This is a genomic window from Acuticoccus yangtzensis (assembly GCF_001927245.1).
Classification (GTDB): domain Bacteria; phylum Pseudomonadota; class Alphaproteobacteria; order Rhizobiales; family Amorphaceae; genus Acuticoccus; species Acuticoccus yangtzensis.
On the sequence record NZ_MJUX01000001.1, the window covers coordinates 1 to 230686 of the forward strand.

At 68.6% G+C, this 230686-nt stretch carries 193 protein-coding genes, 2 tRNA genes, 1 pseudogene and 1 riboswitch (1 of these 197 cut by a window edge); of the genes and pseudogenes, 98 read left to right on the plus strand and 98 right to left on the minus strand.

What is annotated here, in order from left to right; translation table 11 throughout:
* A pseudogene (locus BIX52_RS00005) lies at window positions 1-815 on the plus strand (IS630 family transposase); the annotation flags it as partial.
* A gap of 665 nt (window positions 816-1480) precedes the next feature.
* Here BIX52_RS00005 and BIX52_RS00015 read toward each other — a convergent pair.
* The 5 genes from BIX52_RS00015 to BIX52_RS00035 all read right to left on the minus strand — a co-directional run bounded on the left by BIX52_RS00015 (window position 1481) and on the right by BIX52_RS00035 (window position 8474).
* Entirely contained in the window at window positions 1481-3289 is a 1809-nt protein-coding gene (locus BIX52_RS00015; RefSeq protein ID WP_108676368.1) for a calcium-binding protein, read from the minus strand.
* Between the two features lie 318 nt (window positions 3290-3607).
* Window positions 3608-5047, minus strand: coding sequence for a xylulokinase (xylB, locus tag BIX52_RS00020; protein WP_075219012.1), 1440 nt, complete (start codon window positions 5045-5047; stop codon window positions 3608-3610).
* A 4-nt stretch (window positions 5048-5051) separates the two neighbouring features.
* On the minus strand, window positions 5052-5792 hold the full coding sequence (locus BIX52_RS00025) for a glycosyltransferase family 29 protein (RefSeq protein ID WP_075219013.1): 741 nt from the start codon (window positions 5790-5792) through the stop codon (window positions 5052-5054).
* Between the two features lie 3 nt (window positions 5793-5795).
* On the minus strand, window positions 5796-7088 hold the full coding sequence (gene pncB, locus BIX52_RS00030; protein WP_075219014.1) for a nicotinate phosphoribosyltransferase: 1293 nt from the start codon (window positions 7086-7088) through the stop codon (window positions 5796-5798).
* Between the two features lie 126 nt (window positions 7089-7214).
* Window positions 7215-8474 (minus strand): Zn-dependent hydrolase, encoded by a 1260-nt coding sequence (locus BIX52_RS00035; protein ID WP_075219015.1) that lies wholly within the window; start codon window positions 8472-8474, stop codon window positions 7215-7217.
* A 103-nt stretch (window positions 8475-8577) separates the two neighbouring features.
* On the opposite strand from BIX52_RS00035, the gene BIX52_RS23405 reads away from it, so the two are divergent.
* Complete coding sequence (locus tag BIX52_RS23405; RefSeq protein ID WP_083548037.1) at window positions 8578-8844, plus strand: DUF1127 domain-containing protein; 267 nt, start codon at window positions 8578-8580, stop codon at window positions 8842-8844.
* A 21-nt stretch (window positions 8845-8865) separates the two neighbouring features.
* On the opposite strand, the gene BIX52_RS00045 is transcribed toward BIX52_RS23405, so the two are convergent.
* On the minus strand, window positions 8866-9489 hold the full coding sequence (locus BIX52_RS00045) for a hypothetical protein (protein WP_245803072.1): 624 nt from the start codon (window positions 9487-9489) through the stop codon (window positions 8866-8868).
* A 168-nt stretch (window positions 9490-9657) separates the two neighbouring features.
* Here BIX52_RS00045 and trmFO point away from each other — a divergent pair, with 168 nt between their 5' ends.
* Window positions 9658-11043 (plus strand): methylenetetrahydrofolate--tRNA-(uracil(54)-C(5))-methyltransferase (FADH(2)-oxidizing) TrmFO, encoded by a 1386-nt coding sequence (gene trmFO, locus BIX52_RS00050; protein WP_075219017.1) that lies wholly within the window; start codon window positions 9658-9660, stop codon window positions 11041-11043.
* A gap of 191 nt (window positions 11044-11234) precedes the next feature.
* Window positions 11235-12383: a sensor histidine kinase gene (locus tag BIX52_RS00055; protein ID WP_170126378.1), complete on the plus strand. Its 1149-nt coding sequence runs from the start codon at window positions 11235-11237 to the stop codon at window positions 12381-12383.
* A 106-nt stretch (window positions 12384-12489) separates the two neighbouring features.
* On the opposite strand, the gene BIX52_RS00060 is transcribed toward BIX52_RS00055, so the two are convergent.
* Both BIX52_RS00060 and BIX52_RS00065 read right to left on the minus strand, forming a co-directional pair.
* Entirely contained in the window at window positions 12490-13419 is a 930-nt protein-coding gene (locus BIX52_RS00060) for an alpha/beta fold hydrolase (RefSeq protein ID WP_083659893.1), read from the minus strand.
* A 5-nt stretch (window positions 13420-13424) separates the two neighbouring features.
* Window positions 13425-15803, minus strand: a complete 2379-nt coding sequence (locus tag BIX52_RS00065; protein WP_075219019.1) for a lytic transglycosylase domain-containing protein — start codon at window positions 15801-15803, stop codon at window positions 13425-13427.
* 231 nt (window positions 15804-16034) lie between these two features.
* On the opposite strand from BIX52_RS00065, the gene dapA reads away from it, so the two are divergent.
* From dapA to BIX52_RS00085, 4 genes are all read left to right on the plus strand, one after another.
* On the plus strand, window positions 16035-16910 hold the full coding sequence (dapA, locus tag BIX52_RS00070; protein ID WP_075219020.1) for a 4-hydroxy-tetrahydrodipicolinate synthase: 876 nt from the start codon (window positions 16035-16037) through the stop codon (window positions 16908-16910).
* Between the two features lie 85 nt (window positions 16911-16995).
* On the plus strand, window positions 16996-17319 hold the full coding sequence (locus tag BIX52_RS00075) for a hypothetical protein (RefSeq protein ID WP_075219021.1): 324 nt from the start codon (window positions 16996-16998) through the stop codon (window positions 17317-17319).
* Between the two features lie 23 nt (window positions 17320-17342).
* Window positions 17343-17816, plus strand: coding sequence for an SsrA-binding protein SmpB (smpB, locus tag BIX52_RS00080; RefSeq protein WP_075219022.1), 474 nt, complete (start codon window positions 17343-17345; stop codon window positions 17814-17816).
* Window positions 17817-17823: 7 nt separating this feature from the next.
* Window positions 17824-18732 carry an SDR family NAD(P)-dependent oxidoreductase gene (locus tag BIX52_RS00085; protein ID WP_075219023.1) on the plus strand — a complete coding sequence of 303 codons (909 nt, stop codon included), beginning with the start codon at window positions 17824-17826 and terminating at the stop codon, window positions 18730-18732.
* Window positions 18733-19069: 337 nt separating this feature from the next.
* Here the strand turns inward: BIX52_RS00085 and BIX52_RS00090 are convergent, their stop codons facing one another.
* From BIX52_RS00090 to BIX52_RS00100, 3 genes are all read right to left on the minus strand, one after another.
* Entirely contained in the window at window positions 19070-20455 is a 1386-nt protein-coding gene (locus BIX52_RS00090) for an aminotransferase class I/II-fold pyridoxal phosphate-dependent enzyme (RefSeq protein ID WP_083659895.1), read from the minus strand.
* Window positions 20452-27756, minus strand: a complete 7305-nt coding sequence (locus BIX52_RS00095) for a type I polyketide synthase (protein ID WP_075219024.1) — start codon at window positions 27754-27756, stop codon at window positions 20452-20454. The genes BIX52_RS00090 and BIX52_RS00095 overlap by 4 nt, the downstream gene beginning before the upstream one ends.
* A gap of 150 nt (window positions 27757-27906) precedes the next feature.
* Window positions 27907-28821, minus strand: coding sequence for a PfkB family carbohydrate kinase (locus BIX52_RS00100; RefSeq protein ID WP_245803121.1), 915 nt, complete (start codon window positions 28819-28821; stop codon window positions 27907-27909).
* 355 nt (window positions 28822-29176) lie between these two features.
* Between BIX52_RS00100 and BIX52_RS00105 the strand changes: the two genes are divergently transcribed.
* From BIX52_RS00105 to BIX52_RS00200, 20 genes are all read left to right on the plus strand, one after another.
* A complete protein-coding gene (locus tag BIX52_RS00105) occupies window positions 29177-30088 on the plus strand; it encodes a Gfo/Idh/MocA family protein (protein WP_075219026.1) in 912 nt (303 codons plus the stop codon).
* Between the two features lie 10 nt (window positions 30089-30098).
* Window positions 30099-31265: a DegT/DnrJ/EryC1/StrS family aminotransferase gene (locus BIX52_RS00110; RefSeq protein ID WP_075219027.1), complete on the plus strand. Its 1167-nt coding sequence runs from the start codon at window positions 30099-30101 to the stop codon at window positions 31263-31265.
* A gap of 220 nt (window positions 31266-31485) precedes the next feature.
* The gene (locus BIX52_RS00115) at window positions 31486-32499 is read left to right on the plus strand and encodes a TRAP transporter substrate-binding protein (protein ID WP_075219028.1); all 1014 of its coding nucleotides are present in this window, start codon (window positions 31486-31488) and stop codon (window positions 32497-32499) included.
* Window positions 32496-33071, plus strand: a complete 576-nt coding sequence (locus BIX52_RS00120) for a TRAP transporter small permease (RefSeq protein WP_083659896.1) — start codon at window positions 32496-32498, stop codon at window positions 33069-33071. The genes BIX52_RS00115 and BIX52_RS00120 overlap by 4 nt, the downstream gene beginning before the upstream one ends.
* 61 nt (window positions 33072-33132) lie before the next feature.
* Window positions 33133-34416, plus strand: coding sequence for a TRAP transporter large permease (locus BIX52_RS00125; RefSeq protein ID WP_075219029.1), 1284 nt, complete (start codon window positions 33133-33135; stop codon window positions 34414-34416).
* A gap of 86 nt (window positions 34417-34502) precedes the next feature.
* The gene (locus BIX52_RS00130; RefSeq protein ID WP_075219030.1) at window positions 34503-36887 is read left to right on the plus strand and encodes an oxidoreductase; all 2385 of its coding nucleotides are present in this window, start codon (window positions 34503-34505) and stop codon (window positions 36885-36887) included.
* A 328-nt stretch (window positions 36888-37215) separates the two neighbouring features.
* Entirely contained in the window at window positions 37216-38388 is a 1173-nt protein-coding gene (locus tag BIX52_RS00135) for an ABC transporter substrate-binding protein (protein ID WP_075219031.1), read from the plus strand.
* An 86-nt stretch (window positions 38389-38474) separates the two neighbouring features.
* Window positions 38475-39398 (plus strand): branched-chain amino acid ABC transporter permease, encoded by a 924-nt coding sequence (locus tag BIX52_RS00140; RefSeq protein ID WP_075219032.1) that lies wholly within the window; start codon window positions 38475-38477, stop codon window positions 39396-39398.
* A complete protein-coding gene (locus tag BIX52_RS00145; protein WP_075219033.1) occupies window positions 39395-40399 on the plus strand; it encodes a branched-chain amino acid ABC transporter permease in 1005 nt (334 codons plus the stop codon). Before BIX52_RS00140 ends, BIX52_RS00145 begins: the two co-directional genes overlap by 4 nt.
* Window positions 40396-41142, plus strand: a complete 747-nt coding sequence (locus BIX52_RS00150) for an ABC transporter ATP-binding protein (RefSeq protein WP_075219034.1) — start codon at window positions 40396-40398, stop codon at window positions 41140-41142. Before BIX52_RS00145 ends, BIX52_RS00150 begins: the two co-directional genes overlap by 4 nt.
* Entirely contained in the window at window positions 41142-41837 is a 696-nt protein-coding gene (locus BIX52_RS00155) for an ABC transporter ATP-binding protein (protein WP_075219035.1), read from the plus strand. Before BIX52_RS00150 ends, BIX52_RS00155 begins: the two co-directional genes overlap by 1 nt.
* A 294-nt stretch (window positions 41838-42131) precedes the next feature.
* Window positions 42132-42587: a cupin domain-containing protein gene (locus BIX52_RS00160; RefSeq protein WP_075219036.1), complete on the plus strand. Its 456-nt coding sequence runs from the start codon at window positions 42132-42134 to the stop codon at window positions 42585-42587.
* Window positions 42588-42602: 15 nt separating this feature from the next.
* Window positions 42603-43880 (plus strand): flavin-dependent oxidoreductase, encoded by a 1278-nt coding sequence (locus tag BIX52_RS00165; protein WP_075219037.1) that lies wholly within the window; start codon window positions 42603-42605, stop codon window positions 43878-43880.
* A 129-nt stretch (window positions 43881-44009) separates the two neighbouring features.
* Complete coding sequence (locus BIX52_RS00170; RefSeq protein WP_245803073.1) at window positions 44010-44774, plus strand: SDR family NAD(P)-dependent oxidoreductase; 765 nt, start codon at window positions 44010-44012, stop codon at window positions 44772-44774.
* Entirely contained in the window at window positions 44771-45322 is a 552-nt protein-coding gene (locus BIX52_RS00175) for a MarR family winged helix-turn-helix transcriptional regulator (RefSeq protein WP_083659897.1), read from the plus strand. Before BIX52_RS00170 ends, BIX52_RS00175 begins: the two co-directional genes overlap by 4 nt.
* A complete protein-coding gene (locus BIX52_RS00180) occupies window positions 45322-46152 on the plus strand; it encodes an enoyl-CoA hydratase family protein (protein ID WP_075219038.1) in 831 nt (276 codons plus the stop codon). The genes BIX52_RS00175 and BIX52_RS00180 overlap by 1 nt, the downstream gene beginning before the upstream one ends.
* Window positions 46152-47339, plus strand: a complete 1188-nt coding sequence (locus BIX52_RS00185) for an acyl-CoA dehydrogenase family protein (protein WP_075219039.1) — start codon at window positions 46152-46154, stop codon at window positions 47337-47339. Before BIX52_RS00180 ends, BIX52_RS00185 begins: the two co-directional genes overlap by 1 nt.
* A 63-nt stretch (window positions 47340-47402) precedes the next feature.
* A complete protein-coding gene (locus BIX52_RS00190; protein WP_075219040.1) occupies window positions 47403-49064 on the plus strand; it encodes an AMP-binding protein in 1662 nt (553 codons plus the stop codon).
* Complete coding sequence (locus tag BIX52_RS00195; protein WP_245803074.1) at window positions 49061-49495, plus strand: RidA family protein; 435 nt, start codon at window positions 49061-49063, stop codon at window positions 49493-49495. The genes BIX52_RS00190 and BIX52_RS00195 overlap by 4 nt, the downstream gene beginning before the upstream one ends.
* Before the next feature lie 2 nt (window positions 49496-49497).
* On the plus strand, window positions 49498-50349 hold the full coding sequence (locus BIX52_RS00200) for an alpha/beta hydrolase (protein ID WP_245803075.1): 852 nt from the start codon (window positions 49498-49500) through the stop codon (window positions 50347-50349).
* A gap of 104 nt (window positions 50350-50453) precedes the next feature.
* Here BIX52_RS00200 and BIX52_RS23170 read toward each other — a convergent pair whose 3' ends face one another.
* The 5 genes from BIX52_RS23170 to nuoG all read right to left on the minus strand — a co-directional run bounded on the left by BIX52_RS23170 (window position 50454) and on the right by nuoG (window position 55148).
* Window positions 50454-50606: a hypothetical protein gene (locus tag BIX52_RS23170; protein WP_157956173.1), complete on the minus strand. Its 153-nt coding sequence runs from the start codon at window positions 50604-50606 to the stop codon at window positions 50454-50456.
* A 39-nt stretch (window positions 50607-50645) separates the two neighbouring features.
* Entirely contained in the window at window positions 50646-51137 is a 492-nt protein-coding gene (gene nuoI / locus BIX52_RS00205) for an NADH-quinone oxidoreductase subunit NuoI (protein WP_075220037.1), read from the minus strand.
* A 257-nt stretch (window positions 51138-51394) separates the two neighbouring features.
* Window positions 51395-51874, minus strand: a complete 480-nt coding sequence (locus tag BIX52_RS00210) for a GFA family protein (RefSeq protein WP_075219041.1) — start codon at window positions 51872-51874, stop codon at window positions 51395-51397.
* Window positions 51875-51878: 4 nt separating this feature from the next.
* A complete protein-coding gene (gene nuoH, locus BIX52_RS00215) occupies window positions 51879-52928 on the minus strand; it encodes an NADH-quinone oxidoreductase subunit NuoH (RefSeq protein WP_075220038.1) in 1050 nt (349 codons plus the stop codon).
* Window positions 52929-53054: 126 nt separating this feature from the next.
* Window positions 53055-55148: an NADH-quinone oxidoreductase subunit NuoG gene (nuoG, locus tag BIX52_RS00220; RefSeq protein ID WP_075219042.1), complete on the minus strand. Its 2094-nt coding sequence runs from the start codon at window positions 55146-55148 to the stop codon at window positions 53055-53057.
* A gap of 285 nt (window positions 55149-55433) precedes the next feature.
* Between nuoG and BIX52_RS00225 the strand changes: the two genes are divergently transcribed.
* Window positions 55434-55976 (plus strand): META domain-containing protein, encoded by a 543-nt coding sequence (locus tag BIX52_RS00225; RefSeq protein ID WP_075219043.1) that lies wholly within the window; start codon window positions 55434-55436, stop codon window positions 55974-55976.
* A 111-nt stretch (window positions 55977-56087) separates the two neighbouring features.
* On the opposite strand, the gene BIX52_RS00230 is transcribed toward BIX52_RS00225, so the two are convergent.
* Window positions 56088-56816 (minus strand): TerC family protein, encoded by a 729-nt coding sequence (locus BIX52_RS00230; RefSeq protein ID WP_075219044.1) that lies wholly within the window; start codon window positions 56814-56816, stop codon window positions 56088-56090.
* A gap of 158 nt (window positions 56817-56974) precedes the next feature.
* Window positions 56975-57574 carry an NAD(P)H:quinone oxidoreductase gene (gene wrbA, locus BIX52_RS00235; RefSeq protein WP_075219045.1) on the minus strand — a complete coding sequence of 200 codons (600 nt, stop codon included), beginning with the start codon at window positions 57572-57574 and terminating at the stop codon, window positions 56975-56977.
* A gap of 272 nt (window positions 57575-57846) precedes the next feature.
* Between wrbA and BIX52_RS00240 the strand changes: the two genes are divergently transcribed.
* The 12 genes from BIX52_RS00240 (at window position 57847) to BIX52_RS00300 (ending at window position 69586) form a co-directional block, all read left to right on the plus strand.
* Complete coding sequence (locus BIX52_RS00240; RefSeq protein WP_075219046.1) at window positions 57847-59262, plus strand: circularly permuted type 2 ATP-grasp protein; 1416 nt, start codon at window positions 57847-57849, stop codon at window positions 59260-59262.
* Entirely contained in the window at window positions 59259-59495 is a 237-nt protein-coding gene (locus BIX52_RS00245) for a hypothetical protein (protein WP_075219047.1), read from the plus strand. The genes BIX52_RS00240 and BIX52_RS00245 overlap by 4 nt, the downstream gene beginning before the upstream one ends.
* Window positions 59495-60439, plus strand: a complete 945-nt coding sequence (locus BIX52_RS00250; protein WP_075219048.1) for an alpha-E domain-containing protein — start codon at window positions 59495-59497, stop codon at window positions 60437-60439. The genes BIX52_RS00245 and BIX52_RS00250 overlap by 1 nt, the downstream gene beginning before the upstream one ends.
* A 6-nt stretch (window positions 60440-60445) precedes the next feature.
* Window positions 60446-61312: a transglutaminase family protein gene (locus BIX52_RS00255; protein WP_075219049.1), complete on the plus strand. Its 867-nt coding sequence runs from the start codon at window positions 60446-60448 to the stop codon at window positions 61310-61312.
* Between the two features lie 228 nt (window positions 61313-61540).
* Window positions 61541-62284, plus strand: a complete 744-nt coding sequence (locus BIX52_RS00260) for a proteasome-type protease (protein ID WP_075219050.1) — start codon at window positions 61541-61543, stop codon at window positions 62282-62284.
* Between the two features lie 189 nt (window positions 62285-62473).
* Window positions 62474-63661, plus strand: a complete 1188-nt coding sequence (locus BIX52_RS00270; protein ID WP_157956174.1) for a GGDEF domain-containing protein — start codon at window positions 62474-62476, stop codon at window positions 63659-63661.
* 187 nt (window positions 63662-63848) lie between these two features.
* Window positions 63849-65285, plus strand: coding sequence for a homospermidine synthase (locus BIX52_RS00275; RefSeq protein ID WP_075219053.1), 1437 nt, complete (start codon window positions 63849-63851; stop codon window positions 65283-65285).
* 456 nt (window positions 65286-65741) lie between these two features.
* On the plus strand, window positions 65742-67094 hold the full coding sequence (locus BIX52_RS00280; RefSeq protein WP_075219054.1) for an adenylate/guanylate cyclase domain-containing protein: 1353 nt from the start codon (window positions 65742-65744) through the stop codon (window positions 67092-67094).
* 50 nt (window positions 67095-67144) lie between these two features.
* Entirely contained in the window at window positions 67145-68098 is a 954-nt protein-coding gene (locus BIX52_RS00285) for a glutathione S-transferase family protein (RefSeq protein WP_075219055.1), read from the plus strand.
* A gap of 7 nt (window positions 68099-68105) precedes the next feature.
* On the plus strand, window positions 68106-68684 hold the full coding sequence (locus BIX52_RS00290; RefSeq protein ID WP_075219056.1) for a YqaA family protein: 579 nt from the start codon (window positions 68106-68108) through the stop codon (window positions 68682-68684).
* Window positions 68681-69190 (plus strand): disulfide bond formation protein B, encoded by a 510-nt coding sequence (locus BIX52_RS00295; protein ID WP_075219057.1) that lies wholly within the window; start codon window positions 68681-68683, stop codon window positions 69188-69190. The genes BIX52_RS00290 and BIX52_RS00295 overlap by 4 nt, the downstream gene beginning before the upstream one ends.
* 15 nt (window positions 69191-69205) lie before the next feature.
* On the plus strand, window positions 69206-69586 hold the full coding sequence (locus BIX52_RS00300; RefSeq protein ID WP_075219058.1) for a metallopeptidase family protein: 381 nt from the start codon (window positions 69206-69208) through the stop codon (window positions 69584-69586).
* Between the two features lie 44 nt (window positions 69587-69630).
* On the opposite strand, the gene BIX52_RS00305 is transcribed toward BIX52_RS00300, so the two are convergent.
* A complete protein-coding gene (locus BIX52_RS00305) occupies window positions 69631-69921 on the minus strand; it encodes a hypothetical protein (protein ID WP_075219059.1) in 291 nt (96 codons plus the stop codon).
* Between the two features lie 448 nt (window positions 69922-70369).
* On the opposite strand from BIX52_RS00305, the gene BIX52_RS00310 reads away from it, so the two are divergent.
* Complete coding sequence (locus tag BIX52_RS00310) at window positions 70370-70579, plus strand: cold-shock protein (protein ID WP_075220039.1); 210 nt, start codon at window positions 70370-70372, stop codon at window positions 70577-70579.
* Between the two features lie 234 nt (window positions 70580-70813).
* On the opposite strand, the gene BIX52_RS00315 is transcribed toward BIX52_RS00310, so the two are convergent.
* Together BIX52_RS00315 and BIX52_RS00320 are read right to left on the minus strand one after the other, a co-directional pair.
* Window positions 70814-71350 carry an inorganic diphosphatase gene (locus tag BIX52_RS00315; RefSeq protein ID WP_083659900.1) on the minus strand — a complete coding sequence of 179 codons (537 nt, stop codon included), beginning with the start codon at window positions 71348-71350 and terminating at the stop codon, window positions 70814-70816.
* A 1-nt stretch (window position 71351) separates the two neighbouring features.
* The gene (locus BIX52_RS00320) at window positions 71352-71888 is read right to left on the minus strand and encodes a GNAT family N-acetyltransferase (protein ID WP_075220041.1); all 537 of its coding nucleotides are present in this window, start codon (window positions 71886-71888) and stop codon (window positions 71352-71354) included.
* A 113-nt stretch (window positions 71889-72001) separates the two neighbouring features.
* Here BIX52_RS00320 and mtaB point away from each other — a divergent pair, with 113 nt between their 5' ends.
* From mtaB to BIX52_RS00340, 4 genes are all read left to right on the plus strand, one after another.
* Window positions 72002-73273: a tRNA (N(6)-L-threonylcarbamoyladenosine(37)-C(2))-methylthiotransferase MtaB gene (gene mtaB / locus BIX52_RS00325; RefSeq protein WP_171973568.1), complete on the plus strand. Its 1272-nt coding sequence runs from the start codon at window positions 72002-72004 to the stop codon at window positions 73271-73273.
* Window positions 73270-74412, plus strand: a complete 1143-nt coding sequence (ftsY, locus tag BIX52_RS00330; RefSeq protein ID WP_075219060.1) for a signal recognition particle-docking protein FtsY — start codon at window positions 73270-73272, stop codon at window positions 74410-74412. Before mtaB ends, ftsY begins: the two co-directional genes overlap by 4 nt.
* 117 nt (window positions 74413-74529) lie before the next feature.
* A tRNA-Lys gene (locus tag BIX52_RS00335) sits at window positions 74530-74605 on the plus strand.
* A 936-nt stretch (window positions 74606-75541) separates the two neighbouring features.
* Entirely contained in the window at window positions 75542-76879 is a 1338-nt protein-coding gene (locus tag BIX52_RS00340) for an amidase (RefSeq protein WP_075220043.1), read from the plus strand.
* Between the two features lie 170 nt (window positions 76880-77049).
* On the opposite strand, the gene BIX52_RS00345 is transcribed toward BIX52_RS00340, so the two are convergent.
* A complete protein-coding gene (locus tag BIX52_RS00345; RefSeq protein ID WP_075219061.1) occupies window positions 77050-78246 on the minus strand; it encodes a CaiB/BaiF CoA transferase family protein in 1197 nt (398 codons plus the stop codon).
* A gap of 276 nt (window positions 78247-78522) precedes the next feature.
* Here BIX52_RS00345 and BIX52_RS00350 point away from each other — a divergent pair, with 276 nt between their 5' ends.
* Complete coding sequence (locus tag BIX52_RS00350; protein ID WP_083660041.1) at window positions 78523-79338, plus strand: enoyl-CoA hydratase/isomerase family protein; 816 nt, start codon at window positions 78523-78525, stop codon at window positions 79336-79338.
* A gap of 84 nt (window positions 79339-79422) precedes the next feature.
* On the opposite strand, the gene BIX52_RS00355 is transcribed toward BIX52_RS00350, so the two are convergent.
* From BIX52_RS00355 to BIX52_RS00365, 4 genes are all read right to left on the minus strand, one after another.
* Window positions 79423-80304 carry an alpha/beta fold hydrolase gene (locus BIX52_RS00355; RefSeq protein WP_075219062.1) on the minus strand — a complete coding sequence of 294 codons (882 nt, stop codon included), beginning with the start codon at window positions 80302-80304 and terminating at the stop codon, window positions 79423-79425.
* Window positions 80305-80327: 23 nt separating this feature from the next.
* Window positions 80328-81104, minus strand: coding sequence for a short-chain dehydrogenase/reductase (locus BIX52_RS00360; RefSeq protein ID WP_075219063.1), 777 nt, complete (start codon window positions 81102-81104; stop codon window positions 80328-80330).
* A 187-nt stretch (window positions 81105-81291) separates the two neighbouring features.
* Window positions 81292-81567: a hypothetical protein gene (locus tag BIX52_RS22660; RefSeq protein ID WP_139312684.1), complete on the minus strand. Its 276-nt coding sequence runs from the start codon at window positions 81565-81567 to the stop codon at window positions 81292-81294.
* Between the two features lie 397 nt (window positions 81568-81964).
* Window positions 81965-82038: transfer RNA gene (locus BIX52_RS00365), tRNA-Gln, on the minus strand.
* Window positions 82039-82532: 494 nt separating this feature from the next.
* On the opposite strand from BIX52_RS00365, the gene BIX52_RS00370 reads away from it, so the two are divergent.
* Complete coding sequence (locus BIX52_RS00370; RefSeq protein WP_075219064.1) at window positions 82533-83531, plus strand: Gfo/Idh/MocA family protein; 999 nt, start codon at window positions 82533-82535, stop codon at window positions 83529-83531.
* Between the two features lie 60 nt (window positions 83532-83591).
* Here BIX52_RS00370 and BIX52_RS00375 read toward each other — a convergent pair whose 3' ends face one another.
* Window positions 83592-84371, minus strand: coding sequence for an SDR family oxidoreductase (locus BIX52_RS00375; protein WP_075219065.1), 780 nt, complete (start codon window positions 84369-84371; stop codon window positions 83592-83594).
* Window positions 84372-84492: 121 nt separating this feature from the next.
* Between BIX52_RS00375 and BIX52_RS00380 the strand changes: the two genes are divergently transcribed.
* Entirely contained in the window at window positions 84493-85209 is a 717-nt protein-coding gene (locus BIX52_RS00380) for an RraA family protein (RefSeq protein WP_075219066.1), read from the plus strand.
* A 110-nt stretch (window positions 85210-85319) separates the two neighbouring features.
* On the opposite strand, the gene BIX52_RS00385 is transcribed toward BIX52_RS00380, so the two are convergent.
* Together BIX52_RS00385 and BIX52_RS00390 are read right to left on the minus strand one after the other, a co-directional pair.
* Window positions 85320-85760 (minus strand): RrF2 family transcriptional regulator, encoded by a 441-nt coding sequence (locus BIX52_RS00385; RefSeq protein ID WP_075219067.1) that lies wholly within the window; start codon window positions 85758-85760, stop codon window positions 85320-85322.
* Between the two features lie 223 nt (window positions 85761-85983).
* Window positions 85984-86991, minus strand: a complete 1008-nt coding sequence (locus BIX52_RS00390; protein ID WP_075220045.1) for an aldo/keto reductase — start codon at window positions 86989-86991, stop codon at window positions 85984-85986.
* 204 nt (window positions 86992-87195) lie between these two features.
* On the opposite strand from BIX52_RS00390, the gene BIX52_RS23570 reads away from it, so the two are divergent.
* The gene (locus BIX52_RS23570; protein WP_245803076.1) at window positions 87196-89136 is read left to right on the plus strand and encodes a LysR substrate-binding domain-containing protein; all 1941 of its coding nucleotides are present in this window, start codon (window positions 87196-87198) and stop codon (window positions 89134-89136) included.
* A gap of 81 nt (window positions 89137-89217) precedes the next feature.
* On the opposite strand, the gene panC is transcribed toward BIX52_RS23570, so the two are convergent.
* Window positions 89218-90087, minus strand: a complete 870-nt coding sequence (gene panC, locus BIX52_RS00410; RefSeq protein WP_075219068.1) for a pantoate--beta-alanine ligase — start codon at window positions 90085-90087, stop codon at window positions 89218-89220.
* 332 nt (window positions 90088-90419) lie between these two features.
* Here panC and BIX52_RS00415 point away from each other — a divergent pair, with 332 nt between their 5' ends.
* A complete protein-coding gene (locus BIX52_RS00415; protein ID WP_075219069.1) occupies window positions 90420-91211 on the plus strand; it encodes an IclR family transcriptional regulator in 792 nt (263 codons plus the stop codon).
* 544 nt (window positions 91212-91755) lie between these two features.
* Here BIX52_RS00415 and BIX52_RS00420 read toward each other — a convergent pair.
* The 3 genes from BIX52_RS00420 to BIX52_RS00430 all read right to left on the minus strand — a co-directional run bounded on the left by BIX52_RS00420 (window position 91756) and on the right by BIX52_RS00430 (window position 95994).
* Complete coding sequence (locus tag BIX52_RS00420) at window positions 91756-93078, minus strand: aspartate aminotransferase family protein (RefSeq protein WP_108676370.1); 1323 nt, start codon at window positions 93076-93078, stop codon at window positions 91756-91758.
* Between the two features lie 43 nt (window positions 93079-93121).
* A complete protein-coding gene (locus BIX52_RS00425) occupies window positions 93122-94147 on the minus strand; it encodes a phosphotransferase (protein WP_075219070.1) in 1026 nt (341 codons plus the stop codon).
* 113 nt (window positions 94148-94260) lie between these two features.
* Entirely contained in the window at window positions 94261-95994 is a 1734-nt protein-coding gene (locus BIX52_RS00430; protein WP_205647661.1) for a sugar phosphorylase, read from the minus strand.
* Between the two features lie 346 nt (window positions 95995-96340).
* Here BIX52_RS00430 and BIX52_RS00435 point away from each other — a divergent pair, with 346 nt between their 5' ends.
* The 4 genes from BIX52_RS00435 to BIX52_RS00450 are packed head-to-tail and all read left to right on the plus strand — an operon-like array spanning window position 96341 to window position 101388.
* Complete coding sequence (locus BIX52_RS00435; RefSeq protein ID WP_075219072.1) at window positions 96341-97681, plus strand: ABC transporter substrate-binding protein; 1341 nt, start codon at window positions 96341-96343, stop codon at window positions 97679-97681.
* Window positions 97682-97741: 60 nt separating this feature from the next.
* Window positions 97742-99031, plus strand: a complete 1290-nt coding sequence (locus BIX52_RS00440; protein ID WP_075219073.1) for a carbohydrate ABC transporter permease — start codon at window positions 97742-97744, stop codon at window positions 99029-99031.
* 1 nt (window position 99032) lies between these two features.
* Complete coding sequence (locus tag BIX52_RS00445; RefSeq protein WP_083659903.1) at window positions 99033-100322, plus strand: carbohydrate ABC transporter permease; 1290 nt, start codon at window positions 99033-99035, stop codon at window positions 100320-100322.
* Window positions 100323-100332: 10 nt separating this feature from the next.
* Window positions 100333-101388, plus strand: coding sequence for an ABC transporter ATP-binding protein (locus BIX52_RS00450; protein WP_075219074.1), 1056 nt, complete (start codon window positions 100333-100335; stop codon window positions 101386-101388).
* Between the two features lie 269 nt (window positions 101389-101657).
* Here BIX52_RS00450 and BIX52_RS00455 read toward each other — a convergent pair whose 3' ends face one another.
* The 5 genes from BIX52_RS00455 to BIX52_RS00475 all read right to left on the minus strand — a co-directional run bounded on the left by BIX52_RS00455 (window position 101658) and on the right by BIX52_RS00475 (window position 107143).
* Complete coding sequence (locus tag BIX52_RS00455) at window positions 101658-102419, minus strand: amino acid ABC transporter ATP-binding protein (protein WP_075219075.1); 762 nt, start codon at window positions 102417-102419, stop codon at window positions 101658-101660.
* Entirely contained in the window at window positions 102412-103116 is a 705-nt protein-coding gene (locus BIX52_RS00460) for an amino acid ABC transporter permease (protein WP_171973569.1), read from the minus strand. The genes BIX52_RS00455 and BIX52_RS00460 overlap by 8 nt, the downstream gene beginning before the upstream one ends.
* 10 nt (window positions 103117-103126) lie before the next feature.
* Window positions 103127-103768, minus strand: coding sequence for an amino acid ABC transporter permease (locus BIX52_RS00465; protein ID WP_205647662.1), 642 nt, complete (start codon window positions 103766-103768; stop codon window positions 103127-103129).
* A 25-nt stretch (window positions 103769-103793) separates the two neighbouring features.
* Window positions 103794-104654, minus strand: a complete 861-nt coding sequence (locus tag BIX52_RS00470) for a transporter substrate-binding domain-containing protein (protein ID WP_075219077.1) — start codon at window positions 104652-104654, stop codon at window positions 103794-103796.
* Between the two features lie 131 nt (window positions 104655-104785).
* Window positions 104786-107143: a CHASE2 domain-containing protein gene (locus BIX52_RS00475; protein WP_083659904.1), complete on the minus strand. Its 2358-nt coding sequence runs from the start codon at window positions 107141-107143 to the stop codon at window positions 104786-104788.
* A 166-nt stretch (window positions 107144-107309) separates the two neighbouring features.
* Between BIX52_RS00475 and BIX52_RS00480 the strand changes: the two genes are divergently transcribed.
* The 3 genes from BIX52_RS00480 to BIX52_RS00490 all read left to right on the plus strand — a co-directional run bounded on the left by BIX52_RS00480 (window position 107310) and on the right by BIX52_RS00490 (window position 114472).
* A complete protein-coding gene (locus BIX52_RS00480; protein WP_139312685.1) occupies window positions 107310-108683 on the plus strand; it encodes a tetratricopeptide repeat protein in 1374 nt (457 codons plus the stop codon).
* 4 nt (window positions 108684-108687) lie between these two features.
* The gene (locus BIX52_RS22665) at window positions 108688-111900 is read left to right on the plus strand and encodes a FecR family protein (RefSeq protein ID WP_075219079.1); all 3213 of its coding nucleotides are present in this window, start codon (window positions 108688-108690) and stop codon (window positions 111898-111900) included.
* 223 nt (window positions 111901-112123) lie between these two features.
* On the plus strand, window positions 112124-114472 hold the full coding sequence (locus tag BIX52_RS00490; protein ID WP_075219080.1) for an acetate--CoA ligase family protein: 2349 nt from the start codon (window positions 112124-112126) through the stop codon (window positions 114470-114472).
* Between the two features lie 27 nt (window positions 114473-114499).
* On the opposite strand, the gene BIX52_RS00495 is transcribed toward BIX52_RS00490, so the two are convergent.
* Complete coding sequence (locus tag BIX52_RS00495) at window positions 114500-114964, minus strand: PaaI family thioesterase (protein WP_205647663.1); 465 nt, start codon at window positions 114962-114964, stop codon at window positions 114500-114502.
* Window positions 114965-115463: 499 nt separating this feature from the next.
* Here BIX52_RS00495 and BIX52_RS00505 point away from each other — a divergent pair, with 499 nt between their 5' ends.
* Window positions 115464-116381, plus strand: coding sequence for a DMT family transporter (locus BIX52_RS00505; protein ID WP_075219082.1), 918 nt, complete (start codon window positions 115464-115466; stop codon window positions 116379-116381).
* Window positions 116382-116418: 37 nt separating this feature from the next.
* Here BIX52_RS00505 and BIX52_RS00510 read toward each other — a convergent pair whose 3' ends face one another.
* Window positions 116419-116988 carry a hypothetical protein gene (locus tag BIX52_RS00510; RefSeq protein WP_075219083.1) on the minus strand — a complete coding sequence of 190 codons (570 nt, stop codon included), beginning with the start codon at window positions 116986-116988 and terminating at the stop codon, window positions 116419-116421.
* Window positions 116989-117068: 80 nt separating this feature from the next.
* Between BIX52_RS00510 and ispH the strand changes: the two genes are divergently transcribed.
* The 3 genes from ispH (at window position 117069) to rnhA (ending at window position 119636) form a co-directional block, all read left to right on the plus strand.
* Complete coding sequence (gene ispH, locus BIX52_RS00515) at window positions 117069-118103, plus strand: 4-hydroxy-3-methylbut-2-enyl diphosphate reductase (RefSeq protein WP_075219084.1); 1035 nt, start codon at window positions 117069-117071, stop codon at window positions 118101-118103.
* 6 nt (window positions 118104-118109) lie between these two features.
* Window positions 118110-119069 (plus strand): homoserine kinase, encoded by a 960-nt coding sequence (gene thrB, locus BIX52_RS00520; RefSeq protein WP_075219085.1) that lies wholly within the window; start codon window positions 118110-118112, stop codon window positions 119067-119069.
* A gap of 90 nt (window positions 119070-119159) precedes the next feature.
* Window positions 119160-119636 (plus strand): ribonuclease HI, encoded by a 477-nt coding sequence (rnhA, locus tag BIX52_RS00525; protein ID WP_075219086.1) that lies wholly within the window; start codon window positions 119160-119162, stop codon window positions 119634-119636.
* Between the two features lie 238 nt (window positions 119637-119874).
* Here the strand turns inward: rnhA and kdsA are convergent, their stop codons facing one another.
* Complete coding sequence (gene kdsA, locus BIX52_RS00530; protein ID WP_075219087.1) at window positions 119875-120744, minus strand: 3-deoxy-8-phosphooctulonate synthase; 870 nt, start codon at window positions 120742-120744, stop codon at window positions 119875-119877.
* A gap of 127 nt (window positions 120745-120871) precedes the next feature.
* Between kdsA and BIX52_RS00535 the strand changes: the two genes are divergently transcribed.
* The 3 genes from BIX52_RS00535 (at window position 120872) to BIX52_RS00545 (ending at window position 123484) form a co-directional block, all read left to right on the plus strand.
* A complete protein-coding gene (locus BIX52_RS00535) occupies window positions 120872-121654 on the plus strand; it encodes a 3-deoxy-manno-octulosonate cytidylyltransferase (RefSeq protein WP_075219088.1) in 783 nt (260 codons plus the stop codon).
* A 69-nt stretch (window positions 121655-121723) separates the two neighbouring features.
* Window positions 121724-122494 carry an EF-hand domain-containing protein gene (locus BIX52_RS00540; RefSeq protein WP_083659906.1) on the plus strand — a complete coding sequence of 257 codons (771 nt, stop codon included), beginning with the start codon at window positions 121724-121726 and terminating at the stop codon, window positions 122492-122494.
* 216 nt (window positions 122495-122710) lie between these two features.
* Window positions 122711-123484 carry an HpcH/HpaI aldolase family protein gene (locus BIX52_RS00545; protein WP_075219090.1) on the plus strand — a complete coding sequence of 258 codons (774 nt, stop codon included), beginning with the start codon at window positions 122711-122713 and terminating at the stop codon, window positions 123482-123484.
* Window positions 123485-123509: 25 nt separating this feature from the next.
* Here BIX52_RS00545 and BIX52_RS00550 read toward each other — a convergent pair whose 3' ends face one another.
* Both BIX52_RS00550 and BIX52_RS00555 read right to left on the minus strand, forming a co-directional pair.
* On the minus strand, window positions 123510-125462 hold the full coding sequence (locus BIX52_RS00550) for a chloride channel protein (RefSeq protein WP_205647664.1): 1953 nt from the start codon (window positions 125460-125462) through the stop codon (window positions 123510-123512).
* On the minus strand, window positions 125462-125965 hold the full coding sequence (locus tag BIX52_RS00555) for a thioesterase family protein (protein ID WP_075219091.1): 504 nt from the start codon (window positions 125963-125965) through the stop codon (window positions 125462-125464). The genes BIX52_RS00550 and BIX52_RS00555 overlap by 1 nt, the downstream gene beginning before the upstream one ends.
* Before the next feature lie 117 nt (window positions 125966-126082).
* Here BIX52_RS00555 and BIX52_RS00560 point away from each other — a divergent pair, with 117 nt between their 5' ends.
* Both BIX52_RS00560 and BIX52_RS00565 read left to right on the plus strand, forming a co-directional pair.
* Window positions 126083-127486 (plus strand): FAD-binding oxidoreductase, encoded by a 1404-nt coding sequence (locus tag BIX52_RS00560; protein WP_075219092.1) that lies wholly within the window; start codon window positions 126083-126085, stop codon window positions 127484-127486.
* Between the two features lie 108 nt (window positions 127487-127594).
* On the plus strand, window positions 127595-131791 hold the full coding sequence (locus tag BIX52_RS00565; protein WP_170126379.1) for an AsmA family protein: 4197 nt from the start codon (window positions 127595-127597) through the stop codon (window positions 131789-131791).
* A 390-nt stretch (window positions 131792-132181) separates the two neighbouring features.
* Here the strand turns inward: BIX52_RS00565 and BIX52_RS00570 are convergent, their stop codons facing one another.
* The 17 genes from BIX52_RS00570 to BIX52_RS00650 all read right to left on the minus strand — a co-directional run bounded on the left by BIX52_RS00570 (window position 132182) and on the right by BIX52_RS00650 (window position 149504).
* Window positions 132182-132490: a ribbon-helix-helix domain-containing protein gene (locus BIX52_RS00570; RefSeq protein WP_083659907.1), complete on the minus strand. Its 309-nt coding sequence runs from the start codon at window positions 132488-132490 to the stop codon at window positions 132182-132184.
* Window positions 132450-132635: a DUF4169 family protein gene (locus tag BIX52_RS00575; RefSeq protein ID WP_075219095.1), complete on the minus strand. Its 186-nt coding sequence runs from the start codon at window positions 132633-132635 to the stop codon at window positions 132450-132452. Before BIX52_RS00575 ends, BIX52_RS00570 begins: the two co-directional genes overlap by 41 nt.
* A gap of 52 nt (window positions 132636-132687) precedes the next feature.
* Window positions 132688-134076: a class II fumarate hydratase gene (gene fumC / locus BIX52_RS00580; protein ID WP_075219096.1), complete on the minus strand. Its 1389-nt coding sequence runs from the start codon at window positions 134074-134076 to the stop codon at window positions 132688-132690.
* Between the two features lie 92 nt (window positions 134077-134168).
* On the minus strand, window positions 134169-134636 hold the full coding sequence (locus BIX52_RS00585; protein ID WP_075219097.1) for a helix-turn-helix domain-containing protein: 468 nt from the start codon (window positions 134634-134636) through the stop codon (window positions 134169-134171).
* A gap of 1242 nt (window positions 134637-135878) precedes the next feature.
* Window positions 135879-136280, minus strand: coding sequence for a DUF423 domain-containing protein (locus BIX52_RS00590; RefSeq protein WP_139312686.1), 402 nt, complete (start codon window positions 136278-136280; stop codon window positions 135879-135881).
* A gap of 308 nt (window positions 136281-136588) precedes the next feature.
* Complete coding sequence (surE, locus tag BIX52_RS00595) at window positions 136589-137377, minus strand: 5'/3'-nucleotidase SurE (protein ID WP_075219099.1); 789 nt, start codon at window positions 137375-137377, stop codon at window positions 136589-136591.
* A gap of 59 nt (window positions 137378-137436) precedes the next feature.
* Window positions 137437-138762, minus strand: coding sequence for an OpgC family protein (locus BIX52_RS00600; protein ID WP_075219100.1), 1326 nt, complete (start codon window positions 138760-138762; stop codon window positions 137437-137439).
* Window positions 138763-138976: 214 nt separating this feature from the next.
* Entirely contained in the window at window positions 138977-140176 is a 1200-nt protein-coding gene (locus tag BIX52_RS00605; RefSeq protein WP_139312687.1) for a tetratricopeptide repeat protein, read from the minus strand.
* 248 nt (window positions 140177-140424) lie between these two features.
* Window positions 140425-140565 (minus strand): cbb3-type cytochrome oxidase assembly protein CcoS, encoded by a 141-nt coding sequence (gene ccoS, locus BIX52_RS00610; RefSeq protein WP_075219101.1) that lies wholly within the window; start codon window positions 140563-140565, stop codon window positions 140425-140427.
* The gene (locus tag BIX52_RS00615; protein ID WP_083659908.1) at window positions 140566-142764 is read right to left on the minus strand and encodes a heavy metal translocating P-type ATPase; all 2199 of its coding nucleotides are present in this window, start codon (window positions 142762-142764) and stop codon (window positions 140566-140568) included.
* Window positions 142761-143267: a FixH family protein gene (locus tag BIX52_RS00620; RefSeq protein WP_083659909.1), complete on the minus strand. Its 507-nt coding sequence runs from the start codon at window positions 143265-143267 to the stop codon at window positions 142761-142763. The genes BIX52_RS00615 and BIX52_RS00620 overlap by 4 nt, the downstream gene beginning before the upstream one ends.
* 4 nt (window positions 143268-143271) lie before the next feature.
* Entirely contained in the window at window positions 143272-144894 is a 1623-nt protein-coding gene (ccoG, locus tag BIX52_RS00625; protein ID WP_083659910.1) for a cytochrome c oxidase accessory protein CcoG, read from the minus strand.
* A gap of 235 nt (window positions 144895-145129) precedes the next feature.
* Window positions 145130-146014 carry a cytochrome-c oxidase, cbb3-type subunit III gene (gene ccoP, locus BIX52_RS00630; RefSeq protein ID WP_075219102.1) on the minus strand — a complete coding sequence of 295 codons (885 nt, stop codon included), beginning with the start codon at window positions 146012-146014 and terminating at the stop codon, window positions 145130-145132.
* Window positions 146011-146253, minus strand: coding sequence for a cbb3-type cytochrome c oxidase subunit 3 (locus BIX52_RS00635; protein ID WP_075219103.1), 243 nt, complete (start codon window positions 146251-146253; stop codon window positions 146011-146013). Before BIX52_RS00635 ends, ccoP begins: the two co-directional genes overlap by 4 nt.
* Complete coding sequence (gene ccoO, locus BIX52_RS00640; protein ID WP_083659911.1) at window positions 146250-147044, minus strand: cytochrome-c oxidase, cbb3-type subunit II; 795 nt, start codon at window positions 147042-147044, stop codon at window positions 146250-146252. The genes BIX52_RS00635 and ccoO overlap by 4 nt, the downstream gene beginning before the upstream one ends.
* A 6-nt stretch (window positions 147045-147050) precedes the next feature.
* Window positions 147051-148670, minus strand: coding sequence for a cytochrome-c oxidase, cbb3-type subunit I (ccoN, locus tag BIX52_RS00645; protein WP_075219104.1), 1620 nt, complete (start codon window positions 148668-148670; stop codon window positions 147051-147053).
* A 153-nt stretch (window positions 148671-148823) separates the two neighbouring features.
* On the minus strand, window positions 148824-149504 hold the full coding sequence (locus BIX52_RS00650) for a Crp/Fnr family transcriptional regulator (RefSeq protein ID WP_170126380.1): 681 nt from the start codon (window positions 149502-149504) through the stop codon (window positions 148824-148826).
* A gap of 287 nt (window positions 149505-149791) precedes the next feature.
* Here BIX52_RS00650 and BIX52_RS00655 point away from each other — a divergent pair, with 287 nt between their 5' ends.
* On the plus strand, window positions 149792-150940 hold the full coding sequence (locus BIX52_RS00655) for a fumarylacetoacetate hydrolase family protein (RefSeq protein ID WP_075219105.1): 1149 nt from the start codon (window positions 149792-149794) through the stop codon (window positions 150938-150940).
* A 45-nt stretch (window positions 150941-150985) separates the two neighbouring features.
* Here the strand turns inward: BIX52_RS00655 and aptA are convergent, their stop codons facing one another.
* The 5 genes from aptA to BIX52_RS00680 form a co-directional block, all read right to left on the minus strand.
* Window positions 150986-152308: an omega-aminotransferase AptA gene (aptA, locus tag BIX52_RS00660; protein WP_075219106.1), complete on the minus strand. Its 1323-nt coding sequence runs from the start codon at window positions 152306-152308 to the stop codon at window positions 150986-150988.
* Window positions 152309-152392: 84 nt separating this feature from the next.
* Entirely contained in the window at window positions 152393-153475 is a 1083-nt protein-coding gene (gene mtnA, locus BIX52_RS00665; RefSeq protein ID WP_075219107.1) for an S-methyl-5-thioribose-1-phosphate isomerase, read from the minus strand.
* Window positions 153472-153711, minus strand: coding sequence for a DUF2798 domain-containing protein (locus BIX52_RS00670; RefSeq protein WP_075219108.1), 240 nt, complete (start codon window positions 153709-153711; stop codon window positions 153472-153474). Before BIX52_RS00670 ends, mtnA begins: the two co-directional genes overlap by 4 nt.
* Window positions 153712-153854: 143 nt before the next feature.
* On the minus strand, window positions 153855-155705 hold the full coding sequence (gene typA, locus BIX52_RS00675; protein ID WP_075219109.1) for a translational GTPase TypA: 1851 nt from the start codon (window positions 155703-155705) through the stop codon (window positions 153855-153857).
* A gap of 225 nt (window positions 155706-155930) precedes the next feature.
* Window positions 155931-157133, minus strand: coding sequence for an alpha/beta hydrolase (locus BIX52_RS00680; protein ID WP_139312688.1), 1203 nt, complete (start codon window positions 157131-157133; stop codon window positions 155931-155933).
* A 345-nt stretch (window positions 157134-157478) separates the two neighbouring features.
* On the opposite strand from BIX52_RS00680, the gene BIX52_RS00685 reads away from it, so the two are divergent.
* From BIX52_RS00685 to BIX52_RS00705, 5 genes are all read left to right on the plus strand, one after another.
* On the plus strand, window positions 157479-159212 hold the full coding sequence (locus BIX52_RS00685; protein WP_083659912.1) for an alpha/beta hydrolase: 1734 nt from the start codon (window positions 157479-157481) through the stop codon (window positions 159210-159212).
* The gene (locus BIX52_RS00690; protein WP_083659913.1) at window positions 159205-160221 is read left to right on the plus strand and encodes a dienelactone hydrolase family protein; all 1017 of its coding nucleotides are present in this window, start codon (window positions 159205-159207) and stop codon (window positions 160219-160221) included. Before BIX52_RS00685 ends, BIX52_RS00690 begins: the two co-directional genes overlap by 8 nt.
* Entirely contained in the window at window positions 160218-161720 is a 1503-nt protein-coding gene (locus BIX52_RS00695; RefSeq protein WP_075219112.1) for an amidohydrolase family protein, read from the plus strand. Before BIX52_RS00690 ends, BIX52_RS00695 begins: the two co-directional genes overlap by 4 nt.
* Window positions 161721-161860: 140 nt before the next feature.
* Window positions 161861-163291, plus strand: a complete 1431-nt coding sequence (locus BIX52_RS00700) for a dihydroorotase (protein ID WP_075219113.1) — start codon at window positions 161861-161863, stop codon at window positions 163289-163291.
* A gap of 173 nt (window positions 163292-163464) precedes the next feature.
* Window positions 163465-165798 carry a xanthine dehydrogenase family protein molybdopterin-binding subunit gene (locus BIX52_RS00705; RefSeq protein WP_075219114.1) on the plus strand — a complete coding sequence of 778 codons (2334 nt, stop codon included), beginning with the start codon at window positions 163465-163467 and terminating at the stop codon, window positions 165796-165798.
* A gap of 64 nt (window positions 165799-165862) precedes the next feature.
* On the opposite strand, the gene BIX52_RS00710 is transcribed toward BIX52_RS00705, so the two are convergent.
* From BIX52_RS00710 to BIX52_RS00735, 6 genes are all read right to left on the minus strand, one after another.
* Window positions 165863-167482 carry an alanine/glycine:cation symporter family protein gene (locus BIX52_RS00710; protein ID WP_075219115.1) on the minus strand — a complete coding sequence of 540 codons (1620 nt, stop codon included), beginning with the start codon at window positions 167480-167482 and terminating at the stop codon, window positions 165863-165865.
* A 10-nt stretch (window positions 167483-167492) separates the two neighbouring features.
* Window positions 167493-167924, minus strand: a complete 432-nt coding sequence (locus BIX52_RS00715; RefSeq protein WP_075220060.1) for a universal stress protein — start codon at window positions 167922-167924, stop codon at window positions 167493-167495.
* Window positions 167925-168472: 548 nt separating this feature from the next.
* The gene (locus BIX52_RS00720; protein WP_075219116.1) at window positions 168473-168883 is read right to left on the minus strand and encodes a DUF4864 domain-containing protein; all 411 of its coding nucleotides are present in this window, start codon (window positions 168881-168883) and stop codon (window positions 168473-168475) included.
* A 104-nt stretch (window positions 168884-168987) separates the two neighbouring features.
* Window positions 168988-169854, minus strand: a complete 867-nt coding sequence (gene galU, locus BIX52_RS00725; protein WP_075219117.1) for a UTP--glucose-1-phosphate uridylyltransferase GalU — start codon at window positions 169852-169854, stop codon at window positions 168988-168990.
* A gap of 55 nt (window positions 169855-169909) precedes the next feature.
* Complete coding sequence (locus BIX52_RS00730; RefSeq protein WP_075219118.1) at window positions 169910-170701, minus strand: ABC transporter permease; 792 nt, start codon at window positions 170699-170701, stop codon at window positions 169910-169912.
* Between the two features lie 21 nt (window positions 170702-170722).
* Entirely contained in the window at window positions 170723-172411 is a 1689-nt protein-coding gene (locus BIX52_RS00735) for a glycosyltransferase (protein ID WP_075219119.1), read from the minus strand.
* A 717-nt stretch (window positions 172412-173128) separates the two neighbouring features.
* Here BIX52_RS00735 and BIX52_RS00740 point away from each other — a divergent pair.
* The 3 genes from BIX52_RS00740 (at window position 173129) to BIX52_RS00750 (ending at window position 176443) form a co-directional block, all read left to right on the plus strand.
* Window positions 173129-174556, plus strand: coding sequence for a glycosyltransferase family 4 protein (locus tag BIX52_RS00740; protein WP_075219120.1), 1428 nt, complete (start codon window positions 173129-173131; stop codon window positions 174554-174556).
* Between the two features lie 144 nt (window positions 174557-174700).
* On the plus strand, window positions 174701-175981 hold the full coding sequence (gene eno, locus BIX52_RS00745; RefSeq protein ID WP_075219121.1) for a phosphopyruvate hydratase: 1281 nt from the start codon (window positions 174701-174703) through the stop codon (window positions 175979-175981).
* The gene (locus tag BIX52_RS00750; protein WP_075219122.1) at window positions 175982-176443 is read left to right on the plus strand and encodes an OsmC family protein; all 462 of its coding nucleotides are present in this window, start codon (window positions 175982-175984) and stop codon (window positions 176441-176443) included.
* Between the two features lie 264 nt (window positions 176444-176707).
* Here the strand turns inward: BIX52_RS00750 and tgt are convergent, their stop codons facing one another.
* From tgt to coaD, 4 genes are all read right to left on the minus strand, one after another.
* Window positions 176708-177817: a tRNA guanosine(34) transglycosylase Tgt gene (tgt, locus tag BIX52_RS00755; RefSeq protein ID WP_075219123.1), complete on the minus strand. Its 1110-nt coding sequence runs from the start codon at window positions 177815-177817 to the stop codon at window positions 176708-176710.
* Window positions 177814-178875 carry a tRNA preQ1(34) S-adenosylmethionine ribosyltransferase-isomerase QueA gene (queA, locus tag BIX52_RS00760; RefSeq protein ID WP_245803079.1) on the minus strand — a complete coding sequence of 354 codons (1062 nt, stop codon included), beginning with the start codon at window positions 178873-178875 and terminating at the stop codon, window positions 177814-177816. Before queA ends, tgt begins: the two co-directional genes overlap by 4 nt.
* 16 nt (window positions 178876-178891) lie before the next feature.
* The gene (locus tag BIX52_RS00765) at window positions 178892-179431 is read right to left on the minus strand and encodes a peptidylprolyl isomerase (RefSeq protein ID WP_083547942.1); all 540 of its coding nucleotides are present in this window, start codon (window positions 179429-179431) and stop codon (window positions 178892-178894) included.
* 184 nt (window positions 179432-179615) lie between these two features.
* Entirely contained in the window at window positions 179616-180110 is a 495-nt protein-coding gene (coaD, locus tag BIX52_RS00770; RefSeq protein ID WP_075219124.1) for a pantetheine-phosphate adenylyltransferase, read from the minus strand.
* 332 nt (window positions 180111-180442) lie between these two features.
* Between coaD and BIX52_RS00775 the strand changes: the two genes are divergently transcribed.
* Both BIX52_RS00775 and BIX52_RS00780 read left to right on the plus strand, forming a co-directional pair.
* Window positions 180443-180754, plus strand: coding sequence for a hypothetical protein (locus tag BIX52_RS00775; protein WP_075219125.1), 312 nt, complete (start codon window positions 180443-180445; stop codon window positions 180752-180754).
* A gap of 112 nt (window positions 180755-180866) precedes the next feature.
* Window positions 180867-181136 (plus strand): hypothetical protein, encoded by a 270-nt coding sequence (locus BIX52_RS00780; protein ID WP_075219126.1) that lies wholly within the window; start codon window positions 180867-180869, stop codon window positions 181134-181136.
* A gap of 188 nt (window positions 181137-181324) precedes the next feature.
* Here the strand turns inward: BIX52_RS00780 and gyrA are convergent, their stop codons facing one another.
* Complete coding sequence (gene gyrA / locus BIX52_RS00785) at window positions 181325-184096, minus strand: DNA gyrase subunit A (RefSeq protein WP_075219127.1); 2772 nt, start codon at window positions 184094-184096, stop codon at window positions 181325-181327.
* Window positions 184097-184375: 279 nt separating this feature from the next.
* Window positions 184376-185365, minus strand: a complete 990-nt coding sequence (locus BIX52_RS00790; RefSeq protein ID WP_075219128.1) for a ferritin-like domain-containing protein — start codon at window positions 185363-185365, stop codon at window positions 184376-184378.
* Window positions 185366-185593: 228 nt separating this feature from the next.
* Window positions 185594-185696: riboswitch (guanidine-I (ykkC/yxkD leader) on the plus strand.
* A gap of 163 nt (window positions 185697-185859) precedes the next feature.
* On the opposite strand from BIX52_RS00790, the gene BIX52_RS00795 reads away from it, so the two are divergent.
* The 8 genes from BIX52_RS00795 to BIX52_RS00830 all read left to right on the plus strand — a co-directional run bounded on the left by BIX52_RS00795 (window position 185860) and on the right by BIX52_RS00830 (window position 194055).
* Window positions 185860-186918: a putative urea ABC transporter substrate-binding protein gene (locus BIX52_RS00795; protein WP_075219129.1), complete on the plus strand. Its 1059-nt coding sequence runs from the start codon at window positions 185860-185862 to the stop codon at window positions 186916-186918.
* A 21-nt stretch (window positions 186919-186939) separates the two neighbouring features.
* On the plus strand, window positions 186940-187761 hold the full coding sequence (locus BIX52_RS00800) for an ABC transporter permease (protein WP_075219130.1): 822 nt from the start codon (window positions 186940-186942) through the stop codon (window positions 187759-187761).
* On the plus strand, window positions 187758-188564 hold the full coding sequence (locus tag BIX52_RS00805) for an ATP-binding cassette domain-containing protein (protein WP_075219131.1): 807 nt from the start codon (window positions 187758-187760) through the stop codon (window positions 188562-188564). The genes BIX52_RS00800 and BIX52_RS00805 overlap by 4 nt, the downstream gene beginning before the upstream one ends.
* Window positions 188565-188632: 68 nt before the next feature.
* Entirely contained in the window at window positions 188633-189847 is a 1215-nt protein-coding gene (locus BIX52_RS00810; protein WP_075220063.1) for an agmatinase family protein, read from the plus strand.
* Between the two features lie 14 nt (window positions 189848-189861).
* A complete protein-coding gene (locus BIX52_RS00815) occupies window positions 189862-190362 on the plus strand; it encodes a hypothetical protein (protein WP_075219132.1) in 501 nt (166 codons plus the stop codon).
* Window positions 190363-190510: 148 nt separating this feature from the next.
* Window positions 190511-191848: a calcium-binding protein gene (locus BIX52_RS00820; RefSeq protein ID WP_075219133.1), complete on the plus strand. Its 1338-nt coding sequence runs from the start codon at window positions 190511-190513 to the stop codon at window positions 191846-191848.
* 239 nt (window positions 191849-192087) lie between these two features.
* The gene (locus tag BIX52_RS00825; protein WP_075219134.1) at window positions 192088-193248 is read left to right on the plus strand and encodes a winged helix-turn-helix domain-containing protein; all 1161 of its coding nucleotides are present in this window, start codon (window positions 192088-192090) and stop codon (window positions 193246-193248) included.
* Between the two features lie 114 nt (window positions 193249-193362).
* Window positions 193363-194055: a glutathione S-transferase N-terminal domain-containing protein gene (locus BIX52_RS00830; RefSeq protein ID WP_075219135.1), complete on the plus strand. Its 693-nt coding sequence runs from the start codon at window positions 193363-193365 to the stop codon at window positions 194053-194055.
* Between the two features lie 46 nt (window positions 194056-194101).
* On the opposite strand, the gene BIX52_RS00835 is transcribed toward BIX52_RS00830, so the two are convergent.
* From BIX52_RS00835 to BIX52_RS00890, 12 genes are all read right to left on the minus strand, one after another.
* Window positions 194102-194560, minus strand: coding sequence for a MaoC family dehydratase (locus BIX52_RS00835; protein ID WP_075219136.1), 459 nt, complete (start codon window positions 194558-194560; stop codon window positions 194102-194104).
* A gap of 62 nt (window positions 194561-194622) precedes the next feature.
* Window positions 194623-196617 carry a D-apionate lactonase family protein gene (locus BIX52_RS00840; protein ID WP_075219137.1) on the minus strand — a complete coding sequence of 665 codons (1995 nt, stop codon included), beginning with the start codon at window positions 196615-196617 and terminating at the stop codon, window positions 194623-194625.
* Window positions 196617-197693 (minus strand): ABC transporter ATP-binding protein, encoded by a 1077-nt coding sequence (locus BIX52_RS00845; RefSeq protein ID WP_075219138.1) that lies wholly within the window; start codon window positions 197691-197693, stop codon window positions 196617-196619. The genes BIX52_RS00840 and BIX52_RS00845 overlap by 1 nt, the downstream gene beginning before the upstream one ends.
* Window positions 197694-197696: 3 nt before the next feature.
* The gene (locus BIX52_RS00850; protein ID WP_075219139.1) at window positions 197697-198527 is read right to left on the minus strand and encodes a carbohydrate ABC transporter permease; all 831 of its coding nucleotides are present in this window, start codon (window positions 198525-198527) and stop codon (window positions 197697-197699) included.
* Window positions 198524-199450: a carbohydrate ABC transporter permease gene (locus BIX52_RS00855; RefSeq protein ID WP_075219140.1), complete on the minus strand. Its 927-nt coding sequence runs from the start codon at window positions 199448-199450 to the stop codon at window positions 198524-198526. The genes BIX52_RS00850 and BIX52_RS00855 overlap by 4 nt, the downstream gene beginning before the upstream one ends.
* 76 nt (window positions 199451-199526) lie before the next feature.
* On the minus strand, window positions 199527-200972 hold the full coding sequence (locus BIX52_RS00860; RefSeq protein WP_075219141.1) for an ABC transporter substrate-binding protein: 1446 nt from the start codon (window positions 200970-200972) through the stop codon (window positions 199527-199529).
* 86 nt (window positions 200973-201058) lie between these two features.
* Window positions 201059-202093 (minus strand): NAD(P)-dependent oxidoreductase, encoded by a 1035-nt coding sequence (locus BIX52_RS00865; protein ID WP_075219142.1) that lies wholly within the window; start codon window positions 202091-202093, stop codon window positions 201059-201061.
* Window positions 202093-202884: an HpcH/HpaI aldolase family protein gene (locus BIX52_RS00870; RefSeq protein WP_083659914.1), complete on the minus strand. Its 792-nt coding sequence runs from the start codon at window positions 202882-202884 to the stop codon at window positions 202093-202095. The genes BIX52_RS00865 and BIX52_RS00870 overlap by 1 nt, the downstream gene beginning before the upstream one ends.
* Window positions 202885-203009: 125 nt before the next feature.
* Entirely contained in the window at window positions 203010-203738 is a 729-nt protein-coding gene (nanR, locus tag BIX52_RS00875) for a transcriptional regulator NanR (RefSeq protein ID WP_075219144.1), read from the minus strand.
* A gap of 45 nt (window positions 203739-203783) precedes the next feature.
* Entirely contained in the window at window positions 203784-205175 is a 1392-nt protein-coding gene (locus tag BIX52_RS00880) for a four-carbon acid sugar kinase family protein (protein WP_075219145.1), read from the minus strand.
* Window positions 205176-205178: 3 nt separating this feature from the next.
* Window positions 205179-206438, minus strand: a complete 1260-nt coding sequence (locus BIX52_RS00885; RefSeq protein WP_075219146.1) for a ribulose-bisphosphate carboxylase large subunit family protein — start codon at window positions 206436-206438, stop codon at window positions 205179-205181.
* Between the two features lie 146 nt (window positions 206439-206584).
* Window positions 206585-207409, minus strand: a complete 825-nt coding sequence (locus tag BIX52_RS00890) for a phosphogluconate dehydrogenase C-terminal domain-containing protein (protein ID WP_075219147.1) — start codon at window positions 207407-207409, stop codon at window positions 206585-206587.
* Between the two features lie 276 nt (window positions 207410-207685).
* Here BIX52_RS00890 and BIX52_RS00895 point away from each other — a divergent pair, with 276 nt between their 5' ends.
* Window positions 207686-210148, plus strand: coding sequence for a cellulase family glycosylhydrolase (locus BIX52_RS00895; protein WP_075219148.1), 2463 nt, complete (start codon window positions 207686-207688; stop codon window positions 210146-210148).
* 74 nt (window positions 210149-210222) lie between these two features.
* On the opposite strand, the gene BIX52_RS00900 is transcribed toward BIX52_RS00895, so the two are convergent.
* Window positions 210223-211428 carry a zinc-binding dehydrogenase gene (locus BIX52_RS00900; protein ID WP_211098147.1) on the minus strand — a complete coding sequence of 402 codons (1206 nt, stop codon included), beginning with the start codon at window positions 211426-211428 and terminating at the stop codon, window positions 210223-210225.
* A gap of 320 nt (window positions 211429-211748) precedes the next feature.
* On the opposite strand from BIX52_RS00900, the gene BIX52_RS00905 reads away from it, so the two are divergent.
* The 6 genes from BIX52_RS00905 to BIX52_RS00930 all read left to right on the plus strand — a co-directional run bounded on the left by BIX52_RS00905 (window position 211749) and on the right by BIX52_RS00930 (window position 216468).
* Complete coding sequence (locus BIX52_RS00905) at window positions 211749-212597, plus strand: transporter substrate-binding domain-containing protein (protein WP_075219150.1); 849 nt, start codon at window positions 211749-211751, stop codon at window positions 212595-212597.
* Between the two features lie 68 nt (window positions 212598-212665).
* Complete coding sequence (locus tag BIX52_RS00910; RefSeq protein ID WP_281249168.1) at window positions 212666-213409, plus strand: amino acid ABC transporter ATP-binding protein; 744 nt, start codon at window positions 212666-212668, stop codon at window positions 213407-213409.
* Between the two features lie 3 nt (window positions 213410-213412).
* Window positions 213413-214114: an amino acid ABC transporter permease gene (locus tag BIX52_RS00915; RefSeq protein WP_075219151.1), complete on the plus strand. Its 702-nt coding sequence runs from the start codon at window positions 213413-213415 to the stop codon at window positions 214112-214114.
* Window positions 214115-214211: 97 nt separating this feature from the next.
* The gene (locus tag BIX52_RS00920; protein ID WP_075219152.1) at window positions 214212-214877 is read left to right on the plus strand and encodes an amino acid ABC transporter permease; all 666 of its coding nucleotides are present in this window, start codon (window positions 214212-214214) and stop codon (window positions 214875-214877) included.
* A 17-nt stretch (window positions 214878-214894) separates the two neighbouring features.
* Entirely contained in the window at window positions 214895-215824 is a 930-nt protein-coding gene (locus BIX52_RS00925) for an N-carbamoyl-D-amino-acid hydrolase (RefSeq protein WP_075219153.1), read from the plus strand.
* Window positions 215821-216468 carry a flavin reductase family protein gene (locus BIX52_RS00930; protein ID WP_075219154.1) on the plus strand — a complete coding sequence of 216 codons (648 nt, stop codon included), beginning with the start codon at window positions 215821-215823 and terminating at the stop codon, window positions 216466-216468. The genes BIX52_RS00925 and BIX52_RS00930 overlap by 4 nt, the downstream gene beginning before the upstream one ends.
* Before the next feature lie 271 nt (window positions 216469-216739).
* On the opposite strand, the gene hydA is transcribed toward BIX52_RS00930, so the two are convergent.
* Window positions 216740-218203: a dihydropyrimidinase gene (gene hydA / locus BIX52_RS00935; RefSeq protein ID WP_075219155.1), complete on the minus strand. Its 1464-nt coding sequence runs from the start codon at window positions 218201-218203 to the stop codon at window positions 216740-216742.
* 134 nt (window positions 218204-218337) lie between these two features.
* On the opposite strand from hydA, the gene BIX52_RS00940 reads away from it, so the two are divergent.
* A complete protein-coding gene (locus tag BIX52_RS00940; RefSeq protein ID WP_075220065.1) occupies window positions 218338-218991 on the plus strand; it encodes an aspartate/glutamate racemase family protein in 654 nt (217 codons plus the stop codon).
* A gap of 558 nt (window positions 218992-219549) precedes the next feature.
* Here BIX52_RS00940 and BIX52_RS00945 read toward each other — a convergent pair.
* Window positions 219550-220065: a hypothetical protein gene (locus BIX52_RS00945; RefSeq protein WP_075219156.1), complete on the minus strand. Its 516-nt coding sequence runs from the start codon at window positions 220063-220065 to the stop codon at window positions 219550-219552.
* 351 nt (window positions 220066-220416) lie between these two features.
* On the opposite strand from BIX52_RS00945, the gene BIX52_RS00950 reads away from it, so the two are divergent.
* On the plus strand, window positions 220417-221703 hold the full coding sequence (locus BIX52_RS00950; protein WP_083660046.1) for a deoxyribodipyrimidine photo-lyase: 1287 nt from the start codon (window positions 220417-220419) through the stop codon (window positions 221701-221703).
* Between the two features lie 82 nt (window positions 221704-221785).
* Here the strand turns inward: BIX52_RS00950 and BIX52_RS00955 are convergent, their stop codons facing one another.
* Window positions 221786-222589, minus strand: coding sequence for a response regulator (locus BIX52_RS00955; RefSeq protein WP_075219158.1), 804 nt, complete (start codon window positions 222587-222589; stop codon window positions 221786-221788).
* A gap of 273 nt (window positions 222590-222862) precedes the next feature.
* Between BIX52_RS00955 and BIX52_RS00960 the strand changes: the two genes are divergently transcribed.
* The gene (locus BIX52_RS00960; RefSeq protein ID WP_075219159.1) at window positions 222863-223081 is read left to right on the plus strand and encodes a NepR family anti-sigma factor; all 219 of its coding nucleotides are present in this window, start codon (window positions 222863-222865) and stop codon (window positions 223079-223081) included.
* On the plus strand, window positions 223078-223614 hold the full coding sequence (locus tag BIX52_RS00965; protein ID WP_075219160.1) for a sigma-70 family RNA polymerase sigma factor: 537 nt from the start codon (window positions 223078-223080) through the stop codon (window positions 223612-223614). The genes BIX52_RS00960 and BIX52_RS00965 overlap by 4 nt, the downstream gene beginning before the upstream one ends.
* Window positions 223615-223689: 75 nt before the next feature.
* On the opposite strand, the gene BIX52_RS00970 is transcribed toward BIX52_RS00965, so the two are convergent.
* The 3 genes from BIX52_RS00970 to BIX52_RS00980 all read right to left on the minus strand — a co-directional run bounded on the left by BIX52_RS00970 (window position 223690) and on the right by BIX52_RS00980 (window position 227578).
* A complete protein-coding gene (locus tag BIX52_RS00970; RefSeq protein ID WP_075219161.1) occupies window positions 223690-224175 on the minus strand; it encodes a pyridoxamine 5'-phosphate oxidase family protein in 486 nt (161 codons plus the stop codon).
* A gap of 168 nt (window positions 224176-224343) precedes the next feature.
* Window positions 224344-226143 (minus strand): sensor histidine kinase, encoded by a 1800-nt coding sequence (locus tag BIX52_RS00975; RefSeq protein WP_170126381.1) that lies wholly within the window; start codon window positions 226141-226143, stop codon window positions 224344-224346.
* A gap of 409 nt (window positions 226144-226552) precedes the next feature.
* Window positions 226553-227578 carry a YihY/virulence factor BrkB family protein gene (locus BIX52_RS00980; RefSeq protein ID WP_157956175.1) on the minus strand — a complete coding sequence of 342 codons (1026 nt, stop codon included), beginning with the start codon at window positions 227576-227578 and terminating at the stop codon, window positions 226553-226555.
* A gap of 143 nt (window positions 227579-227721) precedes the next feature.
* On the opposite strand from BIX52_RS00980, the gene BIX52_RS00985 reads away from it, so the two are divergent.
* The gene (locus BIX52_RS00985; RefSeq protein WP_157956176.1) at window positions 227722-228879 is read left to right on the plus strand and encodes an AI-2E family transporter; all 1158 of its coding nucleotides are present in this window, start codon (window positions 227722-227724) and stop codon (window positions 228877-228879) included.
* A gap of 151 nt (window positions 228880-229030) precedes the next feature.
* Here the strand turns inward: BIX52_RS00985 and BIX52_RS00990 are convergent, their stop codons facing one another.
* A complete protein-coding gene (locus BIX52_RS00990; RefSeq protein ID WP_075219163.1) occupies window positions 229031-229309 on the minus strand; it encodes an HU family DNA-binding protein in 279 nt (92 codons plus the stop codon).
* Window positions 229310-229790: 481 nt separating this feature from the next.
* Window positions 229791-230686: the end of an endopeptidase La gene (gene lon, locus BIX52_RS00995; protein WP_075219164.1), read on the minus strand. 1549 nt of this gene lie beyond the right edge of the window; only the last 896 of its 2445 coding nucleotides appear in the window; its start codon lies beyond the right edge, outside the window; the stop codon is at window positions 229791-229793.

Genomic DNA, 230686 nt, shown 5'->3' on the forward strand with positions numbered 1-230686 from the left:
ACAAGAACCGGGTCATGCCGCGCCAAGCGTCAGGGCGGCGATCGCTGGTCCCATGTGACCGAAGCGCACCGGGATCGCATCCTCGCCCTCTTGGACGAGGCGGGCGACATCACGCTGACCGAGCTCAGGGACAGGCTCGGCGAGACCGGAGACACCGTGTCGATTTCATCCGTCTCGCGCTTCTTCAGGCGACACGGGATCACGCTCAAAAAAAGACCGGCCATGCGGCCGAGCAGAGCCGCGCCGACATCCTCGCCCGTCGCCGCGCCTGGTTCGACGGCCAGGACGACCTCGAGCCCGCGCGGCTGATTTTCATCGACGAGACCTGGGCGAGCACCAAGATGGCGCGTTCGCACGGTCGTTGTCGGCGCGGCGAGCGGCTGCGCATGCCGCTGCCCTTCGGTCATTGGAAGACCACCACGCTCGTGGCCGGCCTCTCCTTGTCCGGCATCGTCGCGCCCATGGTTCTGGATCGTGCGATCAACCGGACCTGGTTCGAGGCCTATGTGGAACAGATCCTCGTCCCTTGCCTGACCCCAGGCAATGTCGTGGTGATGGACAATCTGGGCAGCCACAAAGGGCCACGCGTTCGCCAGTTGATCGAACGCGCCGGGGCGACGCTCCTGTTCCTCCCGCCCTACAGCCCCGACTTCAATCCCATCGAGATGGCCTTCGCCAAGATCAAGGCTCTGTTGAAGAAGGCCGCCGAGCGAACTGTCACCGCCCTTTGGGATCGCGTCGGCGACGTCCTCCACCTCGTCACCCCCGACGAGGCCCGCGCCTATTTCAGAGCCGCCGGGTATGACCCGGATTGAGCGCGAAGTGCTCTAGCGTCGCCGGTCCTTTTTTGTGCGTGATCTGGTAGGGTCGGAAATAGCGCCACAGCGCCGCCAGCGAGACGTCAGTGCCTCGGCTGGCCAATTCCGCCTTCAGTTTGCGCAGGGTGATATCGGCCTCACCATCGAGGATGGCCTGATCTCCGCCGCATGCCGTTCGGTCTTGTGGGACAGCCGGTCACCGCCGCTTCGCCTTGGTGCGCATGGCCCACGCGTGCGCCACGCATGGTGCCAGCGGATGGCGCTCGAGGCGCTGACATTGAAGCGCTCCCCGCCTGCCGACACGACAGACCATCGCCGATGGCCTGAACAACTCGGGTGCGAAGATCCAGCGACAAGGCTTTTGACATCAAGGCTGGCCTCCCTCGTCCAGCCCCTATCGTGAAGCAGATCTCAGTCGATTCGGGGATCCCTCCACGACTCCGCCTGCGGGAAACACGTTCTAATACAACAGGCCGCAAACCAATCTAGGTGCCCTGGGTCAAACGAGTTTGCAATCCGGGCAAGGCAACATCGCATCGCTCACGCAGCTCTGATAGGAGGAGGATACTCCTTCAGCGGCAGCGTCCGCGTATTAGTTTCCCATAAAGAATCAGATCGCAGCTGAGCCGGGCCCGACCGGCTCGCGCTGCAGGACGAACGCGCTAAAACAAGCCCTGATCGATCGTTTCGGTTTCGACCGAGACTTCACTCTCCAGGCCGGATACCTCGAGCACGCTCATCTTGTTCAATTGCTGGATGATCGGACCTTCTGGTTGCGATTCCTGTGTCACGAAAGGCAGGTCGGCGTCGATCCTGATCTCTCTGACGCCCGATTCCAGGATTGCACCGAGGGGTGCGGCAAGGTTCGTCTGGTCGAGTGCGTCAAGGGCGGCTTCCAACGTGAGGAGCTTGTCCCGTGCACTCGATAGGTCGTCCTTCGCGGTGCTCAAGAGCGAGACTTTCGCTGCCAACTCCGACCCGCTGACCGCAAGCGCGGCCGCAGCATTGAGTTTCCCCAATGCTTGGGCGACCAAAGGTAAAAACGATGAGGGATCCTTCAGCACCTCACCGACGACCAGTGACACAGCATCGAACGACGCGCTCAGGGCGCTTTCATTCGCGTTTTGCGAAGACGCGGTGGCGAGATTGATCACAAGAGACGCAACGCCGGCGGTCGTGACGGTTGCGGCCACAGCAGGAGAAAGAGTTAAAAATGAGGCTGCCAAAGCGCCCGTTGCCCCCGCCACCGATAGCGCCTGAACAACGGTGTCGATATTGATCGTCTCGAGATTTCCTTCGAGTGCGGCTATCGTATCCAAGATCGATGCCTTGGCCTCTTGGAGGCGCAAGACATCGGCCGAAGATTGACCGACCGCGTTCAGGAAGCCGGCATTGTCCTCGTTGGTAATCACAGCCGCGGCGAGATCGGCAAAGGACAAGGTCGTATCGACGAACTGAAATTTTTCGATCGATTGGAGCGTATTGACGCTGACACCTTGCACGCTCGCGGTGACACTGACGGCGCCGGACTGCCGATTAATGGAGACGTTCACGGCATCGAGGTTGGACGTATAAACGTCGTTGAAGACCGCCGTATCGCTTCCGGGCCCACCCACCAGAACGTCGTCGTTGAAGGCATCGGCGTGGAAGACGTCCGCCCCCGCTCGCCCGAAGAGCGTATCATTGAGGTCAGCGCCCTTCGCCAGTGTGCCGTCGCCGCCATAGAGGGTATCGCGGCCGTTTCCACCGTAAAGTGTGTCGGACCCGCCATCTCCATAGATGAGATCCGCTCCTTCGCCGCCTTTCAGCCTGTCGCCGCCGGCACTTTTAGAATTGGCATTGATGCGGCCCTCGCCCCGGATGACGTCATTTCTCCTGCCGCCCAAGATTTCGTCACGACTGTCTCCCCCAAACAACGTATCCGCGCCAAATCCTCCTGTAATCTCGTCCTGCCCAGGCCCACCTTTGATGCGGTCCGCTTTCCACAAACCCTCAATCGTATCGTTGCCACCGGACCCGTCAAAGAATCGACTTGAATCCCAACGTAGAAAGGGACTCGCGTTCGCTGATGGCAAGGTCACATCGTCATCACCGCTGAGGGCGTTGCTGACGTTTGGGCGCCCACGAATAATTGAGTTTAGATCATCCTGAGAGATCTTATTGAAATCGACAACATCATCACCTGACGTAAAGAAGACGACAGGTTCCTCCTCCTCCACCACAGGGGGAGGGACAGCAATCGGCTTCGCATTGAGGCTCGAGGCTCCACTCCCACCACCGAGGTAAGCCTGCGCCTCGTTTTCCAGGCCGGGGGGCACGTAGATGATCGGCCCCGGGAGCACGCCGACTTGAACGCCGTTTAAATTGTAGATCGGCTGTGAGGGATCGAACTTAAAGCCAAGCTTGAGAAGCCGTTCCTGTTCACGCACGAGGGCTTCCGCCTCGCGCAAAAGTTCTTGAAACGTCGCCATGTGAGAATCCTTGCCCGTCGAAAAAAATATTGCCCAGTAACCCCATCGTGCCCAAACGACGACCAAGCGCTCAACGCCTAAAATAATTGGCGCTTAGCATATAAAATCAAAACGTAATCTGATTGCGCCGTCAAGACTGTACGAGATTAGGCTTAATGCGCGGGCGCGGGCCCGAGCCGCGACCGTCGAGGTGTGAACGCTACGAGAAGGGCCCCCGGTGATCGACCTCGACTACGTGGAGGGCTCCTCCCCTACGCCCGCTCGTCGGCCGTGCCGTCCTAACCCCGTCCTCGGCGGCAGCGCCCTCGAGGCGGCCGGTCAGCGGGCGTTGCGGATGGCGAGGTAGAGGGCGTCATAACGCGCGTGGGCATCGGCGAAGGCGCCCGCCAACGTCGGGTCCGGCTCGATCGTCTCGGCGATCACCGGAGGGGTCGCGAGCTCCGCGCCGCCGCCGGTCGCCGCCATCTGGCCCAGACGCGCCGCACCGAAGGCCGCGCCGTAGTCGCCCGCCCCCGGCACGTCGACCGGGATGCCGAGAACGGTCGCCATGATCTCCAGCCACGCGCGCGAGCGGCTGCCACCGCCGACCGCGATCACCCGCTCCACCTCGGTGCCCGCCGCCGACAGCGCATCGCGGCAGTCGGCGACCGCGAAGGCGACGCCCTCCATCACCGCGCGCGTTCCGGCCACGCGGTCCGCCTCGTGCCCCAGCCCGACGAAGGCGCCGCGGATCTTCGCGTCGTTGTGCGGGGTCCGCTCACCGCCGAGATAAGGCAGGAACACCGTGCCGGACGGCGCCCTCAGCGGCCCCGCCTCGGCAGTCAGCGCCGCGGGCTCCGCCCCCACCAGCCGCGCGTACCAGGCGAGCGCGTCGCTGGCGGCGAGGATCACGCCCATCTGGTGCCACAGCCCCGGAAGGGCGTGGCAGAAGGTGTGGACCGACGTCTCGGGCGCGGCGGCATAGGCCGGCGACGGCGCGAAGAGAACGCCGGACGTGCCGAGCGACAGGAAGGCCCCGCCCGGCGCGACGACCCCCATTCCCACCGCGGCGGCCGCGTTGTCGCCGGCGCCCCCCGCCACCACCACGCCCTTGGAGAAGCCGAAGCGCGCCGCGATCGCCTCGCGCAGCGTGCCCGACACCGCCGAGCCTTCGACGAGGCGCGGCATCTGCGACTCGGTCATGTCGCACGCGCCCAGCAGCGCCGAGGACCAGGTGCGCGCGCCGGTGTCGAGCCAGGCGGTGCCGGCAGCGTCCGACGGCTCGGAGACCGCCTCGCCGGTCAGCCACAGGCGCAGCATGTCCTTGGGCAGCAGCACCAGCGCCGTCTTGGCGAAGACCTCCGGCTCGTGCGTCTTCACCCACGGCAGCTTCGGCGCGGTGAAGCCGGGAAAGACGATGTTGCCGGAGATCGCGCGGAACATCGGCAGCGCGTCCAGCGCCGCGGCCTCTGCGCTGGCGCGGGTGTCGTTCCACAAAATAGCGGGCCGCAGCGGGGCATGGGAGGCGTCCAGAAGCGTTGCCCCATGCATCTGCCCGGAGAGGCCGATCCCGGTGACGGCGGCGAGATCGGTGGCGGCACCGAGCGCGGTGAGGACGGCTTCGGCGGCGGCGATCCAGTCCGCCGGGTCCTGCTCGGACCAGCCGGGGTGCGGGCGCGCCACCTGAAGCGGCGCCGTCGCCTCGGCGACGACGCGCTGCGCCTCGTCGATGACGATGCCCTTGAGGCCGGATGTGCCGAGGTCGAGGCCCAGATACATGACGTCAGTGTCCTTGCAGTGGCGGGCGGGCCGGACCCGCAGGATGGCCGAAGATGTGCGCCGCACCGACCCGCGCCAGCGCAAAGTCGCGCTCGGCGTTCGGCGCGTGGGGGCCGACCTTGGTGCGCTGGTTGTAGCTCGTCGGCGAGCCCCAGAAGTCGAACCCGTAGAGGGTCAGCGAACCGCCCTCGCCGATCAGCCGCGTCAGAAGGTCGATGCCCATGGCGCCGGTGGAGGGGCTCGCCCCCAGCGTCTCGGCCAGCGCGGCGTACCAGGGCGCCGGGTAGAAGGAGAGCCGCCGCACCAGCCATTCGGGCAGACGCGGCCGGTCCGACACGCCCATGAAGAACATCTCCCCCGGCGGCCGGGCGAGACGCTGATTGTCGACCGCGAGGCCGATCGCCATGCGCCGCCCGGCCACCAGGAGGATGTCGGTCCGCTGCCCGATCGTACCCGCCACCTCGGCAAGCGCGGCGCCGCGGTTGATGCGCACCACGACGTCGTGATCGTCGATCGGCGGAGGCGGACCGGAGAGCAGGCTGGCCGCGTTGCCGACGAGGGCGACGCTGCGCCCGCGCACCAGAGGCGCCGCCACGGCGGCCGCGTCCGCCGCATCCGGCCGCAGCGCGGGCGGCGTCTCCCCTGCGCGTCGCCAGGCCCGCTCGCGGCGGGGCTGCCGCCACTCCTCCGCTGCCAGCATCAGCTTGGCGCGGAAGGAGGGATCGACGCGAAACCGCGGCGACATCGCTCAGACCGTGACGGGGACGGGCGTCTGCACCCCAACGCCGAAGACGCGCTTGTAGCGGGCGATCTCGTCCTCGGGTCCGGTCGCCTTCTCCGGATTGTCTGACAGTTTGACCGTGGGCCGCCCGTCCGCCGACACCGCCTTGCACACGAGGCTGAACGGCTTCAGCGCGTCGCCGGGGACGAGACCGCGGAAATCGTTGGTCAGCAGCGTGCCCCAACCGAACGATACGCGGGTCTGTCCGGCGAAGCGGGCCTGCAGCGCCAGCATCGTTTCGACGTCCAGCCCGTCCGAGAAGATGATGCGTTTCTCGGCCGGGTCCTCGCCGCGCTGGCGCCACCAGGCGATCGCGGTCTCGGCGGCCTTGGCGGGGTCGCCGGAATCGACGCGCACGCCGGTCCACCCGGCCAGCCAGTCGGGCGCATGCTCCAAGAATCCCTCGGTGCCGAAGGTGTCGGGAAGGATGATGCGAAGGTTGCCGACATGCTCCTCGTGCCAGTCGGCCAGCACTTGATAGGGGGCGTTGGCCAGCTCCTCGTCGCTATTGGCGAGGGCGGCATAGACCATCGGCAATTCGTGCGCGTTGGTCCCGATCGCCTCGATATCGCGCCGCTGGGCGATCAGGCAGTTCGAGGTGCCGGTGAAGGAGTCGCCGAGGCCCTCCATCATCGCCTGCACGCACCAGTCCTGCCACAGGAAGGAGTGGCGGCGCCGGGTTCCGAAATCGGCGATCTGGATCTCCGGCACGGTGCGCAGCCGCTCCACCTTCTCCCACAGCTTGGTCATGGCGCGCGCGTAGAGCACCTCGATCTCGAACCGACCCATCTGGTTGAGCACCGCGCGCGAGCGAAGCTCCATGAGGACGGAGAGCGCGGGGATCTCCCACAGCATCACCTCCGGCCAGGCGCCCTCGAAGGTGAGGCGATATTGGCCGTCGTGCTTCTCCAGCGTGTAGGGCGGCAGGCGCAGGTCCTCGAACCAGGCCATGAATTCGGGCGAGAACATCTGCCGTTTGCCGTAGAAGGTGTTGCCGCGCAGCCAGGTGGATTCGCCGCGCGACAGGGACAGCGAGCGGATGTGGTCGAGCTGTTCGCGCAGCTCCCCCTCGTCGATCAGCTCGGCAAGGCGGATGTCGCGGCTGCGGTTGATGAGCTGAAAGACGACGCGCGTGTCCGGCTTGTTGCGGTGGACCGACTGGCACATGAGCAGCTTGTAGAAGTCGGTGTCGATGAGAGAGCGGACGATCGGGTCGATCTTCCACTTATGGTTCCACACGCGGGTCGCGATATCGACCAAGGCGTCCTCCGGGCGAATAGAGCTGCTTGCGGCTTACGCAAATCATGCACGCCCTGCATAGCAGATGGCCCGGAAATTTGTCGCCCCCGCACGCCGAACGTTGCGCGGCTGGGCCTGCCGGGCGGTTCACGCCGTCGCGAGACCCGCCACCGTGGCGAGGAAGACCGCCGCGCCGCGCTCGATCGCCGGCCACGGCGTGAACTCGTCCGGCGCATGGCTGATGCCGCCGCGGCTCGGCACGAAGAGGAGCGCCGAGGGGCAGAGGGCGGCCATCGTCTGCGCGTCGTGGCCGGCGCCGGACGGCATCGTGCGCGCCGACGTACCGGGGAGCGCGGCGGCGGAGCGGGCGAAGGCCGCTTGAAGCGCCGGGTCCAGCGCCACCGGCTCCAGCCGGCTGCGCACGGTCACGGTGGCGGCCAGCCGCTCCGCCTCCGCCGCCTCCTCGACGAGGGCGAGAACCGCAGCGGTGAGCGCGTCCATCGCCTCCCCGCTCATGTCGCGCAGGATGATGGTGCAGTCCGCCCGGCCGGGGATGGTGTGCGCCGCGTTCGGCGACAGCGCGGCGGCGCCGATGGTGAGGCGCGCATCGCCGGTGCCGTGGTCCCGCGCGACGGCGGGCAGCGCGGCGCCGATGCGCGACAGGCCGACGAAGGCGTCACGGCGCATGTCCATCGGCGTGGTGCCGGAATGGTTCGCCGCGCCCTCCAGTACGACATCGAGCACCGCGCAGCCGCTGACCGCCGTGGCGATGCCGATGTCGATTCCCTCCACCTCCAGCACCGGCCCCTGCTCGATGTGGAGTTCCAGGAAGGCGCGCACGCTGCCGGGCGCCAACGCGGCGTCGGCGAGGCGTGAGGCGTCCAGCCCCGCGGCGCGCATGGCGTCGGCGAGCCGCACCCCGGCGCTGTCCGTGGCGCGCTCGGCCCAACCGTCCGGCAGCACGCCCGCGAGCGCCTGACTGCCCAGCATGCCGCCGAAGCGCCCCTCCTCGTCGGCCGTGGCGACCACGGCGATGGGAGATGTGAGGCGCACCCCGGCATCACGGATGGCGCGGACGCATTCCAGCGCCACGGCGCAGCCGAGCGCCCCGTCCAGCGGACCGCCCGAGGCCACCGTGTCGAGATGCGAGCCGATGAGGATCGCCGGACCGGGCGGCCCGATGCGGCCGATGACGTTGCCCGCGGCGTCCATGTGGGCGACCAGCCCGTCCGCTTCCATGGCGGCGAGGAAGGCGCGGCGTGCGGCCATGTCGGCGGGGCTGAAGGCGGGCCTGTCGTAGCCGCCGGTGGCCGGGTTCGCGCCGTGGCTGTTGATCTCGGCCAGCAGCGCCGCGAGGCGGGCGCCGTCGATGGCCGGTCGTGCTGCGGTCGTCTGGCGGGGCGGCATGCGGCCTCCTCGGCGTCGTCGGTGCCGCGAAGTCTAGGGGCGGGCGGCGCCGCTTGGCGAGAGGGGTCGGCGGCCGGGCGCCCTTCCCCCGGCACAGGCGGCCATGGACCCGAACGCGAGACAGGGCAGCCATGTGCCCGTGGGCGGTCAACTCGCCGCGCCCGTCCCTTACGTTCGGGCCATCCGTAATGCGTTCAACGAAAGACCTGTCGGCATGATGTTCCGTATTCGCCGCGCCATGAATGGATGGCTCGAGTATCGCCGCACCATTCACCAGTTATCCCGCCTGCCGGATCGCCAATTGAGCGACATCGGCGTGTTCCGAAACGATATCAAATCTCTCGCACGGCAGCGCCGCGCGCAGATCTGACCCCGGGCGGCCGCCGGTGCGTCAGGTGGCCGGAGATTTGGCGAACCAGGCGTCGAGCCGCAGAATGTCCGGCTCGGCGCCGTTGGGAGAGGGCCAGGAATCGACCGCCCAAGGCTCGTCGGAGCCGATCAGAACCGCCGTCGCGTGGGGATAGCGCCCGTCGAGGAAATAGCCGCGGGCGACGGGGCTTCCCACCGTGTGGTGCTTCAAGAGGCCCGCCTTCTGCGCCACCATCATGTAGCTCGTGGTGTTGGTGGCCTCATCGATGCAGTCCATCTGCCCGGCGACGCGCGCGTTCTTCAGGTCGAGCCCGCCCACGTCGTCCTGCGAGCCCACGGTGGCCGCGACCCGCGTTTCCGCCCAGGCGATCATCCGCGCCACACCGGCCCGCTCCTCGGCCGCCGAGCCGGACCCGATGAGCGCGGCCATCTGACGAAGATCCGCATCGCCGAAGGTGAAGGTGGTCTTGTAGTAGCAGCCGAAGCCGTGACAGACGACGACGCGGCCGATATCGCGCGGGGCCACGCCCCCGTGCGCGGCGTACCAGGTGGACGGCTTGGCCGCGTGAAGGTCCGAACAGGCGGCCACCAGCGGCAGCACGAGGGCCGCGAGGGCGAGGCGAATCCAAGGCGCAATCGGCGTCATGCCGGACCTTTAGCGGCACCGGCCGTCCTCTGTCTTGCCGAACCGCGGCCGCGCGGGCGCCATCCACACACAGGTGCGTGAGACCTCAGCCGGTCCGAGGTGCCGTCAGAGGCGCAAAACCGGCAGCCCACTCTTGCGGCGGGCTGGCGCGATCTCCATCATGGGGCCATGGCAGACATTGACGTGATTGGCGGCGGACTCGCCGGGTCGGAAGCAGCGTGGCAACTCGCCGAAGCGGGCGTGAAGGTGCGCCTGTTCGAGATGCGCCCCGTGCGCACCACGGCGGCCCACAAGACCGGGTCGCTGGCCGAGCTCGTCTGCTCCAACTCCTTCCGGTCGGACGATGCGGCCTCCAACGCCGTCGGCCTCCTCCATGCCGAACTGCGCGACATGGGGTCGATCATCCTGCGCTCGGCCGACGCCAATCAGGTTCCGGCCGGCGGCGCGCTGGCGGTCGACCGTGAAGGGTTCTCCGCCGCCGTCGCCGCGGCGATCGAAGGCCACCCCAACATCACCATCGTGCGCGAGGAGATCACGGCGCTCCCCACGGGTCCCGCCATCGTCGCCACAGGCCCGTTGACGTCCGACGCGCTGGCCGAGGCGATCACCGCCGCCACCGGCGCCGACGCGCTCGCCTTCTTCGACGCGATCGCCCCCATCGTCTACCGCGAGACGGTGAACATGGACGTGGCCTGGTTCCAGTCGCGCTACGACAAGCCCGGCCCCGGCGGCACCGGCAAGGACTACCTCAACTGCCCGATGGACCGGGACCAGTACGAGACCTTCATCGACGCGCTGCTCGAGGCCGACCGGGTCGACTTCCACGAGTTCGAAGGCACGCCCTATTTCGACGGGTGCCTGCCGATCGAGGTGATGGCCGAGCGCGGGCGCGAAACGCTGCGCCATGGGCCGATGAAGCCGATCGGCCTCACCAACCCGCACAACCCGACCGTGAAGGCGCACGCCATCGTCCAGCTTCGCCAGGACAATGCGCTCGGCACACTCTACAACATGGTCGGCTTCCAGACGAAGCTGCGCTACGGCGCTCAGGCGGAGATCTTCCGCCTCATTCCGGGGCTGGAAAAGGCCGAATTTGCCCGCCTCGGCGGACTTCACCGCAACACCTATATCGATTCGCCCCGCCTGCTCGACCAGACGCTGCGGCTGAAGTCCTCGCCCAACCTGCGCTTTGCGGGCCAGGTGTCGGGCTGCGAGGGCTATGTGGAAGCCTCCGCCACCGGGCTGATGGCCGGCCGCTTCGCCGCCGCCGAACTGACCGGCGGCCACCTCGCCCCTCCCCCGCAGACGACGGCGATGGGCGCTCTTCTGGCCCACATCACCGGTGGTCATTTGTCGCATGAAACGTCCGGGCCGCGCTCCTACCAGCCGATGAACGTGAACTTCGGCCTGTTCCCGCCGGTGGAGCCCGTCGCCACGGGCAAGAAAGGGCGCGGACAGAAAAAGGCCGGCCGCAAAGCCGCCTACACGGAGCGCGCCCGGCTGGACTTCTCCACATGGCGCACCGGCGCCCCGGCGAGCGAAGCGGCGGAGTAGCCGCGCATTTTATCGTCCTGTTAAGGTGTTATGCTTTCACTGCGGCTCAGAAGTGTCACTAACGATCGGTTGACGCCTTCGCAGCGATTGCAAGACGCTGTATAAGTACGCATTGATCCTCACAGTTGGGGATCGATCCTCCAGTCGAGGCCAGCGATCCGCGACGGCCGATAACGGAATAGAGTATGCGCATGGCCGTGACGGACCCGTCTGTACACTACCGTGACATCGTGAACTCGCTCACCGCGGCGGTTCTCGTTCTCGATTCCAAGCTCACGGTGCAGTTCGCCAATCTGTCCTTCTACCAGCTCTTCGGCGGCACGGAGGCCGAGACGCTCGGCTACTCCATCTTCGACATCAACGAAGCCGTCTGGTGCGAGCCGCAGCTCCGCTCGCTGCTCGAATCCGTCGTGCCTCACGATGTCGACGTCCGCGGCTACAAGCTGGAGCAGACTTTCCCGGTCATCGGTGCGCGGGTTCTCAACATCTCCGCCCGCCGCGTGTCGCGCGAAGGCGCCGTCACCGAGCAGGTGCTGGTGAAGATGGAGGACGTCACCAACGCCGTCCTCGCCAGCCGTGCCGCGGCCGAAAGCGTCGAGAAGACCCATGCGATGATGACCGAGGTCCATCACCGCGTGAAAAACAACATCGCCTCGATCCTCTCCATGCTGCGCATCGAGGGCCGGCAGCTCGAAGACGATGCGGGCAAGGAAGTGCTGCAGCGCATCGCGCTACGCGTGGAGTCGATGGGCTCCCTCTACGAACTCCTCGCCATCAACGACAACACCGGCATCGTTCGCCTCCGCCCCTATTTCGAGCGCGTCTGCCACGCCATCGAACACATGGCGAGCGCGGAGAACATGGGCTGGTCCATCGAGGTTCGCGGCGACGATCTCCCCGTCTCGATCGACGATGCGATCGCCCTCGGCGCCGTCGTCAACGAGCTGGTGGCGAACGCCGCCAAATATGCCTTCAACGGGCGGCAGGATATCGGCTCGATCCGCGTCCACATGCTGGACCGCGGCGACGAGATCCACATCACCGTCACCGACAACGGCATCGGCTTCGACAAGGACCAGGTGGACCCGAAGTCGACCGGCCTCGGCATGCGGCTGGTGGACATGTATCTCGGCGCGCTGGAAGGTGAGATCGAGCGCGAGAGCGGGCCGATGGGCACCTCCTGCTTCATCCGCGTGCCGAACCGCACGCGCAGCACCGAGTTCGCGTCGAGCGGCACCATCACGGCCCCGCGCGCCTCGCGCCGCACCGCCGTCGTCGCCCCGGACCGGCGGATGAACGGCCGGGCCGATCACCGCGCCGGCGCCACCGCCGCCGAATAAGGCACCGCGCCCCCCGCCCGGCTGACGGCTCCGCACGGCGGTCGCGACATCACGAGGCATGCCATGTGCGGCGTGCCTCGTCTCACGTCGTGGCTAACGACATCTCTCAGCTCAGGAAGTCGCGGATCGCCTCGATGCTGAAGCGGTCCCACAAGAGCGGCGCGTGCCCCTCATCCGGGATGACGAGCGCCGTCAGGTCGCGGTGGCGGCGGCGCATCGCCTCCACCGTGGCGGCGGACAAAAGATCCGAATGGGCACCGCGCACGATCATCACCGGCTTGTCCGCCAGCGCCTCGAAACCCGGCCAGAAGTCCGGCGCGGGCTGGTCGGCCGTATAGCCGCGCACCGTCCCGGCCAACGCGGGATCGAAACTCAGCGTCACCCCTCCCGCGTCATTCTCGGCCGCGAGCTGGTGCGCCGCACGCAGCCACTTCTCATGCGTCAGATGCGGGAATTGCGGGCCCCAAGCCTCGGTCAGGTAGTCGGCGAGGGCCTCGAATGAGGCGTGATCCATCACCGCACCGATGCCGCCGGCGATCCGTGCCAGACCGCGCCGCTCGATGATCGGCCCAATGTCGTTCAGAACCGCGCGCTCGATCCGCTCAGGCGCGGCCATCGCCATCAACATCGTGATGAGGCCGCCGCGCGATGTGCCGACGAGCTGCGCCCGTTCGATGCCCCAGGCGTCGAGGCAGGCGACGACGTCTTCCAGCTCCTGCAGCACGTTGTAGGTGGAAGGGTCCGCCCAGCCCGATGCGCCGCGGCCGCGCAGGTCCAGCGCATAGACCCGGCGCGGCCGACCGCCTCGCGCCGAGGACAGCGCTTCGGCCAGACAGCCGAAGTCGCGGCAGTTGCGGCTGAGGCCCGGCAGGCAGACCACCGGCACAGGATCGCCCTTCGGACCATAGACCCGCGCGCTCAGCGTGGTGCCGTCCCGCGCCGTCACGGTGGTGGTGGTCACACTGGTCGTGGTGACGGTGCGTTTGGCGGCGGAGGTGGGCGCGGGCGCGGTGGTAAGACGTACAGCCGCAGTCATGACGGTCAGCTCGGCCTCCCTCGCGTCAGATCCGTCTTGATGGCGAGCCGCCCGGTCCCGAGGGCCTCGCGATAGACCTGAACATTTTCCAACACGCGCTGCACATAATTGCGCGTCTCCGGATAGGGAATATCCTCAACCCAGGTGACCGCGTCGACCCCCGGATCGCGCGGATCCCCGAAACGTTCGATCCATTCGCGCACACGTCCGGCACCGGCATTATAGGCGGCGAAGGTGAGGATATAGGACCCGTCGAAGTTGCCGAGGCGCTTGGCGAGGTAGGCCGCGCCCAAGGTGGCGTTGTAGCCGGGATCGCTCGTCAACTTGGTGGGGGAATGGCCGAGCCCCAGTTCGCGCGCCAGGGACGAGGCGGTGTTGGGCATCACCTGCATCAGGCCGCGCGCACCCACCGGGCTGACGGCGCCCGGATTGAACTCCGATTCCTGTCGCGCGATGGCGTAGACCACGGCGCGGTCGAGGCCGTTCGGGATCGTCGCATTGCGCGGAATGGCCGAGGTGGGATAGGCGAGCTGGCCGACGTCGAGACCGCGCCGTTGCGCCTCCTTGGCGACGCGCAAGGCCAGATGCGGATAGCCCGCCTCCTCCGCGAGCTCGGCCGTCATCACCGCCTGCCCCGCGGTCGGCACGGTCTCGGCCAGGTGGTCGAGCAGCGTTGCGATGCGGTGGCGGTGACCCGCCTTGATGAGCCGGCGCACCGCCTCGGCCACCTCGTTACGCCCGAAGGCCGCCCGGTCGGACGGACCCGGTGACGGCGCCCGGCCGACGCCGGTGCCCGATGTGCCGAGCTCGGCCCGCGCAAGCTGTCCATAATAGGTGAAGCCGAAGCGGGCGGCCTCGTTATAGGCGGTGCGCGCCTCGCCGGTGCGGCCGGCCATCGCCGCCGCGCGGCCGCGCCAATAGGCGGCGCGCGACAGGGACAGCGGCGTGGTCGCAACGCGCTCCAGCTCGGCGAAGTGTCGCTCGGCGCGCGCCCCGTCGTTCAGGTAGCGCATGGCGAACCAGCCGGCGTGATAGGCCTGATCCGCCTTCTCCACATTGCCTTCCGCGAAGCCGATGGAGACGAGCTTGTAGGCCCGCCGCCCGTCGCCCTTCTCGGCCAGCATGCGCGCCACGATGCGCGTCTCCACCCACCAGGCGTCGCGGTCGACGATGTCGCCGGTGGAGGCGCTCTCGATCAGGCGCGCGGCGGCTTCGAGGTCGTCCGCCCGCCGCTCATGCTCGATCTGGGCGAGGCGGTAGCCGGGGCGGCGGCGCAGGTCCGCCGGCACCGCGGCAAGGCGCCGCCCGGCGTCGCCGGAATTGGTGGCGACGGCGACGCGCGCATCGAGGTAGGCGCGCGGACCGTCGCCGAGGCGCCCGCGCAGCGCCCGCGCCTCGTCGAAGCGGTTGTTGGCCACCAGCTTGTCGACGCGTTCCAGATGATCGTCGATGGTGAGGCGCGCGGCGAAATCGTCCACATAGGCCGCCTGCAGCCCGGTGCCGAGGCTTTGGGAATGCCAGATCGAGCGCACCAGCTTCATCGCCCCGCCGGTGTCGCCCTTGGCCATCATCGCCTTGGCGAGAAGGCGCGCCCCCACGTTGGACGTCGCCTGCCCGCCCATCACGCGGATGACGGTGTCGGCGTCCGGGTTCTCGCGCGACAGGGCGGCCTCGGCCATGGTGCGCACCATGCGCGGCTCCGGCCACGCCGCGGCGCGCGCGCCATAGTCGGCTATCATCGCGGAGGTGAGTTCGGTGGTGCCGGAGCGGACCAGGAAATAGTCGACGATCATCTGGTCCAGAGGGTCGGACAGGCCGTTGCGGCGGCGGATCGCCTCCTCGTAACGGTCGGCCTTCAAGGCATCGAGGGCGCCCTGCAGGTTGCTGGACTGGCGCCCCTCGGCGAGGAAGGGCGAAGGCCCGCCGCGCGGGTTCGTATGACCGGCGAGAAGGGGTGACGCGGCCGCGGGTGCGGGCCTCGCCGCCGCCGTCACCGCCGGGGCGACGGGGTGGGCGCGGGCGGCGGCCGCGGCGATGGAGGCGACAGGCGGGGCGATCTCCCCTCCGGTGGCGGCCTGCTCGGCAGCGGCGAAGAGAGATTTCAGGGGACCGGCATCGGCGCGGGCGGCAAAAGCATTTGCCGAGAGCGGCACGGCGCGGCCATTCTCGACACGGCCGATGATCTTCACGTCAGGCACCGCTCCGCCGCCGCGCCGGGGATGGTGATCGGGGACGGGCACGCGGTCGGCGACCGTCGTCAAGCCGTCGGGCCCGGCGGAGATCGCGTGGGCGAGCGTGCCGAGCGGGGTCGCCAGAGGGGCCGCGGCGGCGCCGGAGGCACCCACGACCGACACCACCGCGCCGGAAACGACGGCGCAGGACAAGACGGCGCTTGAAATCATCGCGCCCGAGAAAAAAGCCGGGCCGCCCAAGGCACGTGCCGAAAGCGTGACCCAATTCACAACGCCAACCCGCATTGCGTCCCCCAATACGCCGGTACAACAAACATCCGGTATCGCATCTGGCTTACCTTTTCGGTAACGGATAGCCCCAAGCAACGGGCGGTCCTGGCGCCAGCCACGCCGGAACCGTTACCCAACAAGAAAGGCCCGGCCATGTTCAAGGGATCAATTCCCGCACTCGTCACACCGTTTCGTGACGGAGCGGTCGATGAGAAAGCGTTCATCGACCATGTGGAGTGGCAAATTGCCGAAGGATCTCATGGCCTTGTGCCGGTGGGCACCACAGGCGAGTCGCCCACTCTGACCCATGACGAGCACCGCCAGGTCGTGGAGATGTGCGTCGAGGTCGCGGCGGGCCGTGTTCCGGTGATCGCCGGTGCCGGGTCCAACTCCACGCGCGAGGCGATCTCGCTGGTGGAGCATGCAGAGAGCGTCGGCGCGACGGCGGTCCTAGTGGTCACCCCCTACTACAACAAGCCGAATCAGGCGGGGCTGAAGGCGCACTATGCGGCGATCGCATCGTCGACCAGCCTGCCCATCATCATCTACAACATCCCCGGCCGCTCGGTGATCGACATGAGCGTCGAGACGATGGCGGAGCTTGCGGCCGAGCACGTCAACATCGTCGGCGTGAAGGATGCGACGGCGAACCTGTTGCGCCCGTCGCGCCAGCGGGCGGCGTGCGGCGAGGCCTTCATCCAGCTCTCCGGCGAGGACGGGACGGCGCTCGGCTTCAACGCGCAAGGCGGCGTCGGCTGCATCTCGGTGACGGCGAACGTCGCGCCGAAGCTGTGCGCCGCGTTCCAGAACGCCTGTCTCGCCGGCGACTATGCCACGGCGCTGAGCTATCAGGACAAGCTGATGCCGCTGCATGACGCGCTCTTCCTCGAGCCGTCGCCGGGGGGCACCAAATATGCGCTGGCGAAGCTGGGGCGGATGTCGGCGGAGATGCGGTTGCCGCTGGTGCCGGTGAGCGGCAAGACAGAGGCCGCGGTGGACAAGGCGCTCAGCCACGCCGGGCTCATTTAACCTCGCCTTCTCTGGTCGCGGGGCGGCGGATCCTCTAGCATCGAGGCGGATCTGATCGGCGGCGGATGGGGCGATGTGGCGACGAATGATGCTGGCCCTCCTTTTCGCGGGGGCCTTTGCACCCCATGTGCTCATCGGCACCGCCGAAGCCCGCCCCGCCACCTGCTTTAACGACGATGAGGGCCGCTACCGCTGCGATTTCCGTCAATTCGGCGGGGACGGCAGCTTCGTCGTGACCGCCGAGGGCCGGCCGGCCTACACCGTCTCCCTGTTCGAGCGCGGTGCGGCGGACGGCTTTGCCGACTATGGCAACGGCAACATCGCGTTGCCGGGGCCGTTCTATCGGTCCGATCAGGACCGGGCCTGTTGGGTGTCAGACGCCACAGGTTTTTCCATCTGTGTCTATTAGAGGCCCGCTGTTCGAGACGACCTATGGCGAAGAACCCCCACCCCGCCAACCGCGCCGTGGCCGAGAACCGCAAGGCCCGCTTCAACTACGAGATCCTGGAGGATGTCGAAGCCGGTATCGTCTTGGCTGGAACCGAGGTGAAGTCGCTGCGGGAAGGCCGCACGAACATCGCCGATTCCTACGCGGGTGAGACGGGCGGAGAGCTGTGGCTCTACAACGCCTACATCCCCGAATACCAGCAGGCGAACCGCTTCAACCATGAAACGAAGCGCCCTCGCAAACTTCTGCTGCACCGGCGCGAGATGAACAAGCTCATCGGCGCCGTGTCCCAGGACGGGCTGACGATCGTTCCGCTGAAGATGTACTTCAACGGGCGCGGCGTCGCGAAGGTGCAGCTCGGCCTTGCCAGGGGCAAGAAGACGCACGACAAGCGCGAGGCCTCCAAGCAGCGCGATTGGCAACGCGACAAGGCGCGCCTCCTGCGCGATCGCGGGTAGCGGCGCGGTGGGCGGCCGCCCCTCCTCCTCCGCGCCGGCGCCGCGTTCGCCCGGCGACACGCCGCCGCCCCTCGTCATCGTCACCGGTGCGTCGGGCGGGATCGGCCAGGCCCTGGCGGAACGGCTGGCGCGGCCGGGCCTCACGCTCGCCTTGATCGGCCGCAATCCGGAGGGCCTGCAACGCGCGCTGGAGGGTGTGGAACGGCGCGGCGGACGGGCGATCACCAGCCGGATCGACATCACCACCAGCGCCTTCCAGCACTGGGCCGACGACATCGCCGAGCGCTACGTCCTGAAGGGCCTCTACGCCAATGCGGGCCTCTCCGCCGGCCCGCCCCACAGCCGCGCGCTGGAAAGCGCCGAGGATACCGAACGGCTGGTGCGCACCAACCTCCTCGGCAACATCGCCTGCGTGCGGGTGGTGGTGGAGCGGATGCGCCGCCAGGCGATCACCGCGCGGATGAACCGGCACATCGCCCTCGTCGCCTCCGTGGCGGGGCTGATGCCGACGCCGGACCTTGCGGTCTACTCCGCCACCAAGGCCGGGCTCATCGCCTATGGCCACGCGCTGCGGCCGCGCCTGAAGGCGGACGGCATCTCGCTCACGGTGGTCTGCCCCGGCTTCGTCACCAGTCCCATGTCCGAGCGCCACAAAGGGTCCAAGCCGTTCGAGATCACGGCGGAGAAGGCGGCGCGCAAGATCGTCGCGGCGACGGAGGCCGGCCGCCGCACCACGGTGTTTCCGCTGCCTTTCAGGCTTCTGTCGATCAGCGAATCGCTGGCGCCAGGCGGGCTGATCGACCGCATCGTCCCCGCCTTCCGGGCCGAGATCGTGCCCGACCCGCGTGTCGAACCCGCATTCAAGTCCCGCCGCCTCGACCGCTCGCTGGCCGACGGCGCCCCGGAAGACGCCTGAACCGAAGGCTGCAGCCGCACCGCTTTGCGAGTCCAGCGAGGCGCTCACAAGGTTCGGGTCCCCTCAGCCTGATCGTCGGAGCCTGCCGTCACGCAAATTCTGGGGCCGGGCCGTGGTGCGCCGTCAAGGAGCCGAAGGCCGGCTTTAGCCGCTTGTCCTTGACGGTGTGCCGCGGCTCGGCCACGGGATGCAGCGTGATGGCAGGCTCCGGCGATCAGGCGGTCCCTGATCGCCAGAACTGCGCTGTTGCGCAGTTCTGTTCTTGCGAGGCCAAAGTCCGCAACAGCGGACTTTGGTGAGCCCGGAGCCCGCCGGAGGCTACAGCGCCTCGCCGACCTCAGCGCAGACTGGCGGCGAGCTGCGTCAGGCCCGCCCCGTCCTTGCGGGTGCGTTCCAGCACCTCGGCGGTGAGGCGCACGGCGGTGTCGATATCGTCTTCGGAATGGGTGGAGTTGATGAAGAAACGCAGCCGGGCCGCCTGCTCGGGTACGGCGGGGAAGATGATCGGCTGAACGTTCACCCCCTCCTCGGCCAGCCGGTGCGCCACCAGCGCGGAGACGATGGAATCGCCGATGATGACGGGCAGAACCGCCAGCCCCTCGGCGGTCCCGGTATCGAGCCCGGCCGCCTTCGCCGCCTTCAGGAAGTGCTGCGAATTGTGGACCAGCCGCGCGACGCGATCGGGCTCGGCCTCCAGCGTCGCCAGTGCGGCGTTGGCGGCGGCGGCGACGGAGGGCGGCATGCCGACGGAGAACACGAACCCCGGCGCGGTCGCCTTCAGATATTCCACAAGGGCGGCGGACCCGGCGATGAACCCGCCGCACGAGGCGAGCGTCTTCGAGAGCGTCCCCATCCAGATCTCGACCGCGTTGGGGTCGATCCCCTCGCGCTCGGCAAGGCCGCGCCCGGTGGCGCCGACCACGCCCAGCGCATGCGCCTCGTCCACCAGCAACCACGCATCGTGCCGCGTCTTCAGCCGCACGAGGCGGTCCAGCGGCGGCGTGTCCCCGTCCATCGAGTACAGCCCCTCGACGGCGATGAGGACACGGTTGAACTGGTGCCGCTTGGCGGACAGCAGCTCGGCCAGGTGGTCCATGTCATTGTGACGGAAGGTCAGCCGCGTCGCGCCCGCCAGCCGCACCCCTTCCACGATGGAATTGTGGATGAAGGCGTCGGCCAATACGAGGTCCTTCGGCCCCAGAAGGTGGCCGATGGTGGTGACGTTGGTGGCGTGGCCTGACACCATCGCGACCGCATCTTCGACGCCGAGGAAGCGGGCGATATTCTGCTCCAGCTCGCGATGGAAAGGCCGCTCGCCCGACACCACGCGCGAGGCGGACACGGAGGTGCCGAAGCGCGTCATCGCCTCCCCCGCGGCGGCGAGAATGCGCGGGTCCCCGTTGAGGCCGCAATAATCGTAGGAGGAGAAGTTGATGTACTCGCGGTTGCCGATGCGCGTGTGGTTGGACGCGCGGACATCGTGGGGCCGGAAGAAGGGCACCTCGATGTTCAGCATCTCCGCCGCGGCGCGCTGGATCTTGAGCTGCCGGGCGCTCTCCAGGGACGCGAAGTCGAACGACTTCGCCCCGGCGCGCCCGTCGCCGCTGTCCGGAACGAGGCGTTCCAGTTTGCGCTCCAGCCCCGCGGCGCGCGAGGCCCGCGCGGCGGCGAGGAGCTGATCCTTCGCCGAGGACTTCAGGCCGCCCAAACCACGCTTCTTCATGACAGGATCGTCCTCACCCCGGCGGTCTTCTCGCGAACCGCGGCCTCGATGTCCTCACGCCGCGGGTCCGCGGACCCGATGTGGCGGGCGATCAGCGCGTCCTGATCCTCGTCGCTCGCTTCCTCGCCGGTGGTGCGGTGGACCACCTTCTTGGCGATGTCGGAGAGCGTCGCCCCCGCCGTCAGCGACATCAGCGGGATGTCGACGCCGAGCTTCTGCTCCGCGCTCATCCTCAGCTCAACGCCCATCAGCGAGTCCATGCCGAGCGTGGTCAGCGGCTTGTGCGGGTCCACCTCGGAGGCCGGCATCTTCAGGATGCGGCTGATCTCGACCGCCAGGAGGCGCGTGACCTCGGCGACCGCCTCGAAGGGCGACAGGCCCTTGATGCGCTCGGCGAGGTCGATGTCGCCGCCCTCGTCGCCGTCGGCCGCGGAGGTGTCGGCGAGATCCTCGAAGGCGGGGCTCCTCGCGATCACCAGCTCCTTGCGCGCGGTCGCCCAGTCGACGAGGCCGATGAGGCGCACGGCGGGACCGGTCGTCATCGCCCCTTCGGCCAGGAACCGCTTGAGGACGGCGAGGCCGTCACCTGCGGTGATCGCATGGCGGCCCAGCTTGCGTTTCAAGAGGTCGGACGTTTGCAGCGAGCGGGCGAAGACACCGGCGTCGGCGATCGCGCCCCAGGCGATGGCGAGGCCCGGCCGGCCCTGCGCGCGGCGGCGGCGGGCGATGGCCTCCAGGTAGCAGTTGGCGGCCACGTAGTTCGCCTGGCCCGGATTGCCGATCTGCACCGTGATCGACGAGTAGAGCACGAACATGTCGTGCGGAACGTCAAGGGTGGCGGCCTCCAGCGCGTCGGCACCGGCGATCTTGGGATGCATCGCCGTGGCGAAGCGGTCCGCGTCCAGCGAGGCGATGAGCGCATCGTCCAGCACCATCGCCATGTGGAAGACACCGCCCAGCGGACGGCGCGCCGTGATGTCGGTGACGAGCGCCTTCATGGCGGCCGCGTCGGTGACGTCGGCGTGGCGCACGTCGATCGCGACGCCGTCCTTGCGGTAGGCGTCGATGGCGGCGGCCACCTCCTCGTCCTTCACGCCGGAGCGGGAGACGAGGACGAGATCGCGCGCGCCTTCCGCAATCAGCCACTCCGCGGTGCGGAAGCCGAAGCCGGAGACGCCGCCGACCAACAGATAGGCCTTGTCCGCCGACACGGTGGCGGGCACTGCGGCGGGCGCTTCGGCCGGCTGCGGCGGGGTGACGACGATCTTGCCGATGTGCCCGGCCGCCTGCATCAGCCGGTAGGCGTCCTTCACGCCCCCCGCGTCGAAGGGGCGGAAGGGCAGCGGGGTCAGGTCGCCGGAATCCATCATCTCGACGATCTGCGTCAGGACACGCCGGGCGACCTTGGGCCGGTGCTTCATCAGCTGGTCGGCGTCGATGCCGAAGTAGCTGAGGTTCTGGCGGAACGGGCGCAGGCCGAGCTTGGTGTCGGCGTAGAAGTCGCGTTTGCCGAGCTCGCAGAAGCGGCCGAACGGCTTCAGCGTGTCCAGCGAGCGCTCCATCGCCTCGCCGGCGAGGGAGTTGAGGACGACGTCGACACCCGCGCCGCCGGTGGCCGCGACGGCCTCCTCGGCGAAGGTGAGCGAGCGCGAATCGAACACGGCGTCGGCGCCGAGCTGGCGCAGCAGGGCCCGCTTCTCCGGCGTGCCTGCGGTGACGAAGACGCGCGCCCCCCGCCACTTGGCGATCTGCATCGCCGCGAGGCCGACGCCGCCCGCACCGCCGTGGATGAGAACGGTCTCGTCCTCTTCCAGACGCGCCAGCTCGATCAGCGCGTAGAAGGCGGTGAGGAAGGCGACGGGCATGGTCGCGGCAGCCTCGGGGGCGAGGCCCTCGGGACGCGGGATCACCGAATCGGCGGTCACCGTCACGTGGCTGGCGAAGGACTGCGGCGCGAAGGCGAGCACCTGATCGCCCGGCGCGACACCGGTCACCGCATCGCCCACGGCCTCGACCACGCCGGCGCATTCCATGCCCAGCGTCGGACCGGCGAAACCGTCCTCCAGCGCCTCGTGCGGCAGGAGGCCCAGCGTCCACATCACGTCACGGAAGTTGAGGCCCGAGGCGTCGACGCGGATGCGCACGTCGCCGGGGCCGAGCGCCGAATGGGCGGTCGGCGCCCACACGAGGTTGTCGATGGAGCCGCGGCGCGGGATCGCGAGCGTCAGCGCCTCGCCCGCGGCTTCGGCCTTCAGCGGCACGTAGCGCATGACGGAGCGGTGATCGCTGGACAGCACGATCTCGCGTTCACCGTTGGGCTCGGCGAGCTCGGCCATCAGCCGGACCGCCGCCTCGCTGGCGTCGAAGGACGCGGCGATGTCGACTAGGCGGATGTCGAGATGCGGGAACTCGTTCATCGCGACACGGCCGAAGGCGGCGACGGCGGCGGCGGCGGGACGCACCTCCGTGCGGCCCTCCACATGGGCGCCGAATGTCACGAAGGTGACCGCGCGCGCGTCGGGGTCGAGCGCCACGAGATAGGCGCCGAGGTCGGCAAGACGCGCGGCCAGCGACGCCGATTCGGGAACGTCCACGGCGACGACGACCGGACCGTCCGGCACGGTGTCGAGGCCGGTCAGCTCCGGCGCATCGTCGAGGATGGCGCGCAGAGCCTCCAGCGTGCGGCCCGCGGCGGGGCCGACGGCGACGAGCGCGGGCGCCGTTTCCAGGCGCGGCGCGGCGCCGGTCGCGGGACGGGCCGCGGTGAAGAGCACCGCGTCCGTCTCGCCGGATGGCAGGGTGCGCACGTCCACGCTCTTAAGGCCGGCGTCGGTAAGCGCAGCCGTCCAGTCCGCCGGGGCGTTGAGCGCGCCGACGGGGCTTTCAGCATCCAGCGAGGCGTTCCACCAGGACGCGGTGAGGCCGCCGATGACGTCCGCGAACAGGCTGCCGGACAGCGCGCCGCCGAGAATCCGCCCGCCCGGTCGCAGCGTCGCCGTCCACGGGGCGACGTCCACCGGGCCGAACTGGGGCGCCACGACGACGAGGTCGTAACGGTGCTCACGCGCCGCCTCGAAGGGTTCGAGCTGCACCGCCTCGCGCCGATCCCAGACGAGCGCGGTGCGCTCGATCTCGGTGTCGTCCGCGTCGGTGATGGTGAGGCGCACGCGGGACGGGTCGACCGCCCCCGCGACGCGCCGCAGGAAGGCCGTGTTGCCGGCCCCGACCACACAGACGGTGAGCGCCGCGGTGGTGCCGCCGATTGCCGCCTCCGCCGCCTCGCCCAGCGCGTCGTAGAGCGGGGCCACGAAGGGCGCGCTCATCAGAAGCTGGTCGAGGATGGCGTCGGAGGCGGGATGCTCGGCCGGCATGCCGGTGCGGAAGATCGACGCCAGCCACTCGGGAAGCGCCGCCAGAAGGGTCGCTTCGGCGAGCCTGTCCGGGTGCTCCTCGATGAGGATGGTGACGATCTCGGCGATGTCCACCGGCTCGCCGGTGAGCGCGAAAGCGCCGTCCGTCTCCTCGGCGATGCCCGCCGCGACGAGCGCCGGGAGAACGCGCGCCGCCAGCGGCACCGCATTGCCGGCGAGGCGCCCCTCGGTGACGGCGGCGTGGAGCGTGGTCGGCGGGGTCAGCACCGGGCGCAGCGCCTCGGCGGCGGCGGCGAGAACGCCCGCCTCGACGAAGAGCGCGGTTTCGGACGGCTCGCTCTCGGCGCCGGTCGCCTCGGTCAATACGGAAAGGTCGGCGGCGGCGGCCCCGGCTCTGGCGACACGGCGCAGGCTGGGCGCCGCCACGACGGGATCACCCGCATGATGGGCCAGCGGCACGGCCTGGAAGCGCACCTGATCGGCGCTCGCCACCACCGCGCCGGCCGCGTCGAACAGCACGAAGTCGGCTTCGACGATGCCTTCGGTCGGACGGCGCACGGTGATCGCGGCCTCGACCGGCGTCGCCGCGGCGTCAGCCAGCGTCAGCCGGCCGAGACGGATCGGCAGCACCGCCACGTTCGCCGCCGCGCCATGGTCGGCGAGGAAGGCGAAGAGGCCGTGGAAGCAGGCGTCGAACATCGTCGGGTCGAGCGCCAGCTTCAGCCTCTGCGTGGCAGGGTCCGGCGGGCTGAGACGCACGTGGATGTGCGTATCGTCCACCAGCGTCACCAGATTGGCACGGCGGAAGACCGGCCCGTAAGGCAGGCCGAATTGCGACGTGATCTCGTAGAGCCGCGCGGCTGGCACGGTCGGTGCACCGTCAGGCAGCGCGATCCGCTCGCCGTGCGGCGCGGCGGGGGCCTTCGCCACGGTCGCCTTCACGTGCATCGACCACGGATCGTCCGAATCGCGCACGCGGCTGCAGATGGTGAAGACGCCAGGCGACACCTCGCGCGTGCGCACCGAGCGGTCGACGTCGGCGTCCAGCACCAGCGGCGACAGGATGTCGAGCCCGCGCACCTCGACCGGCTGGCCGGGATAGCGGATGCGGCCGACCGCCAGCAGCATCTCGGTAAAGCCCGCCGCCGGGAAGACGACGGACGTTTCCACCGTGTGATCGGCGAGGAAAGGCAGCACCACCGGGTCGAGGCTGATGCGCCACTCGTGGACGTCCTCGCGCACCCGGTCGCCCAGAAGCGCATGATCGCGCCGCTTCATCAGCCACACGATGTCGGGCGATTCGGCCTTCTTGAAGCGCTGGTGCTGCCAGGGATAGGTCGGCAGCACGTCCGGCATCGCCCGGCGCTCGCCGAACAGGGCCGCATCGTCGATCGCGGTGCCGTGGGCGATCAGCGCGCGCAGCACCTCGGCCACCGGCTCGGCCGGCCCCTCCGCCTGGCGGAAGGACGGGAGCACCGTGGCGCGGATCTCGGCCGTGCGGGTGGCGTCGCTGAGGTAGCCCGTCAGCACAGGGCGCGGGCCGATCTCCACGAACAGGCGGTGCCCTGCGCCGAGCGCGGCCATCGCCCCCTTCTGGAAGTCGACCGGCTGGCGCACGTTCTCCCACCAGTAGTCGGCACCCAGCGCACTGCCGTCCACCGGCGCGCCGGTCACGGTGGAGATCATCGGGATCGTCGTCGCCCGCGGCGCGATGCCGGCGAGCGACTGCAGCAGCGGCCCGCGGATCGGCTCCACCAGGGCGCAGTGGAACGGATAGTCGAGGTCGAGACGCTTCATCGCCCAGCGCTTCTTGCGGGCGTCCTTGCCGAAGATGGCGAGCTGCTCGGCCGGGCCGGAAATCGTCACGGAGCGGCTGGAATTGATCGCCGCCAGCTCCAGCCCCTGATAGGGCGCGATGGCCTCGGCGGCCTCCTCCGGCGGCAGCAGCAGCGCCGCCATGCCGCCCAGATGCCGCGTCACCTCCTGGTGCGTGGACCGGGCGTGGATCACCTTCACGGCGTCGTTGAGGGTGAGCGCGCCGGAGGCCCAGGCGGCGGCCACCTCGCCCACCGAATGGCCCATCACCGCGGCCGGGGTGATGCCGCGGCGTTCCAGCGCGTCGGTCAGCGCCACTTGGATGGCGAACAGCAGCGGCTGGGCGATCTCGGTCCGCTCGATCTCGGTTTCGAGGTCGCCGGAGAACAGCATCGTCACCAGCGACCAACCGGCGACGGACATGAAGATGCGGTCCGTTCGGTCGAAGGAGAGGCGGAAATCGGTCTCGCCCTGGTAGGCGGCGCGGCCCATCCCGGCCCACTGCGAACCGTTGCCCGAGTAAGCGAAGACCGGCTTTTCGGAAACGCTCGCCGCCTCGCCGACGGCGGCCAGCGGATGGTCGTCCCCCTTGGCGATGGCGCCGAGTGCCTCGACCATCGCCGTCGCGTCGCCGGTCGCCACGACGGCGCGGTGGGCGAGGCGCTGGCGGCGGTGGGCCGCGGCGTTGACGTGCGCGGCGACCGCCTGCGGCCCCGCTCCGGTCAGCGCGGCGGCGGTGCGGGCGGCAAGCTCGCCCAGCGCGGCGCGGGTGGCGGCGGTCACCACCAGCGGCGCGTCGGTGCGCTGCGCGGCGGCGGGGGCGGCCTTCTCGCCGTCGGCCATCACAACGTGCGCATTGGCGCCGCCGAAGCCGAACGAGTTGATGCCGGCCAGACGCAGCGTCTCGGACGGCGCCAGGCGGGTCGCCTCGTGCGCCACGGAAAGGTTCAGCCCGGCAAAATCGATGTCGGGGTTCGGCGTCTCGAAATGGAGCGAGGCGGGAAGCAGGTCGTTGGCGAGCGCCAGTTGCGACTTGAGCACGCCGACGAGACCGGACGCCGGCTCCAGATGGCCGAAATTGGTCTTCGACGAGCCGATCAAGAGCGGATCGCCGTGGCGCTGGCCGAGCACGGTGCCGATGGCGTTGGTCTCGATCGGATCGCCGACGCGCGTGCCCGTTCCGTGCGCCTCCACGAAGGCGAGCGCGGCGGGGTCGATCGCCCCGCCCTCATAGACCTCGCGCAACAGGTCCGCCTGCGCGGTGGGCGACGGCAGCGACAGGCCCGCCGTGCGCCCGTCCGCGTTGATGCCGGAGCCGATGAAGCGGGCGCGGATCGGGTCCTTGTCGCGCTTAGCCGCCGCTTCGGACCGCAGCACCATCGCGATCGCGCCCTCGGAGCGGACATAACCGTCTGCCCCCGCGTCGAACGCCCGGCAGAGGCCGTTCTCCGACAGCATCGAGGCGCGCGAGAAGCCGATGAAGGGAATGTGATTGAGAAGCAGCGACACGCCGCCGACGATCGCCGTCTCGATCTTTCCGGCGCGGATGTCCTCGATCGCATGGTGCAGCGCGATCAGCGAGGACGAGCAGGCGGTGTCCACCGTGTAGCTCGGCCCCTTGAGGTCGAACACGTAGGAGATGCGGTTGGCGACGATGGAGAGCGTGTTGCCGGTCATCGACTGCGGCTCGATCGACATCGGGTCGAGCTGCGCTTCGTTGGAATAATCCAACGACGACGCGCCGACATAGACGCCCACCTTTTCGCCCGCCAGCTTGTCCGCCGGGATGCCCGCATTCTCCAGCGCCTCCACGGCGACTTCGAGGAGAACGCGCTGCTGCGGATCCATCGTCGCCGCCTCCCGCGGGGAGATGCCGAAGAAGCCGGGGTCGAAGTGGTAGGGCCGCGCGATCTGGCCGGCGGCGAAGGTGACCGAGCGGCCCGGCCGCGAACGGTCCGGATGGAGATAAGGCGCCGTGCCGAATCGCTCCTCGTCGAGCGAGGTGATCACGCACCGCCCGCCCACGAGAACGTCCCAGAATGCCTCCAAGCCGTCGGCTTGCGGGAGGCGGCAGGCGGACCCGACTAGAGCAACACGCGAGTCCGTAACCGTCATACTGGCGATCCTTCAGTCCAACCGGCGAACCGGCACAAGCCTACCGAACTTGCCGGGATATCAACCGGCGCCGACGCAACAATACCTGGCAGGGCAGGCCGACAAAAACGCATAGGCGATCGACGATTTCCAAGCAACAAAGGTGCGATCTCAGGCGGGCGCGAAGTGTGATCCACCGATTTCGGTCCGCAGCGGCATCACCGCCCCCCGTTTGCCGCACGCCGCCGCCGCCGCGGCCTGCGCCGCATCAACGACCGCGCCGAGCGGCGCCCCGCGAAGCTCCGCCAGCGCCGCCGCCGACAACAGCCCGCGATTCTGAAGCGCAGTTAATAAACCTGCCATGAATGCATCCCCCGCCCCGACCGCGTCGACAAGTGCCACAGGATGGGCCTCGACCTCGACCTCGCCCGCCCGCGTGAACGCGGTCACACCGTCCGCGCCGCGCGTCAGGACGGCCAGTGCCGCGCCCTCCTCCAATCTACGGTGCAAAAATGCCACCGGATCGTCCACCCCGATCATGCGCAGATCAGCATCACTCGCCTTCACGATTCCGGCGCGGGCGGACATCCGCTCCAATCGCGCCCTGTAGCGGGCGCGGTCGGTGATGGAGGGTTCGCGCACATTATAATCCATCGCCACCAGAGGCGCGGCCGCGGCGAGTTGCTCCAGCGTGTCCGCCACCGGCTCCTGGGCCAGCACCGCGGAGCCGACGACGACGATCTCGGCCCCCTCCGGCAGTCCGGGAAGCGGCGTGTCGTGCATCACCCGGCCCGGATCGGCGATGTTGTAGCGCGGCTCCGGCCCCGACAGGTCCACGATGCACACAGGCGTCGGCCGCCCGTCCCGCCGCACGGCGCTGAGGTCCACCTTCTCCCCGGCGAGCGATTGGGCGTAGGCGCACCCGAGCTCGTCCGTCGACAGCTCCCAGAGATAGGCCGCCCGCCCGCCGAGCCGCGCCACGCCGATCGCCACATTATAAGCCGACCCGCCGAGCACGGGGCGGTAGATCCGCCCGCCGTCCAGCCAGTCGGGCATCAGGTCGACCAGGGCCTCGCCGCACGACACGATCAAACCGCCGTCTCCTTCTCCTCACCCGGCTCACGCGGCGCCCGCGCCTCCGGCTGGGGACGGACATAGAGAGGTCTTGCGCCGACAAGGCAAGTATATGATTCGATCTTGCTTGATCGCCCTCGCCCCGCCGGGCCTGCTCAAGAGTGCTGCAAAGGCTTCGGCGAGATGACGAATCGATCAAGCCCCACGCCTCATGCATAGCCGGCCCGCCTCAACTGCAAGGCAACGCCGCTCCACCGTGGCAAACATGCCGATCGGTAACATGGTGCAACACCATTTGAGTGCGCGGGGCGGCTTTCGGGCGTTCTGGTAACTCGAAAGTATCGAAGCGCATGCTACTTCACGCGGCATGCAAGAGTTTCACGTAGCCTCCATCGGCGCCGGATCCTTCGGGCGACATCACGCCAGGCACCTCAGCCAGCACCCCCTGGTCACGACCGTCACCGTCGTGGACAGCGATGCGGCACGGGCCGAGGCGCTCGCCGAGGCGAACGGAACCCGCTGGACCACCGACATCGCGTCGATCACGCCCGACGCGGCGGTGATCGCGGTGCCGACCGAGTATCACCGCGCCATCGCCGAGCCGCTGATCGCCCGCGGCGTCTCCGTCTTCATCGAAAAGCCCATCGCCGGGACCGATGCGGACGCCGCCGCCCTCGTCGCCGCCGCCGAACGCGCCGGCGTGGTTCTGCAGGTCGGCCATATCGAGCGGTTCAGCACCGCCTTCGCGGCCCTCGCGGCGGCCACCCGCGGCGTCACGCACATCGCCGCGCGCCGCCACAACCCGCCGCGCCCCGTCCCCCCGGTGGCCGACGTCGTGCTGGACCTCATGATCCACGACATCGACCTCGCTCTGACCCTCGCCGGCGCCATGCCGACGACCGTCACCGCCTTCGCACCCGATGGCGGCAGCGAATCGGCCGTCGCCCGCCTCACCTTCGCGAACGGCGTCACCGCGGACCTCTCCGCCAGCCGCCTCTCGCCGGTGGTGGAACGCGTCCTCACCGTCCACGACCGTGACGGTGTGTGGCGCGCGGACCTCGCCGCCGGGCGCCTCGCCCGCACCAAGGACGGCACCATCGCGCAGGACGCCGAAATCGCCCCGCGCGACAACCTCTTCACCGAGCTCGACGAGTTCGTTCGAGCCGTCAAAGGCGGCCCCCAGCCCACCGTCACAGGCCGTGACGGACAGGCCGCCCTCGCCGTCGCGGAACGCATCCGTTCCGCGATCGCCTCCACGTCGTTCCAGTTGTCTGCCTGAAAGGTCGAACATGACTGCCATTCTCGCGCGGGACCCGATCGTCGAAACGTCCCCGATCCCGCTGTTCGACCTCAAGCGCCAGCAGGCCCGCCTGCGTTATGACATCGACCGCCGCATCGCCAAGGCGCTCGACCACGGCCAATATATCCTCGGCCCCGAAGTCACCGAGCTCGAGCAGGACCTCGCCGCCTTCTCCGGCGTGAAGCACTGCATCGCCGTGTCCTCAGGCCGCGACGCGCTGATCATGGCGCTGATGGCCATGGGCATCGGCCGCGGCGACGCGGTTCTGGTCCCCGCCTTCACCTTCTCGGCCACCGCCGCGGTGGTGATCGCCGTCAACGCGACCCCCATCTTCGTCGACGTCGACGAGGCGACCTACAACATGGACGCCTCCAAGATCGACGCCGCCGTCGCCTCCGCGAAGGCCCGCGGCCTGGCCCCGAAGGCCGTCATGCCGGTGGACCTCTTCGGCCGCCCGGCCGACTATCCGGCGCTGAAGGCCGCCGCCGACGCGCACGGCCTGCCGCTGATCGCCGACGCCGCGCAGTCCTTCGGCGGCGCGCTGGACGGCGCCCGCGTCGGTGCGCTGGCGCCGATCTCCTGCGTCTCCTTCTACCCCACCAAGCCGCTCGGCGCCTTCGGTGACGGCGGCGCGGTGCTGACGGACGACGACGAACTCGCCTCCGCCGTGCGCCAGATCCGCACCCACGGCCGCCAGGGCGACGGTGACGAGGCGATGCGCATCGGCATGACCGGCCGGCTCGACACCATTCAGGCGGCGATCCTCCTGTCCAAGCTCTCCGTCTTCAAGGCCGAGCTGAACCGCCGCGCCGAACTCGCCGCGCTCTATTCGGAGCTGCTGGACGGTGTCGTCACGCTGCCGGAAGCCGATACCGAGACCGTGCGCTCGGCCTGGGCGCTCTACACCGTGCGCGTCCAGTACCGCGACGCGGTGCGCCAGGCGCTGACCGACCGCCAAATCGGCACCGGCCTCTTCTACCGTGTGCCGCTGCACCGCCACCCCGCCTTCGGCGAGATGCTGACCGGCGAGGAGAAGCTGCCCGTGTCCGAGACGCTGGCGAACGAGGTCCTCAGCCTTCCCATGGGGCCGGACCTGACCGACGACGAGGCCCGCCGCGTCGCCGAGGCCGTGTCCGAGGCCATCGCCTCCCTCTGAGGCGCCCCCTGCCTCCGCGACGATCCGAAAGCCGGCCTCAGGGCCGGCTTTTTGGTTGGTGGTGGGCGTCATTCTCCATCCGGCCTGCGCGCCGGGGCGCGGTGCCGCACCGCTTGGCAAGGCTCGGCCAAGCGTGCAATCTCGCTGCATCGCTCGGAGGATAGGGCGCGCTCCCGCCCCTTTCCCGCGCCGAGCTTGCCCCGATGATGGAGACCGGATCATGCGATCCCTCGCGCTCGCCCTCCCCCTCGCCCTCTGCCTGATCGCCGGGCCCGCCACCGCGCAGACGGTCCTGCGCATGGCCAACTGGCTGCCCCCCAGCCACCCGTTGATGAAGGACGTGATGGTGCCCTACGCGGCCGCCATCGCCGAGGCGACGGAAGGGCGCGTCACCGTCCAGATCCTCGACGCGCCGCTGGGTCCGCCGCCCGCCCACTACGACTTCGCCGTCAACGGCATCGCCGACATCACCTACGGCGTGCACGGCTACAATCCCGGCCGCTTCAAGACCGTCTCCATCGCCGAAATGCCGTTCCTGGGCGACAGCGCGGAGACCCTCTCCGTCGCCTACTGGCGCGTTTACGAGGACATGCTGGCCGGCGCCGGCGAATCGGACGACGTGAAGGTCCTCGCCGTCTTCACCCACGGCCCCGGCGAGATCTTCACCGAAGGCGTGGACCTTTCCGCCGGCATGCCGCTGGAGGGCACCAAGATTCGCGTCGGCGGCGGCATCGCGGGTGACGTGGCGGCGGCGCTCGGCGCGGCGCCCATGCTCGCCCCCTCGTCGAAGACCTACGAGCTTTTGTCGGGCGGCGTCGCGGACGGGATCCTCTTCCCGTTCGAATCGGTCACCTTCTTCAAGCTCGATTCGCTGCTCGACCGCGGCTTGACCGTGCCCGGCGGGCTCTACAACACCTCCTTCTTCGTGGTGATGAACAAGGCCCGCTGGGAGAGCCTCTCGGCCGAGGATCAGGCCGCCATCGACACGGTGTCCGGCGAGGCGCTCGCCCGCATGGCCGGCCAGGCCTGGGACAAGGCCGACGCCGCGGGCCGCGCCGCCATGGAGGGCAAGATCACCCTCACCGAGGCGACGCCCGAGCAGATCGACGCCTTCACCGCCGCGCTCCAGCCGGTCATCGACGCCAAGCTCGCCGAGGCGGACGAAGCCGGGATCAACGCCCGCGCCGCCCTCGCCGCCTTGAAGGCCGAGATCGAGACCGTCACCGCCGAATGACCGGCCCCGACCGCGCCGCCGCTCCCTACACCGCGGACGACTCCGCCGCGACAGACCCTGCCGCGACAGACCCCGCCGCGCCGCTGGTCCTCGGCCCGGTGCGGCTCGCACTCGCGGTGCTTGCGGCGGTGCTCCTCCTCGGCCTCATGGGGATCACCGTGGCGGACGTGGCGGGACGCTACCTCTTCAACGCCCCCATCTTCGGCGCGGCCGAGATCACCGAGCTGTTACTCGCCGCCGTCATCTTCTGCGGCCTCCCCGCCGTCTGCCTCGACGATGGCCACGTCACCGTGCGGCTCCTGACCGACAAGCTCGGCCCCCGCGCCCGCGCGGTCGAGCTTGGCGCGGCGCGGCTCTTCACGGCTGCCGCCCTCGGCCTCGTCGCGTGGCGGCTCGCGGTGCAGGGCCAGCGGCTCGGCTCCTATGGCGAGGTCACCACCTACCTCGCCCTTCCGGTCGCGCCGATCGCCTACACGGCGGCGGCGCTGTCGGGCCTCGCCGCCTGCCTCACACTCGCCCTCGTCGTCACCGGAGCGGGGCACGGCGGCACCAGGCGCGGCAGCCCCGCCTGACCCGCATTTGACCTTTCCCGCCGGGCCATGGCGGCCCGGCCCGACCGGAGCGTTACCGCCCATGGACTGGCCCTACGGCATGGCGATCCTCGTCGCCCTCATGATGATGGGCGTCCCCATCGCCTTCGCCATGATGACGGTCGGTGTCGGCGGCGTCGCCTCGATCATCGGCATCGGACCGGCCCTCTCCCTGCTCGGCCAGACCTATTTCGACAACGCCCGCAACTACTCCCTCTCCGTGCTGCCCCTCTTCCTCATGATGGGCAACTTCGTCATGCAGTCGGGCATCGCCGGCGACCTCTACACCGCCGCCCACGCCTGGCTGAGGCACCGGCGCGGCGGCCTCGCCATGGCCACCATCGTCGCCTGCGGCGGCTTCTCCTCGGTGTGCGGATCCTCCCTCGCCACCGCCGCCACCATGTCCAAGATCGCGCTCCCGTCCATGCGCCGCTTCGGCTACCCGGACAGCCTCTCCACCGCCTCCATCGCCGCCGGCGGAACGCTCGGCATCCTCATCCCGCCGTCCGTCATCCTCATCTTCTACGGCATCATGACGAGCCAGGACATCGGCGCCCTCTTCCTCGCCGGGGTCGTTCCGGGCCTCGTCGGCGTCGTCCTCTACGTGGCCGCCGTGCGCATCGCCATCGCCGCCGGGGGGATCGAGCTGCCGCGCGAGGAGGCGCTGCCGCTCGGCCAACGCATCCGCGCCCTCAAGGGCGTCTCCGGCGCGCTTCTCCTCTTCGCCTTCGTCATGGGCGGCATCTATTTCGGCGTCTTCACCGTCACCGAGGCGGCGGGCTGCGGCGCCGCCGGGGCGCTCGTCCTCACCATCGCCCGCGGCCGCCTCGCCCCGCGCGAAACCTTCGCCACCCTGTTCGAGACCGCCAAGATGACGGCGATGATGTTCTTCATCCTGTTCGGCGCCCTCACCTTCGCCAACTACGTCACCCTCTCCGGCATGACGACGGATCTGCGCGAAGCCCTCGGCCTCCTCTCCTCGCCGCTCGCCATCATCGTGACCATGTTTGCCATTTACATCGTCCTCGGCTGCGTCCTGGAGAGCTTGTCGATGATCGTCCTCACGGTGCCGATCTTCTACCCCGTCGCCCAGGCGGCCGGGTTCGATCTCGTCTGGTTCGGCATCTTCGTCGTCGTCGCCACCGAGATCAGCTACATCACGCCCCCCGTCGGCATGAACGCCTTCGTGCTCACGTCGGTGAACAAGGGGCTGAAGCTCGGCACCGTGTTCCGCGGCCTCGTCCCGTTCGTGGCGATGGACATGGTGCGCGTCGCCCTCCTCATCGCCGTTCCGGGGCTGGCCCTCTTCCTTCCCGGAACAATGTGAGCGCCCCGCCCGCTGCCCCCTGGACCGCAACCATTTTAGGCTTAAACTAACACCGCGAACGAGACGGCACAGCGCGGGAGGACCCGATGAAGATCACGGTGATCGGCGGCGGACCGGGTGGGCTCTATTTCGCGCTTCTGACCAAGAAGCGCCGGCCCGACTGGCAGATCGAGATCTACGAGCAGAACCGAGCCGACGACACCTTCGGCTTCGGCGTCGTCTTCTCCGACGAGACGCTGGGCGAGTTCCTGTCGCGCGACCGCCGCTCCTTCCAGCACATCCGCGCCGAGATGGAGTATTGGGACGACGTCGCCATCCACAAGGACGGCGCCACCATGCGCTGCGGCGGCAACGGATTCGCGGGGATGAGCCGCAAGCTGCTCCTGTCCATCCTGCAGCACCGCTGCCGCCAGGAGGGCGTTGCGCTCCACTTCGCCGAAGCCATCCCCGCCGACGAGATCGCCACCCGCTTCGCCTCGTCCGACATCATCGTCGCCGCCGACGGCATCAACTCGAAGATCCGCGACTACTACGCCGACGCCTTCCAGCCCCAGGTCGAACTGAAGGCCAACCGCTTCTGCTGGATGGGCTCGTCCCGGCCGATGGGCGAGTTCAACTACTTCTTCAAACAGACCGACCACGGCATCATCTGCGCCCACACCTACCAGTACGAGGCGGACCTCTCGACCTGGATCTTCGAGATGGACGATGCCTGCTGGCGCGGCCACGGCTTCGACCAGATGGACGAAAAGGCCTCGGCGGACGCCCTCGCCGCGCTCTATGCGGACGAACTCGACGGTCACCCGCTGCTGCTGAACCGCTCCAACTGGCGCCAGTTCCCGCGCATCCAGTGCCGCAACTGGACCCACCGCAACATCGTCCTCCTCGGCGATGCGAAGGCGTCGGCCCACTACTCCATCGGCTCGGGCACCAAGCTCGCCATGGAGTGCGCAATCGCCCTGTCCGATGCGGTGGTGGAGCACGGCGAGGCGGACGTTTCCGCCGCCTTCCGCGCCTACGAGGAGGCGCGCCGCGCCCCGTGCGACATCATCCAGCACAATGCCGACGTGTCGCTCGCCTGGTTCGAGCACATGAACCGCTCCTGGGACATGAGCCTGGAGCAGTTCGCCATGGTCGTGATGTGCCGGGCCAAGTCGGTGACCTACGACAACCTCCTCGTGCGCGATCCGGCCTTCGTCGACGCCGTCGACACCGCCTTCTACGAGGAGCACTTCCGCAGGACCGGCTACGACTACCGCAAGTCTCGCCCGACGCCGATGTTCACCAAGATCCGCCTGCGCGAGATGGAGGTGGAAAACCGCGTCGTGATGAGCCCGATGGCGCAGTACAGCGCGGACGAGGACGGCAACCTCACCGACTGGCACTTCGTCCACTATACCAGCCACGCCCTCGGCGGCCCCGGCATCGTCTTTTGCGAGATGACGTGCCCGTCGCCCGACGCGCGCATCACGCTCGGCTGTCCGGGCCTCTGGAGCGACGCGCAGGAGGCCGCGTGGGCGCGGATCGTCGATTTCATCCACACCCACACGCGCACGAAGATCGCGATGCAGCTCGGCCACGCCGGGCGCAAAGGGTCGACGCAGCTCGGCTGGGAGACGATGGACTATCCGATCGCCGACGCCGCGAAGAACTGGCCGCTCCTGTCGGCCTCGGCGCTCCCCTACCACTCCGGCATCAGCCAGACCCCGAAGGCGATGGACCGGGGCGACATGGAACGCGTCACCGCCGATTTCGTCCAGGCGGCGGAACGTGCCGCCCGCGCGGGCTTCGACATGCTTGAGCTGCACGCCGCCCACGGCTACCTCATCGCCTCCTTCCTCTCCCCCCTCACCAACCACCGCACCGACGACTACGGCGGCAGCATCCAAAACCGCCTGCGCTTCCCGCTCGAGGTGTTCTCGGCGATGCGCGCGGTGTGGCCCGCCGAGCGGCCGATGTCGGTGCGCATCTCGGCCAGCGACTGGATGGAGGGCGGCATATCCGAGGAGGACACATTCGCCGTCGCCGAGGCCTTCGCGGCGGCGGGGTGCGATCTCGTCGACGTGTCGGCGGGGCAGACGGTGGCCGAGCAGGCGCCGGTCTATGGCCGCATGTTCCAGGTGAAGTTCGCCGAGGCGATCCGCAACGTGCCGAAGATGGCGACGATGGCCGTCGGCGCGATCACCGAGGCGGCGCAGGTGAACACGATCATCCACACCCGCCGCGCCGACCTCGTGGCGCTGGGGCGGCCGCACATGTGGTCGCCCTATCTGACGCGCGAGGCCGCCGCCTGGTACGATGCGCGCAACCAGCACTGGCCAGCGCAATATTTCGCCGGACGCGACCAGGCGCAGCGCGAGATGAAGAAGCGCCGCGAGCAGGAGATGGAGCTGCGCCGCAAGGCCCGGCCGCGCCCTTATACCGCGCCCGCCGATACGCCCGCCCCGCCGCCGCGCCGCGCCGCCGAATAGGCCGCGTTGCCCCCGCGCGACCGCGGGACCGCGCCGCCCGGCGCGCCCCGGTTCCGCGACCGCCACCCCCGTCCGCCCTCGTCCGCCCCCTGTCCGCCCTCGTCCGCTCCATGGCTGGGCAGGTCCCGCCCGTTCGCTCAGCACAACGCCGGTTGTCTCATCAATTGTGGCGAGACATTCTCCGATGCGACGAAAGCAGTTGCCGCCCAATATTTTATGCGTAAAGTATTTGGAAGCGGGCGCAGCGGCTGGGTGCGCAAGGATTGGCGGGATATTTCTCGCCAAGCCAGCGCGCTGTGCAAAAGAACACTCGCGTGGAGAGACGTGGATGAGGACTATTCTGAAAGTCGGCGCCGCCCTGTTGGCGACGACCATCGTCGCCGGCCCGGCCATGGCCCAGGACGGCGTCAAGATCGGCATCATGTTGACGCTGTCGGGCCCGCCCGCCGTCCTCGGTGAGCAGGCCAAGAACGGCTTCGAACTCGCGGTCGAGAAGATGGGCGGCCAGCTCGGCGGCATCCCGACCGAGATCATCGTCGTCGACGACGAGCTGAAGCCGGACATCGCCGCCACCAAGGCGCGCGAGCTGGTCGAGCGGGACGGCGCCGACTTCGTTGTCGGGCCGATCTTCTCCAACATCATGCAGGCGATCGCCAAACCCGTGACCGACGCGGGCGCCTTCCTCATCAGCCCCAACGCCGGCACCTCCACCTTCGCCGGGGCCGAGTGCAACCCGAACCTCTTCGTCGCCTCCTACCAGAACGATCAGGTTCACGAAGTCCTCGGCAAGTATGCGCAGGACACCGGCTACAGCCGCGTCTTCCTGATGGCGCCGAATTACCAGGCCGGCAAGGACGCGCTGGCCGGCTTCCGCCACTCCTACGAAGGCGAAGTCGTCGGCGAAGTGTTCGTGCCGCTCGGCCAGCTCGACTTCTCGGCCGAACTGGCGCAGATCGCCGCCTACCAGCCGGACGCCATCTACACCTTCATGCCGGGCGGCATGGGCGTGAACCTCGTCAAGCAGTACCGCCAGGCGGGGCTCGACACGATCCCCTTCCTCTCAGCCTTCACCGTCGACGAGACGACGCTTCCCGCCCAGCAGGACGCGGCGGTCGGCTTCTTCGGCGGCGCCAACTGGGCGCCCGACCTCGACAACGAGGCCTCGAAGGAATTCGTTGCCGCCTACGAAGAAAAGTACGGCGCGGTGCCCGGCACCTACGCGATGCAGGCCTACGACGCGGCCCAGCTCATCGACAGCGCGATCAAGGCCGCCGGGGGCGACGTGTCGGACTCCGACGCGATCCGCGCGGGCCTGCGCGCGGCGGACATCACCTCGCTGCGCGGTGACTTCAAGTTCGGACCCAACAACTACCCGATCCAGGACTTCTACCTGGTGAAGGTCGCCAAGCGCGACGACGGCAAGTTCGAGACGCAGATCGCCGAAAAGATCTTCGACGACTACGCCGACAACTACGCCTCCCAGTGCCAGATGGCGAAATAACACCGACGACCGGCGCCCCTCCGGGGGTGCCGGCCCGCGCGTGTGCCCCGCGCGGCGCACCCCGACACACCGGCAACACGGGGACCATGACGAACCTCCTCCTGCTCCAGGCGCTGAACGGCCTACAGTTCGGCATCCTCCTGTTCCTCGTCGCGGCGGGCCTGACGCTGATCTTCGGCATCATGGACCTCATCAACCTCGCCCACGGCGTGCTCTACATGGTGGGTGCCTATCTGACGGCGACCTTCACCTCGCTGACGGGCGACTTCTTCATCGGCCTTGCCCTGGCGCTCCCCGCGGCGCTCCTCTTCGGCATCGTCCTCGAACGGCTGATCTTCAGCCAGCTCTACGACCGCGACCACCTGGAGCAGGTGCTCGCCACCTTCGGCCTCATCCTCATCCTCAACGAGGGGGTGAAGATGATCTGGGGTGCGGCGCCGCTGTCCGTGCCGATCCCCGACATCCTGTCCGGCTCCGTGCCGCTCATCGGGCCGATGCGCTTTCCGGTCTTCCGCATCGTCATCATCGCCGCCGGACTAGTGACCGCGCTCGGCCTGTGGTTCCTCGTGGCGCGTACCCGCATCGGCATGCTGCTGCGCGCCGGGGCCACCAATGCGCCGATGGTCTCGGCCCTCGGCGTCGACGTGAAGCGGCTCTTCATGCTCGTCTTCGGTCTCGGGGCGATGCTGGCCGGGTTCGCGGGGGCGATGGTGGCGCCGATCCTTTCCGTCGAGCCGGGGATGGGCAACAACATCCTCATCCTCACCTTCGTCGTCATCGTCATCGGCGGGGTGGGGTCGATCCGCGGGGCCTTCGTGGCCGCCATCCTCGTCGGCGTGGTCGACACGGTGGGGCGCACCTTCGGCCCCATCATCCTCAGAAGCCTGATGGACCCCTCCGCCGCCTCGCAGACCGGCCGCACTTTGGCGCCGATGCTGATCTATATCCTGATGGCGGCGGTCCTCTTCGCGCGTCCCTCGGGCCTCTTCCCCAAGGCGGGCGCATCGTGAGCGAGACCACCCTCACCAGCGCCGCCGACGCCGCTTCCCCCGCCCGCCCGCGCCTCGCCGGCCGTGGCGCGCTCATCGGCGGCATCGTCCTCCTCGCCCTCTTCGCGGTGCTGCCTCCCGCGGCGACGGCGATGGGCGACCCCTTCCTCGTCGTCACCGCCACGCGCATCGTCATCTTCGCCATCGCCGCCTTGTCGCTGGACCTCGTCCTCGGCTACGGCGCCATGGTCTCGTTCGGCCACGCCGCCTTCCTCGGCTTCGGCGCCTATGCGGTGGTCATCCTCGCGGCCGCGGGCATCGACGACCTCCTCCTCCAGTCGCTCGCCGCCATCGCCGGCTCGGCCCTCTTCGCCCTCGTCACCGGCGCGATCTCACTGCGCACCAAGGGCGTCTACTTCATCATGATCACGCTGGCCTTCGGGCAGATGGCGTACTTCTTCTTCGTCTCGCTGTCGGCGTTCGGCGGTGACGACGGACGCACCCTGCAACACCGCTCGACCCTCTTCGGCGCACCTCTGATCGAAAACGACGTCACCTTCTACTACATCGCCCTCGCCGTCCTCGCGGCGGCCTTCGTCCTGCTGCGCACCGTGGTCGCCTCGCGCTTCGGCCGGGTGCTGCGGGGGACGCGCGACAACCGTGTCCGCATGCAGGCGATCGGCTTCGCGCCGTTCGGCTACCAGCTCACGGCCTACGTCATCGCCGGTGCGCTGTGCGGCCTCGCCGGCGTCCTCCTGGCGAACCAGACCGAATTCGTGTCGCCCGCCTTCATGACCTGGCAGCGCTCGGGCGAACTCATCGTCATGGTGGTGCTGGGCGGCATGGGCACGCTGACCGGGGCGATCGCCGGTGCGGTCGGCTTCCTCGTCCTCGAAGAGGTGCTGTCCGGGCTGACCGAGCACTGGCACATCGTCTTCGGCGCCATCATCGTCCTTCTGGTGCTCTATACACGCGGCGGCATCGCGGGCCTGTTCTCCCGCCTCTTCGGGGGCCGCGCATGAGCGCCCTCCTCTCCATCCGCGACTTGCGCAAGTCCTACGGCGCGCTGAAGGTGACCGACGGCATCTCGCTCGACGTTCCCGCGGGCGAGCTGCACGCCATCATCGGCCCCAACGGCGCGGGCAAGACGACGTTCATCCACCAGCTCTCGGGCAGCCTCAAAAGCGATTCCGGCGCGGTCCACTTCGACGGCGCCGACATCACGCGTCTCTCCATGGTGGCCCGCGTCAAGCGCGGCCTCGCCCGCTCGTTCCAGATCACCTCGATCCTCGACGGCTTCTCGGTGCTGGAGAACGTGGCGACCGCGGTGCAGGCCCGGTCCGGCTCGTCCTTCCGCTTCCTCACCCCGGCTGCGTCCGAGACCGCGCTCAACGCCGAGGCGATGGAGGCGCTCGCCCGCGTCAACCTCGCCGACCGCGCCCACCGCCAGGCGGGCACGCTCTCGCACGGCGAGAAGCGGCAGCTCGAAATCGCCATCGCCCTCGCCACGGGCGCCAAGATGCTCCTCCTCGACGAACCTCTCGCCGGAACGGGCCACGAGGAAGGCGCCATCCTCATCGACCTGATGCGTCAGCTCAAATCCACCCACACCATCATGCTGATCGAACACGACATGGAGGCGGTGTTCGCGCTCGCGGACCGTGTCAGCGTCCTCGTCTACGGCAAGCTGATCGCGACGGGGGACCCGGCGGCGGTGCGCGCCGACCCCGCGGTGCGCGCCGCCTATCTGGGGGAGGACGCCTGATGCTGAAGGTGGAAGGGCTCGAAGCCGCCTACGGCCAATCGCGCATCCTGTTCGGCATCGACCTCGCCGTGAACAAGGGCGAGGTGGTCACGCTGCTCGGCCGCAACGGCATGGGCAAGACGACGACGGTGAAGTCCATCTTCGGCCTTCTGAAGCCGAAGGGCGGGCGCATCACCATCGACGGGGACGACGTGACGGGGAAGGCGCCGCACATCATCGCGCGGCACGGTCTCGGCCTGGTGCCGGAGGGGCGGCAGATCTTCCCGACGCTGTCGGTGGAGGAGAACCTCATCGCGACGCACCGCAACGAGGGAACGAGCCGCTGGACGCTCGCCAGCGTCTACGACCTCTTTCCGCGCCTTCGGGAGCGTCGCCGCAACATGGGCAACCAGCTTTCGGGCGGCGAGCAGCAGATGCTGGCGATCGGCCGCGCGCTGATGACCAATCCGCGCCTGGTGGTGCTGGACGAGGCGACCGAAGGCCTCGCCCCGCTGATCCGCGAGGAGATCTGGTCGTGCCTCAAGGCGATCAAGGCGGCGGGCGAGGCGATCCTGGTGATCGACAAAAACGTCGACGCGCTCGCCACCTTCGCCGACCGCCACGTGGTGATCGAGAAAGGCCGCATCGCGTGGACCGGCTCGACGGCCGACCTCAAGGCCACGCCCGACATCAAGGACAGGTTCCTGCATGTCTGAGGCGCTGTCATCCGAGGTTCGGGGCGGGGTCAAGTGCCCGCCCGGACCCACGCACAGTGCCCTCTCCAAAGAGAGGGCGCGAGCATGGGGAGGACGGGCACTTGACGCCGTTCCGAACCTCAACAGCCTTGCACCAGGTGTTCAGAGGGAGAGTGCTCTTCGCACTCTCACACTGAACGCCTGCCCGCTGGCGAAGCGGGGGAGCGCGAGGGGGAACACCCTCGCTGCAGCCTCGCCGCCGACACAGCGCTTCAAATTCAAGCCCCCACAGTCCCGCAACGAGGAGCCCCACCGATGACCATGACCGCCGGCGTGACCAAGCATGGCGAAGGGATGGACGGGATCGTCTGGAACATTCTGGGCCAGACCTACGTCCCCAAGCAGCACAGCGAATCCTGCCTGTCGTGGCATGCGACCTTCCCGCCGGGGACGTTCGTTCCGCCGCACATCCACCCGACGCAGGACGAGTTCATCTACATGCTGGAGGGCCGGCTCACCACGGTGCTGGAGGGCACCGAGGGCATCGCCGAGCCGGGCGACCTCATCCGCCTGCCGCGGGGCAAGCCGCACGGCCTCTTCAACAAGTCGGACGCCGCGGTCAAATGCGTCTTCTGGGTGACCCCGGCGGCGCGGCTGTACGATCTCTTCTGGGCGCTGCACAATCTCGGCCCCGAGGCTGATCCGGCCGAGGTGGTCGCGCTTTCGGCCAAGCACGAGGTCGACTTCCTGCCGCCGCCGGACGACGCCTGATCGAGGGAGGGGTCCATGAACGTCATCATCGCAGGCGCCGGTGTCGGCGGCCTCACCACGGCGCTGATGCTGCACCGCCGCGGCATCAGGGCGACGATCTACGAGCAGTCGCCGGCGGTGCGCGAGGTGGGGGTCGGCATCAACACCCTGCCCCACGCCATCAAGGAGCTGGCTGATCTCGGCCTCCTCGCGGCGCTCGACGTGGTGGCCCCGCGCACCCGCGAGCTCTTCTACTACAACCGTTACGGCCAGGAGGTCTGGTCAGAGCCCCGCGGGATCGACGCCGGGCACGACGTTCCGCAATTCTCCATCCACCGCGGCCGGCTGCAGAAGGTGCTCTACGACGCGGTGATCCAGCGCCTCGGCCCCGGCGCGGTGAAGACGGGGCTCAGCCTCGCCGGTTTCATTGAGAACGAGGGCGGGATCACCGCCCACTTTCTCGATTCGGCGGCGGGCGGTCCGGGGCTGACGGCGCGCGGGGACATCCTCATCTGCGCCGACGGCATCCACTCGGCCGGCCGGCGCAGGTTCTACCCGAACGAAGGGCCGCCGAAATGGAACGGCGTCCTCATGTGGCGCGGGGCGACGGAATTCACGCCCTGGCGCGACGGCCGGTCGATGGCGATCGGCGGCGGTATGGGCGCCAAGTTCGTGCTCTACCCGATCGCCCACGAGGCGGGCGGCAAGCAGCTCATGAACTGGGTCGTCAACATCAAGATGGCGGACGGGGAGACCTCGCCGCCGCCGAAGGAAAGCTGGTCGCGCCCGGCGCAGCGCAGCCTGGTGCTCCCCTATGCGCGGCGCTTCAAGATCCCGGACTACGACGTGAACGCGCTCGTCGCCGCGACCGAACAGGCGTTCGAGTACCCGATGTGCGACCGCGACCCGCTGCCCCGGTGGACGCACGGGCGCGTGACGCTGCTCGGCGACGCGGCGCATCCGATGTACCCCGTCGGCTCCAACGGCGCCTCCCAGGCGATCCTGGACGCGCGGTGTCTGGCGGACGCGCTGCAGCGGGCCGAGCATCCCCACCAGGCGCTTCACGCCTACGAGGCGGAGCGGCTGCCGAAAACCGCGGAGGTCGTCGCGCTCAACCGCAAAGGCGGGCCGGAACGGGTGATCGACGAGGCGGAGAAGCGCGCCCCCGGCGGGTTCGACGCGATCGACAAGGTGATGAGCCGGGCCGAACGCGCGGCGATCGTCGGCGGCTATGCCGGCACGGCGGGGTTTGCCAGCGGCGAGCAGCGGCGCGGCACGCCCCACCTCCTCTCGGCCCCGGTCGCCGCCCAATAAGGCGCACCGGGCGCACCGAGCGCACCGGGCGACCGGCCCTCACCCGCGACGGCGGCGCGCCGCCGCGTTCTGCTTGCGGAGCCGCGACAATATAGTTTAGGCTTCAAACATCAGCCGCCCGAAACATACGTGAGCGCGCCACTGACCCACCCCCGCCATATCCTCGTCACCGGCGCCACACGCGGTATCGGCCGGGCCATCGCCGCGGCCTTCGTCGCGGACGGGGCCCGCGTCACCGTGCTCGGCCGCACGCCGGACAGCGCCGCCGCAGCCGCCACCACGCTCGGCGCCGCCGCCAGCGTCGCCGCCGACGTGACGGACGCTGCGGCGCTCACCGCCGCCATCCACACCGCCGCCGACGCCGCCCCGATCGACGTTCTCGTCAACAACGCAGGCGGCGCCGGCACCGCCCCCCTCTCCCGCATCACCGTCGACGCGCTGCGGGCCATGATGGCACTCAACGTCGAACCTGTGCTGACCGCGGCCCAGGCCGTCGTCCCCGCCATGAAGGCGTGCGGCTCCGGCCGGATCATCACCATCGCCTCCACCGCGGGGTTGAAGGGCTACCCTTACGTGGCGGCCTATACGGCGGCCAAGCACGCCGCCGTCGGCCTCACCCGCGCGCTCGCCGCCGAACTCGCCACCACGGGCATCACCGTCAACGCCGTCTGCCCCGGCTTCACCGACACCGACCTCGTCGCCGGATCCATCGCCGCGCTGACCGAAAAGACAGGGCGCGACCCGGCCGACCTCCTCGCCGAATTCACCAAGGTGAACCCCATGGGCCGCCTCATCGCGCCGGACGAGGTGGCCGCGGCGGTCCTGTGGCTCGCCAGCCCCGCAGCCGCCAGCGTCACCGGCCAAACCATCGCCGTCGACGGAGGCGAGACATGAGCACCCAAAGCCCCGACCAGCCCCAGGCCGCTGCCCTCGCCGACGACGTGACCGCCATCGTCGAAGCGCACCCGGACCATTCGGACGAGCTGCGCCTGTGGCTGCGGCTCCTCGCCGTCTCCAACCTCATCGAGGCGGAAATCCGCCGCCGCCTGCGCGAGCGTTTCGCCACAACGCTGCCCCGCTTCGACCTGATGGCCCAGCTCGAACGCGCGCCGGACGGCATCCTGCTCGGCGAACTCTCGCGCCGCATGATGGTCTCCAACGGCAACGTCACCGGCCTCGTCGAACGGCTCGCCCTCGAAGGCCACATCGTGCGCGAAACGCCGGAGACGGACCGCAGAGCCACCCGCGTGCGCCTCACCGCGGAAGGCCGCTCCGCCTTCGCCGCCATGGCGGAGGAACACTCCGGCTGGGTGGCCGAACTCCTCGCAGGCCTCGGCGAAAGCGACGTCGCCGACCTCTACCGCCGCCTCGGCGACCTCAAGGCCTCGGTCACGTCCGCCACCGCAGCGCCGCCCCCCCAGAAGCCGACCGGAGACGCCTGATGCACCAGAACCCGATCGCCGCGCCGCTGGCGGGCTTCACCCCCGGCCACTTCGGATGGAGCGTCGCCGGCCCCGTCGCCACCGTCACCCTCCACCGGCCCGAGCGCAAAAACCCGCTCACCTTCGACAGCTACGCCGAACTGCGCGACACCTTCCGGGCGCTGCGTCACGACACGGACATCAAGGCCGTCATCGTCACCGGGGCGGGCGGCAACTTCTCCTCCGGCGGCGACGTGTTCGAGATCATCGAGCCGCTCACCAAGATGACCCCGTCCGATCTCCACCGCTTCACCACCATGACGGGCGATCTCGTCAAAGAAATGCGCGCCTGCCCGCAGCCGGTCATCGCCGCCGTCGAGGGCGTGTGCGCCGGCGCGGGGGCCATTATCGCCATGGCGTCGGACCTGCGGGTTGCGGGCGCGGGCGCCAAGGTCGCCTTCCTCTTCAACAAGGTGGGCCTCGCGGGGTGCGACATGGGGGCGTGCGCGATGCTGCCGCGCATCATCGGCCAGGGCCGCGCCTCGGACCTTCTCTACACCGGCCGCTTCATGCCCGCCGAGGAGGGCGAGCGCTGGGGCTTCTTCAACCGCCTCACCGGCACCGGCGAGGCGCTGACCGCGGCCGAGGAGCTCGCCGCCGCCATCACCGCCGGGCCGACCTTCGCCAACGGCATCACCAAGAAGATGCTGCACATGGAATGGGCCATGGGCGTCGACGAGGCGATCGACGCAGAGGCGTTGGCTCAAGCGTTCTGCATGACCACGGGTGACTTCACCCGCGCCTTCAACGCCTTTGCTGCGAAGCAGAAGCCGGTGTTCGAGGGCAACTGATGGCCGACCGCACCTTCCTCGACTGGCCCTTCTTCGAGCCGCACCACCGCGAGCTTGCCGCCCGCGCCGACGCATGGGCCGCCGCCACCGTCCCCGGCCTCGTCGACCATCACGACGCCGACGCCTCCTGCCGCCGCCTCGTCGCAGCGCTGGGCGAGGCGGGTTTTCTCGCCTACGCCGTACCCGAAGACGGCGTGTTCGACGTGCGGGCGCTGTGCCTCCTGCGCGAGACCTTCGCCCGGCACGACGCGCTGGCCGACTTCGCCTTCGCCATGCAGGGCCTCGGCACCGGCGCCGTCACCCTCTTCGGCGGCGACGAGGTGAAGGCCGCGCTGCTCCCCGCCGCCCGCGCCGGTACCGCGATCACCGCCTTCGCCCTCACCGAGCCGGACGCGGGGTCCGACGTCGCCGCCCTCGCCCTCGCCGCCACGCCAAATGGTGCCACGCCGGACGGCGACAGCGTGCGGCTCACCGGCGAAAAAACCTGGATCTCCAACGGCGGCATCGCCGACTCCTACGTGGTCTTCGCCCGTTCCGGCGAGGCGCCCGGCGCCCGCGGCCTCTCGGCCTACTGGGTGCCCGCCGACACGCCTGGCCTCACCGTGGCGGAGCGGCTGGAGACGATCTCCCCCCATCCCCTCGCGCGCCTGTCGTTCGACGGCGTCACCGTCCCCGCCTCCCACCGCGTCGGCGCCGCCGGGGCGGGCTTCAAGGTGGCGATGGCGACGCTCGACGTCTTCCGCACCACCGTCGGCGCGGCGGCGTTGGGGTTCGCCCGCCGCGCGCTGGACGCCGCGCTCACCCGCGCCCGCACCCGCGCCATGTTCGGCGGCACCCTGTCGGACCTGCCGCTGGCCCAGGCGACGCTGGCCGACATGGCGACCGCCATCGACGAGGCCGCCCTCCTCGTCTACCGCGCCGCCTGGACACGGGACGACATCGTGCGCAAAGGGGGCGCCCCGCGCATCACCCGCGAGGCGGCCATGGCCAAGATGGTCGCCACCGAGAACGCCCAAAAGGTCATCGACCACGCCGTGCAGCTCCACGGCGGCGAGGGCGTGCGCTCCGGCGGCGTCGTCGAAACGCTCTACCGCGATATCCGCGCCCTCCGCATCTACGAGGGCGCGACCGAAGTGCAAAAGCTCATCATCGCCCGCCAGCTCCTCGCCGAGCCCGCGCGCTCTTGAAACGTCAGCGCATCTTGTCCGCGCTCTGAAAAGCGCGGGATGCCCTAGCCGATTGGAGGCGTCATGCCGTCGTCCTGTCACGTCGACACCTTCGTTCTCGACAATCTGCCGCCCACGCACCAGCAGCCGGACTTCATCAACCTCGACCGGCTCGGCTATCCCGAGATGCTGAACGCCACGGTGGAGCTGGTGGACCGGCACGTGGCCGAAGGGCGCGGCGACCGCATGGCGCTGAAGGCCCCCGGCGGCATCGCGTGGACCTACGCCGACCTCTCCGCCATGATCGACCGCATGGCCCGCGTGCTGACCGAAAAGCTCGGCATGGTGCCCGGCAACCGCGTGCTGCTGCGATCGGCCAACAACCCCACCAAGGTCGCCCTCTACATGGCGATCATCAAGGCGGGCGGCATCGTCGTCGCCACCATGCCGCTGCTGCGCGCGGGCGAGATCGTCAAGGCGCTCGACAAGGCGGAGATCGGCCTCGCCTTCTGCGACGCCAAGCTGATCACCGAGATGCAACGCGCCGCCGACATGGCGCAAAAGCCCTGCCGCATCGTGACATGGGAGGGGACGGTGGGAGACGGGAGCGGCGGCGAACTCGGCGCCATGCTCCACGGTGTCACCGGGCCGTTCCAGGCCGCGCCCACCCGCGCCGACGACCCGTGCCTGCTCGGCTTCACCTCCGGCACGACGGGGATGCCCAAGGCCACCATCCACTATCAGCGCGACCTCCTCGTCATCTGCGACGGCTACGCCAAGGAGATCCTGCGCGCCGAGCCGTCGGACGTCTTCATCGGCTCACCTCCGCTCGCCTTCACCTTCGGCCTCGGCGGGCTGGTGCTCTTTCCCTTCCGCGTCGGTGCCTCGGCGGTGCTGCTCGAAAAGGCTGGCCCGCCGGACCTTGCCGCCGCGATCCCCGAATACGGCGCCACCATCACCTTCACCGCGCCGACCGCCTACCGGGCGATGATCCCGCTCGCCGCCACCCACGATTTCTCCTCCCTGCGCAAATGCGTGTCCGCAGGGGAAACCTGCCCGCGCCCCACCTTCGACGCGTGGAAGGCCGCGACGGGCCTCCCCCTGATGGACGGCATCGGCGCGACGGAGATGCTCCACATCTTCATCGCCGCGCGCGAGGAGGACATCCGCCCCGGCGCCACCGGCAAGCCCGTCCCCGGCTACGAGGCGATGGTGCTGGACGCGGACGGCAACCCCGCCCCCACCGGCACACCCGGCCGCCTCGCCGTGAAGGGCCCCATCGGCTGCCGCTACCTCGCCGACGAGAGGCAGGCCAAATACGTCGAGAACGGCTGGAACATCACCGGCGACACCTACATCCAGGACGCCGACGGCTACTTCTGGTTCCAGGCCCGCAACGACGACATGATCGTCTCCTCCGGCTACAACATCGCCGGGCCCGAGGTGGAAGCCGCGCTCCTCGCCCACCCCGCCGTGGCCGAGACCGGCGTCGTCGGCGCGCCGGACGCCGAGCGCGGCATGATCGTCAAAGCCTACGTGGTGCTGCGGGACGGCTTCACCGCCGCCGACGCGGCCATGGTCAAAACCCTGCAGGACCACGTGAAGGCGGAGCTGGCGCCCTACAAATATCCGCGCGCCGTCGCCTTCGTGGACGCGTTGCCCAAGACCGAATCCGGCAAATTGCAGAGGTTCGCCCTGCGCCAGCGCGCTGCGGCCGAACCCGCCACCGAGGGAGAATTGTCGTGAGCGAGCCCAGCCCCAAACCCGGCACGCTGACCGTGCTGCAACCGCCGGGCTGGAAGAAGCCGAAGGGCTACTCCAACGGCATGGCCGGGCGCGGCACACTGGTCTTCACCGGCGGCCTCATCGGCTGGGACGCGGACGAGACGTTCGCCGATGGCTTCGTCCCCCAGGTCCGCCAGGCACTGCAGAACGTCCTCGCCGTACTGGCGGAGGCGGGCGGCGAGGCGCAGCACATCGCCCGCCTCACCTGGTACGTGCGCTCGGTCGACGGTTACCGCGCCTCGCTCGCCGATCTCGGCGCGGTTTACCGGGAGGTGATTGGCCGCCACTATCCTGCGATGGCGCTGGTGGAGGTCTCGAATCTCGTCGAACCCCAGGCGCTGGTGGAGATCGAGGCGACGGCCATCGTGCCGGACCGCCCGCAAGGAGCCTGAACGTGACCGAAGACTGGATCTGGACCGGCGGTGACCCCGTCACCGACATCGACGCCGCATGGGACAACGGCGCCGTCATCATCGACGCCGGATCCTACACGCCGCGCTGGGCGGGCGAGGCGGAAGCCTTTCGCGAGACGCTGGGCGCGGCCGGCCGCACGCGACTCGCCGTCCCCTACGGCCCCGCCCCGCGCCAGCACTACGACCTGTTCCTCCCCGAAGGAACGCCGAAAGGCCTCTCCGTCTTCGTCCACGGCGGCTACTGGAAGGCGCAGGCGATCGGCAACTGGTCGCACTTTGCCGCCGGCGCCCTGTCGCGCGGCTTCGCGGTGGCGATGCCCGAATATACCCTCTGCCCCGAGGTGAAGATCCCCGACATCACCCGCCAGATCGGCGCCTTCCTCGACCACATCGCTGGTGAGATCCAAGGGCCGATCAACCTCTCCGGCCACTCCGCGGGCGGGCATCTCGTCACGCGCATGCTGTGCGAAGGCGCGCCGCTGCGGGCGGAGACGATGGCGCGCATCGGCGCCGCCGTGTCGATCAGCGGCGTGCATGACCTGCGCTGCCTCATTCCGGGGTCGATGAACGAGATCCTCGGCCTCGACCTTGCGACCGCCCGCGCCGAGAGCCCTTGCCTGCTGGAGCCGCGTTCGGGGATCGACCTCACCTGCATCGTCGGCGGTGCGGAGCTGACCGAGTTCCGTCGCCAGAACGCGCTGCTCGCCAATGTGTGGCACGGCTTGGGGGCGATCACGCGGGCGATAGAGCTTCCCGGCCGCCACCACTTCGACGTGGTCGATTCGCTGCTCGATCCCTCCAGCACGATGGTCGAGACGCTGACGCGCGAATAGGCGCCTCCGCCCCGCACCGGCACCCGGACCCCTGGGGCGCCCGCATCGCGCGGCGCCCCTCAACGCCGCGGCCGAGCGCGATGGGTGGCGCCTAGCGGCGTGGATCAGCCGAAGATGTAGGACAGGACCGTCAGCACCACGACCACGGCGACGCCGAGGCCGCCGAGGGTGATCGCCATGCCGGTCCCCATCGCCTCCAGCTTGCCGCGCGGGTCAGCCGTGGGCGTCTTCTTCGCGGCGGGGATCTTCTTGCTCATGAGCGCGGACCGGCGGGCGGGCGAACGAACGGACGCGGCTTAGCGGTAAGGCGCGTCGGCGGCGATGTTGGCCGCAATCTCACGCTCCCAACGGTCACCATTCGCCAGCAGCTTCTCCTTGTTGTAGAGCAGCTCCTCGCGCGTCTCGGTCGAAAACTCGAAGTTGGGGCCTTCGACGATGGCGTCCACCGGGCACGCCTCCTGGCACAGCCCGCAATAGATGCACTTCACCATGTCGATGTCGTACCGCGTGGTGCGGCGGGTGCCGTCGTTACGGCGCGGACCGGCCTCGATGGTGATGGCCTGGGCCGGGCACACCGCCTCGCACAGCTTGCAGGCAATGCAGCGCTCCTCGCCGTTCGGGTAGCGGCGTAGCGCGTGCTCGCCCCGGAAACGCGGGGAAATGGGGTTCTTCTCGAACGGGTAATTCACCGTCGACTTCGGCTTGAAGAAGTACCGCATTCCCAGGAAGAAGGCGGAGACGAACTCCGTCAGGAAGATGGACTTCGCGGTGCCCTGAAGCGTGGCCATGATCAACTCGATCCGTTCGGACGTAGACGTGTTCTAATTGGCGCGAATGGGCCGCGGCTGCAACGCCGAATAGACCCGAAGGGGCTCGCCGCCGCCGGAAAGCCCAATTTTTTCCGGCGTCGACGCCAGCCTTGATGCAGTTTGCCGCGCCCCCATGCCCGCTGTCGCCACCCCCTGCGACGCGGCCGCGGGCGCACCCGGCCGACGCGTCGTCCCACGCGGCCCCATCGCGTGTCGACGGCCCTCCCGCTGCCGCCTCAATGGAGCGGCCCGCGCGGTCGTTTGACGATCTCGGCGCGCGCGCCGCCGGCAATGTCCGCCGGGTCCGTGCGAGGCAGGCGCAGCCGCGAATAGGTGTCGAACGTCGGAAGGCGGTCGTCGACCCCCACGCCGGTCACGCGCTCGCTCCAGAACGCATGCGCCTCAGCCACCACCCTATCCGGCTCGCTCACGAACGCGCCGTTGATGTAGAGCTCCTCACGCACCATCGACCTGTCACGGTAGAGGACGTGCGCCCCGCACACGGCGCAGAAGCCGCGCGTCACCCAGAGCGATCGGCCCGGCCGCCATGAGACGACGCCGGACACGGCAACCGCCGCCACCGGAAAGCCGGCCCACAAGGTGACCGGAGCGCCACTCGCGTCGCGGCACTCCCCGCAGTGACAATAGACCGTCCACGCGGCGGCACCGTCGATGGAAAACGAGAGCGCTCCGCAAGGGCACGCTCCCGTGATCACCGGATCAGCCGCGCCAGCCGGTCAGCTTGAGGACCACGGCGACGACCACGACCGAGGCCAGCGACAGCGGCAGGAACACCTTCCAACCGAGGCGCATGAGCTGATCGTAGCGGTAGCGCGGGACGATCGCCTTCACCATCGCGAACATGAAGAAGACCGCGAAGGATTTGAGCAGGAACCAGATGATGCCCGGCACCCAGGTGAACGGCGCGAAGCCGAACGGGGGCAGCCAACCGCCGAGGAAGAGGATCGCCGTCATCGAGCACATCAGCGCGATGGAGACGTATTCGCCCAGCATGAACATCATGTACGGGGTCGACCCGTATTCGACCATGAAGCCGGCAACGAGTTCCGATTCGGCTTCCGGCAGGTCGAAGGGCGGCCGGTTCGTCTCCGCCAGCGCGGAGATGAAGAAGACCACGAACATCGGGAACAGCGGCAGCCAGTACCAGTTGAGGAAGGTCAGCCACGGGACGCCCAGCATCGTCGCGAGGCCGGTTTCCTGCGCATAGACGACCTGGCTCAGATTCAGCGAGCCGACGCACAACAGGACGGTGATGATGACGAGGCCGATGGAGACTTCGTAGGAAATCATCTGCGCCGAGGAGCGGAGCGCGCCGAGGAACGGGTACTTCGAGTTCGACGCCCAGCCGCCCATGATGACGCCGTAGACGCCGAGCGAGGAAATCGCCAGCACGAAGAGGACGCCGAGATTGATGTCGGCGATCACCCAGCCGTCGGCCACCGGCATCACCGCCCACGAGGTCAGCGCCAAGGCGGTGGTGACCAGCGGGGCGAGGAGGAAGACGATCCGGTCCGCCCCGGCGGGAATGACCGGCTCCTTCAGCGCGAACTTCGTCAGGTCGGCGAAGGACTGGAACAGGCCGAAGGCGCCCACCACGTTGGGTCCGCGCCGCATCTGCACCGCCGCCCAGATCTTGCGGTCGGCGAGCAGGATGTAGGCGATGATCACGAGCAGGACCACCATCAGCAAGACGCTTTGGAGCGCGATGATGAGGGGGGTCAGGATGTAGGTGCTCCAAAAGTCAGGCATCATCGGTCCCTAGTCGTCCGCGGCACATCTGGTCCTGAACCTTTAGCGGCGGTTTCGCAAGATTGATCGGCATGTGCCGGCGGGAAGGCCGCCGCCCGGCCCCCGTCGGGCGGCGCGGCGGCATCCTTATTCCGCCGCCTCGGCCACGGCGATGTGCTGGTCGTGCCAGAGCTTGGCACACTCGGCCATCACCTTCGACGCGCGGGCGATCGGGTTCGTCAGGTGGAACTCGCGGATCGGGTTGATGAAGGGCCCGTCACCGATCGTCCCGGCCCCGTCCTTCAGCGCGGCGACGCCGGAGGGGTCGGCCGCGGTCACCCGGTCGGTGGCGCCGAGGTGCGGAGCGCCGTCCACCATCGCCCGGTGCAGCGCGGCGAAGCTGTCATAGGGAAGCTGCGCGCCGAGCTGCGCCGACAGGGCGCGCAGGATGGCCCAATCCTCGCGCGCGTCGCCCGGCGCGAAGGCCGCGCGGGTCAGCCGCTGCGGCCGGCCTTCCATGTTGACATAGGTGCCCGACTTCTCGGTATAGGCCGCGCCCGGAAGGATCACGTCCGCCACATGGGCGCCGCGGTCGCCGTGGGTGCCGATATAGACCACGAAGGGCGCTTCCAGCTGGCGCTCGTCCATCTCGTCCACGCCGAGGAGGAAGAGAACGTCGAGGTCGAAGGTGCGGCCCGCGGTGAGGATCTCCTTGCCGGACTTGCCGCCCGGCGCCGGAACGCAGCCGACGTCGAGCCCGCCGACGCGCGAGGCCGCCGTGTGCAGGATGCCGAAGCCGTTCCACCCGTCCTTCACCGCGCCGACATCCTCGGCGAGTTGGGCGGCGGCGGCCAGAACCGCGGCGCCGTCCTCACGGGTCAGCGCGGCCTGGCCGACGATGATCACCGGACGCTCGGCCGCGGCCAGAACGTCGCGGAACTCGCCCAGATCGTTCAGCGAGGCGCCGCCCGCACCGAGATAGCGGTAGGGGTAGGTGAGGTCCACGTTCTCGCCGATCAGGCCGATGGTGGCGCGGTTGCGCAGCCAAGCCTGGCGCAGCTTCACGTTCAGCACCGGCGCGTCCCAGCGCGGATTGGCGCCGACGATCAGCACAGCATCCGCCTCGGACAGGGCGGCGATGGTGGGGTTGAACAGATAAGAGGCGCGGCCCTTGGCGGGGTCCAGCGGCACACCGTCCGTGCGGCAGTCCACCGATGCGACACCGAGGCGGTTCATCAGGTCCTTCAGCGCGAACAACTCTTCGGCCGTCGCCATGTCACCGCCGAGCGCGGCGATGCGCTCCTTCGGCGCCCCCTTCACCTTGGCGGCGATGGCGGCGAAGGCCTCGCCCCAGGTCGCGGCGCGCAGACGGCCGTTCTCCTTCACGTAAGGACGGTCGAGGCGCTGGCTCTTCAGCCCGTCCCAGATGAAGCGCGACTTATCGGAGATCCACTCCTCGTTCACCGCGTCGTTCATCCGCGGCAGGATGCGCATCACCTCACGCCCGCGCACGTCGACCCGGATGTTGGTGCCGACAGCGTCCATCGCGTCGATGGTCTCGGTCTTCGTCAGCTCCCAGGGGCGGGCCTGGAAGGCGTAGGGCTTGGAGGTCAGCGCGCCGACCGGGCACAGGTCGATCACGTTGCCCTGCAGCTCGGAACGCATCGCGCTTTCGAGGTAGGTGGTGATCTCCATGTCCTCGCCGCGGCCGATGGCGCCGAGGTCCGGAACACCGGCCACCTCGGTCACGAAGCGCACGCAGCGGGTGCACTGGATGCACCGGTTCATGATCGTCTTGACCAGCGGGCCGATGTACTTGTCTTCCACCGCGCGCTTGTTTTCCGCAAAGCGCGAGCCGGAGACGCCGTAGGCCATCGCCTGGTCCTGCAGGTCGCACTCGCCGCCCTGGTCGCAGATCGGGCAGTCCAGCGGGTGGTTGATGAGGAGGAACTCCATCACCCCCTCGCGCGCCTTCTTCACGAACTCGGTCTTGGTGTTGATCGTCGGCGGGGTGCCGTCGCGGCCGGGGCGCAGATCCTTCACGCCCATGGCGCAGGACGCCACCGGCTTGGGCGGTCCGCCGACCACCTGGACGAGACACATGCGGCAGTTGCCCGCGATCGACAGACGGTCGTGATAGCAGAAACGGGGGATCTCGGCGCCGGCCGCCTCGCACGCCTGGAGCAGCGTGTAGTGATCGGGCACCTCGATCTCTTCGCCGTCGATGATCAGATTGGCCATAGGTCCTCACACCACAAGGTCGCGCCGGTACGCGGTTCGCGCAGGTCCGCACAACGGGATCGGTCCCGACGCGCGTAGCACGTCATCACCCAAATTGCGCGCCACGGCAACGCCTTCCACATTGAACTAAGGCCAAACTGGCAGCGACGCACGCCCGCAGGCGCCTTTTTTCACGTCCCATTCATGGCTTCCGGCCCATGAGAAGGGCAAACACGTGGCGCCGCCATCACGGCCCCGGCGCCGGTGCGGCAGCGGTCCCCGCCCGCACACAGGGAGACACGAGCCATGACCCTTCGGCCCCTCACATGGTGCGCCATCCTGGCCGCCGCGGCCATCGCCGCAGCGCCTGTCCTCGGAGCACCTGCCCTCACGGCGCCCGCCCTCACGGCGCAGCCCGCCGCGACCGCCACGCTTCAGTTGGCGCAGTGGCACGGCGGCCCGCCTCCCGGCCACGCCGGGCCGACGCCCGGACGTCCCGCACCCGGCCGCCCGCCCATCGTCGTCGACGGGTCGTGGCGCCTCGTCGCGGTGGACCGCGAGGTGGCGCCCGCCGCCGTGCGCGACCGCGTCCGCATCGACTTCGCGCCCGACGGCCAGATCGTCGGCCAAGGCGTCTGCAATTCCTTCAACGGGCGCTACGCCAAGCGCGGCGACGACATCATCATCGAACGCATCGTCTCGACGCGGATGTTCTGCGGCCACGACCAGGCGTGGGAGGATGCGCTGATGCGCGCCCTTTCCGAGGTCGACCAGGTGCAGACCGGCGAGAACCAGGCGCTCGTCCTTTCGAGCCGCGGCCGCGCCCGCATCCGCCTGCGCCGCTTCTGACGACGCAAACGAGGCCGGACGCGTCCTGCGCCCGGCCTCATCTTCAAAGGCCGCGCATGCGTGGCCTTTGCTCCAACGGTCCGCCGCCTGCCGCCGCGGACAGGCCCGCTCTCAGGCCGGCAGACGCGGCTTCTTCCGCCGCTGCCCGCGCACCAGATTGAGAAGCTCTACGAAGCCGCCGAACACCATCGCCGCATAGATGAAGCCGCGCTCGACGTGGAAGTGGAACCCGTCCGCCACCAGCGCCATGCCGATCATCACCAGGAAGGCGAGCGCCAGCATCTTGGTGGACGGATGGCGCGACACGAACTCGGCGATCGGCCCCGCGGCCAGCATCATCACCGCCACGGCCAACACCACGGCGGCAATCATCACCTCCAGATGATCCGCCACGCCGACCGCCGTGATCACCGAGTCGATCGAGAAGACGAGGTCGAGCAGCATGATCTGGCCGATCACCGAGGCCATGCCGGCAGCGACCGCGCCACCCGATTCGTGATGCTCCTCGCCCTCGACCTCGGCGTGGATCTCCGTCGCGGCCTTATAGATCAGGAACAGACCGCCGGCGATCAGGATGATGTCGCGCCAGGAGAGGCCGAACCCGGCGATCTCGACGATCGGCTGGGACAGCGACACGATCCACGCGATCGACGCAAGGAGCACGATGCGCAGGCCGAGCGCGCCCAGGAGGCCGATCCGCCGCGCCTTCGCACGCTCCGCCTCCGGCAACCGGTTCGAGACGATGGAAATGAAGATGACATTGTCGACGCCGAGAACGACCTCGAGGACGACAAGGGTGGCAAAACTCGCCCAGACGGCGGGATCGGTCAGAAGGTCCATAAGCTCCACATCAGCGCACGGTCAATGAACGCGCGACTGTGGCACGGGATCCGCCGCGTCTCGACAAAATGTCGCGGCGCCCTGCCGCGAGGCGCGGGCAGCACCCGCCTGCCGCGAGGGGCCGGCGGCGCCGGTCAGCGCCGCCTCGCCCTTTAGCCTCAGGCCGCAACCTTCGCCGCGAGCTTGGCCACGTGCGCCCCCTGGAAACGCGCCGCGCCGAGTTCGTTCTCGGACGGCATGCGCGAGCCGTCGCCCCGCGTCAGCGTCGTCGCGCCGTAGGGCGTGCCGCCGGTCACCTCGTCCATCTCACTCAGCCCGGCATAGGAATAGGGCAGTCCGGCGATCACCAGGCCGTGGTGCATCAGCGTGGTGATGGTCGAGAGCAAGTTCATCTCGTTGCCGCCGTGCTGCGTCGCGGTCGATCCGAAGGCGGCGCCCACCTTGCCGATCAGCGCACCCTTTGCCCACAGCCCGCCGGTCTTGTCCCAGAACGCGGCCATCTGCGAGGGCATGCGCCCATAACGCGTGCCGGTGCCGACCATGATCGCATCATAGTCCGCCAGCTCCTCCACCTCGGCGATCGGCGCCGCCTGGTCGAGCTTGTAGCCGGACGATTTTGCCAATTCGTCGGGCACCGTCTCCGGCACCCGCTTCACGACGACGTCTGCACCCGCCTCGCGGACCCCCTCGGCCGCGGCATAGGCCATGCTTTCCACATGCCCGTAGGTCGAGTGATAGAGAATGAGAACTTTTGCCATGCGTCAAAACCCAAGTCGTTTGCGGGCGTTACACGAACGCCCTCACCCGACCACCTAGATCGCATCGGCAGCGACGACGACTGCTCTCCCGTCGCATCAGACCTGCACCGGCTTGGCGCGGGGCGTCTGATCGGACACACTCGCCCTCCCGCAACCGGAACACGAACGGGATGGATTTCGAGGCCCCCTGCACAATAATCAACCTCGCCCTACACTTGATTTAATAAACGGGCGCGGCCAACGTTCAAATCCATCCCTGACGCGAAAGACTTATGGCTGAATTCTTCGACGAGATGAACGGAACCGGCGAGACCACCCGTCCCGCCTACGAAATCATCAAGTCGTGGCTCGATGGGGTCACGCCGGAGCAGCTGAAGGCCCGGTCGCGGGAAGCAGAAATGCTGTTCCGCCGAATCGGCATTACCTTCGCCGTGTACGGCCAGAAAGACGCCGAAGAGCGACTGATCCCGTTCGATCTCGTCCCCCGTGTCCTCACGTCCGGCGAGTGGTCGGCCATGTCCCGCGGCCTGGAACAGCGCGTCAAAGCGCTCAACCTCTTCCTCGCCGACATCTACGGGGCGGGCGAAATCATCAAGGCCGGGGTGATCCCCCAGGAACTCGTCTACCAGAACACCTACTACCGGCCCGAAATGGTCGGCGTGAAGGTGCCGCATGACATCTATACCCCCGTGTGCGGCATCGACATCGTGCGGGTGGACGCCGACACCTTCTACGTTCTGGAAGACAACCTGCGCACCCCGTCCGGCGTCTCCTACATGCTGGAGAACCGGGAGGTGACGATGCGCATCTTCCCGGACCTTTTCTCCGAACACGTCATCCAGCCCGTCGACCAGTACCCGAACGAGCTTCTCGAGACGCTGCAGTCCATCGCCCCGCGCACCGCCCCGTCCGAGCCGACGGTGGTGATCCTGACGCCCGGCCAGTTCAATTCCGCCTTCTACGAACACACCTTCCTCGCCGACCGGCTCGGCGTCGAACTCGTCGAAGGGCGGGACCTCTTCGTGCGCGACGATGTCGTCTACATGCGCACCACCGAAGGGCCGCAGCGCGTCGACGTCATCTACCGCCGGCTCGACGACGACTTCCTCGACCCCCTCGCCTTCCGGCCCGATTCGGTGCTCGGCGTTCCCGGCCTCCTGTCGGCCTTCCGCGCCGGCAACGTCACCGTCGCCAACGCCATGGGCACCGGCGTCGCCGACGACAAGGCCGTCTACACCTACATTCCCGAGATCATTAAGTTCTATCTCGGCGAAGATCCGATCCTGAACAACGTCCCCACCTACCGCTGCCGCGAACCCGACGCTTTGAAGCTCGTGCTCGACAAGCTGCCCGAACTCGTCGTCAAGACCGTGTCCGGCTCCGGTGGCTACGGCATGCTCGTCGGCCCCGCCGCCACGAAGGACCAGATCGAGGAATTCCGCGCCAAGCTGAAGGCGGACCCGGACGAGTTCATCGCCCAGCCGACCCTCGCCCTCTCCACCTGCCCCACCTTCGTCGAGACCGGCATCGCACCGCGCCACGTCGACCTGCGCCCCTTCGTCCTCTACGGCTCCAAGGGCATCAAGACCGTCGCCGGCGGCCTCACCCGCGTGGCGCTGAAGGAAGGCTCGCTGGTCGTCAACTCCTCCCAGGGCGGCGGCACCAAGGACACATGGGTGCTGGCATGACCGGCACGCCGCTCATTGATGGTGCTGGCATGACCGGCACCCCGCTCATTGATGATGCTGGCATGACCGGCACGCCGCTCATGCGTGGTGCCGGCATGACCCTCACCCCGCTCATTTCGACCGCGGCGCGCATCGCCGCCTCAATTGACCGGGCGCGCGACCGCGCGGCGGCGGCGGCCCCGAAGGCCCCCGCACGCCCCTTGCAGCGCCACCACTTTGCGGAGCTCGTCTGATGCTACTCTCGCGCGTCGCCAACGACGTCTATTGGCTCGCCCGCTACGCCGAACGCGCCGAGAACACGGCCCGCATCCTCGACGTCGCGTCCCGCCTCTCCGCGCTCCCCTCCACCTATGGCGGCACCACCAACGAGTGGGAATCGGCCATGATCGCGACCGGCGGCGAATACCTCTTCCGCGAACGCTACGAAGAAGCGAACCGGCGCAATGTCATCCAGTTCATGGCGTTCGACCCGGACAACCCGTCCTCCATCTACTCCTGCCTCGCCACCGCCCGCCGCTCCGCCCGCGCCGTACGCACCGCCATCACGCGCGAAATGTGGGAGGCGATCAACGACGCCTGGCTCGACCTTCGGCGCTACAACAATGAAAGCCTGTCACCGCGCCAGCTCTCCGAATTCCTGGAGGGCGTGAAGGCCGCCTGCCTCAAGTTCGACGGCTCCGCCTTCCGCACCATGCTGCGCACCGACGCCCACGCCTTCTTCCGCCTCGGCACCTATATCGAGCGCGGCGACGCCACCGCCCGCATCCTCGACGTGAAATATCACGTCCTCCTGCCGCATACCGACCCCGTCGGCGGCGGCCTCGACTACTTCCAATGGTCGTCCATCCTGCGCGGGGCCTCCGCGCTCGGCGCCTACCAGTGGGTGTTCCGCGATTCCTTGCGCCCCTGGCGCGTCGCCGAGCTTCTGACCCTGCGCAAGGAGCTGCCGCGCTCCATCCTCAACTGCGCCAAGTTCACGCTCGACTTCCTCGACGACCTCGCCAACGACTACGGCCGCCAGGGCCCGGCCCAGCGCGCCGCCAGAGCCTACCACGCCCGCCTCGTCAATTCGTCGGTTGACGCCATCTTCCGCGACGGATTGCATGAGTTCCTGCAGGCGGCCATCAGCGAGAACAACCGGCTGTCCGCCACCATCGAATCCCAGTACCTGCGTTAGGGGCCTATGCGACTCTCGATCACACACGAGACCGAATACCGCTACGAGCAGGCGCCGAACTCGGTCATCGAACTCCTGCGGCTGACACCCGCATCCACCGCCACCCAAACGGTCCGCTCCTGGCGGATCGACGTCACCGGCGACGCCGTCCTGAAGCGGTCGGAGGACGCGTTCGGCAACGTCGTGCACACCTTCTCGGTGCTGTCGCCGGGCGACGAGCTCACCATCACCGCCATGGGTACGGTCGACACGGAGCCCAACAACGGCATCATCGCCGGAACGCCGGAGCGGCTGCCGGTCGGGGTCTACCTGCGCCATACGCCGCTGACCGAGCCGGACGAGGCGATCCGCGACCTCGCCGCGGCCGCGCTCGCCAAGTCCGGCCCCTCGCCGCTCGACAAGGCGCACGTCCTCAACACCATGGTCTTCGAATCGATGACCTATGAGACCGGCCGCACCCACGCCGCCACCACCGCCGCCGCCGCGCTCGAAGCCGGACACGGCGTGTGCCAGGACCTCACCCACATCTTCGTCGCCGCAGCGCGCGTCGCCGGCCTGCCCGCCCGCTACATCTCCGGCTACCAGTACGTCGAAGGCCGCCCGCGCGAGAGCCACGAGAGCCACGCCTGGGCCGAAGTCCACATCGCCGATTATGGCTGGGTGTCGTTCGACCCCACCGTCGGCCTCTCCGCGTCCGACCACTATGTCCGCGTCGCCGTCGGCCTCGACACGATGAGCGCCTCACCGTTGCGCGGCGCCATCTATGGCGGCCTCGGCGAGGTTCTGGACGTCACCGTCACCATCGATTGCTCGGCCGGTCCCGGCGGCCGCATGCGCCAAACCCAAGGCCGCCAAACCCAGTCCATGGGCTGACCGCCACGGGGCGGCGTCCGGTCCCCCCCGGACCGGCCCGGCCCCACCGGCCGCCACGAGAGGCGCCCCACGAAAGGCGCCACCCCCGTCGCAAAGGTGCGTCAGCGGCAAGCCCCGGCGCGGCCTCGCCCCACCCTGATCGCACTGCGGGCTATGGATCCGTGCGGAAGTGCGGTAGAGGAGCGCGCCCCGGCTCCCGCCGCCGCAAACCCCGACGGAACCCCAGCGATGACCTACTGTGTCGGCCTCCTTCTGCGCAAAGGCCTCGTGATGGTCGGCGACACCCGCACCAATGCGGGCGTCGACAACATCGCCACCTTCCGCAAGCTGCAAATCTTCGAAGTACCGGGCGAGCGCGTCATCGCGCTGGCGACCGCCGGCAACCTCGCCGTCACCCAGGCGGTGGTGAACCACATGCTGGAGGGCCTCCCCGGTCCGGACGGCGACGTGCAGACGCTCTACACCGTCACCTCCATGTTCGAGATGGCCCAGTTCGCCGGCCGCGCCGTGCGCACCGTGCGCGAGCGTGATGCGGAGGCCCTCGCCCAGGACGGCAGCGGCTTCGACTGCGCGATGCTGGTCGGGGGGCAGATCGGCGAGCGGCGCCTGCGCCTCTTCATGGTCTACCGCGCCGGCAACTTCCTGGAATCGACGGAGGACACGCCCTTCCTCCAGATCGGCGAGCACAAATACGGCAAGCCCATCATCGACCGCTCGGTGACCTTCGACACCCCGCTCGACGAAGCGCTGAAGATCGCCCTCATCTCGATGGACTCCACCATCCGCTCGAACCTTGCCGTCGGCATGCCCCTCGACGCGATGATCCTGCCGCGCGACGGCCTCGCCTGCTCGGTCAACGTGCGCATCACCGACGGCGACCCCTATTTCGGCCACGTGCGCGATTCGTGGTCGAACGCCTTGCGAGAGGCGCATCTGTCGATCCCTAACCCGCCCTACAGCCACAACCGCTGAGGGCACCGCCTGCGCCTGCCGTCTGACGCCTGCGCCAGCGCCTCCCGTTTGGCGCCTGCCGCCGGCGCAGGCCTCGGCCTCTCGGCCAGCCGCACCACCCCGCGCGCCTGCCCCGCGAAGTCAGCCAGGGACCAGACCGTCAGGCCATGATCCGCGTCATCTGTTAGCGAGATCATGCGAGGGGTGTCGATGATCGGCGCGTTCCAGCAACTGATGCTGTCGGCCAGCATCTACATCATCTGCGCGTTCGTCCTCGGGTTCGTCTACGAGCGGATCGGGACGAGCGGTTGGCGCCAGGTCGGTTTCGGCGCCGTCATGGGCGCTGCGATCATGGGCCTCGAGCTCACGCCGCTCGAATTCTCCACCTTCGTCGTCGACATCGACACGCCGCTTCTGTTGATCTCGACCCTTTATGGCGGGCCGATCGCGGCGGCGCTGGTGCTGCCGGGCCCCGTCCTCATCACCATCTTCGCCGAGCATCCGGACCTCGTCTACGAGCTGACCATGGCGGTCGCGCCGGTGCTTATCGGCCTCACCGTTCTCGCCACCTGGGTGGCGTGCGGCTGGGAGGTCGACCGGCGGGCCGTTCTCGTCTGCGCGCTCCTGTCGCCGCTCACGCTCTTGCCGAGCGCGCTGCCGATCGAGGACAGCGACGTCGACGCGCTCAGCGTGCTCGCGGTGTGGACGGCGGCCGGAACGCTCATCTTCGGCCTGATGCTCGCCCATGAGCTGAAGCGCGCCCGCTTCTCCCGCGCCCGGCGCAAGCAGCGCCTCTTCGATGCGCTCACCGGCACCATCCCGGCCGAGGTCTTCCAACAGCAGCTCGAGCACCAGTGGCGCCTGCACGAGCGCTACGGCCATCAATATTCCTACCTCATGATCTCGATCGACGACGCCGCCGCGACGCGCGAAGATCTCGGCATGAAGGAGTGGGAGCGCATGCGCGCCCTGGTGGCGACGTCGATCCTTCACGCCACCCGCGATTCGGACGTGTGCACCGCCATCGAATACGACCGCTTCGGGCTGCTGCTGCCGCACGCCAGCCTTCCCTACGCGCTGCCCGTCGCGCAGCGGGTGAAGGAGGCGGTGGACGGCGCGACGCTGGTCGCCAAACCAGCGGCCCCTGTGACCGTGTCCATCGGCTGCGCCGATGTCGAAGGCACCCAGTCGCCGGGCGACGTGCGCGCTGCGGCGGAGGGCCAGCTCTTCCTCGCCACGGCCAAGGGCAAGCGCGGCGTCATCTCGCCGGACCCCGAAAGCTTTTCCGACGGCATCGTGCGGTCCTTTCCGGGCAACAGCGGCCGCCGCAGCGACGAGTTGACCGCGGCCCCGCAGACGGAGTCCCAACTCCTCACCCGCAACAACCATGTGGCGTGAGCGGGGCGAGGTCGCCTGAGCCGGGCCGCGTGAGCGGGGCGAGGTCGCCTGAGCCGGGCCGCGTGAGCGGGGCGAACCCGCGCCCGCCCCCGGCGAACCTCTCCTATGCGCATTCCCCGTCCGGGGGGCCGTGGCATGATCGGCCGAGATGGCTTAAACGGCGCCCAACTCAACGCGGGAGACAGGCATGAGCGACTGGCCGATCCACGGCACCATCTCCGGCCCGATCGTGATGATCGGGTTCGGGTCCATCGGGCGAGGCACGCTGCCGCTCATCGAACGGCACTTCAACTACGACAAGAACCGGATGGTCGTCATCGACCCGTCCGACGCCGACAAGGCCCTCCTCGACGAGCGCGGCATCACCTTCATGCAGCTCGCCATCACCAAGGACAATTATCGCGACGTCCTCACCCCGCTCCTCACCGAAGGCGAGGGCCAGGGCTTCTGCGTCAACCTCTCCGTCGACACCTCCTCGCTCGACATCATGAAGCTCACCCGCGAGCTCGGCGTCCTCTACATCGACACCGTCGTCGAGCCGTGGCCGGGCTTCTACTTCGACCCCGCCGCCAAGCCGGAAACGCGCACCAACTACCACCTGCGCGAGACGGTGCGGTCGGAGAAGGCGGCCAATCCCGGTGGCACCACGGCGGTTTCCTGCTGCGGCGCCAATCCCGGCATGGTCTCCTGGTTCGTCAAGCAGGCCCTCCTCGACATCGCCAAGGACCTCGGCCAGGACGCCGCCGCCCCCGCCGACCGCGAAGGCTGGGCCAAGCTGATGCAGTCGCTCGGCGTCAAGGGCGTCCACATCGCCGAGCGCGACACCCAGCGCACCAAGCACCCCAAGCCGATGGACGTGTTCTGGAACACCTGGTCCGTCGAAGGCTTCATCTCCGAGGGCCTGCAGCCGGCCGAGCTCGGCTGGGGCACGCACGAGAAGTGGATGCCGGACAACATGTGCGTCCAGCCCGAGGGCTCCGGCTGCCGCTCGGCCCGCTTCCTTCTGCAGCCCGGCGCCAACACGCGCGTTCGCACCTGGTGCCCCACCCCTGGCGCCCAGTACGGCTTCCTGGTGACGCACAATGAAAGCGTCTCCATCGCCGACTACTACACCGTCGGCGAGGGCCTCGACCCCGAGTATCGCCCGACCTGCCACTACGCCTACCACCCGGCCAACGACGCCGTGCTGTCGCTGCACGAGATGTTCGGCCAGAACGGCAAGCCGCAGTCCAAATTCCACGTTCTCGACGAGGACGAGATCGAGGACGGCATCGACGAGCTCGGCGTCCTCGTCTACGGCCACGCCAAGAACGCCTACTGGTACGGCTCGCAGCTCTCCGTGGAGGAGACGCGCCGCATCGCCCCCTACCAGAACGCGACCGGCCTGCAGGTGACCTCGGCCGTCCTCGCCGGCATGGTGTGGGCGCTGGAAAACCCCACCGCCGGCATCGTCGAGGCGGACGAGATGGACCACGCCCGCTGCCTCGAGGTCCAGCTTCCCTATCTCGGCCCCGTGAAGGGCTATTATACGGACTGGACCCCGCTGGAAGGCCGCCCCGGCCTCTTCCCCGAGGACCTCGACACCGCCGACCCCTGGCAGTTCCGCAACGTCCTGGTGCGCTAAACCGGTGCGCTGAGCCTGCGCCTTCACCCGGCGCGCTCCCAAAGCGCGCCGGCCCCGCGCCCACTCGTGCGCACCAACGCCGGGCCACCTCACCGCGGCCCGCCTCCGATCACGGCCACCACCCCCGACGGTGCGGCACCGCCCGACACAGCGGCGGCGCACTCGGCTCCGCGTCGCGCCACCTTGCTCCGCGTCGCGCCACCTTGCTCCGCGTCGTGCCACCCGGCTGCGCGTCACGCCGCCCGGCTCCACGTCACGCCGCCTTGCACGGCGGTCGTCCCACGCCGTGCCTCGCAGCCCCCGTGCACCACACGCCCCGGCGCCGGCACCACAGGCCGCCACCACACAACCGCCGGCCACACAGCCGCCGGCCACACAAAAGCGTGCATGGACCGTGACACGCGGCGCTGTTCAAAAACCCATGCGATAAGCGACGTTCACCGGAGCCCGCCCGCCATGGTCCCGCTGCCCCGCAGCCTGTTCACCCATCTCGGCCTGCGCCCGCAGGAGATGGACCGCCTGCCGCCACGCATCGCCGGCATGATGGCGCTCGAAGAAGCGCGGTCGGAGCGGGTGATCTCCTGGGTGCAGATCGGCCTGACCCTCACCTTCGCCGCCCTCTACAGCCTCGCCCCGCGCCCGGTCGACGCGGCCATGCTGGACCAGCCGGTGCCCTGGGCGCTCGGCACCTACTTCGTCTTCACCCTCGTGCGCCTCGCCCTCTCCTATCGCGGCACGCTGCCCGGATGGTTCCTCATCCTCTCCATGCTGGCCGACGTCCTGCTGCTCTACACCCTCATCTGGGAGTTCCACCGCAGCTACGGTCAGCCGCCGTCCTTCTCCCTGCGCGTTCCCACCTTCGCCCACATCTTCATCTTCATCGCCGTGCGCGCGCTGCGGTTCGATCCGCGCTTCGTCATCACCCAGGGCCTCTTCGCCTTCCTCGGCTGGGTCGTCCTCGTCTCCCTCGCCGTCTGGGAGATGGGGCCGGCCGCCGTCACCCGCTCCTTCGTCGCCTACATGAGCGGCGCCGGCATCCTCATCGGCGCGGAGGCGGACAAGCTGATCTCCATCGTCGTCGTCACCGCCGTTCTCGCCGCCACCCTCTACCGCGCCCGCGCCACCCTCTTGACCGCCGTGCGCGAGGGCGCCGCCTCGCGCGACCTGAGGCGCTATTTCGGCACCGGCGTCGCCGCCGCCATCACCGACCGCGCGACCGCCGCAACCGCCGGTGACGCCGAAGCGCGCGACGCCGCCGTCCTCATGCTGGACCTGCGCGGCTTCACCCCCTTCGCCGCCACCAGGGCCCCGGCCGAGACGGTCGCCACCCTCACCCGCTTCCACGGCCTCACCATCCCCATCATCGAAAGCCACGGCGGCGTGGTGGACAAATTCATGGGCGACGGCGTCATGGCCACCTTCGGCGCCGTCCGCCCCTCGCCGACCGCCGCCGCCGATGCCCTCTCCGCCCTCTGCGCCGTGATGGACGCCGCGCCCGAATGGGACCGCATCCTCGCCGCCTCGAGCCGCCCGACGCTCCCCATCAACGGCGCCGCCGCCTCCGGCCCCGTCGTCGCCGCCACCGTGGGAACCGATCACCGCCTGGAATTCACCGTCATCGGCAGCGCGGTAAACCTCGCGGCAAAGCTGGAAAAGCATAACAAGGAGGCCGGAACGCGCGCCCTCACCGACAAGGCCACTTATGACCGCGCCTGCGCCCAAGGATTTTGCCTCCCCGATGCGCCACCAAGCCGCCTGCACCGGGTGACGGGCCTCGACAACCCGCTCCTCCTGATCACACTTAAATAGTCTCGACGGCCCTCCCCCAACCGGGCCGTCCCGAACCTGAGTGAGGATCAATGGGTTACCTGCTTCACGGAGTCTGGCATACCGGCGCCCCCACCCTTGCGGGCGACGACGGTGCCTACCACCGCCACGAATCCTCCTTCCGGAACTGGATCACCACCGACGGCAGCCCCGGCCCCTCCGGCGACGGCGGCTTCAAGGCCGAGGCCGGGCGCTACCACCTCTACGTCTCCCTCGCCTGCCCCTGGGCCCACCGCGCCCTCATCATGCGCCGCCTGAAACGCCTCGAAGACGTCATCAGCCTGTCCGTCGTTCACTGGCACATGGGCGAGAACGGGTGGACCTTCGAGCGCGGCCCCGGCGTCATCGCCGACTTCCTCAATCACGCCCGCTATCTGCGCGAGGTCTATCTCGCCGCGGACCCCGATTTCACCGGGCGCGTCACCGTGCCGGTCCTGTGGGACCGCGAGCGTGAGACGATCGTCAACAACGAGTCCGCCGAGGTGATCCGCATCCTCAACAGCGCGTTCGACGCGGCCGGGGCCGAACCGGGCGATTATTACCCTGAGCCGCTGCGGGAGGAGATCGACGCGGTCAACGCGCGCATCTACGACACAGTGAACAACGGGGTCTATAAGGCCGGTTTCGCCACCCGTCAGAGCGCCTACGAAGACGCCTTCTCCGCCCTCTTCGATTCGCTGGACTGGCTGGAGACGCGCCTTGCGGACACGGCCTATCTCGTCGGCGGAACGCTCACCGAGGCCGACATCCGCCTCTTCACCACCCTCGTGCGGTTCGATCCCGTCTATCACGGGCATTTCAAATGCAACCTGCGGCGGATTGCCGATTATCCCAATCTGTCCGCCTATTTGAAGCGGCTCTATGGCAAGGATGGGTTCGGTGGAACGACGGACCTCTTCCACATCAAGAACCACTATTATACGAGCCACACGATGCTGAACCCGTCGGGCATCGTCCCTCTGGGACCGGAACTCGACTACACCTGAGGCCACCTTGCTCCAGAAGCTCTACGACCGGACGATGGCGCTGGCCGCCAGCCGCCGGGCCGTCCCGACGCTCGCGGGCGTCTCCTTCGCGGAAAGCTCCTTCTTTCCCATCCCGCCCGACCTCCTCCTCATTCCGATGGTGCTGTCGGCGCGGGCGCGGTGGATCCTCTATGCGGCCGTCTGCACCGTCGCATCCGTGCTCGGCGGGCTCGCGGGATACGCCATCGGCGCCTTCCTGTTCGACAGCGTGGCCCAGCCGATCCTCGCCTTCTACGGCTATGCCGACAAGTTCGCGAGCTTCACAGAGCGGTTCAACCAATACGGCGCGTGGATCGTCTTCCTCGCGGGGGTGACGCCCTTCCCCTACAAGGTCATCACCATCGCGTCCGGCGCAACGGGGCTGCCGCTGCCGGTCTTCATGGCGGCCAGCGTGCTCGCCCGCGGCCTGCGCTTCTTCCTCGTCGCCGGGCTTCTCTACCTCTTCGGCCCGCCGATCCGCCGCTTCATCGAGGAGCGCCTCGCCATGCTCCTCGCCCTCGTCGGCGCCGGTATCGTCATCGGCCTCATCGCGGTAAGGTTCCTATGAGACCCGTCACCCTGCCCGCTCTCACCTTCGGCGCCCTGGTCCTGATGCTGGGGGCGATCGCCGCCGTTTGGGCGTTCCAGTTCGCAGGCTACATGCCGTGCCCGCTCTGCCTTCAGCAGCGCATCGGCTACTATGTGGCCATCCCGCTGGCACTCGCCGCGCTCCTGACGGCCAAGCGCGCACCGGCTCTGGCGCGCCTTCTCGCCCTCGCCGCCGCCGTCGCCGTCGCCTGGAGCGCGGGCCTCGGCGTCTATCACGCCGGCGCCGAATGGGGGTTCTGGCCCGGTCCCAGCACATGCGCAGGCGGCGGGGACGAGATCTTCAACAATCCGGGCGGCCTCCTCGGCGCGCTCGACCAGGAGGTGATCGTGAGCTGCACCGAGGTGCAGGGCCGCTTCCTCGGCCTCAGCTTCGCCGGGTGGAACGTCCTGTCCGCGGGTACATCGGCGCTTCTCCTGGCCCTTGCCGCGCTGCTGGACGGGCGCACCGCCCGCGCCCCGCGCTGACCGCGCCCGGCCGCCATGGACGCCGACACCTTCGCCCGCCTCGCCCGCGCCGAATATGACGCGCTGCCGGACGATGTGCGCGCCCTCACCGCCGATGTGGAACTGCGCATCGCCGACACCGCGCCGGACGATGTGCTGGACGAGATGGACATCGAGGACCCGATGGATCTCCTCGGCCTCTTCGTCGGCATCGGCCTCGCCGAAGGGGGCGGCGCCGCCCACACCGGTGAGGCGCCCAACCGCGTCTGGCTCTACCGCCTCCCCATCCTCGCCTTCCAGGCCGGTGGCGAGGATACGCTGCAAGCCGTCATCCGCCACGTCCTCGTCCACGAGCTCGGCCACCACTTCGGCCTGTCCGACGACGACATGTACGCCATCGACGACGAGCCGGACTGACCTGGTCCTTCACCCGCATTTCGCCGCGTGCGCGGCGCGCCGCGTCAGGCCGGCTCGCCGTCCCTGGCCTTCTCGTGCTCGGGCGAGCCGTAGAACAGTTTGACCGAGGCCAGATTGAAGCGCTTGTTGTCGATGGCCATGACCAGATCGTCGGGACGCAGGCTCTTATATTCCTCCGCCGCGAAGCTGATCGCCTCCGTCGCGGTCGCGAAGCGGTGATAGTGCAGCCCGCCCCGCTTCGATCCCGCCTTGCGCGTGACGAAGAGTTCCGCCGGGAGGCTGTAATCGGCCGCTTCCATCTGTTCGGGCGGATTGTTGGCGCGGGACGTGTTCATCGCGGTTCTCCTGCGGCGGCATGGCCAGCCTGTACGGATCTCTATCTGATCGAAGCCCGGATGGTCGGAGTCGCGTTGCCCGCAAATCGGCGCGCCGCGACGGACCTTCCCGGTTGCAGCACGGCCGGCTGATCGAGGCATTCCATCGCCCCGTGGCACGGAGGCATGACGCGGCATATCAGGACGTCGCCTAGAGGATATAAGCGCTGCTGTCGGCGGGACAATCCCTGCTGCAGATTGGAAAAAGTAGATCTTCTGCTTTGCCCTGGAGACCGCTGAATATTTCTGCGAGGTAACTTGTATCCCGCGCGACAAACGTGCATATGGGACCCGCTTAGTTACCCATCGTCCGACACTGTTTCCTCCAGGCTACAGTCCACGATTTTGCTCTGACTGCAGCCACACTGCCGCATATTGCGGGCAGGCGGAAACATCAATGGAGATCACGATGGCCAATGGCACCGTGAAATGGTTCAACGCAACGAAGGGCTTCGGCTTCATCCAGCCGGAAAGCGGCTCGCGCGACATCTTCCTGCACATCTCGGCGGTTGAGCGTGCCGGCCTGAGCACCGTCGACGAGGGCCAAAAGGTCTCGTTCGAGGTCGAGCGCGGGCGTGACGGGCGCGAGTCCGCATCCAACCTTCAGCTCATCGACTGAGGTTGACCGGTAGCCGAGGCCGCCGCCCGTTTAGCGGCGCCTGGTCTTGGCTTGCCAGAACGTGAAAAGGGAGCCTCGCGCTCCCTTTTTTGTTGACCGCCGTGCGAACCGGACAGCGCTGTCGACCGCGTGGAGACGAGGCACCGGCCACGCCGCGCGCACGCCAGCGTCCGGTGACAGCCCCACCTCGCCGCAGGCAGCGGAGGAGCGATGGAAGCACACTGCTCCCGCCGCTCAGCGCGCGCGCTCGGCCTGGCGCGCCGCCGCCTCGCTCACCACACGGTGCGCCTCCGATACGTCGCCCCACCCCGCCGTGCGCGGACGCGCCGCCTCCTCCACGTCGCGGTAGTGAAGGACGAAGTTGGCGATCGTCCGCAGTTCGCCCTGCGGCAGGTCCTTGTAGTTCACCACGCTGTCATAACGCGCGGTGAGGCGCGCCGCCGGGACGCACAGGACGACCATCTCCTCCCCGTCCGCCCCGCTGACGTAGAGGACGCCGATGGGCCGCGCCCCCACCACAAGCCCCGGCGCCAGCGCGTGCTCGCCCGCCACCAGCGCCGTCAGCGGTCGCCCGTCCTCACCCACCGTACGCGGGATCAGGCCGAGATTGCCCGGACACCGCATCGCCGTATGATAGAGCCGGTCGACCGCGAGGTGACCCGCCGCGTCCAGTGAGACGCCGAGCGGAAGCGCCCCAGTAGAGGCCGTCACCAGGACGTTGATGTCCCCCGGCGGGTCGACGGCGAAGGGCAGGTCGCCGAACGGGCGCACCTCAGAAGGGATCGTCGGAATCGGGAAGCTCCCGGTCGAACCCGTAGGCGACCTTCGCCACCTTCACGTCACGGAACATCTCGTCCGCCCCCGCCACAGCGCGGCCGCCCAGCGCTTCGTAGAAGCGGCAAGCCGGGTCGTTGTCCGCCAGGCACCAGACCACCAGTGCCTCGTGCCCGCGCCGGACGAGACGCTGCTGCACCGTGCGGAACAGGCGCCGGCCGAAACCGAGGCCGGAATATTCGGGCTGAATATAAAGCTCGTAAACTTCGGCCTTATAGGGCAGTGTGCGCACGCGATTGCCACCATAGGTGACATAGCCGCGAATCTTGCCGCCATTCTCGAGCACCACGATGGGAACGCGGCGCGTGATCGCCTTGTGCCACCAGGTCGGACCGCGCCGGGCGATCATCCGCTCCAGCTCGGCACCCGGCAGAATGCCGCGATAAGCAAAGCGCCACGCCGCGTCATGCACGTCCGCAAGGCCATGCGCGTCGGTCGGTTTCGCGGTTCGGATCGCAATTGCAGCCGTGCTCATCATGCGATGGTGTCGGCACAATCGACGAGGTGCAAGCGATTTCGTACGCTTGGCCCCACTCCCTTCGGTCACATCCGGTTGCAACAATCAACCAGCCAGCGCATATCACCCCCGTGAAAAAGTCACCCGCCCCCATCGACGTCGTCACCTTCGGCTGCCGCCTCAACGCGCTGGAGAGCGAGAACGTGCGCGCCCTCGCCAGCGCCGCCGGGCACGACGATATCGTCATCGTCAACACCTGCGCCGTCACCGCCGAAGCCGTCCGCCAAGCGCGGCAGACCATCCGCCGCATCCGCCGCGAACGGCCGGATGCCACCATCGTCGCCACCGGCTGCGCCGCACAGACCGAGCCCGAAACCTTCACCGCCATGGCCGAGGTCGACCACATCGCCGGCCAGAGCGAGAAGATCTCCCCCGCCTTCTGGCACGGTCTCGCCAAGGACGAGCGCGTCGTCGTCAGCGACGTGATGCAGCTCACCGAGACCGCCGAGCACATGGTGGACGCCTTCGCCTCCCGCACCCGCGCCTTCGTCGAGGTGCAGAACGGCTGCGACCATCGCTGCACGTTCTGCATCATCCCCTACGGCCGCGGCCCGTCGCGCTCGGTCCCCATGGGACGCGTCGTCGACCAGGTGAAGCGCCTCGTCGCCGCCGGCCACGCCGAGGTCGTCCTCACCGGCGTCGACCTGACGAGCTACGGCCCCGACCTTCCCGGCAATCCCAGCCTCGGCGACCTCGTCGGGCGCATCCTCACCCTCGTGCCGGACCTTGCGCGCCTGCGCCTGTCGTCGATCGATTCCATCGAGGCCGACCCCGCCCTTCTCGACGTGTTCGCCTCTGAGCCGCGCCTGATGCCGCATCTGCACCTGTCGCTGCAGGCCGGGGACGACATGATTCTGAAGCGCATGAAGCGCCGGCATCTGCGCCACGATGCGGTGCGCTTCTGCGCCGACGTGCGCGCCCGCCGGCCGGGCACCACCTTCGGCGCCGACATCATCGCCGGCTTCCCCACCGAGACCGAGGCGATGTTCGAGAACACCCTCGCCATCATCGCCGATTGCGGGCTGTCCCACATCCACGTCTTCCCCTTCTCGCCGCGCGCCGGCACCCCGGCGGCCCGCATGCCGCAGCTTCCGCGCCCCGTGGTGAAGGAGCGCGCCGCCCGGCTGCGCGAAGCCGCCGACGCCGCCATGGCCACGACCCTGTCCGCCGCAGTCGGCACCACGGCCGAGGTGCTGGTGGAGGAGGACGGGCGCGGCCGCACCGAAACCTACCTGCCCGCGTCGACCAGCGCCGCGGCGGCCCCCGGCAGCTTCGTCACCGGCCGCGTGACCGGCATCGCAGGCAGCGTCCTGACGATCGAGAGCATGGCAGAGGCCGCATGAGCGAGCGCCGATCCTTCTGGGGCTTCGGCCGCAAGAAATCCGCCGACCCGGCCCCCGCGCCGGACGTTGCTCCCGAGGCCGCGCCGCAGGACGAGGCCGCCCCCGCAGCCGCGCCCGAAGCACACGCCGCCCCCGAAGAACAGGCCGCACCGGTAGAGGCCCCTGCGCCCCCGCCGCCCGCGGTCACCACACCCGCGCCGACCGCGCCCGCGCCGACCGCACCCGCCGCCGCCAAAGACGGCTGGTTCACCCGGCTGCGCAAAGGTCTCGGCCGCTCGTCCAACCGCCTCGGCGATCAGGTCTCCAGCCTCTTCACCAAGAAGAAGCTCGACGCCTCGTCCCTCCAGGACCTCGAGGACATCCTCATCGAGGCCGACCTCGGCGTCGACACCGCGATGGCCATCACCGACCGCCTGTCCGAAGGCCGCTACGCCCGCGGCATCGAGGCGGACGAGCTGCAGGAGGTCCTCGCCGACGAGGTGGAGAAGGTGCTCGCCCCCCTCGCCCGCCCGCTCGACCTCACCGGGCCGCGCCCTTACGTGGTCCTCGTCGTCGGCGTGAACGGGACCGGCAAGACCACCACCATCGGCAAGATCGCCGCCCAGGAGGCCGCCGCGGGCAAGAAGGTCGTCCTCGCGGCGGGCGACACCTTCCGCGCCGCCGCCGTCGAGCAGCTCAAGATCTGGGGCCAGCGCTCCGGCTGCACCGTCGTCGCCGGCGCCCCCAAGGCCGACGCCGCCGGCCTCGTCTACGAAGCCCTCGACGCCGCCAAGGACGCCGACGTCCTCCTCATCGACACCGCCGGCCGCCTGCAGAACCGCGCCGAGCTGATGGCGGAGCTGGAAAAGATCGTCCGCGTCATCAAGCGCCGCAATCCGGACGCCCCCCACGCCGTCCTCCTCACGCTGGACGCCACCACCGGCCAGAACGCCCTCAATCAGGTCGAGATCTTCGGCAAGACCGTGGGCGTCACCGGCCTGGTGATGACGAAACTCGACGGCACGGCGCGCGGCGGCATCCTCGTCGCCATCGGCGCCAAGCACAAATTGCCGATCCACTTCATCGGCGTCGGCGAGGGGATCGACGATCTCGCCCCCTTCCGCGCCGAAGATTTCGCCCGCGCCATCGCCGGGCTCTGACGCCGCCCGGCCCACGAGGGGGGCCGCATGGCAGATATCCTTTCACCGGGGCCGATTTCTCCACAGCGCCCCGGTTGACCTTACCGGTGAACCGGCTTATCAGACGGCCATCGGTTGGGGCGCATAGCTCAGTTGGTAGAGCAGCTGACTCTTAATCAGCGGGTCCACGGTTCGAGTCCGTGTGCGCCTACCAATCTTCTCACACCATCGCCAGAAGATTGAACCCAACCGCCGCAGCGTCTCGGCACCGTTCTGCTGCGTGATACCCCTCCACCGCATCGGATACCCTCCGCCGCCTCCATTCGGCCGGCCGATTGCATCGCCGCCGCGTCCATCATGACGGCAGCGCGTGGCCGATCCTGCCACCGTCCCCCGCCGAACTCGCCGCGAGGACGCCCGCCGGGTGGCGTCACGCAACGCTCCGACCCGGTCGCAGACCACCCTCCCAACGCGCCTCAGGTCAGCACCCACACCCACACCGCCGCCTTCGCCCGGGCTGGGGTGATGCAGACGCACCGGCCTCCCTTCGCCGCCTCCGCTCGGCCGACCCATCGCAGCGCCGTCACGTTCTTCGTAACGGCCGCGCGTGGCCGATCCTGCCGCCGTCCCTCGCCAAAGTCGCCGCGAGGACCAAGACGCCACCGCAGCACCGTTCCGGCCAGCATCGACCGCCGCGCGTCGCAGGCAACCGGGGGTCTGCGCACCTCCTTTGGTCGGCGCTGCCGACGGCGTCTTCGGCGTTGCCCGGTTGATGCCGCGCATCCTCTTCGGCAGGGGGCGGGAGATCGACATGTCGCACAACCCCAGCGCGAAATGGCGCGCCGGTTGCGCAAGACGATCCTGCCGCGGAACCTCTTCGCCCCTCTTGCCTCTTGCCTCCCGCCGCCGCTGCCTCGCCCGCCTCGCAAACCGGCCCGAGCCGCCCCCCACACCGCACCCCCGGCCCGTCCCGCCGCGAGGCGCCGTCGCCCGCGACGCTGCGGCAACGCCGAACTTTGCGTCGTCCCGCACGCCGAGCGTTGACATCGCCTCGTCCACGCCCTTCGCTCATCTCCCCGCCCCGCGCGGCAGCCCGTGGCGCCCCACCACGGCCGCCCCGCCACGTCTCCTGAGCCAAGTGTCCGCCGCCATGACCACCATCGCTCGCCTCTCCACCCGTCTCGCCAGCGGGGCGGCAACACCGCACCTCCTGGCCGAGGAGGCGCTCGCCGCCATCACCGACGGGGCAGCGCTCGGCGCATTCATCACCGTCACCGCGGAGGAAGCACGGCGGGCAGCGGGCGAGGCCGCCTTGCGCTGGCGAAGCGGCACCATGCGCGGGCCCCTGGACGGCATCCCCGTCACCATCAAGGACAATCTCGACCTCGCCGGCACCCGCACCACGTCGGGCCATGCGGACGGCCCTGTGGCCGCAGCCGACGCCGCCGCCGTCGCGCGGCTGAAGGCGGCGGGCGCGATCATCGTCGGCAAGACCAACATGGACGAAGGCGCGCTGGGGGCCGTGTGCGACAATCCCCATCACGGCCGCACCACCAACCCGCTCTCCGAGGGGCACACCCCCGGCGGATCCAGCGGCGGCGCGGCGGTCTCGGTCGCAGCCGGCATGGTGCCGCTGGCGGTCGGCAGCGACACGCTGGGCTCGGTGCGCATCCCCGCCGCCTATTGCGGCCTCTACGCGCTCAAGCCCACCGCCGGGGCGATCGCCCGCACAGGTCTTGCCCCCCTCGCCGAAAGCCTCGACACGATCGGCCTCATCGCCGCCAGCGCCGTGGACCTTTCCACCGGACTGAGCATCCTCGCCTCGTTCGACCCCGCCGACCCCGCCGGCGTCCCGTTTGCCGAGCGTCGGGGCCTCGCCGGCCCCCGCGGCCCGCGCCTCGAGGTCGGCCTCTCCACCCTGCCGGGGACGGCGCTGGACGATGCGGTCGCCGATTCGCTCGGCCGCGCGGCCCTCGCCCTCGCGTCCATGGGGGCCGACATGGTGCCGATCACCGTGCCCGGCTGGGACCCCGCCCGCACGCGCAAGGACGCCCTCCTGGTGATCGAGGCGGAGGCGGCGATGACGCACGGCGGGGCGATCGCCGCCGACCCCGCCCGATACGGCGACACCTTCACGGCGATGGTGGCCTACGGGGCCGAAGTCGCGGCCCCCCGCCTCGCCGCAGCCTACGCCACATTGCGCCGCGCGGCCGCCGGGGCGCGTCACGCTCTGCGCGAGGTCGACCTCATCCTGATGCCGACGACCCCGCAGCTCAGCTTTCCCCATGCGGCCCGCGCCCCGGCGAGCCAGGGCGAATTGACCGCACTCGCCAACGCCGCGGGACTACCCGCGGTGCAGATCCCCGTGCCGCACCGGGGCGGGCTCCCGGCCGGTGTCCAACTGATCGGCCCGGCCTGGAGCGAGGGCTGGCTCATCCCCCTCGCAGGCCGCCTCGGCGACGCTCTGGCCGTCGGCGGCGCAACGTGACGTCACCCGCGGTGTGCCGATGGCCGCAACACGGCGCTGGCCGCCGACCGGGCGGAGATCGCCTCGGCCCGAACCTCAACCTGAGGTAACCCGCGGGTTACTTTTTCCTTAACGCGCTGAAGCCGGACGGAGCGCCCCCGCCCCGTCCGCGCCCGGCGCCGCGCGTTCGCTCAAATCGCCTTGGCCGCCTTCAGCGCGGCGATGTCGTCCGCCGAATAGCCGAGTTCACCGAGGATCGCGTCATTGTGCTCGCCCGCATCCGGCGCGGCGCAGGAGATACGCGCCGGGGTGCGGGTCAGGTGCACCGGTGTGGCCACCAGGCGGATGTCGCCCATGCGCGGATGGCGCACCGGCTCGGCCATCCCCGTATGCTTCACCTGCGGGTCGGCGAACACCTTGTCCATCTCGTAGATCGGTCCGGCGGGCACGCTGCAAGCCTCCAGACGATCGAGCCAGGATTCGGTGGTGTCCTCCATGAAGAGCGGCTCCAGCATGGCGCGCACCTGCGGCCGGTTCGCCGTGCGGGCGCCGACGGTGGCGAAACGCTCGTCCGTCCCCCAGTCGGGCTGGCCGAGCTCCGCGCACAAGGCGCGCCACTGTCCGTCGCCCGCCACGCCGAGATTGAGGTGGCCGTTCTTGGTGGCGAAGACGCCGGTCGGGGTCGTCACCGGGTGGTCGTTGCCGGCCTGGGGCGGCACCTGACCGTCGACGAGATAGCGCGCGGCCTGGAAGTCCATCATGGCGATCTGCGCCTCCAGCAGCGAGGTGTGCAGCCATTGGCCCTTGCCGGAGCGTTCGCGCTCCAGGAGAGCGGTGAGGACCCCGGTGGCGGCGAAGATCCCCGCCGAGAGGTCGGCGACGGCGGTTCCGGCGCGCATCGGCCCCTGGCCCGGCGTTCCGGTGACGGCCATGAGCCCGCCGAGGCCCTGGGCGATCTGATCGAAGCCGGGCCGCTTGGCATAGGGCCCGTCCTGGCCGAAGCCGGAGATCGACGCCAGGATGATGCGCGGGTTGATCGCCGCCAGGGTCTCGTAGTCGACACCGAGGCGGAATTTCACGTCGGGCCGGAAATTCTCCACGACGACGTCGGCGGTGGCGACCAGCTTCTTCAGGACCGTCTGGCCCTCGGGCGTCTTCATGTTCAGCGTGATGGACCGCTTGGAGCGGTGCAGGTTCTGCATGTCGGGGCTGTCGCGCGAGCCGTTGATCCCGGCGTTGGGGTCGACGCCCTCCGGCGCGTCCACCTTGATGACGTCGGCGCCGTGGTCGGCGAGGATGCGGCAGCAGGTCGGCCCCGCCCGCACGCGCGTCAGGTCGATGACGCGGATGTGGGAGAGAGCTCCCGTGGTGTTGGGTTGGTCACGCATGGAACGGCTTTCGGTTCGGCAGGATGGCGGGAAGCCAGGAGGGACGGTCGGGCACCGCGTCACACGGCTCCACGGCACACGGATCGCACGGGTCCACGTGACGCGGATCCACGTGACGCAGGCCCACATGGCGCGGGTCCAAGTCGCGCGGATCCACAAGAGTGGCGGAGAATGGCGGTGTGCATGGTTCGGCGGGGTCCGCTTCGTCTATGATCGCATGAACAATGCGGTCAATGAAGCGGACGGTCTATGGTGCCCGAGGGTGATGAGCTGACGATGGACGACGAAGTGGCGGCATTGCCCGCTCTGGCCGCCAGGCACATCAAGGTGGAGCGGCCGAGCGCGGGATGCGCGGTGGTGACGCTGAACCGTCCGGCGCAGAAGAACGCGATGACGCTCGCCATGTGGCAGGGCCTCGCCTTGACCTTCGAGGCGCTGGGGCGCGAGGCGGCGTTGCGCACGGTCATCCTGACCGGGGCGGGCGGCTCATTTTGCGCAGGCGCCGACATCAAGGAGTTCGCCACGGTCCGCGCGAGCGCGCAGGACATCGAGACCTATGCCCATTGGGTCGACCGCTGCACGCTGGCGATCGTCGATTGCCCCAAGGCGACCTTCGCGGCGGTGTCGGGTTACGCCTATGGGGGCGGCTGCGGGCTGGCGGTGTCGTGTGATTTCCGGATCGCCGACAGGACGGCCAAGTTCGCCATCCCGGCGGCCAAGCTCAGCATCGTCTACGGCATCGAGGAAACGCGGGCGCTGTACCAGGCGGTGGGGCTGACGGCGGCCAAGGAGATGCTGTTCTCCGCAGCGCCCCATGATGCCGAGGCGGCGCGCGCCATCGGCCTCGTCAGCGAGGTGACCGAGGGCGACGTGATGGCTGCTGCGCACCGCCGGGCGGACGCGCTGGCGGCCTCGGCGCCGCTCACCATCGCCGGGGCCAAGCTGGTGCTGGAGGCGTTGACGAAGGGCGAGACGGCGGAGCGGGTCGAGCGCGCCGAGGCGGCGGCGCGGCATGCCGGTGCCAGCGCCGACTATGCCGAGGGGCGCACCGCCTTCGTGGAAAAGCGTGCTGCCCACTTCACCGGCCGCTGAGGCGTCGCTCGGCCTGCCCTCCCTGGCTGGGGAGGCACCCCCGATCGGGGGCGCCGCCTGGTCCGGGGGCGGCGCCGGAGAGGATCACTTGGTGCCGACGATCCCGTCCACCATCGTGCGCGGGTCGCGCGGTTTCCAGGCGCCGACGTCGACCTGGTGCAGGAAGTTCTGCAGCGCGGCGTTGAAGGCGGCGGAGACCTCGATATTGATCGTATGGCCGGCGTTCGGCAGCACCACCAGGGCCGACGTGGTGATGACGCGCTTCATCATGATCGACGGCTCCAGGCACGGCCAGTCCTCGTCGCCGGTGATGATGAGTGCGGGCGCGGTGATCGACGCCATCTTGTCGGTGAGGTCGTAGAGCGAGGGGCGCCTCGCCTGGCAGCCGCGCATGGTGTTGGCCGATCCGAGCGCGGAATGCTGAACGAGCTGGTCGCGGAATTCCTGCCAGCCGCGCGGATCGTTGTTCTGGAACTGCACGCGGGTGGGGCCGAGGGCGTAGGAGCCGCCCGCCTCCTCCATCGGCAGCGTCAGGAAGCGCTCCACGTTCACCTCGATCTCGCGGGCGAACTGCTCGCGCTTGTCCGGCTCGGCACCGTATCCGCAGCCGCCGATGGTCAGCGAGAGGGCGCGGTCCGGATAGGTGAAGCCGAAGTGGACCGTCGCGAAGCCGCCCATGGAGAGGCCGACGATGTGGGCCTTGTCGATGCCGAGACCGTCGAGGATGGCGAGGATGTCGTCGCGGGCGCGGTCCTGCGAATAGGCTTCGGGGTCGGCCGGAACATCGGACGGCAGGAAGCCGCGCGCCGAATAGGTGATGCAGCGATAATAGCGTGAGAAGTGCCGCATCTGCGGCTCCCAGGACCGCCAGTCGCCGGCGAACTCGTGGACGAAGACGATGGGGATGCCGCTGCCGGCCTCCTCATAATAGAGTTTGACGCCGTCGTTGGTGGTGACGAAGGGCATGGAGGGTCGGCGCTCCGGAAGGGCTAGAAGCTGCGGGATTGGCTGGCGATACCGCCGTCGATGGTGACGACGGTGCCGGAGGTGTAGGCGCTGCGGTCCGAGGCGAGCATCGCGGCCATGGCGCCGATCTCCTCCGGGCTGGCGGCGCGGGCGAAGGGGAGCGGCGCTTTGAGCTGCTCCCAATTGTCGGCGGAGCCGGTGCGGTCGGCCGCCTTCTTGCGCATCAGCGTTTCGAGCCGCCCGGTCTCCACCGGCCCCGGATTGATGGCGACGACGCGGATGCCGTCGCGGAAGGACTGGCTGCCGAGGGTGCGGGTGAAGGCGCACAGTCCCGCGTTGGCGGTGGAGCCCATGATGTACTCGAAATCGAGCGCTTCGGCGGCCGCACCGATGATGTTGACGATGACGCCGTGCCCGGCCTCTTTCATCATCGCGTAATATTGGCGGCAGAGCGAGATGTAGCCGAAGAGCTTCAGCTCCCAGACGTCCTTGAGGCGGGCATCGTCGAATTCGAGGAGATTGCCGCCGGGGATGGCGCCGGCATTGTTGATGAGGATGTCGACCGGGCCGACGCTCTGGGCGAGGCGCAGCCGTTCGGCCTCGCGCGACAGGTCGGCCGGGAACGGTGTGGCTGTGCCGGGGCCTTCGACCGACGCGGCGGCGTCGACGAGTTCGGATTCGGTGCGGGCGACCAGGGTGACGTTCACCCCTTCGGCGGCGAGAATGCGGGCAGTGGCGAGTCCGATGCCCTTGGACGCGCCGGTCACCAGGGCGGTGCGGCCGTTCAGTCCGAGGTCCATGCTGATGATCCTTGATGGTGCGCTGAGCGTGCGGTCCGGACCGCAGCCGATTTATTTGGCATGCAATGACCGGTCCAGCCAAGCGGGGCCGGATGGCTCCGGTGGGCGCCGCGGCGGGGGTGGAGGATGATGGTTCGACATGGGCCAGCCCAAAAGAGACCCGATGAACATGCCTCTGAGCACAATTCTATATGAAAGCTCGCATCAGTTGACCGCGTTCGCTGTGCCCTGTGCGCATGCTGTAGTATTGGGCGAATTGATAATTGATCGCCTCGGATTTATGGTTGATGTGGTCTTCCCGCCCAAAGACGTCGGGAAGGATTGATGGCAACAGTGCGAGCACTCGGCATCGCGCTACCGTCAGTTCCGTGATGTAAAGAGCAGAAGAAGCAGGCGGCGCTAAATGGTTGGCCATCGGCGTCCGTGCGTCCACCAGTTCCGCGCATTGCGGCATGTCCAGCACGGACGCGCCGGCATCCGGTCCGACGTTTTCGATTGCGGGGCATAGGGAGCGTCGAATTGTCCGGAGCTCAAAACACCATAGCCCCACAGTCAGCGCGGCATTCCAATCAGAAGAGCGCGTGTGGCTGGAGGCTCCGCCCTGAGCCATTGCCGATTCGCAACCATGGGGGCCGCAGGAGCCCAGTTGGCTCCGCGCAAGTTGCTGACGAAAGTGCTAGAGCGAGTTGCTAAAGAAGCGCAGTGGCTGCTTGGGCCAAGCCATCTATAAAGAAGGTTAAATAGAAAGTAGCTGGGGCGGCTGAATCCGAAGTAGCGTGGTTAGCGTCGCTACACGACCTGCTACATTTCCCGAGAATAGAAACCAGCTAAGTAACTGGCATCAACAGACGCATTGGAGTTGGCTGGGGGACGTGGATTCGAACCACGACTAACGGAGTCAGAGTCCGCTGTTCTACCGTTAAACTATCCCCCAATGAAGCAGCCGCGAGGGGTGCTTCCGGGAGCGGTATCGTGCGGAGCGGGTGCGCTCCGCGACGTGTCGCCCTGTGCCGCTCCCTCTAAAGGCTGTCGGCGGACCCGTCAAGGGCTTCTCCGGCAAGGCGCGGTCTGTGGACAAACGGCCCACACGGGCGCATCGGCCGGCGCCGCCACCGGGTTCGGTCCCGGCTATGGTGCAGCGCCGCCTCGAACCGGCCGCCGATGGGGCGCCTGAGGCTGTAGCTGCGAACCGGCCGCCGATGGGGCGCCCGCGGCTGTAGCTGCCGGCACATGCGGCGCGGATCGCGCGCTGGGGCACATGAAGGGCTGCATGTCGACGGGCCTGCGGCGTGCAGACGTGTGGTGGGCGGGTGGTCGAAGGTGGCGGTTCGCAGAGACAGGGCGCGGGAAGTTGTCTAACAATACAACAACGCCTTTCGGGTCGGGTCACTCGGCCCAAGGCCTTTCACGATGACCGGAGCCACCGCCATGACCGCCCCCACTCAGCTTGCAATCGTCGGACTCGGGCGCTGGGGCAAGGTGCTGGTGGACGCGGTGCAGACCACGAGCCCCACGGTGCGCTTCGTGACCGCCGTCAGCCGCGACCCGGCGCACATCGACGGCGACGCGAAGGCGCGCGGCCTCACCGCGGTCGCCACGCTCGCCGAGGCGCTGGCCGATCCGGCGGTGGAGGGCGTGGTGCTCGCCTCGCCCCACTCGGCGCACGCGGGACAGATCGCCCAGTGCATCGCCGCCGGTCGCCCGGTGCTGGTGGAAAAGCCGTTCACGTTGACGAAGGCGGACGCGGAGGCGGCGCTGGCGGCGGCGGATGAGGCGGGCGTCCTCGTCACCGCGGCGCACAACCGGCGCTTCCTCGCGCCGATGGTGACGCTGAAGGAGATGATCGAGGCCGGCGCGCTGGGCACGCTCCTCCACATCGAGACCAATTTTTCGTCGGACATGACGGGGCGCTATCAGGCCGGACACTGGCGGATCGCGCCGGGGGAGAGCCCGGCGGGCGGCCTGGCGGGGTCCGGCATCCACCACATCGACGGGATCATTTACCTCGCAGGGCCGATCGCGGAGGTGTTCGCGGTGTCGTGCCGCAGGGTGCATGACGTTCCGCTCGACGACACCACGGTGGTGACGATGCGGCTGGCGTCCGGCGCGACGGCCTCGCTGTTGATGATGACGGCGACGGCGCCGACCTACCGGATCGTCGCCTACGGCACCAAGGGCAAGGCCGAGATCAACGGCGATGCGGCGCGGCGCGGCAGCGAGACGATGGTGGTGACGCTGACCGACGGGAGCGAGACGCGCCGCGCGTTCGAGCCGTTCGACATCGAGCGCGCCGAGGTCGAGGCGTTCGCGGCCTCGATCCGCGGCGAGGCGCCGGCGCAGGTGACGCCGGCGGACATCGTCAACGGCATCGCCGCGTTCGAGGCGGTGCCGGCGTCGGCGGAGGCGGGCCGCCCCATCGCGGTGTGACGCGGCGGCCCCGTGGGGCCGGGCCGCGAGGGTCCGGCCGCCGTCGATGCGGATCGGGGGTCAGACCGAGAGGATCTGGCCGCCGTCGACGCGGATCACGGACCCGGTGATGTAGGCGCCGCCCTCGCTGGCGAGGAAGACGGCGGCGGCGCCGAACTCTTCGGGCTTGCCGAGGCGGCCCGCGGGGATCGACGCCTTCGACGCCTCGTGCACCTCTTCGGGCGTGCGGCCGGTGCGCTTGGCGTTGGCGGCGTCCAGCTCGGCGATCCGATCGGTGGCGATGCGGCCCGGCGCGATGGCGTTGACGGTGACGCCGTGCTTGGCGACCTCGGCCGACAACGTCTTACCCCAGCCGATGAGCGCCGGACGGATGGCGTTGGAGATGGCGAGATTCGAGATCGGCTGCACAACGCCGGACGACACCACGGTCATGATGCGCCCGAACCCGCTTTCGATCATGCCCGGAAGCGCCAGATCGGCGAGGCGCACGAGGTTGACGAACATGCTTTCGAAGGACGCGCGCCACTGGTCGGAGGCGACACCTTGGGCAGCGCCCGGGGGCGGACCGCCGGAGTTGAGGACGAGGATCTCCACCGGGCCACCGAGAGCGTCCACCGCGGCGGCGTGGAGGGCATCGACGTCGGCGGATTTGGCGGTGTCGCAGGCGAAGGAGACGGCGCCGTTGCCGATCGTCCCGGCGGCTTCGGCGGCACGCTCGGCGGAGCGGCTGGCGAGCGCGACCTTGGCGCCCTCGGCGGCGAGGCCTGCGGCGATGGCGTAGCCGAGGCCGCGGCTGGCGCCCAGAACGAGGGCGCGCTTGCCGGTCAGTTTGGTATCCATGTCGGTCCTTCTGGTTTTGGGGGCTTTCTATACACCGCGATGACGTGCAATGCGCGGCGGACGCAATTGCCCCGTTTGGCTAATTGTCTAACATACTGCCGAAGACACACGAGAGGCTGAGATGAGCGCACTCACCGAAGACGTCCGGCAGAAGCTGATGGGAGTGTCCGTTCCGGCGGTCGTCGCCCTGCTCTGGTACAACGGCTACAAGACGACGATGCTGTTCGGGCCGCGCCCTGTGAACCCGGCGACGAACCGCTTCGTCGGCACCGCCTTCACGGTGCGGACGGTGCCGGTGCGCGAGGACTTCGTGGAGGCGCAGACGAAGGGCGAGCGGGCGAACCTTCAGGCGCAGGCGGTGGCAGACATCGGAGCCGGCGAGGTGCTGGTGGTCGACATGGGGGGCGAGACGCGCACCGCCTTCATGGGCGACATCATGACGACGCATCTGTCGGTGAAGGGCGTCGCGGCAGTGGTGACGGACGGTTCGGTGTCGGACGCGGCGACGATCTCGACCATTGCGATGCCGGTGTGGGCGTGCGGCAACGCGGCGACCACCTATTTGTCGCACCGTTTCGTGACGGACCTCAACGTGCCGATCGGGTTGTCGGGGGTCGCGGTGTGTCCGGGTGACGTTCTGATGGGCGATTCCAACGGCGTTGTGGTGATCCCGGCGCACATGGCGGCGAGGATCGCGGATCTGGCGGTGGAGCGGGAGCTGTTGGAGGAGTTCGTTCTGGCGCGGGTGAAGGAGGGTGCGCCGCTGGTCGGCACCTATCCGCCGAACGAGGCGACGAAGGCCGCGTTCGAGGCGTGGCGCAAGGAGGCCGGCAGGTAACTCCCGGTGCACTGCGCACTGTGCGCGGCTGCAGGACGGGCGGGACGCCGAAGTCCGGGTGGCGCGGCGGCCTGAAGCACGGCATCGCCCTCCCCGGCGAGGGCGTGCAGCTAGACCGCGGCAGGGGCGTGAAGCGGTAGACCGTCGAACAGGCGGCGGGCGCCGTCCCTGTTCAGGACATCGTCCAGACTGTGACGATCGAGGACGGCGAAGAAGGCGGCGACAGCCTCGTCGAGCGGGGACGTCAGACGGCAGACGCGGCGCGCGACACAGGTGCTGCAGCCGACGAGGTCGATGCATCCTTCGGTGTGGCGGATGAGGCGGCCCATGTTGATCTCGGCCGTCGGGCGGGCGAGGCTCAATCCGCCGCCGCGCCCGCGCACGTTCGTGACATATCCCTCCCGCTCCAATTCCACGGCCACCTTGGCGATGCGGCTGCGCGGGATCGCGTAGGTGTCGGCGATCTCGGCGAGGGTCGACGGCCGGGCGGGATGGGCGGCGAGGTAGAGCAGGATCTTCACGGCGTAGTCGGTGAAGGTCGTCAACCGCATGGCAAGGCTCCGCGATGGCGCCCGCTGTGCGGGGCAATGGCCGTCGGGTGCGGTGCCCCCTGCCCGCCCGCCCTCGGCCTGTGGACGAGGAAGGCGGGCCGGAACGGCCGCGATCCCGGCCCCATCGTCTCGCGGTCGGCGAGCGGCCGCCTTGAGCCACGTCATGGTGCGCGCCGCGCAGATGCGTCGTGCGCGCTGCCGGGCGGACGGCGAAGATCGTCGATCAGGTCGCGGCGGGACGGCCCTCGACAGGATATTGCGGGTCGACGAAGTGGCGCACCGCGGTGGAGCCTTTGGGGACCACGGCGTCGAAGGCGGCTTCGTCCTCCGGCGTCCATTGGAAGGCGAGCACCTTCAGATAATCCTCGAGCTGGGCGAGCGTGCGGGGGCCGACGATCGCGCCGGTCACCATCGGATTGGCCATGACGAAGCCGAGCGCCATCGTGGCGAGGTCCACACCGCGCGCCGCCGCGTGTTCGGCGAGGCGGGCGGCGGCGGCCAACGTCTCGGGATGGAACTCGGTTTCCATGATGCGCTTGTCGCGCGCACCGGCGCGGCTGCCCGCGGGCGCCTCGGCACCGGGCTGATATTTGCCCGTCAGCACGCCGCGCGCGATGGGGCTGTAGGGGTAGACGCCGATCCCCATGTCCGCACAGGCCGGCAGAAGCTCCACCTCGATCGTCCGGTTGAGGGCGTGATAGAGGGGCTGACAGACTACGGGACGGCCGATCCCCGCCTCCTCGCAATAGCGGGTCAGCTTCGCGACGCGCCACGCCTTGTGGTTCGACACGCCGATGTGCAGCACCTTGCCCTGACGCACCAGGATCTCGAGCGCCCTCACCGTCTCCTCCAGCGGGGTGAGCGGGTCCTCCTTGTGGAGGTAGAGGACGTCCAGCCGATCGGTGTCGAGCCGCTTCAGGATGCGCGGCACCTCACGCAGGATCCAGCCCGGCGAGAGGCCGCGGTGGTTGGGGTCGTCCCCCATCGGATTGGCGAGCTTGCTGGCGATCACCACCTTGTCGCGCCGCGCCTTGAGGAGGCGGCCGAGGATCTCCTCGGAGCGCCCGCCATTATAGGCGTCGGCGGTGTCGAAGAAGTTGATGCCGGCGTCGATGGCGCGGTCTGTGATCGCGGCCGACTCGGCCTCGTCGGCGCGGCCGCCGAACATCATGGTGCCGAGGCACAGGCGCGAGACGGTCAAGCCGCTGCGGCCGAGGGTGGCCATGGGCATCGGGGAAGTCGAGGTGGCGGGCATCGGCGTGTCCTTTCGGTTTCTTGGGGGCCGCGACCGAGAGCTGCCGGCGCCCGCTGCCACGCTACTGCGGCGCGCGGGAGCCGCGCAACGCACGAAAGTCTCGGATGGTCGCTACGGCATTGATGCGGCAACGGAAGAAGCGGTACGCTTCAGCGGCGCACCATGGCCGGATGGGAACGAATGGACAGGCTGACCGCCGATCGCATGTTCATCGCCGTGATGGACGAGGGGAGCTTCAGCGCCGCAGCGCAGAAGCGTGGGACGAGCTCGGGCCAGGCCTCGAAGCTCGTTTCACGGCTGGAGGCGGAGCTCGGGGTGCGCCTCTTGAACCGCACGACGCGGGCCGTTGCGCCGACGGAGGCGGGACGGGCCTACTACGCGCGCCTGCGCCCGATCATGGACGCGCTGGACGAGCTCGACCTTGAAATCCGCGACACCGTGGGCCGGCCGGCGGGGCGGCTGAGGCTCACCGCCCCGCTGACGTTCGGGGCGCGGGAACTGACGCCGGCGTTGAACGCCTTCGCCGCGCTCTTCCCGGCGATCGCGCTCGACGTCGCCTTCACCGACCGCGTGGTCAACATCGTCGACGAGGGGTTCGACTTGGCGGTTCGCATCGGGCGTCCGGCCGACTCCAGCCTCATCGCACGCAAATTGTGCGACATGCGGATCGTCGTCGTGGGGTCGCCCGCCTACCTTGCCGCGCGCGGCACACCGGCGGACCTCGGCGCCCTCAGCCGGCATGATGCGGTGGTGGACACCAACATGCGCGACGGCAGGCGCTGGCCGTTCCGCCACCCCGTGCGCGGCGAGACGAGCGTGGCGGTGGAGGGACGCATCCGTTACGCCAATGCGGAGGCGTGCTTGGCGGCGGCGGAGGCCGGGCTGGGGCTCACGTGCGTTCCCTGGTTCGTGGCGTGTGATGCGGTGGCGGCGGGCCGCGTGGTGCGCGTCCTCGCGGACTATGAGACGGCGGCCTACGGGGTCTACGCGCTCTACCCGCACACCCGGCACCTCGCCGCCAAGGTGCGCACGCTCGTCGACGATTTGGCGGTTTATTTCCGGGACCGGTGGCCAGATTCGAGCGTCCCGTCCACTCCGACCACGACCGAAAATAGCGACAAGTTGATCCGGTTACCGGCGATTGCATCCATAATGGATGAAATTATCTGCCGAACGGTGGTGTCTACAACCGCTCGACCTTACCCCATGTCGGACAGCGCGGCCCATGACGGCGCCGGATCAGACGCGCAATCAAAGGGGCAATCGATGGGCCAAAACTTCGACATGAACGCAGCGCCGCTGCGGATCGGCTCTGTCTGCCTCAAGGTTCGCGATCTCAACATGGTGGCGGACTATTACCGAACCGTGCTCGGACTGCGGACGCTGGAGAGCGGCGCAACGCGGGTGACGCTCGGCACCCGGACGACGCCGCTGCTGCACCTGGAGGCCGACCCGCAGGCCGCCCCCCTCGACCGGCGCCAGGCGGGACTTTTCCACACGGCCTTCCTGATGCCGGTGCGCGCCGATCTCGGCCGCTGGTTCGCCCGCGCGCTGGCACAGAAGCTGGAGTTTCAGGGCGCGTCCGACCACATCGTCAGCGAGGCGATCTATCTGTCCGATCCGGAGGGTAACGGCATCGAGGTCTATGCGGACCGGCCGGCGTCGGAGTGGCAGACGGCGAGCGGGTCTGTGACCATGGCGACCGAGCCGCTGCTGGCGGAAAACCTGCTGCGGTCAGGCGGCGGGGAACCTTATGACGGCTTTCCCGACGGCGGCTTGATCGGCCACGTGCACCTTCAGGTGGGCGACACCGCGGTGGCGGACGGCTTCTACCGCGACGTCTTGGGCTTCACCATCTCGTCCCACTATCCGGGCGCCAGCTTCTACGGCAGCGGCGGCTACCATCATCAGCTTGCCGGGAACGTGTGGAACAGCCGGGGCGCCGGGGCGCGGCCGCAGCCGATGACGGGCCTTGCCGAACTGAACCTGGTGGCGCGTGAGGGCGCCACCATGGAGGCGATCGCCGCGCGGGCCGAGGCGAAGGGCCTCGCGTCGACGGCGAACGGCACCGCGCTCGGCCTCACCGATCCGTGGGGGACGCCGATCAGTCTGACCCGTTGAGCGTGCGGCGCGCGGGCTGCGGTTCGGCCGATCCGGTGGCGGGCGCCGCCGGCGGTTCCGGGGCGCGTGTCCGCCCGCGGCTCAGGCGGCGGCGACCCACTCGGCCGGCTCGCCGAGCTCCATGTTGTCGATCAGGCGGGTGCTGCCGATCTTCGCGGCGATCAACACGACGGCGGGGCCCTCGACGGACCTCTCGAACCGCGTCGCGAGGTCGGGCGAGCGGATTTCGAGATAATCGAGGCTGATGGCGGGGTCGTTCGTCACCGGGGCGGCGGCCAGCATGAGCTGGGACACGTCGCGCTCGCCGGCGTCGAAGCGGCTGCGCATCGCCATCAGCGCGGCGGAGAGCTTGACGGCGCGGGCGCGGTCGTCGGCGCTGAGATAGGCGTTGCGGCTGGAGCGGGCGAGGCCGGTCTCCTCGCGCACCGTTTCGCAGCCGATGATTTCGGCCGGAACGTCGAGATCGAGCGCCATGCGGCGGATGAGGGTGAGCTGCTGGTAGTCCTTCTTGCCGAAGAAGGCGCGGTCACAGCGGGACATGTTGAGGAGTTTGAGGACGACCGTCAGCACCCCGTCGAAGTGGCCGGGGCGGTGGGCGCCGCACAGGACGCGGCTCGTCGCGCTGTTGGTGAGGCTCGTCTCGAACCCGTCGGGATAGATGTCGGCGACGGCGGGGACGAAGGCGACGTCGGCCCCTGCGCGCTCCAATTTGGCGAGGTCGCTCTCCAGCGTGCGGGGGTAGACGCCGAAGTCTTCGTTCTCGCCGAACTGGAGCGGGTTGACGAAGATGGTGGCGGCCGTGAGGTCGCACGAGGCGCGGGACTGGCGCACGAGGCTGATGTGTCCGTCGTGCAGGGCGCCCATGGTGGGGACGAGGCCGATGCTGCGGCGCTGGGCTTTCTCAGCGCCCATGGCGGCTTTGAAGTCGTCTTTGGTGGTGATGACCTGCACGATGTTTCCCTCCCCCGATGGCCGCGGGGCCGGTCCCGGAGGGTCGGCATGGCATGAATAGGTGTTGCATCTCAAGCCCGCCGCCGGGTGCCGCCGGCCGCTCTGGCCTGGCCGAGCATGCTTTATATTTCCATATTCGCGATCTTTTCCACCGGCCCGGAAGAACAGTCCGGTGAAGCATGACCCCACTCGCCCATATTACCGCAGTTTATTGATCGACATGATTTAAAGTTGCTTTGCGTGATATTGCATGGCATATTTTGAACATGACGATCGATGGTCGCGGTTGCGGCGATGCCGTGTGGCGGATCAAATAGAATTTGGTTGAGCCGATGAAGCAAGCTGCCAAAATTTTAGATCTACTTGAACTTTATGCACGGCATTGCGAGCCGATCAGCGCCGCCGACATTTCGGACAGGTTCGACTGGCCGCGGTCCACCACCTTTGGCCTTCTGGCGGTGCTGACCGACCGTGGCTTCCTCTACGAGGCCGAGGCGAGGGGGCGGTTCTATCCGACCCGGCGCTGGCTGCTGCTGGCGCAGGAGTTCAGCCCGGCCGAGCCGCTTCCGCCCGCCCTCGTCGACCTCGCGGACGAGATCGCCGACCATGGGGGCGAAGACACCTGCATCGCCGCGCAGTCCGGGCTTCATGCCGTGGTGCTGCACATGAGGCAGAGCGTGGGGCGCACCGGTCTCGATGCGGCACCCGGCTCCTGTGTCCCCGTTCATGCCACAGCGGCCGGGCAGGCGCTTCTCAGCCAGGTGAATCCGGTTCACCGGGCCGCCCTGCTGCGCAAGATCGCGTTCGAGCGGTATGCACCGCGCACGCCGATGACGCCGGCCAAGGTCGAAGAGGCCATCGCCATGGGTCTGCAGCGCGGCTGGTTCGCCGCCCGGTCGACATGGATGCCGGACATGTGCGACGTCGCCATCCCCCTGACGATGGACGGAAGCACCTATGCGGTGGTGACGGGCGGCCCCACCGTGCGCACGGCCGACCGGCTGGACGAGCTCGGCCGGGTGATCCGCGATTGCGTCGCGCGCATGAGGGGCGCGTCCCTCCACAGGACCGAGGCCCCGGCCGCCGCCCCCGCCCCCGTAATGGCGCCGAGCGGAGCCGCCTGAAACCGCGCCTGACGTGATGCGGCTCTGGGCGGACCCGCTTGCGAGGCCCTCTCGCACGGTCGGATCGACTGATGGACCAGGGCCAGACAGCGCCGTGCACCAGGGCGACCCGGCAAGTGTGGCGTTCCCCTGGTGGGGCGGTGGTCACCCAAGGGCGCTATGAGCACGCATGCCGGGCGTTGTTGCGCGGCGCGAACGTGCCGCCGGTGGGACCGTCGCAGCGTGCCTCGCCGGCGAGCGTGTGGGCTGCGTCGGTCGAGGCGCCCCCCAGCGAGACGGGGTTTAGAGCCGCTTTCGCACGGTTTGGACCAACTGATGCAGCTGGGCACTTCCGTGGCGAGAAAGATCGTGCAGCCGGTAGCGCGGGCACCGGCGGGCGGCGTGACGCTGCCCACGGTGTGGCGCTGGTCGCCGAAGGGCACCATCAGCGCGCATGCCGGGCGTTGTTGCGCGGCGCGAACGTGCCGCCGGTGGGACCGTCGCAGCGTGCTTCGCCGGCGAACGTGTGGGCGTCGGCGGTCGAGGCGACCCCCCGCGAGACGCCTTAGACGGAAGACGGGGCTGCTGTTTCGCTGAGCGTGTCGTCCAGGACGGTGAGGAGATGATCGGCCTCGCGCGGGCCGAAGACCAGAGGGGGGCGGATCTTCAGAACGTTGGCCCCCGCCCCTGTGGCGCTGATGAGGATCCGCCGTTCGCGCAGGCGGTTGACGATCCGCGCCGCCCCGGCCGCATCGGGCCCCGCCTCGCCGACGATGTCGACACCGATGAAGAGGCCCGCCCCCCGCACGGCGCCGATGGCCGGATAGTCCGCGGCAAGCTCGCGCAGACCGTCCAGCACGCGGGCGCCGGTCTCGCGCGCGTTGTCCATCAGGCCCTCTTCGTCGATCACGTCGAGAACGGCGAGGCCCACGGCGCAGGAGACCGCGTTGCCTCCGAAGGTGTTGAAGTATCGCGCCCGGCGGCCGAAGCCGTCGACGAGGTCGGCGCGGCCGAAGAGGGCGGCGACGGGGTGGCCGTTGCCCATCGGTTTGCCGGCGGTGACGAGGTCGGGCACCAGATCGTGGCGCATGAAGCCCCACATGGCGGCGCCCGTGCGGCCGAGGCCGGGCTGCACCTCGTCGGCGACGAAGAGCGCGCCGGCCGCGCGGGCCGCCTCCACCGCGGCGCCGAGGAAGCCGGGCGGATCGGCGCACACCCCGTCCGACGAGAAGATGGTGTCGCAGATGAAGGCGGCGGGGCGGATGCCGTGGCGCGCAAGGTCCGCGAAGGCGGCGGCGACGCGGCGGGCGAAGGCGGCGCCGTCACCGTCCAGCGGCGGGGCCACGGTGCGCACGTGGGCGCCGAGCGGCACGCCAGGTCCGAGCGACGGGGAGAAGGCGGCCACTTCGGCGGTGACGCCGTGGTAGGCCGTGTCGGTGACGACGATGCCGGTGCCGCCGGTGGCCTGGCGGGCGATGCGCAGGGCGAGGTCGTTGGCCTCGCTGCCGGTGCAGGTGAACATCGCGCGGTCGATGGGGCCGGGGAAGGTGGCGAGCAGGCGCTCGGCAAAGGCGACGACGGGGCTGCCGAGATAGCGGGTGTGGGTGTTGAGCGTGGCGGCCTGGCGGGTCAGCGCCTCCACCACGCGCGGGTGGCAATGGCCGACCGACGCGACGTTGTTGTAGGCGTCGAGGTAGGGGTTCCCGTCCGCGTCGTAGAGCAGGCAGCCTTCGCCGCGTACGAGGTGGACGGGGCGCTGATAGAAGAGGCGGTAGGCCGCGCCCAGCACGCGCTCGCGCCGGGCGAGAAGGGCGGCGTCCTCCGGGTCCAGCATCACATCATCGGACGCGACGTAGGCGTTGGCCATGCCGGCGGGGGTGGAGGTCATCGCAGTCTCTTCGGGGTTGGTGCGGGCCGGGGCGGCCGGAGGGTCAGCCGTTCGGCCACAGGAGCGCCGCGGCCTCGTCGGGCGTGACGAGCGAAAGGCGCTCCAACGCGGCGACGGCAACGGGGACGTTGCGCAGAATATAACGCCTGTTCTGAGGGTGGAGCTTCGCGCGCCAGGCGGATATGCCGAGCGTCAGCACGTTGCGCGCGCCCATCAGCGGGGCAAGCAGCGCCCGCTCGCGCGCGGTGGGCGCCATGTGACGCGCCCACGCCCCGGCGAGTTGCGGTGCGAGGCCGAGCGGCCCCTCCCCCATCCCCACGACGTAGCTCGCCGCGGTGGCGACGTCGTTGATGCGCGGCGCGCGCAGGATGTCGCCGAAGTCGATCAGCCCGCTGATCGCCCCGTCCGGTCCGGTCAGCACGTTGTGGGGGTTCATGTCGTTGTGGATGACCTGGCGCGGCAGGCGGGTGAGATCGTCCATCACCGCCTCGGCCCGGTCCAGCGCGGCGTGCGCCGCGCGGCGGTGGTGCGGATCGTCGATCTCGTCCAGGTGATCGCGCACCTCGGCGGCGCGGCAGATGTCCCACAGAAGGGCGCGGTCCTGGGCGGGGTGGATGTAGCCTTCGAGCGCACGGTCGATCCGCCCGAGGATGTCGCCGCATGCCGCCGCCTGGGCCGGCGTCAACGCGCGTGAGCCGACCGGCTCGCCCTCCAGATAGGTGAGCACGCAGACATGATGGCTGCGCCCTTCCAGCGACACCTGCGCCACCAGTGCGCCGGTGCAGTCGGCAACGACGCGCGGCACCGGGAGCGCCGGATCCTCTTCTTCGATGCGGGCGAGGGCGCCGAGCTGAAAGTCGATCGCCCCGCGGGACTCGTCCCCGTTGGCGATCTTCATGACGAAGCTGCCGTGAGAGCCGGCGGCCTTGAGGAGGAAGTTGCGGTCGCGCTCGCCGGTCAGCGGGCGGGCGGTGACCTCGATGCCGTAGAGATCACCGGCGATCGCGACCGCATCCGCCGCCGTCAGCGCGGGCGGCGCGGTCGTCAGTACGTTGAGAGTGTCCAGCATGGGCCGACCGGGCGTTGGGAAAGCACAGCACCTTCAAAGGCCGATATTAACGCCTGCGTTCAGCGCCTTAAGTCAACTCCCCTCGCCGCGGCGATGGCCGGCGAGCGCGCCTCTCATGCGACGGCGATCCACGCCGCCTCGTAGGGGCCGAGCACCATCTCGGTGACGGTTTCGCCGATCATCGGCCCCTCACCGCCGAGGAGGTTGGTGGTGGCCCCCGGCGTGAAGCCGAGCTGGGCGGTGGAGACGCGCAGCGTGACGGGCGTGTCGCTGACGTTGACGCTCACCCAGACGCGGTCGGTCTCGCTCTCGCGCACGAGGGAGAAGACGCGGTGGTCGAGCGGGAGGACACGCTGGGCCGCGTTGGGTGCGAACGCCGCGCGGGTGGCGCGCACCGACAGGCGATCGCGGAAGGCGGCGAGGATGCGCGCGCGCAGGCTGCCCGGATCGTTCAGCGCCTGCTCGAGGGCGCGCAGCGACAGCTTCTCGCGGTTGATGGACCGCGAGCGGCCGGTCTTCGCCATCCCGGCGGTGTCGTTACGCGAGCCGAGCAGCGAGTGGATGTAGATGCCGGGAATGCCGACCAGCGAGAGCAGGATCATCTGCGCCGCCATGAACTTGGCGATCACCACGTCGTCGCTGTCACCGGGCGAGGACACGGCGTCGAGATAGGTGATGTTGAGTTCGTACGGAGCCTCGCGGCCGCCGGGCAGCGCGCGCATGGAGACCTTGCCGCCACGGGTGACCACCGCGGCCGCCATTTCCAGCACCTCCTGCTGGCTGAGAATCCCCTCCGCGGGACGCACGCCGATCCCGTCGTGGGAGGCGAGGAAGTTGAAGAAGGTCGTGGTCGGCGTGGTCTCGTCCAGCGACATGGCCCAGCTCGTCAGGCGCGAGGCGTCGCCTGTGAGAAAGGCGTGGAGGGTCAGCGGCGGCAGAGGAAACTGGTAGACGAGGTGGGCCTCGTCGCTGCCGTCGCCGAAGTAGCTGATGTTGTCGGCATGCGGCACGTTGGTTTCGGTGACGAACATCGTGCCGGGGGCGGCGGCGTCCATCACGGTGCGCAGGGCCTTGATGATGGCGTGGGTCTGCGGCAGGTGCATGCAGGTGGTGCCGACCTCCTTCCACATGAAGCCGATCGCATCGAGTCGGATGAATCGTGCGCCTTTGCGCGCGTAGAAGATCAACAGATCGACGATCTCCAAGAACACCTCGGGATTGGCGTAGTTGAGGTCGATCTGGTCGGCGCTGAAGGTGGTCCAGACGTGCTTCATCCCGTCCGAGGTGCCGAAGGGCGTGAGGACCGGGGTGGCCCGCGGGCGGGTGACGGACGACAGGTCCGTCTGCGGGTTCATGACTGTGAAATAGTCCGCATAGGTCGGGTCGCCGGCCTTGAATGCTTTGAACCAATCACTCTCTGCGGAGATGTGGTTGATGACGCCGTCGAACATCAGGCCGACATCTTCGGCCAGCGCCTCGACATCGGACCAGCGGCCGAGTTCGGGGTCGATGGCGCGGTAGTCCTTGACCGAGAACCCGTCGTCGGACGTCCACGGATAGAACGGCAGAACGTGGACGTTGGTGATGAAGTCGCTGGTATGGGCCTTCAGAAAGCGGCGCAGGGTTGCGAGGGGAACTTCTCCGGTCGTGCGAATCGAGTCGCCATAGGTGATGAGCATGACGTCGCGCTGGTCGAGCCAATTTGCACCCCGTGCACCAATCTCCGCGCGTGCAGATGCAACCAAACGCGCGATGCGCTTGAGGAGCATTGCAACTGTCTCGGAGTCATATGCAACGCTGAGTTGGCGCTCCAGCGTAGACTTGTAGTTGTCGCCTTGAACTGTCACGCGAGTCTCCATGGTCGTTGCGAGGCCAATCTAGCGACCGTTCGACATTTGTAAAAGATTGTTTGCCGAGATGTGTCTTTCGCCCTACCCTTATGGAAATGAAGAGAAGAGTGGGACGCCTGAATGTTTCGGGCCTGAACCTCGCTGACGGACGTCCCCCACGGGAGGAAAGATGCGTTCGCCGCAGAGGCGGTCGCATGTCTGGCCCCGACCCGGACACGCGCCGCGCTATCTCATTCGCCGCTTACGCGAAAAATTTACGACCACTCGCCCCGCACGACGCGTGGCCGTTGTCCTGCGTCCGCGATTGGGCCGCCGGCAACGCTCTCGAACATGGAGATCCTACGTGAACGCTTTTGCGAAGATCGCCGCATTTGCGGTGCCTTTGTCGCTGGCTGTCACGGCTGCCGACGCGCAGTCGCTCAGCTTCTGGACCATGGAGGAGCAGCCCGAGCGCCTGGCACGGCAGGAAGCCATGGCCGAAGCCTTCACGGAAAAGACCGGCATCGCAGTCGAAATCATCCCCGTCAGCGAAAGTGATCTCGGCACCCGCGCCACGGCGGCCTTCGCGGCGGACGATCTGCCAGACGTGATCTATTTCTCGCTCCAGTATATGCAGCCCTGGGCCGAAGCCGGCATCCTCGACATCGACGCCAATACCGAGGCGGTGGAGGATCTCGGCGAGGACACCTTCGCGCCGGGCGCGCTCGAGATGGCCGACATCGACGGTGACTATGCCGCCGTGCCGCTCGACGGGTGGACGCAGATGCTGATCTACCGCAAGGACCTGTTCGAGGAGGCCGGGCTCGAGCCGCCGACCACCTATGCCGCCATCACCGCCGCGGCCGAGGCGCTGAACAACCCGCCGGACATGTACGGCTTCGTCGCCGCGACGAAGATCGACGAAGACTTCATGTCCCAGGTGCTGGAGCATGTGCTCCTGGCCAACGGCGCGACGCCGCTGACCGAGGACGGCATCGGCTTCGACCCGGCGGCGTTGAAGGAGAGCCTGGAATTCTACAAGTCCATCGCCGACACTTCGCCGGACGGTGAACTCTACTGGGCCCAGTCGCGCGAACTCTACTTCGCCGGCCGCGCGGCGATGATCATCTGGTCGCCCTTCATCCTCGACGAGCTGGCGGGCCTGCGTGACAGCGCGCCGCCGACGATCAACGACGACCCGACCTCCACCGAGCTCGCCCAGAAGTCGGGCATCGTCACCACCCTCTCCGGCCCGTCCAATCCTGACGGCGCGTCGTACGCCAGCATCAACTATCTCGGCGTGACGACCTCGGCCGACGACGCGGATGCGGCGATCGACTTCATCAAGTTCTCGCTCGGCGAAGGCTATGGCGAGACCTTGGCGATCGCGCCCGAAGGCAAATTCCCGGTGCGCCGCGGCACGGAGGACGAGCCGGAGAAGTTCACCGACCTGTGGGCGACGCTTCCGGTTGGCGTCGACCGTCAGGCGCCGCTGTCGGACCTTTATCCGGCGGACGTGGTGGAGACCATCGTCACCGGCCTCGACACGGCGCAGCGCTGGGGCGTCGAGGAAGGCCGCCTCGCGGAAGCCTCGCGCATCGTGACGAGCCAGGTGATCAACCAGATCGTGCGCCGCTATATCGACGATGAAATCTCCGTCGACCAGGCGGTCGAGGAGATCAACGCGCAGATTTCCAACCTCTGACGCCAGCCGACGTGCGGGGCCCGCTCCCCGCACCTTTTTCTTTTGCGGAGACCGCTCACCATGACCGACGCCACGCAAGGACCGCCGAGGGGTGCGGGTGCTCTCGAAAAGCGCGAGGCGCGTCTGGCCTTCATCCTGCTGGCGCCGACCTTCGCCATCGTGGCGCTGGTGGTGGCGCTGCCGCTGATCATGAACTTCTGGATCAGCGTGAAGCCGGTGATGCTGGCGGACCTTCGTCCGGCCGAAGCGACCATCAACGAACGGGTGCGGGCGGACGACACGGTGGCGCCGGGGGAGACGTTCGAGATCGTCTATACGCTGCGCAACACGTCGCCCAACCTGCCGGTGGGGCGCGCGGGGTTCACCGACGCCATTCCCGCCGGCGTGACGCTGGATCTGACGGACGACCGCTGCGCGCTGGCGGACGGAACATTGACCTGCGCGGTGGGACGATTGGAGCCACGGGCGCGCGAGCGGTTCGAGATCGTGGCGACGGCGACCGAAGCGATCGACGATCCCGAGGAGCGCTACGAGGCGACGGAGCCGGCGGCGCAGGGGCGCGGCCAGAACGCGCTGCTGACGTTCAACTTCTCGCTCGAAAACTTCACCCGCGTGGTCAACTCGCCCGAGTTCTGGAGCGTGTTGTGGACGTCGATCGTCTACGCGATCTTCGGCACGGGGGGTGCGCTACTGCTCGGCCTGTTCGCGGCGCTGCTGCTCAACAACGCCTTCAAGGGTCGGGCTTTCCTGCGCGGGCTGTTCCTCTTTCCCTACGTCGCCCCGGTGATCGCGGTGGCCTACACGTGGATCACGCTGCTGGACCCCAATTCGGGCACGCTCAACGCGATCCTGATGCAGATGGGTGCGGTGAGCGAGCCGGTGAACTTCCTCGGCCAGCGCACCGCCTTCACCTTCTCCGTGTTCGGCTTCTCGATCGACTTTCCGATGGCGCTGACGACGGTGATCGTGTTCGAGGCGTGGCGTTATTTCCCGCTCTCGTTCCTGTTCATCCTGGCGCGCATGCAGTCGATCAACACCGACATGTATGAGGCGGCGGAGATCGACGGGGCGACGCCCTTCCAGCAGTTCTGGTACTTGTCGCTGCCGCAGCTCGCCGCGATTTTGGCGATCCTGTTCCTGCTGCGCTACATCTGGACCTTCAACAAATTCGACGACATCTTCCTTCTCACCGGCGGGGCGGCGGGGACGCGCACGCTGACGGTGGACGTGTACGAGCAGGCGATCGGCCTCGGCAATATCGGCGCGGGTGCGGCGGTTGCGGTGGTCGTCTTCGTGGCGTTGCTGCTGTTCTCGCTGGTCTTCTTCCGCTTCACCCCGAAGGAGGGCTGAGATGAGCACCCTTGCCTCCTCCCCCTCCTCGGGTCCCGGATCGGCCGTGAAGCAGCGCCCGGCTCCGGGCGGCTTCGGCCTCGCGTCCGGCACCACGGCGGCGCTGATCGCCGGGCCTGTGTTCGGCGCGCTCTTCATGATCGTCTTCGGCGTGACCTTGGCGCTGTTCTCGGGCGAGCCGGCGCGGCCTCAAGTGGGCGCGTCGGCGCTGGCGGGGCTCGCCGCGGCGCTGGTGCTCGTCTTCACCGGGGCGATGAGCGCGCCGCTGCGCCGTGCCGTCGTAGCGGGCGCCTTCTTCGCGGTGCTGATGGTCCTGTCGCTGGGCGCGCCGTTCGGGCTGGCGCTGACCGCCTCGCCGCTGTGGCAGCTCGCCGGGCTGGCAGTACTCGTCGGCCTGACGATGCAGACGTTGTGGCTGTGCCTCGCCGACACGCCCGCGGGTCGCTTGCGCCGCTACGACTTCGAGGTCGCGCTGATCCGCATCCTGAAGGGGGTGGGCTACATCGTCTTCACGGTGTTCGTGGTGTTGCCGTTCTACGTGATGGTGATGACGAGCTTCAAAAGTCAGGCGTCGCTGCTGGCGAACCCGCTCGACTTCTCCATCGACCTGAACAGCGATCTCGTCAGCAGCTACACGACTCTGTTCACAGAGTTCAACTTCGGCACCTACATCCTCAACTCGGCGATCGTGTCGGTGGGGACGGTGTTTCTGACGTTGTTCTTCGCCGTGCCTGGGGCCTACACCATCGCGCGGCTGAGGTTTCGCGGACGCGATGCCTTCGCCAATTCGGTGCTCCTCATCTACATGGTGCCGGCGATCGTCTTGGTGTTGCCGCTCTATGCGGTGTTTTCGCAGCTCGGCCTGCGCAATTCCATTGTGGGGCTTCTGATCGTCTATCCGGCGACGACGATCCCGGTGGCGCTCTACATGCTGCAGGGCTACTTCCGCGGCCTCCCTGCCGAGATGGAGGAGGCCGGGCTGATGGACGGCCTTTCCCGGCTGGGGGTCATCGCCAAGATCACGCTGCCTCTGTCGCTTCCGGCGCTCGCGTCGGTGTCGCTCTACGTCTTCATGATCGCGTGGAACGAGTTCCTGTTCGCGTTCATGTTTTTGGACGATCCGTCCATCTTCACCCTGCCGCGCGGGGTGGCGTCGTTGAATTCGTCGGAATTGCCGCGTGAGTTGATGATGGCGGGCGCCGTCATCGCCACCGTTCCGATCATGGTGATCTTCCTTTGGCTCGAGCGCTTCATGGTTCGCGGCCTCGCGGCTGGCGCCGTCAAAGGATAAGGAGACTGAAATGGGCGCGATCACGCTCCAGGGCGTCGAAAAGTGGTTCGGGTCGGTGCAGGTCATCAAGGGTGTGGACCTTGAGATCGGCGACGGGGAGTTCGTGATCTTCGTCGGCCCGTCCGGCTGCGGCAAGTCCACCTTGCTGCGGCTGATTTCGGGGCTGGAGGACATCTCCCGCGGGAGCCTTTTGATCGACGGCAAGGACGTGACCGCCGAGCCGCCGTCCGGGCGCGGCCTTGCGATGGTGTTCCAGTCCTACGCGCTGTACCCGCACATGACGGTGCGCGAGAACATGGGGTTCGGCCTGAAGACGGCGGGTGCGCCGAAGAAGGAGATCAAGGCGAAGGTTGACGAGGCGGCGCGGGTCCTGAAGCTGGAGCCGCTTCTGGACAGGCGCCCGAAGGACCTTTCCGGCGGGCAGCGTCAGCGCGTCGCCATCGGCCGGTCCATCGTGCGCGAGCCGACGGCGTTCCTGTTCGACGAGCCGCTGTCCAACCTCGACGCGGCGCTGAGGGTGGAGATGCGCTTCGAGATCGCCAAGCTGCACCAGAACCTGGGCGCGACGATGATCTATGTGACGCACGACCAGGTGGAGGCGATGACCCTGGCGGACAAGATCGTCGTGCTTCAGGCGGGCGTGATCGAGCAGGTGGGAAGCCCGCGCGAGCTCTACGAGAAGCCGGACAATCTGTTCGTCGCACAATTCATCGGCAGTCCGAAGATGAACGTGATGCCGTGCCGGGTGGCGGACGGACGGATCGTGCTGGAGGGTCACGCGGGCGCTGCGGCGGAGGGTGCGCCTCCCGCCGCCACGCAGCTCGGCGTCAGGCCGGAGCATGTGGCGCTCGTGGCGCCGGAGGGTGCGGAGGTGACGGGCACGGTGGAGGTATCGGAATATCTCGGCGCCGATGTGATGCTCTTCGTCGACTGCGGCGCGCTCGGCGTTCTGAACGTGCGCCATGTGGGCGACATCCGCGTGAAGCCGGGCGAGACGGTGGGCCTCAGTTTCCCGGCCGCGCACCGCTACTTCTTCGACGCGGACGGCAAGGCCATCCGGACCTAACGGCACCTGGGCTCGAGGGCTGCGGCGGGGTCAAGGTTCCGCCCGGACCCGCGCGCAGGCCGCCCTCCAAAGGGCGGGCGAGCACGGGGAGGACGGGGCCTTGACGCCGTCGCGGCACTCGACAGGCTTGCATCAGGTGGTCAGTCTCGGGCTTCTTAAGCCCGAACTGAACGCCTGCCGGGTGGCGAACCGGGGGAGCGCGAGGGGGAACACCCTCGCGGGGCGGTCCCGCTCGCGAAAGCGCCGGGGATTCGCCGGGCCGTGCCGCCTCAGGCGTAACGGGAGAGGAACCGCTGCGCCCGTTCGGTCTTGGGGTTGCCGAAGAACTCGGCGGGGGGCGCGTGCTCGACGACGACGCCGCGGTCCATGAACACGACCTCGTCGCACACGTCGCGGGCAAAGCCCATTTCGTGGGTGACGACGACCATGGTCATGCCTTCCTTGGCGAGGTCACGCATGACGGCGAGGACCTCGCCCACCAGCTCGGGGTCCAGGGCGGAGGTGGGCTCGTCGAACAGCAGCACGTCGGGCTTCATGCAGAGGGCGCGGGCGATGGCGACGCGCTGCTTCTGCCCGCCGGAGAGGGCGAAGGGGTAGACGTCGCGCTTGTCGGCGAGGCCGACCTTGGCGAGCAGCCCCTCGGCGCGGGCGACGGCCTCGTCCTTTGAGAGGCCGAGGACCTTGGTCGGCGCCTCGATGACGTTCTGCAGCACGGTGAAGTGGGGCCACAGGTTGAAGCTCTGAAACACCATGCCCATGCGGGCGCGGCTTTTGGCAAGCTCCTTGTCGGACACGAGCCGCCCGTCCGCCCGGCGGCCGACGGGCTCGCCTGCCAGGAGAACCTGGCCCCTGTCGGGCGTCTCCAGGAAATTGAGGCAGCGCAGCATGGTGGACTTGCCGGAGCCGGAGGGGCCGAGCACGGAGATGGTGTCGCCGGGGTTCACCACCAGGGAGATGTCGCGCAGGACCTCCAGCTCGCCGAAGGTCTTCGATATGTGACGCGCCTCCAGCGCGGGAACGGCATCAGGCACGGCCGAGACCTCTCTTTCTGGCGAAGCGTCCGACGAGGAAGACCAGCCCTTCGATCGCCAAGGTGGAGATCCAGTAGAGGCCGATGGCGACGATGAAGGGCTGCAGCGGCACGAAGTACATCGACTGCACGGAGTTGGCCGCGTAGGTGAGATCCTGCACGGTGATGATCATGAGGAAGGCCGTGTCCTTCAGCATGTAGATGAGCTGATTGCCGAGGATGGGGGCCGACCCCAGGACGAGCTGCGGCAGGACGATGCGCAGGAAGAGTTGGGGGCCGTGGAAGCCCATGGCGCGGGCGGCCTCGGTCTGGCCCGCCGGAAGCTGAGACCAGGCTCCGCGCAGGATCTCGGCCACATAGGCGGCGTGGTAGAGGATGAGGCCGAGGAGCCCCGCCGTCCACGCCGACATGCGGATGCCGAGCGACGGCAGGCCATAGTAGAGCAGATAGGCGAAGATGAGGAAGGGCAGCATCCGCATGCCGTCCACATAGACACGCCCCGCCGCGCGCACGGACGGATTGCGCGAGGCCATGAGGTTGACGATGACGGCGCCCAGCAGGAAGGCGCCGACCACCGACACGGCGAACAGGGTGAGCGTGTTGGAGAAGCCGCGCATGAAGCGGGGCCACTCGTTCAGCACAATCTCCCATTCGGCCGGGTTAAAGAGGATGCTGTTGGTGATCAGGTCCCAATCCATCGCCGCCCCCTCATGCCGACCATTTGGCGGCGCGTTTTTCGAGCACGCGCTGCAGGCGGACCATGCCGGCGATGATGATCATGTAGATGATCCCGGCGGCGATGATGGGCGGCAAAGGCTCGTAGGTGCGGGCCGAGATGCGGTCCGTCACGCGGGTGAGGTCGACGATGCCGATGACAGCGATGGCCGGGCTCGCCTTCACCAGAAGGGTGGCCTCGTTCATCAGCCCCGGCAGCGCGGCGACGGACATTTGCGGCAGCATGATGCGCCGGAAGATCGCGCCCTTCTGCATCCCCACCGCCTGCGCCGCTTCGATCTGGCCGCGCGGGAAGCTCTGGTAGACGGAGCGCCAGATCTCGGCGTTGAAGGTGGCGGTGTTGAGGAGGAGCGTGAGGACGCCCGCCGTGACGGCATCGATATTGATGCCGACGACGGGCAGGCCCACGAAGAGGAGCAGCACCAGGGTCACCAGCGGCGTCGCCCGGCCAATGGAGATGTAGAGCGCCAGGAGCTGCGACAGGACGGGGATCCCGGCCACGCGGCCGAGACCGAGGACGAGGCCGAGGGGCACGCCGCCGACAATCGCGATCGCGGAGATCCACACGGTGGTCCACGCGCCCGAGAGGAGCATTTGAAGTTCGGTGCCGGTCACCCGTCCCGCCTCCGGTCCGGGGCTCTTATTCGGCCGCCGTCAGCTCTTCGTATTTCTCAACCGACGTGATCGGCTCGGACGGCAGATCCGGGAAGGCCTGGCCGAACCATTTTTCCTGCAGCTCGGCGAGCTTGCCGCTCTCCTTCATCTCCAGGATGAAGCCGTTGATGAACTCCAGCAGCTCCTCGTTGCCCTTCGGCACGGGGTAGGCGTGGAAACCGGGGCCGGAGACGGGCTCGCCCATGGCGAACTCGTCGCCGCGCTCGGCGATCAGGCTTTTGGCGGAGATGATGGAGTTGACGGTGTAGTCGAGGCGGCCGTTCTTCAGGTCCTCGTAGATTTCGGGATAGGACGTGTACTCGACGACGCGGCCCATGGAGCCGCCGGTCTCCTCCAGCATGGCTTCGAGCTCTGGCAGGCGGGAGAGGAGCACCGAGCCGGCCTGCACGCCAACGGTGAGGCCGTCGAGATCGGCGATTCCGTTGATGCGGTCATCGTCGGCGCGCTTGATGTAGTAGTGCTGGGCGGACGCGGTCGGAACGGCGAAATCGAACACGCGCAGGCGCTCGGTGGAGATGATGGAGCCGGTGATGGCGGCGTCGTATTTGCCGGCGCGCACGGCGGCGAGGAGGCCGGACCAGGGGAGGATGTCCTGGCGAATCTCGAAGTCGGCATATTCTTTCAGCGCCGCGACCATGTCGTGGGTGAAGCCGGTCGGGGTGTCGCCCTCCATGATCTCGAAGGGGGCGTAGTTGTCTTCGGTGGCGATCGCCATGTAGCCGCGCTCTTTGATCTCGCTGAGATCGGCGGCGCCGGCGGCGGCGGGCGCCAGGGCAAGGCTTGCGGCGACGGCCGCGCTCAGAAGGGCTTTGTTGAAATCGAACATCGGGTTGCTCCACCGGTGAGGCGCAGCGATCGGCGTGGCGGGTGGGACCACGGCCCGTGCGGCGCATGGGGAGCCGACGTGCAACTGCGATGCCAGGGGCGCGGGCCGAGGGTCGCAATCGGGGGACGCGGTCAGTCGGTGCCTGTCGCTTCGCCGTCCGCACCATCGGCGCGGACCAGGCGCTGGTGGCGGCGGCGGTACATTTCCACCACCGTGCCGAGGGGCGGCGGAACAGGCTCTGCCATGGCGGCGAGGGCAGCGCCCATTCCCGCGGCGTCGCCCGCCCGGTCGGCCTCGGCGAGGCGGTCGACCGCCCTTCCCGCCGCCTGAAGCGCCGGTGACGGCGGATGGTTCGGCCCGCCGATGAGGCCGTAGACGTCGATCGCCTCGGTCTTGCCCTTCACGCGCACGCTGTCGACGAGGGCGAAGACGTAGCCGGCCGGGCGCGCCTGCTCGGCGGTGCGCGGGCCGACGAGGATCGGCATGCCGTAGCTCTTCGTCTGACTCTCCAGGCGGGAGGCGACGTTCACGTCGTCGCCGATCACCGAATAGTCGAACCGCTGGTTGGCGCCGAGATTGCCGACGCAGCAGATGCCGGTGTTGAGGCCGATGCCGATCGCGACCTCGGGGAAGATGCCCTTCGAGACGAGGTTGAAGCGCTCGAGCGCCGTCATCATGGACAGCGCGGCTTCGCAGGCGTGGGCGGCGTGGGCGAAGTCGTTCAAAGGCGCGTTCCAGAAGGCCATGATGGCGTCGCCCATGTATTTGTCGATGGTGCCGCGGTGCTCCAGGATCACCCCGGTCATCTCCGACAGGAAGGCGTTGAGGAAAGCGGTCAACTCCTCGGCGTCCATCGTCTCGCCGATGGTGGTGAAGCCTCTGATGTCGGTGAAGAGGATGGTCATGGGCCGCATCTCGCCGCCGAGGCGCAGGCGGGCGGGATCGTCGGCGAGGTTCTCCACCACGTCGGACGACACGTAGCGCGAGAAGGCGTGGCGGACCCACCGCCGGTCAGCGCGCTCACGCATCGCCACCCAGGCGGTGGTGGCAAACAGGGTGACGCCGCTCGCCAGCGAGGCGAAGGACGGGTCGAGGAAGAGCCCGGCACGGGTGAAGGCGAGGTAGCTCGCCGCGAAGACGAGGGCGATGGTGGTGCAGCCGACGATCACCGCCGTCTGCGGCGAGAACAGGCCCGCGGCGACGGCAAAGAGCACGGCGAGGACGACGAAGACCATCATTTCCAGGCCGTCGGCCCAGTCCGGCCGTTTCAGCCACACCCCGGCGACGATCTGCTCGATCACCTGGGCGTTGATCTCGATACCGGGGATGGCGACGTCGAGCGGGGTGGCCTGGAGGTCGAAGAGGCCGGTGGCGGTGGCGCCGACGAGGATGATGCGCCCGGCCACCTCCTGCGGGTCCACGAGCCCTTCCAGCACCCACCAGGCGGGGATGTTCCGCTCGGCCCGCTGCGGGGTGTAGTGCATCAGAAGGCTGCCGTCGGCGGTGGTGGGCACGTCGAAGGCGCCGATGCGGATGGCGTTGACCCCGGTCGCGGCACCGAAGGCGGTCTGCCCGCTGGCGTTAGACGAGCGGATGACGAAGCTCTGGGCGTTTTGGGCGACGCGCAGCGCTTCGGCGGCGAGGCTCGGCACGTAGACGCCGTCGCCGGCGTGGAAGATCAGGGGCACGGCGCGCACCACCTGGTCGGTTCCCGGCATCCAGTTGAGCGCGCCGAGGCCGAGGGCGGCCTGGGCGAGCTGCGGCAACGGGCCGGACACCTTGCCGAAATTGGGCACGAAACGGTCCGGCAGGTCACCGGCGAAGGCGAAGCCGGCCTTGGGGTCGGAGAAGCCGCGGTCGGCGGCGGGCGCGTCCATCCCCGGCCCCGCCCCGGCTTCCAGCAGCACGCCGACGATGGACGGCGCGTTCTGCAGGGCGACGGCGAGCTGGTCGTCGCCGCGGGGAACGCCCTGGAGCGCGGCGGCGACGCGCTCGCGCTCCGGCCCCTCGGGCATCAGCCGGGCGATGTTTTCCGGCGACATGCGGTCCGGCTCGGAGAAGATGATGTCGAGCGCGATGGCGGCGGCGCCCATCTCGGTGAGCGCGGCGACCATCTCGGCGACGCGGGCGCGGGGCCATGGCCATTGGCCGACGCGGGCGAGCGACTCCTCGTCGATGGCGACGATGCGCACCGGGGCGCCGCGGTCGAAGGTGCGCGGGGCGAGGTGCTGGTACTCGTCATAGACGATCGTACGTAAACGCTGCAGGGCTGAATAGTCTTCGCCGCGCACGACGAGGCCGGCCGCGACGAGGGCGAGCGTGATGAGGGTGAGCGGCGCGACGCGGCGCACGAGGCGGCGCCAGCGGCTGGGCCGTGGCCCCGCTCCGCCCGGCGGCTTGACCGGAGCCGGACGCGCCTGCGGCGGCGGGGCCGGCGCAGCGGGCCGTTCGGGCGAATGCGGCCCCGTGGGCTCGGCGATCCGGTCCATCGGTGTTTGACCTCGTCGTCTCGCCGGAAATGTTGCCCAGACGCGACACACACGCGCCGAACGTCGAATCACGGCGCGTTGACGCGTGCGCTCCCCTCCGCAGCATGTCAAGTTTCGGTATAGCTCTTTACAAGATTATATTTGTCGCAAGTCGCGAGGGTTCTCCATGGGGGTTGAGTGGGTTGCTTGCCGCGCCACATTTCGCGCGGGTTGGCTCGCCCTTATCCTTGCGGCATCGCTGATCACGTGCGGCGTTGCGGTGGCGCAGGAGGCGGCGCCGACCCCGCTGGAGCAGCGGCGCGACCAGCTCTTCATGGCGACGCTGAACGACCCCGACAATCTCGACGTCGCGTTCCAATATGCCCTCGTCTCCGCGCAGCTCGGCGACTTCGAGGGGGCGATCGCCACGTTGGAGCGGATGCTCGTCTTCGCGCCCAACCTGCCGCGGGTGCAGTTGGAGCTCGGCGTTCTCTACTACCGCATCGGCGCGCGGGAGATGGCGCGCAGCTATCTGGAGGCGGTGGCCAACCAGCCCAATCTGCCGCCGGCGGTGCGCGAGCGGGTGAACACCTTCCTCGCCCAGCTCGACCGGCAGGACCGGCGCCTTCTCGTCACCGGCCAGGTGGTGGGCGGCTTGCAGGTGCAGACCAACGCCAACTCCGCGCCGGGCGACGACGTGGTGGTGCTGAACGGCATCCCGGTGACCCTGAACCAGGACGGGCGGGCGAAGGGGGACTGGAACGTCTTCTCGATCGCGCGGGCGCATTTCTCGTATGATCTGCGCAATCAGGGCGATCTGATCGAAGCCGACATCACCAACTATAACAGCGTCTTCGGCGATCTGACGCAGCTCGACCTCAACATCATCGAGGCGCAGGTCGGGCCGACATTCGGGCTCGGCCGCGTCGGTCTCGACCAGGCGCGGGTGGGCGTTTACGGCATCCTCGGCGCCAATGCGCTGGGCCATTCCATCTACTCGACCACCTATGGTGCGGGGGCGCGGCTGCAGGCCTCGCTCGCCGAGACGCTGCTTTATGACGGGCGGGCCGAGGTGCGCGTCCTCAACTACGACAACTCCACCTATTATCCCACCGTGCGGCTGCAGACCGGCGAGGAATATCGCGCCGTGGGCCAGCTCACCAAGCTGTGGTCGCCGCGGTGGATCACCTCCGTCTCGGCCGGGTCGCGGGTGGTCGACGCGCGGACGGACTTCAAGAGCTATGCCGAGGTGACGGGGTCGGCCAACGCCACCTACCGCTTCATGGGCCCGTCCTACGGCCCGCTGGCGGAGGGGGTGCCGTGGGCGCTCTCGCTGACGGGCGGGCTCCTCTACCGCGACTATTGGGGCGCGGACCCGTTGGTGAACGCGGACGAGACGGAGGAGGACTTCGCGCTGTGGGCCGAGGCCGGCATCTCGGTGCCGATGGAGCAGAACATCGCCGTCTTCCTGACCGGGCAGATCCGCCATCAGGCATCGAACTACGACACCCGTGAGTACACCAATGCGATCTTCACGCTTGGTGTGTCCAAGAGGTTCTGACCCCATGGCCACGATGACGAAACCGCGCCTCGCCCTTCTGGCCGCCACCGCGATCGGCACGGTGATGGGGGCCGGGCCATGGGGCGCAGCGCCCGCCGCCGCACAGTCGCGCATCGGCGTGACGACGGCGGTGAACCAGAGCACCGACGTGGAGCGCCGCGCCGCGCGGAAGACGGTGGTGATCGGCGACAACATCCTGTTCCAGGACCGGGTGATCACGTCGAGCGACGGCCTGGCGCAGATCATGTTCGTGGACGGGTCGGCCTTCACCATCGCCGCCAACTCGCGGGTGGTGATCGATGAGTTCGTCTACAACCCGTCGTCCGGGGCGGGGTCGCTGGCGGCGGAGGTGACGCAAGGGGCACTGCGCTTCGTCGGCGGGCGGCTGTCGAAGAACGGCGGCCAGGTGCGGTTCGGCACGCCGGTGGGAACGCTGGGCGTGCGCGGCGGCATCCTGAACCTCGACCTCAACCCGCCGTGCCTGCCGGACGGACGGTGCCCCTCGGCCACCGCGTCCCTGGTGTTCGGCGACGATCTGATCCTGAACCCCGGCACGCCGGGCCAGCGGCGCATCTACGACACGGGCTATTCGTTCGTCTTCTTCGGTACCGGGGCGGGGGCGCAGGTGGAGACGCTGCCGACCTCGCGGCTGGACCAGTCCGTGTTGCAGCAGCGGTTGTCGGGCACGCCGGGCAAGAGCGGCGGCGCGGCGGTGGTACCGACCGACGCCAACGTGGTGGCGAGCACGATCCCGGTGATCAACTCGGACCTGTCGCCGGTGACGGTGCTGCCCCGGCCGCGTCCGCAGATCGTGCGCTCGGCCTATGCGCCGGAGGATGGCGAGGTCGGCATCGGCACCGTCACCAACGAGATCCAGGTGGCGATCACCGACGAGGCGACGGCGGACGCCGGGGTCCCGCGCGAACGGCCTGACCCTGGTCCGGGCCCCGATCCCGGCCCCGATCCGGGTCCTGGGCCGGACCCCGGTCCCGAGCCGGAACCCGAACCCGAGCCGGAGCCGGAACCCGAGCCTGAACCCGAGCCGGAGCCTGAACCCGAACCGGAGCCCGAGCCGCAACCGGAGCGGTTGACGCTGCGTTTCGCACGCACGCCTGGCTTCCACCCCTATACGCCCGCCCCGCCGGAGGACGAGAACGTCGACTACGGCGCGCTGACGCTGTTCGCCGACTACCCGATCCGCGAATCCTTCCGATACGTGCGCAACGACGTGGGCGAGATCGTGCGCATCCGCACCTCCGGCGGCACGGTGCTGCCTTACACCGAGGCCGAGGGGCAGACGCGCTTCCGTCTTGAAACCAACAGCTTCGGCTTCAACGAGACGGGTGAGGACGCGGACGGCGACGGGACGATCGACACCGCCCCGGTCAACGGCGTGATGATCCGCGGTGCGGACGACTTCGTGCTCTACTACATGCAGCCGGACGGCCCGCGCGGCGCGTTCCAGCAGGTGTTGTTCACCGGCTATGGCGGCGTCGCCACCCCGGCGGAGGTGTTCTTCCCCGAGCGGGGCACGCGCGAAGGCGTGGTGCGCACCTATCAGGTGGGCGACAATCCGCAGTGGGTGCGTCAAGGGCTGAACACGGAGCTTCCCTTCCTCAACCCGCTTGTCGCGCGCGAGTTCGGCCGTGCCCTGCTGTCGGCGTCCACCACGGACCTGCTGATGGTCGATTCCGACAACTTCGTCGACGAACCGGCGACGTTGCAGGCCGGCCTCGTGCTGCGCGGCGAAGGGGCGCTGCAGCGCTCGGCCATCTCGGTCGGCGTCGGCTTCGTCGAGGAGTCCTACGGCAGCGACGAGCCCGGCGCCAACGTCGTCGGCAGCCGCCGCGGCACCTACCGGGCGCAGTCCAACTACGGCGCCGCGGCGATGACCGGCTCCCTCTCCAGCGCCGACTTCCTGATCGACGGTGAGAAGAAGACGGTCTACGGCCGCAACGGTCAGACCTTCGCCATCGTGCCGGCCGGCATCTCCGCCACGGACGGCTATAACGACGACACCGCCAATTCACCGCGCGAGACGAAGGTCGGCTTCGTCGACGTTCAGCCGGAAAGCGGCGGGATCTTGAACCCCGATACGGAGCTGACGAGCGGCACCGGCGTCCTTGCCACCCTGCAGCGCGAAACCCCGGTGACCGCGTTCGACCGCGTCGTCGGGCAGTTCGAGGGATTTGCGGCGGGCATGCTGGAGTCGGACGGCGGCGGCAGTCCGATCGTGATGCGCTCGACCCGCACCGGCCATTTCGCCATGCAGACCCTGGTCCAGCACTCCGGCGTCGGCGGTGTGGCGATCCTCACCGACGTGGAGAATTCCGGCGACATCACGCTGCTGCAGGCGGCCTTCGGCGTCGGCACGCGCGATCTGACCGAGGATCCTTCGGTCACCGGCCAGACCGAGGCGGCGATCGAAATCGTCACAGGTTCGGCCGGAACCGGCACCTATGTCGATCACGACACTTACGCTGCGATCGAGGCGGGCTATGCGGATCGCCCCGGCAGCCCCGACACCAAGCTCGTCGGCACCACCGGTGGGGTGATGCAGCAGGTCGAGGGGGTGAACCCGGCGACCTACGTTGTGCCGTCCACCTTGGTGCCGAACAGCGAGATCTTCGAGAACGCTGGCGTGACGGAGTGCGAGTGCGCCTTCCTGGAATGGGGCTGGTGGGGCACGCAGACCGAGGTGCGAACGGCCGACGGCGGAACGCGGCGCGATTTCGTCCACCTCGGCACCTGGGCCGCGGGCGACGTGACGCGCCAGGTGGACATGCCGACGAGCGGGTCGGCGACCTATAACGGTCATGCGGTCGGCAGTGTGTCCAACACCAACGCGCTCGGCACCACGCAATATGTGGCCGCGGGCGAGATGGAGATGAACTTCGACTTCGGCGAGCGCACCGGCCGGCTGGACATCCGCAACTTCGACGGCCGTGACTTCGGCGGAACCATCTATTCCGACGACGCGCCGGACGCGCTGAACCAGTTCAGCGGCTATGTGACGGGCGGCGAGCTGATCGGCGGGGAGATCCCCTCCATCAGCGGCGCGGCGACGGGGGCCTTCGTCGACGGTCCGCAGATGCGGGCACAGGGCGTGATCGGCTCGTTCAACGCGGCCGAGGCGAACTGGCGGGCGACCGGCACCTTCGTCGGCGAGCGCGACCTCGGCGATATCGGCGTGAATCTGAAGGCGGGGCGGCGCTAGGGGCGATCGTGTCTCGCTCTCGGTTCGGCGCACGCAGGGTGCGGCGGACCGAGAGACGCCTTTTGCGAGGCGTGAACGTCGTGGCGGCGCGATGCCGCCCCCGACGCGGAGCGCGGCCGGATGCGGCGGCAGGGGGATGGCGGGACCGCATGGCAAAACGCGGTTCCGAAATCCGGCAAAGCGGCTAAAGTGTCTGCAAAAATGCCGAGGACACGCCACGCCCATGCCCATCGACCCTTTCGGCGCAGAGCCCCGCGCGGCGGCTCGCGCGCCCTATGACGGCGCGTCGCTGCAACGCCTGTTCAATCCGCGGAGCATCGCCATCGTCGGCGTGTCGTCGCGCGAGACGTCGTTCGGGGCGCGGTTTGCCGCCAACCTCCATGCCTTCACGGGCGACCTCTTCCTCATCAACCCGAAGCGCGACACGCTCTATGGGCGGCGCTGCTACCCCTCGCTCGGCGCGCTGCCGGTGGCACCGGACTGCGTGATCATCGCCACCGACCTGTCCACGGTGGAGCCGATCTTCGAGGAGTGCGTGGCGGCGGGCGCGGGCGGCGCGGTGGTGATCGCGTCGGGCTTCGCGGAAACCGGCGACGCTGCGGCGGCGGCGATCCAGTCGCGCCTCGCCGCGCGGGCGGCGGAGACGGGTGTGCGGCTCAACGGCCCCAACACGATCGGCTTCGTGCATTACGAGACGCGATGCGCGGCGACCTTCCTCTCCGACCTCGCGTTCGAGCGGTGCTGGGACCAGCCGCGGGAGGCCCGGCGGATCGGTTTCATCAGCCAGTCCGGCGCGCTCGGCTTCTCGCACAGCCAGGCGGCGCAGCGGGGCATCTATTTCAGCGCCATCCTCACCTGCGGCAACGCGGCTGACGTGAACGTTGCGGACTGCATCGCCTATCTGACGGCGGACCCCGACACGGCGGTGATCGGGTGCCTGCTGGAGGGGATGGCCGAGCCGCGTCAGCTCGAGGCGGCGATCGCGGGGGCCGCGGCGGCGGGCAAGCCGGTGATCCTCTACAAGATGGCCAAGGGGCGCGAAGGGGCGCGGGCGGCCGCCTCCCACACCGGCAATCTCGCCGGGCCGGACGATGCCTACCGCTCCATGGTAGAGCGCGCGGGCGGGGTCTTCGTGGACGCCTATGAGGATCTCCTCGAGGTGACCGCCTTCTTCGCCAAGGCGGGTACGCCGCGGGTGACGGGCGGCATGCCCGCCGGTGCAGGAGCGCGCGGAGAGGCGGCGCCGGGCGCAGGGGTGGCGGCGACGGAGCCGACCGGTGCGGGGCCGGCGGGCACGGGGCCGGCCGGTGCGGGGCCGGCGGGCACGGGGCCGGCCGGTGCGGGGCCGGCGGGCACGGTGGTGATCGCGACATCGGGCGGCGCGGCGATCATGGCGGCGGACGCTGCGGAGGCGGCGGGCGTTCCCCTCCCCCAGCCGAACGCGGCGGTGGCGGCGACGCTGGCCGAGCGCATCCCCGCCTTCGGTTCGGCGCGCAATCCGTGCGACGTGACCGCCCAGGTGATCAACGACATGGAGAGCCTGGAGGTGTGCATCCGGGCCGTGCTGTCGCAGCCGGACTATCATTCCGTGATCGTGCCGCACGTTCTGGCCTACGAGGCGAGCCTGCCGCGTATCCGGCTGATGGACGCGCTGGCCGCGGACGCCGGCAAGCCGATCATCGTGCCGTGGCTGACGGCATGGCGGGAGGGGCCGGGGGCGCTTCAGGTGGAGGAGGCGCGGCATCTGCCCTTCTTCAGCTCGATGAACCTCGCCTTCCGTGCGTTGCGTCTTTGGACCGACTGGCACGCCCGGCGCGCGATGCCGCGCGGCGCGGCACGGCTGAGCGATCCGGCGGCGGCGCAGACCGCGGCACGGCTGATGACGCCGGGCGCCACGTTGACGGAGAAGACCGCGAAGGAGGTGCTGGCGGCTTACGGCGTGCCGGTGGTGGCCGAGGAGGCGGCGGCGACGGCGGCAGAGGCGGCGGCCATCGCGGCGCGGCTGGGGCGGCCGCTCGCCATCAAGATCGATTCGCCGGACATTCCCCACAAGACCGAGGTGGGCGGCATCGCCCTCGACGTCGCGCCCGGCGATGTGGCGGCGCAGGTTCAGGCGATGCTGGCGCGGGTGGCCGCCGCCGCGCCGGGTGCGCGGATCGACGGTGTGCTTCTTCAGCCGATGGTGCCGAAGGGAGTCGAGATCGTCGTCGGCGCCACGGTGGACCCCGCCTTCGGGCCGCTGGTGGTGGTCGGCCTCGGCGGGGTGCTGGTGGAGCTGCTGCGCGACAGCGTGGCCGCGCCGGCGCCCGTTTCGGCGGTTGAGGCCGAGATGATGCTGCGCCGCCTGCGCGGGGCGGCGATCTTCGCCGGGGTGCGGGATCTTCCGGCGGTGGACGTGGCGGCGCTGGCGCAGGTGGTGGCGCGCGTGTCGGAATGTGCCGCCGATCATGCGGGGCGGATCGCCGAGCTCGACGTCAACCCGCTGATCTGCCGCGGCGGCGAGATCGTTGCGGTGGATGCGCTGATCGTCACGCGGGGCGCGGTCCCCGCGGCGGCCGAGGCGCTGGCCTGAGCGCCCTCCCGGGCGGCCGCCGCCACGTCAGCCGGGCAGCTTCCAGGTGGCGGTGGCGTGGGCGCAGAGCTTGGCCGAGGCGTCGGTGAGGCGGCTTTCCATGAACGCCATGGTGCGGCCGCGGCGGAGGAATCGGCCCTCGGCCACCGCGACGCCAGGACCGACCGGCCGCATATATTGCGTCTTCATCTCGATGGTGGCGGTGCCCGAAAGGCCGGTCGCCTTGTTCAGGAGATGGCCCATCGAAATATCCATCACCGTGGCGATGATGCCGCCATGCAGCGTCCCTTGCGGGTTGCCGAGAAACGGTGCCACGGGGAAGGAGACGCGGCAGGCCTCCACGTCCGCGCCCGCCGCTCCTTCCGGCAGATAGACGAACGAGAGGTCGAGAAGCCGGGCGAGGAAGAAGGTTTCGAAGCCTGGCGCGGCCGTCGCCAGCGCCGTGTCCAGGCGCGCACGCACCGCATCCGCGTCGATCGTCGATTCGCTCACCCGGCGCGCCTTTCCGCTCAGTTCATCCCGCCGAGTGTGGGACACAGCCGCGGCCCGCCGCAAGCCGGCCTGCCGGACCACCCACAATCCGCCCCACACCTGAACCGACGTCTCCGGCCGAACCGCGCCCTTCGCCGCCCCCGGCGCCACGCCGTCGGTGGGTTTCCCGCGCCAAGTCCCGTGCGGCCTTATCCGCCGCGCTTAATCGGCCCGGTCTGATCTGCGCGGGATGATCCCGCCCGGCCTGATCTGCTCGACCTGATCCCGCCCGGCCTGCGCTCTCGCGGCCCCCATCGCGACGCACCAAAGTCCCGGCCCCCGGAGAAAAGTGCCGGTTTGGCGCAGCCGGCCGCCGGTGTGCACAAGCGGGCGGCAGGCGCATAACGCATAGCCGGTGCTCGGCGCGATGATTTGGCGCATGCGAGGATCTGTGTCATGACACCTAAGGCGCGGTCCTGCCGGATGGCCGACCAGCGCGCCAAGGTCAGGAGTGCCCCACATGTCCGTCATCGCCGAACGCCGGGGCCTGAGCGAGACTCAGGTGGGGATCATGCTCGGCCTCGTCACGGTCGCGATCTGGGGCGCCTACCTCGCCATGAACCGTTTCGGCACCGCATCCGGGCTGACGATGGCGGACCTCGCCCTCGTGCGCTACGGCATCGGCACGCTGGTGCTGCTGCCCTGGCTCATCACCCACAGCCCCGCCACCCTCGGCGGCCTCGGCTGGCGCCACGGCATCATCATGACGATGATCCTCGGCCCGTCCTTCATGTATTTGGCCGTCGGCGGCTATTATTTCGCGCCGCTGGCCCACGGGGCGGTGTTCCAGCCGTCCGGCCTCATCGTCTCCGGCCTGGTCCTCGGCGCCTTCGTGCTGGGGGAAACCATCCGCGCCGCGCATCTCGTCGGCATCGTCATCATCCTCGCCGGGCTCTCACTGGTGGCGGGCCCGGCGCTGTTCCAGGGCGGCAACCACGCCTTCCTCGGCGACATCCTGTTCTTCATCGCCGGCAGCTCGTGGGGCCTCTTCACCGTGCTCGCCAAGCGCTGGCGCAGCGATCCGATCGCGGCCACGGCGGCGGTCTCCATCTTGTCCGGCGTCGTCTTCGTGCCGCTCTTCATCGCGACAGACACGTTCGAGCGCCTCGCCGCGCTGCCTTGGCCGAGCCTCGTCGCGCAGGTGGTGGTGCAGGGCGTCCTCGCCGCCGTGGTGGCGACGATCACCTTCACCAAAGCGGCCCAGCTCATCGGCGCGAGCCGGGTGTCCGTCTTCCCGGCCCTCGTTCCTGGGATCGCCATCTTGATCGGCGCACCGGTGACGGGCGAGTGGCCCAGCCTGACGCAGGCGTCCGGCATCGCCGTCGTCGTCGTCGGCCTGTTGACGGCGATCGGCACCTTTCAGCGCCGCCGCCGGTGAGGTTCTACCGCGCCGCAGGCTCTGCCGCGCCGCAAGTTCAGTTCTGGTCGAATCCGACGAAGATCTGCGCGGTGCTGGGGGCTTGGATCACCACCGCCTCGTCCACATAGGCCCAGTCCTGCGAGCTCTGGTCCAGTGTGACCCGCACGCTGTGGAGCTTGCTGTAGCTCGTCGCATTGCCCTCGCGCACGGCGACGCGCAGCGGCAGGGTCAACGCACCGCTTCCCCCCTTGGGTCCGCGGATGAGCCGCCCGGCGACGCCGACGCGCACGGTCACGCCCGTGGCAGCGGGTGCGCATTCGCGTGCCGTCTTGGTGATCGAGGCCTGCCACATCAGATTGTCGTTGCCGCCGCCGGACGCCTCGCGCCGCAGGACCTCGGTCTCCGGCAGAACGTAGAGGCGGGGGCAGGCGCGGTCCGCCACCGGCTCGGCGGGGGCGGGTTCGGGCGCGGAGGGTCCGGCGCCCATATTCAACATCGAGGTCACCGCGCCGGTGGTGTCGCTGAAGCTGGTGCCGCCGCAGGAGGCGAGGCCGAGGGCCGCCCCCAGCACCAGACCGACGCGCAAACGCCGGGTGGGAACATTCAGAATGGCACGTTTCATCATGCTCGAACTGTTCGACGAATGACGCCGCTCCCCGACCAACACACAAGGCGCTCCTTGACTCCGTCGCGCTTGGTTCCTCTATGACGTTGGTGATCGTCAATCAAATTCGGAGTGACGCCGTGGGATCCGAGCGTGCTGAACTCAACGTCCTGCTCTGCGCCCCCCGCGGCTTCTGCGCCGGGGTCGACCGCGCGATTCAGATCGTCGAGCTCGCCCTCGAGAAATATGGCGCGCCGGTCTATGTCCGGCACGAGATCGTGCACAACCGTTTCGTCGTCTCCTCGCTGGAAGACAAAGGCGCCGTCTTCGTCGAAGAGCTGGACGAAATCGAGGAGGACGACCGTCCGGTCATCTTCTCGGCCCATGGTGTGCCGAAGGATGTCAAAGCGGACGCCGCCTCGCGCAACTTCTTCTTTCTCGACGCGACTTGCCCCTTGGTGTCCAAGGTCCACAAGGAAGCCGAGATCCACTTCAAGCGCGGACGCGAGATCATTCTGATCGGCCACCGCGGCCACCCGGAGGTCGTCGGCACCATGGGCCAATTGCCCGAAGGCGCCGTCACCCTGGTGGAGACCGTGCGCGACGTCGCCCACCTCACCCCGCGCGATTCCTCGCAGCTCGCGTGGATCAGCCAGACCACCCTCTCTGTGGACGACACGCGCGAAATCGTCGCGGCGCTCGGCGCGCGATTCCCCGCCATCGTCGGCCCTCACAAGGACGATATCTGCTACGCGACGACGAATCGGCAGGATTCGGTGAAGTCGGTCGCCCCGCAGTGCGACGCGATGATCATCGTCGGCGCGCCCAATTCGTCCAACTCGCAGCGCCTGCGCGAGACGGCGATCCGCGCCGGCTGCCGCAACACCCGGCTGATCCAGCGCGCCGCGGAGATCGACCTCGCCAGCCTGGAGGGTGCGCGCACCGTCGGCATCTCCGCCGGAGCCTCTGCGCCCGAACGCCTGGTCGAAGAGGTGCTGGAACGCCTGTCCGAGACCTTCCGGCTCAACGTCAGCACCGCCCGCACCGCCGACGAGGACATCGAATTCACCCTCCCCCGCGCCCTGCGCGACAGCCGTCCGGTGGAGCCCTCGCTCACCGAGACCATATCGGGCTGAACCACCATGGCGGTTTATACCGCCGTCGACGACGAAGCGTTGACGGCGTTTCTGGCGGACTACGACGTCGGCGAGCTTCTGTCCGCGAAGGGCATCGCCGAAGGTGTCGAGAACACCAACTACGTGCTGATGACGACGGGCGGCACCTTCATCCTCACCCTCTACGAGCAGAGGGTGGAGGCGGCGGATCTGCCCTTCTTCCTCAACCTGATGAACCACTGCGCCGATAAGGGCATCGCCGCGCCGCAGCCGGTGCCCCGCCGCGATGGTGCGCTTCTGGGCGAACTGTGCGGCCGCCACGCCGCCATGGTGACCTACCTCGACGGGATGGCGACCAAGCGTCCCAAGCCGCTGCACTGTGCCGAGCTGGGGCGCGGCCTCGCCGCCTTCCACACCGCCACCGCCGACTTCGGCATGCGGCGCGAGAATGCGCTCGGCGTCGCGTCATGGGGTCCGCTCTTCGCCCAGTCGCGCGAGGCGGCCGACGGCGTGGTCCCCGGCCTCGCCGCGCTGGTCGACGACGAACTGGCCGCGCTGGACACGCTATGGCCGCGCGACCTGCCCGCCGGGGTGATCCACGCCGACCTCTTCCCCGACAACGTCTTCTTCATCGGCGATGCGCTGTCCGGGCTGATCGACTTCTATTTCGCCTGCAATGATACGCTGGCCTACGACCTCGCCATCTGCATCAACGCCTGGTGCTTCGAGGATGATCTCGCCTTCAACGTCACCAAGGCACGGTCGATGATCCTGGGATATGACGCGGTGCGCCCGTTGTCGGAGGCCGAGAAGGACGCGCTGCCGCTGTTCTGCCGCGGTGCCGCACTGCGCTTCTGCCTCACCCGCCTGCACGACTGGCTGCGTGTGCCCGAAGGCGCCCTCGTGACCCCGAAGGACCCGCGCCCCTACTACGAGCGGCTGCGCTTCCACCGCTCCGTCGCGGGCCCCGTCGAATACGGCATCTGACCTCCGGCGGGGGACAACGCCTCTGCGCCGTTGCATCGGCGCCGGCGGATGTGGTCCCACGAGCGCGTTGCGATCAGCCATGAGGGAACGATGAGCGCCGACGACAGCACCGGGAACGGCGAGAGCGCCTCCAAGGGGGTGGTCATCTACACGGACGGTGCCTGTAGCGGCAATCCGGGCCCCGGCGGCTGGGGCGTCGTCATGACCTACGGCGCGCACGAGAAGGAGCTTTATGGCGGGGTGCCGCACACCACCAACAACCGCATGGAGCTGACCGCCGCGATCAAGGCGCTGGAGGCGCTGAAGCGGCCGACCCCGGTGGAGATCGTCACCGACTCCCAGTACGTGCGCCAAGGGATCACTCAATGGCTGCACGGCTGGAAGAAGAACGGCTGGAAGACCGCGTCCAAGCAGCCGGTGAAGAACGATGATCTGTGGAAGGAGCTGAGCAACCTGACCCAGATCCACAAGGTGAAGTGGAGCTGGGTGAAGGGCCACGCCGGCCATCCCGAGAACGAACGCGCCGACGCCCTGGCCCGGCAGGGTATCAAGGATCTGAAGGCGTAGGCGAGACTGCGGCAGGTTTCGCCGGGTGGGACCGCCGATGCGAGGGGAGTTCCCCCCTCGCGCTCCCTCCGTCTCGCCGACGGGCAAGCCTTCAATCCGGAAGAAGATTGAAGGCTGCATCGAGGCTGAGAAGGAGGGCGGCGGGGTCAAGACCACCGTCCTCCCCGTGCTCGCCCGCTGAAGAAGCGGCCTGCGCGCGGGTCCGGGCGGGATCTTGACCCCGCCGCCCTCCTTCAGGTCAAAGCCGGCGCTTCACCACCTCGTCGAGCTGCAGCAGCGTTTCGAGGAACGCCGGCATGTCGGCGAGCGGAAGCATGTTCGGACCGTCCGACGGGGCGTTGTCCGGGTCCTGGTGGCTCTCCACGAAGAGGCCCGCGATGCCGACCGCGATCGCCGCCCGCGCCAGCGTGGGGACGAAGCGCCGCTCACCGCCCGACGAACCGCCCTGCCCGCCCGGCTGCTGCACCGAATGCGTCGCGTCGAAGATCACCGGCGCACCCGTCCCGGCCATGATCGGCAGCGAACGCATGTCCGACACCAGCGTGTTGTAGCCGAAGGAGGCGCCGCGCTCGGTCAGGAGGACGTTGGGGTTGCCGCTCTCCGTCAGCTTGGCGACCACGTTCTTCATGTCCCACGGGGCGAGGAACTGGCCCTTCTTCACGTTGACCACGCGGCCGGTGGCGGCGGCGCCGATGAGAAGGTCCGTCTGGCGGCACAGGAAGGCCGGGATCTGCAGGATGTCGCACACCTCGCCCACCACGGCGCATTGTGCCTCGGTGTGGACGTCGGTCAGAACGGGCACGCCGAATTCGGCCTTCAGGTCAGCGAACACCGGCAGCGCCGCATCGAGGCCCATTCCGCGCTTGCCCTTCAGCGAGGTGCGGTTGGCCTTGTCGAAGCTCGACTTGTAGACGAAGCCGATCTCCAGCTCGTCGGCGATCTCCTTCAGCGCGCCGCACATGTCGAAGGCGTGGGCGCGGCTCTCCATCTGGCACGGCCCGGCGATGAGGGCGAACGGTGCGTCGTTGGCGAAGGTCACCCCGCCGACCTCCACACGGCCGAGGGGCCGCGCGCCATCCTGCGCCTTGCTCGTCGTCGGCTGGTCCATCTCGTCTCGTCCTGTCCGTTGATGGCCTCTCAATGGACCTCAGCGCGCGCCGCTTCAAGTCGCCCGCTGTTGCCGCCGTTTCAGCGAAACGCTATGGCCGAGCCTCCCCCCAGGAGGAGAAGCGACTTTGGGCACCGTCATCATCATCCCCGCCAGGTTTCCGTCGCAGCGGTTTCCCGGCAAGCCGCTTCGGCCGCTGAAGGGGGCCTCCGGCGTTGCCCGCACGCTGCTCCAGCGCACCCACGATGTGGCACTGAAGGTGCCGGGGATCGACGCCGTCTATGTCGCGACCGACGACGAGCGGATCGCCAGCCACGCGCAGGAGTTCGGCGCGAAGGTGCTGATGACCTCCGACCAGTGCCGCAACGGCACCGAGCGGTGCGAGGACGCGCTGGACAAGCTGCCCGCCGAGCCGGACCTCGTCGTGAACCTGCAGGGCGATGCGCCGCTGACCCCGGCCCATTTCGTCACCGACCTCATCGAAGGGATCGGCGACGCCGCCGTCGCCACCCCCGCCCTCCTGTGCGACGAGGAGACGCTGGCCCGCTTCAAGCAGGACCGTGCGGCCGGGCGCGTCGGCGGGACGACGGTGGTGATGACCGCGGCCGGGCGCGGGCTCTACTTCTCCAAGGAGGTGATCCCCTACGTGCCCGAGGGGAAGACCGGCGTGCCCGTCTACCACCACGTCGGCCTCTACGCCTACCGGCCGGCGGCGCTGCGCCACTATGTCAGCTTCGCGCCGGGCCCGTTGGAGGTCAACGAAGGGCTCGAGCAGCTCCGCTTCCTGGAGAACGGCATCGACGTGCAGTGCGTCACCGTCGAGGCCCGCCAGTCGATGTTCTGGGAAGTGAACAACCCGGAGGATGTTCCCCGGGTGGAGGCCGCGCTGGCACGGCTCGGGATCGACTGATCCCAAACCATCCGGCCGGCCCTGCGTTGAGACTGTGACGGCGACAGTTCGCCAGGAAAGGTCAATCGCATGATACGCGCCACATTGCCGATGCTTCTCATCGGCCTGTCCCTGCCCCAGGCAGAGGCCCTGCCGCTCGGGACCGCACCGGCCGCAACCGACCCCGCCACCCGGCTGGTTCAGCACCGCCACGGCGGCGGCTCGCACCAGGCGGGCCGCGCCGCGCCGATGATGGAGCTGTTCCGCCAGGCCGACGCCGACGGCGACGGCGCGGTGACGCAGGAGGAGGTGGACGCCTTCATCTCCTCCACCCTCCAGAACGGTGACGCGAACGGCAACGGGACCGTGTCGCTGGACGAGTTCAAGGCCATCTGGGTGGTCCTGATGGAGCGGATGATCGTCGACCGCTTCCAGTCCATGGACGAGGACGGCGACGGCGAGATCAGCCGCGCGGAAGTGGACGAGAAGTTCGGCGCGATCGTCGAGCGGATGGACCGCGACGGCGACGGCAGGCTGACCCGCACCGACCGCCGCCACGAGATGCGCCGTGGCGAGGACGGCCGGCGCGGCGAAAGACGCGCCGCCCGCGGTGAGGACCGCCGAGGACCGCAGGCCCGGCGGCCCGAGCCGCCCAGCTTCAGCGACATCGCCCCCGAAGAGCGCCGCGCTCTGATGGACGAGCACCGCGCCCGCCAGGCCGAGCGCCGCGCCGAGCGGGATGAATACCGCGCGCGGATGCAAGAGCGCCGCGCCCGCCGCGAAGAGCGACGCGCCCATGAAGAGGCCGCCGAGGCCGCTGCGGATCAGGGCGGCGCACAGGCCCCCGCGACCGCGAACTAACGATCCGAGAAGAGCTTTTGGCCGAGGTGCTGGTGTCGCCTTACGGGAGGAGAGCCGGCCCGCGGCCTGCGGTCTGATCCGGGCGGGGTTCTTGGCCTTCGGCTGTCGCCGGGCGGGTCGACCATCGTCTCGCCTTATGGGGCTGTGGAGCGGCGTCGACAGGCGCCGTTCCATCTGCGACCTTCGGGGTAATGAAGGCGGACCCCAAAGGGACCCATGACCAATAAACTGAAGACACTCTGGGCGGACGGCCGAGGCACGATCAACGGCTGGTGCTCGATCGGCAACAGCGTGGCGGCCGAAGTGATGGCCGCCCAGGGCTATGACAGCGTCACCATCGACATACAGCACGGCGCGCTCGACTATTCGGCCGCGCTGCCCATGCTCCAGGCCCTGAAGGGCTACGACGTGACGCCGATGGTGCGCGTCCCCTGGAACGAGCCCGGCATCATCATGAAAGCGCTCGACGCGGGCGCCTACGGCATCATCTGCCCCATGGTGAACAGCCGCGCCGAGGCCGAGGCGCTGGTGTCGGCGGTGCGCTATCCGCCGCACGGCACGCGCTCCTTCGGCCCCACCCGCGTCTCCATCGGCGCCGGCCCCGGCTATTATGCCAGCGCCAACGAGGACATCCTCGCCTTCGCGATGATCGAGACCGCCGAGGCGGTTGAGAATGTCGAGGCGATCGCCGCGACGCCGGGGCTGGACGGGCTCTATATCGGCCCCGCCGACCTCACCTTAGGGGTCACCAAAGGCCGCCTCGCCCCCGGTTTCGACCGGCAGGAGGAGGAGATGATCGCGGTGATCAAGCGCATCCTGGCCGCGGCCAAGGCGGAGGGCAAACGCGCCGCGCTCCATTGCGGCACGGCGAGCTATGCCGCCAAGGGCATCGGCTGGGGCTTCGACATGACGACCGTGTCGGGCGATATCCGCCTGCTCGCCGCCAGCGCCAACGCCAGCGTCACGGAGTGGCGCAGCCTCGTCGGCTGACCGGATCCGCGCAGGGAGCACCGCCTCAGCGGTGTTCCTCCACGCTGGTCTCAACCAGGCGGCGGTTATAGGCACGCAGAGCCTGCACATGGGTCACCGTGCCCACCACGCGGTCGGCATCGCGGCTGCTGACCACCGCGAGCGCGTCGGCGCCGGTCTCGTTGAAGACGCGCAGCACCGTCTCCAGCGTGTCGAACTCGCGCACCGAGCGCGGGTCGCCGCGATCGGTCAGGCTCGCCGGCTCCTCCAGGGCGGTCATGAAGGTGGTCACCGTCACCGTCTTGAGGAAGAAGCGGTGCGGCCCGTCCGACAGCACCACGCCGCGCGTTTCGAGCTGGTGCAGGAAGAAGGACCGGCCGTGGATGGCAAGGTGCAGCCCCGTCGCGATCGACACCGCCAGCAGGAGCGCGATGGAGAGCGCGTAGCCGCCTGTAAGCTCGAAGACGATGACGGTGGTGGAGATCGGCGCGCCGAGGAGCGCCGCCGCCACTGCGCCCATGCCCAGAATGGCGTAGAGGCCGTGGTCCGACGCGAGGTCCGGGAACTGCGAGGCGGCGATCATGCCGAACGATCCCCCCACCATCGCGCCGAGATAGAGGGAGGGTGAGAAGATGCCGCCGCCGAACCGGCAGGCGAGCACCAGCGACGTGGCGAAGATCTTCACCACCGTGAGGAGGATCATCGTCTGCAGCGCGAAGCCGCCGTGGAGGGCGATGTCCGTCGCCTCGTAGCCGACGCCGATCACCTCGGGCAGCCACAGGCCGAGCAGCCCCATGGCGAGGCCGCCGATCACCGGCCGCGTCCACGCCGGCATGATGATGGCGCGGGCGGTCTGATCGAACATCACCAGGGCGAACTGGAAGGTGATCGCGACCACCGCCGCCGTGAGGCCGAGAAGGGCGAAGGCGGGCATCTCCCAATAGGAGCCGATCGCATAGGCGGGAATCTCGAACGCCGCCACGTCGCCGATGACGAGGCGGCTGGCGAGCGTTCCGGCGACCGAGGCGATGACGATGGGCACGAACGCCGACACCGCATAGTGGCGCAGGATCACCTCGTGGGCGAAGAGCACCCCGGCGATGGGCGCGTTGAAGGACGCGGAGATGGCGCTCGCCACACCGCAGGCGAGGATGATGCGCGCCGCCGGGGCCGGATAGGAGAAGGCGCGCGTCATCGCCGTGGCGAGGGTGGCGCCGAGGTGGATCACCGGTCCCTCGCGCCCGGCGCTGGCCCCCGCCCCCAGCGAGATGACGGTGGAGATCGAGGACCACAGCCCGTTCCACAGACCGAGGCCGCGCCCGCCCTGGGCCGAAGCCTCGATGACGTCGGACACTGCCCCGGCCCGGCGGCCGGACAGCACGAACTGGTTGAGGAGGCCGACCACGAAGCCGCCTGTGACGGGCGCCAGCACCACCAGCCACCAGGGTGCGGCGCGCACGTTGTCGATGATATATTCGCCGGCCTCGCCCAGCCACAGCCACTGCACCCAGCCGATGCCGAGGCGGAAGACCACCGCCGCCGCGCCGATCGCAAGGCCGATCGCGAGGGCAATGAGCCAGAGGCCCGGCTGGCGGGTGGCGAGGAAGGCCTTGAAATTCTCGATCGAGCGCAGCCGCTGCGCCTCGGACCAGGCGCGTCCTTCCGCGAACTTGCGGGCGAGCCGTCCGGCCCACTCGCGCGTGTCGCGCCCGGCTTGCGCCTCCCCTTTGGCTTCCGCTGGCGCGTCGGCCGGGCTGGCCTCGTCGCCCTCCCCCTTGCCCGCGCCTGCGCCGGCCGCCGTGCCTGCGGCTCCCGTCTCGGCCTCGCCTTTGGTGGCGACGAGCCCGGCCAGCTCCTCGCGCTGAGCGTCGGCGCTGTCCTTGGCGTCGTCGGCGGCCATCTGCCGCGCGGCCTTGCGCTTGGCCTTGGCCTCTTGCGCGGCCGCAGTGTTCGCCCGCTTCTGCCCGGCCGCCTCCGGCCCGTCACCCGCCTGTGCCATCAGCCGAGCGGGGCGATGCGGCGCCCGGCCATGTCGGGCATGCCCACCTCCGCCTGGCGGGCGATCAGCCCATCCGCGGCCGCGGCCCCCGCCGCCGGAAGCGGCGACACCTGGCGCGAGTCCATGTCGACGTGGACGAACAGCGATTCGGAGGTCGCCGCCAACTGGTCGTCCTCCATCCGCACCATGGTCTGGAAGGCGTGCAGGCGCTTGGCATCCCGCCCGACGAGGTGGAACGAGACGCGCACCTTGTCGTGCGCTGCGACCTCGCGGCGGTAGACCACATGAGTCTCGACGTTGAAGATCGAGGCATGATGCTGCGCGCGGTAGTCCCGGCCGAGGCCCATGAGGTCGAAGGCGATGTCGACGGTGCGATCGAACATCACATGATAGTAGGCCATGTTGAGGTGGCCGTTATAGTCGACCCACCCGAGCTCGATATCGTAGGGCTCGGACCAGATGAGCCCATCCGGCCCGAAAGGCGGCCTGTTCGGCTCAGACATGACACGCAATTTCAAACATGACGCTCGGCTTCAGACATGACGCGCGGCTTAGGCTCCCTTGTGGTGGGTCGGGCTTTTGCTACTGTGCCGGAAAAACCACAACAACGGGACCCTCCCATGGCCGTGGCCTTTACACGCCTGGCGCGCAACGACTCCGGAATCGAGCTTGCCGTCTCTGTCCTTAAACAACGTTTCGGTGATCGCTGCGAGACCGGCCGTGCCATGCGCGAGCAGCACGGACACACCACCACCTGGCTGACCAACGAGCCGCCCGATGCCGTCGTCTTCGCCACGAGCACCGAGGACGTGTCCGCGGTGGTGGAGGTGTGCCGCACCCACAAGGTGCCGGTGATCCCGTTCGGCGTCGGCACATCGCTGGAGGGCCATGTGAATGCGCCCAGCGGCGGCATCTGCATCGATTTCAGCCGCATGGACCGCGTTCTCGAGGTGCGCGAGGAAGACCTCACCTGCACCATCGAGCCCGGCATCACCAGAAAGCGCCTCAACGAGGAGCTGCGTGACCGCGGCCTCTTCTTCCCCATCGACCCCGGCGCCAACGCGACGCTCGGCGGCATGTGCGCCACGCGCGCCTCCGGCACCAACGCCGTGCGCTATGGGACGATGCGCGACAACGTGATCAGCCTGGAAGCGGTGATGCCTGACGGCTCGGTCATCACCACGGCGAGCCGCGCGAAGAAGTCGTCGGCCGGCTACGACATCACCCGCCTCCTCATCGGCTCGGAGGGAACGCTCGGCATCATCACCAAGATCACGCTGAAGCTCGCCGGCATTCCGGAGGCGATCTCGGCCGCGGTCTGCCCCTTCCCCTCGGTCGATGCGGCGTGCCAGGCGACGATCGCGACGATCCAGTCCGGCGTTCCGGTGGCGCGCATCGAACTGCTCGACGCGATGCAGATGAAGGCGGTGAACGCCTATTCCGGCCTGACGCTCGCCGAGACGCCGACGCTGTTCCTGGAATTCCACGGTTCGGAGGCGAGCGTGGCGGCCGATTCGGAGATGGTGGCGGGGATCGCGGAGGATTTGGGCGGCGGTCCCTTCTCCTTCTCCACCCGCGCCGAGGAGCGCACCAAGCTGTGGCAGGCGCGGCACGACGCCTATTTCGCCGCGCTCGGCCTGCGCCCCGGATGCATCGTCTTCTCGACCGACGTGTGCGTGCCCATCTCGCGCCTCGCCGAATGCGTCGCCGAAACGCGGGCCGATCTGGAGAGCCTCGACCTCATCGGCCCCATGGTCGGCCACGTGGGGGACGGCAACTTCCACGTCCTCATTTTGATGGACCCCGAGGACATGGACGAGCGCGGGCGGGCGGCCACCTTCCTGTCGCGCCTTTCCGAGCGGGCGATTGCGATGGAAGGCACGTGCACCGGCGAGCACGGTATCGGCCAGGGAAAGATGCCCTATCTGCGCAAGGAGGTCGGCGGAACCGTGGACGTGATGCGTGCCATCAAGACCGCCATCGACCCGGACAACCTGTTCAATCCGGGCAAGATCTTCGCCTGAGGCGCCGCATCGCCGCGGCCCCCCCCAGTCGGCGGCGGGCCCGGCTGATGCTAGACTACGGGTCCGGCCCCGCCGCGGGCCGCGCCCTTCTGCGATGAGGTGAACTGCGTGAATTGGTTCATTATCAGCATCGGCGTCGCCATCGTCCTGGCGCTCGCCACCGCGACCGTGGGTCCCCATTTCGTCGACTGGGCGGCCTACCGCGTGGCGATCGAGCGCAATGCCGAGCGCGCGATCGGGACCGACGTCGCCTTCACCGGCGATGCCGACCTCGTCCTGTTGCCGCGACCGCGGCTGCGGGTGGAGAACGTCACCGTCGGCCCGGCCGAGCGACCGTTGATGGTCGCCGCCGCGGTCGAGATGAGGATGGAGCTGACCCCCCTTCTGAAGCGCGAGATCCGCGTGAAGGAGCTGACGGTGGAGGCACCGACCCTTTACGCCCGCATCACCCCGCAGGGGCGGATGGAGCTGCCGGACCTCACCGCGCGGCGCATGATCGCGAGCTATGTCGACACGGCGAACGTCGCGATCGACACCGTGACCCTGTCCGATGCCACGCTGGTGGTGGCGGACGAGCGAACCGGCGTCGAGCGCCGCCTGGAGCACATTTCGCTGAACGGCAGCGCGCGCTCGCTGCGCGGCCCGTTCACCGTGGCGGGCGAGATCGTGTCGGCCGGACGCAACGTCGCCTTCACACTGGGTACCGGCGCGCTGGCGGACGGAACGTTGCCCCTGTCGGCCCGGCTGATGCCGGAGGGACTGCCGGTGTCGTTCGCCTTCGACGGTGCTTTGTCGCCGCAGCCCGCCGCGCCCGGCCTTGCCGGCCGGTTCGAAATTTCCAGCGAGACCGCGACACCCTGGTCCATCAACGGTGACATGGCGCTCGACACGGAGGCGCTGCGCCTCGGCCGCGCCACGCTGACCTACGGCGCGGGCGAGACACCGCTGCAGTTGACCGGCCGCGCCATCTACGCGCTGACCCGGTCCGACCCGCTGGCGCTTACGTTCGAGGCACGGCAGATCGACCTCGACCGCGTCGCCCGCGCGCTGCGCCCCGGCCCGGACGGCAACGCGGCGGGGAGCAATGCGCCTCTCGGCGACGCGGCCAGTGGCGGGGGCAGTGTCTCGTCCGGCGATGCGGCAGGCGGAACGCCCGCGGTCGCCGCCGCGTCTGTCGGCGTTCCGTCCGAAATGCTGCCGCGCCTCGCCGCCCGCATCGCCCCCGCCCTCGGCGGGCTGGGCGGGTTGCCCCTGCCGGACGTGCCGATCACCGCCGACATCGACATCGGCACGCTGATCGCCGGGGGCGCGGTGTCGCGGGATGTGTCCGTTCGCCTGTCCACCGGCGCGACGGGGCTGATGCTGGACCGCGCCGAAGCCTTGCTGCCGGGCGACACCAGCGTGGAGACCAGCGGACGGTTCACCGGCGCGGGTTATGCCGGATCGCTGAAGATATCGGCCTCGCAGCCGTCCATCTTCGCCCACTGGTGGTCGGGCGAGGCGTTCGCGGGCGCCGTGGTGGACCCGGTCCTGATGGAAGCCGACATCGATATCGGCCGCGAGGGGTTCGACGCGCGGCGGCTGTCACTGCGGATCGGTGACAGCCGGGCCACGGGGCGTTGGCAAAGCGGCATGCGGGATGGGCGGCGCGAGGTTGCGATATCGCTCGGCGCCCCGCTGGTGGACGTGGACGACGTGATCGATGCCGCCGCCATCCTGCCGCGCGGGCTTCTGCCGTCGGACGGAACGGATGTCACGCTCGATCTCAGCATCGACCGCATCCTTGTCGGCAATGTCGAGGGGGCGAGCCTCAACGTCGATGCCAGCTACGCGGACGGAACGTTGAACATCGACGCGATCCAGGCCGAAAAGCTCGGCGGGGTGTCGCTATTCGCGGTCGGCCAGCTCGGCGATCTTGCGGGCGAGCCGGTCGGCTCCATCAACGGCACGCTGAAGGTGCTGGACGGTGATGCGCTGGCCGCCAGCGTGCGACAGCTCCTACCGCTGAGCGCGTCGGCGCGCCGCTTCGCGTCCCTCGCCCCGGCGCTGTCGCCGGGGGACTTCACCTTTCGCATCGTCGGCGACACGGCGCCGGATGCGGCGGATCTCACGGTCGCCCTGAACGGCAGCGCCAACGGCACGGCCGTTGCGCTGACGGCGGCGGGAACGCCGTCGCATGGCGCGTGGGCGGCCGAGCCCTTGTCCATCGCGGTGGAGCTCACCAACGCGGACGGGGCGATCCTGGCGCGCCAATTCGGTCTCGGCGCTCCCCCGACCGACGAGCCCGGGCGCCTCTCCCTCACCGCAAGCGGCACCTTGAACGAGGGCGCATCCGCCGCCCTCACCGCCTCCGGTTTCGGCAGCACGGTGCGTTACGAGGGGACGGTCCGCCACGATGGCGCATTCGGGCTCACCGGGCGGCTGAGTGCGGACGCGCGCTCACTTTCGGCGTGGGAGACGCTGCTCGGCGTGCGTCTTCCCGTGGTGGCCGGGCTTTCGCTCGTGGCCGACATCGCCAGCGCCGAGGCGGGCGGACTGTCCGTGTCCGGCCTCGACGGGATCGTCGACGGGGTTCCGGTGTCCGGCTCGCTGCAGGTGGGTGCGGACGGTGCGGCCGGCGACCTCAAGGTGACTTCGGCCAATCTCGAGGATCTGGCCGCGCTCGTCCTCGGCCCCGAAGCCTTCACCCCCGCGCCGAGCGGCGAGGCTTGGCCGAGCACGACGTTCGCGCGGGTGGACGGCTCGCCCGTCCCCCTCAGCCTGGAGGTGCGCGCGGGGACGTTGATGGCGGGCGACCGGCGGCTCGAAGACGCGCGCTTCAGCCTCGACCTCGGACCCGGCCGGCTGGCGCTGAGCGGCCTTTCGGCGCGTTATGCCGGCGGCAGGCTGGAGGGCGGGCTCGACATCACCCGCGACGGCGCCGCTGCTGCGCTGGACGGAGAGATCGCGCTCGACGGCGCGCGGCTTGCCCCGCTGGTGTGGCGCGCGGACGGGGCGCCCGTCGCGTCCGGCACCCTGTCCTTCGGCGCGCGCGTGTCCAGCGAAGGCTATACCGTGGCCGATCTCGTCACCGGCCTCTCCGGCGCGGGGAGTCTGACACTGACGGACGGCCGCCTCGCCGCCTTCAACACAGCGCCTTTCGACTGGGACGACGCCTCGGGCGATGCGCCGGACGATGCGGCGGTGCGCGCCGATTTCCTCGCCCATCTGACGGGCGAGGCGACGCGGTTCGACCGTCTCGCCGGCGATGTCACGATCGAAAACGGGGCGCTGCGGCTGTCCCGCGTCACCACGGAGCCGGCGCTGGATTGGACGGTGGAGGATGTGCGCGCGGATCTCGGCGCGTGGCGGCTGCGCGCCGGGTTGTCGCTGCGCACCGTGGTGTCGGGTCAGCCCGCGGTGCCGATCGGCGTGTCGTTCGATGGCGCGATCTCGGCGCCTGAGCGGTCTGTGGACGTCTCGCGGCTGACGTCGTGGGCGGCGCTGCGCAGCATCGAGCGGCAGGTGGAGGCGGTGGAGAGCGACAACGAGGCGCTGGCGCGGGAGGCGGATGCGGCGGGCGCGCCGACGTCGGACGCCTTGGGCCGGTTGGGTCTGGGTGCGGACGGCGCCGCGGCCCCTGGCTCCGGCGAAACACCCGCGGACCGGGGAAGCCCCCCGGCGGACCCGCCCGCCGAAGGCGCCACATCACCCGGCGCCGGCAGGGAGACGCGCTCCGACCGCAGCGAGGCGCCAACGGGCCGCCTCCCCCGTCGCGATGCCGCCGACGACCACGCCGCCCTCACGCCCCACCCCGCGGCGGCGGGGATGACGGCATCCGGCGCGGCAAAGCCGGACGTCTCAGTGTCCGCCACCGCCACCGCCGGGGCCGGGGTGGAGCCTGGACCCGAGAGGGCCGCGCCGATCCCGGCAATCTACAGCGAGCTGCTGCCGCCGTCGTCCGCTGCCGCGCGGGAAGGGACGCGCCCTGCTCCATCGCGCTTACCGAACGCGGCGAGCGCGGACCGTCCGGATGCGCTGGGCGATTATCTTCGCCAGATGAAGCGGCTGGACAACGACTTGACCGACTACGAGTCGCGCAGGGCCGCCCGCCAGCCGATCGCCGACGCGCTTCAGGAGACGTTGCGCGTCCACATCCGCACGCGGTCCGCATCCGCCGGCTCGCCCGGCGCCGCGGCTGCCGCGGGTGACCACGACGGCACGGGTGCCGCGATCGGCGCGGACAACGCCGATCTACCCGGCGACGCCACCTACGAGGGGCGGACCGGTCATTTCCGCATGGAAGGGAACGCCGCCGCTCGTTAAGCGTGGCTTCCACGGGCGAATTTCCGCGACACCGCACTCAGCGCGGGGCCGCCGCGCACCCCTTGTCCGCCCCCGTGCCCGGGCCGCTGCGCTACGTCGCCATCACATGCGGTCTCCGAATCACTGCGAAAGGCTGGGCCACGGCGGTCGGTTGGGGCGCTGTGACAGGCTCGGCCAGCGTGTTCCGCCAGGCCAGACGGGCCGAATTTTCTCTTATTGAGCCTCATTGGCGGCCCGCCCTTGAGGCCCGGCCATCAATCGCGCTTCCGGGAACGACGCGAAGGACCAGGAATGTGATCATTGGAGGTGCGGCGCGAGCGACGCCCGAGGCGAATCCGCGGATGCGGCCCGGTGACGCAAAAGCGGCGGCGCCGGTGCGGCGGGGACGCCTCAACGCGGGCGGGTGCTGCGGGGAGGCGAGGCGCCGCCCTCCCCCGTCTCATCCAGGCCGGGAGCGTCAGGGTCTCGCGAAAAGGCGTAGGCCAGCACGGCGAGGCGCAGCGCGGAGGCGAGCGAACCCTCCTCGCGGCCGCGGTCGATCGAGGCGATCAGCGCCGCGAGGGACCGGCCCTCGTCATGCGCCCACAGCTGCAGGGCGTCCCAGAAAGCCGGTTCCAGGGCGACGCTGGTGGCATGGCCGTGCAGCGTCACCGAGCGCTTATGAAGTCCGGTCGCGCTTGTGCGCTTCGTGCCGGGCATCGTCGCGGTCCTTCGCCTTCTGGGTTTCGTCGCGCTCGCTTCGGGTGCGGCCGAACTGCACCCGGTTCTCGGCGGCGGCGGTCTTCGCGGCGTCGCGCTGACGCCGCTTGCGTTCCCGCCGCAGGTTGACGACGTCGTCGCTCATGCCGCCGGGCCCGAAGCCGGAGCGGCTGCGCTGAAGCTCGCCGTCCGCCGTCTCACTTCGGCCCGATCATCAGCTCGGGACGGACCACCTTGTCGAAGGTCTCCTCGGTGACGTAGCCGCCGCCAACCGCCTCCTCGCGCAAGGTGGTGCCCTTCTTGTGGGCGGTCTTGGCGATGGTGGTGGCGTTGTCGTAGCCGATCTCGGGCGCCAGCGCGGTGACCAGCATCAGCGAACGCTCCATCAGCGCCTTGATCTGGTCTTCGTTGGCCTTGATGCCGACGACGCAGTTGTCGGTGAAGGAGATCGCCCCGTCGGCGAGCAGGCGGACCGACTGCAGGAAGGCGTCGGCCATGACGGGCTTGTAGACGTTGAGCTCGAAGTGGCCCTGGCTGCCGGCGACAGTCACCGTGGTCTGGTTGCCGAAGACGCGGCAGGCCAGCATCGTGACGGCCTCGCACTGGGTCGGGTTGACCTTGCCGGGCATGATCGACGAGCCGGGCTCGTTCTCCGGCAGCGACAGCTCGCCGAGGCCGGAGCGCGGGCCGGAGCCGAGGAAGCGGATGTCGTTGGCGATCTTGAACATCGCCGTGGCGACGGTGTTCAGCGCGCCGTGGGCGTGGACATAGGCGTCGTTGCCGGCGAGCGCGGCGAACTTGTTCGGCGCCGTGACGAAGGGCATGCCGGTGATCTTGGCGATCTCCTCGGCCACCTTCTCGGCAAATCCCGGCTTGGCGTTGAGCCCGGTGCCGACGGCCGTGCCGCCCTGGGCGAGCTCCAGAAGGCCCGGAAGCGCCTCCTTCACCTTCGCCATCGCGAAGTCGAGCTGGGCGACGTAGCCGGAGAATTCCTGCTCGAGGGTGAGCGGGGTGGCGTCCTGGGTGTGGGTGCGGCCGATCTTGATGATGCCGGCGAAGGACTTGCCCTTGGCGTCCAGCGCATCGCGAAGGTGATTCAGCGCGGGCAGCAGCGTCTTCTCGATCTCTTCGGCGGCGGCGATGTGCATCGCGGTCGGGAAGGTGTCGTTGGACGACTGGGAGCGGTTCACATGGTCGTTGGGGTGGACCGGGTCCTTGGAGCCGACGACACCGCCCAGACGCTCGATCGCGAGGTTGGAGATGACTTCGTTGGCGTTCATGTTGGACTGGGTGCCGGAGCCGGTCTGGTAGACGACGAGGGGGAAGTCCTCGCCCCTCTTGCCGTCGATCACCTCGTCGGCGGCGGCGGCGATCGCGTCGGCGATCTTGGGATCGAGGTTGCCGAGCTCCTTGTTGGCGAGCGCGGCGGCCTTCTTGATGACGCCGAGGGCGCGGACCATCGGGGCCGGCATCTTCTGCTCGCCGATCTTGAAGTTGATCAGGCTGCGGGCGGTCTGGGCGCCATAATAGCGCTCGCTCGGGACTTCGAGCGGACCAAACGAATCCGTTTCAGTGCGGGTGGTCATCGGCGGGCCTCTTCACGTGCCCGCGTCAGTTAGCAACTTTTCGCGGGGCGTCCAACGGCCTCTTTGTAAGGCCGTGTCGGCGCCTTGCGATGTCAGCCGTCGGAGCCGGTCTTGAGCGCGGGAGTTTCGGCGATCGCTTCGATGATGCCGACGGCCTTTTGCTTCAGCTGCGGATCGGAGATGGTGGCGAAGGCGCGGACCAGGCGGACGGTCGCGGGATCGCTGAGGGCCTGGCTGAGCGGGGTCGCATCGTTCACGCGGGCGATCGATGCGTCGGTGGCGCCTTCGAAGAAGTAGGTGATCGGGGCCTGGAGGACGATGGCGATCTGGTGCAGCCGGGATGCGCCGATGCGGTTGGTGCCGCGCTCGTACTTCTGGACCTGCTGGAAGGTGATGCCGAGCTGTTCGGCGAGCTTTTCCTGGCTGAGGCCGAGTTCGAGGCGCCGGAGGCGGACGCGCGAGCCGACGTGACCGTCAACCGAGTTGGCCGAGCGCTGGTTGGGTACCGTCTCTGGTCGCGCCTCGCTCACTTGACCAGACTCGCTGACTGCTGCTGACATTTCCACGTCCTTCTCGACCGATCTAAACTCCGCCCCGCCATTCTGCGTTGAATCAGAGTGCGCCATTGTGCAGGCGGGGGGGTCATCTGTTGCGGGTGTCGGACTCCAAAGGCAACATCCACAACAAGTTAGCTGATGTGCAACTACCGGATACGTGTGCGCAGGACAACCCAAGAATGATTAGTCTGTACACAAAGACACTGGATATCCTGTTTATAAACAAGGTTTCTGATCAAAGGATATGCAGCTGACCTTCTGTGGCGATAAGTTCCTCTTTTGGAACGTCTCTAGAGAGGGCCGGGGCACTCGAAAGTGGCAGCCCTTCACCATATTTTGGATCCGAAATACATCGAAACCTGTCAGACAGGTGACGAAGCCCGACGCGTGCATTCCATTCCTGGGATGGCATTCATATCCTCGGAAACAATTCCGTGCAATCGCAGGTTTGCCTTTTAGAGCATTTGGGGACAGTTCATCGCATATCGATTGCGGGGTAGACGGCGCCGGAATGAGGTGCTAGATCCCACCGCGTTGCCGCAGTAGCTCAGTGGTAGAGCGCACCCTTGGTAACGACATTGCCTCTCCCGCGGGAAACCGCGGGATGAAAACCGCTCAAATTCGGGGAAAGCTGAAATGCCGATCCCGAGCCAAGTCCGAAAGCCCCAAGGGTCTGACGGAACGGTGTAGAGACTAGACGGGCGGCACCCTCCTCCCCAAGGGAAAGGGTGAAGGGATAGTCCAGACCACAAACGCACCACACGGTGCGGCGGCGAAAGCCGAAGTGGTAAGAAGGGTGAGGTCGGGAGTTCAATCCTCCCCTGCGGCACCAGTGATCTCCCAATCTCCTCTTCACAGACACGCCCGACGGACGCTTCGCGCTGTCCGCAATTTCGCATCTGTGCAATTTAACGTTCAACCTCAGGGCGCTTGGACGAGCGGCGCGCTAGAACCTCACGCGATATGGTCCCACAGGCGGCGCGCACTCTGCGCCACCGCGGTCGCTGCGCGTGTCCGGCGCGATCGCGCGCATGGGGACGGCGAAGTCGCCCCCTCACCCGCTGCGAGCCGGCCAGCCCGGACACCAGGCGCGGCCGGTCCGGACACCAGACGCCGCCGGCCCGCTGCGAAACGCACCCGCGACGCGGGGGATACGCCTCGAAGCGGCGGAGGCGGCGGACATGCCCCGCCGCGCCGTCGCGCCGGCCCCCGCCGCACCGGCGCCGCGCCAAAGCCGGCCGGAGATCAGATCCGGCGCGCCGCAGCCACCGCCGTGATCAACCAGCCGAGCAGCAGGAGAATACCGCCCACCGGCGTCACATAAGCGGCTTCGGCCGGTCCGCCGAGCACCATCGTGAACAGCGAGCCCGAGAACAGGAGCACGCCGAGGCCGAACGCCCAGGAGGCGGCCCCCAACAGCGCCGGGATCACATGACCCTTCAGCCCGCCGATGGCCACCATCGCCACCGCATGGAGGATCAAATAAAACACCGCGGTGTCGAACGTTTCTTTGTTCTGCGGCACGAAATTGGCGTCGAGAGCGTGTGCCCCGATCGCACCCAGACCCACACCCAAAGCGCCGTAAAGCGCGCCAACAACAACAACCCGCATCAGTTTCCTCTTGTCTCTCAGTTCAGCCGATCTCAATCCCGCTGATGAGCCGGACCGCCTGTCCCCGCGTAGCAAGAACCGTGCATGGTGTCCGATTTTTTTGTCTGAACGCCAGCGCCAACTGCGCGAAGACTGCGGATTTGTGGGCCGATCGCGTTCGTCGCGGGCGCCAGCCGGAACGGCCGCGGCGTGGCGCAGGTGGGGCGCAGGCGGGGCGAATCACCTCACGGGCGAATCGGCGCCGCGCAACGGTGCGCATCGGGGATCCGCCGAGGGAGCGCCGCGCCGGCTGAAGAGTGGTGCGCGCGACTGCCCGCGAAGGAGGCAGGCGCGCGCATCGCAGGTCAGGAGAGATCGGGCAGAGGCGCGACGTTGAGAAGCTCGCCGAAGTCGGCGCGCATCGCGGCCCAATCCCACTCGGTGCGACGGTCCGGGCGCAGTGGCGTCACGGTGATGTAGCCGTCCCGCAGAAGGCTGATGTCGCAATCGGGGTCGACGACCTCCTCCGCCGAGCGGCGGAACTGCAGCCAGTGGTAGGACAGGCCTCGCACGTCGACCCGCTCGACCACGTTCACCCCCTCGATGAAGCCGTGGCCCGGATGGCACAGCTTCACGCCCTCGATCGTTCCGGGATCGCGGTGCGGGAAGTTGACGTTCGGCACCACCTTGGACGGCCACGAGATGTTCAGGAGCTGCTCGATCATCGGCTTGGCGTAGGCCCGCGCGCAGTCCCACTTCACCTCGACACCCTGGAAATACTGGCTGAGCGCGATCGCCGGGACGCCCAAGGTGAGCGCCGTCATCGCCGCCCCGACGGTGCCCGAATAGGCGATCGAATCGGCCATGTTGCCGCCGCGATTGACGCCGGAGAGGACGAGATCGGGCCTGGAGTCCATCAGGTGCTCGACGCCGAGGATGACGCAGTCGGCCGGGGTGCCCCGCACGAAGTAGCGCTTCTCGCCCTCGTGGTGGACGCGCAGCGGCTCGTGCAGGCTGATCGCGTGGCTGACGCCCGACTGGTCGAACTCGGGCGCCACCACCCACACGTCGTCGGTAAAGGAGCGCGCGATCTCCTCCAGAAGCTTGATCCCCGGTGCGCGCGCACCATCGTCGTTGGTAATCAGGATTCGCATCGCCGTCCTCGCTCTTGCGAAGGCGCCCTAACCCGTTGGGACGGGCCGGGCAAGCGCGCTCAGACCGGCTCGCGCGCCGCACCTCCCGCGATCGGCCCCCCCGCGCCAGGCGCGCCCGGCGCCGTGGGCGCGGCCGCCTTCCCCGCCCGCGCCTCGCCACCGCGCGGAACGGCAACGCGCATGTCTGCGCGCAGTTCGGCCGGCGCCGCGGCCTTGGCGCCCTTCGCCTGCGAGGGATGAGGCACCGGCTCGCGCCGCCACGGCTCGGACTTGAACCAGCCGACGATGTAGGCGATCGCGATGAGGATCACGATGCCCGACAGGTTGGCCGCCGCCAGCGCCGCAGGTCCGCGCTCGGCCGAATGGTCCAGCGCCCAGCCCATGATCTGCGACAGCACCATCCCCGAGACGAACACCGCCAGCGACTGCTGCCCGACCTTGCGGATGACGCCGATCACGCGCCCGGCCACACCGTCCAGCGACAGGCGCCGCCCGCCCTCACCGGCCAGCATCCACGCCACATAGGCGAAGGCGAGGAAGTGGACGACGCGGAAGATGCCGAGGTCTGTCTTCCAGAACAGCCACGGCACCGCCTCGCGGAAGGGGGCGACCCAGGCGAAATTGTCCCAGCCATAGCGCGAGGAGGTCACCACCCCGAGCGCCAGGACGAGGAGCGCCACGACCGTCAGCCCGTAGCTGCGCGGCGGCGGCTTCAACCAGCCCATGACGAAGCTGAAGCCGATGAAGAAGATGAGCTGCCAGCCGAACGGGTTGAAATACCATTCGCGGTCGACGCCCTCGCGGATCTCCGCGCTGAAGGCCAACAGGCCGAACTGCGCCGCCAGCCACACCGCGCCGACGGCGGCGAACACCGCCCCGCGCCCGAGCCGCGACAGCGCCATCACCCCCGGCATCATCACCAGGATCACCATGTACATCGGCAGGATGTCGAAGTAATTCGGAACGTAGCGCAGTGTCATGAACGCCAAGAGATGCGCGCCCGTGTCGTCGAAGAAGGGCCGTGTGTAGAGGCGTTCGGAGTAGAAGATGCCGCCGTTCCATTGGTCGAAGACGGCGATGACCGAGACGGTGACGATGAACAGCGCCACGTGCGCCCAATAGACTTGCCACACCCGGTAGGCCGTGCGCGCGGTGCCGAGCAGGAAGGAGCGGTCGCGGAACAGCGACCCGAAGGCCAGCGCCGAGGCCATGCCGGAGCAGAAGACGAACAGTTCCGTCGCATCCGAGGGACCGAATGCGGCCGGGATCCAGAGATTCCACGGATTGTGCGGCGTGTGGGCAATGAAGATGATGAACATTGCTAGGCCGCGAAACACGTCGAGCCTCAGGTCGCGCGGGCGACGCGCCCGCTTCTCCGTGCTCACGATCCCCGACCGGGCGGGCGAACCCTGTTCATGGCAGCGCTCCAGTTTTTTCGACGCACGAAGAGAAGCGCCGGGCGAAGGCCGTTCGCACGGACCCACTCGTTCGTGGTTGGCTTGCATAGATCGGGCTGACCGCCGGCCGGCGCGCCCGACCCTCCCTTAGCATCCAAACCTGAACGTCAGACCATATGACGGCGGCGACAAGACAGATTCGTCAGGCTGTGACACCGGAACACTTGGCGAGGCGGGTGATGGCGAAACTGTCCATCCCGCGCGTCGTCCCCCGCTCGCGGATCAGCCGCCGCGCCAGGCGCATGTGGCCCGCCTTCATCGCGGCGTCGATCGTGATGCGAACGAAGACGTCGCGCTGGGCGTGGCTGCCGCCGATCGTCGAAAGGCCGGCCTGCGCCATGGTGAGCGCCTCCACCGCGGCACCGAAGCGGCCGCGGCGGAAGGCGGCCAGTCCAGCCGCCGCGGGGCTGCCGACCTGGTGGGCAACGTCGCCCGTCTCCGTGCCGTCGCTCTTGGCCGCGAGCCGGTCCACCATCGCATCGGCCGCCGCGTCGCGCCCTGCCGCGAGAAGCGCCATCAGGTAGTGAAGGTCGGCGAAGGTGAGGCAGGCGTCGGCCGCGCGCTTTTCGGACAGGTCCGCCAGCTCCTCCCAGCGGCCCCCCACGTCGACGCCCTCCCCCTCGAGCCGCGCCAGCAGTGACACCGCGTTGGCGATGTCGCGATAATCGTCCGTCGGCTCGGCGCGCACGGCGGTGTCGTAGAGGGCGAGCGCGGCGTCGAGGTCGCCGAGCTCCATCTCGAACAGCGCGGCGTGCCAGTCCACGTGATGGCGGAAGGTGCTGCACCCGGCATAGGCGCCGGGGTGTGCGGCGATCAGCGCGCGCCCCTCGTGCGGCGTGCCGGTCATCTCGTGAACGTGCGCCAGCGCGTGCAGCCCCCACGCATCGTCGGCGGCGAGCCGGAGGGCGGATTGGCCGGCCGTCACCGCCTCGTCGAAATGGAGCGTCTCCTCCAGCGCGAAGGCGTGGCAGCCGTGAACATATCCGGCGTGCGGATGATCGTCGGCGAAGCCGGGGGCGGCGGCGGCGGCCGAGCGCAACATCCCCGCCGTGTCGCCGGCGATGAAGCGGATGGCTTGGCCGATTTTCAAGGCCATGGCGTCAGCCGGCCAGCGCTCCAGAATGGCATCGCAGACGGCCGCCGCGGCGGACGGCCGCCCGCCGCGCCACAGGGCGAGGACGCGAACGAAGGCCGCGTCGTGGTCGCTGGGCGACGCGGCGAGGCCGAGGGCCCGCTCGGCGGCGCGCAAGGTGGCGGCGGCCTCCGTCATCGCCTCGCGTCGACCGGACAGCATGAGCATGAGGCCGCTGGCGGCCGCCATGGCGGGCGAATGCGGCGCCACGGCCAAGCCTTGCGCCAGCGCTTCAGGCGCGACGGCGGAGTGTTGAAGGATTCGGGTTGTGAGGGTGATCCATGCGGCCGGATGATCCGCCAACGAAGGCGGGACCGGAGCTGCCGAGTGTTCGACCATGCTGACCTCGCAGAATCGGGCCATCATGTGGCGACCCGTTGTCGATCACATGTACGAACGCCGTGCCGGTCATTCGCCTCAACACCTCTCACTGTTGATTGATCGGTGTGTGACCGACCTCAGTCCGGGTCATTGAGGATGCGCCGCGCAGCGCCTTCCATGTCCGAATATTGGTCGGACCGAACCGACCAGATGAAGGCAACGAGGCCGAGGCCACCGAGGCCTAACGCCACGGGAATCAGATAGACCAGCACTGACATTTAGGCAATCCCACTTGTGCTTCCGCGCATGACCCGCAAGGCGTTGAGGGTCACGACGATGGACGACGAGGACATCGCGATCGCCGCCACAAGGGGTGAGGCGAGGCCCAGGACCGCGATCGGCACGGCAATGCAGTTGTACACCGCCGCGATGCCGAGATTCTGCATCACGATGCGGTGTGCCCCGCGCGCGGTGGCGAGCGCCGCCCAGACCCCGGCGAGCGACGGTCCGGTCATCACGAGATCGGCGGCGGTCTGCGACAGATCCGAGGCGTCGGCGGGGGCGATGGAGGCCGCGGCGGCGGCGAGCGCGGGACCGTCGTTGAGACCGTCCCCGACCATCAAGGGCCGCGCACCGGCCCGTTGGCGTGCCGCCAGATGAGCAACTTTGCCGGAGGGCGACAGGCGGGCGTGCCAGTCGGCTACGCCCAGCGCTGCGGCGACGCTCGCCACCGCCTCCGCCCGGTCGCCGGAGAGGATGGTGACGGGAAGGCCGCGCGCCTTCAGCCGGGCGACAAGGTCGGCGGCGCCGGCGCGCAATTCCTCGGTGACGGCGATGGGAAGCGGCGCCGCCCCCTCGCGCAGGAAGACCAGCCGTCCGCCCGCGGGCGCCGCGTCCTCCGCCCAGTCCGGACCGCCTTGGCCGAGGAAGACGCGCCGCCCGTCGATCACCCCTTCCATGCCGCGCCCGCGCAGTTCGCGCACATCCGCGGCGATGACGCGCGCAAGGCCAGCCGCCTCCGCCGCGGCGACGATGGCGCGCGAGACGGGGTGGGTGGAGTGGCGCGCCAAGGCGGCGGCAGCGGCCAGGTCGGCGGGGGCGATGGCGGCGGGATCGGTAAGGCTCGGGACCGTCAGGGTGCCGGTCTTGTCGAACACCACTTCGTCGATCCGCTCCAGCCGCTCCAGCGCGGCGCCGTCCTTGATGGCGAGGCCCTGGCGAAAGAGCCGCTCGCACGCCGCGACATGGACGGCAGGCACCGCGAGGCCGAGCGCGCACGGGCAGGTGATCACGAGAACGGCGATGGCGGTGGTGAGCGCCGCACCGGCGCCGAAGCCCGCGACCATCCACCCCAAGAAGGTGCCGAGCGCCAACAGGTGCACGACCGGCGCATAGACCGAGGCGGCGCGGTCGGCGATGCGGGCGTGACGCGAGCGCACGTTCTCCGCCGCCGCCTGCAGCGCAGCGAGACGCGAGACGTAGGAGTCGGCGGACGGGCGCAGGACGGTGAGCCGGTGCGGCCCGGTGACGGCGAGCGCGCCGGCCATGATCTCGCCCCCCGCGGTGACGGTCTCGGGATGGGATTCGCCGGTCGCCAGCGCGGTGTCGAAAGCGGCTTCTCCCGCCGCCAGCCGCGCGTCGAGGGGCACGCGCTCTCCGGCGGCGATCTCGATCAGCGCGCCGGGCCGCACGTCCTCCACCGCCACCGGCGCCGTGCCCGCGGTACCCACCACATGGGCGAAGGGCGGGCGCATGGCGGCGAGGCGGCCGACTGAGGCGCGCGCCTTCTCACGCGTCAGATGGTCGAGCAGGCGGCCGACGAGGAGGAAGAAGGTGAGCGTGATCGCCGCATCGAAATAGGTGACGCCCTCCCCTGCGACGGTGGCCACAAGGGACTGCCCGGCGGCGAGCAGGATGGCGAGGGAGATCGGCACGTCCATGTTGAGGCGACCGTGAGCGAGCGAGCCGGCGGCGGACCGGAAGAAGGGCCGCGCCGCGTAGGCGAGCGCGGGCAGCGCGATCAGCGCCGAGAACCAGTGGAAGAGCTCGCGCGTGGTGCCGTCCGCCCCGGACCAGACCGAGACGGAGAGGAGCATCACGTTCATCGCCGCGAAGCCGGAGACGGCGACGGCACGCATCAGCTCCGCCCCGTGCCGGTCGCGCACGTCGCTCGCGGTGGCGAGGGGCTGCGGCGTGTAGCCGAGATTGCGCAGGATGGTGACGGCGTCCGACGGGTCGAAGGTCGGCGCGTCCCAGCCGAGGGTGACGGTCTTGCGCGTGAGGTTCACCCGCGCATCGGGGCAGCACGGCGCCAGCGCGCGCTCGATGTTGGCGATGCAGGCGGCGCAGTGGATGTCCGGCACGTGGAGGACGAGGCGCCCGCCTGTCCCCTCCGGCGTGATCGCGGCGCGGATGGCGTCGGGCAGCGTGCCGAACTGCCCGCTGAAGCCCGCGCGCGGATCGGCACAGCAGCTCATGAGCGGTCCTGCACCGCCCGCGGATGCCGGTCGATCACGTGGCGCCAGCCGACGCTCTCCCCGTCTCGCGCGATGGTGGCGCGGACCACCCATGAGCCTTCGGGCAGCGCCTCCACCGAGCGGTAGCGCCCTGCGCCGACGGCGGTGAAGCCGATCGGCTGCGGGTCGCCGCCGAGCAGCGGCTCGATCGTGGCGCTGACCACGGCCACCAGCGGCGCACCGTTCTCGCCCGTCAGGTCGATGCCTACGTGGCCGGCGCGGTCGGCGATGGCGATGTGCCAGCCGAGCGCTGCGGCCTGGTCGCGGGCGCGACCCTGCGCGGCATAGTCGATGGACGCCACGTAGCCGTTTTTGGCGACGAGGCCGTTGAAGGTGCGGTTGGCGTAGACCGCCATGGTGATGTTCACCGTGATCACCACGCCGAAGAAGGCGACCATGATGAGGAGCATGTGCCGCCCGGTGAACTCGCGGGCGGCCTTGCGGGGGGTGGCGGAAAGGGTCACGGGATCAACGCTCCGGTGAATCGAAGACGGCGGAGGACGTGGAATTTTCGCGCCCCCCCATCTCGAAGGTGCGGAAGGTGAAGGCGGCGGTGTCGTCGGTCAGGTCGCGCGGGTCGGCCTTCACGAAGACGCGGAACTCGCGCACCTGGTCGGGGCCGACGGGGACGGCGAAGCGGCGCGCCGGCTCGTCGACGATGCCGGGGCTCCACATGAGGCCGCCGGGAAGTCCCTCGAGGCCGAAGTCGAATTCGCGCGGCGTCGGCTCCATGTTCATGATCTTGACCGTGTAGCCGTTGCGCACCGACCCGTCCGAAAGCTGGACGAAGCGGGGATTGCGGTCGTGCGCGACGGACAGGTCCAGCCGGTCGCGCGACAGCACGGCGAAGACCATGCCGAGGCCGATGGCGCTCCACAAGCCGAAGTAGAGGAAGACGCGCGGGCGCATCACCTCGCGCCAGCCGGGCAGCACCTGGCGCGCCTTGGCCGCCTCGACGCCCTCCTCCGCGGCGCGCTTGGTGTTGGCCGCATAGTCGGCGAGCGTGGTGTAGGAGATGAGGCCCTTGGGCTTGCCGATCTTCGCCATCACCTCGTCGCACGCGTCGATGCACAGGGCGCAGGTGATGCAAGGGAGCTGCTGGCCGTCGCGGATGTCGATCCCCGTGGGGCACACCGCCACGCAGGCGTTGCAGTCGATGCAGTCGCCGACGACCCGGCCTTCCGCGGCGGCGCGCTTGGCGTGGCGCGAGCGGGGCTCGCCGCGCCAATCGTTGTAGGTGACGGTGAGGGAATGCTCGTCCATCATCGCCGCCTGGATGCGCGGCCAGGGGCACATGTAGGTGCAGACCTGCTCGCGCATCAGCCCGCCCAGCGTGTAGGTGGTGAAGGTGAGGACGGCGACGGTGACATAGGCCGTCAACGGCGCCTGACCGCGCACGAATTGGCCGAGAAGCGTCGGCGCATCGGCGAAATAGAAGATCCACGCCCCGCCGGTGGCCACAGCGATGAGGAGCCAGATGCCGTGCACGCTGGCCTTCAGGCGCAGCTTTCGGCCCGAAAAGGGCTCCTTGTCGAGCTTCATGCGGGCGTTGCGGTCGCCGATCACCAGCCGCTCGATCCAGATGAAGAGGTCCGTCCACACGGTTTGCGGGCAGGCATAGCCGCACCAGGCGCGGCCGACGGCGGAGGTCACCAGGAAGAGGCCGATGCCGGCCATGATGAGCAGGCCCGCGACGTAGAAGAATTCCTGCGGCCAGATCTCGATCCAGAAGAAGAAGAAACGGCGGCCGGCCAGATCGACCAGAACCGCCTGGTCCGGCGCATAGGGGCCGCGGTCGAAGCGAATCCAGGGCGTGATGTAGTAGACAGCCAGGCACAGGATCATGATGATCCATTTCCAGCGGCGGAATTGACCGTTCACCCGGCGCGGGTAGATCGGCTCCCGGCCCTTGTAGAGCTTCGGCTTCTTGCCCTTGTTGACGGCCGTGTCGTCGTACTGGCGCACGCCGGCCGGGTTGGTGGGCGCACCGGGGACCGGCTCGGCCACGGAGGGAGAGAGTGAGCCGGCGAACGTCGCGCCGGCGGCAGGGCGCTGTCCGAGATCGGGGCGGCCAACAAGAGTCACAGTCATTTCAGAAACTCCTGAAAACTGGAGAACCGCCGGCCTACGCCTCCAGCCCGGGGCATGTCTTGACCTCGATCAATCATGACCGCGGGGCTGCGCCGAACCTGTCCCGCCATATTCCGCGGTCGCGTCCATGCCGCGGTCGCCGTGACAGACCCGGTGGGAGGCCGCTGCAGCCGCCGCCCGCCCCGAAGCAGACGGGCCCCGCACGCGGGCCCGTCGTCGTCGATCACGCGCCGCCCTACTGGCCGCCGCCCAGATTGTGGACGTAGATGGCCAGCTTCTTGCGCGTGGCCTCGTCATAATACTCGGCCCACGGCGGCATCACGCCCATGCGGGGCCGGGTGATCTGCGCCGCGATCTGGTCGAGCTCCGAGCCGTAGAGCCAGATGGCATCGTTGAGGGCGGGCGCGCCGACCTCGATCATGCCGCCGCCGTCCTCGCCATGGCAAGCGGCGCACTGGGTCTGGTAGACCTCGGTGCCGGCCTCCGCCGCCGCCGCGTCATGGTCCAGCCCGGAGAGGCTGCGGACATAATGGGCAACGTCGCGGATCTCGCCCGCCGACAGGATGCCGTCCGCCCCGAAGGCCGGCATCATCGAGAAACGCGCGTCGATGTCGTCTTCGTTGCGCACGCCGTGGCTGATCGTGAAGAAGATCTCGTCCACGGTGCCGCCCCAGAGCCAATCATCGTCGTTGAGATTGGGGTAGCCGAGTTCCTGATTGCCCTGCGCGCCAGAGCCGTGACACTGCACGCACACGAGTTTGAAGGACGAGGCCCCCGAGCGCTGCGCATAGTCGGCGAGCTGCGGATCGGCGGCGATCTCCTCGAACGACGCGGCGGCGATCTGGGTATCCAGCACCGCGCGGCTCTCGTTGATGGTGGCGATCTCCGCCGCCACCTCGCCGCGGCTCGACCAGCCGAGCACACCCTTCGTGCCGGAGGACAGCAGCGGCCACGACGGGTAGAGAACCCAGTAGACCACCGCGAAGACGATGGTCGCGTACATGAGATAAAGCCACCAGCGCGGGAGCGGGTTGTTCAGCTCCTCGATGCCGTCCCAGCTATGCCCCGTGGTTTGAACGCCGGTGACTTCATCGACCGGCTTGCCGTCCTTCGGCGTCATGGTCTGTCCTCGCGATCGGCCGGGTTTCGGGACGCGCCCGCCCCCGCCGTCTTCAACGGATGGGATGTCTTGTCGCTTTCAGCGGGGCTCTCGGGTGCTTCCATCGGGATCCGGGCCGCTTGGCGATAGCGCTCGGCGCTGCCGCGACGGAACACGAAGAGGAGCATCATCAGGAACACGATGACGAGGAGAGCGAGCCCCCACGTGTCGGCGAAATGACGAAAGGCTTCGTAGGTCATCGCCCCTCCGCCGCCGGCTCGAACTCGGACAGGTCGACCATCGTGCCCAGCACCTGGAGGTAGGCGATGAGCGCATCCATCTCCGACAGCACCCGCGGATTGCCGTCGAAATCGCGGATGTTGAGGGCGTTCTCGTAGCGCTCCTCGAGGCCGGACGGATCGTCGTTCATCGCCGCCTGGGCCATCATGTCGGCGGCCGCGTTCTCGATCATCTCGTCGCTATAGGGGACGCCCACCGCTCGGTTGGCCGAAAGGTCGGCGGCGATCAGCTTCGGGTCCACCTTCCGGTCCAGCAGGAAGGAGTAGCTCGGCATGATCGATTCCGGCACCACGTCGCGCGGCTCGTAGAGGTGCTGGACGTGCCAGGCGTCCGAATAGCGGCCGCCGACGCGGGCGAGATCAGGCCCGGTGCGCTTGGAGCCCCATTGGAAGGGGTGGTCGTACATCGACTCCGCGGCGAGGCTGTAGTGGCCGTAGCGCTCCACCTCGTCCCGGAAGGGGCGGATCATCTGGCTGTGGCACAGATAGCAGCCCTCGCGGACGTAGACGTTGCGGCCCGCGAGCTCGAGCGGGGTGTAGGGGCGCACCCCGTCCACCTCCTCGATCGTGTTGTCAACATAGAACAGCGGCGCGATCTCGACGAGGCCGCCGATGGCGACGGTGATGAACGACAGGACGAGGAGCAGCGTGACGTTGCGCTCGATCTTGCCGTGGTCGAACACCGGCGCCTTGGCGCTCTCGTGCGGGTCCTGCGACGGCGGGGGGGTCGTGTTGCTGTGGGATGCGGACATGATCGCTTACTCCGCCGGCGCGAGCTGGGCCGCGGGGGCCGTCTGACCGGCCACCTTGCCGCGGATCGTCTGGGTGATGTTGATGACGAAGAGGACGCCGCCGACGAGGTAGAAGATGCCGCCGACCGCGCGGATGACGTAGTAGGGGAACAGCGCCGCCACCGTTTCGGCGAACGAGTACACGAGGTAGCCGTCGGCGTTGTACTCACGCCACATCAGCCCCTGCGTGATGCCCGACACCCACATCGACGCCGCGTAGAGGACGATCCCCAGCGTCGCCAGCCAGAAGTGCCAGTTGACGAGGCGCATCGAGTAGAGCTGCGGCCGGTGCCACAGGACCGGGGCGAGGTAGTAGACGACGCCGAAGGTGATGAGCCCGTTCCAGCCGAGCGCGCCTGAGTGCACGTGGCCGATCGTCCAGTCCGTGTAGTGGGACAGCGAGTTGACCGACTTGATGGACAGCATCGGCCCCTCGAAGGTGGACATGCCGTAGAAGGCGACGGCCATCACCATCATGCGCAGGACCGGGTCGGTTCTGAGCTTGTCCCAGGCGCCGGACAGGGTCATCACGCCGTTGATCATGCCGCCCCAGGAGGGCATCCAAAGCATGATCGAGAAGGTCATGCCGAGCGTCTGCGCCCAGTCCGGCAGGGCCGTATAGTGCAGGTGGTGGGGACCTGCCCAGATGTAGAGGAAGATCAGCGACCAGAAGTGGACGATGGACAGGCGGTAGGAATAGACCGGCCGCTCGGCCCGCTTGGGGATGTAGTAGTACATCATGGCGAGGAAGCCGGCGGTGAGGAAGAAGCCGACCGCGTTATGGCCGTACCACCACTGCGTCAACGCATCCTGCACACCCGCGAACGCCGAGTAGGACTTGGAGCCGAACAGCGAAACCGGGATCGCCAGGTTGTTCACCACGTGCAGCATCGCAATCGTCACGATGAAGGCGAGGTAGAACCAGTTGGCCACGTAGATGTGCGGCTCCTTGCGCTTCACCAAGGTGCCGATGAACATGACCAGGAAGGCGACCCAGACGACGGTCAGCCACAGGTCCACGTACCATTCCGGCTCGGCATATTCCTTCGACTGGGTGACACCCATGAGGTAGCCCGTCGCCGCCAGGACGATGAAGAGCTGGTAGCCCCAAAAGATGAACCAGCCGAGCGCCTCGCCGCCGAACATGCGCGCGTGGGTGGTGCGCTGCACCACATGCATGGCGGTGGCGATGAGGACGGACCCGCCGAACGCGAAGATGACCGCGGAGGTGTGCAGCGGGCGCAGCCGGCCGAAGTTGAACCAGGGTTCGAGGTTGAGGTCCGGGAAGGCAAGCTGGAGGGCGATGAAGACGCCCGCCGCAAATCCGGCGATGCCCCACACCATCACCGCGATGACACCCGCCTTCACGGGGCCGTCAACGTAGCCGGTGGTGTCCCTCCGCGTCTTGGTCAGCCGTCCATCAGCCTCCCAATGGAGCGACTTGGCGTTGACGATGGCGACGATTGCCGTGACAGCGGCCACGACCCACATGTGGGTCGCGAACTGCGGATCACGCGCGAGCGCTGCGGCGACGATCGCCAGCAGCGAGACGATACCGAAAATTGGTATGAGAAGGGCGTTTCCCATGGGCTCCTCGACGGACACGCGAATGAGCGCGCACGCTAGGAGCGGAGGGACGGGCGATCTTTGACTTCGATCAACCTGCCGGCCCGACCACGGCGCGGCGCTCCGGCCGCGGCCCGAGACGCCGTGACGGCGACCGCCGTCCGCGCGGGCCCTTTACTCCGACAGGAGCCGCAGCCGGGCGACGTTCGTGATGCGCACCGCCCGCGTTCCGTCCAGCGCGATGGCGCCCTGGTCCGACAAGGTCCTGAACTTCCGGCTGACGGTCTCGATCGTCAGCCCGGTGTAGCTGGCGATCTGCGCGCGGGTGATGGGGATCTCGAACACCATCCCGTCCACCGCGGTCTCGAGCGGATAGTGGCGGCATCCGGCGTCGGTATAGCGCGTGGCGAGACGCAACAGGAATGTGGCCACCCGCTCCTCGGCCGTCTTCTGTCCCAAGAGGAGCATCCACTCGCGCGCATTGGCGAGCTCGTGCCGCGCATGGGCGAGGTAGGCGCGCTGCAGCCCGGCATGTTCGCCCAGCAGCCGCTGAAAGCCGGCGCGGTCGTGATAGCACAGCTTCACGTCGCTCACGGCCTGAACGGTCGTGTCCGACACCCCATCCAGTTCACCGGAAATGAAGTCGGCGGGAAACAGGACGGAGACGATCTGCTCTCGCCCGTCCGCCATCGCCTTCTTCTCGATGCAAATTCCGGATGCGATGTTGGCGATGATCGAAGGATCACCTTCGGTGACGATCGTTTGACCCTCAGTAAACGTGCGAAAACGAGAGGCGTTGTTGAGCGCCGTCAATTCGGACGGCGACAAGGCGCTGCAGAGTGCGCGACTGCGCACAGCACACCGCGTGCACGCTTGCGGTATCATGATACCGTCAGTGGACATTTCACACTCTGATCGGGCCGTGCCGATCCCCGCTCTCATCTTCGCTCACTCTATATGTTCCACCATTTATCTCAATTGTAAGGCAAGCCGGCCGGCCCGATTGGCGCACCGTCCCTCCGCGCCCGCACCCCGGTGCACGCGCATGGGGTTTCAATTGGCCGCGATCCGTGCAGCTTGCTGAAACCATCGAATCGCCCATCAAGACATTCGCCCAATAAACGACCCCGGGAGACCCCATCATGTCATTCGCGCCCGACGACGCCAGAGCCACCCTCCTCGGCCGTGCCTTCCGCCCCGGCATCGGCCCCGCCGTCGTCACCGTCCGCGACGGCGCCCTCGTCGACATCACCTCCAAAGACGCCCCCACCGTGCGCGACGTGACCGAGGGCGCCGACCCGGCCGCCTTCGTGCGCGCCGCCCCCGGCGAGGCGATCGGCGATGCGGCCGCCATCGTCGCCACCGCCGAAGCGGACCGCGATCCGGCCCAGCCCTACATGCTCGCCCCGGTCGACCTGCAGGCCGTCAAGGCGTCCGGCGTCACCTTCGTGCAGAGCCTGATGGAGCGGGTGATCGAAGAGCAGGCGCGCGGCGATCTCACCAAGGCCGCCGCTCTGCGGTCCGAGATCACCACCCTCATCGGAACCGACCTGTCGCAGTTGAAGCCTGGCTCGGCCGAGGCGATGGCGCTGAAGGACGAGCTGATGGCGCGCGGCGCCTGGTCGCAATATCTGGAGGTCGGCATCGGCCCGGATGCGGAGATCTTCACCAAGGCCCAGCCGCTCAGCGCGGTCGGACCCGGCGCCTTCGTCGGCCTCCATCCGGTGTCCTCCTGGAACAACCCGGAGCCGGAAATCGTCGTCGTGGTGCGTTCGGACGGTACGATCGTCGGCGCCACGCTCGGCAACGACGTGAACCTGCGTGACGTTGAGGGCCGCTCGGCGCTGCTGCTGGGCAAGGCCAAGGACAACAACGCCTCCGCCGCGCTGGGCCCCTTCATCCGCCTCTATGACGAGAGCTTCGGCCCGGCCGACGTCGCCAGCGCGGAGGTCAGCCTCACGGTGGAGGGAACGGACGGGTTCCGCCTCACCGGCAGCTCGTCGATGAGCAAGATCAGCCGCTCGCCGGAAGAGCTGGTCGCCGCCACCATCGGCCGCCACCACCAGTACCCGGATGGTCTTGTGCTCTATCTCGGCACCATGTTCGCCCCGGTGGAGGATCGCGACGCGCCCGGCCAGGGCTTCACCCACCACGTGGGCGACGTCGTGACGATCGCGACGCCGACGTTGGGTGCGCTCTCCAACACCGTCGTCCTGTCGACGGAGGCGCCGGCCTGGACCTTCGGCATGCGCGAGCTGATGGCCAACCTCTCCGGCCGCGGCCTCCTCTGAGCCGGCCTCCCGGCCAGGCGGCCGGGAGGCGCCGTGCCCCCGCCCTCAGGGAAGATCGCGCAGCACGGCCTCCAGCATGCCGAACAGCTCGTCGATCTGCGCCGCGCTGATGATCAGCGGCGGCGACAGGGCGATGATGTCGCCCGTCACGCGGATCATCAGCCCTGCCGCGAAGGCGCGGCGCATGGCCTCGAACCCGCGGGCGCCGGGCTTGCCGGCGCGCGGCGCCAGCTCGATCGCCCCGATGAGGCCGAGATTGCGGATATCGATTACATGCGGGCAACCGGCCAGGCGGTGCAGCTTCTCCTCCCAGATCGGCGCCAGCATCGCCGCGTTCTGGAACAGTTCGTCGTCGCGGTAGACGTCGAGCGTGGCAAGCGCCGCCGCACAGGCCAGCGGGTGCCCGGAATAGGTGTAGCCGTGGTAAAGCTCGATCGGCGTCGGCGACCCCTCGACGATCGCACCGTGCACCGCGGAGGTGGTCATCACCGCCCCCATCGGCACCGCGGCGTTGGTGAGGCCCTTCGCCAGCACCATGATGTCCGGCACGCTGCCATAATAGTCGCCGGCACAGGTGGTGCCGAGGCGGCCGAAGGCGGTGATCACCTCGTCGAAGATGAGGATGATGCCGTGCTGGTCGCAAAGCTGGCGCAGGCGGAAGAGGTAACCCTTCGGCGGCACCAGGACACCGGTCGACCCGGCGACCGGCTCGACGATCACGGCGGCGATCTTGTCCGCCCCATGCTCGGCGATGAGCCGTTCCAGATCGTCGGCGAGGTCCGCCCCTTCGTCGGGCGCCCCTTTGGAGAAGGCACTTTCGGGGCGGTAGGTGTGGCACAGATGGTCGACCGGCTGAAGCGACGCGCCGAACTGCGCCTTGTTGGCCGCGATGCCTCCGACCGCCATGCCGCCGAAGCCGGATCCGTGATAGCCCCGCTCGCGGCCGATCAGCAGCGTCCGCTCGGTCTCGCCGTTGGCGTGGTGGTAGGCGAGCGCGATCTTCAGCGCCGAATCCACCGCCTCCGAGCCGGAGTTTGCAAAGAACACGTGCTTCAACGCGGACGGGAACAGGGCGGTGAGGCGCGTCGCGAGATCGAAGGCCAGCGGGTGACCGAACTGGAAGCTCGGCGCATAGTCGAGCTCGGCCGCCTGCTCGGCGATCGCGCCGACGATGCGCGGGTCGCCGTGACCGGCATTGACGCACCACAGCCCCGCCGTCCCGTCCAGAATCCGCCGACCGTCCGCCGCAGTATAGTGCATACCCCGCGCGCCGACGACCACCCGCGGGTCCGCCTTGAACGCCCGATTCGCCGTATAGGGCATCCAGTAGCCGGCGAGGTCATTCGGGCGGCCAGAGGTCGCGTCCATCGCACTTCGTCCTTCATCCTGCGTGGCGGACCGCCACCCGGCAGGGCCTCTGTAACATTGGGGTGCGGACCCGCACCCGGTGGTTCAGGCTGACCCGAACACTGCAGCAAGGTCCCCCGGAGAGACAATGCCGCGCTCGGTGATCAGACCCGAAACATAGCGTGCCGGCGTGACGTCGAAAGCAGGGTTCGCAGCCCCAGTTGCCGGTGTGGTTAAGCGAACGGTTTCGATGCGCCCGGCCGCCGTCTTGCCGGTGATGTCGGTCACCTCGGAGGCGTTGCGCTCCTCGATCGGGACATCCGCCCCACGCGCCAGGCTGAGGTCCAGCGTCGGCGAGGGCAATGCGACATAGAAGGGCACGCCGTTGTCGTGGGCGGCCAGCGCCTTCAGATAGGTACCGATCTTGTTGCAGACGTCGCCGTTGGCCGCCGTGCGATCGGTGCCGACGATGCACAGGTCCACCTTGCCGTGCTGCATCAGGTGACCGCCCGCATTGTCGGCGATCAGCGTGTGGGGCACGCCCGCTTCGGCCAGCTCCCACGCGGTCAGGGAGGCGCCCTGGTTGCGCGGCCGCGTCTCGTCCACCCACACGTGAACCTTAATGCCGGCGGCGTGGGCCTTGTAGATCGGCGCCGTCGCCGTGCCCCACCCCACCGTCGCCAGCCAGCCGGCATTGCAGTGGGTGAGGATGTTGATCGTCTCGCCCGGCCGTTTGGCGGCCGCCGCCTCGATGAGCGGCAGGCCATGGTCGCCGATCGCGCCGTTGAGGGCGACGTCCTCGGCGGCGATCGCCTCCGCCTCCGCCCAAGCCGCAGCCGCCCGCTCCTCCGGCGGCAGCGGCTCCAGACGCTGCATCATCCGGGCGAGCGCCCAGCCGAGGTTGACGGCGGTCGGGCGCGTGGCGAACAGCGTGGCGCGGGCCTCGGCCAGCGCCTCGCCCGACGCATCTTCACTGGCGGCGATCGCCATCCCGTGAGCGGCCGTCGCGCCGATCAGCGGGGCACCGCGCACACGCATGACCGCGATCGCCTCGGCGACATCCGCCACCGTGGCAAGGCGCGCCACGGCAAAATCGTGCGGCAGGCGTGTCTGGTCGATGATCTCGACCGTCCCGCCTTCGGCCGCCCATATGGTGCGGCGCGCCGAACCGTCGGCCGGACGGCTCATGCCTTGGCCTCGTCGGGATTGCGGGTCACCCGCGCCACGATCCGCCGCACGACCGGCGCCACCACCAACACGCCCGGAAAGGCGACGAGCCACGCCGACATCCACGCCTCCATCCACACCGAGACGAAGTTCGGCTCCAGCCCAACCGCGCGGAGCATCGCCACGCCGCTGACGATGAGCGACATCAGCCCCGACAGGAGCAGGCCGAAGAGATAAGGGGCATATTTGGGATGCATGGCGGAACTCGGGGGGCAGTCGGTCGGACGCAAGAGCGGGCATGTCGTCCGGCTCGGGGGCGGGTTTCAGTCCACACACAAAAGTTCGCGCCGTGCTGGTGTCAACACGGCGCGACCCGTCATTCGGACGAAAGGGCCTCGGCTCAGGCGGTTTCGGCGGCCCGCTCGGCCTTCTTGCGGTCGTTCGGGTCGAGGTGGACCTTGCGCAGGCGGATGTTCTTCGGCGTCACCTCGACGAGCTCGAAGTCGTTGATGTAGCTCAGCGCGCGCTCCAGGCTCATGCGGATCGGCGGGGTCAGCTTCACCGCCTCGTCCTTGCCCGCAGCACGCACGTTGGTGAGCTGCTTGCCCTTGATCACGTTCACTTCAAGATCGTTGCCGCGCGTGTGCTCGCCGATGATCATGCCGCGATAGACCTTGATGCCCGGATCGATGAACATCGGCCCGCGGTCTTCGAGGTTGAACATCGCGTAGGCCGCCGCGTCGCCGTCACCGTTGGAGATGAGGACGCCGGTGTGGCGCATCGGGATCGCGCCCTTGTGCGGCACATATTCGTGGAACACGCGGTTGAGGATGCCGGTGCCGCGCGTGTCGGACAGCAATTCGCCCTGGTAGCCGATCAGGCCGCGCGTCGGCGCATGCATGATGATGCGCGTGCGCCCGGCGCCGGACGGGTTCATCTCGATGAGGTCGGCCTTGCGCTCCGACAGCTTCTGAATGACCGTGCCCGAATGCTCGTCGTCGACGTCGATGGTGACTTCTTCGACAGGCTCGAGCCGCGTCCCGTCCTCGGCCCGCTGCATGACCACCTGCGGCCGCGACACGCCGATCTCGAACCCCTCGCGGCGCATCGTCTCGATCAGGATGCCGAGCTGCAGTTCACCGCGGCCGGCCACCACGAAGGCTTCGCCGCCCTCGGTGTCGGTGACCTTCAGCGCCACGTTGCCCTCGGCCTCGCGCATCAGACGATCGCGGATGACGCGGGACTGCACCTTGTCGCCCTCGGTGCCGGCGAGCGGCGAATCATTGACGCGGAACGTCATCGCCAAGGTCGGCGGGTCGATCGGCTGGGCCGGGATCGGGGTCGTCACGGACGGGTCGACCAGCGTGTCGGCCACGGTGCCCTTCAAAAGGCCGGCGATGGCGACGATGTCACCCGCGCGTCCCTCTTCGATCGGCTGACGCTCGATGCCGCGGAAGGCGAGCACCTTGGACACGCGGCCGGTTTCGACGACGGACCCGTCACGGCCCAGCACCTTCACGGTCTGGTTCGGCTTCACGGTGCCGGCGGTGATGCGCCCGGTGAGGATGCGGCCGAGGAAGTTGTCCGCCTCGATGGTGGTGGCGAGCATCCGGAACGGCCCCTCCTCCACGCGCGGCTCGGGAACGTGCTTGACGATGAGGTCGAGGAGCGGACCCATCGTCTGCTCGCCGGAGGGCTTCGGCTCCAGGCTCATCCAGCCGTTCTTGGCGGACCCGTAGACGATCGGGAAGTCGAGCTGCTCGTCGTCGGCGCCGAGCGCGTCGAACAGGTCGAAGACCATGTTGACGACCTCTTCGTGGCGCTCTTCCGGCTTGTCGATCTTGTTGATCGCCACGATGGGGCGCAGGCCCATGCGCAGCGCCTTGCCGAGCACGAACTTGGTCTGCGGCATCGGCCCTTCGGCGGCGTCGACGAGGATGACCGCGCCGTCCACCATGTTCAGGATACGCTCGACCTCACCGCCGAAGTCGGCGTGGCCGGGGGTGTCGACGATGTTGATGCGGGTCGGCGGGGTGGCAGCGCTCTCCCACTCGATCGACGTCACCTTGGCGAGAATGGTGATGCCGCGCTCCATTTCGAGCGCGTTGGAATCCATGACGCGCTCGGCAACCTTCTGGTTCTCGCGGAACGCGCCGGACTGACGCAGGAGGACGTCGATCAGCGTGGTCTTGCCGTGGTCGACGTGTGCGATGATCGCGACGTTGCGCAGCGCGCGGGGTGCTGTGGTCATGAACCGGCCGGTCTTGGGGGCAAATATAGCGCGGTGCCTGCCACGGACCGGCGCCAATAGCTAGCCCCAAACCGACATGCCAGTGCTGCCCTGACGCGAGGCTGGCCGGAAATGCACGGGAACGTTGCCGCGCCGAGCGCGATTAACTTGCCGAAAAATGGAGTTTCCCGATGCGCCTGCCTCACATTTCGCTGATCACCGTCGCCGCCATCGTCATCATCATCATCATTCTGGCGCGCTGACGGCCTCTCCTGCGGCGTCCGGCGCCGCGGCACCCGGTCCCGTGATGTCGGGGTCCGCGTCGTCCGGTCCGGCGAGATTGCCCACCTCAGCGTCGAAGCTGCCGTCCACCAGCGCCAGCAGCACCGGATAGGTGAGCGCGGGGTCCGCTCCCGGCTCCTCGGGGTCGATCAGCTCGTGACCGAGGCCGTGCTCGGCGGGAAAGCGCGTCGTGATGAGGTCCGCCCCGTGTGCGGCCCACAGCGCCACCACGTCGTCTGTCACCGCGTTGGATACCGCCGTGTCGGCCGCGTTGGTGGCGACCGCGATCTCGCCCGCCGCAGGGGCACGCTCGGCCGCCAGCGCCGTCACCGCGGCGGCAAGGCGCAGGAGCTCCCCGGTCCCGCGCGTCGACTGGCGCACATAGGCGTGGGCCATGCCGCCGGTGAACCGCTCGCGCAGCGCCGGATCCTTCCAGATCGAGATGTCGGGAACCGTCAGCATCGCGCGCATGATGAGGCTGTTGGTCAGTCTGTCGGTGCCGCCGAGGCCGAAAAGAGGCGCGACGAGCACCGCCCGGTCCACCTCCGCCCGCGTCTGCGCGAGGAAGCCCGTCACCGTACCGCCGCCGGAGATGCCGAGGACCACCACCTCGTCCCCCAGCCCCGCGGCGGCGTCCACCACCCGGTCGCCGAACGCGGCCAACTCCTCGGCGGTGATCTTCGACAGGGCGTCCGCCGCGCGATCGGCATAGCCGTGGTGCGGCATGCGCGCGACGAGGACGTTGGCGCCGGTGGCGAAGACGGCGGGCGCGAAGTCGACGAAGGCGCGCGGGCAGCTCGACAGGCCGTGGATCAGGACGACGACGCGGTCGGTCTTGCCGCCGTGGCTCATCAAGGCCGGCTCGCACAGCGGGTTCAGCGGCTGCGGCGCGGGGGCGAGGTCGGCGTCGTAGATGGCGACGGCCGCCGCATAGTCCGCCGCCGGGGCGGGGTGGGAGACCATCCGCTCCAGCCCCACCGGGCGCAGCGCCAGCCCGCCGATCAGCACGGCGAGGACGGCCAGCACGATCAAGACCGCCCGCCGCCAGCCTGCGAACCGCGCGAGCAGGCTGAGCACGGCGAGGACGACGAGGGCCGCCACCGCGAGCGCCATCGCCGTGCGCTCCTCCACCGAAAGAGGACCGATCCATTCCATCACCGTCGTCACACGTAAGCTCCCGAAGTCGGCACCGGAACGCGAAAGGATGACGGCGCGGCCGTTAAGCAATATGCGACATGAGCGATGGTCAAGGCGTGACACGCCCCCGCGCGCTTGCTTGATAGCCGAAGACCGCCCGCCGTTGCCCGATCACCCGTGGACCGCTCACCCTTGACCGATCGCCCCTTCACCCCGCTGCCCGCTCACCCCCGTTGACCGACCGCCCTTTGCCCGCTCACCCCGTTGCCCGCTCGCCCGCACACCCGCTGACGGTCCGACCGCGGCCGGCGGGCGTCGACGGGCACCCGCCAGCCGCAGCCCCGCCACCCGCAAACCTCTGGGAGAGGTGACGCCATGACCGCCACCACCCCGCCGCCTGTGCCGCCCGCCTCTCCGAGCGCCGCCACCTCCGCCGCCGGCACGTCCGCCGCCGCCGCGCCGTCGCCGAGCGCCGCGGCCACCGTGCGCCCGGCGCGCCCGCCCGCGATCTCCGGCTCCGGCATTCTCCTCGGCTCGCTGTTCTTCGCCGCCTCGCTGACACCGTCGCTGGTGCCGCGCTCGGCCGAGATGCAGGGACTGCTCGGCGGCGCGCTCTTCGCCATCGGCTACGCCATCGCCGTCTCCATCCTCATCGCCTGGCGCTGGCTGCAGCTCTACGAGCCGCCGCGGCGCTACTCCCGGCGCTGGGCTCTCGCCGCGGCCGTCATCGGCATCGCGGTGGTAGCGCTCACCCTCACCCGCGTCGCCGACTGGCAGGACGCGGTGCGCGCCGTCATGGCGATGCCCCCGGTGGAGGAGACGCACACGCCCCTGGTGCTCGCCATCGCAGGCGCCACGGCGACGGCCCTCTTCGCCCTCGTCTGGCTGATGCGGCGCCTCTTCCGGCTCATCAAGTGGCCGCTGGAGCGGGTCATCACGCCCCGCCTCGCCTTCGTTCTCGGCCTCGCCGGTGCGTCCGGTGCCGCGCTCCTGGTGGTGGACGGCCTCGTCATCCGCACCACCTTCGAGATGCTGGACCGGTCCTACGCCGCACTCGACACGCTGATCGAGCCGGACACCGCCAAGCCGGCCGACCCCTCCGCCACCGGAAGCGCCGCAAGCCTCGTCCCCTGGGGCACGCTCGGTCGAGACGGCCGCCGCTTCATCGACAGGCGCACGACCGAGGCCGATCTCGCCGCCTTCTGGAACGGTCCGGTCAGCGCGCCGCTGCGGGTCTATGTGGGCCTCGGCTCGGCGGACGAACCGAAGGAGCGTGCCGAGCTGGCGCTGGCCGAAATGCTGCGCACCGGCGCCTTCGACCGTGACGTGCTGGTGCTCGCCCTGCCCACAGGCACAGGCTTCATGGACCCCGGCGCGATCGCGACGCTGGAATATCTCCACCGCGGCAGCGTCTCCACGGTGGCGGTGCAATATTCCTACATGCAGAGCCCGTTCTCGCTGATCTTCGAGCCGGATGCGGGGACCGAGACCGGCCGCGCCCTCCTCTCCACCGTCTACGATCATTGGACCCAGATGCCGCGCGAGAGCCGCCCGCGCCTCTACCTCTACGGCCTCAGCCTGGGGGCCTACAGTTCGGAACGCTCGGTGCGGCTCTACGAGGTGGTGGGCGATCCGTTCAACGGCGCGCTGTGGGCCGGGCCGCCCTTCGTCAGCCCGATCCACCATGACGTGACGATGAACCGCAATCCCGGCTCGCCGATGTGGCTGCCGGCCTTCGAGAATGGTGCGGTGGTGCGCACGATGAACCAGGAGACCATCACCTCGGACGGCGAGCCGTGGGGGCCGCTCAGGATCCTCTATTTCCAGCACGCCAGCGATGCGATCGTATTCTTCGACTACACGCTGTTCTGGCGGAGGCCGGACTGGCTGGTCGCCCCGCGCGGGCCGGACGTGACGGACACGATGCGCTGGTGGCCCATCGTCACCGCGCTTCAGGTGGCGGCGGACATGATGCTGGCCACCCACGTGCCCCGCGGCTACGGCCACGAATATGCCGCATCGCGCTACATCGACGCCTGGGTGACGCTGACCGATCCCGACGTGACCCCCGCCGACATCGCCCGCCTGAAGGCCCGCTTTGATGACTGAGTCGGCGGGCCCGTCGGTCCCTCCCGTCTCCCCCGTCACCGGGCCGCCGCCACCCGGCGAGCCGGAGCGGCACGGGGAGCCCCCTCGCCTGACCCGCTGGCGCCGCATGCGCCGCCGCAGCCGCGTCCTGGTGGTGAGCTCCGCCGGGCTGGCGGCGCTCGTCCTGGCGCTGGGCCTCCACACGGTGGGACGGCTGGAGGGTTGGTTCACCGAGCGCGTCAGCCCGGCCGCGCTCAGCGCTCTGTTGGCGCCCTCTTACAAGGTGTCCAAGCCCGCGGGGAACGGCCCCTTCCCCACCGCGCTGCTCTATCATGGCTGCGACGGCGCCAAGGACAACATGGACCGCTGGGCGGACCGGCTGGTCGAGGCGGGATGGGCGGCCATCATCGTCGACAGCAACGGCCCCCGCGGCTACGAGGACTTCGCGAGCTGGCGGCTCGTGTGTACCGGCCAGCTTCTGCCGGGGCGCGAGCGGGCGGGCGACCTCATCGTCTCCATCGCCGACGCCATCGCGATGCCCTTCGTCGACGCCGACCGCCTCGCCCTCATCGGCATGTCGCACGGCGGCTGGTCGATCATGGAGCTGATGACGCTGGACCTCACGGTGCAGCGGCCGACCAACCTCACCCGCCTTCCCGCCCCCGGCCCGGCGCTGCTCGCCGGGGTGCGCGCCAATGTCCTCGTCTATCCCTGGTGCGGCCTCGCCAATCAGGCGCGTTACGAACCGTGGCTCAACCCGGCGCCGCTGCTCTTCATTCTGGCGAGCGCGGACATCATCGCCCCCGCCATCGAATGCGAATGGGTGGTGCGCGGGCTCGAGCGGGAGGGCCACAGCGTCGAGACGATCGTCTATGACGGGGCGACGCACGGGTTCGACCAGGAGGAGCGCTCCGACTTCAGCCCCCTCGTGTTCGACCCCGACGCCACCGCCGACGCGCTGACCCGCGCCATCGCCTTCCTCAACGCCGCCATCACCCCCGCACCCGCACCGAACCCCGAGAGCCGATGACCGAAACCTTCACCCGCATCGCCGGCGCCACGATCCTGACCGCCGACGCCGAGAACACCATCATCGAGGACGGCGACCTGTGGCTTTGCGGCGGGCGCATCGCCGCTGCCGGAGCGGCGGGGAGCTTCACCCCGCCCGAGGGCGCAACGGTGGAGACGATCGACGGGCGCGACCGGGTGGCGATGCCGGGGCTCTCCAACTGCCACACCCATTCCTACGCGGCGCTCCTGAAGGGCACCGTGGACACCGACCCGCTCGACGTCTTCATGGTGCAGGCGATCCTGGCGGCGGGCGCCCGCTCGGCCCGCGACGTCTACGTGTCTGCGCAGGTGCAGGCGCTTGAGATGCTGGTGACCGGCACCACCGCCTGCCTCGACCACTTTTCCCACCGCCCGCGCCACACCCCCGAGGCGCTGGACGCGGTGATGAGCGCCTACCGCGATGCCGGCGTCCGCGCGGCGGTGGCGCCGATGTTCTCCGACCGCCCGTTCATCGACACCGTGCCGCTGAAGGGCGAATTGAGCGCCGAGCTGATGGCCGAACTTCCGGCGACGCCGCAGCCCGCCGACCCCTTCTTCGCCATGATGGAGGACGCGCTTCCCCGCTGGGCGGGCGACGACCGCGTGACCCTCATGCTCGGCATCGACAGTCCGCAGCGCTGCACCGACGCCCTCCTGCGCCGCGCGGGCGAGTTCTGCGCAGCCCACGGCATCGGCAACCACAGCCACCTGCTGGAAGCCAAGACACAGTACGCGATGCTGGACGAGCGCGCGCCGAACGGCTGGGTGCGGTATCTCGCCGAGTGCGGCCTCGCCGGGCCGAAGTCCTCGTTCGCCCACTTCGTGTGGGGGACCGAGGAGGACATCGCCGCGGCGGCGGAGACGGGCGTCAGCATCGTCCACAACCCGGCGAGCAACCTCATCCTCGGCTCCGGCATCCAGCCGCTTCTGAAGCTCGTCGAAGCCGGTGCCAACGTCGCCTTCGGGTCGGACGGGCTCAACGCGGGGCACATGTCGATGTTCGAGAAGGTGCGCCTCGCCGCCCTTCTGCCGCGGGTGACGGAGCCGGACCCCGCGCGCTGGATGACGGCGGAGACGGCGCTGAGGATGGCCACCGTCAACGGCGCCCGCGCGCTCGGCCGCGGCGGCGAAGCGGGCATGCTGGCGGCGGGCCAGCTCGCCGACATCACCATCCTCGACGCCGCGACGGTGCAGATGGCGCCGCGCGGCCGCCTCGCCCCGCAGATCGTCTTCTACGAGACGGGCGCCAGCGTGCGTGACGTCTTCGTGGGCGGCGAGCGGGTGTTGAAGGACGGCAAGCCGACCCGCTTCGACGGCGCGGCGATCCTCGCCGAGGGCCGCGAGGTCGCCGCCCGCCTTGCGCGCGACTCCAAAGCTGCCGTCGACCGCATCGCCGCCTTCCGCCCCGGCATCGAGGCGATGGTGAAGCGTGTGCTCACCGACGGCTGCGGCCCCTGCCGCCTCGCCATGCTGAGCTGAGGCCCTTTCGCCCCGGCTGGCGGGCGGCGAAATCGGTGCGTTGCTTCAGAAGCATGGGTGACGAACACTCAGCGATGTGTGTCAGCGCGCTAATTCATGGGTAGAACTGTGGCGTGACACGTCATTCGATCGGAGACCCAATGCCAGACGCGGCCGACCTCGTCATCGCCAACGGAACCATCGTCACGGAAACGGCGACCTTCACCGCCTCCATCGCGGTGAAGGACGGCAAGATTTCCGCGATCGGGGCCGAGGCCGCCATGCCACCCGCCGCCGAGCGGATCGACGCCGCGGGGCTCCACGTTCTGCCGGGCGTGATCGACGTTCACGTTCACTTCCGCGAACCGGGCATGACGCAGAAGGAAGACTGGGAGACCGGCAGTCGCGCGGCGGCGATGGGCGGTGTCACCACCGTGTTCGAGATGCCGAACACCGATCCTCCGGTCCACAATGTCGAGACATACGAGCTGAAGCGGGGCCTCGCCGCGGCGAAATCCTGCGTCGACTTCGGCATCTACGGTGTGATGGCCGAGCACAACCTCGCCGACCTCAGGCCGATGGCCGAGGCCGGTGTGGCCGGCTTCAAGCTCTTCCTCGGCAACACCACGGGCAATCTCCCCTGCCCGTCCGACGGCGCGGTGCTGGAAGGGTTCGAGATCCTGTCCCAGCTCGGCCTCAGGTGCTCCATCCACGCCGAGAACTCGCCCATCCTCTTCTGGCGGGAGGACCGGCTGAAGGCGGCCGGGCGCAACACCGCCATGGACCATCTCTTGGCGCGGACGGACATCGTCGCCCTGGAAGCCTTGTCGAAAAGCTGCCTGTTCGCGGAGTGGACGGGGGCGCGGATCCACATCGTCCACGAATCGTGCGCGCGGAGCCTTCCCTATATCGCCTTCTACAAGGCGCGCGGGGTGGATGTGACGGTGGAGACGCTGCCGCAATACCTCACCCTCGCCGTCGAGGACGCGACGAAGCCCGGCATGCACGTGATGCGCATGAACCCGCCGATCCGCGAGCGGGCGCAGCAGCAACCGCTGCGCGATGCCTTCGCGTCCGGGCTGATCGACATGATCGCCACCGACCACGCCCCGCACACGCCGCAGGAGAAGGCCGGGGAGACGATCTGGGACATGGCGTGCGGCTTTCCGGGCGTGGAATCGCAGCTCCCCATCATGCTGAGCCTCGCCAAGACGGGCGCCTTCACGCTGCAGCGTTATGTGCAGGCCTCGTCGGCCAACCCGGCGCGCGCCTTCGGCCTCTACGGCACCAAGGGCGTGATCACGCCGGGGGCTGACGCGGACCTCGTCCTCGTCGACATGAACCGGGTGGAGACGCTGTCGGCGGAACGGCTGCAGTCGCGCGGCAAGGTCTCGCCGTTCGAGGGGGTGGAGGTGTCGGCGTGGCCTGTCGCCACCATCGTGCGCGGCACCCCGGTGATGCGTGACGGCGAGATCACCGGCGCGCCGGGCTCCGGCCGCGAGGTGAAGGTGAGGATGCCCGTCCCCGCCCCGCGCAACGTGGAGACGCAGCTTTCGACCCTCTGCGGCGCCTCCCCGGCACCCGTGCATTGAACCACGCCCGGCGCTGAGCCGAGGCGGATGCCGTCACGTCCGACCCCGAGCCCGCGCCGCACCAGCCCCGCGCGGGATATGAGCACGACCACGGCCGGAGCCGCACCGCCCCGGCCGTCTTCCGCCCCGAACTGCGCCCGAGCGGCGCTCTGCCCAAAACCTCCGCGGACACCATGGAACACGACACCGACGCCGCGGCCGGCCCGATCGGCCAGCCGCTCACCAATGTGCGCTGGGACAGGCTGATCCGCGGGCGCGGGCGCTTCGTCGCCAACCGGCGCCACCCGGACCTGGCCCACGCCGCCGTGGTGCGCGCCATGGAGCCGTCCGGCACCATCACCGCGATCGACACCGCCGAGGCGGCCGCCGTTCCGGGCGTCGTCGCGATCTTCACCCAGGCCGATTTCGAGACCGTCTGCACCCCCTGGCGGGCGACGCACGGCCTCTTCGCGGGCGCGAGCGTTCCGCCCGAATATCCGCTGGCGCGCGGCGAGGTCCGCTATGTCGGCGAGCCCGTGGCGCTGGTCGTGGCCGAGACCGCCGCCGCCGCGCGCGATGCCGCCGACCTCGTCGCGGTGACGCTGGACGCGCGCCCCGCCGTCGTCTCGGCCACCGACGCTTTGGCGCCCGGCGCCCCCGCGCTCCACCCGCACCTTGCCGGCGCGGAAGCCAACCTCCACTACCGCATCGCCCGCGAGGCGCCTGCAACGGGCGGAACGCGCCACACCGTGCACCTCACCCTGTCCCGCGTGGCCCCGCAGCCGATGGAGACGCGCGGTGTTCTGGCCGACTACGACCCCGCCGAGGGCACCCTCACCGTGGTCCAGTCGCATCAGCACCCGCACCAGCAGCAGGACATCTACGCCCGCCACCTCGGCATCCCCGAGCACAAGGTGCGCGTGATCGCCGAGGACGTGGGCGGCGCCTTCGGCATGAAGCAGCAGCTCCACAAGGACGAGATGGCGACGGTGTGCGCCGCGGTGGTGCTCGGCCGCGCGGTGCGCTTCATCGCCACGCGCGGCGAAAGCCTCCTCAGCGACGGCCAGGCGCGCGACCACGCGATGACCGCCCACGCCGATGTCGCCGCGGACGGGACCGTCACCGGGCTGTCCCTCAGCGACGTCTGCGGCGTCGGCGCGTTCGGCCTCTACCCGCGCACCAGCTTCGGCGAATCGGGGCAGATGTCGCGGCTGTTCGGGGCGCCTTACGCGGTGGGTTCGGTGGCCTTCGAGTCGCGCCTCGCGTTCCAGAACCGGCCGCCGCTGGGGCATTATCGCGGTGTCGGTCACCCGGCCGCCTGCCTCATCACCGAGGCGGTGATGGACAAGGCCGCCCGCGCCGCCGACGAGGACCGCGTCGCCTTCCGCAAGCGCCACCTCCACACCCTCGCGAACGGCCCCGCCACCACCGCCGCGGGCCTCGTCCTCCACCGCTACCGCATGGCCGAGTGCCTGGACCTCGTGGCCGACCGCCTCGCCGCCGTGCCCGCCCCGGCGGACGGGCGCATCCGCGGCACCGGCCTCGCCTGCCTCCTGGAGCTGACGGCCCCCGGCTCGCGCTATTATGGCGACGGTCAGATCAATGTCACCGCCACCGAGACTGTGACGCTGCGCATGGAGCCGTCCGGCACGGTGCGCCTCGCGTCGGGCCACACTGACCAGGGACAGGGCGCGGACCAGATGCTGGCCCAGGTCGCGGCGGACGTGCTGGGGCTGACCGCGGACGACATCGCCGTGACCACCGGCGACAGCGCGCATTCGCCCTATGGAGGCGGCGCGTTCGGCTCACGTGGCACGGCGGTCGGCGGGCGCGCGGCCTATGCGGCGGCCGGCATGCTGCGGGACAAGCTCATCGCCACCGCCGCCCTCCTCCACCAGCGCGACCCGGCGGATCTGTCGCTGGCGGCGGGTCATGTGGTGGCGGCGGACGGCACGCAGCTCGCCACGCTGGCGGAGGTGGCGCGCATCTGCCACTTCAAGCCGCACCTTCTGCCGGACGGGCACGACGCCAGCCTCAGCGTCGTCGCCCGCCACGTGCCGCCCCACGACGGGATGACCGCGGCCGCGGTGTTCGGCGCCGCCGTCGCCATCGACCCCGCCACCGGCGAGGTGACGGTGGAGCGGCTGGTGACAGCGCACGACTGCGGCACGGTGGTGAACCCCAGGAGCGCCGAGGCGCAGATGATGGGCGGGGCGATGCAGGGCCTCGGCCAGGCGCTCTACGAGGCGATCCGCATGGACGAGAGCGGCCAGCCCCTCACCGGCTCCTTCATGGACTATGCGATGCCGCGCGCAGACATGGCCCCACCGGTGGAGGTGCTGCACCTTGCCCCCCTGCCGGGCGATGGGTTCGCGCCGCACGGCGTCGGCGAGGCGGGAGCGTCCGGCGTTCCGGCGGCGGTCCTCCTCGCGGTCAACGACGCGTTGGCCCCGCTGGGGGCGGAGATCACCGCCCTTCCGGCGACCGCGCCCGACATCTGGCGCGCCATCCGCGACGCTGAGGGGTGATCGTCCCCCGCGAAACGCAAAAAAGGCGCCCACCGGGCGCCTTTTTTGTTTGTGTCAGTGGGGCTTACTCGGCCGGGGCCGCGTGGCTGCCCTTGAAGCGCTTGATCTCGCCGGACTTCAGGCGGGCGAAGTAGGACCCCGCCTCGGCCTTCACGATCGGCATCAGGAGATAGAGCGCGATGATGTTGACGACCGCCATGGCGAACAGCATCGCATCGGAGAAGTCGATCACCGCGCCGAGCTGGGCCGCCGCGCCGATGACGACGAAGAAGCAGAAGATCAGCTTGAACACGAGTTCGCGCATCGGCCCTTCGCCGACGAGGTAGGTCCACGCCTTCAGCCCATAATAGGACCACGAGATCATCGTGGAGAAGGCGAAGAGGATCACCGCGACCGCGAGAACGTAAGGGAACCAGGAGAGGCCCGTGGCGAAGGCGGCGGAGGTCAGCTCCACGCCGGTCACGCCGCCCTCGGTGGCGATGCGCCCGCCGTCCAGCACGTAAAGCCCCGTCGCAGGGTCGACGACGAGGACACCGGAGATGACGATCACCAGCGCCGTCATGGTGCAGATGACCACGGTGTCGATGAACGGCTCCAGCAGGGAGACGACGCCCTCGGTGGTCGGCTCGTTGGTGCGCACCGCCGAGTGGGCGATGGCGGCCGAGCCCACGCCCGCCTCGTTGGAGAAGGCCGCGCGCCTGAACCCTTGGATCAGCGCGCCGATCATGCCGCCCGCCACACCGAGCCCGGTGAAGGCGCCGGCGAAGATCTGGCCGATGGCCCAGCCGATCATGTGGTAGTTGGCCGCCAGGATGATGAGCGCCGTACCGACATAGAGGATGCCCATGAAGGGCACGACCTTCTCCGTCACCTTGGCGATCGACTTGATGCCGCCGACGATGACGAGGAAGACGATGGCCGCCAGCACCAGCCCGGTGATCCAGCCGCGCCCGTCGAGGAAGGAGCCGGCGCCGCCGGTGACGTTGACGATCTGGGCGTGGGCCTGGTTGGCCTGGAACATGTTGCCGCCGCCGAGCGAGCCGCCCAACGTGAAGATGCAGAACAGGATCGCCATGAAGGAGCCGCCGGCGATGCCGCGCTCGGCGAAGCCCTTCTTCATGTAGTACATCGGCCCGCCGGACACCGAGCCGTCCGGGTTGGTCTTGCGGTATTTCACGCCGAGCGTGCACTCGGTGAACTTGGTGGCCATGCCGAAGATGCCGGCGAGGATCATCCAGAAGGTGGCGCCCGGCCCGCCGATGCCGACCGCGACGGCCACACCGGCGATGTTGCCGAGCCCGACGGTGCCGGACAGCGCGGTGGCGAGCGCCTGGAAGTGGCTGACCTCACCGGCGTCCTTGGGGTCCGAATAGTCGCCTTTGACGAGCTGGATGGCGTGCCAGAAGGCGCGGATCTGGATGAAGCCGAAGTAGATCGTGAAGACGAGCGCGGCGACCACCAGCCAGCCGACGATCCACGGGAAGCCGACGAAGGGTAGGTCCGCGAAGATCAGCGAGACGAACCACCCGGTCGACGAGGCGAAGATCTCGTTGATCTGCTGGTCGAGGCCGGGCGGCGGTGCGGCGGCTTCCGGCGCGGCGTCCTGCGCGAAGGCGGCGGCGGCGAAAAGGGGTGTCAGCGCGGCGGTCGTGGCCGTCAGGGCGGCGCGGTGAAATAAGGTCATGGCCTGGCCCTCAGGGTACGATGGTGACGGGAATAGGCGCGGAGGAGGCAAGGCGCACGCTGACGCTGCCGAAGACGTGCTCGCGGACCGATCGCGCCGTGGTGCGTCCGATGACGATCTGCGAGGCGCCTTTGTCGGTGGCGACGGCTTCCAGCACTTCGGCGGCGTGGCCGTGTTTGACGATGCCTTCGGCGGCGATGCCCTCCGCTTTGAGCGCGGCCACCACGGGGCCGACCAGCTTGGTGTCGGCGGTGCTGAGCTCTTCCTCCCGCCGCGCGTGGCGTTTTTCGTTTTCCTCCGCGCTCTGGAAGGCAAAGGGCGACCACTCGATCACGTAGCAGACGATGATCTTGCTTCCCTCTCCTGGCGCGACCAATGATTTGGCGAATTTCAGGACCTTATCTCCTTGCTCGGTCCCATCGAGACCGACAAGGATCGTCATATCCGGCATTGATCAAGGCCCCCTTCAAATTGCGTTCGTATCCATGGAGTGTCGAACCAGACGACAGATCATGTCAAATACTTCGGCACATATATTCAATTTAGCGCCCTAAGCTGCGGGCGTTGCAATGAAAGTTGCTCAAATGACCGCCAGCCGGGAGGACTTGCGGATGCCGCGATCGCGGGGGCTTTGATCGACGGCGTTCAAAGGTGAGGCAAGCGGCGCCTAGGAATGGACCGCACTCGGACCGGCGGCGACCCGCGATTTTCGCACCGGCGGAACGCCAATGTCCCGGGGGGCCGAAAAGGCCGCGCCAGACCGATCGGCCGGCCCCGGCACGCCTGCAGCAACCGGCCGGCAGCGCCCTCGCGAGGGCGGCGCGGCACAGCGACATGGAGCACCGGCAGCACGGGGGGCACAACGGCAAGGTGGGCCGGCGGCACGGGGGGCACAACGGCAAGGTGGGCCGGCGGCATGGGGACGCGCCCGCGGGCCGGCGGCTGGGTGATCAGGGCAGCGCCCGCGGCTGAGGCGCCGCCGACGGGAGGTCAGGCGTCGGAACCCTCGACCTTCTTCAGATAGCAGCCGGTGATGCGCCAATGGCCGTCGGGCTGCAAAGCGAGGGTGTAGAGCGCACGCCAGGACTCGCCCGCCTGATCGCGGAAGGCGACCTCCTGGGCATAGGTGCCGTCATTGTTCGTCCGGCTGCGCAAGAACGTCGGATGGCCGGCGCGCGTGACGGCCTTGTAGCCCTTGCGCACCATGGTGATGTAGCGCTCCGGCGTTGGAAACATGCGCTTGATGGCGGGCGCCGCATAGGCATAGGCCGCCTCCGCGTCGCCGGCCTTGAGGGCCTTCATCTGCGCTTTGATGGTGGACTGAATGGCATCGGGATTGGCGTGGGCCTCGGCACTCAAGCCAACGAAGGCGACCACGACGAGAGACAAGATCCGCTTCATATTCGCACTCCCGCTCAACGATTTCCGTCGAACGCAAATTGCGGGCCAAGCGGCCCGCAATGTCAAATAGGCTTTGGATCAATCCACCGCGCGTTGGTCGAGGCTCAGCCCATCAGACCCTTGGCGATCTCGGTCAGCTCGGGCGCCAGGTCCGGCCGGTCCAGCCCAAAAGCAAGGTTTGCCGCGAGGAAGCCGATCTTCGACCCGCAGTCGTAGGTGGTGCCCTGGAATTTCAGCCCCTTGAAGCCGTCTTCCTTCATCAGGGTCAGCATGGCGTCGGTCACCTGGATTTCGCCGCCCGCGCCCTTCTCGGTGTTGGCGAGCAGGTCGAAAATGCGCGGCTTCAGGATGTAGCGGCCGGTGATGATGAGGTTCGAGGGCGCAGTTCCGGCCTTCGGCTTTTCCACCATTCCCGTGACGTCGAACACGTCGCCGGAGCCGTTGATCTCCACCACGCCGTACTGGTCGGTCCGCTCCGGGGCGACCTCCTCCACGGCGATGACGTTGGACCCGTGTTCGTTGTAGACGTCCATCATCTGCGCCATCACACCGCGCTTGTTCTTGATGATGACGTCCGGCAGCAGCAGCGCGAAGGGCTCGTTGCCGACGAGCTCGCGCGCGCACCACACCGCGTGACCGAGGCCGAGCGGCGACTGCTGGCGGGTGAAGGAGACGTTGCCGGCCTCGGGAAGCTGGGCCCGCAGCTCCTCCAGCGGCTTGGTCTTGCCGCGCTCGGCCAGCATCGATTCCAGCTCGAACGAGATGTCGAAATGGTCTTCGATGACCTGCTTCCCGCGGCCGATGACGAAGATGAACTGCTCGATCCCGGCCTCGCGGGCCTCGTCCACGACGTACTGGAGAACGGGCTTGTCGACGACGGTCAGCATCTCCTTGGGCATGACCTTCGTGGCGGGCAGAAAGCGGGTGCCAAGGCCTGCCACCGGCAGGACGGCTTTGCGGACGGGTTGCATCACGTTGCCTTTGCGTCGTTAGGGCGTGGGCGACTCGAAGGAGCCGCCCGATCTATTACACGGTCGCGTGCAATAAACGATACCTGTATGCGCGCTCCAGCAACAACCCGACGACGATCCCGCCGGCACACCAGCCACCATAATAATATATGTCAAAAAAGTGGGACGTATACTCGGGAAAATAGAAACTCCTCGTCAACTCCGTCGAATGCATGAACGGGTTATAATACAAATATTTCAACATCGCGGGGGGCAGCGTCTCGGCGGTGAAAAACATGCCGGAGACGATATTGAGCGGGCCGGTGAGAATACCGAACAGGGTGCCCCAGAATTTGAAATAGAGCTTGATCACCATGTTCAGCATGCAGAAGCCGAAGGCGATACAACAGTTTCCCATGGCCGGGAGCATCGACAGCCAGAAATATTCCGGCGTGTCCGTCCCATAGAAATAGTGGAAGAAGAAGGTGATGAGGGTGTAGAGCCCCATCATCGCCAGAAGTTGCAGGAGGATCCCGCCGATGACGAGGTCGATCGGCTGCATGTTGGGCAACACCAACAGCCGCTTCATGCGGTTGTAGGTGCGGTCGCCGCCGGTGACGGAGCTGCGGAAGACCGACAGCGGCACGATGCCCGTCATCAGAAAGACCATGATGTAGTCGCCCATCCCGCCCGTGCGCAGACGCACATAGGTGAAGATGATCGTCATCATGGTGAGCATCGCCACCGGCTCCAGCACCATGGAGAACACGCCGACCGGCGATTCCACGTTGCGTGTCTGCGCCTCGCGCATGGCGACACTGTAGATCACCCCGGCCTGGCGGGAGACCGCCTCACCCACAGACGCCATCGACCATTCCTTACTGCGACCTCACACGCGGCGCCGGAAGCCAGCGTCGAGCGGGTCGAACTCGGCCGGATAGAAAGGGTCGCCATCGAGAAGCCCCGCCCAGTCCTGGCGGAACCGATGGCCCTCCACCGCGCGCTCGTATTGCCAGATCTCGCCCCCCCTTTCAAACAACCCGCCGGTGAGGCGTTGGCCGATCGTCGCCGACTCGTGGTGCACCGCCTCGGCGGCCGGAACGAGGAGATTGGTGAAGCCCGCCGCGTGCGCCTTCAGGCACAGGTCGACGTCGTTGAAGAGGACGCCGAAGCGGTCCGCGTTAAAACCGCCGAGCCGCTCGAACAGGCTGCGGCGGATCGCCATCAGCGCCCCGGTGACGCCGACGACGGACGTCTCGGCCCGCTGCCGGCCGCCAAATCCGGCGCAGCGCGCCGGCAGGAACCGTTCGGCGTGGCGCACGCGCGCCTCTCCCGCCAGCACCAGCCCCGCGTGCTGCACCCGCCCGTCCGGATAAAGAAGACGCGCTCCGGCCACGCCCACCTCGGGCCGCGCCGCCACGGCGGCCAAGGCGGCGAGCCAGCCGGGGCGGGAAAACTCGATGTCGTTGTTGGCAAACACCAGGACGTCGCCCTGCGCCGTGCGGGCCGCGAGGTTGTTGAGGGCGGCGAAGTTGAACGGGCGCGCGTCGCTGAGCACCTTATGGCCGGCCCGCTCGGCCTCCTCCAGGAGCGTTCGCGCGCGCGCGTCGGTCGTGCCGTTGTCGACGAGGATGGTCTCCTGCGGGCCGGGCCGGCTCGCCGCGAGCGTTTCGAGAAACCGCTCCAGATGGCCCGGCGCGTCCCGCGTCGCCGTGATCAGCGTGACGCTGGGCCCGGCCGTCACCGGCGCGGACTGCGGAGAAGCGGGGCGACCTGTCGCAAGCGCCCGGCCGGGCTGCCGCGGAACCGCAGCGGGCCACGCCGCCTTCGCCCGCACCGCATCGGCCAGCCGGACAGCGCGCCGCATGGGGCCGAGCCGCACCACATCGAGCCGGCGGACGACGACGCTGCCGCTGGTCTCGCGCGGGCGCAGCAGCAGCGCCGCCGTGGGCGACGCGAGGCTGAAGCGCGCACGGTAGAGCGCACCGCGAACGCGGCGCAGCGTGCCGAGGCGCGCCCGCGGCGACACCGCATCATCGGCCAGCACCAGCGGTTCCACCCAGGCGACCTTGCCCGCGTCATCCGTAAACTCGCCGGACATCTCCACCGTGCCGGGGCCGATCGGCGGGTCGAAGGTGAGGCGCAGGAGGCCCGTCTCCCCCACGTCGAACCGGTCGCCCGTCACGCGGACCCCCTCCGCCTCGGCGATGCGGATCCCCCTCATCCAACCCGCCGGGGTGGACGGCCGATGGCGCGGCCATGCGCCCTCGGCTCCGGCGCGTGGCGGCTGGCGCAGCGGTCCCAGCGGCCAGTCGGGGGCGAGCGTGCTCCATGGAGCCGCGCGGGCCACCATCAACGTGGCCGCCGCGGCCGGCCGGTCGGTAGGCCACACGTCGAACCCCGTCACCGGCTCGGCGGACGTGAACAGCGCTTCACCGGCCTCCAGCCGCAGCGGTACAGGACCGGCCGCCGTCACCACCGCCACACGCACGGCCACCGGGGCCGCGGCCGTGAGCCGGTAGCATCCCGGCGACAAGGGCAGCGCCACGCGCACAGGCGCACGCGCGCTCAGCTCCACGTCGGCGCGCCAGTGACGGTCCGCGCTCTCGTGGCCGCCGCTGCTGTGGCCTGCGGTGTTGATGTCGATCTCGCTCAGGTCGCCCTCCCGGCGGCGCCGCCCTTCTCGCCGCCGTCATATCCGCCGCGGCACGGGGGGTCACGGGGCAACCTCGCCGGTGTGCTCTTGCGGTCACGCCGCGCTTGCCTCTCGACATCGGCGGCAAGCGGCAGGACACCATCGCGGTATAACAGACCTCACGCGCTTCGGGCGGCGACCGGCCACCCGCGGCCGTCGCACCGATCGTCTCGGCACCTCGGCGGGGCCGCGAAAGTCCAATAAATCCCGCAATTTATTTCCGTGGCACAACATTGAGCAATCGGTTCGCCCATCCGCCCACGACGCTGCGTGACAGGACCCCGCGGCCCCAATTCGATACGCCAAGCGCTTTCCTGTCATTCGACTCAATGGACCTTTGCAACGCTCCTATGGCCCGGACCGGCTTTGAAACGCGTTGAATGTGCTCTACGAATTCGCACGGCCACGTGACGCGACCGCCCCGCTTGCCTATACTTTAGGTCGATCGGGCCTGATCTGCCGGACCAACCGCCCCGCCAAAGCCGGGACATGTCCGTGTCGAGGGAAATGTGATGGATGCACAACACATCCGGAGTTGGGTTCATACACCATCCGGTGTAGGACCTACCGACGAATGCGTTGAAGGCAGGGTAAAGTAACTTGACCCGACCCCTGATCCTTTTTGATCTGACACGGCTCGTTTCGGCCTCCGGACGCTCCGCGCCGACCGGAATCGAGCGCGTCGAGCTTGCCTATGCCAAATGGCTGTCGGGGCTCACCTCGGCGGACGTGCGCTTCGTCGTCACCATGCAGAGCGTGCGGATGATCGCCGACTCCGCGGTGCCGCAATTCCTCGACCGGCAAGAAGCCACATGGGACGGCGGCGCGCAGGGCTTCTCGGCCGAAAGCGCCATCCTCAACGTCAACGAATTCCTCACCGGCGACGGCGCCCCCGCCGCCCCGCTCCTCGGCTACCTCTCGCGTGAAGAGCGCGAACTGCGCCGCTCACGTCGCGGCATCACCGGTGAGGCGCCCAGCCGCTCGCCGATCTCGAGCTGGGCGCAGCACATGGCCGCCAGCTGGGCGCGCGAACCCCTCGCCCCGCTGCTGCGCCAGACCCATCGCGACCGCCCCGTCATCTACCTGCGCGCCTCGCTCGACCGGCTGGAGCGGCCCGGACCGATCGAGCGGATCAAATCCTTCCCCGGCGTTCGGATGGTCAACGTCTGCCACGACCTGATCCCGCTCGATTATCCGGAATTCGTGCGCCCCGGGACGGCCGCCACCTGCGCCGCCCGTGTCGAAACGCTCGCCAAGCACGCCGACGGGATCATCTCCTCGTCGCACTATAGCGCCGCCCGGCTGCGGCAATATCTCGGCCCCAAGCCGCCGAAGATCGCCGTCTCGCACATCGGCTCCGAGCCCGCCCCGCCGACCGCCGCCCTGCCGCCGCTGGCGGACAAGCCCTTCTTCCTCGTCGTCTCCACCATCGAGGCGCGGAAGAACCACATGCTCCTCCTCAACGTGTGGCGGCGCCTGGTGGAGGACCTCGGCGAGGAAGCGCCCAAGCTCGTCATCGCCGGCAAGCGCGGCTGGGAGGCGCAGACCCCCATCGCCGTGCTCGACCGCGTGCGCAGCCTGTCGAGCCACGTTTACGAGGCCGGCGCCGTGCCCGACGCCGCGCTCGACGTCCTGCGCCGCAACGCCACCGCCGTTCTGATGCCCTCCTTCGTCGAAGGCTTCGGCATGCCGGTCACCGAGGCGCTCTCCGTCGACACCCCGGTGATCGCCTCCGACATTCCCGTCTTCCGCGAGATCGTCGGCCAGGCGGCCGAGCTGATCGACCCGCTCGACGGCCCGTCCTGGACCCAAGCCGTCATCGACTATGCGCAGCCCGGCTCGCCGCGCCGCGCCGCCGCCCTGGAGCGCGCCCGCCGCTACGAACCGCCCCAGTGGTCCGACCACTTCCGCGAAGTGCGCAACTTCATCGAGGAAGTCGGCCAGGTGCAGCCGAAGATCTACGTGCCCGCCCGCCGCCGGCCGATCCTGCAGACCCTCCTGCCCTCCCCGTCCCGCACCCTCCTCTGAGAGGCCCGCCGGAGCGCCTCCGCCCGGCACCGGGACCGCCGCCGCCACCTGTCGTGAAAGCGCCGTCAAATCGGCCCTTTGACGGGTGCGGCGCTTCGGCTATCACACGCTCAAAACGTGCATCTCCAGAAAGGGGACCTCCCTTTGACCGCCATCATCGATATCGTCGGCCGCGAAATCCTCGACAGCCGCGGCAACCCCACCGTGGAAGTCGACGTCACGCTGGAAGATGGCGCCATGGGCCGCGCCGCCGTCCCCTCCGGCGCCTCCACCGGCGCCTACGAGGCGGTCGAAAAGCGCGACGGTGACGGGCGCTACGGCGGCAAGGGCGTCGCCGGCGCCGTCGCCGCCGTCAACGGCGAGATCTTCGACGCCCTGTCCGGCCTCGACGCCGAGCGCCAGCGCGACATCGACGAGACCATGATCGCCCTCGACGGCACCGAGAACAAATCCCGCCTCGGCGCCAACGCGATCCTCGGCGTCTCGCTCGCCACCATGCGCGCCGCCGCCGCCTCCGCCGACCTTCCCATCTACCGCTATGTCGGCGGCGTGAACGCCACCGTCCTGCCGACGCCGATGATGAACATCCTCAACGGCGGCGCCCATGCCGACAATCCCATCGACTTCCAGGAGTTCATGGTGATGCCGGTCGGCTACCCCTCCTTCTCGGAGGCGCTGAGGGCGGGTGCGGAGATCTTCCACGCGCTGAAATCCAAGCTGAAGCAGGCCGGCCACAACACCAATGTGGGCGACGAAGGCGGCTTCGCGCCGAACCTTCCCTCCGCCAAAGCCGCGCTCGATTTCATCATGGAAGCCGGGACCCAGGCCGGTGCGCGCATGGGTGAGGATGTTCTCATCGCCCTCGACTGCGCCGCGACCGAGTTCAACACCGACGGTCAATACCGCCTCGAAGGCGAGCAGCGCACCCTGCAGCCAGCCAAGATGGTCGACTACCTCGCCGAACTCGTCGACGCCTATCCGATCATCTCGATCGAAGACGGCATGGGCGAGGACGACTGGGACGGCTGGAAGATGCTGACCGAGCGGATCGGCGCCAAGTGCCAGCTCGTCGGCGACGACCTGTTCGTCACCAATGAGACGCGCCTTGCCCAGGGCGTTTCGACGGGTGTCGCCAATTCCATTCTGGTGAAGGTGAACCAGATCGGCACCCTGACCGAGACGCTGGACACCGTCGAGCTCGCCCACCGCAGCGGCTACACCGCGGTGATGTCCCACCGCTCGGGCGAGACCGAGGACTCCACCATCGCCGACCTCGCCGTCGCCACCAATTGCGGGCAGATCAAGACCGGCTCCCTGGCGCGCTCCGACCGCACGGCGAAGTACAACCAGCTCCTGCGCATCGAAGAAATGCTGGGCAGCGCCGCCATCTACGGCCGCCACGGCCTGCCGCTGCGCGCTCAGTAGGTGACCGGCCACACGGCCAAGGTGCTCTGGACCGCCCGCGACGGGGACGACTTCCTGCGCGGGCGCTACAGCCGCACCCACACGCTCAGCTTCGACGGTGGCACCACCGTCGAAGGCTCCCCCGCCGCGATCAACGTTCCCGCGCCGTGGTCCGACGCCGCCGCCGTCGACCCCGAAGAGATGTTCGTGGCCGCCCTCTCCGCCTGCCACATGCTCTGGTTCCTCGATTTCGCCCGCCGCGCCGGCGTCAACGTCACCCGCTACGAGGACGACGCCGTCGGCACCATGGCCGACATCGGCGACGGTCGCCGCGCCGTAACCCGTGTTGCGCTGCGTCCGCTCATCGCCAGCGATGCGGATGCCGCAACCCTCGCCGCGCTGCACGAGAAGGCGCACCACGCCTGCTTCATCGCCAATTCCGTGCGCACCGAGATCGTCGTGGAGCCTTACCCCGGCGCTTGAGCCGTGGGGGCCGCCGCGGCCTCCGGCGGGCTCCTGCTCACCAACGATCAGGGACCGCCTAATCGCCGGAACCGCCATCACCCCTGCACCGCGTGGCAGACCCGGCGGCACCTTGCCAAGGACAAGCGGCTAAAGCCGGCCTTCGGCTCCTTGGCAAGGCACCACCGGGCCCGCCAAGGGTTGGGGGCGACGGCGGCTCCAGCGATCAGGCAGCGCGGGCCCGCAATGCGTGAGCGCCTCGCGGGCGGTGGGGCACTTTATGCGCTACGCTCCGCCGCCCCAGATTTCAGCCAGCCGGGCGCGCTTTTCGGCGAAACGGCCCTCGGCGATCGCCGCGCGGAGGTCCGCCATCAGGCGCTGGTAGAAGGCGATGTTGTTCCACGAGATCAGCGTGGCGGCCAGCGGCTCGCCCACCTTCACGAGGTGGTGCAGGTAGCCGCGCGAGAAGTCGCGCGAGGCGTGGCAGTCGAGGTTCGCGTCCAGCGGCGTGTCGTCGGTGGCGAAACGGGCGTTCTTGAGGTTCACCTTGCCTGTGGTGGTGTAGGCGAGGCCGTGGCGGCCCGCCCGCGTCGGCATCACGCAGTCGAACATGTCGATGCCCCGCGCCACCGCGCCGATGAGATCGCCCGGCGTACCGACGCCCATCAAGTAGCGTGCGTGCGTCGCCGGCAGATGCGGCGCGGTCACATCGATGGTGGCGAACATCTCATCCTGCGGCTCGCCCACGGCGAGCCCGCCGATCGCGTAGCCGTCGAAGCCGATGCCGACCAGCCCCTCCGCCGAACGCTGCCGCTCCGAGGGATCGGTGCCGCCCTGGACGATGCCGAACTGCAGGCGGCCCGACTGCGCCTCGAGGAATGTGCGCCGCGCGAGGGCGCCCCAGTCCAGGCTGATCGTCACCGAACGCGCGATCTCCTCCGGCGTCGCCGGAAGACGCACGCACTCGTCGAGCTGCATCTGGATGTCAGCGCCGAGCTTGAGCTGGATCTCCACCGCCGACTCCGGCGTCAGCCGATGCATCGAGCCGTCCACGTGGCTCTTGAAGGTCACCCCGTCGTCGTCGATCTTCCTCAGCGCCGACAGGGACATGACCTGGAAGCCGCCCGAGTCGGTCAGGATCGTGTGCGGCCAGCGCATGAACTCGTGCAGGCCGCCGAAGGATGCGACCCGGTCCGCTCCCGGACGCAGCATCAGGTGATAGGTGTTGCCCAGCACCACCTGCGCGCCGGTGGACTCCACGTCGCGCATCAGCATCGTCTTCACCGTCGCCTGCGTGCCCACGGGCATGAAGGCCGGCGTCTCCACGAGACCGTGCGGCGTCACCAGGCGGCCGCGGCGCGCCCCGCCATCGGTGGTCAGAAGTTGGAAGCTCATGGGCGGGGGTCCGGGAAGAGCAGCGAGGCGTCGCCGTAGGAGTAGAAGCGGTACCCTTCGGCGAGGGCATGGGCGTAGATGGCGTGCATGCGCGGCAGGCCGACCAGCGCCGCCACCAGCATCATCAAGGTCGAGCGCGGCAGGTGGAAGTTGGTCATCAGCCCGTCCACCGCGTTGAAGCGGAAGCCGGGGCGGATGAAGATGCGCGTCTCCCCCTCGAACGGGGCGAGCGTGCCGGACTGGGCTGCGCTCTCGAGGATCCGCAAGGCCGTGGTGCCGACCGCGATCACGCGCCCGCCCGCGGCCTTCGTGGCGGCGATCTCCGCCACCGTGGCCGCCGTCACCGTGCCGGTCTCGGCGTGCATCTCGTGCTCGTCCAGCCGCTCCACCTTAACCGGCAGGAATGTGCCGGCACCCACGTGGAGGGTGACGCGCGACAGGGATATCCCGCTGGCGGCGAGTTCGGCGAGCAGGCGTTCGGTGAAGTGGAGCCCTGCGGTGGGCGCGGCGACGGAGCCCGCGGGGTCGGCATAGACGGTCTGGTAGTCGTCCATGTCCTGCGCATCGGGAGCGCGTTTGGCGGCGATGTAAGGGGGCAGCGGCATCGAGCCGACCGCGAACGGATCGTCCTCGAACTGCACGCGCACCTCCGGACCGTCGCGCGAGACGACCTCGGCGGCGGCGTGGCGACCGCCTTCGGTGAAGGTCAGCCTGTCGCCGGGGGCGATGCGCTTGGCCGGCTTGGCGAAGGCGCGCCAGGTGCCGGGCGGGTCCTCGGCCAGAAGCGTCAGCTCCACCTTCGACGAGGCGTCGCCGCGCACGCGGGTGCCGACCAGGCGCGCCGGGACGACGCGGCTGTCGTTGACGACGAGGCGGTCGCCGGGGCGAAGGAGGCTCGGAAGGTCGCGCACATGGCGGTCCTCGAACCCGTCGCTGGGGCGCGAGACGAGGAGCCGTGCCGCATCGCGCGGGACGGCCGGGCGGAGCGCAATGGCCCCGTCCGGCAGCGTGAAGTCGTAATCGTCGAGGGACTCGCCCTCGCCCAGGGTGGCGGTCAAGGCCGTCGTCAGCCGATCAATTGTCGGCGGCGATGCGCGCGCGGACGATCTTGTCCGGGTTCGCGACCTTGCCGTTGTTGGCCTGGGTGCCGGCGTTCAGCGCGTCGACATGCTCCATGCCGTCGATCACCTGACCGAACACGGTGTACTGACCGTCGAGGAAGGTGGCATCGTCGAACACGATGAAGAACTGCGAGTTGGCGCTGTTCGGGTTCTGCGCCCGCGCCATGGAGACCGCACCACGCATGTGCTTGGTCTTGTTGAACTCGGCCTTCAGGTCCGGATAGTCGGACGAGCCCATGCCGGTGCCGGTCGGATCGCCGGTCTGCGCCATGAAGCCGGGGATAACGCGGTGGAAGACCACGCCGTCATAAAAGCCCTCGCGGGTCAGCTTCTTAATGCGCTCGACGTGGCCGGGCGCGATCTCGGGCAGAAGCTCGATGGTGACGGGGCCGTCCTCGAGCTCGAGGATCAGGGTGTTCTCGGGGTCGGCCGCGCCGGCGTGGGCGGTGGAGACCAGCGCCATCGCGACGGCGGCGAGCAGGCGAGAAATCATCGTGTCGTCCTTTCGGGTCGGTCGGGGCGGATGGACCGCCCCTTCTTTGGTGAACCCTTAGCCCATCCCGCGGTGCGAGTTCACTAGGGCCATTGCGCTCACGGCGTGTTCACCGGAAAAGTTGAGCCGCACCGGCAAAGCCGAGCTTGGCCGCCCCGTCAAGCCGCCCCTGCCGCGCCGGGCCTCAGCCCTGTGCCAGCCGGGCCGCCAGAGCGTCCGCCACATGGGCGGGAACGAACGGGCGAACGTCGCCGCCGAGCTGGGCGATCTGACGCACCAAGGTGGCGGTGATGAAGCGCGTCGACGGCGAGGCGGGAAGGAAGACGGTGGAAAGCCCCGGCACCATCGTCTCGTTCATGCCGGCCATCTGCATCTCGTAGTCGAGATCGCTGCCGTCGCGCAGACCGCGGATGAGAAGCGTCGCGCCATGGTCGACCGCCGCCACGGTGACGAGGTTCTGAAACGAGACCACGGCGAAGCGGTCGGCGGCGATGCCCGCCGCAGCCACCGCCTCACGCAGCATGGTTTCGCGCGCCTCGAACGAGAAGAGCGGCTTTTTGCCGGGATGAACGCCGATGCCGGCGACCACCCTGTCGGCAACCGCGAAAGCGCGCACCAGCACATCCATATGTCCGTTGGTCACGGGATCGAACGACCCCGGATAAAAGGCGGTGCGCATGACGGTGATTCCAGATGGCAAAAGGGTGTGGCGGGCCGCAGGTCTTAACAAGATTGATAGACCTTCAGCAATCCCTGCAACACTTATGGTAAACGACTGTTATCATTTTATTATTGGGTCGTTCGGAACCAGTTCAGACCGGATGCGTTTTTTCAACATCAGACGGATGCGAGGCGCCATGGCGGCGCCCGACCGGATCCGGGGCAGCACCCAGAAGGTGCCGCCCGCCATCCCCGCCGCGAAACGCGCGGGATGTGATGAGCGACACAGGTGAAGAACGCGATCGTCGTTAATTCATCTCGTGTCGCCCGGATGAACTTGAGGAGATTGAAATGAACGCCGACCGCCGCATTCTGACCCCGATCGCCGGTACCGTTCTCGCTGGATTCATGATTGCTGCCGCCACGCTGGGCGGGAGCATGGCCGAAGGAACGGCCGCCCCTAAGAGTGACCGCTTCGCCGTGGTCGGGGACAGCCTCTGCGCCGGTCAGGCGTGGCCCAATCTGTCTTCGGAATGCCTGGCGTGGTCCGAGGGACAGGCCGTCGCTTCGCCGGTGCGTTTCGTGACCATCGCGTCGAGCGATAAATCCGCCCGCGTGACCAAGCTGGAGCGCACGCCGGTTGAGGAAATCGCGCTGCACTAAACTCCAATAAATAGTCAACAGAATTGTTCGATTTACGCACAATTCTGTGAGGCACTGTTGCGGATCAGCCTCAGTCTCATAAATTGAGGCTATGTCCGCGAGAGGTAATCCTATGTACGGTGCCATCATCAAAAGCTCGATCATCGCGTCTGCCTTTGGCGTCGTGGCGCTCGCCCTCGCATTGACGGCTTCCAACTTCACGCGCGTGTCGACCACCACCCCGGCCTTGAAGGGCGATCTCCTCGTGGCGTTGGCCTATGAGAGCTGCCCCGAGGCCGATTGCGCCGCATTTCACGAGAAGCTGGGTGGCTATTCAACCGTGGTCGACCGCGACCTGGAGGCCGGGACGATCACTCTGACCCGGCTGCGCCCTACCGACTGAGGCCGCGCCACACCGCGCAGCCGCGCCGGCCCGGACGCGCTGCAGCACGAGCTGCGCCGGTCGGTGTCGAGGCTGAGCTTTCGGCGTAGCAACGGACCAAATGAAAGAGCCGCCAGCGAGATCCCGCTGGCGGCTCTTTCAACATCGGTGCTGATTTTCTCCTCACTCCTCAGAGAGAGGCGCGCGGCTTACTCTTCGGAGCCGTCGTTCGGTTCGTCACCGTCCGGCGCATCGGTGGAGCCGTCGGGCGACGCGTCCACCGCCTCGGTGCCTTCCTCGCCGTCATCCGTCACGCGGTCGACGGAGACGACACGCTCGTCCGCGGCCGTGTTGAAGACGATAACACCTTGCGTGTTGCGTCCGGCGACACGCACCCCGTCCACCGGCACGCGGATGAGTTGGCCCGCATTCGTGACCAGCATGATCTGGTCCGTCTCCTCCACCGGGAACCCGGCGACCAGCGGACCGTTGCGGCCGTTCACCACCATCGCCGCAATGCCCTTGCCGCCGCGCGAGGTCACGCGGAACTCGAAGGACGACGAGCGCTTGCCGTAGCCGTTTTCGGAGATGGTGAGGATCTGCTCCTCGGCGGCGCTCATCTCGGCATAGCGCTCCAGCGTCAGCTCGCCGCCGTTGCCGCCCTCGTCCTCCTCGCCCACGGGCTCGGCCTCACCGGCCACCGCGCGGCGCATCTTCAGGAAGACCGAGCGCTCGTCCGGGTTGGTCGGGAAGTGGCGCAGGATGGACATGGAGATGATCTTGTCCCCCTCTGCCAGCGAGATGCCGCGAACGCCCGACGAGTTGCGCCCGAGGAAGACGCGCAGCGAGGACACCGGGAAGCGGATCGCCTGGCCGAGCGCGGTGGTGAGGAACACGTCGTGGTCGGGCGTGGCGATGGCGACGCCGACGATGCCGTCCCCGTCGTCCAGCTTCATGGCGATCTTGCCGGCGCGGTTCACGTTGGTGAAATCGCTCAGCTTGTTACGGCGCACGTTGCCCTGCGTGGTGGCGAACATGACGTCGTAGTCGCTCCACGTCGCCTCGTCCTCCACAAGCGGGAGGATCGACGTGATGTATTCGCCCTCTTGCAACGGCAGGATGTTGGCGAGGAATTTGCCGCGCGACTGCGGCGCCGCCTGCGGCAGGCGCCACACCTTCTCCTTGTAGACCATGCCGCGCGAGGAGAAGAACAGCACCGGCGTGTGGGTGTTGGCCACGAACAGCCGCGCCACGAAGTCGTTGTCCTTGAAGGACATGCCCGAGCGGCCTTTGCCGCCGCGCCGCTGCGCCCGATAGGTGTCGAGCGGGACGCGCTTGATGTAGCCGGCGTGGGACACGGTCACGACCATGTCCTCGCGGTTGATGAAGTCCTCGTCTTCGAGGTCCGGCCCGCCGTCCAGGATCTCGGTCTTGCGCGGGGTGGCGAACTCGTCGCGCACGGCGGTCATCTCGTCCTTGATGATCCCCTGCACACGGGCGCGCGAGCCGAGGATGTCGAGATAATCGGCGATCTCGTCGGCGAGCTTCTTCAGCTCGTCGCCGATCTCGTCCCGGCCGAGGGCGGTGAGGCGCTGCAGGCGCAGGTCCAGAATGGCGCGGGCCTGCTCTTCGGACAGGCGGATCGTGCCGTCTTCGGAGATCGCGTGGCGCGGGTCGGCGATGAGGGCGATCAGCGGCGCCATGTCGACCGCCGGCCAATCGCGGTCCATCAGGAGCTGGCGCGCCGTCGCCGGGTCCGGCGAGGTGCGGATGAGGCGGATCACCTCGTCGATATTGGCGACCGCCACCGCGAGGCCGACGAGGACGTGGGCGCGATCGCGCGCCTTCGCCAGCAGGAACTTGGTGCGCCGGGCGATCACCTGCTCGCGGAAGCCGATGAACGCGGACAGGATGTCCTTGAGGTTCAACTGCTCGGGCCGGCCGCCGTTGAGCGCCACCATGTTGGCCCCGAACGAGGTCTGCAGCGGCGAATAGCGGTAGAGCTGGTTCAGCACCACGTCCGCATTGGCATCGCGCTTCAGCTCGATGACGACGCGCATGCCGTCGCGGTCGCTCTCGTCGCGCAGGTCCGAGATGCCTTCGACGCGCTTGTCGCGCACCAGTTCGGCGATCTTCTCGACCATGGTGGCTTTGTTCACCTGGTACGGAATCTCGTCGACGATCAGCGCCTCGCGGTTGGAGCCGATCGGCTCCACGCGCACCTTGCCGCGCATGAGGACGGAGCCGCGCCCCATTTCATAGGCGGAGCGGATGCCGGAGCGGCCGAGGATCTGTCCCCCGGTCGGAAAATCGGGACCGGGGATGTAGGCCATCAGGTCGGTGATCGACAGCGACGGGTCGTCGATCAGCGCGATGGTGCCGTCGATGATCTCGCCCAGATTGTGCGGCGGGATGTTGGTGGCCATGCCCACCGCGATGCCGCCCGCGCCGTTGACGAGGAGGTTCGGGAAGCGCGCCGGAAGGGCGACGGGCTCGCGCTCGGAGCCGTCATAGTTGTCCTGGAAGTCGACCGTGTCCTTGTCGATGTCCTGGATCAGCGCCGTGGTGGACACCTTCTGCAGGCGCACCTCGGTATAACGCATGGCGGCCGGGGCATCGCCGTCGACGGAGCCGAAGTTGCCCTGCCCGTCCACCAGCGGCACGCGCATAGAGAAGGGCTGCGCCATGCGCACGAGGGCGTCGTAGATCGCCGAGTCGCCGTGCGGGTGGTATTTACCCATGACGTCACCGACGATGCGGGACGACTTCTTATAGGGGCGGTTCCACTCGTAGTTCCCCTCGTGCATGCCGAAGAGGATACGGCGGTGCACGGGCTTGAGGCCGTCGCGCACGTCCGGCAAGGCGCGGGACACGATGACGGACATGGCATAGCCGAGGAAGGATTTCTCCATCTCGGCCGTGATCGAGATCCCGGAGATGCCGTCACCGCCCGCAGGCGGTTGGGCGCCGCCGGGGTCCATGGGGCCGCCACCGTTTTCGGTCTCGTCACTCACACGTCACACTCCTACGGGGAATGGGACTTAGCTAACGATTCCGAACGCCAATTGCCAGCGCTGGCGGCCCTTTTGAGTGACTTCGCCACAGCCGCGTGGACTTTTCCGACCTCGAACGCCCTGCGGCCCCTCAGAAGCCGCGGCCAGCGGCTTCATGGGTGCGGGGCTCCGCCGTGCCTCCGGGCGGCGCATCCGGCCCGCGACCGTGGCGTGGGCGCGGCGCCAAGCGACGTCGATGCGCCGTCTCTATATGCGCCGGCCGCCGGGCGCGATGAGGATGCCGGCGGGAAAGAAACCGCCCGGCGCGTCGCCGCCATAAAGGACGCGCAGCGCCGTGGAAAGGCGGCGCGGCAGAATGAAGCCGCTCGTGTCCGCGGGCACGAGGTTCGCGACCGCGGCGTCACCGAGCCCGGTCTCGGCGACGGCCCCGCCCTCGGCAAGGCCCCCGCGCGTGTCGACGATGCGCGTGACGGCGGCGGCGGCGTCCGACAGGCCGCGCTGGCGCATCAGCGTGCGCAACGCCCCGCCCTGGTAACCCTCGGCCGCCAGGATCTGCAACATGACCGTGCGCACGTTGGGGTCGGCGGCCCGCTGGACGATGGCGGCATAGACGCCGACCGCGACCTCTTCGACGAGAAGGAGCGTGGTGAACAGCGCGTCGGTGCCGGCGAAGGGGCTGCGCGCCAGGCGGCTCCCGGCCGGGGCGAGCAATGTGGCGCTGGCGGTGAGGTCCAGCGCCGGTCGGTCGACCGGGCGGCGCCCATAGCCCTCCATGAAGGCGCGCAGCACCATGATGTGCCGTGCCTCGAGGTCCGCGCCCTCGGCGACGAGCGCGGCCGCCTCGCCCGAGAGGTCCGGAACCGGGCCCTCTCCGGTGACGCTACCCGGATTGGCCCCGCGAAAGGCCGCACCGAGGTCGACGGCGCCGTTGATGGCGGAATTGAAGAGCTCGAATTGCAGATATTCCAGGCTCAGGACGACGTTGAGGAGAGCGAAATCGCCCAGCCCGTCGTCCGGCGAGGTTTGCGCGGCGGCGCTGCCCGCCAGCATATCGGCAACGAGCGGCGCGCCAGCCAGCGCGGCGAGCCGGCCCAGGACGCGGCGCCGGTTCGGCCCCTCCGGATCAGCCGTCCCGATGGCGGCAATGGGTGCGGTGCGGGAAGAGGCTTTTGAACACTCGCCCCCTTGGGTGCGCACGTTCGGATCAGGCGGGGTGGACGCAAACTCGGCGTTCATCGCGCTCCTTTGAGCCGCTCGGCCCGATGGATGACCGGCGCACCCTAGGCCCGCATCCGGGCAAAAGCGAGGGTGGACGGCCTCAGAATATGTTGAACGGCCGCGGCCGAACCTCTGTCGGGCGCCCGCGGCCGGACCGCGGTGGCACCGTTGGCCGCCCAGGCGCGCCTACCCGTGCACCGGCGGCGCGTATGGCGGTCGTGGCACCGCAATTGCATCGGGTGTGGCGTGCGGTGCGTCTAGGGTTCCGGCGTCGAACGACGTGTCTGGTCCGAGAGACGCAAGCCCTGCCGGTGGCGGGGTTACACGGCGGGCCAAAATCCCGGGAGGACGCCGCACGGACTACCGCGTGAGCGGGTCCGTCTCCCGGTCCTTCTCATGCCTCATGTGCGGCAAGCGCCCCAACCGGCGGCGCCCCGCTTCCTGCCGCCACCCCGGCCAGCCGCCGGGAATGCCGCCACCCGGCCAGCCGCCGGGCAGAGGAGGAGAAGGTGATGAAGACGACGACCGCCGCGGCCCTCGCCGCCGCCATCCTGGCCGGCGCTGCCGCCCACTCGCCCGCCAGCGCCGAGGAGAAGACCGACTTCTCCGTCTGCTGGTCCATCTATGTCGGCTGGATGCCGTGGGGCTACATGCAGGACTCCGGCATCCTCGCCAAGTGGGCCGACAAATACGGCATCACCATCGAAGCGGTGCAGATCAACGACTACGTGGAGTCGATCAACCAATATACCGCGGGAATGTACGACGGCTGCTCCATGACCAACATGGACGCCCTCTCGATCCCGGCCGGCGGCGGCGTCGACACCACCGCCCTCATCGTCGGCGACTATTCCAACGGCAACGACGGCATCGTGCTGAAGGGCGCCACCGACCTCGCCGACATCAAGGGGCAGTCGGTCAACCTCGTCGAACTCTCCGTCTCCCACTATCTCCTCGCCCGCGCGCTGGAGACGGTGGACCTGTCGGAGCGCGACATCACCGTCGTCAACACCTCCGACGCCGACCTCGTCGCCGCCTACACCACGCCGGACGTGACCGCCGTCGTCACCTGGAACCCGCTGCTGTCGGAAATCGTGTCGATGCCGGACTCCACGGAAGTCTTCAACTCGGCCGAGATCCCCGGCGAAATCATCGACATGATGGTGGTGAACACCGAGACGCTGGCCGACAATCCCGCCTTCGGCAAGGCCCTCACCGGCGCCTGGTACGAGACCATGGCGCTGATGGAGGCGGGCGACGAAGAGGCGCTGACGGCGATGGCCACCGCCTCCGGCACCGACATTGCCGGATACCGCGCGCAGCTCGAGTCCACGGCGATGTTCTATACGCCGCAGGAAGCGGTTGATTTCATCTCCGGCGAGGGGTTGCCCGAGATCATGAGCTTCGTCGCCACCTTCCTGTTCGACCACGGCATCCTGGGGACGGGTGCGCCGAGCGCCGAGTTCGTCGGCATCCAATATCCGGGCGGCACGGTCACCGGCGACGAGGCCAACGTCACCTTGCGCTTCGATGACAGCTATATGCAGATGGCGGCGGACGGCGAACTCTGACCGCGGAGGGGCCGCGCGCCGATGCGCCTCATCAACCAGAGACCGGGCCGCGTCGGCGCCATTCTCCTCGGCGCGATCCCGTTCGCGCTGGCGCTCGCGGCCTATGTCGTCGGCAGCGCGGTCCGGCGGGCGGAGAACCCGCAGGACAAGCTCCTCCCCTCGCTGGAGGCGATGGGCACCGCCTTCGCCCGCATGGCCTTCGAGGCCGACCGGCGCAGCGGGGACTATCTCCTGTGGGTCGACACGGCCGCCAGCCTGGAGCGGCTCGCCCACGGCATGCTGATCGCGGCCGGGCTCGCCATTGTGGTGGGCGCGCTCATCGGCATCCTGCCGGTGGGGCGCGCGCTGCTGTCGCCGTTCGTGTCCGCCTTCTCGCTCATCCCGCCGATCACGGTGCTGCCGATCCTCTTCATCGTGCTCGGGCTCGGCGAGGCGGCCAAGGTCGGGCTCATCGTGGTGGGCACGGCGCCGCTGATGATCCGCGCCGTCGCCCAGTCGGTGCTGGACCTGCCGCGCGAAGAAATCATCCGCGCCCAGACGCTGGGCGCGTCGACGATGCAGCTCACCGCGCGGGTGGTGTTGCCGCAGATGTGGCCGCACCTCGTCCGCGCGATCCGCATGGGGCTGGTGCCGGCGTGGATCTTCCTCGTCTCGGCCGAGGCGATCGCCGCGACGGAGGGGCTCGGCTACCGCATCTTCCTCGTGCGACGCTACCTCGCGATGGACGTCATTATCCCTTACGTCCTGTGGATCACCTTGATCGCCTACGTGCTGGACAGGGCGCTCGCACTCGCCTCGCGCCGCCTGTTCCCGTGGGCGCACCTGTCGGGCGACGCACTGTGACCGGCACTGCGGCCGGTGCCGCGCCCGCATTCGTGGAGGTGAAGCGGCTCGCCGTGACCTATGGCGACGCGCCGATCCTCGAGGGTGTCTCGGTCGGTGTCGCCGAAGGCGCGCTGGTGACGATCGTCGGCGCGTCCGGCTGCGGCAAGTCCACCTTCCTGCGCATCCTTTTGGGGCAGGAGCGGCCGACCGGGGGCACCGTCGCCATCGACGGCGCGCCGATCGCCCCGGAGCCGGACCCCAACCGTGGCATCGTCTTCCAGAAGTCCTCGGTGTTCCCGCACCTCACCGTGCGCGGCAACCTCATGCTGCCGTTCGAGATCGCAGGCGGCGGCCCCCTCGCCCGCCTGTTCGGCGCCCGCCGCCGCGCCGCGCGCCAGAAGGCGGACGCGATGATGGAGCGCATCGGCCTCGCCCACGCCGCCGATCGCTACCCGGCGCAGTTGTCGGGCGGCATGCAGCAGCGCCTCGCCCTCGGCCAGGCGCTGTTGCCGCGCCCGAAGATCCTGCTGCTCGACGAACCCTTCGGCGCGCTCGACCCCGGCACCCGGCGCGAGATGCAGGCGCTTCTGGTGGAGCTGTGGCGGGAAACGGGCATGACTGTCTTCATGGTCACCCACGACATCCAGGAGGCGTTCGACCTCGGAACGCGCATTCTGGTGTTCGACAAGATCCGCCACGACCCGCAGCACCCGCACGCTTACGGCGCGACGATCACCTACGACATTCCCCTGAAAGGCCCCGTCGCGGAGGCGCTGCGCCCCGCAACACCGGCAAACCTGAACGTGAAGGACGCATTCTGATGGCCCACCGCTCCTTTGACCCCTTCACCGGCGATCCCGCGCACGCCGCCCCCTTGTGCGCCTCCCCCATGCGCGCCGACCCCATGCGCGCCGCGCACCATGCCGGCCGCCGCCAACGCGCCCTCCCCGCCCGACGTCATCACCCGGACTTCAACGCCAAGGAAACCCGCGGTTGGAAGGCGCTGGAGAAGGAGGACGCGCTCCCCGGCTCCGCCTGGGCTGCCGAGCAGAAGTGGGCGCTGGAGATGGGGCTTCCCGGCGCACCGTCGCTGACCGACCGCACCATCCCCACCTTCGCGCGGGGCGAGCTGCCGCATTTCGCCGGCATCAACACCTTCCTGAAGGCGCCATATGTCGAGAACATCAAGGACGTCGCCAAGTACGACGCGGCGGTGCTGGGGGTGCCGTTCGATTCCGGCACCACCTACCGGCCCGGCACGCGCTTCGGCCCGCAGGGAATCCGCCGCATCTCCGCCCTCTACACCACCTACAACTACGAGCTCGGCGTGGACCTGCGCGAGCAGATGACGCTGTGCGACGCGGGCGACGTCTTCACCATCCCCGGCAACCTCGAAAAGTCGTTCGACCAGATCAGCCGCGGCGTGGGCCACGTCTTCGCGTCGGGCGCGCTGCCGATCATCCTCGGCGGTGACCATTCGATCGGCTTCCCGTGCGTGCGCGGCATTGCCGAGAACACGTCCAAGCGCATCGGCATCATCCACTTCGACCGGCACATCGACATCCAGGAAAAGGACCTCGACGAGAGGATGCACACGACGCCCTGGTACTGGGCGACGAACCTTCCCAACGTGCCGGCGGTGAACCTGGTGCAGCTCGGCATCGGCGGTTGGCAGGTGCCGCGCCCCGGCGCCGCCGAGGCCTTCCGGCGCCAGACCAACGTTCTGACCATCGAGGACATCGAGCACTACGGGCTGGAGAAGACGGCCGAGATCGCCCTGGAACTCGCCTGGAAGGACGCCGACGCGGTCTACATCTCCTTCGACGTCGACAGCCTGGACTGCGGCTTCGTTCCCGGCACGGGATGGCCGGAGCCGGGCGGCTTCCTGCCGCGCGAGGCGTTGAAGATCCTGGGCCTCGTCTGCGCGCCGGGCATCTGCGGCCTCGAGGTGGTCGAGGTGTCGCCGCCCTACGACACGTCGGACATCACGGCGCTGATGGGGGTGCGCGTGGCGGTGGAGGCGCTGGGGTCGATGTGCGCTCACGGAACACTCGGCAAGCACAAGGCGATCATCGACAAGCCGATCGACTACGCGGCCGGCTGAGCGGAAGACCCACCATGCACCGCGATGACGAGACGTCCTTCAACCCCTACGTGGCGCGCCCCTACGGCGCCCACAGGGCCCACCATCACCCGCACGGCCACGCCCATCCGCACGGCCACAACCAGGGCACGGCGCAGTGGCAGACGCCGCATGTGGAGGGCGGGCCGGATGCGCCGCAGCACCACCACCACGAACCCGACCTCGACCTCGTCGAGAAGGCGTTCGTGGAGGGCTTCCAGGCGGCGAGCGACCCGACGAGCTTCCTGCGCCTCGCCGGCATCCCTTTCAGCGGCCGCGCGGCGGACGGCACGTCCTTGAAGCTCCTGCGCGTCGCGGTCGACCTCGTCGCCGATGTGGCCTCGCTCACCCCGCACATCGGCGGTGAGAGCTTCCGCCACGATCCGCTACCCGCCGCGATGGTGTCGAAGCGCGAGACGCTGCGCTTCGTCTACTTCGACGGGATGGGGCCGGTGAGCTTATCCTTTGAAGATGCGCGCAATTTGATCGCCGAATAGGTGTTTTCTCTGGACCGGATGGAACCCGTGCCGCTAGACACGCCCTGTCAACGCGGCGCGGATTCGGCTCTGATCCACCGCGCCGCCCCTCCCGTGCGGCGAACCCCGATGGTCGAGGGGCATGCCGTTGAAGTACGGAGCCTCCAGAGTGGCACTTTATACCTTCGAAAGCCTGTTCGTCCTCTTCAAGGGTGACGACGGGATCGACGCCCAGCGCGCACGCACAGGCGACTACGTCGTCGTCGACGCGGACGACGACGGCTTCGGCTACCGCTATGTCGGCGGCGATTCCGATGTCGAGATGAACATCGGGAACGCCAACGCCATCCTGATCGAAGGCCAATCCTTCGCTCCGGACGAGCTCGAGGCGATTGTCGAACAGATCCACTGGGGCAACGGCAACGTCACCTACTTCATCGCGTTCAACAGCCCCACGGGGGCCTTCGACGGGGATTATCACATCATCCTCGGCGGCGACCCTCTGCCCCCCATCACCAACGCGGCGGACTTCAACGCCTTCAACGAGGCGATCACCAGCGTCGAGCGGATCTCCTCCGGGCCCTTCGCGCCCGGCGAGACGATCGGCTATGAAGAGGTGCAAAGCCTCACCTCCGTCACCGACGGTGAGCCGCCCGTGAGCGAGCCGGAGGTGAACCTCATCACCGGCAGCGAAGAGGCCGAGGAGATCCCCGGCACCGACGGCAACGACAGCATCTCGGCGCTCGGCGGCGACGACACCATCGACGCCGGAGCGGGCAACGATTCGGTCTATGGCGGCTCGGGATCGGACTCCATCTTCGGCGGCGACGGTGACGACGAGCTCGCCGGACGCCGCGCCAACGACACGCTGATCGGCGGTGACGGCGACGACCGCCTGTTCGGCGCGGAGGGCGACGACCTCGTCATCGGCAACGCCGGCAACGACACCTTGGGCGGTCAGCTCGGCAACGACGCGCTTGAGGGCGACGCGGGGCGCGACGTTCTGTTCGGCGGCGGCGGCGACGATACCGCCGACGGCGGCGCCGACAACGACCGGCTGATCGGCCGCCGCGGCGACGATGTTCTTCTGGGCGGCGACGGCGACGACGGCATCTTCGGCGGCGGCGGCGACGACCTCGTCGAGGGCGGAACCGGCGACGACACGCTCGTCGGCCAGGAGGGCGACGACGCCCTGTTCGGCGACAGCGGCGACGACGTTCTGGCCGGCGGCGCGGGGGACGACATCCTCGCCGGCGGCACCGGGGTGGACCAGCTCACCGGCGACGAGGGAGCCGACCTCTTCGTGCTGACGGAGGGGAGCGGCCACGCGATCATCGCCGACTTCGACGGCAGCAGCGACACGTTCGGCCTCTCGGACGGCCTCACCTTCGCCGACCTTACCCTGACCGGGAACGAGATCCTGGTGGACGGCGACCTGTTGGCGGTCCTCAACGGGACCACCGTCGCCGGACTGCAGGCGAGTGACTTCGAGGTGTTGGCGGGTTAATCTCGCCGGGACGCGCCGGTCGCCGGATCGGCGCGCCCTCCCTTAAGACCAGCCGAGACGACGTGAACGACCGCCCGACGCCCCCGGCCACGACCGCGGCACCTGCTGATACGCCCCCGCCGGACGATACCGCGGGAGTTGGCGCCGGAGTTGGCGCGGTGCAGGCGGAGCGGAGCGCAACGCCCCTTGCGGCGCCGGCGATACGAGGCGGCCGCGCGAAAGCAGGCGCCGAGCGGACGTTGACCAACGCCGAGGCGCGCCACGTCTTCCTGGCGCGTCACGGCCTTGCCGGACCGCCGACCGGCCCCGCGGAACGCGAGACGGTGGCCGGCACCATCGCGGCGCTGGGCTTCGTTCAGGTGGACTCCATCGCCACCGTGGCGCGCGCTCATCACCTCATCCTCTATGCCCGCCACCACCGCTACCGCCCGCCGGTGCTGTCGCGCCTCTTCGCCGAGCGCCGCCTGTTCGAGGGCTGGACCCACGATGCCAGCCTCATCCCCATGGAGTTCTGGCCCTATTGGCGCCGCAAGTTCCGCCACGCCGAGGAGGTGACGCACGCCCGCTGGCAGGCCCGCTTCGGCCACGAGCTGGACGAGATCTGCGACCGCGTCCTCGCCCACATCGCCGCCAACGGGCCGACCCTTGCGCGCGATTTCGAATCCGAGGGCGGGTCCGCCGGGTGGTGGAACTGGCAGCCCGCCAAGGTGGCGCTGGAATTCCTGTGGCGCTCCGGCCGCATCGCCGTTTGCCACCGCGACGGGTTCCAGAAGGTCTATGACCTCACCGAGAACATCGTCCCCGCCACGCTCCTCGCCGCGGCGCCGGACGATGCGGCCATCGTGGACTTCGCCTGCGAGGCCGCGCTCGGCCGGCTCGGGTTCGCCTCGCCCAAGGAGATCGCTGACTTTCTGGAGCTGATCACCGCCGCCGAGGCCGCCGACTGGTGCACACACCACCGCGAACGGCTCATCGGCCTTGCCGTCACCCAGGCGGACGGCAGCACCCGCCCCGCCTTCGCGCTGGCGGACGCGCCGCCGGTGGACACCCTCGCCCCCACCCAGCGCCTCAGGATCCTCGCCCCCTTCGACCCGCTGGTGCGCGACCGGACCCGCGCCGAACGCCTGTTCGGCTTCCACTACCGCATCGAGATTTACGTCCCGCAGCCCAAGCGCCGCTACGGCTACTACGTCTTCCCCATCCTGGAGGGCGACCGCTTCGTCGGGCGGATCGACATGGCGCGCTCCGGCGGCACGCTCGCCGTCGCCGCCCTGTGGCCCGAGGCGGGCGTGCGGTTCGGCGCCGCTCGCCGCCGCGCGCTGGACGCCGAGTTGACGCGCATGGCCCGCTTCGCCGGGGTGGACGGCGTCACCTATGCCGAGGGTTGGCTGCGCGCCTGAGCCTCCCCGCGAAAGGGGCTGGCCAAAATGTGGCACAGCACGCATTGTCTGCGGACGTGTCCGACCCCAGATCCCGCAAGCGGCAGCCCGACAGCGGGGCCACAAGGAGATCCCATGACCAAGCCCATCGACCTTTATTATTGGCCCACCCCGAACGGCTGGAAGGTGTCGATCTACCTCGAAGAGGTCGGCGCGCCCTACGAGGTGCACTATGTGAATATCGGCGCGGGCGACCAGTTCAAGCCGGACTTCCTGGCGATCGCGCCGAACAACCGCATGCCCGCCATCATCGACCATGACGGGCCGGGGGGGAAGGAAATCTCGGTCTTCGAGTCCGGGGCGATCCTGCAATATCTCGGCCGCAAGTTCGGCCAGTTCTACCCGTCCGACGAGCGCGCCCGCGTGGAAGTCGAAGAGTGGCTGATGTGGCAGATGGGCGGTTTCGGCCCCATGCTCGGCCAGAACCACCACTTCAACACCTATGCCCCGGAAGACATCGCCTACGCCAAGAAGCGGTACACGGACGAGACGCACCGCCTCTACGGCGTGCTGAACAAGCGCCTGGCGGGGCGCGAGTTCATCTGCGGTGACTATTCCATCGCCGACATGGCGTGCGTCGGCTGGGCCAACGGCTGGGAGCGCCAGAAGATGGACATCGAGGAGTTCCCCAACGTGAAGCGCTGGCTGGCGGCGGTGAAGGCGCGCCCCGCGGTGCAACGCGGCATGGCGCTCGGCCAGGAGCGCCGGTCCAACCTCGCCGAGGACAAGAAGGCGCAGTCGATCCTCTTCGGCCAGCGCGCGGGCTGACGCGCCCCCGTCCGGCGCTCCCAACGGGGCGCCGGCCTGCGTCCGGTTAGGCGGCCGGGCGCTTCTTCTGCAGCCCGGTGCGCTTGCAGGACGCGACCAGCTCGCCCTTCTGGTTGTAGGCGCGGTGGATGAAGGTCACGATCCCCGCGTTCGGGCGGCTCTTGCTCTCGCGCAGGTCGATCACCTCGGTCTCCACGCGAATGGTGTCGCCGTGGAAGAGCGGCTTCGGGAACCGCACCTCGTCCCAGCCGAGGTTGGCGATCGCGGTGCCGAGTGTCGTGTCGCCGACCGAGATGCCCACCATCAGCCCCAGCGTGAAGCAGGAGTTGACGATGCGCTGGCCGAACTCGGTTTCGGTGCGGCAATATTCCTCGTCGAGATGCAGGAGCGCCGGGTTGTGCGTCATCGCCGTGAAGAAGACGTTGTCCGCCTCGGTGATCGTGCGCGTCAACGGGTGGCGGAACGTCTGCCCCACCGTCATCTCGTCGAAGTAGACGCCAGCCATGTTCTGTCTCCTGTGCCGCGCCCGTCCTAACGGGGTGCGGGCGGCGGCGCCAGCGGTTCGCCTCAGCCGAGCGTGAGACGCGCGACCGCGTAGGGTTTCAGGGTCAGCGGCCAGGCGACCGGCGCCTCGGGGAGCGGCCGCGCGGCGCTGCACGCGGCCTCGAAGGTCGTCTCGTCGAGCACCGCGCCGGTGGCCGCCTCGGCGCCCGGCAGCGCCACCTCCACTGCCTCGCCGGTCAGGTTGACGAGGACGAGCGTGCGTCCCGCGTCCGTTTCCACCGCCAGCGCCTTCACCACGCCCGGCCGGTCGGACGATGCCTCGAGCACCGCCCCGCCCGACAGCGCGGTGGCCAAGGCGACAGCGTGCCAGTTCGGCATCACCGCCGCGGGCGCCTCGTCGAACCAGGGGCGCGGCGCGTCGTCCGGGGCGTTGACGATGCCGGACGGACCCGCCACCGCCGCCAAGGTCACCGCGTCCACCCCGCCCTTGGCCGCTTCGGCGACGTAGCCGGTGTACCAGGCGGCGCCGAGCAGCGCCCTGTCGCGCGGGTCCACCCGGTTCATCGCCTGGCGGATGTTGTCAGGGTTCTCCGCCGGCACCGCGCCATAGGGGTTGGCGCGCATGGAGACGGCGATCGGGTAGACCCAATAGGGCCCGTCCCCAGCGAAGGCGCGCACGCTGCGGAAGGTGGACGGCAGCGTCTCCAGCGTCTCCATCACCGAGATGTCGTCGCCCGCGTGCACCACGGGCGCGCCGGAGTGGCCGACGAAATCGAACAGCCCTTTCGGCGGGCGCTTGCGGTTCAGCTCGGTGAAGTAGGAGAACATGCCCCCGCCGATGGGCACGTTGGGAAAGGCCGCCCGCGCCGCACCGGCCAGCGCCTCCCACGGCGGCGCCGGCGGGAAGGCGGTTCCTGGCAGCGTGCATTTGAGATCCGAGCCGGGCGACACGGCGATCCGCTCGAACGGGGCGTCCCCCACTGCGGCGGCGAGCGCGGCCATGTCCCGCTCCAGCACGGCCGGGTCGTCCGTCGGCGCCCCGGCGGGGTCCTCGCACGGCACCACCGCCTCCAGCACAAGCGGCGCGCCGACCGCTTCGCCCAGCGCCACGTAGGCGGCGATGGTGGCGGCATCGTGCCCCGCCCGCGCATCGAAATGGCAGACGAGGAAGGCGGGGTTCGCGGCGCGGATGAGGTCCGCCCTCTCCAGCGCCGCCGCCGTCCACTCCGCCGGCACCGCGAGGCCGATGCGCGGCACACGGGTGCCCGTCGGGCCGCCTACGGTGACGGTGGCGGGACCGTCTCCGGCGGCCCCACCCGTCGACACCTCGCCCGTCAGGCTCATGGTGACGGACTGGCTGAAGGTCTCGCCGCCCGGCATCGTATAGGGCCAGGGCTTGGCCAGCGGGCGGATGTAGGTCTTGAAGGACGCGTCCAGCCAGTTGCGGTGGTCCTCCATTTCGTAGGCGTCGCCCTCCATGCGGCAGGTGAGCGTAACACCGGGCGCGATCTCGTGGCTGACGGCGCGGATGTCCTGGAACGGACACGCCGGGTCGATCTCGGCCGGAAAGCGGCTCGTCTCGATGCTGCCGTCCGTGTGCTCGATCGTCACCGGATGGTCCACCACGCCGGCTAGCGGGTGCAGCACCACGAAGCCCGTGCGGTTGGTGAGGAAGTCCGTCTCCGGCGCACCGTCGGCGGTGAAGACGAGGCTGCCGTCCGCCCGCCCCTCGATCCGCGCCGCGTAGGAGAGCGCCTGCCCGCTGTCGCCGACGCGCGCGGTGTAGGTGACGGTGAAGCCGTCCGCCCTCTCGTCCACCTGAAGGCCGGAGATCTCGGCGTTGTAGGTGCCCCAATTCTTGTCGCGCGCCAGGAAGGCGATGCCGCGGATCGCCTCCACGCCGCCGATGCGGATGTAGCGCAGATTGCCCCCGTCGAGGTCGGCTTCCAGCACGCCGGCCTTGAGGCGGCGCATGGGCGCGACCGTTTCCTCGGTGCCGAAACGGGCGATGGCGGGGCTGAGGCGGGTCCTGGTTTCGGTCGTCAGCGGGTCGGTCATCAGCGGGCTCCCAGGGCGCGGCCGTCGGCGGTGAAGAGCGTTGTGCGGGCCATGTCGACGCTGAGCGGCAGGCGCGCGCCGGGCCGCTCCACCGTGTGGGCCGGCAGTTCGGCGGTGACTTCCACGTCACCGATGCGGAATTGGGTGTAGGTGCGCGTTCCGGTCGGCTGCACGAGGTCGATGAGTGCGTCGAGCCGACCGGTGGTCGGCCCCGCCTCGCCGGTGGAGCGCGACAGGTGTTCGGGGCGGATGCCGAGCGTCATCGGCCCGCTGGCGCCAGTCGCGGCCGGGGGCGCCGGCAACGTCTGCCCATCGGCGAGGCGGATGGCGCCGCCCTCCAGCGTCACCGGCAGGAAGTTCATCTGCGGCGAGCCGAGGAAGCCGGCGACGAACTGCGTCTTCGGCTGCTCGAACAGCTCCAGCGGCGGGCCCTGCTGCTCGATCCGCCCGTCGCGCAGCAGCACGATGCGGTCGGCGAGCGTCATCGCCTCGATCTGGTCGTGGGTGACGTAGATGGTGGTCTTGCCGATCTCGTGGTGCAGGCGCTTGATCTCGGCGCGCATACCGTCACGCAACTGGGCGTCTAGGTTGGAGAGCGGCTCGTCGAACAGGAAGAGCCGCGCGTCGCGCACCACGGCGCGGCCGATGGCGACGCGCTGGCGCTGCCCGCCGGAGAGCTGGCGCGGCTGGCGGCCGAGAAGCGCCGTGATGCCCAGCATCTCCGCCGCCTCGCCGACGCGCCGCTTCACCTCCGCCTCGGGCGCCTTGCGGGCGCGCAGGCCGAAGGCGATGTTCTCGAACACCGAGAGGTAGGGATAGAGCGCGTAGTTCTGGAACACCATGGCGATGTTCCGGTCCCGCGGGCGCTGGTGGTTCACCACCTCCCCGTCGATGGCGATGGTCCCGCGCGTCACCTCCTCCAGCCCGGCGATGGTGCGCAACAACGTGGACTTGCCGCAGCCGGACGGGCCGACGAAGACGCAGAACTCCCCCTCCGGCACGGTCAGGTCGATGCCCTTCAGCGCCTCCATGGAGCCGTAGAATTTGTGGAGACCTTGGATGTCGAGACGCGACATGATCTATCCCTTGACGGCGCCGAGCGAGATGCCGCGCACGAGGTAGCGTTGCAGGAAGGCGACGACGATGAAGATCGGCACGGTGCCCAGCATCGACATCGCTGCGATCTTGGCCCAAAAGTTGGACTGCCCGCCGAAATAGTGCGTGACCTGCACCGGAAACGTGGTGACTTCGTTGCGCGTGAGGATGAGCGCGAAGATGAACTCGTTCCACGCGAAGACGAAGGTGAAGACGGCGGTGGCGAAGAGGCCGCCGCGCACCATCGGCAGCACCACCTTGACGAACACCTGCCAGCGGTTCAGCCCGTCCACCAGCGCGGCTTCCTCCAGCTCCAGCGGAACGTCCTGCACGTAACCCTTCATCATCCAGATGACGTAAGGCAGGTTGAACGCGGTATAGAGAAGGATGAGGCCCGTATAAGTGTCGACCAACCCCAGTGTGACGAAGAGCAAGAACACCGGGAAGACGATGACGATGGGCGGGATCATCCGATTGGAGATGATCCAGTCGGAGAAGAGATTGCCGCCGGTCCTGTAGCGCGCGATCGAATAGGCGCACATGGTGCCCAGCAGCATGGCGAAGACGGTCGACACTCCGGCGATGAAGAGCGAGTTGAACACCGTTTCCGCATCCCCGTCCTTGAACAGGACGAGGAAGTTGGCGAACTGGATGTTCTCCGGCACCCACACCGGCGGATAGGCGAAGATCTCCTCCGGCGTCTTGAAGGCGATGATCGCGAGCCAGTAGATCGGGAACAGGAAGAAGACGAGGACGGCCAGCGCCAGGACGAGGCGCAAGGACAGCCCAAGTCCGCGTTCGGGGTGGAGCCTCATCGGTCGATCTCGATCTTGCGCAACACGATCGTCACCGTGACGGCCAGGATGATGATGACCATAAAGGCCATCGCCGCCGTATAGGACGTCTCGAACTGCTGGAACCCTTGGACGTAGGCGTAGATGGAGATGGTCTCCGTCATGGTGCCCGGCCCGCCTTTGGTGAGCGCCCAGACGACATCGAACAGGCGGAAGAGGTCCAGCGCGCGGATCAGCACCGCGATCGCCACCACCGGCCAGATGGACGGGAGCACCACCAGGCGGAAGGTGCGCCACCAGGACGCCCCGTCGAGCTCCGCCGCCTCCATCTGCGACTGGTCGACATTCTGCAGCGCCGCCCACAGGAGCAGGAACATGAACGGCGTCCACTGCCACACCTCGGCGAGGATGATCGCCGGGTAGACGAGGTTCGGGTCCACCGACCACAGCAGCGTCTGTTCCGTGCCGGTGATCCAGCCGATGATCTGGTTGATCGGGCCGTAGCGATTGTCGAGCAGCAGCCGCCACGTCGCCCCCGCTACAATGGGCGAGACGAGGACCGGCAGCACCAGAAGCGTGACGAAGATCGGCCGCCCCGGCAGCCGGTCGAGGAAGAGGTAGGCCATGGCAAGGCCGAGCAGCAGCTCCAGCGGCAGCGCGACGGCGACGAAGATCAGCGTGTGGGCCAGCGCCTTCCAGAAGCGCGTGTCGTTGAGCAGCGTCTTGTAGTGGATGAAGCCGTTGTAGGAAAAGTCCTGGTCGAACATCGTGATGTTCTGGACGCTCTTCATCGCGGTGTAGATCACCGGGAAGAGGCCGATGAGGAGGATCACCGCCACGGCGGGAAGGATCATCCAATACTTGAACCCTGTGCCGCGCGGGCGGCGGCGCACGGGCCGCGCGCCCGCCTCCGCGGACAAGGGGAAGGGATCGGCCTGCGTCATCCCCGCCCCCGCCGCGTCATGCGGACCTCATGGGGGGCGCGGCGCGCCCCCCTCACCTCATCGGCCATCGGCACCATCACGCAGGATAGGCCGCCGGGTTGGACGCCCACGACGCATAAGCCGCCTTCTGCTTTTCGAGGCCGATGCGCTCGGTCAGCGAATCCCACTGCGCCGCCGCGTCGTCCAGGATCGCCTTCGGGTCCTCGCCCGACCACAGCCGCGTGACGGATTGGCGGATCACCTCCTCGTAACGGTCGGTCTGGATGATCGAGAGGTCGAGCAGGCCGTTCACCGCACCGTCCTGCAGCGCCTGGAGGTACTGCGGCGCCTCCGGCCAGCGGGACTTGTATTCCTCCGACGCGAAGTGGCTGTCGCGGAACGGGTCGCGCAGAGCATAGGGAAGCTGCACGCGCTGCAGGCTGATCTCGGCCGAATTCAGCCATTGGCAGAAGAGGTAGGCCGCCTCCTTATTGCGCGAGGAGGAGGACACGCCGAGCGCGAAGCCGAGCGCGAGCTGCGGATGGCCGCCCGGCGTCATCGCATAGCCGACCTTGCCGCCGATGGTGGATTTCGGCACCCAGGACAGCGCCTCGGTGTCGGTGCCGTAGCCCGCCGCCCAGCGCCCATAAGGCGGCCAGGAGACCGTCATCGCCGTGTCACCGGCGAGGAAGGCGGCGAGGTTTTCCACGAAGCCCCATGTCTGGACGCCCTTCGGCATCCATTTGTTTTCCGCCACCCAATCGGTGAACACCTTCACGCCGACGTCGCTGTTGATCGTCGCCTTCATGGTGTCGGGGTCGAAGAAGCGCCCTCCTTCGTTGCGGAAGCGCTCCTGGAACATCAGCGCGCCATAGGTCGATTCACGCATGAAGCCGGCGCCGTAGATCTTGCCGTCCGACCACTCGGTGATGAAGGCGCCGACATCGTCGAACTCCTTCCAGGTGGTCGGCGGGACGGGCAGATCATAGCCCATCTCGGCCTTGAATTCGGACTGCAATGCCGGGTCGTTCAGAACGTCGGTGCGGTAGTAGAGCACCAGAACGTCCCCGTCGTCGGGCAGGCCGTAGATGGTGCCGTCCACCTTCATCTGATTGTCGCGGTAGACCGGGGCGATGGTTTCGAGCTCCGGCCCGTAGCCGTATTTCTCCACGTAAGAGTCGAGCGGCTCCAGGGCGCCGGCGCGCACGAGGTCCGGCATCCACGCCGGGACGACGTTCAGCGCGTCGTAGGCGCCGGTGCCGGCGCGGTGCTCCTGCAGGATCTTCGTGAACATCTCCGAGGTCGGCACTTCGACGATGTTGACCTTGATCCCCGTCGCCTCCTCCCACATCGGGCCGGAGAAGTTGAGCGGGTCCAGCGCCTGCAGCCCCGCCTCCCAGACGACGGTGACCTCGGAGCCGCGGAAGGCCTGCGCGGCCTCCACGGCCTTTTGCGCGGCCTGCGCATTGGCAAGGCGCGGCCAGCCGACCGCGGACAGCCCCGCGAGCGCGCCCGAGCCGATGACGAATTGGCGTCGATCCATCCGTTCCTCCCTGGCCCGAAGGCCCCTGTTGTGCGGCCGTCGTGTCGCGGCCTTTGGGTCCCGGTGTCGCCGCCGGGCCGGTTCGCTCAGGCGCGCGCGGCGAGGCGCGCCTTGAAGGCGTCGGTGGTGAGCACGGCGCGGTTGACGACGCCTTCGGGCATGCGCCCCGCGGCGAGCGCCTTCATGGCCGCCACGTCCGCCGCGCCGTTGCCGGCGAAGCACTCGTCGGTCCAGCACAAGGCGTGCGGCGCGGCGATGACGGTGTCGAGGGTGAAGAGCGGCTCGTCGGCGGGCGCGGGCTCGACGTCGAACACGTCGAGACCCGCCCCGGCGAGGCGCCCGGCCTTGAGCGCATCGTACAGCGCCACCTGGTCGACGATGGGCCCGCGCGCGGTGTTGATGAGGTAGGCCGTGGGCTTCATCAGCGCCAATCGCTCGGCGTTGACGATGTGGTGGGTCTCCTCGTTCAGCGGCACCGACACGGACAGGATGTCGGCGCGGCGGAACAGCTCCTCCAGCCCCGCCAGCTCGACGCCGAGCGCGGTCGCCAAAGCCGGGTCCGCGTAGGGGTCGTGGGCGATGAACTCGAGGCCGAAGGGCGCGGCCATGCGGAACACCTCGGCGCCGATATTGCCGATGCCGAGCTGGCCGAACGTCTTGCCGACGAGGCCCGTCCCCATGTGGTCGACGCGCGCCGCCCAGCCCTCCGGCCCGCCGCGCACCAGACGGTCCTTGATGACGAGCTTCTGCGTCAACGCCAGCATGAAGGTGACGACCGACACCGCCACCGGCCGCCGCACGCCGGACGGGGTGATGACGAGGGCGATCCCGGCCGCGGTGCAGGCCGCAACGTCCACATTGTCGTAGCCGACGCCGAAGCGGGCGACGGCCATCAAGGTGCCGCTCGCCGGGATCGACTGGGTGGTGAAACGCGGCGCCAGCAGGATGAGGCCGTGGCACCCTTCGAGCCCCGCGGCGGGAATGACGCCGTCCACCGGCTCCACCCACACCATCTCGATGGCGGGATCGTCCTGGAGCGGGGCGAGGTCGAACATCGGGAACGTCAGGCTCCCGTCCGGCTTGCGGAAGTCGCCCGACAGCGCGACCTTGAAGCGGGCCATCAGCCGCGCGCCCCGCCCGCGCCCGCACCTTGGCGGATGGCGTCCACCGCGGCGGCCAGCGCATCGCGGAACACCCACACGTCGCCGGAATAGGCGATGAGGTCGAACCCCTCCTTGTGCAGCGCCACGCCCTCGGCGACGGTCGGCACCAGGCGGCCGAGCGACTTGCCGTGGCGCCGCGTCGCGGCGATCGTGTTCGCGATGGCGGCCTTGAAGTCCGGGTGGTCGAACTGGCCCGGAATGCCGAGCGAGGCCGACAGGTCGAAGTGGCCGACCCACAGGTTGTCGATGCCCTCGGTCGCGGCGATCTCGTCCGCGTTCTCGGCGCCGGCGGCGGTCTCGATCTGCGCGAAGATGGTGGTGCGCCGGTTGGCGGCGGCGAGCTTGTCCAGCACCGCGCCGGCCGCATAATTGTCGTGCGCCATGCCGAGGCCGACGCCGCGACTCCCCTCCGGCGCATACTTCACCGCGGACACGATGGCGCGCGCCTCTTCTGCGTTGTTCACCATCGGCACCATGATGCCCTCGGCGCCCATGTCGAGCACGCGGGCGATGTGGTCGGTGGTTTTGGAGGGGCTGCGCACGATCATCGGCAGCTGCGCCGCTTCCATGTAACGCACGGCCGACTTCACGGTTTCGACGGAGAAACCGGAGTGCTCCATATCGAATAGAACGAACTCGCATCCGGCATTCTTCATGAGATGCCCGATGCCCGGCGTTGCGAATTCAACAACGAAGTGGCCGACAGCGAGACCGCCGCGCGCCATATCTTTGAGCATGCGCTGGGTCAACGCTGCCCTCCCTGTTCTTCCGGCTTATTTAGTCTTGGGCTGCCGGTATATTGTGAACAGGTTATACCAGTTAATTCGCACGTCAAGCACGCCGCACCCGACCGGCGGCGCTTTTCTTCTCGCCGTCAGGGATGGTGGACGTAGAGCGCGGACGACCTGTCGAGGTGGTCGCGCATCGCACCCGCGGCGCCCTCCTCGTCGTGGGCGGCCACGAGGTCGACAACGCGCCTGTGCTCGGCCAGCGTCACGTCCTCCGCGCCGGACCAGTGCAGGAGGGCGTGGTGATATTCGAACAGCCACCGCAGCATCGCCTCGCTGACGGTCTCGATGATCGGGTTCCCGCTCATCGCCGCAATGCGGGTGTGGAAGCGCATGTCCGCCGCGACGAAGGCGGGCGCGTCGCCGCGGTGGCCGGCCTGCTCGTCCACCAGCGCCGTCAGATCGGCGATGTCGTCCGGCGTCGCATTGCGCGCGGCAAGGCGCACGACGCCGGTCTCGAACAAGCGCCGCGCCTCCTTCAGATATTCGAGGTTGGACGGCTCAACCGAGAGGAGCAGTCGCGCCACCTCGTTCATCTGCTCCACGGCAAGATCGGTGGAGAAGACGTTGACGCGGCTCCTCTCGCCATGGGCGATGGTGATGAGGCCCTTGTTCTGGAGCGACTGCAGCGCCTCGCGGATCGCCGGGCGGCCGACGCCGAAGCGCTCCATCAGGTCGCGCTCGGAGGGCAGCGTGTCGCCGGGCTTCAGCTCGGTGCCGATCATCGCGTGCAGGCGCTCGAACACGAGATCGGAGAGCTTGCGCCGTATGATGCGCTCCGGCGCCGCGTCGTCTCCCGTGCGTTGATTGCTCAAAGGCCTCGCCCCCGTCTGCCGCCCCGTTCCGGCGGCCGCCTCACGCTATGACACACCCGCCGCCAGGGTCTTACGCCCGGTGCTGGCCAGGAAGAAGTCCTCCGCGCCCATCTGCCCGCCTTTCAGCGCCAGCTCGAGACCGTCGAAAGCGGGATCGTCCGCATGGGTGCGGCACAGCGGGGCGCCCGGTGCCAGCGGGGCGACCGCCGACAGGGCGGTGACGCCCAGCTCGGACGTCGCATAGCCCGACGTGTCGCCGCCGGAGATGACGGCGCGCGTCAGCCCGTGCCGTGCCACGAGGGTGCGCACGATGCGCCCGAGGCCGCGGCCGATGCGCGTCGCCGCCTCCGCACGGTCGGTGCCGGTTTCGGCGAGCGCTGCGGTAAAGCGGGCGACGGCCGGATCGTCCGGCCCGCGTGCGGTGACGATGAGGGGGATCGTCCCCGCCTCGATCGCCGCCGACCCGGCCGCGATGGCCGCCTCCAGCGCCGCCTCCCAGCGTGCGCCGTCCACCGTTGCCGAAACGTCCAGCGTTTCGACGCGGAAGCCTGCGCGCTCGGCATGGGCGATCTGGCTGGCGGTGGAGGGCGAGACGGAGCCTGAGACGGCGACCATCGCCGCCACCGGCCCCGGCGGCGGGGTGGCGGGTGCGGGCGGCAGCAGCCCCGCCGCGCGCCAATGGGCGATCAGCGCATATTCGACGCCCTGGCTGCCGACAGCGAAGATCCGCCCCGCCGACGCCTCGGCCCACAGGACGTTTCCCACCGCGGCCAACGTCTCCTCGTCGACGATGTCGAACGAGACGATGCGTGCGCCCGCCTCGCGCGCCGCCGCGAAGGCTGCCGCGCCGCGGCCCGCCTTCAGCGCGACGAGGTCGACGAGGCCGACCGGCCAGTCCGTCTGCGCGGCGAGGTGGCGGCCGAGGTCGGCCTCGTCCATCGGCGTCGCGGGATGGCGCGCCATGACGGGGTGGCGGTCGAGCCGGAAGGTGTCGCCGGCATAGGCCGCGAAGAGGTTGCCGAAGGCCTGCCAGCGGCCGATCGCGGGCGCCCCCGTCACCAGCGGCACCACGGGCACGCCGAAGGCCGCGGCGCCCAGCTCCGCCGCGCGGCCGATGGAGCCGGTGCCGGGCGCGGAGTCGAACGTGGAGCAGACCTTGTAATGGTTCACCGGCGCGCCGAGGGCGGCGAGTGCGGCGAAGGCGGGCGGAAGATGCGCATCCATCCACGCCGGACTTTTCGCCCGCGCGGTGCTGGCGATGCCGATGGCGGGATAGTCCGCGAATTCGGCGAGGCGCTCCGCCGTCGGCGCCTCCAGGAACATCACCGTCTTCAGGCCCGCGAAGGTCATCACCTCCATGACCGCCGACGAGCCTGTGAAATCGTCGCCGTAGAAGGTGAGGACGGGGCTCGGCAGGATTTGGCCCGGCAGCGCCATCCCTCAGGCCTTCAGCGACATGGCGCCGGCCAATGCCGGTTCGCCCTTCGCCGCCTCGGCGAGTGCGACGCCCGCCACCGCCGCCTCCCACGCCCGCCGCAGCGCCCGAACGCCCTCCGCGGGGCCGCCGGGATGGGCGAGGATCCCGCCCCCCGCGGTGTGGATGAGGTCCGCCGACCCCAGCGCCGCGTAGGTGCCGGCCGCCTGCCACACGGTCTGGCCGGAGGAGAAGACGGGCATCACCGTCATCGGCGCGCCGTCGATCAAGGGTTCGGCGCAGGAGCGCGCGGCCTCGATCACGCTGGCGTCCTCCTCGGCGAACTTGTTGGCGAGGCCGTTGACGTGCATGTGGTCCGCCCCGGCGAGCCGCCACAGCGCCGCCCACGCCGGGAAGGACCAGCCGAGCGAGGGATGGCGCGACAGATACCCCCAGCCGTTGCGGTGGGCGTGGATCGGCAGCGCCGCATGCCGCCGCAGCTCCGTCATGCCGACGATGCCGACCGAGTTGAGGCTCGCCATCACGCAGGTGCCGCCGGCGGCCAGCACATGGTCGTGGCGGCGGCGCATCTCGTCCAGGTCGCCGGTGAGGTTGAAGGCGAACATCACCTTCTTGCCGGTCCGCTCGGCATGGTCGTTGACCACCGCCATCACCTTGTTCACCCGCTCCTCGAACGGACAGGTTGGACCGTCCGACTGCAGCTCGTCATCCTTGATGAAGTCGATCCCCGCCGCGCACAGGGTGGCGACGAGGTCGGCCGTCTCCTGCGCCGAGAAGCCGATGGACGGCTTGATGATGGTGCCGATCAGCGGCCCTTCGGCGACCCCCGCCAGCCGCCGCGTCCCCTCCACCCCGAAGGCCGGACCGGCATACCGCCCCGCGAAGGCCGGCGGCAGGCGCAAACGCTCGATGCGAAGGCCCGACACCTGGCGCAGCTCGAAGTGGTTGCCGGCGACGGTGGCGAGGAGGTTCGTGAGCGACGGGCCGATATTGCCGAGCGGCCACGACAGGGTCACCCGCGCTCGGCTCGCCCGCCGCGCCGGGTCCACCCCCGCGCTCGGCACCGCCTGCGGCAGGTCGGTGGCGACCACCTCGCACCGGATGACGCGGGCGGCGGAGCGGGCCTTCAGTTCCGCGCTCTCGCCCGGCACGGACACGAAGGTGCCGCTCGACTGCTCGCCCGCCATCGTCTCGGCCACTTTGGCGGGGTCGGCGGTGGTCTCCAGGAGATAGTCCGCCTCGAAGCGGTCGGCCGGTAGCGTCACGGTGTCGGCTCCATGTGCGTCATCGACGCTTCGGCGGAACGGTAGGCCGCCGCGACCAGCGTGAATGTCTCGAGAGTGCCGGCGCCGGCCGCCGGGCAGGGTGCGCCGATCCCGGTGCGGTGCCCTCCCCGTTCATCCGTCACCGCTCAGGTGATGCGGCGGATGCTCTCCATGATCTCATCCGGCTCGAAGATCTTCTTCCAGTCCGGCTGCATCAGCATCGGCATGCCGTTCTCGATCGCCTTGTTACAGGCGTCGGAGAAGACGCCGTCGACCTCCTCGAAGATCACCGCACCGAGGATGTTCATGTGGCCGAGCAGAAAGTCCCGCGCGGCCTCCTTGGGAACGCCCCGGCGCACCACCTCGTCCATACCGTGCCGCATGGCGAGCAGCAGTGTGGCGCACATGGTCTCCGACAGGCCGGGCTCCAGAAGCGCCATCTGCTCCACCGTGACCCGGTGCGAGCGCAGGATGGGTTGCCAGATCGTCTTGGCTATGGCCTCGCCCACCGCATAGTGCTCTTCCGGCCCCTGCATCAGCGCGTTGACGATGGACTGCTTGGCGGCGATCCCGCCGAAGTGGTCCTGCAGCGCCTCCATCTTGGGCTCGTCGCCGAAGATGGGCGGATGGCACGGGTGGGTGACGAAGTAGGTGATGTCCGCCCGTTCCGGCAGGTGGCCGGCGTGGGGGGCCGCGGCGTCGAGGATCACGACCATCGTACCGGGGGCGAGCTTGGGTACCAGCGGCGCGGCGACCTTGCCGATCAAAGTGTCCGGCACGGCCAGCACCACGGCGGCGGCCCCGGCGATGGCCGTGTCGAGATCCACACAGTCGGCGCCGATGGCGTCCTTCAGCCGCTGCCGGCCGACGTCGGACACTTCCACGTAGGCGACGTCATAGTCCGAATTGACGAGGTTGTTGGCGAGCCGGACGCCCATTTTGCCGCCGGCGCCCAGCAGAGCGATCTTCATTCCGTCCTCCCGAAGAACTCGGACCGTGAATGAAGCTCATCACCTTGTCAACTGGTACGACCAGATAGGCGGGTTGCATTTTCAACCTGCTTCACCGGCCGCGCAAGGATGAACCTCGTCCACGACAGAAGGAGCAACAGGAGACGGCCGAAGCGACGGAACCGCATCAATATTACAAATCGGCCACTGCGCATTTTGGCCATGTTTCAGCCCATTTTCTACCATTGCGGGAATTCATAGCCCCACTCATGAGGTCGCGGCGGAAGGGGCAAAAGCATGGTCGACGTCGAATATACTGAGGTGAATGCCTGGTCTACGGGCTTCCAGGGACAGATCATCGTCACCAATGACGGGGCAACCGCCACCGCCGACGGCTGGCAGATCACCATCACCTCTACCGGCCCGATCACGGATATTTGGGGCGCCACCATCGTCTCGCGCAATGGTGATACTTACGTGATCGAGGCCAAGTCCTGGAACTCCACCCTCGCGCCGGGCGCGTCGACCAATGTCGGCTTCATCGTGCGACACGGAGGCGACGGCGGGGTGATCACCGACGTCGCGCCGGTCGGCGCCGACGTGGATCCTCCCGCGCCGGTTGTGCCGGACGTGTCGATCGGCGATGCGGTCGTGACCGAGGCGGATGGAGCGGCAACACTCACCGTCACACTCAGCGAGCCGACCACCATCACGACCCGCGTCGATTTCGCGGCGGCGGCCGCAAGCGCCGACGAGGCGGACTATACCCCCGTCTCCGGCACCCTCGTCTTCGCGCCGGGCGAGACCACCGCGACGATCACGGTCCCCATCGTCAACGACACCGAGGCCGAGCCGGACGAGGCCTTCACCGTCACCCTCTCCGCGCCCGATGGCCTCACCATCGCGGACGGGACCGGCACCGTCACCATCGCCGAAAGCGACCAGCCCGCGCCGCCGCGTCAGATCGCCATCGAGGCCGCGGTGAGCGTGGCGGAGGACGACCCGGCGCCGGGTGCGGCGGTCGGCGGATGGCTGTCCACCTCCGGATCCGACATCGTCGACGAGGCGGGCAACGTGGTGCGCATCACCGGCGTCAACTGGTTCGGGGCCGAGACCGACATCAGCGTGCCGCACGGCCTGTGGGCGCGCAACTACCAGGACATGATGGACCAGATGCTGGCGACCGGGTTCAACACCCTGCGCCTTCCCTTCGCCAACGCGATGCTGGATCCGGGCGCGACGGTCGGCGGCATCAACTACAGCCTCAACCCCGACCTGGCCGGCCTCAGCCCGATCGAAGTGCTGGACGCCGTCATCGCCTATGCCGGCGAGATCGGCCTTCGCGTCATCCTCGACAACCACCGCAACGGCGAGGGCGGCGGCCCCAACGGCAACGGGCTGTGGTACGGCGAAGCGGGCGTGACGCAGCAAAGCTGGCAGGACGACTGGGAGTTCCTGGCGGACCGCTACAAGGACGACCCCACCGTCGTCGGCTTCGACCTCATCAACGAGCCGCACAACGCCACCTGGGGCACGGGCGACGTCGCGACCGACTTCAAGATCGCTGCCGAGAACGCGGCCAACGCGATCCACGCCATCAACCCCAACGTTCTCATCATCGTCGAAGGGACGGGGGACGGCTATTGGTGGGGCGGCGACCTGCGCGGCATCGCCGACAATCCGCTGGAGATCAACGAGGCGAACAAGGTCATCTACTCGCCCCACGCCTACCCGAACTCGATCTATTCCCAGTCGTGGTTCAGCGACCCGAACTACCCCGACAACCTCGAAGACATCTGGGACTATTTCTTCGGCTACATCGCCGAGGACGACATCGCGCCGATCATGGTCGGCGAGTTCGGCTCCCGCCTTCAGGACCCGCTCGACGTCCAGTGGATGGACGAATTCATCCCGTACCTGACCGAGAACGAGCTCAGCTACACCTACTGGTCGTGGAACCCCAACTCGACCGACACGGGCGGCATCCTGGCGGACGACTGGACCACCGTGATCGACGCCAAGATCGACCTTCTGGAGCCGTCCCTCGGCGCGCCGCTCACCGGCGGTGACGGCGAGGCCGTCGACACCCTCACCCCCGTCACCGTCACCGTGTCGTTGAGCGGGGCCGCGGACGAGGCGGTCACCGTCGCCTGGGCCACCGCCGACGGCACCGCCGAGGCTGGGTCCGACTACGAGGCCGCCAGCGGCACCGTCACCTTCGCGCCGGGCGAGACGACGGCCGAGATCACCGTGAACGTGATCGCCGACCTCGAGGACGAGGGCGACGAGACCTTCGCGATCCAGCTCTCATCGCCGGATGGCGGCATCCTCATCGCGGACGAAGCGATCATCACCATCACCGACGACGACCACGACGACGGAGACGGGGACGGGGGCGACAGCGGGGGCGGCAGCGATCCGCAGGAGCCGCCCGCCAACGCCGCCGACACCAACGGCGACGGCATCTACTCCGACCTGACCGTGCGACAGACCTGGTCGGGCGGCTTCGTGGCGGACGCCTTCGTGATCAACGACAGCGCCGGCACCGTGAACGGGTGGCAGGTCGAGCTGACGACGACCGCCTCCATCCGCGACATCTGGAATGCCGAGATCGTCAGCCACGTGGGCAACGTCTACACCATCGGCAACGTCGCCACGAACGCCACCATCGCGTCCGACGCCGAGCGCGGCTGGGGCTTCGTGGCCGACGGCCTCGCCGCCGGGCTCAGCATCAGCGACGTCGACGTGATCGGCGCCTGATACGAAAACGGGGCCCGCGAGGGCCCCGTCTCATCACATCACGCGGCCCGCGCGGGCGGCGTTCCACTCGCCGCTCAGACGTCGGCGCTGCGGGCCGCCGGAACACCCTCGGCAATGCGCGCCGACACGCTGGAGACACCTTCCGGCAGGCCGTGCGGCATCAGCACCTGGCGCAGCGCCGTTCCGTTGTGCAGCCGGTCGAAGCCCTCGTTCAGCTCGTCGAGCGTCACGAAGCCGTCGATCAGCTCGTTCACCGGCAGCGCGCCCGACTGGTAGAGGTCGATGAAGCGCGGGATGTCGCGCATCGGAACGCACGACCCCATGTAGCTGCCGCAAACGTGCTTCTCGCCCAGCACCAGGTCGCCATGGGGGACGCTGAAGGACTTGCCGGTGCCGGACAGGCCCGCCGTCACCACCTTGCCGCCGCGGCAGGTGACCGCATAGGCCGCCTCCATCGCCGGGATCGCACCGGCGAGCTCGACCGCGTGATCCACACCGCCGGAGGTCAGCTCCTTCACCTTCTCGACGAGATCCGGGTCCTTGGCGTTGAAGGCGTGGGTGGCGCCGAGCTGCAGCGCCTTCTTCAACTTGGCCTCTTCCAGATCCACCGCGACGATGGTCTGCGCGCCGGAGACCTTGGCCCCCATCACGCCGCACAGGCCGACGCCGCCGAGGCCGAAGATCGCCACCGACTCGCCGGGCTTCACCTGGCTGGTGTTCACCACCGCGCCGACGCCCGTCATCACCGCGCAGCCGAACAGCGCCGCGTCGGTCAAGGGCAGGGAATCGTCGATCACCACCACGCTGCCGCGGTGCACGACGGTGTACTGGGAGAAGCAGGCGACGCCCACCATGTGCTTCACCGGCTGGTCGTCGGCGTCGCGGAAGTGGACACCGCCGGACATCAGCCCGCCATGGGCGCGCGCGGCCATGAACGTCTCGCAAAGCTGCGGCCGGCCCGCCTGGCACGGCTTGCAGCGCCCGCAATTGCCGGCGAACTGGAAGGCCACGTGGTCGCCCACCTTGAGGTCGGTGATGGCCGAGCCGACCTCGACCACCTCGCCCGCGCCCTCATGGCCGAGCACGACGGGAAGGCCGCGGGCGATCGCGCCGTTGATCACCGACAGGTCGGAGTGGCACAGGCCCGCCCCGACGACCTTGACGAGAACATCCATCGGTCCGGGAGGGACGAGTGTCAGCTCCTCGATCTGGATCGGGCGCGACTCTGCATAAGGCGTCGGCAGGGCAAGCTCGCGCAGGACGGCGGCTTTGGTTTTCAACGACATCGGTTCCTCCCGCCCGCCGTTGGTCCAGCGGGCTGCATGCGCTTCGATTCTTCATATGTTTAAGCACAATGAAGGCGTCGGCGGTATGGCCGATATCGGGCCGCGCCCGGCACGGAGCCATAGGCCGCGGCGATCCCTCGCCCGCTCCGCTTGACGCGCCGGGCAGAGCACCAGCGACGAGCCTCCTGGCGGGGCACCCCGGCGCCGCTGGCATTCCATCGGGCACACAAAATGCAAGAGCGTCGTTCGATCGGGGCCGGCCAGGGCCTCACCACGCCCCGGCCCCCCGCCCCCATTCGAGAGGAGACACTCGCATGACGACTGCCTTGAAGATCTGCGCGATCGCCGCCGGCCTCGCGCTGCCGCTCGCCCTGCCCTTTGCCAGCGCCTCCGCGCAGAACCTGAAGACCGGCGTCGACGGGACCTTCGCCCCGCACGCATTCCCCAACCTCTCGGGCGGGACCGAAGGCTTCAACATGGACCTCGGCAAGGCGCTCGCCGACAAGCTGGGCGTCGAAATCGACATCGACGTGACGCAGTGGTCCGGCCTTCTGCCGGGCATGGCCGCCGGCACTTACGACTTCGTGCTCGCCCCCACCACGGTGACGGAAGAGCGCGCCGCCAACATGATCTTCACCGAGCCGTATCTGAACACCGACTTCCAGTTCGTCACCAAGGCGGGCGCGCCCGAGATCACCGACCTGAAGGAGTTCGAGGGCAAGGTGATTGCCGTCAACAAGGGCTCTGCCTACGACCAGTGGGCGCGCGAGATCGAGGGTGACATCGGCTGGACCGTGGAGTCCTACGGCACCAACCTCGATGCGCTTCAGGCGGTCATGTCCGGCCGCGCCTTCGCCAACGTCGCGGGCAACACGGCGTCGGCCTGGGCGGTGAAGAGCAACCCGCAGCTTGCCCTCTCCTACCTCTACTCCACCGGCAAGGTGTTCTCGATCCCGCTCCGGTCCGACAATACCGAGCTGCGCGCGACGCTCGACCACGCGCTGGAATGCCTGAAGGCGGACGGCACCATCGCCGAGCTGCACGAAAAGTGGTTCGGCTACGCCCCCGCCGCCGACAGCGCGTCGGCGACGATCTATCCCGGCGTCGGCATCCCCGACCTTCCCGGCTACGACGCGGACGCTGCCCCCGGCGAGTGCTCCTGATCCACGCCGACGCGCGCCGCGGCCTCCCCGCGGCGCGCCCCCTTCTGTTAGCTCAAGTGGACACTGCGTTGACCCCCGACACGCCCATTCTCGATGTTCGCGGCCTCACCAAGCGGTTCGGCTCGACCGAAGTGCTGAAAGGCATCGACCTCAAGGTCAGACCCCAGGAACTCGTCTTCGTGATCGGCCCTTCGGGGTCCGGCAAGTCCACCTTTCTGAGGTGCTGCAACCGCCTGGAGGAGCCGACCGACGGCTCAATCCGCGTCGCCGGGGTGGAGCTTCTGGCGCACAAGGTGGACATCAACGCCATGCGCCGGCGCATCGGCATGGTGTTCCAGTCCTTCAACCTCTACCCGCACATGACCGCGCGCGGGAACGTCATGCTGGCGCTGCGCAAGGTTTTGAAGATGCCTAAGGAGCAGGCACGCGCCGAGGCGGATGCGGCGCTGGACCGCGTCGGCCTCGCCGATCGCGCGGGGCATCACCCGAGCGCCCTCTCCGGCGGTCAGCAGCAGCGCGTCGCCATCGCCCGCGCGCTGGCGCTGAAGCCGGAACTGATGCTGTTCGACGAGCCCACCAGCGCGCTGGACCCCGAACTCGTCGGCTCCGTTCTCGGCGGCATGCGCGACCTGAAGGCCGACGGCATGACCATGCTCGTCGTCAGCCACGAGATGCGCTTCGCCCAGGAGGCGGCCGACCGCGTGGTGTTCATGGACGGCGGCGTGATCGTCGAAGAAGGTCCGCCGTCCGCAATCTTCGGCGCGCCAAAGCACGAGCGCACCCGCGCCTTCCTCTCACGCGTCCTCAACTGACCGATGGACCAGGCACTTCCCCCGACAAGGTGGACGATCTTCCTCGACACCTTCTTCAAGGCGTCCGTCATCGACCAATATCTGCCCTCGATCCTGAAGGGCATCGTCGTCACGCTGGAGGTGGCGGCGCTGGTGGTGATCTGCGGCATCCTCCTCGGCCTCACGTTGGCGCTGGTGCGCGCCTACCGGATCCGCGCCGTCAACATTCTCATCGTCATCCTGGTGGACATGCTGCGCGCGCTGCCGCCTCTCGTCATCATCCTGGTGGTCTATTTCGGCCTGCCCAATGTCGGCATCGCGCTGTCCAACTTCGCCGTGCTGTGGCTGATTTTGACGCTGGTTCTGGCCGCCTTCGCCGAAGAGATCTTCTGGGCCGGCATCACCGCGACGCCGAAGGGCCAGTGGGAGGCCGCCCGGTCCACCGGCCTCGGCTTCACGCAGACGCTCCTCTTCGTGGTGATGCCGCAGGCGCTTCGCATCACCATCCCGCCGCTGACCAACCGCACGATCGCGATCACCAAGAACACCGCCCTCGGCACCGTCATCGGCGTGCCGGAGATCCTCAACCAGGCGACCACCGCGACGTCCTTCGCCGGCAACGCCACCCCGCTGATGATGGGCGCTGTGGCCTACATGGTCATCTTCATCCCCGTGGTGACCTTCGGGCGCTGGCTCGAAACGCGGTTTGCATGGAGGCGCGCATGACGCGCCTCCCAGAACAAGAGCGGGCGCGCATGATGCGGGTCCCAGGACGTGAGCCGGCGCGCATGACGCGGTTCCACACTCAGAGAGAGCGCGCCTGATGGATCAGCTTCTCGACCAGTTCTTCAACCTCTCCATCATGCAGCAGGTCTTCCCGCTGCTCGTGAAGGGGCTGTGGATGACGCTCAAGGTCTGCGCCATCGTCATTCCCGTCGGCGCATTCGCCGGGCTCGTCGTTGCGCTCTGCGCCACCAGCCAAAGCCGCCTGGCGCGCATCCTCACCGTGCCTTACGTGGACCTCTTCCGGGCCGTGCCGCCTCTGGTGCTGCTCATCTTCATCCACTCGGGCCTGCCCTTCGCCGGGATCAGCCTGTCGCCCTTTCAGTCCGTCACCCTCGCCTTTCTGCTCAACAATTCGGCATTCTATGGCGAGATCTACCGGGCGGGCCTGGAATCCATCGGCGCCGGGCAGCGCGAGGCCGCCCGCTCCACCGGTCTGACCGCGCTCCAGACCAACATCTACGTCGTCATCCCCCAAGCGGTGCGCAACGTTCTGCCGGATCTCCTCTCCAACACCATCGAGGTGGTCAAACTCACCTCGCTCGCCAGCGTGGTGGCGTTGCCGGAACTGCTTTATTCTGCCGATATGGCTCGCTCCATCACCTTCAATGCGTCGCCTCTGGTGCTGGCGGCGGCCTTCTACCTCGTTCTCCTCTGGCCCGTGGTGCGGCTCCTCAGCCGCCTCGAACGCCGCGTCGCCGCATGACTGCAAAAGGACATCCCATGCGTCTCGTCACCGTCGGAGCCGCCCAGCTCGGCCCGATCCAGAAAGCCGAAAGCCGCGAGGACGTGGTCGCCCGCATGATCCGGCTGCTGGACGAGGCGGCAACTCACGGGTGCGACCTCGTCGTCTTCCCTGAGCTTGCCCTCACCACCTTCTTCCCGCGCTGGTACATGACCGACCCGGCCGAGGTCGACGCCTGGTTCGAGGCCGAAATGCCCGGCCCCGCCACCCGGCCCCTGTTCGACCGCGCCGAGGAACTCGGCATCGCCATCTCCTTCGGCTATGCCGAGAAGACGCCGGACGGGCACCACTTCAACACCTCGATCCTCACCGACAAGACCGGCACCATCGTCGGCAAATACCGCAAGATCCATCTGCCGGGGCATTCCGAATACGACGAGGAGCGCGCCTTCCAGCACCTCGAAAAGCGCTACTTCGAGCCGGGCGATCTCGGCTTCCCCGTCTGGCACAATCTCGGCGGCATCATGGGCATGGCGATCTGCAACGACCGCCGCTGGCCGGAAACCTACCGCGTCATGGGCCTTCAGGGCGTCGAGATGGTCATGCTCGGCTTCAACACCCCGTCCGTGAACAGCCAGAAGTCCAGCGAGGGGATCGAGCAGCGGATCTTCCACCACAAGCTCTCGTTGCAGGCGGGCGCCTACCAGAACTCCACCTGGGTGATCGCCGTTGCCAAGGCCGGTGACGAAGACGGCCACCACCTGATGGGCGGCACCGTGATCGTCGACCCGAACGGCCAGATCGTCGCCGAGCTCGACACCGAGGAGGACGGGCTCGTCACCTACCCCTGCGACCTCGACGCGACGAAGTTCGGCAAGGAAACGATCTTCGACTTCAAGCGCCACCGCCGGATCGAACACTATGGCCGCATCACCTCCCAGGTGGGTGTCGAGGTGCCGACCGAATGACCGCGACGCTGGATGGCGGGTTGGACCTCGCCTTCAAGGACCTGTCCCAGAAGGACGCCTACAAGATCCTCTGCTCGGTGGTGGTGCCGCGTCCCATTGCGCTGGTGACGACACTCGCCGAGAACGGCGAGGTCAACGCCGCGCCCTTCTCCTTCTTCAACTGCTTCTCCGAGGCTCCGCCTCTGGTCGTCCTCGGCCTACAGGTGCGCGACGGTAAGATGAAAGACACCACCCTCAACGTGCGCCGCACCGGTGAGTTCGTGGTGAACCTCGTGTCGGAAGATATCGCCGAGGCGATGAACCGCTGCGCCGTGGACTTTCCGCCGGACGTCAGCGAGCTCGCCTACGCGGGGCTGACCGCCTCACCGTCCCGCGACGTCGCGCCCCCGGCCCTCGCCGAAGCGCCCGTTGCGCTGGAATGCCGGCAGTTCATGATGATCAACGTGTCGCCCGAGCGTGACCTTCTTGTGGGCGAGGTGCTGCGCGTGCGCGCCCGGCCGGGGCTGATCGACCCCGCAACGCTCTACATGGACCTCGACGCCTACAAGCCCGTCGCCCGCCTGTTCGGCAGCGGTTACGCCGGCCTGGGTCCGAAGTTCGACCTGACACGCGAGCCTTACGACCCGGCGAAGCACAGGGCCTGAGGCGGGCGCGGCGGCGGACCAGTGCGGCTGTGCCGGCGGAGGCGCTGCTGCGAGGGTGTTCCCCCTCGCGCTCCCCCGGTTCGCCACCCGGCAAGGGTTACAGGGACAGACGGCCGCTCCGCGCCCGGCTGCCCTCCAACCCATGGACAAGCCTCGGCCGATCCGAGGCGGGGTCAAGACCGCCGTCCTCGCAGTGCTCGCCCGCCAAGAGGCGGACTGCGCGCTGCTCCGGGCGGGATCTTGACCCCGCCGCGGATCGGCAAAATCGTGCTTAGATGAGCTTTGCGCCGAAATTCAGCGCCGGGTCGAACTCGGGCGCGATCTTGCCCGTGGGCGCCGCCGCCTTGCCGCCGGTGCGGGGGAGGAATTGCCCCGTTCCCGCGGTGCCGGTCAGCTTGCCGTCGTCGACGATCACGTCGCCGCGGCGCACCACCGTCGTCGGCCAGCCCTTCACCGTCATGCCCACATAAGGGGTGTAGCCGGTCGCGTCGGCCATCGTCTCGTCCGTGAAGGTGACCTCCTTCTCGGTGTCCCAGATCGCGAGGTCCGCATCCTTGCCGATCGCGATCGAGCCCTTGCGGTCGGCGATGTTGTAGATCTGCGCCGGGGCCGTCGCGGTCAGGCGCACGAAATCGGTGATCTCCATGCGGCCCTTGGACACCATCGCGTCGAACAGCAGCGGCAGACGCGCCTGAAGGCCCGGCATGCCGTTCGGGATCTGCTTGAAATTCGGGTTCGGTCCCGCCGACAGCTTGCCCTTCTCGTCGTAGGAGAAAGGGGCGTGGTCGGACGTGATCGTCTGCAGGTCGCCCCGCTCTAGCGCCGCCCACAGCGCCTCGATGTCGCGCGCCTGGCGCGGCGGCGGGCTGCAGCACCACTTAGCCCCCTCCGTGCCCGGCTTGTCGAGATCCTGCGCGGTGAGGAAGAGATATTGCGGGCACGTTTCCGCCCACACCTTCACGCCGCGGGCGCGCGCCGCGTTGATCGTGGCCGCCCCCTCCTCGGTGGAGACGTGGAAGATCATCACCGGCTGGTCGATCAGTTCCGACATCGTGATGAGCCGGTTGAACGCCTCCGCCTCGGACCCGCGCGGGTGGCTCACCGCATGATATTTCGGCGCCGTATAGCCGCGCTCCAGGAGACGCTGCACCATCCACTTGATCATACCGTGATTTTCGGCATGAGCGCAGACGAGAGCACCGAGCTCGCGGGCCTTCAGGAGGATGTCGAGAACCTGCTCGTCGTCCACCTTCATGGCATCATAGGTCATGAAGATCTTGATGGAGCCGTGGCCGGCCTTCACCAGCTCCGGAAGCTGCTCGGTGAGAAGCACATCCGTCGGGTCGGTGACGATGAGGTGAAGCGCGTAGTCGATGATCGCGCCCTTGGCCGCCAGCGCGTGATAATCCTTGGCGACGGTGGCGAGGTCGAGGCCCTTATGCTGGGCGACGAACGGGATCACCGTCGTGGTCCCGCCGAGCGCGGCGGAGGCGGTGCCGGTCTCGAACGTGTCGGCGTTGACGACACCCATCGCCGAGAGCTGCTCGATGTGGCAGTGGCTGTCGACCCCGCCGGGGGTGACGATGCGGCCGGTCGCGTCGACGATGCGGGCCGCATCGCCGAGGTTGCTGCCGAGCGCGGCAATCTTGCCGTCTTTGACGGCGATGTCGGCGCGCATGACGTCGACGGCGGTTGCGACGGACCCGCCGCGGACGATGAGATCGAAGGAAGACATGGGCGTGGGGGCGTAGGGCTCTGACGGGGTGAGGAAAATGCGGGCTGGCTGGCCCTTCGGCGCGGAATGTGCACACTCCGTGCCGCGATGAGGCTGGAGGATAACAGGTGAGCCGGACCAAACAACGCATTCTGGTGGTCAACCCCAACTCCAACGAGGCCGTCACCCGTGGGATCGACGCCGCGCTCCAGCCGCTGCGCTATGCCGAGGGGCCCGAAATCGCCTGCATGACGCTGGCCGAAGGGCCGTTCGGCATCGAGACGCAGGCCGATGTTGAGAGCGTCACCCTCCCCCTCGCCCGGCTGATGCGCGAGACGAACGATACCGACGCCTTCATCATCGCCTGCTATTCGGACCCCGGCCTTCACGTCTGCCGCGAGGCGACCGACCGGCCGGTGTTCGGCATAGCCGAATGCGGTGTGCTGACGGCGCTGGCGCGGGCGGAGACGTTCGGCGTCATCGCGATCAAGGACCGCTCGATCCCGCGGCACATCCGTTATCTGCGGCAGATGGGGCTGATGGATCGGCTGGCCGGTGAGCGGGCGCTGGGGCTGAGCGTCGCCGAGACGGCGTCCGGCGGGTCCACGTTGCAGCGCATGACCGACGTCGGAACCGCGCTGCGGGACGAGGACGGCGCGCGGGCGATCGTCATGGGCTGCGCGGGCATGGCGGCGCACCGCAAGAACCTGGAGGATCGGCTCGGAATTCCGGTGATCGACCCGACACAGGCCGCCGCGACGATGGCGCTCGGCACTGTGGCTCTGGCAGCGGCGGCCCTTGCCGCCTGACCCGCCTGCATGCCGTCCCGCCCGCATGCCGCCTGCCCTGCCCGTGTGAGTGTCGACGTCAGGACACCGCGCCGAGGTTGATATCGGCGCGATGCCGGGTTTGTCCCAGCACCTCGATCAGTCGTGTAACCCGGCGACCCTTGCAACTCGACCGCCCGTGCAACGCGATCACCTATCCAACTCGATGCCCCTTGCTACTCGATCGCACGGGCAACTCCATTGCACGGGTAATTCCATCGCCCGGCCAACTCCATCGCTCGGCCAACTCGGTGAACTGCGCAGCTCGATCAGCCGTACTACTCGGTGACCTGTGCACCTCGTTCATCCGTGCAGCTCGATCACACGTGGAACTCGATCGCCCGTACCTCGGTCGCCGACAAATCCCGCGACGTCCGGCGCACGGCGCCCAGGGCACTGTCGACCCAGGTCCCCGCCGCTCGATAGGCTTCGGCATCGGCGCCCAAGGTCGCCCATAGAAAAAGCCGCCTCGATCACATCGGGCGGCTTGGTCGACGAGCGAGGCAAAACCGGCCCTCGCGGGGGCCGGCGCAAGCTCGATTACAGATCGTCGCGATAGAAGAGGTCCGTCCGAGCGGCGTTGTCGGCCAGCGCCTGACGGAGCGCCGCGGGGGCCTCGATCGCCGGGGCAGCCGTCACCACGCGCAGTTCGGCGATGTCGTCTTCGCTGTCACGCACGGTGATCGACGGGATCACCACGTCCTTGGCGATGATGGTCGTGTTGTTCTCGGGATCATGCGTGAACACCTCTTCCCCGTTCGGGTCGAGCAGCACGATGCGCTGGCGCTGACCACCGCCGACGACCTCGACATGGGTGACGACGGACGAGGACTCGATCCGGTCCGTGGTGCGCTTCGCGGTCCGGGCGCCCGAAGGATCGGCGATATGCTGGTCACCGGCCATCATATTGCTGGCCAGTTCGACGTTCTGCGTCAACTTCCCGACAGTCGACGTGACGCCGTTATAGAATTCTTCATGGTTTGCCGCATAAGCTGCGGCAGCAACGGAACCAGTGAAGACCAACGCGACGATAGCGGTGCGACCGAGCACTGACATCCGAGCTCTCCTTCCCGTAGGGCCGTTTGCCCTTTATGCCGCTCCTGCGGCTTTTCCCTATGGCGCTCCTAAGCGCCGACTTGTCCACAGTTGGATATGTTGCACCTCGGCCACAACCCCATACTGTCGACATTCGAGATCACTTTTTGGGGAAAATTTAACTTTGCCCCTGTGTCTCACCAACGTTAAACAGGACATTCAGTTCCCGTCCGCGTCGGTGTTCTCCTTATACCCCCAAACGATTCGCGGCGCAAGCGTGGGGTAAGGCTCGCCTTGGATGCACTCGCCCGCCGGATATCGGCACTCAACGACAAGCCGCCGCGGCAAGACGCACAATACGTCCTCTACTGGATGCAGCATTCCCAACGCGCCGACGCCAATCCGGCGTTGGAGCGCGCGGCCTATTGGGCCAACGAATGCCGCCTTCCTCTCCTCGTCCTCTTCGTCGTCGACCCCGATTACCCTGACGCCAATCTACGCCACTACACCTTCATGCTGGAAGGCCTGAAGGAGACCATTGCAGCCATCGAAAAACGCGGCGCACACGTGTCGCTGCGGCTGGGGTCCCCTCCTAAAATCGCTGCGGAATGCGCCAAAAAGGCCGCGATCGTTGTCACCGACCGCGGCTATCTGCGCCACCTCGTGGCCTGGCGCAGAGAGTTGGCCGAAGACGCATCATGCCTCGTCGAAACGGTCGAGGGCGAGGCGATCGTCCCCGTCGAAGAGGCGTCCGGAAAGCACGAGACGGCGGCGCGCACCTTCCGGCCGCGCGTCCACAAGGCGCTTCCCCGCTTCACCGACCTTCCGCCGACGATCACCCTCAAGACGAAGGCGAAGGGCCTCGCAAGCAGCGCCAACGAGACCCTCACCGACGTCGCCGCCTTCGCCGAAAAACTCGGCTGCGACACGGCGGTCAAACCTGTCGCCGACATCAAAGGCGGCACGTCGCAAGCGCGGCGGCGGCTGGCCCACTTCGTCCAAGAGGATCTGCCTCATTATGGCGACGGGCGGGCCGACATGGTGAACCGTCACATTTCCGTGATGAGCCCTTACTTACACTTCGGGCAAATATCGCCGCTGGAAATTTACCTCACCGTCAAAGAGGCGAGCGCCAAGCGCGAGAGCCAGGACTCCTATGTCGAGGAGATGCTGGTTCGCCGCGAACTGGCGATCAACCACGCTCACTATGCGCCGGACGACTACGACGCCTACAGCGGCCTCCCCAAGTGGGCGCAAGACACGCTCGAGGCGCACAAAGGTGATCCGCGCGAGAAGGTCTTCACCTACAAGGAATTGGAGGCCGGGAAGACGGACGATCCCTACTGGAATGCGGCGATGAAGGAGATGCGCGAGACCGGCTATCTCCACAACCACATGCGCATGTATTGGGGAAAGCGTCTCATCGCCTACACGAACACGCCCAAGACGGCGTACGACTTCGCGCTGAAGCTTAACAACACCTATTTTCTGGATGGGCGCGACGCGAATTCCTACGCCAACATCGGCTGGCTGTTCGGCCTGCATGACCGCGGTTGGCCCGAGCGCGCGGTGTTCGGCAAAGTCCGCACGATGACCGCGGGCGGCCTCGAACGGAAGTTCGACATCAAATCCTACGTCAAATGGACCGAGGGCCTGTAGCAGCCTCCTAGGCGCCCGCCCCTGCACATCGCAGGGGCGGCCGGGGCGAAAGGCCCCGGCGTCGCCCCTCAGGTCCTCGCCGTCAGACCGCAGACGCTTCCTTCTCGCCCGAACCGGACTCGCTGGTCTGGAAGAACAGCGCCTGGGACACCACCGCCTTCACCGTGTCCGTCTCGAACGGCTTGGTGATGAGGAAGGCGGGCTCCGGCCGCTCGCCGGTCAAAAGGCGCTCAGGATATGCGGTGATGAAGATCACCGGCACGGTGATGGACGCCAGGATCTCGTTCACCGCGTCGAGCCCGGAGGAGCCGTCGGCCAATTGAATGTCGGCCAGCACCAGGCCGGGACGGCGCGCCTTCACGGCCTCGACCGCCTCGGTGTGGGTGCGGGCGATGCCGGCGACCTCGTGGCCGAGGCCCTCCACCAGCGCCTCGAGGTCCATCGCGATCATCGGCTCGTCCTCGATGATGAGGACGCTCGTCGCCACCTGCTCGGCAATCGACTGCCCTGCCTCGTCGATCAGGGTGCGCACGCCGTTCATGTCGGTGTCGAGGATCGCCGCGGCCTCCTGCATCGAGAAGCCCTCGACGGTGGTCAGCAGGAACGCCTGACGGGCACGCGGCACCATCGCGTCGAGGCGCTTCTCGTAGAGCGCGGTGCGCGCCGCCGTCTCCTGGTTCAGCTCGATGGAGTCCCAGATCTGGATCAGGATCCGGTAGAGGGAGACGCGCGGCGGGATCGACTCGTCGAACATCGAGGGATCTTCGATCAACGCCTCCAGCGCGGCCTGGACGTAAGCGTCACCACTGGGCTGCGTGCCCGTGAGAGAGCGGGCGAAGCGGCGCATATAGGGAATGTGCGGCGCGATGGTTTTGGCGAGCGACATGAGCTTTCCTTGACGAGTTCGGACCCCGGCCCGCTTATCGGGTAACGCTTGCGCGCGCGATCCTCCGCGCACAAACCAATCCCAAAGGCGAAAGCCAAGCCCCTATGGAACGAACGAACCGCCAAACCGTTCCAGCAAGGTGGACGTTCTAACGTGCGGCCTCGAATCCGGTTCCGTGGCGCGGGCGATCCCGCCTCCTCGGCACCGGAGACGGCGCAGCGGGGAACCCAACCGATGGATAGCGAATTGTGAAGGAATGCCCGACGGTGTGCAATGACTGAAGACGATAAGCCGGGCAGCGTCCAGGACGACCAAATGCAGTCGTTGATAGGAAAGCAGTTGCGAAATTTGTACGATTCGGTGCTGGTCGAGCCTATTCCCGATAAGCTCGTGGAATTGCTCTTGAAACTCGATGACATCGAGGTGGGCACCGCAACCAGTCCGAAAAAGCCGGCGACCGACGACGACAGCGCGGAAAGCGACAGCGAATGAGTGTTCGCGAGGAACTGATCCGCCAGATCCCGAACCTGCGCGCCTTCGCCGTCTCGTTGTGCGGCAACGCCGAACGGGCGGACGACCTCGTTCAAGAGGCGCTGATGAAGGCGTGGGCGTCGATCGAGATGTTCCAGGAGGGCACCAACATGCGTGCCTGGCTCTTCACCATTTTGCGCAACGTCTACTATTCGGAGTTCCGCAAGAAGCGCCGCGAGGTGGAGGACGCGGACGGCAAGATGGCCGCCAACCTCTCCACCCATCCCGAGCAGCTCGGCCACCTCGACATGGTCGATTTCCGCGAGGCGTTGAGCCAGCTCGCCGCCGACCAGCGCGAGGCGCTCATCCTCGTCGGCGCGTCAGGCTTCTCCTATGACGAAGCGGCGGAGATCTGCGGCTGTGCCGTCGGCACCGTCAAAAGCCGCGTCAACCGCGCGCGCACCCGCCTGGCCGAGCTCCTCTCGGTCCAGTCCGGCGCCGAGTACGGCCCGGATCACCACTCCCGCTCGGTGGTCGACGCGCGCAAATTCTGACCAGCGCGCTCGGTCATCCGGCGACCTGCACCGGAACCGGCCGCTCGCCGGCCGGTCTTCGTCCGACCCTCTTCCCTAAAGCCTCACCTTGACGTGCTCGGCCAGTGCGGGCCCGGGCTCTTGCCGTCCTGCCGCCGTCAACGCCTCCAGCGCGACCAGAAGGTTGGGGCTCGCGTTGTCCCAATATTCCGCACACTCGGGATGCACGGCGAGAAGCACGGCCTCCGGATCGTCGGGCCCCTCCCCGAACCAGGCGTCGATGGACGGGGTCCACACGTCCCGCAGCCGGCTCCTGTCGCTGAGGACATCCGCCGTGCCCGAGATCGACACGTAGGTGCCCGTACGCGGGTCGACATAAGCGAGGCACACGCGCGGATCGGCGCGAAGCTCGCAGTCCTTATGGTCGCTCCGGCGCGTCACGAACCAGATCGTTCCCGCTTCGGGATCCGGTGTGCCGACCATCGGTCTGCACCTCACCGACTCACCATCAAGCGTCATCATCATGCACGTCTCGATGCGGCCGATTTCACGCCAGACGCGTTCGACGTCGTCATCCATCATGGCATCACTCCAAGCCTAGCCTCAAGGCTATGCATCCGCCAGGAATGCGCAGGCCGAGGCTGTTCATGCTATAAGAATGGCTCTGGAGGGCGAGCTGTTCCCATGCCCGAATGCAATTCGCGCGCAACTGGGGGCCGCTGAGACGCGGCGAACCGATCCGTTCGGATCCTAACTCGCCTGCGCCAGCATCGTGCGGTCGGGGCTGGCGAAGGGCACGATTCCTTCGAGCGGCAGCGTCATGGTTGCGACGAGCCCCGAGGGCGTGAAGTCCAAGTTCACCTCGGCTCTCAGCGCGCGCGACAAATTCCGCTCGATCACCGTCATGCCGAAGCCGCGCCGGGTCGGCTCGCTCACCGCCGGTCCGCCGACCTCCGTCCACGTGAACTTCAGCATTTCCGTGTCGCCCGGCTGGTACACCGTCCACGCCACGTCGAGCGAGCCCTTGGCGTTGGCGAAGGCGCCATATTGCACCGCGTTGGCGGCCAGTTCGTGGATCGCGAGGCCGAGATTCTGGGACGCTTCAGGCGACAGGATCACCGACGGACCCGAAATGCGCACCCGCGAGGAATGCGGCGGGATGAACTGGCCGATGAGAACGCGGACGAGATCGCCGATGTCCACACCCGCCCACTCGTCGGCCACGATGAGGTCCTGCGCCGCCGACAAGGCTCGCAGCCGCGCGATGAGCGCAGGAACGAAGGCCTCGACCGTCGACGCCTGGGTGCTGGTCTGCCGCGCGATGGCGATCACCACCGTCAAAAGGTTCTTCGTGCGATGCGTCAGCTCACGCATGACGAGGCGCATCTGCTCCTCGTTGCGCTTGCGGTGCGTGATGTCGATCGACGCGCAGGTGATGCCGAGAACGGTCCCGTCCGGCTTCAGGTTCGGCTCGATGTGAAGGTCGTACCACCGGCGGTCCATCCCCTCGCCAACACCGATCTCGCCGGACAGAGGCCGTTTCGTCTCGATCACCCGGCGCTTCAGGTCGGCGATCGCCGTCAGGTCGGCGGCTGGAACCACCTCCTCGTCCGTCCGGCCGATGATCGAGCCGATCTGCGTCTCGTCGGAGTTGGCCCAGGTGTAGCGCAGGTTCGTATCCTGGCTGAACACCATGATCTTCTCGGACCGGAGCGCCAGGTTGAAGCGCTGCAGCGTCTCGGCCAAGCGGCGGGACAGGTCCGTGCGCATCATGTCCAGCCGCTTGGAGCGCGAAATGTCGATCGCGGTGCAGACGACCCCGGCCAACTTGTTCGCCTCGTTGGTGATCGGCACGACGTCCATGCGGAACCAGGCACGCTCGTCGTTGCCGGGGATCTCGATCTCGAACGTCTGGGTGGTGCCGGTCTGGAGCGCCCGCGTCTTGTGTCCGACCACGAGCGGGCGGACCGCGGAGGGCAAAATCTCCTCGTCCGTCTTGCCGACGATGTCCTCGGGGATGAGGAAGGGCCGCGGATTGATGACCCACTGGTAGCGCAGATCGACATCCTGAAACAGCACGGTGATCTGCGAATTGCGGGTCGCCAGCTCCATGTAGCGATGCATCTCGCGCACCGACTTCAGCTTTTCGTGCTCGCGCTGCAAGATCCCGAGGAGACGCTTGTTGCGTGCCTCCGCCCGCGTCGCCTTCAAAGTATCGGGGTTGCCGCGCTTGGCCGCGCGGTACGCCGTGTAGCGGTGCAGCGCGACCGTCGCCGCAATGGCAAGGCCGCTCCCCGCCGCCGCCGCGGTCGCCAGCGCGACGAGCACCTCCTGCCCGCTGGTGACGATGGTGACGTTCGCGCCGCCCGCCGCCCCCGGAAGCACCTGGGCCGCGGTCATGCCGATGCCGGCGATCTGCCACAGGACATCACTGGTCAGAAGAATGACCGCCGCGGCAAAGAGGGAAATGAGGCGCGCGGACCTGCCGCGGCCGACGACCGCAAACAGGGTCAGCGCCGCGACGGTGCCGAGCTCAGCAATCCCAATCATGGTGGCGGCGTCGGCCGGCCCGTTCATCAGCGATGGCCCCGCATTGGCGAACCGGAACGGCGGTCCCGGCACGCATCTATTGAAGACGACAGATCTAATGTGCCCGAGGTGGTGTTAAACTGGTTACAAGCTCACTTAGAGCCGCACGCGACGGGCGTCGACCATCCGGATCGCTCTGCTTTGCTCGTAAGCATAGAACTTTTGCATTTTTGCGTCCAACCCACCCCGAGAGATCAACAGTTTGCCGCTCCTCCATCCCGCATCGGCGCAACGGCGGGACGGACCGATGACCGGAGCCCCCGCGACCACCGTGCGGCGAAGCGGCCGACCTCTGACGGTATAACGAGCGGCGGCACGATCTGTTGCATGCACCGCTCCGCGTGATCTTCAGTATCAGATCCCGGTCTCTTCAGATTTTGGACGCGCGCCCGACGGTGTCGGCCACGTAGGCGCCGCGCCTGCCCATCGGCTGCTCGGGACCGAGCGTCGTATCCACCATGGTCTGATGCTCCGCTTCCGCCGCCAATTCAGCGCCCAGAAGGAGGATGTAAATGGATATATAAAACCAGAACATCAGTGCGATAACTGTGCCCAACGACCCATACATCGCCGCATAATTGGCCACGTTCGACAGATACCACGACAGAAGGGTCGATGCGGCGAGCCAACCGGCCGCCACCGTCACCGCGCCGACCGAGATCCACCGCCACCGCGCCGCCCGCCGGCTCGGCCCGAGGCGGTAGATCGCCGCGGACCCGACGGACACGATGATGAACAAGGCCGGCGCCGTCAGCCGCCGTCCGCCATAGTCGAGCCCGTCCTCGCCGCCGAACAAAAGCGGCATCACCACGATCACCGAGATCATCACGATGCCGATGACGAGCGCGGCCAACGTCACCCCGAAGGCCCTCAGATAAAGCGCGATGGTCCCCCGCTTTTCGACCTCGCCATAGGCGACGTTCATCGCCCCGAAGAGGGCGATCACGGCATTGTTCATCGACCACAGCGACAGTCCGACGCTGAGGAGAAGCGTGACCGTGAGGCCGTCCTCCTGTGCCTTCGCAACGCGGCCGATCTCGTGCGCGATCCATTCGATCGCCTGATCCGGCAGATAACCCGCCAGGATCGAGACGTGATCCTGCAGCGTGAGGCTCGACGTCATCAGCCCATAGAAGGACACGATCGCAATCATCGCCGGGATGAGGGCGAGGAACACATAAAAGGTCACGCCGGCGGTGATCAGGCCGAGATTGTCGATGGACACCCGCTCCACCACGCGCAAGAGGATGTCCCACCACCCGCGCCAGCCGATCTCGAACGGCGTTCGCGCGGCGCGCCCGCGCAGACGTTCGTGGTACGGAAGCTTGCTCGGCGGCACGGATCTGCGGCGGCCAGGATCGTGGTTGAGCGGGTTCAGCCGCGATGAATTCTCCAAGTCCGTGCCTTTTTCTTCCAACAGCGAGACAGAAGACCGAACGTTGGCACGGCCTTTTGCGTTCACATGGGGTTATCGCACCATCGCGCCCGATTGCACCAACCGGGCTCCCCAGGCGGTGCATAAGGGAAGGAACGCAACGCTTGTCCGCTGACGATCAACTGCCGCCGGCGCAGGACGCCTCCACTGCCAAGATCCCCGTTCACGTGGGCTCGGGTGTCAAGGCCCCGCTGATCATCCTCGCCACCCTCTCCGTCCTCGCCGCCTTCGACTATGCGGAAAGTCTGGTTCTCCCGATCGTTCTCGCCTTCGTCATCTCCTTGACGCTGACCCCGATCAATCTGTGGCTCCAGCGGCGGATCTGGCCCGGCCTCTCCGCCTTCCTCCTCGTCAGCGCCGTCACGCTCGCGCTCGGCATGGCGACATTGATGCTCGCCCAGCCGGTGACGACATTTCTGGAAGACGCGCCGACCATCGGCCGTAAGCTGAAGGAAAAGCTGGAAGATTTCCGCGAGCCGGTCGAAACCATCACCGAGGCGAGCAAGGAGGTGGAGCAGATCACAAGCTCCGCCAACGACCCGATGGTGCGCGAAGTGGTCGTCCGCCAGCCGGGGCTCCTCAATCGCGCGGCGTCGAACATCGGCAACATCGCGTCGACGTTGGTGGTGGCCATCGCCCTCACCTACTTCCTCCTCGTCACGAACCGGCTGATCTACGAGAAGATCGTCCACGCCTCGCCGAAGCTTTCGGACAAGAAGCGCTCGCTGATGGTGGTGAACAACATCGTCACCACTGTGTCCAAATACCTGCTGACGATCACCATCATCAACGCATGCTTCGGCATCAGCATAGCATTGACGATGCTGTTGCTGGGCATGCCGAGCCCTGCACTGTGGGGACTGGCCGCGTTCCTGTTGAACTACCTCCCGTTCGTCGGCTCGCTGATCGGCACGGCGTCGGGCGTTCTCATCGGCCTGTTGACCTACGACGACATGATATGGGCGGTTCTGCCGGGGGTGGCCTACTTCACCATCACGACGCTTGAGGGGCATTTCATCACCCCCAGCGTGCTCGGCCAGCGGCTGGAGCTCAACCCGGTCGCGATCCTTCTGTCGATCGCCCTGTGGGGGTTCATCTGGGGGGTCGCCGGTGTGATCCTGGCGGTGCCGATCCTCATCATCGTCAAAGTGATGAGCGACAACATCCCTGAAATGCAGCTTTTTGGTACATTCTTGTCAGGCACGCCGTCCACGGAGGACAGCGACATGCCGCAGGATCTCGATATCCCGCGGCTTCCCTGACGGGGCTTCTCGCGCGGGGCCGGTGAAGCGGCGCGGCCCCCGCGCCAAAGAGCACTTTGTGGCGGCCGTCGTCCGGCTCGCCGACGCGGGACCGCCGGATCCCTGGCGGGATCCGGCCGGCCCTTGCGCATCCGCCGTTGGACCGGACGGACTACTCGTCGTTCAGCGCATCTTTCAGCGGCTTGCCCGGCTTGAACTTCGGAACCTTGGCGGCCTTGATGGTGATCGGCTCCTTGGTCTGCGGGTTGCGACCCTGCGACTCCGGGCGGTCGGTCACGCTGAACACACCGAAGTTGGTGATGCGCACTTCGTCGCCGGTCTTCATCGCGTTGATGATCGCAGTGAAGGTGGCGTCGACCGCCTTGGCCGCAGCCTTGGCGTCCAGGTTGGCAAGCTCCGCCACCTCGGCGGCGAGTTCGGCTTTCTTCATCCCGTCTCTCCCTTTGCGGATGACCGGGCTACCCTGTCATCACTCTCGCCCGTCGCCTAGACGATAGTGATGAAAAGAGCCCTATTTCCCTGGGAAATTGGCCCTCAAACCTTTCCAAAGTGCGAAAGTTTCCTCTGCGGCGTCGCGATGGAGCGGTGAGAGGTCCATTTTCTTCAACAAAACGCGAATCGCTTCATCCCGCGGCGCGTGTCACGCCGATGCGAGAATCGCAGATTGCCTTGCGAATCGCGGCAGACGCGGTACCGACGCGCGCGTCATTGCAAGCGCTGATCCGGTGATCGCCATGATTAGGTCATGTTGTCAACAACTAGACGCATAGTCCTCGCATTGCTTCAATGCGACATGACGCCTGCCTGCTTTACACGCACCGCCATCCTGCCGCGGCGGCAACGAAAAAGGCGGGGCCCTGCGGCCCCGCCTTTCCTGTCACGACTTCGAGGTTCCGCGTTTCGCCGACGCCTCAGTGGGCGCGAAACGTGGCCTCGTCATCCTCCGCGCTCCCCTTGCGGGTGCCGTCGGCGGAATAGTCCGGCTCGGTCCACTCGATCGGCTCGGGCATGCGGACCAGGGCGCGCTGAAGCACCTCGTCCATGCGCGAGACCGGCACGATCTCGAGTTCGTTCTTCACGTTGTCCGGGATGTCCACCAGATCCTTGGCGTTGTCCTCGGGGATCAGAACGGTCGTGATCCCGCCGCGCAGGGCGGCGAGCAGCTTCTCCTTGAGGCCACCGATGGGCAGCACGCGGCCGCGCAGGGTGATCTCGCCGGTCATCGCCACGTCGCGGCGGATCGGGATGCCGGTCAGCACCGACACGACCGCGGTCGCCATCGCGATGCCGGCGGATGGGCCGTCCTTCGGCGTCGCACCCTCCGGCACGTGGACGTGGATGTCCCGCCGGTCGAAGGTGGGCGGTGCGACACCGACGTCGAGCGCGCGGGAACGGACATAGGACGCCGCCGCAGAGATCGACTCCTTCATCACGTCGCGCAGGTTGCCGGTGACCGTCATCTTGCCCTTGCCGGGCATCATGAGGCCTTCGATCGTCAGGAGCTCGCCGCCGACCTCGGTCCATGCGAGGCCCGTGGCGACACCGACCTGGTCCTCCAGCTCGGCCTGGCCGTAGCGGTGACGCGGGGGCCCGAGATATTCCTCGAGCTTCTCGACGTTCACCTCGACGGTCTTCACCTTGCCCTTGGAGGTGAGGATCTCCTTCACCGCCTTGCGGGCGAGGGTGGCGATCTCACGCTCCAGATTGCGCACGCCCGACTCGCGGGTGTAGCGGCGGATCAACTGGCGCAGCGCCTCGTCGTCGATGGCGAACTCGCCCGACTTCAGGCCGTGGTCCGACTCCGCCT

Bases quoted from the DNA above. Each gene is read 5' to 3' on its own strand.
- BIX52_RS00015 (WP_108676368.1), bottom strand. From the start codon at position 3,289: ATGGCGACGTTTCAAGAACTTTTGCGCGAGGCGGAAGCCCTCGTGCGT.
- xylB (WP_075219012.1), bottom strand. From the start codon at position 5,047: ATGTATCTGGGCCTCGACCTCGGCACATCCGGCCTCAAGGGCATCGTC.
- BIX52_RS00025 (WP_075219013.1), bottom strand. From the start codon at position 5,792: ATGTCGCCGCGGTTTCGCGTCGATCCCTCCTTCCGCGCCAAGCTGATG.
- BIX52_RS00035 (WP_075219015.1), bottom strand. From the start codon at position 8,474: ATGCCGCCCCGCCAGACGACCGCAGCACGACCGGCCATCGACGGCGCC.
- BIX52_RS23405 (WP_083548037.1), top strand. From the start codon at position 8,578: ATGGACCCGAACGCGAGACAGGGCAGCCATGTGCCCGTGGGCGGTCAA.
- BIX52_RS00045 (WP_245803072.1), bottom strand. From the start codon at position 9,489: ATGACGCCGATTGCGCCTTGGATTCGCCTCGCCCTCGCGGCCCTCGTG.
- trmFO (WP_075219017.1), top strand. From the start codon at position 9,658: ATGGCAGACATTGACGTGATTGGCGGCGGACTCGCCGGGTCGGAAGCA.
- BIX52_RS00055 (WP_170126378.1), top strand. From the start codon at position 11,235: ATGGCCGTGACGGACCCGTCTGTACACTACCGTGACATCGTGAACTCG.
- BIX52_RS00060 (WP_083659893.1), bottom strand. From the start codon at position 13,419: ATGACTGCGGCTGTACGTCTTACCACCGCGCCCGCGCCCACCTCCGCC.
- dapA (WP_075219020.1), top strand. From the start codon at position 16,035: ATGTTCAAGGGATCAATTCCCGCACTCGTCACACCGTTTCGTGACGGA.
- BIX52_RS00075 (WP_075219021.1), top strand. From the start codon at position 16,996: ATGATGCTGGCCCTCCTTTTCGCGGGGGCCTTTGCACCCCATGTGCTC.
- smpB (WP_075219022.1), top strand. From the start codon at position 17,343: ATGGCGAAGAACCCCCACCCCGCCAACCGCGCCGTGGCCGAGAACCGC.
- BIX52_RS00090 (WP_083659895.1), bottom strand. From the start codon at position 20,455: ATGAAGAAGCGTGGTTTGGGCGGCCTGAAGTCCTCGGCGAAGGATCAG.
- BIX52_RS00095 (WP_075219024.1), bottom strand. From the start codon at position 27,756: ATGACGGTTACGGACTCGCGTGTTGCTCTAGTCGGGTCCGCCTGCCGC.
- BIX52_RS00105 (WP_075219026.1), top strand. From the start codon at position 29,177: ATGCAAGAGTTTCACGTAGCCTCCATCGGCGCCGGATCCTTCGGGCGA.
- BIX52_RS00110 (WP_075219027.1), top strand. From the start codon at position 30,099: ATGACTGCCATTCTCGCGCGGGACCCGATCGTCGAAACGTCCCCGATC.
- BIX52_RS00115 (WP_075219028.1), top strand. From the start codon at position 31,486: ATGCGATCCCTCGCGCTCGCCCTCCCCCTCGCCCTCTGCCTGATCGCC.
- BIX52_RS00120 (WP_083659896.1), top strand. From the start codon at position 32,496: ATGACCGGCCCCGACCGCGCCGCCGCTCCCTACACCGCGGACGACTCC.
- BIX52_RS00125 (WP_075219029.1), top strand. From the start codon at position 33,133: ATGGACTGGCCCTACGGCATGGCGATCCTCGTCGCCCTCATGATGATG.
- BIX52_RS00130 (WP_075219030.1), top strand. From the start codon at position 34,503: ATGAAGATCACGGTGATCGGCGGCGGACCGGGTGGGCTCTATTTCGCG.
- BIX52_RS00135 (WP_075219031.1), top strand. From the start codon at position 37,216: ATGAGGACTATTCTGAAAGTCGGCGCCGCCCTGTTGGCGACGACCATC.
- BIX52_RS00140 (WP_075219032.1), top strand. From the start codon at position 38,475: ATGACGAACCTCCTCCTGCTCCAGGCGCTGAACGGCCTACAGTTCGGC.
- BIX52_RS00150 (WP_075219034.1), top strand. From the start codon at position 40,396: ATGAGCGCCCTCCTCTCCATCCGCGACTTGCGCAAGTCCTACGGCGCG.
- BIX52_RS00155 (WP_075219035.1), top strand. From the start codon at position 41,142: ATGCTGAAGGTGGAAGGGCTCGAAGCCGCCTACGGCCAATCGCGCATC.
- BIX52_RS00160 (WP_075219036.1), top strand. From the start codon at position 42,132: ATGACCATGACCGCCGGCGTGACCAAGCATGGCGAAGGGATGGACGGG.
- BIX52_RS00165 (WP_075219037.1), top strand. From the start codon at position 42,603: ATGAACGTCATCATCGCAGGCGCCGGTGTCGGCGGCCTCACCACGGCG.
- BIX52_RS00175 (WP_083659897.1), top strand. From the start codon at position 44,771: ATGAGCACCCAAAGCCCCGACCAGCCCCAGGCCGCTGCCCTCGCCGAC.
- BIX52_RS00180 (WP_075219038.1), top strand. From the start codon at position 45,322: ATGCACCAGAACCCGATCGCCGCGCCGCTGGCGGGCTTCACCCCCGGC.
- BIX52_RS00185 (WP_075219039.1), top strand. From the start codon at position 46,152: ATGGCCGACCGCACCTTCCTCGACTGGCCCTTCTTCGAGCCGCACCAC.
- BIX52_RS00190 (WP_075219040.1), top strand. From the start codon at position 47,403: ATGCCGTCGTCCTGTCACGTCGACACCTTCGTTCTCGACAATCTGCCG.
- BIX52_RS23170 (WP_157956173.1), bottom strand. From the start codon at position 50,606: ATGAGCAAGAAGATCCCCGCCGCGAAGAAGACGCCCACGGCTGACCCG.
- nuoI (WP_075220037.1), bottom strand. From the start codon at position 51,137: ATGGCCACGCTTCAGGGCACCGCGAAGTCCATCTTCCTGACGGAGTTC.
- nuoH (WP_075220038.1), bottom strand. From the start codon at position 52,928: ATGCCTGACTTTTGGAGCACCTACATCCTGACCCCCCTCATCATCGCG.
- nuoG (WP_075219042.1), bottom strand. From the start codon at position 55,148: ATGGCCAATCTGATCATCGACGGCGAAGAGATCGAGGTGCCCGATCAC.
- BIX52_RS00225 (WP_075219043.1), top strand. From the start codon at position 55,434: ATGACCCTTCGGCCCCTCACATGGTGCGCCATCCTGGCCGCCGCGGCC.
- BIX52_RS00230 (WP_075219044.1), bottom strand. From the start codon at position 56,816: ATGGACCTTCTGACCGATCCCGCCGTCTGGGCGAGTTTTGCCACCCTT.
- wrbA (WP_075219045.1), bottom strand. From the start codon at position 57,574: ATGGCAAAAGTTCTCATTCTCTATCACTCGACCTACGGGCATGTGGAA.
- BIX52_RS00240 (WP_075219046.1), top strand. From the start codon at position 57,847: ATGGCTGAATTCTTCGACGAGATGAACGGAACCGGCGAGACCACCCGT.
- BIX52_RS00245 (WP_075219047.1), top strand. From the start codon at position 59,259: ATGACCGGCACGCCGCTCATTGATGGTGCTGGCATGACCGGCACCCCG.
- BIX52_RS00250 (WP_075219048.1), top strand. From the start codon at position 59,495: ATGCTACTCTCGCGCGTCGCCAACGACGTCTATTGGCTCGCCCGCTAC.
- BIX52_RS00255 (WP_075219049.1), top strand. From the start codon at position 60,446: ATGCGACTCTCGATCACACACGAGACCGAATACCGCTACGAGCAGGCG.
- BIX52_RS00260 (WP_075219050.1), top strand. From the start codon at position 61,541: ATGACCTACTGTGTCGGCCTCCTTCTGCGCAAAGGCCTCGTGATGGTC.
- BIX52_RS00270 (WP_157956174.1), top strand. From the start codon at position 62,474: ATGATCGGCGCGTTCCAGCAACTGATGCTGTCGGCCAGCATCTACATC.
- BIX52_RS00275 (WP_075219053.1), top strand. From the start codon at position 63,849: ATGAGCGACTGGCCGATCCACGGCACCATCTCCGGCCCGATCGTGATG.
- BIX52_RS00280 (WP_075219054.1), top strand. From the start codon at position 65,742: ATGGTCCCGCTGCCCCGCAGCCTGTTCACCCATCTCGGCCTGCGCCCG.
- BIX52_RS00285 (WP_075219055.1), top strand. From the start codon at position 67,145: ATGGGTTACCTGCTTCACGGAGTCTGGCATACCGGCGCCCCCACCCTT.
- BIX52_RS00295 (WP_075219057.1), top strand. From the start codon at position 68,681: ATGAGACCCGTCACCCTGCCCGCTCTCACCTTCGGCGCCCTGGTCCTG.
- BIX52_RS00300 (WP_075219058.1), top strand. From the start codon at position 69,206: ATGGACGCCGACACCTTCGCCCGCCTCGCCCGCGCCGAATATGACGCG.
- BIX52_RS00305 (WP_075219059.1), bottom strand. From the start codon at position 69,921: ATGAACACGTCCCGCGCCAACAATCCGCCCGAACAGATGGAAGCGGCC.
- BIX52_RS00310 (WP_075220039.1), top strand. From the start codon at position 70,370: ATGGCCAATGGCACCGTGAAATGGTTCAACGCAACGAAGGGCTTCGGC.
- BIX52_RS00320 (WP_075220041.1), bottom strand. From the start codon at position 71,888: ATGAGCACGGCTGCAATTGCGATCCGAACCGCGAAACCGACCGACGCG.
- ftsY (WP_075219060.1), top strand. From the start codon at position 73,270: ATGAGCGAGCGCCGATCCTTCTGGGGCTTCGGCCGCAAGAAATCCGCC.
- BIX52_RS00340 (WP_075220043.1), top strand. From the start codon at position 75,542: ATGACCACCATCGCTCGCCTCTCCACCCGTCTCGCCAGCGGGGCGGCA.
- BIX52_RS00345 (WP_075219061.1), bottom strand. From the start codon at position 78,246: ATGCGTGACCAACCCAACACCACGGGAGCTCTCTCCCACATCCGCGTC.
- BIX52_RS00350 (WP_083660041.1), top strand. From the start codon at position 78,523: ATGGACGACGAAGTGGCGGCATTGCCCGCTCTGGCCGCCAGGCACATC.
- BIX52_RS00355 (WP_075219062.1), bottom strand. From the start codon at position 80,304: ATGCCCTTCGTCACCACCAACGACGGCGTCAAACTCTATTATGAGGAG.
- BIX52_RS00360 (WP_075219063.1), bottom strand. From the start codon at position 81,104: ATGGACCTCGGACTGAACGGCCGCACCGCCCTGGTGACCGGCGCGTCC.
- BIX52_RS00370 (WP_075219064.1), top strand. From the start codon at position 82,533: ATGACCGCCCCCACTCAGCTTGCAATCGTCGGACTCGGGCGCTGGGGC.
- BIX52_RS00375 (WP_075219065.1), bottom strand. From the start codon at position 84,371: ATGGATACCAAACTGACCGGCAAGCGCGCCCTCGTTCTGGGCGCCAGC.
- BIX52_RS00380 (WP_075219066.1), top strand. From the start codon at position 84,493: ATGAGCGCACTCACCGAAGACGTCCGGCAGAAGCTGATGGGAGTGTCC.
- BIX52_RS00385 (WP_075219067.1), bottom strand. From the start codon at position 85,760: ATGCGGTTGACGACCTTCACCGACTACGCCGTGAAGATCCTGCTCTAC.
- BIX52_RS00390 (WP_075220045.1), bottom strand. From the start codon at position 86,991: ATGCCCATGGCCACCCTCGGCCGCAGCGGCTTGACCGTCTCGCGCCTG.
- BIX52_RS23570 (WP_245803076.1), top strand. From the start codon at position 87,196: ATGGACAGGCTGACCGCCGATCGCATGTTCATCGCCGTGATGGACGAG.
- BIX52_RS00415 (WP_075219069.1), top strand. From the start codon at position 90,420: ATGAAGCAAGCTGCCAAAATTTTAGATCTACTTGAACTTTATGCACGG.
- BIX52_RS00420 (WP_108676370.1), bottom strand. From the start codon at position 93,078: ATGACCTCCACCCCCGCCGGCATGGCCAACGCCTACGTCGCGTCCGAT.
- BIX52_RS00425 (WP_075219070.1), bottom strand. From the start codon at position 94,147: ATGCTGGACACTCTCAACGTACTGACGACCGCGCCGCCCGCGCTGACG.
- BIX52_RS00440 (WP_075219073.1), top strand. From the start codon at position 97,742: ATGACCGACGCCACGCAAGGACCGCCGAGGGGTGCGGGTGCTCTCGAA.
- BIX52_RS00445 (WP_083659903.1), top strand. From the start codon at position 99,033: ATGAGCACCCTTGCCTCCTCCCCCTCCTCGGGTCCCGGATCGGCCGTG.
- BIX52_RS00450 (WP_075219074.1), top strand. From the start codon at position 100,333: ATGGGCGCGATCACGCTCCAGGGCGTCGAAAAGTGGTTCGGGTCGGTG.
- BIX52_RS00460 (WP_171973569.1), bottom strand. From the start codon at position 103,116: ATGGATTGGGACCTGATCACCAACAGCATCCTCTTTAACCCGGCCGAA.
- BIX52_RS00470 (WP_075219077.1), bottom strand. From the start codon at position 104,654: ATGTTCGATTTCAACAAAGCCCTTCTGAGCGCGGCCGTCGCCGCAAGC.
- BIX52_RS00475 (WP_083659904.1), bottom strand. From the start codon at position 107,143: ATGGACCGGATCGCCGAGCCCACGGGGCCGCATTCGCCCGAACGGCCC.
- BIX52_RS00480 (WP_139312685.1), top strand. From the start codon at position 107,310: ATGGGGGTTGAGTGGGTTGCTTGCCGCGCCACATTTCGCGCGGGTTGG.
- BIX52_RS22665 (WP_075219079.1), top strand. From the start codon at position 108,688: ATGGCCACGATGACGAAACCGCGCCTCGCCCTTCTGGCCGCCACCGCG.
- BIX52_RS00490 (WP_075219080.1), top strand. From the start codon at position 112,124: ATGCCCATCGACCCTTTCGGCGCAGAGCCCCGCGCGGCGGCTCGCGCG.
- BIX52_RS00505 (WP_075219082.1), top strand. From the start codon at position 115,464: ATGTCCGTCATCGCCGAACGCCGGGGCCTGAGCGAGACTCAGGTGGGG.
- BIX52_RS00510 (WP_075219083.1), bottom strand. From the start codon at position 116,988: ATGATGAAACGTGCCATTCTGAATGTTCCCACCCGGCGTTTGCGCGTC.
- ispH (WP_075219084.1), top strand. From the start codon at position 117,069: ATGACGTTGGTGATCGTCAATCAAATTCGGAGTGACGCCGTGGGATCC.
- thrB (WP_075219085.1), top strand. From the start codon at position 118,110: ATGGCGGTTTATACCGCCGTCGACGACGAAGCGTTGACGGCGTTTCTG.
- rnhA (WP_075219086.1), top strand. From the start codon at position 119,160: ATGAGCGCCGACGACAGCACCGGGAACGGCGAGAGCGCCTCCAAGGGG.
- kdsA (WP_075219087.1), bottom strand. From the start codon at position 120,744: ATGGACCAGCCGACGACGAGCAAGGCGCAGGATGGCGCGCGGCCCCTC.
- BIX52_RS00540 (WP_083659906.1), top strand. From the start codon at position 121,724: ATGATACGCGCCACATTGCCGATGCTTCTCATCGGCCTGTCCCTGCCC.
- BIX52_RS00545 (WP_075219090.1), top strand. From the start codon at position 122,711: ATGACCAATAAACTGAAGACACTCTGGGCGGACGGCCGAGGCACGATC.
- BIX52_RS00550 (WP_205647664.1), bottom strand. From the start codon at position 125,462: ATGGCACAGGCGGGTGACGGGCCGGAGGCGGCCGGGCAGAAGCGGGCG.
- BIX52_RS00555 (WP_075219091.1), bottom strand. From the start codon at position 125,965: ATGTCTGAGCCGAACAGGCCGCCTTTCGGGCCGGATGGGCTCATCTGG.
- BIX52_RS00560 (WP_075219092.1), top strand. From the start codon at position 126,083: ATGGCCGTGGCCTTTACACGCCTGGCGCGCAACGACTCCGGAATCGAG.
- BIX52_RS00570 (WP_083659907.1), bottom strand. From the start codon at position 132,490: ATGCCCGGCACGAAGCGCACAAGCGCGACCGGACTTCATAAGCGCTCG.
- BIX52_RS00575 (WP_075219095.1), bottom strand. From the start codon at position 132,635: ATGAGCGACGACGTCGTCAACCTGCGGCGGGAACGCAAGCGGCGTCAG.
- fumC (WP_075219096.1), bottom strand. From the start codon at position 134,076: ATGACCACCCGCACTGAAACGGATTCGTTTGGTCCGCTCGAAGTCCCG.
- BIX52_RS00585 (WP_075219097.1), bottom strand. From the start codon at position 134,636: ATGTCAGCAGCAGTCAGCGAGTCTGGTCAAGTGAGCGAGGCGCGACCA.
- surE (WP_075219099.1), bottom strand. From the start codon at position 137,377: ATGCGAATCCTGATTACCAACGACGATGGTGCGCGCGCACCGGGGATC.
- ccoS (WP_075219101.1), bottom strand. From the start codon at position 140,565: ATGTCAGTGCTGGTCTATCTGATTCCCGTGGCGTTAGGCCTCGGTGGC.
- BIX52_RS00615 (WP_083659908.1), bottom strand. From the start codon at position 142,764: ATGAGCTGCTGTGCCGATCCGCGCGCGGGCTTCAGCGGGCAGTTCGGC.
- ccoG (WP_083659910.1), bottom strand. From the start codon at position 144,894: ATGACTGTGACTCTTGTTGGCCGCCCCGATCTCGGACAGCGCCCTGCC.
- ccoP (WP_075219102.1), bottom strand. From the start codon at position 146,014: ATGACGCCGAAGGACGGCAAGCCGGTCGATGAAGTCACCGGCGTTCAA.
- BIX52_RS00635 (WP_075219103.1), bottom strand. From the start codon at position 146,253: ATGACCTACGAAGCCTTTCGTCATTTCGCCGACACGTGGGGGCTCGCT.
- ccoO (WP_083659911.1), bottom strand. From the start codon at position 147,044: ATGTCCGCATCCCACAGCAACACGACCCCCCCGCCGTCGCAGGACCCG.
- ccoN (WP_075219104.1), bottom strand. From the start codon at position 148,670: ATGGGAAACGCCCTTCTCATACCAATTTTCGGTATCGTCTCGCTGCTG.
- BIX52_RS00655 (WP_075219105.1), top strand. From the start codon at position 149,792: ATGTCATTCGCGCCCGACGACGCCAGAGCCACCCTCCTCGGCCGTGCC.
- aptA (WP_075219106.1), bottom strand. From the start codon at position 152,308: ATGGACGCGACCTCTGGCCGCCCGAATGACCTCGCCGGCTACTGGATG.
- mtnA (WP_075219107.1), bottom strand. From the start codon at position 153,475: ATGAGCCGTCCGGCCGACGGTTCGGCGCGCCGCACCATATGGGCGGCC.
- BIX52_RS00670 (WP_075219108.1), bottom strand. From the start codon at position 153,711: ATGCATCCCAAATATGCCCCTTATCTCTTCGGCCTGCTCCTGTCGGGG.
- typA (WP_075219109.1), bottom strand. From the start codon at position 155,705: ATGACCACAGCACCCCGCGCGCTGCGCAACGTCGCGATCATCGCACAC.
- BIX52_RS00685 (WP_083659912.1), top strand. From the start codon at position 157,479: ATGACCGCCACCACCCCGCCGCCTGTGCCGCCCGCCTCTCCGAGCGCC.
- BIX52_RS00690 (WP_083659913.1), top strand. From the start codon at position 159,205: ATGACTGAGTCGGCGGGCCCGTCGGTCCCTCCCGTCTCCCCCGTCACC.
- BIX52_RS00695 (WP_075219112.1), top strand. From the start codon at position 160,218: ATGACCGAAACCTTCACCCGCATCGCCGGCGCCACGATCCTGACCGCC.
- BIX52_RS00700 (WP_075219113.1), top strand. From the start codon at position 161,861: ATGCCAGACGCGGCCGACCTCGTCATCGCCAACGGAACCATCGTCACG.
- BIX52_RS00705 (WP_075219114.1), top strand. From the start codon at position 163,465: ATGGAACACGACACCGACGCCGCGGCCGGCCCGATCGGCCAGCCGCTC.
- BIX52_RS00710 (WP_075219115.1), bottom strand. From the start codon at position 167,482: ATGACCTTATTTCACCGCGCCGCCCTGACGGCCACGACCGCCGCGCTG.
- BIX52_RS00715 (WP_075220060.1), bottom strand. From the start codon at position 167,924: ATGACGATCCTTGTCGGTCTCGATGGGACCGAGCAAGGAGATAAGGTC.
- BIX52_RS00720 (WP_075219116.1), bottom strand. From the start codon at position 168,883: ATGAAGCGGATCTTGTCTCTCGTCGTGGTCGCCTTCGTTGGCTTGAGT.
- galU (WP_075219117.1), bottom strand. From the start codon at position 169,854: ATGCAACCCGTCCGCAAAGCCGTCCTGCCGGTGGCAGGCCTTGGCACC.
- BIX52_RS00730 (WP_075219118.1), bottom strand. From the start codon at position 170,701: ATGGCGTCTGTGGGTGAGGCGGTCTCCCGCCAGGCCGGGGTGATCTAC.
- tgt (WP_075219123.1), bottom strand. From the start codon at position 177,817: ATGAGCTTCCAACTTCTGACCACCGATGGCGGGGCGCGCCGCGGCCGC.
- BIX52_RS00765 (WP_083547942.1), bottom strand. From the start codon at position 179,431: ATGATTTCTCGCCTGCTCGCCGCCGTCGCGATGGCGCTGGTCTCCACC.
- coaD (WP_075219124.1), bottom strand. From the start codon at position 180,110: ATGCGCACCGCCTTTTATCCGGGGTCGTTCGATCCCGTGACCAACGGA.
- BIX52_RS00775 (WP_075219125.1), top strand. From the start codon at position 180,443: ATGAACGCCGACCGCCGCATTCTGACCCCGATCGCCGGTACCGTTCTC.
- BIX52_RS00780 (WP_075219126.1), top strand. From the start codon at position 180,867: ATGTACGGTGCCATCATCAAAAGCTCGATCATCGCGTCTGCCTTTGGC.
- gyrA (WP_075219127.1), bottom strand. From the start codon at position 184,096: ATGGACCCCGGCGGCGCCCAACCGCCTGCGGGCGGTGACGGCATCTCC.
- BIX52_RS00790 (WP_075219128.1), bottom strand. From the start codon at position 185,365: ATGAACGCCGAGTTTGCGTCCACCCCGCCTGATCCGAACGTGCGCACC.
- BIX52_RS00795 (WP_075219129.1), top strand. From the start codon at position 185,860: ATGAAGACGACGACCGCCGCGGCCCTCGCCGCCGCCATCCTGGCCGGC.
- BIX52_RS00800 (WP_075219130.1), top strand. From the start codon at position 186,940: ATGCGCCTCATCAACCAGAGACCGGGCCGCGTCGGCGCCATTCTCCTC.
- BIX52_RS00810 (WP_075220063.1), top strand. From the start codon at position 188,633: ATGCGCGCCGACCCCATGCGCGCCGCGCACCATGCCGGCCGCCGCCAA.
- BIX52_RS00815 (WP_075219132.1), top strand. From the start codon at position 189,862: ATGCACCGCGATGACGAGACGTCCTTCAACCCCTACGTGGCGCGCCCC.
- BIX52_RS00830 (WP_075219135.1), top strand. From the start codon at position 193,363: ATGACCAAGCCCATCGACCTTTATTATTGGCCCACCCCGAACGGCTGG.
- BIX52_RS00835 (WP_075219136.1), bottom strand. From the start codon at position 194,560: ATGGCTGGCGTCTACTTCGACGAGATGACGGTGGGGCAGACGTTCCGC.
- BIX52_RS00840 (WP_075219137.1), bottom strand. From the start codon at position 196,617: ATGACCGACCCGCTGACGACCGAAACCAGGACCCGCCTCAGCCCCGCC.
- BIX52_RS00845 (WP_075219138.1), bottom strand. From the start codon at position 197,693: ATGTCGCGTCTCGACATCCAAGGTCTCCACAAATTCTACGGCTCCATG.
- BIX52_RS00850 (WP_075219139.1), bottom strand. From the start codon at position 198,527: ATGAGGCTCCACCCCGAACGCGGACTTGGGCTGTCCTTGCGCCTCGTC.
- BIX52_RS00855 (WP_075219140.1), bottom strand. From the start codon at position 199,450: ATGACGCAGGCCGATCCCTTCCCCTTGTCCGCGGAGGCGGGCGCGCGG.
- BIX52_RS00860 (WP_075219141.1), bottom strand. From the start codon at position 200,972: ATGGATCGACGCCAATTCGTCATCGGCTCGGGCGCGCTCGCGGGGCTG.
- BIX52_RS00865 (WP_075219142.1), bottom strand. From the start codon at position 202,093: ATGGCCCGCTTCAAGGTCGCGCTGTCGGGCGACTTCCGCAAGCCGGAC.
- BIX52_RS00880 (WP_075219145.1), bottom strand. From the start codon at position 205,175: ATGGCGCTGCCGGGCCAAATCCTGCCGAGCCCCGTCCTCACCTTCTAC.
- BIX52_RS00890 (WP_075219147.1), bottom strand. From the start codon at position 207,409: ATGAAGATCGCTCTGCTGGGCGCCGGCGGCAAAATGGGCGTCCGGCTC.
- BIX52_RS00895 (WP_075219148.1), top strand. From the start codon at position 207,686: ATGGTCGACGTCGAATATACTGAGGTGAATGCCTGGTCTACGGGCTTC.
- BIX52_RS00905 (WP_075219150.1), top strand. From the start codon at position 211,749: ATGACGACTGCCTTGAAGATCTGCGCGATCGCCGCCGGCCTCGCGCTG.
- BIX52_RS00915 (WP_075219151.1), top strand. From the start codon at position 213,413: ATGGACCAGGCACTTCCCCCGACAAGGTGGACGATCTTCCTCGACACC.
- BIX52_RS00920 (WP_075219152.1), top strand. From the start codon at position 214,212: ATGGATCAGCTTCTCGACCAGTTCTTCAACCTCTCCATCATGCAGCAG.
- BIX52_RS00925 (WP_075219153.1), top strand. From the start codon at position 214,895: ATGCGTCTCGTCACCGTCGGAGCCGCCCAGCTCGGCCCGATCCAGAAA.
- BIX52_RS00930 (WP_075219154.1), top strand. From the start codon at position 215,821: ATGACCGCGACGCTGGATGGCGGGTTGGACCTCGCCTTCAAGGACCTG.
- hydA (WP_075219155.1), bottom strand. From the start codon at position 218,203: ATGTCTTCCTTCGATCTCATCGTCCGCGGCGGGTCCGTCGCAACCGCC.
- BIX52_RS00945 (WP_075219156.1), bottom strand. From the start codon at position 220,065: ATGTCAGTGCTCGGTCGCACCGCTATCGTCGCGTTGGTCTTCACTGGT.
- BIX52_RS00950 (WP_083660046.1), top strand. From the start codon at position 220,417: ATGCAGCATTCCCAACGCGCCGACGCCAATCCGGCGTTGGAGCGCGCG.
- BIX52_RS00955 (WP_075219158.1), bottom strand. From the start codon at position 222,589: ATGTCGCTCGCCAAAACCATCGCGCCGCACATTCCCTATATGCGCCGC.
- BIX52_RS00960 (WP_075219159.1), top strand. From the start codon at position 222,863: ATGACTGAAGACGATAAGCCGGGCAGCGTCCAGGACGACCAAATGCAG.
- BIX52_RS00965 (WP_075219160.1), top strand. From the start codon at position 223,078: ATGAGTGTTCGCGAGGAACTGATCCGCCAGATCCCGAACCTGCGCGCC.
- BIX52_RS00970 (WP_075219161.1), bottom strand. From the start codon at position 224,175: ATGATGGATGACGACGTCGAACGCGTCTGGCGTGAAATCGGCCGCATC.
- BIX52_RS00975 (WP_170126381.1), bottom strand. From the start codon at position 226,143: ATGATTGGGATTGCTGAGCTCGGCACCGTCGCGGCGCTGACCCTGTTT.
- BIX52_RS00990 (WP_075219163.1), bottom strand. From the start codon at position 229,309: ATGAAGAAAGCCGAACTCGCCGCCGAGGTGGCGGAGCTTGCCAACCTG.